The organism is Lentzea sp. NPDC004789 (genome assembly GCF_053601075.1).
Genome location: NZ_JBSGBE010000018.1, coordinates 1 through 213,664, shown reverse-complemented (window position 1 = coordinate 213,664; position 213,664 = coordinate 1). Strand labels below are relative to the sequence as shown.

215 protein-coding genes, 1 tRNA gene and 2 pseudogenes are annotated in these 213,664 nt (G+C 69.4%); 107 read left to right on the top strand and 111 right to left on the bottom strand.

Going from position 1 to position 213,664, the window contains the following annotated elements; translation table 11 throughout:
* The 9 genes from ACWEIJ_RS34340 to vanX form a co-directional block, all read left to right on the top strand.
* Positions 1 to 3,532: RHS repeat domain-containing protein (locus tag ACWEIJ_RS34340; RefSeq protein WP_449841391.1), on the top strand; the 3,532-nt coding region annotated here is incomplete at its 5' end.
* A gap of 13 nt (positions 3,533 to 3,545) precedes the next feature.
* Complete coding sequence (locus ACWEIJ_RS34335) at positions 3,546 to 3,929, top strand: hypothetical protein (RefSeq protein ID WP_449841390.1); 384 nt, start codon at positions 3,546 to 3,548, stop codon at positions 3,927 to 3,929.
* 328 nt (positions 3,930 to 4,257) lie between these two features.
* On the top strand, positions 4,258 to 4,950 hold the full coding sequence (locus ACWEIJ_RS34330; RefSeq protein ID WP_449841389.1) for a hypothetical protein: 693 nt from the start codon (positions 4,258 to 4,260) through the stop codon (positions 4,948 to 4,950).
* A gap of 33 nt (positions 4,951 to 4,983) precedes the next feature.
* Entirely contained in the window at positions 4,984 to 5,355 is a 372-nt protein-coding gene (locus tag ACWEIJ_RS34325) for a roadblock/LC7 domain-containing protein (protein ID WP_449841388.1), read from the top strand.
* A 195-nt stretch (positions 5,356 to 5,550) separates the two neighbouring features.
* Positions 5,551 to 5,922 carry a hypothetical protein gene (locus tag ACWEIJ_RS34320; RefSeq protein WP_449841387.1) on the top strand — a complete coding sequence of 124 codons (372 nt, stop codon included), beginning with the start codon at positions 5,551 to 5,553 and terminating at the stop codon, positions 5,920 to 5,922.
* A gap of 117 nt (positions 5,923 to 6,039) precedes the next feature.
* Positions 6,040 to 6,732, top strand: coding sequence for a thermonuclease family protein (locus ACWEIJ_RS34315; protein ID WP_449841386.1), 693 nt, complete (start codon positions 6,040 to 6,042; stop codon positions 6,730 to 6,732).
* Between the two features lie 79 nt (positions 6,733 to 6,811).
* Positions 6,812 to 7,807, top strand: coding sequence for a D-isomer specific 2-hydroxyacid dehydrogenase family protein (locus tag ACWEIJ_RS34310; RefSeq protein WP_449841385.1), 996 nt, complete (start codon positions 6,812 to 6,814; stop codon positions 7,805 to 7,807).
* Positions 7,804 to 8,820 (top strand): D-alanine--(R)-lactate ligase, encoded by a 1,017-nt coding sequence (vanA, locus tag ACWEIJ_RS34305; protein WP_449841384.1) that lies wholly within the window; start codon positions 7,804 to 7,806, stop codon positions 8,818 to 8,820. The genes ACWEIJ_RS34310 and vanA overlap by 4 nt, the downstream gene beginning before the upstream one ends.
* Positions 8,817 to 9,425 (top strand): D-Ala-D-Ala dipeptidase VanX, encoded by a 609-nt coding sequence (gene vanX, locus ACWEIJ_RS34300; protein ID WP_449841383.1) that lies wholly within the window; start codon positions 8,817 to 8,819, stop codon positions 9,423 to 9,425. Before vanA ends, vanX begins: the two co-directional genes overlap by 4 nt.
* Here the strand turns inward: vanX and ACWEIJ_RS34295 are convergent.
* From ACWEIJ_RS34295 to ACWEIJ_RS34285, 3 genes are read right to left on the bottom strand one after another with little or no spacing between them, the layout of a single operon-like run.
* Complete coding sequence (locus ACWEIJ_RS34295) at positions 9,401 to 10,486, bottom strand: sensor histidine kinase (protein WP_449841382.1); 1,086 nt, start codon at positions 10,484 to 10,486, stop codon at positions 9,401 to 9,403. The genes vanX and ACWEIJ_RS34295 overlap by 25 nt on opposite strands.
* A complete protein-coding gene (gene vanR-Sc, locus ACWEIJ_RS34290) occupies positions 10,479 to 11,153 on the bottom strand; it encodes a VanSc-type vancomycin resistance response regulator transcription factor VanR (protein WP_449841381.1) in 675 nt (224 codons plus the stop codon). The genes ACWEIJ_RS34295 and vanR-Sc overlap by 8 nt, the downstream gene beginning before the upstream one ends.
* A gap of 51 nt (positions 11,154 to 11,204) precedes the next feature.
* Positions 11,205 to 14,012 (bottom strand): hypothetical protein, encoded by a 2,808-nt coding sequence (locus ACWEIJ_RS34285; RefSeq protein ID WP_449841380.1) that lies wholly within the window; start codon positions 14,010 to 14,012, stop codon positions 11,205 to 11,207.
* A gap of 195 nt (positions 14,013 to 14,207) precedes the next feature.
* Here ACWEIJ_RS34285 and ACWEIJ_RS34280 point away from each other — a divergent pair, with 195 nt between their 5' ends.
* Positions 14,208 to 15,062, top strand: a complete 855-nt coding sequence (locus tag ACWEIJ_RS34280; RefSeq protein ID WP_449841379.1) for a peptidase inhibitor family I36 protein — start codon at positions 14,208 to 14,210, stop codon at positions 15,060 to 15,062.
* 53 nt (positions 15,063 to 15,115) lie between these two features.
* On the opposite strand, the gene ACWEIJ_RS34275 is transcribed toward ACWEIJ_RS34280, so the two are convergent.
* A complete protein-coding gene (locus tag ACWEIJ_RS34275) occupies positions 15,116 to 15,481 on the bottom strand; it encodes a hypothetical protein (RefSeq protein ID WP_449841378.1) in 366 nt (121 codons plus the stop codon).
* Positions 15,482 to 15,619: 138 nt separating this feature from the next.
* Between ACWEIJ_RS34275 and ACWEIJ_RS34270 the strand changes: the two genes are divergently transcribed.
* A complete protein-coding gene (locus ACWEIJ_RS34270; protein ID WP_449841377.1) occupies positions 15,620 to 17,137 on the top strand; it encodes a carboxylesterase/lipase family protein in 1,518 nt (505 codons plus the stop codon).
* Here the strand turns inward: ACWEIJ_RS34270 and ACWEIJ_RS34265 are convergent.
* The gene (locus tag ACWEIJ_RS34265; RefSeq protein ID WP_449841376.1) at positions 17,119 to 18,297 is read right to left on the bottom strand and encodes a PucR family transcriptional regulator; all 1,179 of its coding nucleotides are present in this window, start codon (positions 18,295 to 18,297) and stop codon (positions 17,119 to 17,121) included. The two genes, ACWEIJ_RS34270 and ACWEIJ_RS34265, sit on opposite strands and share 19 nt — an antisense overlap.
* A gap of 228 nt (positions 18,298 to 18,525) precedes the next feature.
* On the opposite strand from ACWEIJ_RS34265, the gene ACWEIJ_RS34260 reads away from it, so the two are divergent.
* Complete coding sequence (locus ACWEIJ_RS34260) at positions 18,526 to 18,816, top strand: hypothetical protein (protein WP_449841375.1); 291 nt, start codon at positions 18,526 to 18,528, stop codon at positions 18,814 to 18,816.
* A gap of 314 nt (positions 18,817 to 19,130) precedes the next feature.
* A complete protein-coding gene (locus ACWEIJ_RS34255; protein ID WP_449841374.1) occupies positions 19,131 to 21,821 on the top strand; it encodes a BTAD domain-containing putative transcriptional regulator in 2,691 nt (896 codons plus the stop codon).
* Here the strand turns inward: ACWEIJ_RS34255 and ACWEIJ_RS34250 are convergent.
* From ACWEIJ_RS34250 to ACWEIJ_RS34240, 3 genes are read right to left on the bottom strand one after another with little or no spacing between them, the layout of a single operon-like run.
* Positions 21,808 to 22,188, bottom strand: a complete 381-nt coding sequence (locus tag ACWEIJ_RS34250) for a MerR family transcriptional regulator (protein ID WP_449841373.1) — start codon at positions 22,186 to 22,188, stop codon at positions 21,808 to 21,810. The two genes, ACWEIJ_RS34255 and ACWEIJ_RS34250, sit on opposite strands and share 14 nt — an antisense overlap.
* A 9-nt stretch (positions 22,189 to 22,197) precedes the next feature.
* A complete protein-coding gene (locus ACWEIJ_RS34245) occupies positions 22,198 to 22,557 on the bottom strand; it encodes a hypothetical protein (protein ID WP_355437354.1) in 360 nt (119 codons plus the stop codon).
* 35 nt (positions 22,558 to 22,592) lie between these two features.
* On the bottom strand, positions 22,593 to 22,805 hold the full coding sequence (locus ACWEIJ_RS34240; RefSeq protein WP_355437356.1) for a hypothetical protein: 213 nt from the start codon (positions 22,803 to 22,805) through the stop codon (positions 22,593 to 22,595).
* A 227-nt stretch (positions 22,806 to 23,032) separates the two neighbouring features.
* Between ACWEIJ_RS34240 and ACWEIJ_RS34235 the strand changes: the two genes are divergently transcribed.
* Complete coding sequence (locus tag ACWEIJ_RS34235; RefSeq protein WP_449841372.1) at positions 23,033 to 25,786, top strand: ATP-binding protein; 2,754 nt, start codon at positions 23,033 to 23,035, stop codon at positions 25,784 to 25,786.
* A gap of 253 nt (positions 25,787 to 26,039) precedes the next feature.
* Complete coding sequence (locus tag ACWEIJ_RS34230; RefSeq protein WP_449841371.1) at positions 26,040 to 26,612, top strand: dihydrofolate reductase family protein; 573 nt, start codon at positions 26,040 to 26,042, stop codon at positions 26,610 to 26,612.
* Here the strand turns inward: ACWEIJ_RS34230 and ACWEIJ_RS34225 are convergent.
* From ACWEIJ_RS34225 to ACWEIJ_RS34185, 9 genes are all read right to left on the bottom strand, one after another.
* Complete coding sequence (locus tag ACWEIJ_RS34225; protein WP_449841370.1) at positions 26,594 to 27,484, bottom strand: EamA family transporter; 891 nt, start codon at positions 27,482 to 27,484, stop codon at positions 26,594 to 26,596. The genes ACWEIJ_RS34230 and ACWEIJ_RS34225 overlap by 19 nt on opposite strands.
* Positions 27,485 to 27,493: 9 nt before the next feature.
* Positions 27,494 to 28,159, bottom strand: coding sequence for a uracil phosphoribosyltransferase (gene upp, locus ACWEIJ_RS34220; RefSeq protein ID WP_449841369.1), 666 nt, complete (start codon positions 28,157 to 28,159; stop codon positions 27,494 to 27,496).
* A complete protein-coding gene (locus ACWEIJ_RS34215; RefSeq protein WP_449841368.1) occupies positions 28,156 to 28,818 on the bottom strand; it encodes an HAD family hydrolase in 663 nt (220 codons plus the stop codon). The genes upp and ACWEIJ_RS34215 overlap by 4 nt, the downstream gene beginning before the upstream one ends.
* Positions 28,815 to 29,735, bottom strand: coding sequence for a pseudouridine-5'-phosphate glycosidase (locus tag ACWEIJ_RS34210; RefSeq protein WP_449841367.1), 921 nt, complete (start codon positions 29,733 to 29,735; stop codon positions 28,815 to 28,817). The genes ACWEIJ_RS34215 and ACWEIJ_RS34210 overlap by 4 nt, the downstream gene beginning before the upstream one ends.
* A 7-nt stretch (positions 29,736 to 29,742) precedes the next feature.
* Entirely contained in the window at positions 29,743 to 29,958 is a 216-nt protein-coding gene (locus tag ACWEIJ_RS34205; RefSeq protein ID WP_449841366.1) for a hypothetical protein, read from the bottom strand.
* A gap of 22 nt (positions 29,959 to 29,980) precedes the next feature.
* Positions 29,981 to 33,847, bottom strand: coding sequence for an amino acid adenylation domain-containing protein (locus ACWEIJ_RS34200; protein WP_449841365.1), 3,867 nt, complete (start codon positions 33,845 to 33,847; stop codon positions 29,981 to 29,983).
* Positions 33,848 to 33,941: 94 nt separating this feature from the next.
* The gene (locus ACWEIJ_RS34195) at positions 33,942 to 34,328 is read right to left on the bottom strand and encodes an acyl-CoA thioesterase (RefSeq protein WP_449841364.1); all 387 of its coding nucleotides are present in this window, start codon (positions 34,326 to 34,328) and stop codon (positions 33,942 to 33,944) included.
* On the bottom strand, positions 34,325 to 34,813 hold the full coding sequence (locus tag ACWEIJ_RS34190; RefSeq protein WP_449841363.1) for a hypothetical protein: 489 nt from the start codon (positions 34,811 to 34,813) through the stop codon (positions 34,325 to 34,327). Before ACWEIJ_RS34190 ends, ACWEIJ_RS34195 begins: the two co-directional genes overlap by 4 nt.
* Before the next feature lie 66 nt (positions 34,814 to 34,879).
* Positions 34,880 to 35,464, bottom strand: coding sequence for a TetR/AcrR family transcriptional regulator (locus tag ACWEIJ_RS34185; RefSeq protein ID WP_449841362.1), 585 nt, complete (start codon positions 35,462 to 35,464; stop codon positions 34,880 to 34,882).
* Positions 35,465 to 35,549: 85 nt separating this feature from the next.
* Here ACWEIJ_RS34185 and ACWEIJ_RS34180 point away from each other — a divergent pair, with 85 nt between their 5' ends.
* Entirely contained in the window at positions 35,550 to 36,329 is a 780-nt protein-coding gene (locus ACWEIJ_RS34180; RefSeq protein ID WP_449841361.1) for an SDR family NAD(P)-dependent oxidoreductase, read from the top strand.
* Between the two features lie 3 nt (positions 36,330 to 36,332).
* On the opposite strand, the gene ACWEIJ_RS34175 is transcribed toward ACWEIJ_RS34180, so the two are convergent.
* Together ACWEIJ_RS34175 and ACWEIJ_RS34170 are read right to left on the bottom strand one after the other, a co-directional pair.
* Positions 36,333 to 36,617, bottom strand: coding sequence for a SelT/SelW/SelH family protein (locus tag ACWEIJ_RS34175; RefSeq protein ID WP_112265552.1), 285 nt, complete (start codon positions 36,615 to 36,617; stop codon positions 36,333 to 36,335).
* A complete protein-coding gene (locus ACWEIJ_RS34170; RefSeq protein ID WP_449841360.1) occupies positions 36,614 to 37,483 on the bottom strand; it encodes a helix-turn-helix domain-containing protein in 870 nt (289 codons plus the stop codon). The genes ACWEIJ_RS34175 and ACWEIJ_RS34170 overlap by 4 nt, the downstream gene beginning before the upstream one ends.
* A gap of 146 nt (positions 37,484 to 37,629) precedes the next feature.
* Between ACWEIJ_RS34170 and ACWEIJ_RS34165 the strand changes: the two genes are divergently transcribed.
* On the top strand, positions 37,630 to 38,670 hold the full coding sequence (locus ACWEIJ_RS34165; protein WP_449841359.1) for an NAD(P)-dependent alcohol dehydrogenase: 1,041 nt from the start codon (positions 37,630 to 37,632) through the stop codon (positions 38,668 to 38,670).
* Here the strand turns inward: ACWEIJ_RS34165 and ACWEIJ_RS34160 are convergent, their stop codons facing one another.
* Complete coding sequence (locus tag ACWEIJ_RS34160) at positions 38,671 to 39,042, bottom strand: MerR family transcriptional regulator (RefSeq protein ID WP_449841358.1); 372 nt, start codon at positions 39,040 to 39,042, stop codon at positions 38,671 to 38,673.
* A gap of 59 nt (positions 39,043 to 39,101) precedes the next feature.
* Between ACWEIJ_RS34160 and ACWEIJ_RS34155 the strand changes: the two genes are divergently transcribed.
* The gene (locus ACWEIJ_RS34155) at positions 39,102 to 40,151 is read left to right on the top strand and encodes an alkene reductase (protein WP_449841357.1); all 1,050 of its coding nucleotides are present in this window, start codon (positions 39,102 to 39,104) and stop codon (positions 40,149 to 40,151) included.
* Here ACWEIJ_RS34155 and ACWEIJ_RS34150 read toward each other — a convergent pair.
* Positions 40,142 to 40,729 (bottom strand): TetR/AcrR family transcriptional regulator, encoded by a 588-nt coding sequence (locus tag ACWEIJ_RS34150; RefSeq protein WP_449841356.1) that lies wholly within the window; start codon positions 40,727 to 40,729, stop codon positions 40,142 to 40,144. The two genes, ACWEIJ_RS34155 and ACWEIJ_RS34150, sit on opposite strands and share 10 nt — an antisense overlap.
* A gap of 90 nt (positions 40,730 to 40,819) precedes the next feature.
* Here ACWEIJ_RS34150 and ACWEIJ_RS34145 point away from each other — a divergent pair, with 90 nt between their 5' ends.
* Positions 40,820 to 41,200 (top strand): nuclear transport factor 2 family protein, encoded by a 381-nt coding sequence (locus ACWEIJ_RS34145; RefSeq protein WP_449841355.1) that lies wholly within the window; start codon positions 40,820 to 40,822, stop codon positions 41,198 to 41,200.
* Positions 41,197 to 41,979 (top strand): ergot alkaloid biosynthesis protein, encoded by a 783-nt coding sequence (locus ACWEIJ_RS34140; protein WP_449841354.1) that lies wholly within the window; start codon positions 41,197 to 41,199, stop codon positions 41,977 to 41,979. The genes ACWEIJ_RS34145 and ACWEIJ_RS34140 overlap by 4 nt, the downstream gene beginning before the upstream one ends.
* On the opposite strand, the gene ACWEIJ_RS34135 is transcribed toward ACWEIJ_RS34140, so the two are convergent.
* From ACWEIJ_RS34135 to ACWEIJ_RS34095, 9 genes are all read right to left on the bottom strand, one after another.
* On the bottom strand, positions 41,972 to 42,490 hold the full coding sequence (locus ACWEIJ_RS34135) for a pyridoxamine 5'-phosphate oxidase family protein (protein WP_449841353.1): 519 nt from the start codon (positions 42,488 to 42,490) through the stop codon (positions 41,972 to 41,974). The genes ACWEIJ_RS34140 and ACWEIJ_RS34135 overlap by 8 nt on opposite strands.
* A gap of 46 nt (positions 42,491 to 42,536) precedes the next feature.
* A complete protein-coding gene (locus ACWEIJ_RS34130; RefSeq protein ID WP_449841352.1) occupies positions 42,537 to 43,853 on the bottom strand; it encodes a hypothetical protein in 1,317 nt (438 codons plus the stop codon).
* A gap of 41 nt (positions 43,854 to 43,894) precedes the next feature.
* On the bottom strand, positions 43,895 to 45,406 hold the full coding sequence (locus tag ACWEIJ_RS34125) for a beta-xylosidase (protein ID WP_449841351.1): 1,512 nt from the start codon (positions 45,404 to 45,406) through the stop codon (positions 43,895 to 43,897).
* Between the two features lie 59 nt (positions 45,407 to 45,465).
* Complete coding sequence (locus tag ACWEIJ_RS34120; protein WP_449841350.1) at positions 45,466 to 46,254, bottom strand: phosphotransferase; 789 nt, start codon at positions 46,252 to 46,254, stop codon at positions 45,466 to 45,468.
* Positions 46,254 to 46,793, bottom strand: a complete 540-nt coding sequence (locus ACWEIJ_RS34115) for a hypothetical protein (RefSeq protein WP_449841349.1) — start codon at positions 46,791 to 46,793, stop codon at positions 46,254 to 46,256. Before ACWEIJ_RS34115 ends, ACWEIJ_RS34120 begins: the two co-directional genes overlap by 1 nt.
* Before the next feature lie 79 nt (positions 46,794 to 46,872).
* Positions 46,873 to 53,007: a PA14 domain-containing protein gene (locus ACWEIJ_RS34110; protein ID WP_449841348.1), complete on the bottom strand. Its 6,135-nt coding sequence runs from the start codon at positions 53,005 to 53,007 to the stop codon at positions 46,873 to 46,875.
* A gap of 268 nt (positions 53,008 to 53,275) precedes the next feature.
* A complete protein-coding gene (gene katG, locus ACWEIJ_RS34105; protein ID WP_449841347.1) occupies positions 53,276 to 55,507 on the bottom strand; it encodes a catalase/peroxidase HPI in 2,232 nt (743 codons plus the stop codon).
* Between the two features lie 18 nt (positions 55,508 to 55,525).
* Positions 55,526 to 55,960: a Fur family transcriptional regulator gene (locus tag ACWEIJ_RS34100; protein WP_449841346.1), complete on the bottom strand. Its 435-nt coding sequence runs from the start codon at positions 55,958 to 55,960 to the stop codon at positions 55,526 to 55,528.
* 67 nt (positions 55,961 to 56,027) lie between these two features.
* Positions 56,028 to 57,422, bottom strand: coding sequence for an aminotransferase-like domain-containing protein (locus ACWEIJ_RS34095; protein ID WP_449841345.1), 1,395 nt, complete (start codon positions 57,420 to 57,422; stop codon positions 56,028 to 56,030).
* Between the two features lie 22 nt (positions 57,423 to 57,444).
* Here ACWEIJ_RS34095 and ACWEIJ_RS34090 point away from each other — a divergent pair, with 22 nt between their 5' ends.
* The 3 genes and pseudogenes from ACWEIJ_RS34090 (at position 57,445) to ACWEIJ_RS34080 (ending at position 59,289) form a co-directional block, all read left to right on the top strand.
* On the top strand, positions 57,445 to 58,323 hold the full coding sequence (locus ACWEIJ_RS34090) for a DMT family transporter (RefSeq protein ID WP_449841344.1): 879 nt from the start codon (positions 57,445 to 57,447) through the stop codon (positions 58,321 to 58,323).
* 39 nt (positions 58,324 to 58,362) lie between these two features.
* Positions 58,363 to 58,854, top strand: a pseudogene (locus ACWEIJ_RS34085) (DUF6939 family protein); the annotation flags it as partial.
* A gap of 87 nt (positions 58,855 to 58,941) precedes the next feature.
* Positions 58,942 to 59,289 (top strand): MmcQ/YjbR family DNA-binding protein, encoded by a 348-nt coding sequence (locus ACWEIJ_RS34080; RefSeq protein WP_449841405.1) that lies wholly within the window; start codon positions 58,942 to 58,944, stop codon positions 59,287 to 59,289.
* 383 nt (positions 59,290 to 59,672) lie between these two features.
* Here ACWEIJ_RS34080 and ACWEIJ_RS34075 read toward each other — a convergent pair whose 3' ends face one another.
* From ACWEIJ_RS34075 to ACWEIJ_RS34060, 4 genes are all read right to left on the bottom strand, one after another.
* Positions 59,673 to 60,842 carry a hypothetical protein gene (locus tag ACWEIJ_RS34075; RefSeq protein ID WP_449841343.1) on the bottom strand — a complete coding sequence of 390 codons (1,170 nt, stop codon included), beginning with the start codon at positions 60,840 to 60,842 and terminating at the stop codon, positions 59,673 to 59,675.
* Positions 60,839 to 62,311, bottom strand: coding sequence for a WXG100 family type VII secretion target (locus ACWEIJ_RS34070; RefSeq protein ID WP_449841342.1), 1,473 nt, complete (start codon positions 62,309 to 62,311; stop codon positions 60,839 to 60,841). Before ACWEIJ_RS34070 ends, ACWEIJ_RS34075 begins: the two co-directional genes overlap by 4 nt.
* A gap of 7 nt (positions 62,312 to 62,318) precedes the next feature.
* Positions 62,319 to 62,822 (bottom strand): YbaB/EbfC family nucleoid-associated protein, encoded by a 504-nt coding sequence (locus tag ACWEIJ_RS34065; protein ID WP_449841341.1) that lies wholly within the window; start codon positions 62,820 to 62,822, stop codon positions 62,319 to 62,321.
* A 73-nt stretch (positions 62,823 to 62,895) separates the two neighbouring features.
* Positions 62,896 to 63,795 carry a tat pathway signal sequence gene (locus tag ACWEIJ_RS34060; RefSeq protein ID WP_449841340.1) on the bottom strand — a complete coding sequence of 300 codons (900 nt, stop codon included), beginning with the start codon at positions 63,793 to 63,795 and terminating at the stop codon, positions 62,896 to 62,898.
* Between the two features lie 150 nt (positions 63,796 to 63,945).
* On the opposite strand from ACWEIJ_RS34060, the gene ACWEIJ_RS34055 reads away from it, so the two are divergent.
* Genes ACWEIJ_RS34055 through ACWEIJ_RS34045 form a run of 3 tightly spaced genes read left to right on the top strand, consistent with a single transcriptional unit; the run spans position 63,946 to position 65,530 of the window.
* Positions 63,946 to 64,368, top strand: coding sequence for a hypothetical protein (locus tag ACWEIJ_RS34055; protein ID WP_449841339.1), 423 nt, complete (start codon positions 63,946 to 63,948; stop codon positions 64,366 to 64,368).
* A 53-nt stretch (positions 64,369 to 64,421) separates the two neighbouring features.
* Positions 64,422 to 64,589 (top strand): helix-turn-helix transcriptional regulator, encoded by a 168-nt coding sequence (locus ACWEIJ_RS34050; RefSeq protein ID WP_449841404.1) that lies wholly within the window; start codon positions 64,422 to 64,424, stop codon positions 64,587 to 64,589.
* Positions 64,586 to 65,530, top strand: coding sequence for an NAD(P)-dependent alcohol dehydrogenase (locus ACWEIJ_RS34045; RefSeq protein ID WP_449841338.1), 945 nt, complete (start codon positions 64,586 to 64,588; stop codon positions 65,528 to 65,530). The genes ACWEIJ_RS34050 and ACWEIJ_RS34045 overlap by 4 nt, the downstream gene beginning before the upstream one ends.
* On the opposite strand, the gene ACWEIJ_RS34040 is transcribed toward ACWEIJ_RS34045, so the two are convergent.
* On the bottom strand, positions 65,488 to 66,669 hold the full coding sequence (locus tag ACWEIJ_RS34040) for an amidohydrolase family protein (protein WP_449841337.1): 1,182 nt from the start codon (positions 66,667 to 66,669) through the stop codon (positions 65,488 to 65,490). The genes ACWEIJ_RS34045 and ACWEIJ_RS34040 overlap by 43 nt on opposite strands.
* A 38-nt stretch (positions 66,670 to 66,707) precedes the next feature.
* Positions 66,708 to 67,358 (bottom strand): GTP cyclohydrolase II, encoded by a 651-nt coding sequence (ribA, locus tag ACWEIJ_RS34035; protein ID WP_355437418.1) that lies wholly within the window; start codon positions 67,356 to 67,358, stop codon positions 66,708 to 66,710.
* A gap of 75 nt (positions 67,359 to 67,433) precedes the next feature.
* On the opposite strand from ribA, the gene ACWEIJ_RS34030 reads away from it, so the two are divergent.
* Genes ACWEIJ_RS34030 through ACWEIJ_RS34015 form a run of 4 tightly spaced genes read left to right on the top strand, consistent with a single transcriptional unit; the run spans position 67,434 to position 70,534 of the window.
* Positions 67,434 to 67,844 carry a 6-pyruvoyl trahydropterin synthase family protein gene (locus ACWEIJ_RS34030; protein ID WP_355437537.1) on the top strand — a complete coding sequence of 137 codons (411 nt, stop codon included), beginning with the start codon at positions 67,434 to 67,436 and terminating at the stop codon, positions 67,842 to 67,844.
* A complete protein-coding gene (locus tag ACWEIJ_RS34025) occupies positions 67,768 to 68,793 on the top strand; it encodes a glycosyltransferase family 4 protein (RefSeq protein WP_449841336.1) in 1,026 nt (341 codons plus the stop codon). The genes ACWEIJ_RS34030 and ACWEIJ_RS34025 overlap by 77 nt, the downstream gene beginning before the upstream one ends.
* Positions 68,790 to 69,569: a class I SAM-dependent methyltransferase gene (locus ACWEIJ_RS34020; protein ID WP_449841335.1), complete on the top strand. Its 780-nt coding sequence runs from the start codon at positions 68,790 to 68,792 to the stop codon at positions 69,567 to 69,569. The genes ACWEIJ_RS34025 and ACWEIJ_RS34020 overlap by 4 nt, the downstream gene beginning before the upstream one ends.
* The gene (locus ACWEIJ_RS34015) at positions 69,569 to 70,534 is read left to right on the top strand and encodes a lysylphosphatidylglycerol synthase transmembrane domain-containing protein (protein ID WP_449841334.1); all 966 of its coding nucleotides are present in this window, start codon (positions 69,569 to 69,571) and stop codon (positions 70,532 to 70,534) included. The genes ACWEIJ_RS34020 and ACWEIJ_RS34015 overlap by 1 nt, the downstream gene beginning before the upstream one ends.
* On the opposite strand, the gene ACWEIJ_RS34010 is transcribed toward ACWEIJ_RS34015, so the two are convergent.
* Positions 70,445 to 71,146, bottom strand: coding sequence for a creatininase family protein (locus tag ACWEIJ_RS34010; protein ID WP_449841333.1), 702 nt, complete (start codon positions 71,144 to 71,146; stop codon positions 70,445 to 70,447). The genes ACWEIJ_RS34015 and ACWEIJ_RS34010 overlap by 90 nt on opposite strands.
* Positions 71,127 to 72,110, bottom strand: a complete 984-nt coding sequence (locus tag ACWEIJ_RS34005) for a zinc-dependent alcohol dehydrogenase (RefSeq protein WP_449841332.1) — start codon at positions 72,108 to 72,110, stop codon at positions 71,127 to 71,129. The genes ACWEIJ_RS34010 and ACWEIJ_RS34005 overlap by 20 nt, the downstream gene beginning before the upstream one ends.
* A 137-nt stretch (positions 72,111 to 72,247) precedes the next feature.
* Here ACWEIJ_RS34005 and ACWEIJ_RS34000 point away from each other — a divergent pair, with 137 nt between their 5' ends.
* The gene (locus tag ACWEIJ_RS34000) at positions 72,248 to 72,943 is read left to right on the top strand and encodes a CDP-alcohol phosphatidyltransferase family protein (RefSeq protein ID WP_449841331.1); all 696 of its coding nucleotides are present in this window, start codon (positions 72,248 to 72,250) and stop codon (positions 72,941 to 72,943) included.
* Complete coding sequence (locus ACWEIJ_RS33995) at positions 72,936 to 73,337, top strand: DoxX family protein (protein ID WP_449841330.1); 402 nt, start codon at positions 72,936 to 72,938, stop codon at positions 73,335 to 73,337. Before ACWEIJ_RS34000 ends, ACWEIJ_RS33995 begins: the two co-directional genes overlap by 8 nt.
* Here ACWEIJ_RS33995 and ACWEIJ_RS33990 read toward each other — a convergent pair.
* Positions 73,318 to 73,980 carry a RibD family protein gene (locus tag ACWEIJ_RS33990; RefSeq protein WP_449841329.1) on the bottom strand — a complete coding sequence of 221 codons (663 nt, stop codon included), beginning with the start codon at positions 73,978 to 73,980 and terminating at the stop codon, positions 73,318 to 73,320. The genes ACWEIJ_RS33995 and ACWEIJ_RS33990 overlap by 20 nt on opposite strands.
* A gap of 83 nt (positions 73,981 to 74,063) precedes the next feature.
* Here ACWEIJ_RS33990 and ACWEIJ_RS33985 point away from each other — a divergent pair, with 83 nt between their 5' ends.
* Entirely contained in the window at positions 74,064 to 75,638 is a 1,575-nt protein-coding gene (locus ACWEIJ_RS33985; protein ID WP_449841403.1) for a sulfatase-like hydrolase/transferase, read from the top strand.
* Here ACWEIJ_RS33985 and ACWEIJ_RS33980 read toward each other — a convergent pair.
* Positions 75,635 to 76,153: a DinB family protein gene (locus tag ACWEIJ_RS33980; protein WP_449841328.1), complete on the bottom strand. Its 519-nt coding sequence runs from the start codon at positions 76,151 to 76,153 to the stop codon at positions 75,635 to 75,637. The genes ACWEIJ_RS33985 and ACWEIJ_RS33980 overlap by 4 nt on opposite strands.
* A gap of 200 nt (positions 76,154 to 76,353) precedes the next feature.
* On the opposite strand from ACWEIJ_RS33980, the gene ACWEIJ_RS33975 reads away from it, so the two are divergent.
* Complete coding sequence (locus ACWEIJ_RS33975; RefSeq protein WP_449841327.1) at positions 76,354 to 77,952, top strand: glycoside hydrolase family 27 protein; 1,599 nt, start codon at positions 76,354 to 76,356, stop codon at positions 77,950 to 77,952.
* A 109-nt stretch (positions 77,953 to 78,061) separates the two neighbouring features.
* A complete protein-coding gene (locus ACWEIJ_RS33970; RefSeq protein WP_449841326.1) occupies positions 78,062 to 78,628 on the top strand; it encodes a DinB family protein in 567 nt (188 codons plus the stop codon).
* On the opposite strand, the gene ACWEIJ_RS33965 is transcribed toward ACWEIJ_RS33970, so the two are convergent.
* The 6 genes from ACWEIJ_RS33965 to ACWEIJ_RS33940 form a co-directional block, all read right to left on the bottom strand.
* Positions 78,559 to 79,686, bottom strand: a complete 1,128-nt coding sequence (locus ACWEIJ_RS33965) for an MFS transporter (protein WP_449841325.1) — start codon at positions 79,684 to 79,686, stop codon at positions 78,559 to 78,561. The two genes, ACWEIJ_RS33970 and ACWEIJ_RS33965, sit on opposite strands and share 70 nt — an antisense overlap.
* Complete coding sequence (locus ACWEIJ_RS33960) at positions 79,680 to 80,918, bottom strand: YeeE/YedE family protein (protein WP_449841324.1); 1,239 nt, start codon at positions 80,916 to 80,918, stop codon at positions 79,680 to 79,682. Before ACWEIJ_RS33960 ends, ACWEIJ_RS33965 begins: the two co-directional genes overlap by 7 nt.
* Before the next feature lie 118 nt (positions 80,919 to 81,036).
* Positions 81,037 to 81,240 (bottom strand): hypothetical protein, encoded by a 204-nt coding sequence (locus tag ACWEIJ_RS33955; RefSeq protein WP_449841323.1) that lies wholly within the window; start codon positions 81,238 to 81,240, stop codon positions 81,037 to 81,039.
* A 28-nt stretch (positions 81,241 to 81,268) separates the two neighbouring features.
* Positions 81,269 to 81,409 carry a hypothetical protein gene (locus ACWEIJ_RS33950; RefSeq protein WP_355437452.1) on the bottom strand — a complete coding sequence of 47 codons (141 nt, stop codon included), beginning with the start codon at positions 81,407 to 81,409 and terminating at the stop codon, positions 81,269 to 81,271.
* Positions 81,410 to 81,421: 12 nt separating this feature from the next.
* Entirely contained in the window at positions 81,422 to 83,026 is a 1,605-nt protein-coding gene (locus ACWEIJ_RS33945; protein ID WP_449841322.1) for a hypothetical protein, read from the bottom strand.
* Positions 83,026 to 84,837, bottom strand: a complete 1,812-nt coding sequence (locus ACWEIJ_RS33940) for a hypothetical protein (RefSeq protein ID WP_449841321.1) — start codon at positions 84,835 to 84,837, stop codon at positions 83,026 to 83,028. Before ACWEIJ_RS33940 ends, ACWEIJ_RS33945 begins: the two co-directional genes overlap by 1 nt.
* A 373-nt stretch (positions 84,838 to 85,210) precedes the next feature.
* On the opposite strand from ACWEIJ_RS33940, the gene sfnG reads away from it, so the two are divergent.
* From sfnG to ACWEIJ_RS33920, 4 genes are read left to right on the top strand one after another with little or no spacing between them, the layout of a single operon-like run.
* A complete protein-coding gene (gene sfnG / locus ACWEIJ_RS33935; protein ID WP_449841320.1) occupies positions 85,211 to 86,287 on the top strand; it encodes a dimethylsulfone monooxygenase SfnG in 1,077 nt (358 codons plus the stop codon).
* 53 nt (positions 86,288 to 86,340) lie between these two features.
* Entirely contained in the window at positions 86,341 to 86,817 is a 477-nt protein-coding gene (locus tag ACWEIJ_RS33930) for a phosphatase PAP2 family protein (protein WP_449841319.1), read from the top strand.
* A gap of 8 nt (positions 86,818 to 86,825) precedes the next feature.
* Positions 86,826 to 88,292 (top strand): sensor histidine kinase, encoded by a 1,467-nt coding sequence (locus tag ACWEIJ_RS33925; RefSeq protein WP_449841318.1) that lies wholly within the window; start codon positions 86,826 to 86,828, stop codon positions 88,290 to 88,292.
* On the top strand, positions 88,289 to 88,936 hold the full coding sequence (locus tag ACWEIJ_RS33920) for a response regulator transcription factor (RefSeq protein ID WP_449841317.1): 648 nt from the start codon (positions 88,289 to 88,291) through the stop codon (positions 88,934 to 88,936). Before ACWEIJ_RS33925 ends, ACWEIJ_RS33920 begins: the two co-directional genes overlap by 4 nt.
* Before the next feature lie 7 nt (positions 88,937 to 88,943).
* On the opposite strand, the gene ACWEIJ_RS33915 is transcribed toward ACWEIJ_RS33920, so the two are convergent.
* Together ACWEIJ_RS33915 and ACWEIJ_RS33910 are read right to left on the bottom strand one after the other, a co-directional pair.
* The gene (locus ACWEIJ_RS33915) at positions 88,944 to 90,524 is read right to left on the bottom strand and encodes a solute symporter family protein (RefSeq protein ID WP_449841316.1); all 1,581 of its coding nucleotides are present in this window, start codon (positions 90,522 to 90,524) and stop codon (positions 88,944 to 88,946) included.
* 3 nt (positions 90,525 to 90,527) lie between these two features.
* Entirely contained in the window at positions 90,528 to 90,944 is a 417-nt protein-coding gene (locus tag ACWEIJ_RS33910) for a DUF485 domain-containing protein (protein ID WP_449841315.1), read from the bottom strand.
* Between the two features lie 262 nt (positions 90,945 to 91,206).
* Here ACWEIJ_RS33910 and ACWEIJ_RS33905 point away from each other — a divergent pair.
* The 9 genes and pseudogenes from ACWEIJ_RS33905 to ACWEIJ_RS33865 form a co-directional block, all read left to right on the top strand.
* A pseudogene (locus tag ACWEIJ_RS33905) lies at positions 91,207 to 92,553 on the top strand (OFA family MFS transporter); the annotation flags it as partial.
* Positions 92,554 to 93,221: 668 nt separating this feature from the next.
* Entirely contained in the window at positions 93,222 to 93,329 is a 108-nt protein-coding gene (locus ACWEIJ_RS33900) for an MFS transporter small subunit (RefSeq protein WP_425435607.1), read from the top strand.
* Positions 93,329 to 95,455 carry a sensor histidine kinase gene (locus tag ACWEIJ_RS33895; protein ID WP_449841314.1) on the top strand — a complete coding sequence of 709 codons (2,127 nt, stop codon included), beginning with the start codon at positions 93,329 to 93,331 and terminating at the stop codon, positions 95,453 to 95,455. Before ACWEIJ_RS33900 ends, ACWEIJ_RS33895 begins: the two co-directional genes overlap by 1 nt.
* Positions 95,452 to 95,850, top strand: a complete 399-nt coding sequence (locus ACWEIJ_RS33890; RefSeq protein WP_449841313.1) for a roadblock/LC7 domain-containing protein — start codon at positions 95,452 to 95,454, stop codon at positions 95,848 to 95,850. The genes ACWEIJ_RS33895 and ACWEIJ_RS33890 overlap by 4 nt, the downstream gene beginning before the upstream one ends.
* Positions 95,847 to 96,362, top strand: coding sequence for a DUF742 domain-containing protein (locus ACWEIJ_RS33885; protein WP_449841312.1), 516 nt, complete (start codon positions 95,847 to 95,849; stop codon positions 96,360 to 96,362). Before ACWEIJ_RS33890 ends, ACWEIJ_RS33885 begins: the two co-directional genes overlap by 4 nt.
* A 60-nt stretch (positions 96,363 to 96,422) precedes the next feature.
* A complete protein-coding gene (locus tag ACWEIJ_RS33880; RefSeq protein ID WP_449841311.1) occupies positions 96,423 to 97,010 on the top strand; it encodes a nitroreductase family protein in 588 nt (195 codons plus the stop codon).
* Positions 97,001 to 99,943 carry a BTAD domain-containing putative transcriptional regulator gene (locus tag ACWEIJ_RS33875; RefSeq protein WP_449841310.1) on the top strand — a complete coding sequence of 981 codons (2,943 nt, stop codon included), beginning with the start codon at positions 97,001 to 97,003 and terminating at the stop codon, positions 99,941 to 99,943. Before ACWEIJ_RS33880 ends, ACWEIJ_RS33875 begins: the two co-directional genes overlap by 10 nt.
* A gap of 227 nt (positions 99,944 to 100,170) precedes the next feature.
* Entirely contained in the window at positions 100,171 to 102,186 is a 2,016-nt protein-coding gene (locus ACWEIJ_RS33870; protein ID WP_449841309.1) for a tetratricopeptide repeat protein, read from the top strand.
* Between the two features lie 360 nt (positions 102,187 to 102,546).
* Positions 102,547 to 103,095: a Uma2 family endonuclease gene (locus tag ACWEIJ_RS33865; RefSeq protein WP_449841402.1), complete on the top strand. Its 549-nt coding sequence runs from the start codon at positions 102,547 to 102,549 to the stop codon at positions 103,093 to 103,095.
* 9 nt (positions 103,096 to 103,104) lie between these two features.
* Here ACWEIJ_RS33865 and ACWEIJ_RS33860 read toward each other — a convergent pair whose 3' ends face one another.
* Positions 103,105 to 104,091 carry an alpha/beta hydrolase gene (locus tag ACWEIJ_RS33860; RefSeq protein ID WP_449841401.1) on the bottom strand — a complete coding sequence of 329 codons (987 nt, stop codon included), beginning with the start codon at positions 104,089 to 104,091 and terminating at the stop codon, positions 103,105 to 103,107.
* Between the two features lie 32 nt (positions 104,092 to 104,123).
* Complete coding sequence (locus ACWEIJ_RS33855; protein ID WP_449841308.1) at positions 104,124 to 105,455, bottom strand: cytochrome P450; 1,332 nt, start codon at positions 105,453 to 105,455, stop codon at positions 104,124 to 104,126.
* 154 nt (positions 105,456 to 105,609) lie between these two features.
* Here ACWEIJ_RS33855 and ACWEIJ_RS33850 point away from each other — a divergent pair, with 154 nt between their 5' ends.
* On the top strand, positions 105,610 to 106,428 hold the full coding sequence (locus ACWEIJ_RS33850; RefSeq protein WP_449841307.1) for an SAM-dependent methyltransferase: 819 nt from the start codon (positions 105,610 to 105,612) through the stop codon (positions 106,426 to 106,428).
* A gap of 73 nt (positions 106,429 to 106,501) precedes the next feature.
* Positions 106,502 to 107,596, top strand: a complete 1,095-nt coding sequence (locus ACWEIJ_RS33845) for an FAD-dependent monooxygenase (protein ID WP_449841306.1) — start codon at positions 106,502 to 106,504, stop codon at positions 107,594 to 107,596.
* Here the strand turns inward: ACWEIJ_RS33845 and ACWEIJ_RS33840 are convergent.
* Positions 107,583 to 109,139, bottom strand: coding sequence for a DUF6461 domain-containing protein (locus ACWEIJ_RS33840; RefSeq protein ID WP_449841305.1), 1,557 nt, complete (start codon positions 109,137 to 109,139; stop codon positions 107,583 to 107,585). The genes ACWEIJ_RS33845 and ACWEIJ_RS33840 overlap by 14 nt on opposite strands.
* A 75-nt stretch (positions 109,140 to 109,214) precedes the next feature.
* Here ACWEIJ_RS33840 and ACWEIJ_RS33835 point away from each other — a divergent pair, with 75 nt between their 5' ends.
* Together ACWEIJ_RS33835 and surE are read left to right on the top strand one after the other, a co-directional pair.
* The gene (locus ACWEIJ_RS33835; RefSeq protein ID WP_449841304.1) at positions 109,215 to 109,400 is read left to right on the top strand and encodes a hypothetical protein; all 186 of its coding nucleotides are present in this window, start codon (positions 109,215 to 109,217) and stop codon (positions 109,398 to 109,400) included.
* On the top strand, positions 109,400 to 110,155 hold the full coding sequence (gene surE / locus ACWEIJ_RS33830; protein WP_449841400.1) for a 5'/3'-nucleotidase SurE: 756 nt from the start codon (positions 109,400 to 109,402) through the stop codon (positions 110,153 to 110,155). The genes ACWEIJ_RS33835 and surE overlap by 1 nt, the downstream gene beginning before the upstream one ends.
* Here the strand turns inward: surE and ACWEIJ_RS33825 are convergent.
* Genes ACWEIJ_RS33825 through ACWEIJ_RS33810 form a run of 4 tightly spaced genes read right to left on the bottom strand, consistent with a single transcriptional unit; the run spans position 110,118 to position 112,644 of the window.
* Positions 110,118 to 110,447 carry a hypothetical protein gene (locus ACWEIJ_RS33825; protein WP_449841303.1) on the bottom strand — a complete coding sequence of 110 codons (330 nt, stop codon included), beginning with the start codon at positions 110,445 to 110,447 and terminating at the stop codon, positions 110,118 to 110,120. The two genes, surE and ACWEIJ_RS33825, sit on opposite strands and share 38 nt — an antisense overlap.
* A 9-nt stretch (positions 110,448 to 110,456) precedes the next feature.
* Positions 110,457 to 110,852 carry a DUF5313 family protein gene (locus ACWEIJ_RS33820; RefSeq protein WP_449841302.1) on the bottom strand — a complete coding sequence of 132 codons (396 nt, stop codon included), beginning with the start codon at positions 110,850 to 110,852 and terminating at the stop codon, positions 110,457 to 110,459.
* Positions 110,849 to 111,298: a MarR family winged helix-turn-helix transcriptional regulator gene (locus ACWEIJ_RS33815; RefSeq protein WP_449841301.1), complete on the bottom strand. Its 450-nt coding sequence runs from the start codon at positions 111,296 to 111,298 to the stop codon at positions 110,849 to 110,851. The genes ACWEIJ_RS33820 and ACWEIJ_RS33815 overlap by 4 nt, the downstream gene beginning before the upstream one ends.
* A gap of 14 nt (positions 111,299 to 111,312) precedes the next feature.
* A complete protein-coding gene (locus tag ACWEIJ_RS33810; RefSeq protein ID WP_449841300.1) occupies positions 111,313 to 112,644 on the bottom strand; it encodes an FAD-binding oxidoreductase in 1,332 nt (443 codons plus the stop codon).
* Between the two features lie 72 nt (positions 112,645 to 112,716).
* On the opposite strand from ACWEIJ_RS33810, the gene ACWEIJ_RS33805 reads away from it, so the two are divergent.
* The gene (locus ACWEIJ_RS33805) at positions 112,717 to 113,544 is read left to right on the top strand and encodes a glycosyltransferase family 2 protein (protein ID WP_449841299.1); all 828 of its coding nucleotides are present in this window, start codon (positions 112,717 to 112,719) and stop codon (positions 113,542 to 113,544) included.
* On the opposite strand, the gene ACWEIJ_RS33800 is transcribed toward ACWEIJ_RS33805, so the two are convergent.
* The 3 genes from ACWEIJ_RS33800 to ACWEIJ_RS33790 all read right to left on the bottom strand — a co-directional run bounded on the left by ACWEIJ_RS33800 (position 113,507) and on the right by ACWEIJ_RS33790 (position 116,384).
* Entirely contained in the window at positions 113,507 to 114,586 is a 1,080-nt protein-coding gene (locus ACWEIJ_RS33800; RefSeq protein WP_449841298.1) for an aminotransferase-like domain-containing protein, read from the bottom strand. The genes ACWEIJ_RS33805 and ACWEIJ_RS33800 overlap by 38 nt on opposite strands.
* A 30-nt stretch (positions 114,587 to 114,616) precedes the next feature.
* On the bottom strand, positions 114,617 to 115,813 hold the full coding sequence (locus ACWEIJ_RS33795) for a PI-PLC domain-containing protein (protein ID WP_449841297.1): 1,197 nt from the start codon (positions 115,811 to 115,813) through the stop codon (positions 114,617 to 114,619).
* 367 nt (positions 115,814 to 116,180) lie between these two features.
* Positions 116,181 to 116,384 carry a cold-shock protein gene (locus ACWEIJ_RS33790; protein WP_109639991.1) on the bottom strand — a complete coding sequence of 68 codons (204 nt, stop codon included), beginning with the start codon at positions 116,382 to 116,384 and terminating at the stop codon, positions 116,181 to 116,183.
* 139 nt (positions 116,385 to 116,523) lie between these two features.
* Between ACWEIJ_RS33790 and ACWEIJ_RS33785 the strand changes: the two genes are divergently transcribed.
* The 5 genes from ACWEIJ_RS33785 to ACWEIJ_RS33765 are packed head-to-tail and all read left to right on the top strand — an operon-like array spanning position 116,524 to position 120,431.
* Positions 116,524 to 117,624 carry an acyl-CoA dehydrogenase family protein gene (locus ACWEIJ_RS33785; RefSeq protein WP_449841296.1) on the top strand — a complete coding sequence of 367 codons (1,101 nt, stop codon included), beginning with the start codon at positions 116,524 to 116,526 and terminating at the stop codon, positions 117,622 to 117,624.
* On the top strand, positions 117,624 to 118,625 hold the full coding sequence (locus tag ACWEIJ_RS33780) for a s-methyl-5-thioribose-1-phosphate isomerase (RefSeq protein WP_449841295.1): 1,002 nt from the start codon (positions 117,624 to 117,626) through the stop codon (positions 118,623 to 118,625). Before ACWEIJ_RS33785 ends, ACWEIJ_RS33780 begins: the two co-directional genes overlap by 1 nt.
* Positions 118,622 to 119,278, top strand: coding sequence for an acireductone synthase (mtnC, locus tag ACWEIJ_RS33775; RefSeq protein WP_449841294.1), 657 nt, complete (start codon positions 118,622 to 118,624; stop codon positions 119,276 to 119,278). Before ACWEIJ_RS33780 ends, mtnC begins: the two co-directional genes overlap by 4 nt.
* Positions 119,275 to 119,871 carry a methylthioribulose 1-phosphate dehydratase gene (gene mtnB / locus ACWEIJ_RS33770; RefSeq protein WP_449841293.1) on the top strand — a complete coding sequence of 199 codons (597 nt, stop codon included), beginning with the start codon at positions 119,275 to 119,277 and terminating at the stop codon, positions 119,869 to 119,871. The genes mtnC and mtnB overlap by 4 nt, the downstream gene beginning before the upstream one ends.
* The gene (locus ACWEIJ_RS33765) at positions 119,868 to 120,431 is read left to right on the top strand and encodes a 1,2-dihydroxy-3-keto-5-methylthiopentene dioxygenase (RefSeq protein WP_449841292.1); all 564 of its coding nucleotides are present in this window, start codon (positions 119,868 to 119,870) and stop codon (positions 120,429 to 120,431) included. Before mtnB ends, ACWEIJ_RS33765 begins: the two co-directional genes overlap by 4 nt.
* Here the strand turns inward: ACWEIJ_RS33765 and ACWEIJ_RS33760 are convergent.
* Entirely contained in the window at positions 120,420 to 121,046 is a 627-nt protein-coding gene (locus tag ACWEIJ_RS33760; protein WP_449841291.1) for a hypothetical protein, read from the bottom strand. The genes ACWEIJ_RS33765 and ACWEIJ_RS33760 overlap by 12 nt on opposite strands.
* Before the next feature lie 86 nt (positions 121,047 to 121,132).
* Between ACWEIJ_RS33760 and ACWEIJ_RS33755 the strand changes: the two genes are divergently transcribed.
* The 4 genes from ACWEIJ_RS33755 to ACWEIJ_RS33740 all read left to right on the top strand — a co-directional run bounded on the left by ACWEIJ_RS33755 (position 121,133) and on the right by ACWEIJ_RS33740 (position 123,473).
* The gene (locus ACWEIJ_RS33755; RefSeq protein WP_449841290.1) at positions 121,133 to 121,477 is read left to right on the top strand and encodes a winged helix-turn-helix transcriptional regulator; all 345 of its coding nucleotides are present in this window, start codon (positions 121,133 to 121,135) and stop codon (positions 121,475 to 121,477) included.
* A gap of 5 nt (positions 121,478 to 121,482) precedes the next feature.
* The gene (locus ACWEIJ_RS33750; protein WP_449841289.1) at positions 121,483 to 122,418 is read left to right on the top strand and encodes an asparaginase; all 936 of its coding nucleotides are present in this window, start codon (positions 121,483 to 121,485) and stop codon (positions 122,416 to 122,418) included.
* A gap of 61 nt (positions 122,419 to 122,479) precedes the next feature.
* Complete coding sequence (locus ACWEIJ_RS33745) at positions 122,480 to 123,325, top strand: helix-turn-helix domain-containing protein (protein WP_449841288.1); 846 nt, start codon at positions 122,480 to 122,482, stop codon at positions 123,323 to 123,325.
* Positions 123,300 to 123,473: a DUF397 domain-containing protein gene (locus ACWEIJ_RS33740; RefSeq protein WP_449841287.1), complete on the top strand. Its 174-nt coding sequence runs from the start codon at positions 123,300 to 123,302 to the stop codon at positions 123,471 to 123,473. Before ACWEIJ_RS33745 ends, ACWEIJ_RS33740 begins: the two co-directional genes overlap by 26 nt.
* Here ACWEIJ_RS33740 and ACWEIJ_RS33735 read toward each other — a convergent pair.
* The 9 genes from ACWEIJ_RS33735 to ACWEIJ_RS33695 all read right to left on the bottom strand — a co-directional run bounded on the left by ACWEIJ_RS33735 (position 123,460) and on the right by ACWEIJ_RS33695 (position 131,791).
* Positions 123,460 to 124,005: a hypothetical protein gene (locus ACWEIJ_RS33735; RefSeq protein WP_449841286.1), complete on the bottom strand. Its 546-nt coding sequence runs from the start codon at positions 124,003 to 124,005 to the stop codon at positions 123,460 to 123,462. The two genes, ACWEIJ_RS33740 and ACWEIJ_RS33735, sit on opposite strands and share 14 nt — an antisense overlap.
* A 79-nt stretch (positions 124,006 to 124,084) precedes the next feature.
* Positions 124,085 to 124,729, bottom strand: a complete 645-nt coding sequence (locus ACWEIJ_RS33730) for a response regulator (protein ID WP_449841285.1) — start codon at positions 124,727 to 124,729, stop codon at positions 124,085 to 124,087.
* Complete coding sequence (locus tag ACWEIJ_RS33725; protein ID WP_449841284.1) at positions 124,726 to 126,525, bottom strand: ATP-binding protein; 1,800 nt, start codon at positions 126,523 to 126,525, stop codon at positions 124,726 to 124,728. Before ACWEIJ_RS33725 ends, ACWEIJ_RS33730 begins: the two co-directional genes overlap by 4 nt.
* Before the next feature lie 53 nt (positions 126,526 to 126,578).
* Complete coding sequence (locus ACWEIJ_RS33720) at positions 126,579 to 126,800, bottom strand: hypothetical protein (protein WP_449841283.1); 222 nt, start codon at positions 126,798 to 126,800, stop codon at positions 126,579 to 126,581.
* Between the two features lie 108 nt (positions 126,801 to 126,908).
* Positions 126,909 to 127,898: a zinc-dependent alcohol dehydrogenase family protein gene (locus tag ACWEIJ_RS33715; protein WP_449841282.1), complete on the bottom strand. Its 990-nt coding sequence runs from the start codon at positions 127,896 to 127,898 to the stop codon at positions 126,909 to 126,911.
* On the bottom strand, positions 127,895 to 128,695 hold the full coding sequence (locus tag ACWEIJ_RS33710) for a carbohydrate ABC transporter permease (protein WP_449841281.1): 801 nt from the start codon (positions 128,693 to 128,695) through the stop codon (positions 127,895 to 127,897). The genes ACWEIJ_RS33715 and ACWEIJ_RS33710 overlap by 4 nt, the downstream gene beginning before the upstream one ends.
* Positions 128,692 to 129,624 (bottom strand): carbohydrate ABC transporter permease, encoded by a 933-nt coding sequence (locus tag ACWEIJ_RS33705; protein ID WP_449841280.1) that lies wholly within the window; start codon positions 129,622 to 129,624, stop codon positions 128,692 to 128,694. The genes ACWEIJ_RS33710 and ACWEIJ_RS33705 overlap by 4 nt, the downstream gene beginning before the upstream one ends.
* Before the next feature lies 1 nt (position 129,625).
* On the bottom strand, positions 129,626 to 130,963 hold the full coding sequence (locus tag ACWEIJ_RS33700; protein ID WP_449841279.1) for an ABC transporter substrate-binding protein: 1,338 nt from the start codon (positions 130,961 to 130,963) through the stop codon (positions 129,626 to 129,628).
* Positions 130,964 to 131,029: 66 nt separating this feature from the next.
* On the bottom strand, positions 131,030 to 131,791 hold the full coding sequence (locus ACWEIJ_RS33695) for a DeoR/GlpR family DNA-binding transcription regulator (protein WP_449841278.1): 762 nt from the start codon (positions 131,789 to 131,791) through the stop codon (positions 131,030 to 131,032).
* A gap of 277 nt (positions 131,792 to 132,068) precedes the next feature.
* Here ACWEIJ_RS33695 and ACWEIJ_RS33690 point away from each other — a divergent pair, with 277 nt between their 5' ends.
* Genes ACWEIJ_RS33690 through ACWEIJ_RS33675 form a run of 4 tightly spaced genes read left to right on the top strand, consistent with a single transcriptional unit; the run spans position 132,069 to position 134,238 of the window.
* The gene (locus ACWEIJ_RS33690) at positions 132,069 to 132,533 is read left to right on the top strand and encodes a DUF6346 domain-containing protein (protein WP_449841277.1); all 465 of its coding nucleotides are present in this window, start codon (positions 132,069 to 132,071) and stop codon (positions 132,531 to 132,533) included.
* Complete coding sequence (locus ACWEIJ_RS33685) at positions 132,534 to 132,995, top strand: YbaB/EbfC family nucleoid-associated protein (RefSeq protein ID WP_449841276.1); 462 nt, start codon at positions 132,534 to 132,536, stop codon at positions 132,993 to 132,995.
* Positions 132,996 to 132,997: 2 nt separating this feature from the next.
* Positions 132,998 to 133,336: a type VII secretion target gene (locus ACWEIJ_RS33680; protein ID WP_449841275.1), complete on the top strand. Its 339-nt coding sequence runs from the start codon at positions 132,998 to 133,000 to the stop codon at positions 133,334 to 133,336.
* Positions 133,333 to 134,238: a WXG100 family type VII secretion target gene (locus ACWEIJ_RS33675; RefSeq protein ID WP_449841274.1), complete on the top strand. Its 906-nt coding sequence runs from the start codon at positions 133,333 to 133,335 to the stop codon at positions 134,236 to 134,238. Before ACWEIJ_RS33680 ends, ACWEIJ_RS33675 begins: the two co-directional genes overlap by 4 nt.
* 45 nt (positions 134,239 to 134,283) lie before the next feature.
* Here ACWEIJ_RS33675 and ACWEIJ_RS33670 read toward each other — a convergent pair whose 3' ends face one another.
* The 5 genes from ACWEIJ_RS33670 to ACWEIJ_RS33650 all read right to left on the bottom strand — a co-directional run bounded on the left by ACWEIJ_RS33670 (position 134,284) and on the right by ACWEIJ_RS33650 (position 139,880).
* Positions 134,284 to 135,765 (bottom strand): glycoside hydrolase family 13 protein, encoded by a 1,482-nt coding sequence (locus ACWEIJ_RS33670; protein ID WP_449841273.1) that lies wholly within the window; start codon positions 135,763 to 135,765, stop codon positions 134,284 to 134,286.
* An 11-nt stretch (positions 135,766 to 135,776) separates the two neighbouring features.
* A complete protein-coding gene (locus ACWEIJ_RS33665; RefSeq protein ID WP_449841272.1) occupies positions 135,777 to 136,610 on the bottom strand; it encodes a carbohydrate ABC transporter permease in 834 nt (277 codons plus the stop codon).
* The gene (locus ACWEIJ_RS33660) at positions 136,607 to 137,464 is read right to left on the bottom strand and encodes a carbohydrate ABC transporter permease (protein WP_449841271.1); all 858 of its coding nucleotides are present in this window, start codon (positions 137,462 to 137,464) and stop codon (positions 136,607 to 136,609) included. The genes ACWEIJ_RS33665 and ACWEIJ_RS33660 overlap by 4 nt, the downstream gene beginning before the upstream one ends.
* Complete coding sequence (locus tag ACWEIJ_RS33655) at positions 137,465 to 138,793, bottom strand: ABC transporter substrate-binding protein (RefSeq protein ID WP_449841270.1); 1,329 nt, start codon at positions 138,791 to 138,793, stop codon at positions 137,465 to 137,467.
* A 103-nt stretch (positions 138,794 to 138,896) separates the two neighbouring features.
* Positions 138,897 to 139,880, bottom strand: a complete 984-nt coding sequence (locus tag ACWEIJ_RS33650; RefSeq protein ID WP_355441619.1) for a LacI family DNA-binding transcriptional regulator — start codon at positions 139,878 to 139,880, stop codon at positions 138,897 to 138,899.
* A 105-nt stretch (positions 139,881 to 139,985) separates the two neighbouring features.
* Here ACWEIJ_RS33650 and ACWEIJ_RS33645 point away from each other — a divergent pair, with 105 nt between their 5' ends.
* On the top strand, positions 139,986 to 140,132 hold the full coding sequence (locus tag ACWEIJ_RS33645) for a hypothetical protein (RefSeq protein WP_449841269.1): 147 nt from the start codon (positions 139,986 to 139,988) through the stop codon (positions 140,130 to 140,132).
* A gap of 84 nt (positions 140,133 to 140,216) precedes the next feature.
* On the opposite strand, the gene ACWEIJ_RS33640 is transcribed toward ACWEIJ_RS33645, so the two are convergent.
* Both ACWEIJ_RS33640 and ACWEIJ_RS33635 read right to left on the bottom strand, forming a co-directional pair.
* Positions 140,217 to 141,377 carry a hypothetical protein gene (locus ACWEIJ_RS33640; RefSeq protein WP_449841268.1) on the bottom strand — a complete coding sequence of 387 codons (1,161 nt, stop codon included), beginning with the start codon at positions 141,375 to 141,377 and terminating at the stop codon, positions 140,217 to 140,219.
* Positions 141,378 to 141,441: 64 nt separating this feature from the next.
* Complete coding sequence (locus ACWEIJ_RS33635; protein ID WP_449841267.1) at positions 141,442 to 142,239, bottom strand: FadR/GntR family transcriptional regulator; 798 nt, start codon at positions 142,237 to 142,239, stop codon at positions 141,442 to 141,444.
* A 157-nt stretch (positions 142,240 to 142,396) separates the two neighbouring features.
* On the opposite strand from ACWEIJ_RS33635, the gene ACWEIJ_RS33630 reads away from it, so the two are divergent.
* The 4 genes from ACWEIJ_RS33630 (at position 142,397) to ACWEIJ_RS33615 (ending at position 146,231) form a co-directional block, all read left to right on the top strand.
* Positions 142,397 to 142,549, top strand: a complete 153-nt coding sequence (locus tag ACWEIJ_RS33630; RefSeq protein WP_355441631.1) for a hypothetical protein — start codon at positions 142,397 to 142,399, stop codon at positions 142,547 to 142,549.
* A gap of 197 nt (positions 142,550 to 142,746) precedes the next feature.
* Positions 142,747 to 143,976: an aKG-HExxH-type peptide beta-hydroxylase gene (locus ACWEIJ_RS33625; protein WP_449841266.1), complete on the top strand. Its 1,230-nt coding sequence runs from the start codon at positions 142,747 to 142,749 to the stop codon at positions 143,974 to 143,976.
* Positions 143,977 to 144,534: 558 nt separating this feature from the next.
* Positions 144,535 to 144,771, top strand: coding sequence for a hypothetical protein (locus ACWEIJ_RS33620; RefSeq protein WP_449841265.1), 237 nt, complete (start codon positions 144,535 to 144,537; stop codon positions 144,769 to 144,771).
* A gap of 830 nt (positions 144,772 to 145,601) precedes the next feature.
* Positions 145,602 to 146,231, top strand: a complete 630-nt coding sequence (locus tag ACWEIJ_RS33615) for an LPXTG cell wall anchor domain-containing protein (RefSeq protein ID WP_449841264.1) — start codon at positions 145,602 to 145,604, stop codon at positions 146,229 to 146,231.
* Here the strand turns inward: ACWEIJ_RS33615 and ACWEIJ_RS33610 are convergent.
* Together ACWEIJ_RS33610 and ACWEIJ_RS33605 are read right to left on the bottom strand one after the other, a co-directional pair.
* Positions 146,228 to 147,013, bottom strand: a complete 786-nt coding sequence (locus ACWEIJ_RS33610) for a phosphotransferase family protein (RefSeq protein ID WP_449841263.1) — start codon at positions 147,011 to 147,013, stop codon at positions 146,228 to 146,230. The genes ACWEIJ_RS33615 and ACWEIJ_RS33610 overlap by 4 nt on opposite strands.
* A gap of 16 nt (positions 147,014 to 147,029) precedes the next feature.
* Positions 147,030 to 147,536 carry a DUF305 domain-containing protein gene (locus ACWEIJ_RS33605; protein WP_449841399.1) on the bottom strand — a complete coding sequence of 169 codons (507 nt, stop codon included), beginning with the start codon at positions 147,534 to 147,536 and terminating at the stop codon, positions 147,030 to 147,032.
* 142 nt (positions 147,537 to 147,678) lie between these two features.
* Between ACWEIJ_RS33605 and ctaD the strand changes: the two genes are divergently transcribed.
* From ctaD to ACWEIJ_RS33565, 8 genes are all read left to right on the top strand, one after another.
* Positions 147,679 to 149,466, top strand: a complete 1,788-nt coding sequence (gene ctaD / locus ACWEIJ_RS33600) for an aa3-type cytochrome oxidase subunit I (RefSeq protein ID WP_449841262.1) — start codon at positions 147,679 to 147,681, stop codon at positions 149,464 to 149,466.
* An 81-nt stretch (positions 149,467 to 149,547) separates the two neighbouring features.
* Positions 149,548 to 150,762: a phosphoserine phosphatase SerB gene (gene serB, locus ACWEIJ_RS33595; RefSeq protein WP_449841261.1), complete on the top strand. Its 1,215-nt coding sequence runs from the start codon at positions 149,548 to 149,550 to the stop codon at positions 150,760 to 150,762.
* Positions 150,762 to 151,439, top strand: coding sequence for a peptidyl-tRNA hydrolase (locus tag ACWEIJ_RS33590; RefSeq protein WP_449841260.1), 678 nt, complete (start codon positions 150,762 to 150,764; stop codon positions 151,437 to 151,439). Before serB ends, ACWEIJ_RS33590 begins: the two co-directional genes overlap by 1 nt.
* A gap of 44 nt (positions 151,440 to 151,483) precedes the next feature.
* Positions 151,484 to 152,863, top strand: a complete 1,380-nt coding sequence (locus ACWEIJ_RS33585; protein ID WP_449841259.1) for a phospholipase D-like domain-containing protein — start codon at positions 151,484 to 151,486, stop codon at positions 152,861 to 152,863.
* Positions 152,864 to 152,885: 22 nt separating this feature from the next.
* A complete protein-coding gene (locus tag ACWEIJ_RS33580) occupies positions 152,886 to 153,458 on the top strand; it encodes a hypothetical protein (protein WP_449841258.1) in 573 nt (190 codons plus the stop codon).
* A gap of 167 nt (positions 153,459 to 153,625) precedes the next feature.
* Positions 153,626 to 153,931 carry a helix-turn-helix transcriptional regulator gene (locus ACWEIJ_RS33575; protein WP_449841257.1) on the top strand — a complete coding sequence of 102 codons (306 nt, stop codon included), beginning with the start codon at positions 153,626 to 153,628 and terminating at the stop codon, positions 153,929 to 153,931.
* An 8-nt stretch (positions 153,932 to 153,939) separates the two neighbouring features.
* Positions 153,940 to 154,227: a hypothetical protein gene (locus ACWEIJ_RS33570; protein ID WP_449841256.1), complete on the top strand. Its 288-nt coding sequence runs from the start codon at positions 153,940 to 153,942 to the stop codon at positions 154,225 to 154,227.
* Between the two features lie 48 nt (positions 154,228 to 154,275).
* Positions 154,276 to 154,872, top strand: a complete 597-nt coding sequence (locus tag ACWEIJ_RS33565; RefSeq protein ID WP_449841255.1) for a hypothetical protein — start codon at positions 154,276 to 154,278, stop codon at positions 154,870 to 154,872.
* Here the strand turns inward: ACWEIJ_RS33565 and ACWEIJ_RS33560 are convergent.
* The 7 genes from ACWEIJ_RS33560 to xrtP form a co-directional block, all read right to left on the bottom strand.
* Complete coding sequence (locus ACWEIJ_RS33560) at positions 154,841 to 156,769, bottom strand: ATP-dependent DNA helicase (protein ID WP_449841398.1); 1,929 nt, start codon at positions 156,767 to 156,769, stop codon at positions 154,841 to 154,843. The genes ACWEIJ_RS33565 and ACWEIJ_RS33560 overlap by 32 nt on opposite strands.
* Before the next feature lie 148 nt (positions 156,770 to 156,917).
* Positions 156,918 to 157,286, bottom strand: coding sequence for a hypothetical protein (locus ACWEIJ_RS33555; protein ID WP_449841254.1), 369 nt, complete (start codon positions 157,284 to 157,286; stop codon positions 156,918 to 156,920).
* A gap of 154 nt (positions 157,287 to 157,440) precedes the next feature.
* Positions 157,441 to 158,103 carry a hypothetical protein gene (locus ACWEIJ_RS33550; protein ID WP_449841253.1) on the bottom strand — a complete coding sequence of 221 codons (663 nt, stop codon included), beginning with the start codon at positions 158,101 to 158,103 and terminating at the stop codon, positions 157,441 to 157,443.
* Between the two features lie 17 nt (positions 158,104 to 158,120).
* Positions 158,121 to 158,489 (bottom strand): hypothetical protein, encoded by a 369-nt coding sequence (locus ACWEIJ_RS33545; protein ID WP_449841252.1) that lies wholly within the window; start codon positions 158,487 to 158,489, stop codon positions 158,121 to 158,123.
* Positions 158,490 to 158,629: 140 nt separating this feature from the next.
* Positions 158,630 to 159,202: a biotin transporter BioY gene (locus ACWEIJ_RS33540; RefSeq protein ID WP_449841251.1), complete on the bottom strand. Its 573-nt coding sequence runs from the start codon at positions 159,200 to 159,202 to the stop codon at positions 158,630 to 158,632.
* A gap of 89 nt (positions 159,203 to 159,291) precedes the next feature.
* Positions 159,292 to 160,614, bottom strand: coding sequence for a glycosyltransferase (locus tag ACWEIJ_RS33535; protein WP_449841397.1), 1,323 nt, complete (start codon positions 160,612 to 160,614; stop codon positions 159,292 to 159,294).
* Positions 160,615 to 160,658: 44 nt separating this feature from the next.
* On the bottom strand, positions 160,659 to 161,177 hold the full coding sequence (gene xrtP / locus ACWEIJ_RS33530) for an exosortase P (protein WP_449841250.1): 519 nt from the start codon (positions 161,175 to 161,177) through the stop codon (positions 160,659 to 160,661).
* Between the two features lie 296 nt (positions 161,178 to 161,473).
* Here xrtP and ACWEIJ_RS33525 point away from each other — a divergent pair, with 296 nt between their 5' ends.
* The 4 genes from ACWEIJ_RS33525 (at position 161,474) to ACWEIJ_RS33510 (ending at position 164,493) form a co-directional block, all read left to right on the top strand.
* Positions 161,474 to 162,256 carry a choice-of-anchor P family protein gene (locus ACWEIJ_RS33525; protein WP_449841249.1) on the top strand — a complete coding sequence of 261 codons (783 nt, stop codon included), beginning with the start codon at positions 161,474 to 161,476 and terminating at the stop codon, positions 162,254 to 162,256.
* 14 nt (positions 162,257 to 162,270) lie between these two features.
* A complete protein-coding gene (locus tag ACWEIJ_RS33520; RefSeq protein ID WP_449841248.1) occupies positions 162,271 to 162,459 on the top strand; it encodes an LPXTG cell wall anchor domain-containing protein in 189 nt (62 codons plus the stop codon).
* 66 nt (positions 162,460 to 162,525) lie between these two features.
* Positions 162,526 to 163,698, top strand: coding sequence for a non-hydrolyzing UDP-N-acetylglucosamine 2-epimerase (wecB, locus tag ACWEIJ_RS33515; protein ID WP_449841247.1), 1,173 nt, complete (start codon positions 162,526 to 162,528; stop codon positions 163,696 to 163,698).
* A 138-nt stretch (positions 163,699 to 163,836) separates the two neighbouring features.
* Positions 163,837 to 164,493, top strand: a complete 657-nt coding sequence (locus ACWEIJ_RS33510) for a hypothetical protein (protein WP_449841246.1) — start codon at positions 163,837 to 163,839, stop codon at positions 164,491 to 164,493.
* Here the strand turns inward: ACWEIJ_RS33510 and ACWEIJ_RS33505 are convergent.
* Both ACWEIJ_RS33505 and ACWEIJ_RS33500 read right to left on the bottom strand, forming a co-directional pair.
* Positions 164,490 to 165,029 carry an isochorismatase family protein gene (locus ACWEIJ_RS33505; RefSeq protein WP_449841245.1) on the bottom strand — a complete coding sequence of 180 codons (540 nt, stop codon included), beginning with the start codon at positions 165,027 to 165,029 and terminating at the stop codon, positions 164,490 to 164,492. The genes ACWEIJ_RS33510 and ACWEIJ_RS33505 overlap by 4 nt on opposite strands.
* Positions 165,026 to 166,315, bottom strand: coding sequence for a nicotinate phosphoribosyltransferase (locus ACWEIJ_RS33500; protein ID WP_449841396.1), 1,290 nt, complete (start codon positions 166,313 to 166,315; stop codon positions 165,026 to 165,028). Before ACWEIJ_RS33500 ends, ACWEIJ_RS33505 begins: the two co-directional genes overlap by 4 nt.
* A 79-nt stretch (positions 166,316 to 166,394) precedes the next feature.
* Between ACWEIJ_RS33500 and clpS the strand changes: the two genes are divergently transcribed.
* Genes clpS through ACWEIJ_RS33485 form a run of 3 tightly spaced genes read left to right on the top strand, consistent with a single transcriptional unit; the run spans position 166,395 to position 168,156 of the window.
* Positions 166,395 to 166,694, top strand: a complete 300-nt coding sequence (clpS, locus tag ACWEIJ_RS33495) for an ATP-dependent Clp protease adapter ClpS (protein ID WP_355441687.1) — start codon at positions 166,395 to 166,397, stop codon at positions 166,692 to 166,694.
* A complete protein-coding gene (locus tag ACWEIJ_RS33490; protein ID WP_355441690.1) occupies positions 166,691 to 167,248 on the top strand; it encodes a DUF2017 domain-containing protein in 558 nt (185 codons plus the stop codon). The genes clpS and ACWEIJ_RS33490 overlap by 4 nt, the downstream gene beginning before the upstream one ends.
* Positions 167,245 to 168,156 carry a P1 family peptidase gene (locus tag ACWEIJ_RS33485; RefSeq protein WP_449841244.1) on the top strand — a complete coding sequence of 304 codons (912 nt, stop codon included), beginning with the start codon at positions 167,245 to 167,247 and terminating at the stop codon, positions 168,154 to 168,156. The genes ACWEIJ_RS33490 and ACWEIJ_RS33485 overlap by 4 nt, the downstream gene beginning before the upstream one ends.
* On the opposite strand, the gene ACWEIJ_RS33480 is transcribed toward ACWEIJ_RS33485, so the two are convergent.
* Together ACWEIJ_RS33480 and ACWEIJ_RS33475 are read right to left on the bottom strand one after the other, a co-directional pair.
* A complete protein-coding gene (locus ACWEIJ_RS33480) occupies positions 168,134 to 168,676 on the bottom strand; it encodes an SRPBCC family protein (protein ID WP_449841243.1) in 543 nt (180 codons plus the stop codon). The two genes, ACWEIJ_RS33485 and ACWEIJ_RS33480, sit on opposite strands and share 23 nt — an antisense overlap.
* Positions 168,657 to 169,019, bottom strand: a complete 363-nt coding sequence (locus tag ACWEIJ_RS33475) for an ArsR/SmtB family transcription factor (RefSeq protein WP_449841242.1) — start codon at positions 169,017 to 169,019, stop codon at positions 168,657 to 168,659. The genes ACWEIJ_RS33480 and ACWEIJ_RS33475 overlap by 20 nt, the downstream gene beginning before the upstream one ends.
* 110 nt (positions 169,020 to 169,129) lie before the next feature.
* On the opposite strand from ACWEIJ_RS33475, the gene ACWEIJ_RS33470 reads away from it, so the two are divergent.
* The 3 genes from ACWEIJ_RS33470 to ACWEIJ_RS33460 are packed head-to-tail and all read left to right on the top strand — an operon-like array spanning position 169,130 to position 170,799.
* Entirely contained in the window at positions 169,130 to 169,540 is a 411-nt protein-coding gene (locus tag ACWEIJ_RS33470; RefSeq protein ID WP_449841241.1) for a Mov34/MPN/PAD-1 family protein, read from the top strand.
* A 27-nt stretch (positions 169,541 to 169,567) separates the two neighbouring features.
* On the top strand, positions 169,568 to 169,840 hold the full coding sequence (locus tag ACWEIJ_RS33465; protein WP_355441696.1) for a MoaD/ThiS family protein: 273 nt from the start codon (positions 169,568 to 169,570) through the stop codon (positions 169,838 to 169,840).
* Positions 169,841 to 169,848: 8 nt separating this feature from the next.
* Complete coding sequence (locus ACWEIJ_RS33460) at positions 169,849 to 170,799, top strand: PLP-dependent cysteine synthase family protein (protein WP_449841240.1); 951 nt, start codon at positions 169,849 to 169,851, stop codon at positions 170,797 to 170,799.
* A 150-nt stretch (positions 170,800 to 170,949) separates the two neighbouring features.
* On the opposite strand, the gene ACWEIJ_RS33455 is transcribed toward ACWEIJ_RS33460, so the two are convergent.
* Positions 170,950 to 171,810 carry an SMP-30/gluconolactonase/LRE family protein gene (locus ACWEIJ_RS33455; protein ID WP_449841239.1) on the bottom strand — a complete coding sequence of 287 codons (861 nt, stop codon included), beginning with the start codon at positions 171,808 to 171,810 and terminating at the stop codon, positions 170,950 to 170,952.
* A gap of 32 nt (positions 171,811 to 171,842) precedes the next feature.
* Between ACWEIJ_RS33455 and ACWEIJ_RS33450 the strand changes: the two genes are divergently transcribed.
* Genes ACWEIJ_RS33450 through ACWEIJ_RS33435 form a run of 4 tightly spaced genes read left to right on the top strand, consistent with a single transcriptional unit; the run spans position 171,843 to position 174,397 of the window.
* Positions 171,843 to 172,454 carry a rhomboid family intramembrane serine protease gene (locus ACWEIJ_RS33450; protein WP_449841238.1) on the top strand — a complete coding sequence of 204 codons (612 nt, stop codon included), beginning with the start codon at positions 171,843 to 171,845 and terminating at the stop codon, positions 172,452 to 172,454.
* An 11-nt stretch (positions 172,455 to 172,465) separates the two neighbouring features.
* The gene (gene murI, locus ACWEIJ_RS33445) at positions 172,466 to 173,215 is read left to right on the top strand and encodes a glutamate racemase (protein WP_449841395.1); all 750 of its coding nucleotides are present in this window, start codon (positions 172,466 to 172,468) and stop codon (positions 173,213 to 173,215) included.
* Position 173,216: 1 nt separating this feature from the next.
* Complete coding sequence (locus tag ACWEIJ_RS33440) at positions 173,217 to 173,984, top strand: MBL fold metallo-hydrolase (protein WP_449841237.1); 768 nt, start codon at positions 173,217 to 173,219, stop codon at positions 173,982 to 173,984.
* The gene (locus tag ACWEIJ_RS33435; RefSeq protein ID WP_449841236.1) at positions 173,981 to 174,397 is read left to right on the top strand and encodes an OsmC family protein; all 417 of its coding nucleotides are present in this window, start codon (positions 173,981 to 173,983) and stop codon (positions 174,395 to 174,397) included. Before ACWEIJ_RS33440 ends, ACWEIJ_RS33435 begins: the two co-directional genes overlap by 4 nt.
* On the opposite strand, the gene ACWEIJ_RS33430 is transcribed toward ACWEIJ_RS33435, so the two are convergent.
* Entirely contained in the window at positions 174,355 to 174,849 is a 495-nt protein-coding gene (locus tag ACWEIJ_RS33430) for a DUF2231 domain-containing protein (protein WP_449841235.1), read from the bottom strand. The genes ACWEIJ_RS33435 and ACWEIJ_RS33430 overlap by 43 nt on opposite strands.
* Positions 174,850 to 174,898: 49 nt before the next feature.
* Here ACWEIJ_RS33430 and rph point away from each other — a divergent pair, with 49 nt between their 5' ends.
* Together rph and rdgB are read left to right on the top strand one after the other, a co-directional pair.
* A complete protein-coding gene (gene rph, locus ACWEIJ_RS33425; protein ID WP_449841234.1) occupies positions 174,899 to 175,663 on the top strand; it encodes a ribonuclease PH in 765 nt (254 codons plus the stop codon).
* A complete protein-coding gene (gene rdgB / locus ACWEIJ_RS33420) occupies positions 175,660 to 176,259 on the top strand; it encodes an RdgB/HAM1 family non-canonical purine NTP pyrophosphatase (RefSeq protein WP_449841233.1) in 600 nt (199 codons plus the stop codon). The genes rph and rdgB overlap by 4 nt, the downstream gene beginning before the upstream one ends.
* On the opposite strand, the gene ACWEIJ_RS33415 is transcribed toward rdgB, so the two are convergent.
* The 5 genes from ACWEIJ_RS33415 to ACWEIJ_RS33395 all read right to left on the bottom strand — a co-directional run bounded on the left by ACWEIJ_RS33415 (position 176,256) and on the right by ACWEIJ_RS33395 (position 182,130).
* The gene (locus tag ACWEIJ_RS33415) at positions 176,256 to 179,117 is read right to left on the bottom strand and encodes an NACHT domain-containing protein (protein ID WP_449841232.1); all 2,862 of its coding nucleotides are present in this window, start codon (positions 179,115 to 179,117) and stop codon (positions 176,256 to 176,258) included. The two genes, rdgB and ACWEIJ_RS33415, sit on opposite strands and share 4 nt — an antisense overlap.
* Positions 179,118 to 179,127: 10 nt before the next feature.
* Positions 179,128 to 179,469: a DMT family transporter gene (locus ACWEIJ_RS33410; RefSeq protein WP_449841231.1), complete on the bottom strand. Its 342-nt coding sequence runs from the start codon at positions 179,467 to 179,469 to the stop codon at positions 179,128 to 179,130.
* 302 nt (positions 179,470 to 179,771) lie between these two features.
* Positions 179,772 to 180,239 (bottom strand): thioredoxin-dependent thiol peroxidase, encoded by a 468-nt coding sequence (bcp, locus tag ACWEIJ_RS33405; RefSeq protein ID WP_449841230.1) that lies wholly within the window; start codon positions 180,237 to 180,239, stop codon positions 179,772 to 179,774.
* Positions 180,240 to 180,249: 10 nt separating this feature from the next.
* On the bottom strand, positions 180,250 to 180,777 hold the full coding sequence (locus tag ACWEIJ_RS33400; protein ID WP_449841229.1) for a hypothetical protein: 528 nt from the start codon (positions 180,775 to 180,777) through the stop codon (positions 180,250 to 180,252).
* Between the two features lie 324 nt (positions 180,778 to 181,101).
* On the bottom strand, positions 181,102 to 182,130 hold the full coding sequence (locus tag ACWEIJ_RS33395; RefSeq protein WP_449841228.1) for an LLM class flavin-dependent oxidoreductase: 1,029 nt from the start codon (positions 182,128 to 182,130) through the stop codon (positions 181,102 to 181,104).
* Between the two features lie 94 nt (positions 182,131 to 182,224).
* On the opposite strand from ACWEIJ_RS33395, the gene ACWEIJ_RS33390 reads away from it, so the two are divergent.
* Positions 182,225 to 183,268, top strand: coding sequence for an FAD-dependent oxidoreductase (locus ACWEIJ_RS33390; protein WP_449841227.1), 1,044 nt, complete (start codon positions 182,225 to 182,227; stop codon positions 183,266 to 183,268).
* On the opposite strand, the gene ACWEIJ_RS33385 is transcribed toward ACWEIJ_RS33390, so the two are convergent.
* The 3 genes from ACWEIJ_RS33385 to ACWEIJ_RS33375 all read right to left on the bottom strand — a co-directional run bounded on the left by ACWEIJ_RS33385 (position 183,192) and on the right by ACWEIJ_RS33375 (position 187,012).
* Positions 183,192 to 183,842 carry a DedA family protein gene (locus tag ACWEIJ_RS33385; RefSeq protein WP_449841226.1) on the bottom strand — a complete coding sequence of 217 codons (651 nt, stop codon included), beginning with the start codon at positions 183,840 to 183,842 and terminating at the stop codon, positions 183,192 to 183,194. The genes ACWEIJ_RS33390 and ACWEIJ_RS33385 overlap by 77 nt on opposite strands.
* An 84-nt stretch (positions 183,843 to 183,926) precedes the next feature.
* A complete protein-coding gene (locus ACWEIJ_RS33380; protein ID WP_449841225.1) occupies positions 183,927 to 186,425 on the bottom strand; it encodes a glycoside hydrolase family 97 catalytic domain-containing protein in 2,499 nt (832 codons plus the stop codon).
* 513 nt (positions 186,426 to 186,938) lie between these two features.
* A tRNA-Leu gene (locus ACWEIJ_RS33375) sits at positions 186,939 to 187,012 on the bottom strand.
* Between the two features lie 109 nt (positions 187,013 to 187,121).
* On the opposite strand from ACWEIJ_RS33375, the gene ACWEIJ_RS33370 reads away from it, so the two are divergent.
* Positions 187,122 to 187,343: a DUF3618 domain-containing protein gene (locus ACWEIJ_RS33370; protein ID WP_030469566.1), complete on the top strand. Its 222-nt coding sequence runs from the start codon at positions 187,122 to 187,124 to the stop codon at positions 187,341 to 187,343.
* Here the strand turns inward: ACWEIJ_RS33370 and ACWEIJ_RS33365 are convergent.
* Complete coding sequence (locus ACWEIJ_RS33365) at positions 187,340 to 187,951, bottom strand: TetR/AcrR family transcriptional regulator (RefSeq protein ID WP_449841224.1); 612 nt, start codon at positions 187,949 to 187,951, stop codon at positions 187,340 to 187,342. The two genes, ACWEIJ_RS33370 and ACWEIJ_RS33365, sit on opposite strands and share 4 nt — an antisense overlap.
* Positions 187,952 to 188,189: 238 nt before the next feature.
* On the opposite strand from ACWEIJ_RS33365, the gene ACWEIJ_RS33360 reads away from it, so the two are divergent.
* The 3 genes from ACWEIJ_RS33360 to ACWEIJ_RS33350 all read left to right on the top strand — a co-directional run bounded on the left by ACWEIJ_RS33360 (position 188,190) and on the right by ACWEIJ_RS33350 (position 192,856).
* Positions 188,190 to 190,478, top strand: coding sequence for a glycosyl hydrolase family 95 catalytic domain-containing protein (locus tag ACWEIJ_RS33360; RefSeq protein ID WP_449841223.1), 2,289 nt, complete (start codon positions 188,190 to 188,192; stop codon positions 190,476 to 190,478).
* 26 nt (positions 190,479 to 190,504) lie between these two features.
* The gene (locus ACWEIJ_RS33355; RefSeq protein WP_449841222.1) at positions 190,505 to 192,142 is read left to right on the top strand and encodes an NPCBM/NEW2 domain-containing protein; all 1,638 of its coding nucleotides are present in this window, start codon (positions 190,505 to 190,507) and stop codon (positions 192,140 to 192,142) included.
* Positions 192,143 to 192,205: 63 nt separating this feature from the next.
* The gene (locus tag ACWEIJ_RS33350) at positions 192,206 to 192,856 is read left to right on the top strand and encodes a hypothetical protein (protein ID WP_449841221.1); all 651 of its coding nucleotides are present in this window, start codon (positions 192,206 to 192,208) and stop codon (positions 192,854 to 192,856) included.
* Here ACWEIJ_RS33350 and ACWEIJ_RS33345 read toward each other — a convergent pair.
* The gene (locus ACWEIJ_RS33345; RefSeq protein WP_449841220.1) at positions 192,828 to 193,589 is read right to left on the bottom strand and encodes a class I SAM-dependent methyltransferase; all 762 of its coding nucleotides are present in this window, start codon (positions 193,587 to 193,589) and stop codon (positions 192,828 to 192,830) included. The genes ACWEIJ_RS33350 and ACWEIJ_RS33345 overlap by 29 nt on opposite strands.
* A gap of 29 nt (positions 193,590 to 193,618) precedes the next feature.
* The gene (locus ACWEIJ_RS33340; protein WP_449841219.1) at positions 193,619 to 194,569 is read right to left on the bottom strand and encodes a hypothetical protein; all 951 of its coding nucleotides are present in this window, start codon (positions 194,567 to 194,569) and stop codon (positions 193,619 to 193,621) included.
* Positions 194,570 to 194,750: 181 nt separating this feature from the next.
* Here ACWEIJ_RS33340 and ACWEIJ_RS33335 point away from each other — a divergent pair, with 181 nt between their 5' ends.
* Entirely contained in the window at positions 194,751 to 195,785 is a 1,035-nt protein-coding gene (locus ACWEIJ_RS33335) for a zinc-dependent alcohol dehydrogenase family protein (RefSeq protein ID WP_449841218.1), read from the top strand.
* On the opposite strand, the gene ACWEIJ_RS33330 is transcribed toward ACWEIJ_RS33335, so the two are convergent.
* Complete coding sequence (locus tag ACWEIJ_RS33330) at positions 195,769 to 197,241, bottom strand: flavin-containing monooxygenase (protein ID WP_449841217.1); 1,473 nt, start codon at positions 197,239 to 197,241, stop codon at positions 195,769 to 195,771. The two genes, ACWEIJ_RS33335 and ACWEIJ_RS33330, sit on opposite strands and share 17 nt — an antisense overlap.
* A gap of 98 nt (positions 197,242 to 197,339) precedes the next feature.
* On the opposite strand from ACWEIJ_RS33330, the gene ACWEIJ_RS33325 reads away from it, so the two are divergent.
* Positions 197,340 to 197,936 (top strand): TetR/AcrR family transcriptional regulator, encoded by a 597-nt coding sequence (locus tag ACWEIJ_RS33325; protein ID WP_449841394.1) that lies wholly within the window; start codon positions 197,340 to 197,342, stop codon positions 197,934 to 197,936.
* Positions 197,937 to 197,993: 57 nt separating this feature from the next.
* Here ACWEIJ_RS33325 and ACWEIJ_RS33320 read toward each other — a convergent pair whose 3' ends face one another.
* The 4 genes from ACWEIJ_RS33320 to ACWEIJ_RS33305 form a co-directional block, all read right to left on the bottom strand.
* On the bottom strand, positions 197,994 to 198,701 hold the full coding sequence (locus tag ACWEIJ_RS33320) for a type 1 glutamine amidotransferase (protein WP_449841216.1): 708 nt from the start codon (positions 198,699 to 198,701) through the stop codon (positions 197,994 to 197,996).
* On the bottom strand, positions 198,694 to 199,941 hold the full coding sequence (locus ACWEIJ_RS33315; protein ID WP_449841215.1) for a MurT ligase domain-containing protein: 1,248 nt from the start codon (positions 199,939 to 199,941) through the stop codon (positions 198,694 to 198,696). The genes ACWEIJ_RS33320 and ACWEIJ_RS33315 overlap by 8 nt, the downstream gene beginning before the upstream one ends.
* Positions 199,942 to 200,018: 77 nt before the next feature.
* Positions 200,019 to 200,504, bottom strand: a complete 486-nt coding sequence (locus ACWEIJ_RS33310; protein ID WP_449841214.1) for a helix-turn-helix domain-containing protein — start codon at positions 200,502 to 200,504, stop codon at positions 200,019 to 200,021.
* A gap of 115 nt (positions 200,505 to 200,619) precedes the next feature.
* Positions 200,620 to 202,194: an LCP family protein gene (locus tag ACWEIJ_RS33305; protein WP_449841213.1), complete on the bottom strand. Its 1,575-nt coding sequence runs from the start codon at positions 202,192 to 202,194 to the stop codon at positions 200,620 to 200,622.
* Between the two features lie 457 nt (positions 202,195 to 202,651).
* Between ACWEIJ_RS33305 and ACWEIJ_RS33300 the strand changes: the two genes are divergently transcribed.
* Positions 202,652 to 205,588 (top strand): glycine--tRNA ligase, encoded by a 2,937-nt coding sequence (locus ACWEIJ_RS33300; RefSeq protein ID WP_449841393.1) that lies wholly within the window; start codon positions 202,652 to 202,654, stop codon positions 205,586 to 205,588.
* Positions 205,589 to 205,643: 55 nt separating this feature from the next.
* Here ACWEIJ_RS33300 and ACWEIJ_RS33295 read toward each other — a convergent pair whose 3' ends face one another.
* Positions 205,644 to 206,432, bottom strand: a complete 789-nt coding sequence (locus tag ACWEIJ_RS33295; RefSeq protein WP_449841212.1) for a chitosanase — start codon at positions 206,430 to 206,432, stop codon at positions 205,644 to 205,646.
* 441 nt (positions 206,433 to 206,873) lie between these two features.
* Complete coding sequence (locus ACWEIJ_RS33290; protein ID WP_449841392.1) at positions 206,874 to 208,583, bottom strand: S8 family peptidase; 1,710 nt, start codon at positions 208,581 to 208,583, stop codon at positions 206,874 to 206,876.
* A 213-nt stretch (positions 208,584 to 208,796) separates the two neighbouring features.
* Between ACWEIJ_RS33290 and ACWEIJ_RS33285 the strand changes: the two genes are divergently transcribed.
* Positions 208,797 to 209,915: a sugar ABC transporter substrate-binding protein gene (locus ACWEIJ_RS33285; protein WP_449841211.1), complete on the top strand. Its 1,119-nt coding sequence runs from the start codon at positions 208,797 to 208,799 to the stop codon at positions 209,913 to 209,915.
* A 9-nt stretch (positions 209,916 to 209,924) separates the two neighbouring features.
* On the opposite strand, the gene ACWEIJ_RS33280 is transcribed toward ACWEIJ_RS33285, so the two are convergent.
* Both ACWEIJ_RS33280 and ACWEIJ_RS33275 read right to left on the bottom strand, forming a co-directional pair.
* Positions 209,925 to 210,671: a hypothetical protein gene (locus ACWEIJ_RS33280; RefSeq protein ID WP_355441790.1), complete on the bottom strand. Its 747-nt coding sequence runs from the start codon at positions 210,669 to 210,671 to the stop codon at positions 209,925 to 209,927.
* A gap of 31 nt (positions 210,672 to 210,702) precedes the next feature.
* A complete protein-coding gene (locus tag ACWEIJ_RS33275; protein ID WP_449841210.1) occupies positions 210,703 to 210,921 on the bottom strand; it encodes a hypothetical protein in 219 nt (72 codons plus the stop codon).
* A 238-nt stretch (positions 210,922 to 211,159) separates the two neighbouring features.
* On the opposite strand from ACWEIJ_RS33275, the gene ACWEIJ_RS33270 reads away from it, so the two are divergent.
* Together ACWEIJ_RS33270 and ACWEIJ_RS33265 are read left to right on the top strand one after the other, a co-directional pair.
* On the top strand, positions 211,160 to 211,366 hold the full coding sequence (locus tag ACWEIJ_RS33270; protein ID WP_189253125.1) for a cold-shock protein: 207 nt from the start codon (positions 211,160 to 211,162) through the stop codon (positions 211,364 to 211,366).
* A gap of 124 nt (positions 211,367 to 211,490) precedes the next feature.
* Positions 211,491 to 212,423 (top strand): asparaginase, encoded by a 933-nt coding sequence (locus tag ACWEIJ_RS33265; protein WP_449841209.1) that lies wholly within the window; start codon positions 211,491 to 211,493, stop codon positions 212,421 to 212,423.
* Here the strand turns inward: ACWEIJ_RS33265 and ACWEIJ_RS33260 are convergent.
* Positions 212,417 to 212,869 (bottom strand): ester cyclase, encoded by a 453-nt coding sequence (locus ACWEIJ_RS33260; protein ID WP_449841208.1) that lies wholly within the window; start codon positions 212,867 to 212,869, stop codon positions 212,417 to 212,419. The genes ACWEIJ_RS33265 and ACWEIJ_RS33260 overlap by 7 nt on opposite strands.
* 68 nt (positions 212,870 to 212,937) lie before the next feature.
* On the opposite strand from ACWEIJ_RS33260, the gene ACWEIJ_RS33255 reads away from it, so the two are divergent.
* On the top strand, positions 212,938 to 213,573 hold the full coding sequence (locus ACWEIJ_RS33255) for a TetR/AcrR family transcriptional regulator C-terminal domain-containing protein (RefSeq protein WP_449841207.1): 636 nt from the start codon (positions 212,938 to 212,940) through the stop codon (positions 213,571 to 213,573).
* Positions 213,574 to 213,664: the final 91 nt, after the last annotated feature.

The window sequence follows — 213,664 nt, the reverse complement described above, 5'->3', positions numbered from 1 at the left end:
GCGCGATTTCCTGGTCGACTGCGCGAAGGCGAAGGGCACGGGTCTGCGGGACCAGGACATCGCCGGTGACGTGAAGACCTACTTCGACGGCCAGGCTCACGGTGTCGCGCCGACGAAGGGCGAGACCACCAAGACCGAGGCCCTGAAGTCGTATGTCAACGGCACGGCTTCGTATCTGACGGAGTCGCAGACCGAACGCGACGCCTACGGGCGGGTCACGAAGCTGATCGACCCGAAGGGCACCACGACCACGGCCTACACCCCGGCCGCCGGCGGACCGGTGACGCAGCTGACGTCGACCAACGTGTTGGGCTGGGTCACGACGACCGAGGTGGAACCAGCGTGGGGATCGCCGCGGTCCACAACGGACCCGAACCAGCGCAGGACAAACATCACCTACGACGGTCTTGGCCGTACGACCGAGGTGTCGGCTCTCGGCTTCAGCAAGAAGTTCGCCTATCTGCAACGGTCCAACGGCCCTTCAGTGGTCTCGACGAGCACGCTGAACACCAGCAGCCAGTACGTGACCTCCTACGAGCTGTTCGACGGGTTGTTGCGGCCGCGCCAGACCCAGCAGCCGGACGCGACCGGGAGCACGTCCACCTCAGTTGTCACGGACACGTACTACGACTCGGCGGGGCGGGCCAAGCGATCGAACAACGCCTACCTCGGTAATGCCGCCCCAGGCACGGAGTTGTTCGTGCCGACCGACACCATCCCGTCGGCGACGGTGACCAACTACGACGGCGCGGGCCGGGACATCGCCCAGGTGTCGAAGAAGAACCTGCCGGTGGCCAGCCCCGGCGGTGACGAGCTGTTCCGCACGACTACCTACTACGCCGGTGACCGCATCGACGTGACACCGCCCGCGGGCGGCGTGGTGACGTCGACGTTGGTCGACGCGCTGGGTCGTAAGGCTGAGTTGCGGCAGTACCACTCAGGTGTTGTCGCGGGGGCCGCGACGGGCTTCGACGCCACGACGTACACCTACGACCTCAAAGGTCAGCAGACCGAGGTCACGCACGCGTCGGGCAAGAAGTGGCAGTACTCCTACGACGTGCGAGGCCGGCAGGTCCGCTCGGTCGACCCGGACAAGGGCACGACGACGTCGGTCTACAACGACCTGGACCAGCTGGTGTCCACAACGGACGGTCGTGGTAAGACGCTCGCGTACACCTATGACGCGTTGGGCCGCAAGACGAGCACGCGCGACAACACGGCAACCGGTGCGGCGCGGTCGGAGTGGTTCTACGACGTGCTCGCCGACGGCACCGCGGTCAAGGGCCAGCTGGTGAAGTCCGTGCGGCACGGCGAGCTCGGCGACTACGTCATGGAACACACCGGCATCAGGGCGGACTACCAGCCCTCGGCCACCAACTTCACCATCCCGGATGCCGAGACCGGATTGGGCGGCACCTATGGCTACGTCTACACCTACCACAACAACAGCGTGCTCAACACGACCCGCATCCCGGCCACCGGTGACCTCAAGCGGGAAACGCTCCAATACGACTACGACGCACTGGGGCAGATCGCGACCCTGAAGACCGGCTACGGGACATCGGCGCAGACCGACCTGGTCACCTCGACCGGCTACACCTCGTTCGGTGAGCTGGCGTCCTACCGGCTGCAGAACAACGGCGGCAACACCGTCGACGTCGTGCGCAACTACGACCAGTTCACCCGCCGTCTCACCCAGATCTGGACGACGAAGCAGACCGGGCCGACCGACGTTTCGAACGTGTCGTACAGCCACGACTGGGCGGGCAACGTCACCCGCGTCGCGGACTCGGTCAGCGCCGACACGCAGTGCTTCCGCGCCGACCACCTGCGCCGTCTGACGGAGGCCTGGACCCCGAGTTCGGGTGACTGCGCACCCGACCCGACCGTCGCGGGCCTGGGCGGCCCGTCGAAGTACTGGCAGTCCTACAGCTACGACGTTGCGGGTGACCGCACCAAGCTGGTCGAGCACGGCACCAGCGCGGGCGACCGCACCACCGAGTACTTCCCGACCCCGGGCAAGCACTCCGTCGCCAACACGGTGGCCACCGACAACGCGGGCAGCCGTCAGGCGAGCTACACCTACGACGAGACCGGGAACACCCTCACCCGTCCGTCAGCCGGCGGCGGTACGCAGACGATGACGTGGGACGAGGAAGGTCACGTCGCCACCACGACCGACGAGACCGGTCAGTCGTCCTATGTGTACGACGCTGATGGCAACCGGCTGGTCCGCCGTGACCCCGACGGGCGGACGTTGTACCTGCCTGGTCAGGAGTTGCGGTACATCGCCTCGTCGGGTGCGAAGGTCTGCACGCGCTACTACTCGCACGCGGGTCAGTCCATTGCGATGCGGACGTCGTCGGGGTTGACGTGGCTGTCGTCGGATCAGCACGGCACGGCGCAGAGCACGATCAACGCGTTGAGCCAGCTCGTGAGCACGCGACTGACCACACCGTTCGGCGAAGTGCGCGGCAACACGGGCACCTGGCCGGCGCGGATGGACAAGGGCTTCGTCGGCGGCACGCTGGACAACAGCGGCCTGACGCACATCGGTGCGCGTGAGTACGACCCGAAGCTGGGCCGGTTCATCTCCGTCGACCCGGTGATGGATCTCGGGGATCCGCGGCAGTGGAACGCCTACGTCTACGCCAACAACAGCCCGGTCAGCTTCAGCGACCCGACCGGCCTGTACTGCGACTCCTGCGACTTCTACAACTACCAGGAAACCCACTACGAGAAGTCGCCGGCGTCCGTCGGGTGCGGCTACTCGCCCAACGGTCTGTGCGGCCCGGAGGGATCCGGGTATTCCCAGCGGGAGTTCGAACAGCGCTGGCAGTGGGAGACCGGCACCGGTGACGGCTCCAACCAGCCGATCATCTACGGCCACCGGCTACCCACCGCCGAGGAGATGAAGCGAGGCCCCATCTTCGGCGCGCCGGTCATGATGGCTCCTGGCGAGACCTACGCACAGGCCGTCACGCACTGGGCCACCTACCTGTGCCGCAGCAGCAACCCCGGCGCCGGGTTCTGCGAATGGTCCTACACCGTCGGCAACCGACCGGCCAACGGCTGGGACCTCGTCTTCACCGTCGTCGGCGCGGTCGGGCTCGCCGCGGGAGCGGTGGGCGGATCGGCCTTGCGAGGTGCGGCTGCGCCCCTGGCCCGTGAGGCCGTGGCGAGTGCTGTCGGGCGTGCCGTCGCGGTGATCGAGCCGGAGGCGTCGGTAGCGACCAAGGAGATCACGATCCTCGGCCGTACCGCAAACGTGGAAGAGTACGTCGCCGGGAAGCCGGGGTACAACACGCTGAAAGTTCCTTGGGCAGGTCCCGGAAAGTGGAACTGGACGAGGAACAAGAGGTTCATCGACGATGCCATCGCGAGCGGTGGAGAGGTCAGGCTCGTCACCGACCCCTTCACCCCGATATATGAAGGCGGTAACTTCTATCAGCGTGAGCTGAAGTATCTCAAGGACCGGGGTTTCACGTTCGAGGCGCGGGACGACTACTGGGTGGTGAAACGTGGGCGCTAGGCGATCGGCGTCTGTGGCTCGGGCGTTCGGTGACGAGGTCAAGCGCCGGTTCCGGTTCCTGGTCGATCAGGAAGGTTTTCTGGGGCCGGAGGAGGGGGACGGTGTAATTGCCTACCACTGGCCGAATCTCACCATAAGGGTGGCGCTGGACCAGCGCGAGCGATACGCCCTGACCCTGGTCAACGGTGAAGTTGACGGCTTCACCGCCAGGACGGTGCTGTCGTGCCTGTACCAGCGTGCGGGTCTTGGTCCGGCACAGGACGTCCGTGCGTCGGCGGGAACCCTGCACGCCTTGGCGAAAGCCCTGGATTCCCAGGCGGTGGCGGTGCGGAAGATCTTGCCGGCCTTGCGAAGTGAATCCGCGGCACAGCTGCTGCGGGAGTGCCACGGCAAGTAGATCGTGGTGGCGGCCCAGGCCTGGAGCGATCCGGCCTGGGCCGACCCATGTCTGCCCGAGCACAAGAACATCGGTTGGTTATCGAAATAAAAGAGTTTCATGTCGCGCCTTTCTTGGTGGACTGGAATGTTTCACTCGATCGTGTGGCGTTCGCCGGGATGGTTCGGTATCGGCGGCCTGCGGGTAACAATGGCGGTCACTCTTTCGATGAGGGAGAGGTGGCCGATTGGAGTGATCTCTGAGACGTGATTGTCGGGCCGCATTAGATGTTCTCGCGCATGCCTTGGAGCAGTGTCACGTTGATCGGGTCACCGGAGCGTTGAAGGTCGTGGGTAATGCCGGCGGGCTGTTTCATTTGTCCGGCGGCGTCGTGATCGCGGTGGACAGCCCCGGTTCACCGGGAGTGGAGACGCTGCTGCTGACCTCCGGCAGGATCAGCGCGGAGAGCTGGGCCGCGGCACTGGCGGAGAGCGTCCAGAAGCGGTCACTGCAGGAGGTGCTGGTCGCCCGAGGGAACATCGGCGCCGCGGAGGCTCAGGTTCTCGCCGCGGCCGCCTTGCGGGACGGGGCGTTCGCCGTTGCCGTCGGTGACGTCGAGCGATGTGTCGTCGACGAGTCCGCCGACGAGCCGCTCCTGCCGGTGACCGATGGCTTGGCCCCGGACGTGCTGCTGTCGCAGACGGGCCGCCGGCTGGACGCGGTCGCCTCGCTGCCGATTCCCCTGTCGCCGTACCGGGACCGCGTGGTGGCCGCCTCCGGCGCGGAATCGGCTGATTCCACCGCGGAACGGCGGGAGATCATCGCCCACGCCACCGGGCGGCGCAGTGCGCGGGACATCGCGTTCGCGGTCGGCCGGGGTCTTTACCCGGTCACCGTCGAGGTTTCGCGAATGCTCGGTGAAGGGGTGTTGGAGATCGCGTCACCGGCGGCGTCGTTCAGTTTTGCGCACGGCAGCCTGGCTTCGTTGCACGCTCGGGCGGGAGCAGGCTCGCCACCGGCCGGGGTGGAACGACCCGGCTGAACCTTTTCGACCTTTCCGAAGCAGAAGGGAAGTGTGTTGGACTACGACGCCCTGGCCGTCGAGCTGCAGAAGCTTCGCGAAAATGTCACCGGGGTGACCGACACGGTAATTGCCGCATCCGACGGGATTCCGATCATTTCCGATGTGGCGAAGAACGTCGACCCCGCGCACATCTCGGCACTCGCCGCCGCCGATCTCGGCATCGCGCGCCAGGCGGCGGAGGTGATCGGTCTGGGCACGCTCAGTCAGACCGTGGTGTTCGGCAGCACGGGCTACATGGCCGTGTACGCCGTCGGCCGGATGTCGCTGATGGTCGCGCTCGGGGACAAGGGACTGAATCTCGGACGACTGCTCCACGAGTCCCGGCCCGTGATCGAGCGCGTCGGGTCGATCCTGACGCCGTAGTGCGCGATCCGCCGAAATGAAGGAAGAGGTCATATCGTCAGGATGATCGAGGACGCCCTCGGGAATCGTTCTGTTCAATCGGAACAGTGCTGACGGTGGCGCATGTCCACCTTCGGTTCATTGTTCTCATCAATGGCGTCCGTGTGGAGACGTGTTCGCGCACGATCGCCAGTTGACATAGGGAAGTGGGATTTGATGAACATCGATACCGCGTTGAAAGAGGCCATGGCCATCGGCGGTGCCGTCGGTGTCGCGCTGGTCGACTACGACAGCGGAATGTCGCTCGGCACCAGCGGCGGTGGCGACTGGCTGAACCTGGAGGTCGCCGCGGCCGGGAACACCGAGGTCGTGCGGTCGAAGCTCCGGGTGATGTCCACGCTCGGGCTGAACGACACCATCGAGGACATCCTGATCACGTTGCACCGGCAGTACCACCTGATCCGGTTGATGAGCGGCGTGAAGGCCAGAGGTTCGTTGTTCCTGTACCTGGTGCTGGACAGAGAGGTCGCGAACCTCGCGCTGGCTCGGCATCACCTCAAGCGCATCGAGTCCGAGCTGCAGATCTGAGCCGGTGGCGGACGGGGTGGCGGCCGAACCGGGCCTCCACCCCGTCCGCACGCCCGGTGATGGTCCGTCCGGGTGACGCCGGTAACGCCGTGCGGGCGGTGTCCCGATGTGACGGCCGTGACCGCACTCGTGTTCCGGCGACAGCTGCCGAAGAACGCCCGCATCGCCGTGCCCGTGGTGCTCCTGTCGGTGGCCCTCGGGGGTTGCACGTCGCAGCCTGCGCGTGTTGCGGCTTCCACGACCGCGAGCACGACGACGACCACCACTACCACCACCACCACCACCACGACTCCGCCGCCGGTGACCGTTGGGTCCGTTGTGGACGGCCGGACCGTGACGCTGTCGAACGGCACCACGGTGCAGGTGCACGGACTGGCGGCACCCGGTGAGTGCTGGGCCGCGTCGTCGGTCGAGTTCGCGACGAAGACGTTGGTGGGCAAGGCGGTCACGGTTTCGGGTGCACGGCTGTTGCTCGCCGACGGCAAGGACTACGCGGTCCTCGCGGTCGGTCAGGGCGTCGCACGGGCGGTGGCCGGCGCGGACAGCGTGATCCTGCAGGCGGAGGCCGTCGCCAAGCAGGCAGGGCTCGGGTTCTGGGGACCGTCCTGCGGTGGGCTCGACGCCAAGCCCGCGCCACAACCACTTGTGCCACAACCGCAACCGCAACCGCAACTCCAGCCCGCGCCGGCGTCCGCGTACTACGCGAACTGCGCGGCGGCCAGGGCCGCCGGTGCGGCGCCGCTGCACCGCGGGGAGCCCGGCTACCGGCCCGCGCTCGACCGCGACAACGACGGCATCGCGTGTGAATAAGGCCTGACGCCGCGAGTATCGGCGGCATATCGAAAATCGCATACGCACCGGCAACGTCGTGCTGCCTTGACTTGGGGGCATGCACTACCGCGAACCGGCGCGGACGGTTGCCGCGCTGCGAACTGGGATCACGGTCTACGGGTGTGAGCAGGACGAGGCCATCCTGTTCCACGAGCTGGCGCCTCGCTTCGGGGTGGCCCCGACCATCACGCAGGAGGCCGCGACCGAGGCCAATGCCGTACTGGCCTCGGGGAATCGGTGCATCAGCGTCGGCCACAAGACTCGGGTGGCGAACGCCGCACTCCGCGCTCTGAAAGAGGCCGGCGTCAGGTACGTCTCCACGAGGAGCATCGGGTGCAACCACATCGATGTCGCCTACGCGGAGAGCATCGGCATCTCGGTCGAGAACGTCTCCTACTCGCCGGACAGCGTCGCCGACTACACGCTGATGCTGATCCTGATGGCGATCCGCGATGCGAAGGCCGTCATTCGCCGCGTTGATGCGCACGACTACCGGTTGGGCCTGCGCGGCAAGGAGCTGCGCGACCTGACCGTCGGGGTGGTGGGGGCGGGGCGCATCGGCGCGGCCGTCATGAGCAGGCTGCGCGGCTTCGGTTGCCGCGTGCTGGCCTGTGACAACCGCGCTGCCGCCGGGTTCGTCTCGCTGGACGAACTGGTGCGGGAGAGCGACGTCGTCACGCTGCACACGCCGCTCACCGAGCGGACGCATCACCTCCTGGACGCGAAACGCATCGCGCAGCTGAAGGACGGCGCGTTCGTCGTGAACACCGGACGTGGTGCGCTCATCGACACCGAGGCGCTCGTGGGGGAACTGGAGAGCGGCCGGCTCGGTGGCGCGGCGCTGGACGTCCTCGAAGGCGAGGAAGGCGTCTTCTACGCCGATCACCGGGGCCGGACCGTCGAATGCGAACCGCTGTTGCGGTTGCAGGCGCTGCCCAACGTCGTCGTCAGCCCGCACACCGCCTATTACACGGACCACGCGCTGCGCGACACCGTGCAGAACAGCCTCATCAACTGCTTGAACTTCGAAAGCGAAAGGCGGCACTGGATATGAGGATCGGCATTCTTTTCGGAGGTGCCTCCGAGGAGCACCCCGTCTCCGTGAAGTCCGCGCGGGAGGTCGCGAAGCACCTCGACGCCGAGAAGCACGAGGTGTTCTGGATAGGGATCACCAAGAGCGGTGCCTGGCGGCTCTGCGACGGACCCGAGGCGGAGTGGGAGGGCCGTCCGGTCGTGCTGTCGCTCGACAGCGGGTTCCGCGGGCTGCTCGTCCTGGAGTCCGGGCGGTACGAGGAGATCGGCCTGGACGTGGTGCTGCCCGTGCTGCACGGCAAGCTGGGCGAGGACGGTGCCGTGCAGGGGTTGCTGGAGCTCTCGGGCATCCCGTACGTCGGGTGCGACGTCCAGAGTTCCGCGCTGTGCATGGACAAGTCGCTCACCTACCTCGTCGCCGGCAGCGCCGGAGTGGCGACGCCGGAGTTCACGACCGTCCTGGCGAACGAGGACGTCGATCCCGGCCGGTTCACCTATCCGGTGTTCGTCAAGCCGGCGCGGTCGGGATCTTCGTTCGGGGTCAGCAAGGTGTCCGGTGAGGACGAACTGCCCGGTGCGGTGGAGATCGCCAGGCAGTACGACTCGAAGGTGCTCATCGAGGAGGCCGTGGCCGGGCAGGAGATCGGGTGCGCCGTGCTGGGCAACGACGCCGACCTCGTCGTGGGCGAGGTGGACCAGGTCGCGTTGTCGCACGGGTTCTTCCGGATCCACCAGGAGAGCGAGCCCGAGAGCGGTTCGGAGAACGCCACGTTCATCGTGCCCGCCGAGATCCCGGCGCAGTCGCGGGCGCTGGTGCGGGAGACCGCGAAGGTCGTGTACCGGGCGTTGGGCTGCAGGGGGCTCTCGCGGGTGGACATGTTCCTCAAGGACGACGGCACGGTCGTCCTCAACGAGGTGAACACCTTGCCCGGCCTCACCTCCTACAGCCGCTATCCGCGCATGATGGCGGCGGCCGGGCTGCCGCTCGGCGAGGTGATCGACCGGCTGGTCGCGCTGGCGGGGAATGTCCGATGAGGACGGACTTCGTCTTCGTGGACGAGGCGGTGCCGGGCATTCGCTGGGACGCCAAGTACGCCACGTGGGACAACTTCACCGGCAAACCCGTGGACGGGTACCTGGTGAACCGGATCGTCGGCACGACGGCGCTGTGCGCTGCCCTCGAAGCAGCGCAGGAGAAGGCCGCGTCGCTCGGCTTCGGCCTGCTGCTCTGGGACGGGTACCGGCCCCAACGCGCGGTGGACAGCTTCCTGCGCTGGTCGGCGCTGCCGGACGACGGCCGGACGAAACCGCGGCACCACCCGAACATCAGCAGGGCCGAGATGTTCGAACTGGGCTACGTGGCCGCGAAGTCGGGGCACAGCCGGGGAAGCACGGTCGACCTGACGCTCCACCACCTCGACACCGGCGAGCTCGCGGCCATGGGCGGCGGTCACGACCTGATGGATCCGATCTCGCACCACGGCGCGAGCGGGATCACGCCGGCCGAGGCGGAGAACCGCCGGCACCTCTGCTCGGTGATGGAAGCCTGCGGTTTCCGGCGGTACGACAGCGAGTGGTGGCACTACACGCTGAAGGACGAGCCGTACCCGGACACCTACTTCGACTTCCCGCTCGCGTAGCCGAGCCGGACGGTGACGCGCAGGCCGCCTCCGTCGCGCGGGGTGAGGGTCAGGGTCCCTTCGTGGGCCTGGGCGACGCTCTTGACGATGGCGAGACCCAGGCCCACGCCGGGGTGGTCGGTGCGCACGCGCTGGGTGCCGCGCTGGAACGGCTCGGTGAGCGTCGAGATCAGGCCGGGGGTGAGCTTCTCGCCGGTGTTCTCCACGGTGAGCACCACGGATTCGGCGTCCACGCTGGTCGTGACCCACACGGTGCCCTCGTCGGGGAGGTTGTGGACGATCGCGTTGTGCACGAGGTTCGTGGTCATCTGCAGCAGCAGCGCGTGCGAGCCGAGCGTGGGGGCCACGTCGCCCGAGGTCTCGATGGTGAGGCCGCGTTTCTCGGCGAGGGGGAGGAGGGTTTCGGCGACCTCCTCCGCGATGAGGGAGAGATCGACGTGCTCGCGGACGAACGAACGCTGGTTGGCGCGGCTGAGCAGGAGCATCGCCTCGGTCAGGTCGATGGCCCTGGTGTTGACGAACCGAAGGCGCTCCACGAGCTCGCCGGTGTCGCCGTTCGGGTCGTTGCGGGCCACGTCGAGGAGCGTCTGCGTGATCGCCAGCGGGGTGCGCAGCTCGTGCGAGGCGTTGGCGGCGAACCGGCGTTGCTCGGCGTCCTGGGCTTCGAGGCGTTCGAGCATGGTGTCGAACGCGTCGGCGAGCTCGCGGAACTCGTCCGCGCGGCCCTCCAGGTGGATGCGGTGCGAGAGCGAGCCGTTCGCGGCCAGGCGGGTGGCGTTGGTGATGCGGGTCAACGGCGCGAGCATGGTGCCGGAGAGGATCCAGCCGCCGATCAGGCCGAAGGCCAGCAGGAAGATCATCGCCCACTGCGCCTTCGGCAGGAAGGCGCGCTCCAGCTCGGACCGGTCCGGCACGCGCAGCGACGCGTGCAGCTCCGCGGGCACGTAGCGCAGCAGGAACACCCAGACGACCGCGAGCAGCAAGGCGCCCGCGACCATGATGAAACCGGCGTAGCTGAGGGTGAGTTTGAGGCGGACGCTCAAGCCCGGTTCCCTAGTCACGCTCGCCTCCGGTGTCGATGCGGTAGCCGACGCCCGGCACGGTGGCGATGATCCACGGTTCCCCCAGCCGTTTGCGCAGCGACGAGACGGTGATGCGGACGGCGTTGGTGAACGGGTCGGCGTTCTCGTCCCACGCCCGTTCCAGCAGCTCCTCGGCGCTGATCACGCCGCCCTCCGCCGCCACGAGGACCTCCAGCACGGCGAACTGCTTCCTGGTCAGCGCCACGTACCGGCCGTCGCGGTAGACCTCGCGCCGGAACGGGTCGAGGCGCAGGCCCGCGATCTCCCGCACCGGCGGCCGGTTGTGCGCGCGCCTGCGGTCCAGGGCTCTCAGCCGGACCACGAGCTCGCGCAGCTCGAACGGTTTGGTGAGGTAGTCGTCGGCACCGAGCGCGAACCCGGACACCTTGTCGTCGAGCCGGTCGGCGGCGGTGAGCATCAGGATCGGCATGCCGCTGCCGGACGCGACGATGCTAGCGGCGATCTCGTCACCGGACGGGCCGGGGATGTCGCGGTCGAGCACGGCGATGTCGTAGGCGTTGACGCTCAGCAGCTCCAGGGCCGTGTCGCCGTCGCCCGCGAGGTCCGCCGCGATCGCCTCCAGCCGCAACCCGTCGCGGATGGCCTCTGCCAGGTAGGGCTCGTCCTCCACGATCAACACACGCATGTGCCGATGCTACGAGCGGACGCATATCGCCGGCCTATCGAAAACCGCGTTTCACCGGTGCGCCCGGCTCCACAACGCCTGCCAGCCGCCCTGGCCCAGCAGGGCCGCGGGGACGAGCAGACCGTGGTCGGCGACGCCCTGCCAGAACAGGTCCACGGGTGCGCCCAGCTCGGCTGCCGCGGGCAGTGCGCGTTGCCACGGACCGTGCTCGTCGGACAGATCGCCGGCCGGAAAGCCCGGAATCATGACCTTTCCCGGCTCGGCCACCGGCACGGCGTCGTCCGATGTGGACTGACAGGTGACTGCGATCGCCAGTGCGCACACCAGTTCCGGCGACGGGCGGCGTGCCACCGACCGGGCCAGCGCATCGGTCGCCAAGGTGCCCATGGCGGTGCAGAGGGCTCGTGCCACCACGTCCATCGCGTGCGCCGGGGCGATCTCCGGGCGGCGGACGAGGGCGCGCAACGTCCTGGGCAGTGCCGCGCCGTCGGTCAGCGTGCTGAGACGGTGGTGTTCCCGCAGGTCAGGATCGAGCCGGGCCACCGCGGACGCGAGCGGCCGGACGCGGGTCGCCCGCCAGACCGCCACCGCGTCGAGTCCGTCGTCGAGAGCCGTGCGGAGGACCTCGGCGAGCGAGTCCGCGCGGTTCAGCGCGATCACCGCCGCCTCCGGGTCGAAGTCGGCGTGACGGCCGAGGCTTCGCGCGAGGGTCGCGTAGGTGCGCCGGGCGGAGGCGGTGGCCGACGAGGCCAGCTCGCGTTCCACGGCGGTGGCCAGCGCCTTGACCAGCTCCGCGGGCAGACGGCCTGCCGCGGAACGGCGAGAGCCGCCTCGTGGGCGCACCGGTGGCACGGGCAGCAGCGGTTCCGGAGTGGGCGGCCGGGGTGCCGGGATGCTGTCGACCCAGGCCCTGACCTGCTTTCCGAGCGGGTTCGAGACGTCGTCGTTGAAGCGGGCGCGCAGTTCGTGCACGTGCCAGCCGCCGGTGTGGCGGCGGATGTCGAGGTTCGCGACGATGCGACCGTCGGCCGGGTCGCGGAACGCGATGAGGACGCAGTGGCCCTTGTGGGCCCTGTCCGCGTACCAGGACTCGCCGATGCAGTTGCCCATGTAGCCGGACCACTCGGCGAGCTGCCTGGGGTCGCGGCCCAGCTCGACGGCGCAGCCGCCGACGGACTGCTCCGCCATCGCCACCACCTCTGCGGGGACCGGGAACGCGCCGGTGCGGGCCGCGGTGATCGCGGTGTCCGCGTCGAGGGCGGCGACCAGATCCCGCCAGCTGCCGCAGCGCGGTGGTGGGGTGGCGCCGAGCATCACGAGCTGCGCGGCACCGGCGGCCGCCAGTGGCACGGAAATGGTGCGCTCCGGCGGTGACTGCTCGTACCACGCGCTCGGTACGGGCCGTGCGTGGCCGATCTCGGCGCGTTCGTTGCCGTGGAACGGGGCCAGAGCGTCGGCCAGGTCACCGAACCAGAGCAGGTCGTGCGGGGTCTCGTCCGCGGCCGGGTCCTCGGCGAGGCGCTGGGCCAGCGGCTCGGTCGGGGCGCCGGGGTGGGCGTCGGCCAGCGGCGGTTGCTGCCAGCTCTCCGGCGTGCGCGAGAAACCCGTTGCGGCACGCCACTTCTGCAGCTTCGGGACCTCCCACGGCCGACAGGTGTCGTGGCAGTTGTGCAACGGCTCGCCGAGGTTGTCCACCAGCGCGCAGCGGGCGGCGGCGAGAACGACCTCGCCGTAGTTGCGGGCCATGGCCGCGCGTGTGCGCACATAGGCCTCGGTCTTGGGGGTGACAGTCCTTTCCGGACTCAACCGCTCGGCCAGCTCGTGGACGTAGTTGCCGGGTCGTGCCGGGTGCCTGAGGTCGCCTTCCCTGCGGCGGGCGGCGTTGCCGCGTTCGGCCTTGGTGAGGAGGTCGGCCGCGACGAGCTCGTCACGGTGTTTCGCGGTGGCCGCGGCAAGGCCTTCGTCGGACAGGGTCCTGGCGAACCGGAGCAGCGCGGTGGCGGCGATGGCGTCGTGCACCAGGCGGCTGAACTCCCACGCCGTCCACCAGATCGGCGGGCGCCAGCGCGCCGCCGCCGCGAGTGACGGTTGGAGACCCTCCAACTGGCGCAGCTGCGTCAGGATCGGTTCGTCGAAGTGCTCGTGGTAGCGCGACTCGAGCCTGGGGATGCGGCTCGCGCTGGTCTGCGACGCGGCTCGGAGTGCCCGGCGCCGCCGGTCGAGCAGCTCGTCGCACACGTGGTCCCAGAGGCTGACGACCAGCGTCAGGCGCCGGGGAGGCCGGTAGCCGGCCAGCACGCGGGCCAGGTGTCCGGCCAGAGTGGACGCCGCGCCGCGCGGGAACGGGTCGACGCCGTCGGGAGCGCTCAGGTCCAGCACGCGTTCGAGCTGTTCCGGGCCGAGGAGGTCGGACGCGGCCGAGGCGAGGTGCAGAGCTCCCCAGCGCTCTTCGGCGACCGCCGCGTTCGCCGCCGCACCGACGCGTTTGGTCGCCGCCGGGCCGAACAACGCCACCAGCGTGGCGGTTCGGTCGCCCAGGCGGTGCGCGCCTTCGTCGCCGAGGATCCGCAACGCCGCCAGCACCGCGTCGCGCCGGTCGCCTTGGGCACCCGCCAGCCGTGCCGAGGTGAAGCCACCGCCCAGGTCGACGCCCGCTCCCGCGGCCGTGCCGGCCAGCAGGGCGAGCTGTCCGACCGCTGCCCGCGCGGCCTCGGGGTCGTCCGGCCCGACCGCGACGGCGGCACCCGGAGCCTGTGCGCCCGCCCGGTCGGCCACGGGCACGGCCGTACCACCGGGCGCGGGTAGCCAGCAGCTCACCCCGGGCCCGGTTTTCACCCCGAACGCCAGCTGAATGGACATCGACTCCATGATGACGGACCCGCGCCAGCGGTTTTTACGCGCTGACGGTCCGGTGACGGCGGGTGTCAGCGAGATGTCAGCGGCCGCCGAGATGCTGCCTCCAGCGAAAACAAGAGCTTCCCTGCGAAGCAGGCTCCGGCAGTTCCGGCGGGGCCGGATCCTGCGAAAGAAGAAGGGCACACCGTGTTCAAAAGAATGACCCTCGTCGCCATGATGGGTGCGCTGATCAGCGTGTCCTTCAGCGGTTCCCCCGCGTCCGCGGCCACCGACCGCAACGGTTCCTGTGAGTCGGGCGAATTCTGCCTGTACTACAACAGCAACCAGGAAGGCTCGGTTTCCGACTTCGACTCGTCGATTTCGGACTACGGCGACGAGCAGCCGAGCTGCTACGAGTTCAAGGGCGACGGCAACGGCAAGGGCCTGTGCGTCAAGAACGAGGCCGCCTCGGTCTGGAACCGCACCGGCAACCCCGTCACGGTGTACTTCAACAGCGGCTACGCCGGCCCGCACCAGACCATCGCGGCCGGTGCCAAGGCGAACCTGAACTCCGAGCTCAAGAACGAGAACGCCTCCCACAAGCTGAACGACAGCGGCAGTGGCGGCGGTGGCGGCGGCGGCACCTACGGTGCTCCGGCGGACAACCCGTACCCGTCCGCGGCCACCCGTGCGCCGGCGGCCACCAAGCGCACCCAGTTCGTGGACGACCAGATCCGCTCGCTGACCGGTGAGAAGGACTGCTGGGTCGGCGACTACCGCAACGACGAGCCGTCGACGAGCAACCACAACACCGGCAACGCTCTCGACTGCACCATCTCCAACGCGATCGGCACCTACCCGAACGCGACGCAGAAGGAGCAGGGCTGGAAGCTCGCCAACTGGCTGAAGAAGTACGCGAGCAAGCTCGACGTCCGCTACGTGATCTGGCAGGGCAAGATCTGGAGCGTCGCGCGGTCCTCCGAGGGCTGGCGCACCTACACCGCCGGCTCGGGCGTCACCGGTGGTCACTACGACCACGTGCACGTCTCGATGCAGAACCCGTACGGCGACTGATCTGATCCACTTCTGGAAGGCCGCTCACCACTGGTGGGCGGCCTTTCCGCTTGTCAGACGCGGCCCGCGCGACGGGCCGCCGCGCCGTCGAACAGCTCCCAGCCGTTCATCTCCGCGGGTGCGTTCGAGCTCGCGTCCCAGCCGCGGGCAACGGCCTCGGCGAGCACCGCCAGTGCCACGCCGGGCTCGTGGAGGTTCAGCGCCCTGCCGTCGGCGTGCCGGACGAGACCGCTGTCCAGCAACCCGTCCTGGATGCGGTAACCCTCTTCGGGCATGCCCTTGAACAGCACCAGCAGGTGCCCGTTCGATCCCATCTTGCGGAACCGCAGCACCTCGTGGCACTCATGGCACCGGTGGCTGACGTACCAGAGGAACTGGTCTTCGCCCACGGTGAGCTTTCGGTTCTTGCGGCGCCCCATGCGGTGAGCGTAGGAACGGCGGCAACTGCTTTAGGACCTGCGCGCGTGACACCTTCGTCGCAGCCGCCGAAGACCTTCGCGGCTCGCGGCGCACCCTCCTTCCGATGTGGACTTGGCGCCACGACTGAGGGGGTTGTGGTGGAACGACGATGGCTGGTGCCGCTGGTGGCGGCAGCGCTGGTGGCCGGTGCGACGACGGCGGCCGCGGCGGACGGATCCGTTGTGCGCACGGGATATGGGGCCGTGCGCGGAGAAGTGAGCGGGCACACGCGGGTGTTCGAGGGCATCCCGTACGCGGCGCCGCCCGTGGGGGACGGGCGGTGGCGTGACCCGCGGCCACCGCGGCGCTGGGACGGCGTGCGGGACGCGACCGCGCCGGGGCCCGCGTGTGCGCAACTGCCGGGGGAGTTGCCGACGGGCAGCGACAGCGAGGACTGCCTGTACCTCAACGTGACGGCGCCGTCGAAGGGCGGCCGCAAACCCGTGGTGGTGTGGGTGCACGGTGGCGGGTTCTTCTTGGGTGCCGGGAGCAACTACGACGCGCGGCGGTTCGCCGAGCGCGGCGACGTCGTCGTGGTGACGGTCAACTACCGGCTCGGGGTGTTCGGTTTTTTCGGCCTGCCCGGCCTGGCCGGGTCCGGCACGTTCGGGTTGCGGGACCAGCAGGCCGCGTTGCGGTGGGTGCGGGGCAACATCGCGGCGTTCGGCGGGGATCCGCGCAACGTGACGCTGGCCGGGCAGTCGGCCGGGGCGATGAGCGTGTGCGCGCAGCTCACCTCGCCTGGTGCGGCGGGGTTGTTCGACAAGGCCGTGCTGCAGAGCGGGTCGTGCGAGACCGGGTGGCTCGACAACTTCGAGTACCGGCACGAGCAGGAAGCGACGATCTTCCAACCGTTGGGCGTCGTCACGGCGCACGGGGCGGAAGTCGCGCGCGAGCTGGGGTGTGCCGATGTGGCCTGCCTGCGCGGGAAACCGGTGGGTGACCTGATGGCGCAGCAGACGGCGTTCATCCAACCCGCTTACGGCACGCCGGTTCTTCCCGCTTATCCGGGTGACGCCGTCCGGAAAGGACAGTTCCACCGGGTGCCGGTGCTGAGCGGGACGACCCGGGACGAGGCCAGGCCGTGGATCGCCGTTTACGACAACGGCGCGCCGATGAGCGCGGAGACGTTCGAGACGGTGCTCAGGGAGACGTTCGGTGCGCGGGCAGCGGCGGTGAGGGCCGTCTACTCGCCGGAGAGGTACGGGTCGCCGGCGCTGGCGTGGGCCGCGCTCGTCACGGACCGGATGTGGTCCTGCGCCCAGAACTCGACGGCACGCGGGCTCGCCGCCCGGACGAAGGTCTACGGCTACGAGTTCGCGGATCCGGCACCACCGAAGCTGTCACCCGTGCCGCCGCAGATGGACCTCGGCGCTCAGCACGCGTCCGAGCTGTGGGACTTCTTCGACCTCGGCGGACATGCGCCCCAGTTCACCGAGGCTCAGCAGCGGCTGTCGGAGCGGATGATCCACGACTGGGCGGCGTTCGCGGCCACGGGGGACCCGGGCTGGCCGCGGTCCGGGTACGTCCAGTCGTTCGCGCCGGACCGCGTCGGCCCGGTCGACCTGGCCGCGGAGCACCACTGCGGCTTCTGGGATCAGGGGCGCAGGTCGTGAACGATCAGTGACGCGGCCAGCAGCCGGACGTCCGCGGGGTCGGCCGGGTTGTAGCCGGTCAGCTCGGTGACGCGGCGCAGGCGGTAGTTCAGCGTGTTGCGGTGCAGGTGCAGGCTTTCGGCCGTCCGGTGGCGGTTGTGGTCGCAGTTGATGAACACCCTGAGCGTGTGCAGCAGGTCGGGGTGTTCGGCCAGGCGGTCCATCACGCGGGCGAGGCGCTTGCGGCCTGGGCCGGGACGGCAGAGCTGGTACTCGAGCAGCACGTCGTCCAGCACGTACGCGCCGGACGGGCGGCCCAGCCGTTGCGCGAGCTCGGCGATGTCGGCGGCCTGACGTGCGGCGGTGGGGACGTCCTCCCGGCTCTCCGCCGCCGCGATCCCGCCCACCAGCCCGGTGCCCGCCGCGGTGTGCAGCCTGCGCACCAGTTCGGCGGCGTCGGCGAGCTCCGCGTCGAGCGCGTCGGGCGTGGTGGGCAGCAGGACGGTGCCGCCGTCGTGGTCCAGCGCGGCGAGCGCGTGCTTCGGCAGTTCGGCGCGCAGGCGGCGCACCAGCGAGCCGTGCGGCCCGGTCTCGACGCGGACGGCCAGCACGACGTGGTGGGTGGACAGTTCGAGGCCGATCCGCTCGGCCAGCGGTTCGGCCTCGCGGCCGGTCAGCAACGCGGCCACCAGCGCGCGGCTCGCCTCGCGGCGTTCCGCGTGCAGGGCCTGCTGCTCGGTCAGGTAGGAGGCGGCGACCGCGGGCACGGCGGCGCTCAGGAACTGCAGCAGCGCCGGCACGGTCGCCAGCAGGTCGCCGACCTCGTCCTCCTCGGTGACGGCGGCCATCGCCGTCCAGCCGACGTGCGCGGCGACGTGGTAGGTGCTCAGCACGACGTCGAGGGGCACGCCCTGCTGAGCCCGGCGGACGGCCGTGGCGATCTGGTCGGCCAGCTCGTCGGGCGCCGGCGGCCGTTGCTCGCGCAGGGCCCGCAGGAAGACCTGCAGGTTGCGGGTCACCGCCTCGGTGATCTCGCGGTCGACGAGCTGGTGCGGCAGCTGCCGGTAGGCCGCCGATCGGGCGAAGAACGCCTCCAGCACCTTCTCGGCGATGCTGGGAATCTGCGTCGCGGCCCGCTCGTACAGCGGCGCGTGCGGGTCCGGTGCCTGGATGTCGACCACTCGGCAGAGGCTCGCGCATGCGGTTGGCCCTTGCCATCGCCCGAAGCGGTCGAATTCGTCGGCACTGTGCACGAACGAGGACCACCGATGTTGTGCATCTGCCCGAAACATTTGACCTGATCGAGTGATGGACGATGGGGGCCACGCGTGCGTGCCGTCAGAATCGGTGGCTCGTATCGGCTGGGGCAGGGTGACTTGGCACAGAACCCGAGCAGTGTCCAGGAGTGCATGAGGCTGTTGCTGCGGCGCGGATTTCAGCGGACGGTCATCCAGGACCGGCTGACGTGCGTCAACGCCGTGATGTTCCGCAGGTTGTGGCGCGGCACGAACGAGACCGTGCTCGCGTACTCCGAGTCGGAGGCGCTCGCCTACCGCGTGCGTCAGGACGACGTCGACCCGGCGGACCCGTTCGTCGTCGATCCCGACGTCACGTTGTGGCAGTGCGGCGGCGCGTTCGTCGACGTCGCGGGGCAGCTGCTCGACCTGCCGCCCGCGCCGGGGCACTCCACGTTGGCCTAGGTGGCGGGGAAGGCCTGTGGCCGGTGCTGTGGCGCCTGCCGTCCGAGCCGCGCACGTCACGTTGGCCTGGACGGTGGTGAAGTCCTGCGGCCCGTGCCGCGGCACTCCACGTTGGCCTAGGTGGCGGGGAAGGCCTGCGGTCGGCGCTAAGGCGCCTGCCGTCCGAGCCGCGCACGCCACGTTGGCCTGGACGGCGCACGAGGTCCGCGGCTGAGCGGCGGATCGAACCGGCCGCCGAGCCCGGGGTGAACAATGTCCCCTCCGCCGAGCGAGGTCTCGGTGGCCTTGAGCGGACTCCGGAGGGGGAGCCGGTGGTGGAGTTCGGGCTGCTCGGCGCGGTCGAGGTCCGGGTGGACGGCCGGGTCGTGGACGTCGGCCACGCCCGCCAGCGGTGCGTGCTGGTGGCGTTGCTGGTGGACGCGAACCGGTTCGTGCCGGTCGACGTGCTGGTCGACCGGGTGTGGGGTGAGCAGGTGCCGCACCGGGCGCGCAACGCCGTGGCCGGGTACGTGTCGCGGCTCAGACACGTGCTGCCGGACGACGTGCGCGTCGTCGGACGGCAGGGTGGCTACGTGCTGACCGTCGACCCGATGTCGGTGGACCTGCACCGGTTCGGCCGTCTGGTCGAACGCGCGCGTGCCGAACCGGGGCAGGCCGTCGCGTTGCTCACCGAGGCGCTCGGGTTGTGGCGGGGCGAACCTTTCTCCACTTTGGACACACCCTGGCTGAACGGGGTGCGGGCGTCGGTCGAGGGACGCCGGCTGGCCGCGTTGCTCGACCGCAACGACCTGGTGCTGGACCAGGGCCGGCACACCGAGGTGCTGGCCGAGCTGGAGGCCGCGGCCGCGGTGTTCCCGTTGGACGAACGGCTGGCCGGGCAGCTGGTGCTGGCGCTGTACCGGTCGGGACGGCAGGCCGACGCGTTGCTGCGGTACGAGCAGGTGCGGGTGCGGCTGGCCGACGAGCTGGGCACCGATCCGGGGCCGGCGTTGCGGTTGCTGCACAAGCAGATCCTGACCGCGGACGCCGCGATCGGCTTCGTGCCGGCGGCCCGGCCCGTGCCGCGTCAGCTCCCGGCGCCGCCGCGGTCGTTCGCGGGGCGGGAGCGTGAACTGGCCGTGCTCGACGCGATCGCGGACGGCGGGCATCCGGTCGTGCTGTCCGGTACCGCGGGAGTGGGCAAGACCGCACTGGCGGTGCACTGGGCGCATCGGCTGGCCGAGCGGTACCCGGACGGGCAGCTGTACGTCAACCTGCGCGGGTTCGACCCCAGCGGTGCGGTGATGGCGCCGGGCGAGGCGGTCAGGTCGTTGCTCGACGCGCTCGACGTCGACCCGCAGCGGATTCCGGCGGGCCTGGACGCGCAGGCCGGGCTCTTCCGCAGTGCGCTGGCCGGCAGACGCGTGCTCGTCGTGCTGGACAACGCCCGTGACGCGGACCAGGTCCGGCCGCTGCTGCCGGGCAGTCCGGGTTGTCAGGTGGTCGTGACCAGCCGGAACCGGTTGGCGGGCCTGGTCGCCACGCACGGCGCGTACCCGCTCGCGCTGGACCTTCTGTCCACTGTGGAGGCTCAGGCGCTGCTCGCCGGCCGGCTCGGGGCAGCGCGGGTGCGGGCGGAGCCCGAGGTGGCCGACGAGATCATCACCCGGTGCGCGGGGTTGCCGATCGCGCTGACGATCGTGGCGGCTCGGGTGGCCTGCACGAGCTTTCCGCTGCGGGCGATCGCGGCCGAGCTGCGCGGCGGCCTGGACCCGTTCGACGGCGGTGACTCGGCGACCGACGTCCGTGCCGTGTTCTCCTGGTCGTACCACGCGTTGACGCCTGCCGCGGCCCGGCTGTTCCGGTTGCTCGGCCTGCATCCCGGGCCGGACGTCTCGGTCGCGGCCGCGGAGAGCCTGTTCGGTGCGGGGCCGGTGCGGCCGTTGCTCGCCGAGCTGACCCGCGCGCACCTGCTGACCGAGCACCAGCCCGGCCGGTACGTCTTCCACGACCTGTTGCGCGCCTACGCGGGTGAACAGGCGCAGCTGCACGACTCCGACGCGGAACGACGTGCCGCGCTGAGCCGGTTGCACGACCACTACGTGCACACCGCGCACGCCGCGACCCGGTTGCTGAGCCCGACGCGGGACGTGATCGCCCCGCCGTCGCCGCGGCCCGGCGAGCACCTGGCGGACTTCGCGCAGGCGCTGGCCTGGTTCACCGCCGAGCACCACGTCCTGCTCGCCGCCGTCGACCAGGCCGCCGCCACCGGGCTCGACACGCACGCCCGGCACCTGGCGTGGGCGCTGGCCGAGTTCCTCGAACGCCGCGGCCACTGGCCGGACCTCGCCGCCGTCGGCCGGGTCGCGCTCGCCGCCGCGGTCCGCCTCGCCGATCCGCTGGCGCAGAGCCACGCCCACCGCTACCTGGCCCGCGCGGCCACGCAGCTGGACGACCTCGACGACGCCCACACCCACCTGCAGCGCAGCCTCGACGTGTCCGGCGAACCGGCCGGGCAGGCGCTCACCCACCGCGAGCTCGCCTACGTGTGCGAACGGCAGGGGCGGCACGACCAGGCGCTGCACCACTCGTCGCAGGCCATGCGCCTGTACGCGGCGGCCGGTCACCGGCGTGGCCAGGCGGGTGCGCTGAACGCCGTCGGCTGGTACCAGGCGTTGCTCGGCGACCTGGCGCGGGCGTTGGCGTCGTGCCGGGCGGCGCTGGAGCTGCTGGAGCCCGACGACCTCGGCGGGCGGGCCTCCACCTGGGACAGCCTCGGCTACATCCACCACCACCGGGGCGATCACCGCGAGGCCATCGCCTGCTACCAGCGGTCCCTCGACGTGTTCCGGTCGCTGGGAGACCGGTACTGGACCGCCGACGTGCTGCTGCACCTCGGCGACAGCCATCTCGCGGCCGGTGGCCCGGCGCCGGCGCGGGCGGCCTGGCAGGAGGCGCTCGCGATCCTGGAGGACCTCGGCCATCCGCACGCAGACGCGGCCCGGTCCCGGCTCAGTCCTCTGTAGACTGATCCAGTGCGGCGAGGACCGGGCACTGCTCCTGCACGCCGTTGGCGGCCACCTCCAGCAACGCGCGACGCACGCGTTCGAGGTCGCGCACCCGTTGCTCGATCTCGGTGACCTTCTCGGTGATCACGTCACCGAGGTCGTCGGTGTCGAGCCCGGACACGGCCAGGATCTGCTCGACCTCGGTGAGGGTGAAACCGAGCCGCTGGGCGCGCCGGACGAACTTCAGCCGCCGCAACGCCTCGTGGTCGTAGTGGCGGTAACCGCCGTGGGTGCGGGTGGTGGGCGTGACGAGGCCGCGGCGCTCGTAGAACCGCACCGTGCTGATGCCCACGCCGGCGGCGCGGGCCAGTTCGGAGATGCGCACCACGGGAAACTACCTCCGGACCAGGGCGCGGAGCTGCGCCGCGCCCCAGAACAGCTCCAGCACCAGGAAGACCGCCAGGACGTGGGTCTGCCCGTGCCACAACGCCCAGACGAACCACAGGCTGAACAGGGCACGTCCGGCGGTGTCGATGCCGATGAGCAACGGCTCGGGCCGCCGCCACCGGGCGATGGACCACATCACCACCACCGTGCCGAACAACGTCGCGAACAGCAGCGTCATCGGGTCGGAGGTGGGGGTGCCGAACAGGCTCAGCATCCCGGCAGCGGTCCACGGCGTGAGGAAGGCGGCGCTCGCCACCAGGTCGTACAGGGCACCTGCCCGGCCCCACCGGGCCACGTCTCGCGTCATGGCGATCACGATGGACCCTGCACCGCGGTGCAGGGTCAAGCCCGGCGGGCCCGGCGGCGGGCGAGGGCCGGCAGGAACCACATGTAGACACCGGTCCCCATCAGCACGAACAGGGGCAGCAAGGGCACGTAGGACACCCACACGACGGAGCTGTCCACCGTCAGCGCCACGGCCGTGAAGACCACCGTGGCCATGAAGAACATGCTGACCACGCGGTGGAACTGCCGGATCCGCTTGTTGCCGCTCATTTCGCCGTCCTCTCGGGTCGTTGATGTGGACAACGGTAGGAGCGCGGGGTCAGCGGTGCTTCTCGATTCCTGACCGGATGATCGCGCGGGCTTCCCCGGCGGTGAGGTTGCCGGTGAGGGTGAGGTTCGCGAGGCAGCCTCACGGCACACGCGGTGATGGTGGTGCTCGGGCTGGCCGTCGTCCGGCGGTTCGGGTGGAAGTGGTTCAAGGACTAGGGTCGCGGGTCATGCAGTTCACGTCCCCCGTACTGGTCGGCCGGAGCGAGGAGACATCGGCACTGCTGGCCGCGCTGACGCGGGCCGAGCACCAGCGCGGTGGCGCGATGTTCCTGGTGGGAGAACCGGGGATCGGCAAGTCGCGGCTGGCTTCGGAGATCGTCGGGCACGCCGGGCGGCGCGGGTTCCGCGTGCTGCGAGGGCGGGCGAGCCGGGCGGTGCCGTTGCGGGCGCTGTGCGAGGCGGTGCTGTCGGCCTTCCGCGGGGCCGGTGCGCCGGACGAGAGGCAGCTCGGCGCGTACCTGCCCGTGCTCCTGCGGATGACACCGGACGCGCCCGCCGGGGTGCCCGATCCGGCCGTGGTCAGGGCCGAGGCGGTGCTGCGGCTGCTCACGGCCGGGAAGACCCTGGTGCTGCTGGAAGACCTGCACGACGCGGACGGCGAGACGCTGGCCGTCGTGGACTACCTGCTCGACAACCTCGCGGACGCGCCCGTCCTGCTCCTGGCCACGTTGCGGCCGCATCCCGATGGCGCGCAACGACTCGCGCACGAGGCGGCCGCCAGACGGGTCGCGGGTGTGTTGCGGCTCAACGGGTTGACCGATGCCGAGGTCGCCGAGCTGGCCCGGCACTGCCTCGGTGAACCGGCGCCCGCCGATGTGCTGGCCACGCTCACCAGGATCGCCGACGGCGTGCCGTTCGTGGTCGAGGAGCTGCTCAACGGCGACCTGCAGGCCGGTGTGCCGCCCACGGTCGCCGCGGCCACCCTGCAACGGGTCGACGCGCTCGGACCCGAGTGCGTGGCGTTGCTCGAAGCCGCCGCGATCTTCGGCACCACCTTCCCGCTCGACGTCGTGGCGGCCGTCGCCGACGCCGCGGACGTGACGAAGCTGTTGCAGGACGCCGAACGCGCGCAGCTCGTCACCGGCCACCGGTTCCGGCACGCGCTGACCGCCGACGCGATCCGCGGCCGGCTGACGCCGACGGCCCGCGCCGCACTCGCCCGCACGGCGGCCAGGACGGCGGAGTCGTTGCGCCCCAACGAGTTCGAGCTCATCGCCGAGCTGTGGGCGGCGGGGGAGGACAACCGGAGAGCCGTCGGCTGCCTGGTGCGGGCCGGACGGCACGCGGCCGCGCTGGGACGGTTCGGCACCGCCGTCGAGCTGCTCGAACGCGGGCAGGCGCTGCTGGGCGACGACCCGGACCTCGCGGCGGACCTCCTGGACGCGCTCGCCGCCGTGCTGCCGCTGGCCGCGGTCGTCGTGCCGGCCGACCACGGCGCACGGGCCTTCGCGCTGGGAGAACGGCTGCAGCAGGCCCTCACCGCGTCCCGCACCACACCGCAACGCCGTGCCGCCGTGCGCCTGGCACAGGCCAGGGTCGCGGCCGTCGCGGGACAGTGGGAACGCGGGCTGGACCTGATCGCGGCGACCAAGGAGCCCAGCGCGGCCGTCGACGTCGTCAAAGCCGCGCTGCTGCTCGGACTCAACCAGCTCGACCTGCTGCCCAAGGCCCGCGAGCTGGCCGAACGCGCGGCCGCCACGGGCACCCCGGAGATCGTCTGCGAAGCCCTGGAAGTGCTCACCCGGTGCACGCGGGGCCAGGACCTGGCCGAGGCGCGGCAGCACCTCCAGCGCTGGTTGCAGGTCGCCGAACAGCACGGGCTCGCGGCGTGGCGGCTGCGGGCGTTGCTGGAGCTCGGCATCACCGACAAGTACCTGACCATCGGCGTCGACGCGCTGCTGGCGGCGAGGCGAGCGGCCGAGCACAGCGGCGCAATCGTCATGCTCGTCGCGGCCGACCTGCACCTCGGCGCGACCTGCATCGTGCGCGGCGAGTACGACGAGGCCGCGAAGTACGGCGCCAGCGCGGGAGCGGCCGCCGAGAGGCTCGGTCTGCACGCGCTGAAGGCGCTCGCGGTCGCCATCGAGGCGGGCATCGCGTCGGTGCACGGCGACCGCAAGGCGACCGACCAGGCGTTGGCGCAACTGCGCGACCACGGCGGATCCGAGGAGATCTGGTCGTACACCTCGGCGATCTGCGCGCTCATGGAGGAGCGGTACGACCGCGCGCTCGCCGAGTTCGACGAGCTGGAGAAGTCCGTCACGGAACCGCGGATCCTGCGCGGCACGTTCTACCAGGGCCCGCGGCTGCTCGTCCGGGTCGCGCACGGGCTGGCGGGCTGGCCGGAGCACGACCGGCTCGCCGAGTCCCACCTCTCCCAGGTGCGGTTGCACCGCACGTACTTCGCGTGGAGCCGCGCGATCCTGCTCGGCCGGGACGGTCAGGCCGACCGGGCGAACGAGGCCGCGCGGGAGGCGCTCGACCTCAGCACCGGCCTCGGCCTCCCGCGTCACCTGGGCCTCCGGCTCGCCGGCCCGGCCGCGCTGGCCGACGGCTGGGGCGAGCCCCTGGAGTGGTTGCGCGAGGCAGAGGAGCACTTCCACCAGCTCGGGGTCAGCGCTGTCGCCGCCGCCTGCCGCGCGGTGCTGCGCGAGGCAGGCGCACCGAAGCAACGACGGCGGCGCGACCACGACACCGTGCCCGCCGAACTGCGCAAGGCCGGCGTCACGGTGCGGGAGTTCGAGGTGCTGCGGCTCGTCGTGGAGCGGTTCGGCAACGCCGAGATCGGCGAACGGCTGTTCCTGTCCCCCCGGACGGTCGAACGGCACGTCGCCAGCCTGCGCGTCCGCACCGGTCAGGGCTCCAGGGCCGACCTCATCCGGTACGCCGGGCCACTAATTGAGGGGTCCGCCCGCATGTAGGTGCACACGAGGGCCGGAACACTCCTTCCCAGCCCGAGCGATGCCGGGCGTTCGAGAGGGGGAAGCAGGATGAGAGCGAACGGCTGGCCTGGTCCGGTGCGGCGCTGAGGCGACGGCGGCGCTGGACGCGGTGGGGTGTCCAGCGCCGCCGGAACCGATGCCGGAAACTTTCCTGGAGCGAGATGTCGATCCCGGGCATCTCCCGTTCGACGCACTGATGACAGCACGTCAGAACACCCCAAGGAGAACTCCGATGCGCACCCTGATCGCCACCGCGTTCGTCTCGCTCGACGGCGTCGTCGAAGCTCCCGGCGGCGAACCCGGCCACCGCAGCTCCGGCTGGACCTTCAAGGACATCGAGTTCGACGAGGCCGCCTACGAGATCAAGGGCCGCGAGCAGGACGAGGCCGCGGCGATGATGATGGGCCGGGTCAGCTACGAGGCGTTCTCCCCGGTGTGGCCGACGCTCGACTACTTCCCGAAGTACAACGTGATGCCGAAGTACGTCGTGTCGAGCACGCTCAAGGAGGACCAGCTCGTCGACAACTGGGGCGAGATCACGATCCTGCGCTCGCTGGACGACGTGGCCGCGCTGAAGGAGACCGAGGGCGGCCCGATCTCCGTGCACGGCAGCGCGACGCTGAACCGAAACCTGTCCGACGCGGGCCTGATCGACCGCTACCACCTGCTGGTGTTCCCGCTGCTGCTCGGCGCGGGCAAGCGGCTGTTCAGCGAGACCGACAAGGACAAGCAGATGCTGAAGCTGGTCGAGAGCGAGTCGTACTCGAACGGCATCCAGAAGCTGGTCTACGACGTCGTGCGCTGAAGCTCGCGCTCGGGCCGCTTGGCCGCAGTCAGCTGCACCAGCACGATCGCGGCGACCAGGGTCAGCGCGCCGACCAGCTGGAGCAACGACAGCGTCTGGCCGAGGAAGACGTACCCGAGCACCGTGGCCACGATCGGGCTGACGAACCCGAGGAACGACAACCCGATCGCGGGCACGCGATCCGTGCCGCGGAACCAGACCGAGTAGGCGAAGAGCGAGCCGAGCACGATCAGGTAACCGAAGCCGAGCGCGTTGGTGCCGGTGATCGAGCTCGGCAGGCCTTCGAGCAGCACCAGCGCGGGCAGCAGCACGATGCCGCCCGCGGTCAGCTGCCAGCCGGTGAACAGCAGCACGTTGACCGGGCGCTGCCACCGTTTCGTGAGCACGATCCCCGACGCCATGCACACCGCGCCGCCGATCGCCGCGAGCACGCCGACGAGATCGAGCTGCACGGTGGCTTTCAGGACCAGCAGCGCGACCCCGGCCGAAGCCGCGGCGCACGCCAGCACGTGCGGCAGGCGCACCCGGTCGCCGAGCAGCACGGCCGCGAGCACCAGCACGATCACCGGCTGGACCGAGCCGACGAGCGCCGCGACCCCGCCCGGCAGGTGGTAGGCGGCCACGAACAGCAGGAAGAAGAACGCGCCGATGTTGAGCGTGCCCAGCACCAGGGCACGCCACCACCAGATGCCCTGGGGCAGAACGCGTCCGAACGCCAGCAGGACCAGTCCCGCGGGCAACGCGCGGACCGTCGCGGCGAGCAACGGCCGGTCCGGCGGCAGCAACTGGGTGGTGACGAGGTACGTGCTGCCCCAGATCGCCGGAGCCAGCGCGGTGATCGCCGAGTCCGCCGGCAGTCGGTTGCCCTTCACGGCCGCCCCCTACCTGTCGGTGCCGAAGAACCGATCTCCGAAGTCGCCGATGCCGGGCAGCATGTAGGCGTTGTCGTTCAGGCGTTCCTCGATCGACGACGTCACGATCCGCACCCGCGGGTACCGCTCGCACACCGCCGTGATGCCCTCCGCCACCGTGATCAGGGTGATGAGGACGATGTTCTCCTCTGCCACACCCCGGTCGAGCAGGACTTGAATCGCGGCGTTGGCGGTGCCGCCGGTGGCGAGCATCGGGTCGAGCAGCAGCACGTGCCGGGACGCGACGTCGTCCGGCAGGTTCGAGTAGTAGAGCCGCGGGAGCTTGGTCACCTTGTCCCGCTGGATGAGGATCTTGCCGATCCGCACGCCCCGGCACACCGCGCGCAGCCCGGACTCCATGCTCTCGCCCGCGCGGATGACCGGGACACCGACGACCTTCTCGGCGAACCGGAGCCCGCGGTAGGTCGCGCCGGCCGGGGTGGTGACGTCGTGCGGCTCGAACGGCAGCAGGCCCAGTCCCGCTTCCACCAGCAGCCGGATGATCCGCTCGCTGTAGAAGACGAAGTCGTCGCGCGGGCAGTCCCGGTCGCGGACGATCGTGTGCAACGCGCGCAGCTGATCGGTCTGCGGCAACAGGTGGACGGTCTTCTCCAGGTACGCGTCGATCGAGGTCACGAGCACTCCCTGACGGTGGCCACGACTCCGGCGAACGAGTCGACGAGCCAGGTGGGGCCGGCGGTGAGCAGCTGGTCGACGCTGTGCACGCCGTAGGTGACGCCGATCGACGACATCCCTGCGCCGTGCGCCATCAACACGTCGTGCGTCGTGTCACCGACCATGATCGCGTTCGCCGGGGACACGCCGAGACGTTGCAGCACTACGAATCCGGACTCCGGGTCCGGCTTGGGCTTCGCGACCTGGTCGGCCCCGACGACCACGGAGAACTCCTCGCGCAGACCGGCCGCGACCAGCAACGCCTCGGCGTTCACGATGAACTTGCTGGTGGCGACGGCGAGCAGGAAACCGTCCTCCCGCAACGTCCGCAGCCCGTCGAACACGCCGGGGAACACCAGCTGCGTCGCCACCGGCAGCACGATCCTGCGGAACGTCGGCTGGTACAGCTCGACGCACCTGGCGACGACGGGCTCGTCCTGCGCGGTCCCGAGCACCTTCGCGAACGCGGCGGGCAGCGGGAGCCCGATGGTGGCGCGGATCGACGACGAGTCCACTGTGGGCAGATCGAGCTGGGCGAACACCGCGGCGAACGTCGTGACGATCCCGCGCGGGGTGTCGACGAGCGTGCCGTCCAGGTCGAAGATCACGCACCGGTTCATCGGCCGAACTCCTTCGCGTGTGCGGCCGCGAGCTCGCCCGCGACCTCGGCCGTGCTGACCAGCACCGCCGTGTTCGCCTTCGCGGAACGGCCCTCGGTCGCGCGGTCGACGGCACGCATGAGGTACTTCGTGATGGCTTGCCCTGACACGCCCTCGCGCTCGGCCCGCGCGATCGCCTCCGCGATCACCGACTCCACCTCGGTGCCGTCGATCGCGTCGGCGGCCCTGGTGGGCGTGGTGACCAGGAACGAGCCGGGGTTGCCGAGCGCCCAGTGGTACTCGATCGCGCGGGCCAGCTCCAACGGGTCGTCGACGCGGTGCGGGCTGCGCAGACCGCTGGAAACGCAGTAGAACGCCGGGAAGTCGTCGGACCGGTAGGCCACGACCGGGACGCAGTGCGTCTCCAGGAACTCCATCGTGAGCCCGAGGTCGAGGATGTTCTTCGCGCCCGCGCACACCACCGCGACCTTGGACCTGGTGAACTGGACGAGGTCCGACGAGATGTCCATCGTGCGTTCGGCGCCGCGGTGCACGCCGCCGATTCCGGCGGAGGAGAAGAACTTCAGCCCGGCCAGCTCGGCCGCGATCACCGACGACGCGACGGTCGTGGCACCCAGTCCGCCGCGCGCCAGCACGACCGGCAGGTCCCGGCTGCTGACCTTCGGGATGCCCGGCGTGGCGGCGAACCGCTCGACGTCGTGCTCTGTCAGGCCGACCAGGATCCGGCCGTTGTCGATGCCGATCGTGGCGGGAACCGAGCCGCTCGCGCGGACCGCGTCCTCGACCCGGCGGGCGGTCTCGGCGTTCTCCGGGTAGTCCAGGCCGTGCGTGATGACGTTGGACTCCAGCGCCACGACCGGTTGCCCGGCCGTGATCGCCTCCGCCACTTCCTCGCTGTACACCAGCGGAATGTTCATCTGCGCCTCAGTAGCTCGGGGTCTTGTGCAGCAGGTCCTTGCGGGCCAGGATCTCCGGCGCGTAGACCTGCTCCTGCCACGCCTGCTGGTCGACCGGCTCCAGGGCGATCGAGACGACGCCCTCGTCGCAGCCGAACGCCTTCGTGACCGCGTCGGTGATCGCCGCGACCAGCTCGGACGAGCGTTCCGCGTCGAGCGGGACGGGGAAGTGCTTGATGTTCACGTGCGGCAAGGTGTCCTCCTCCTCACGGCTGCCCGCCGGCGATGGCGAGCACGACGGCCTTGGTGACGGCCGCGATCAGCTCGGACATCTGCGCGTCGGTGAGCGTCACGGGCACGTGCCGGGCAACTGTGTTCTCGACCTCGCGCTGCTGCCGCATGGACGCCAGCAGCTCGTCGACGTCGGGCTCGTGCAGCAGGCTGTAGTGGTCGGCCCGCAGTTCGACCACGACCGGTTCGGTGACCGAGAAGCCTTCGCTGCCCTCGATGAACGAGTAGTCGTCGCCGTGGGCCTTGAAGATCGTGAGCGGCGCGGTGATCGTGCGCTCGGCCAGCTCGCTGAAGGTGTACTTGAAGGAGAACGTCTCGGTGACGATCCGGATGATCCGCCGCACGAGCTCGCTGTCGAGGTCGCGGAACTCGCCGCTGACGAACGCGGCGAAGCTGTCCTCGTCGGTCGCGACCTCCAGGCACCTCGTCAGCCGAGGGTCGGTGATGCTGCCCGCGAACACCGAGAACAGGATCGTCACGAACGCCTTGTTGTCGTACGACGCCTCGTCGCTGACCCGGTCCGCCCGCACCTTGGGAGAGCCCGGCGCGATCAGGAACAGGTTCGCGACCTCGTGACCGCTCTGTTCGAGCTGGTAGGCCGTCTCGAACGCGACCCGCGCGCCGAAGCTGTAGCCCCACAGGGTGTACGGGCCCTCCGGCTGGACCTCCCTGATCGCCTCGATGTCCGCGGCGGCCATCTCGCGGATCGTCCGGTACGGCGTCTCGCCTTCGTTGATGCCGTGCGCCTGCACGCCGTAGAACGGCCGCTCCGACCGGCCGGCGAGCGTCCGCAGGTTCATCGGGTACCCGCCCAGGCCCGGCCAGCAGAACACCGGAGCACCGCCACCGCCCGGCTGCAGCGGAACCAGCCGCGAGATCGGTCCTTCGTGGACACCGTCGACCCGGCGCGCGAGCTGCTCGATCGTCGGCGACTCGAAGACCACCTGCAGCGGCAGGCCGGTGCCGAAGTCCTTGTTGATCCGGTTGACCAGCCCGACGGCGATCAACGAGTTGCCGCCGGTCTCGAAGAAGTCGTCGTGCGTCGACACGGTCTCGCGCTTCATCAGCTTCTTCCACATCTCGCTGATGCGGCGCTCGGTGGTGGTGCGCGGCGCGACGAACGGCCGGTCCTGATCGTCCACATCGGTCTTGCCGGAGGCTTCGAGCGCCTTGACGTCGATCTTGCCGTTGGCCGTGACGGGCAGCTTGTCCAGCACCACGACCTTGTTCGGGATCATGTAGTCCGGCAGGAAGTTGACCAGGTCGTCGCGGATCAGCTCCGCGGGACCCTTCATGTGGACGACGTCCTCCTTCATGCCGGGGCTGCGGCGCTGTTCGTACGACACCTTGCCGCCCAGGAAGAAGTACGACGGTCCGGCCTCCTCGCCGATGTCCGCGAGGATGCCGTTGATGCGCTTGGCGGACGGCAGGTCGTTGTCGGACTTGGAGCTGTAGCCCGACGACATGAAGCCGAGGTCGACGTCGTTGGCGGACAACCGGTGCATGGTGCGGCCGAGGTCGACGTACTGCCGCCAGGCCTGCGGCGAACGGCTGATCGCGGTGACGCCGAAGCTCGCCCGCTCGTACACGGCCTGGTTGATGGCGATGACGTGCCTGCGCAGCACCAGCTCGTCGGACACCCGCTCGAACTCGCCGTCGCGGTAGCGGTACTGGCCGCCTGGCAGGTTCGCGACCTTGCCCGGATGCGTCTGGACGTAGACGTCGACGTCGTCCTCGCGCACCCCGTCGTACGCGCACAGCTCGAACGTGCCGAGGTAGTAGTCCTCGTCCGCGACGTCGAGCAGTTCCTTGGTGGCCGGTGTGTACCCGGCCGCCCGGACGTCGAGGCCGTAGCCGGGCAGGACCTCCTCGAAGAGCCCGACCATGTGGCCGGTCTCGATCTCCAGCACCTCCTGGACGTTGTTGAGGTACACGGACTCGATCGCGGACCGGCGGCCGATGAAGTGCAGTTTCGCCTGTGCCTCAACGCCTTCGGGCAGGGACCTGATCAGCACCAGCTGGTGGCGCAACGGGTGGTAGTAGTACAGCCCGGCCGGCAGGCCCGCGATGTGGTGCAGTTCGAGGTGCAGCTGCGTCGCGTAGAGCGAACCCGGTGAGGCGTACCCGTACTTCGGCAGCAGCCGCTGGTCGCTGAAGTGCGCGCCGAAGTAGCGCAGGATCTCGCCGAGCTCGGCGAACCGGACGGTCTTCGGGTCCTTCGACCCGGCACCGATCGGCTTGCGCTCCAGCAGCCTGGCCAGGTCGTCGTCGGTGACCTGACCGCCCTCGTAGAACCGGTACGACTTGCGCGAGAACACGACTTTCCGCTGCAGGCACGAGGCTTCCTCGCCGGGCAGCGCGAACGTCTCGCGGCCGCCGAGGTCGTCGCGCACGCCGGGGTTGGACAGCTGTGCGCGGACCTGCAGGCGGCTCGCCTTCGACTGGTGGTGTGCGCCCCCGTTGCCCTGGTCCATCAGGGCGGCTTCCTTGGGGTTCAGCTCGACGCACGCGATCAGGTTCTGAAACCCCGTCCGCGGGTCGGGCTTCACGATCACCGCGGCGTTGCGCACCCAGTCGTGCGTCTCGATGGCGAGCCGGATCTCGTCCAGCTCGACCCGGTACCCGCGCAACTTGACCTGGCTGTCCGCGCGACCGGCGAACTGCACGCTGCCGTCGGCGTTCTGCGTGACGAGGTCGCCGGTGCGGAACATGCCGTCCACGAACCGTTCCGCGGTCAGCTCCGGCTGGTGCAGGTAGCCGCGGGCGACCTGGATGCCGCCGATGTGGAGCTCACCGATCTCGCCGGGGATCACCGGTTCCCCGTTCTCGTTCAGCACCAGGTAGGTCGTGTTCGCGACCGGGCTGCCGATCGAGATCGACTTCGGTGCCTCGCCGAGCTGCGCGGGATCGACCGCGAAGGACGACGAGTTGATCGTCGTTTCCGTTGGCCCGTAGAGGTTGATGAGCCCGACACCCGGCATCGTCGCGACGAAGCTCTGGGCCAGCGTGCGGGACAACGCCTCGCCACCGCTGAACACGTGCCGCAGCGACGTGACCGTGTGGAACTCCTCGGTGTCGATCAACGCCTGCAGCAGCGTCGGCACGCACTGCAACGTCGTGACGCCGTGCTCGCGCATGGTCTCGATGAGCATCTCCGGGTCGCGGTAGATGCCGGGACGGCCCATCACCACGGTGCTGCCGACCGCGGGTGCCAGGATCTCCCACTGCGCCGCGTCGAAGCTCATCGGCGTCTTCTGCACCACGCGCTTCGTGCCGTCGATGGCGTGCGCGTCGTGCAGCCACAGCATCTGGTTCACGATGCTGCGGTGCTCGATCATCACGCCCTTGGGACGGCCGGTGCTGCCCGAGGTGTAGATGATGTAGGCGAGGCTGTCGTGCGCGGGCGAGAAGCCGTCGTCGAACGCCTCGTCGCAGTCGTCCAGCGTGACGACCCGGACGCCGCTCGGCACCAGTTCGAGCAGCCGGGCCTTGAGCGCGGGCTGCGTCACCACCACCTCGGTGCGCGAGTCCTCGATCATGTACCGGAGCCGCTCCTCCGGGTACTCCGGGCTCAGCGGCAGGTAAGCGCCGCCGCTGCAGAGGATTCCCCACGCGCCGGCCACGAGGTCGAGTGACGGTTCCACGAACATGCCGACGCAGTCGTCCGCGGTGACGCCGAGTCTCCGCAGGTGCGTGGCCAGTGCCGAACTCTGCTCGAAGAGTTCGCCGTAGGTGATGGTCTCCTCGCCGAAGACGACGGCCGTGCGGTCGGGGTGCTCCTCGACCTGCTTGCGCAACAGGTCCGGGAGGCAGCCGCCGTCCACTGCAGCTTCGTGCGACATCTCAGAGGTCCCCCAAGCGGTCGGCGGGCATTTGGTTGAAGAACGTACGTTCGTCGCCTCGAAACCCGCTGGAGCACAACCGCTTGCGGACCGGTCAGCCTCGCAGCACTTCGACCAGAACCCGCGGCAGCTCGATGGTGCCGTGGCCCTCGGTGGAGACGGTGGCGTAGACGACGCCACCGCTGCACACCATCTCGCCGTCGCGCCGGAACGCGAAGCCGAGCGTGAAGCTCTTGCCGCCGATCCGCGAGGTGCTGATCAGCACCTCGACGGCGTCCCGCGGCCGGATGCCCGCGTCGAAGTCCAGATCCAGGTGCACGGCGTGGATGTCGAAACCCAGGCCCGGCCAGTCGCGGTGCGGCAGACCGCGGTCGGCGAAGAAGGCGTCGACCGCCTCGGCCACGTGTCCCAGGTACCACATGTAGAACATGACGCCCTGGCCGTCGATCTCGTGGTACCGAGGCGTGAACGTGTAGGTCACCGCATCGCCTGCCCGACCGGCGGGATCACCGAGACCATCGACGCGGCCAGCCACAGCATCAACGCCACGCCCGGCATGATGATGAACGTGCCGCCGTGGTTGATCGTCAGCCGGATCACCGCGAAGACGTAGTAGATCGACACGAGGAACCCGAGCCCGGCGAGCAGCCAGCGCGCGAACCCGAGGCGGGCGAGCAACAGCGCGGTGAACAGCAGCACCACACCACCCGCGATGTAGGTGGCGACGATGGCCGCGTCCCCGTTGCCGACGACGCCGCGCCCGAACGCCAGTCCGAGCAACGCGACGGCGGCCTCCGGGGTCTGCCGGACGCCCTTGCCGTCCTCGGAGTTCAGTCCCGCCAGGACGAAGCACAGCACGGACACCAGCAACCACAGCGCGCCGGCGAAGTACGCGGGCGCGACACTCGGCCGCGGCGCCCAGTTCGGTGGAGGCGGCTGCGGTGGCCAACCCTGATTCGGATGCACGGCCTTCACCATACGAGCCGAAGGGTGATCAACGGTGCCGGTTCACCCAGTTCGGTTCAGCGGCGATCATCCACTTCGGACGGCGGCGAGCGCTATGCCGGTCAGCCGCGCCAGTTCGGCGAGATCGTCGCCGCCCTGGTCGAGCCAGGCGGTGGTGGCCGCGTCGAGGCACGCCAGCGCGGTGGCCACGATCGCCTCGCCGACCAGGCCGGGTGGCGCGTCACCGGTGCCGACGCGCCGTTCCACCTCCGGTGCCAGAACCTGTTGCCAGCGCAGGTGTTTCTCGAGGTGCGCGGCCCGCAGCGCCGGGCTCGACGTGACCAGGCGCCCGATCGCGGCACCGCGTTCCGGGTTCACCAGCGTGCTGAGCACCCCGAACGCGTGCCGCAGCGCGTCCCAGATCGGCTCGTCGTCCGGGCGTGCGCGCAACGCCTCCAGGATCACCGGGCCCTGCTCGGCCAGGTCGCCGAAGACGATGTCCTCCTTCGTGCCGAAGTAGCGGAAGAAGGAGCGGCGCGAGATCCCGGCCGCGGCCACCACCTGGTCGACGGTCGTCTCCTCGAAGCCGTGTTCGAGGAACAACGCGAGCGCGGCGTCCACGACCTCCTCCTGGACGCGGCGGCGGGTGCGGTCCCACAGGCGATCTGACACGTCCTCCACCTTAGTGCCACCTCGACCCTTGGCGTCTCGCGGACACTTGATGCTAACTTGGCACTCGATGCCAAGGAGGACCGAAGTGACAATCGACTACCGGGGCGCACGCATCCTGATCACCGGCGCCAGTGCGGGCATCGGTGCCCAGTTCGCCAGGGAGCTCGCCGGAAGAGGCGCTGACCTGGTCCTAGTAGCTCGCCGGACGGAACGGCTCGAAGCGCTCGGGGCCGAGCTGGCGGGTGTCGACGTGACGGTGCTGCCGTGCGACCTCACCGAACCGGGAGCCGTCGCCGGGCTCGCCGCGCAGCTGCGCCGTCGCGGCCTCAAGCTCACCGGGCTGATCAACAACGCGGGTTTCGGCACGTTCGGGCCGTTCGCGACGGAAGACGCGGAGACGCTGCGCACCGAGATCGCGCTCGACGTCTCGGCCGTGGTGGAGCTGACGAGGACGTTCCTCGACGAGCTGGTGGCGTCCGGGCGCGGGGTGCTGGTCAACGTCGCGAGCATGGCCGCGTACCAGCCCGTTCCGCGGATGGCCGTCTACGGCGCGGCCAAGGCGTTCGTGCTGAGCTTCACCGAGGCGTTGTGGCAGGAGCACCGCCGCACCGGCCTGCGGGTGCTCGCCCTCTCGCCCGGCGCGACCAGCACCGAGTTCTTCGACGTCGCGGGACCGCAGGCCGCCGGGGGAGCGCGGCTGCACACTCCGGAGCTCGTGGTCCGGACGGCGTTGCGCACGCTGGACCGGCGCAACCCGCCGCCGAGCATCGCCGTCGGCAGGGCGAACCGGACGATGGTCGCCGTGTCCCGGCTGGCGAGCAGGCGTCAGGCGGTGCGGGCCATGGGCGCCATGACGGGACGATGAGCGCTACGAGTGTTTGCGGTCGGTGTGGCCCAACGAACGTTCCGGCGCCACCCGGTCGCGCACCAGCTGCTTGAGCACGGCGAGGTCGGGGAAGCCGTCCTGCTCCTTGCGCGACCACACGGTCTCGCCGTCCAGCCGCACGTCGAACACGCCACCGGTGCCGGGGATCAGCGCGACCTCGCCCAGCTCGGTCGTGAACGTGGTCAGCAGCTCCTGCGCGGTCCAGCCGGCTCGCAGCAACCACCGGCACTGGGTGCAGTACTCGATCTCCAGCCGCGGCGTTCTCATGCCTGAGTAGTAGCAGAGGTCCCGGCACGGGTCGCGTCGGTGCCCCAGTTCGCGAGCAGCTGCAGCGCCTCGGCCGACGGGCTGCCGGGCTCGGCGTGGTACGTGCTCAGGAACAGGTCCGGCTCGCTGGGCATCTTCAGCGTCTCGTACGACAGCGTCATCTCACCCACGAGCGGGTGCCGCAGCACCTTGGTGCCGAAGCTCTTCTCCTTGACGTCGTGCTTGGCCCACAGCTGCCGGAACAGCTCGCTCTTCACCGACAGCTCGCCGATCAACGAGGCCAGCTCCGGGTCGTTCGGGAAGCAGCCCGCGTCCATCCGCAGGAACCCGACGACGTCGGCGGCCTTGCTCTCCCAGTTGACGAAGAGGGCCCGGTACTCCGGGCGCAGGAAGATGAACCTCGCCCAGTTCCGGTCGCGCGGTTCCAGCGCGCCCCAGTCGCCGAACAACGCCGCGGCCATCGAGTTCCACGCGAGGACGTCCGAACGTCGTCCGCCGATGTACGCGGGCACGGAGATGCCGTCGAGCAGGTGGGTCAACGCCGGCCGCACCTGCGAGCGCACCGTCTTCTTCTTGCCGCTGGTCGGGCAGTGCGTGAGGTTGCGCAGGTAGGTGTGTTCGGCGTCGTTGAGCTGCAACGCGCGCGCGATCGAGTCGAGCACCTCCGCGGACACGTTGCGCGCGTTGCCCTGCTCAAGACGCGTGTAGTAGGCGACGGAGACGCCCGCGAGCTGCGCCAGCTCCTCGCGGCGCAGGCCGGGTACGCGGCGGGTCCTGCCGTAACGGGGCAGGCCGAGGTCGTCGGGGGACAGCCGCGCTCGACGGCTGCGCAGGAACTCGCTCAGCTCGGTGCGCGGATCGGTCATGGTCCCGAGTATCCCCGGACCGGCCACGACGTGCCTGCTACTGCCAGTGGTAGGCACGGCAGTCGTACGAAAACCAGGTGTCTGGGTGGGTGCCCGCGGTCCCGGCACTGTTCTCGGTGACACGACGAAACCGAGGAGAGAACCAGATGAGCACCGTCGCTGCCTACGCCGCTCCCGCACCCAAGGCACCGCTGGAGCGCACCACCATCGAGCGTCGCGCGGTCGGCGCGCACGACGTTCTGATCGACATCAAGTACGCGGGCATCTGCCACTCCGACATCCACCAGGTCAACGAGGGCTGGGGCCAGGGGATCTTCCCGATGGTGCCCGGACACGAGATCGCCGGTGTGGTCGTCGAGGTCGGCGCCGAGGTCACCAGGTTCGCCGTCGGCGAGCACGTCGGGGTCGGCTGCATGGTCGACTCCTGCCGCGAGTGCGACTACTGCCTGCGCGGCCTTGAGCAGTACTGCGCGAACGGCAGCACGATGACCTACAACGGCATCGGCCGCGACGGCGAGGTCACCTACGGCGGCTACTCGAAGCAGATCGTGGTGGACGAGAACTACGTCGTGCGGATCCCGGACTCGCTCCCGCTGGACGTGGCGGCGCCGTTGCTGTGCGCGGGCATCACGCTGTACTCGCCGTTGAAGCACTGGAACGTCGGCCCCGGCAAGAAGGTCGCGATCGTCGGCCTCGGCGGGCTCGGCCACATGGGCGTCAAGATCGCCCGTGCGCTCGGCGCCGAGGTGACCGTGCTGTCGCAGTCGTTGCGCAAGAAGGACGACGGTCTCGCGCTCGGCGCCCACGACTACCGCGCCACCAACGACCCGGCGACGTTCTCCGAGCTGGCGGGCAAGTTCGACGTGATCGTGTCCACGGTGTCCGCGCCGCTCGACTTCAGCGCCTACCTCGGGCTGCTGAGGACCGAGGGCGCGCTGGTCAACGTCGGCGCGCCGGAGGAGCCGGTCTCGGTGAACCTGTTCGGGCTGCTCGGCGGCCGCAAGACGATCGCCGGCTCGATGATCGGCGGCATCGCGGAGACCCAGGAGATGCTGGACTTCTGCGCCGAGCACGGCCTGGGCGCGGAGATCGAGCTGATCGGCGCCGACCAGATCAACGTCGCCTACGACCGGGTGCAGTCGAGCGACGTGCGGTACCGGTTCGTGATCGACACCGCGACCATCTGATCAGCCGGGCGCGCACGGCATCCCGGACGCGTGGGCCTTGACCGCCCCGGCGATCACCGAGTCGAGCTGCAGGAGCGTCTCCTGCAGCTCGTCGATCTGCCGGATCACCGACGACCGGTGCTCCCGCAGTTTCGCCAGCACCTCCGGTGACGCCACCCCGGTGGCGAGGCACGGCAGCATCTCCAGGATCGACGCGCTGGAGATGCCGGCGGCGTAGAGCTGCTGGATCGTCCGCACCCGGTCGACGGCCTTGTCGCCGTAGTGCCGTTGCCCGCCCTCACTGCGTTCGGACGCGAGAAGCCCCTGCTCCTCGTAGTAGCGCAACGCGCGCACGCTCACGCCCGTCTTCGTCGCCAACTCGCCGATGCGCATGAGACCTCCGCCACAAAAGCTATCTCTGACGTCAGCGTCAGGTTTCTAGCGTAGTCCTCATGCTCCTCACCAGCTACCGACTCGGAAACCTGACCCTGCCGAACCGTCTCGTGATGGCGCCGATGACACGCGCACGAGCCGTGGACGGCAAGCCGACCGCAGCGACGGCCACCTACTACGCCCAACGCGCCACGGCCGGGTTGATCGTCACCGAAGGCGTGCACCCCAACGCGGTCGGCCAGGCCGGTCCGTTCATGCCCGGCGTCCACACCGCGGAGCAGGTCGAGGCCTGGCGCGTCGTCACGGACGCCGTGCACGCCAACGGCGGCCGGATCTTCGCCCAGCTCATGCACGGCGGCCGCATCGGCCACCCCGAGGTCGCCGGCCACCACCCCGTCGGCCCGTCGGCGATCGCGGCCAGGAGCGAGGTCTTCACCGCGGCCGGCGTGGTGCCCGCGCCGGTGCCTCGCGCGCTGTCCTCCACCGAGGCCGGGGAGCAGGCGCGGGCGTTCGGTGACGCGGCCCGCTGCGCGGTCGAGGCCGGGTTCGACGGGGTCGAGCTGCACGGCGCCAACGGGTACCTGATCCAGCAGTTCCTGTCCTCCAACGCGAACCAGCGTGAAGACGTGTACGGCGGCTCGATCACCGGCCGCATCCGGTTCGCCGTCGAGGCGGCCGAGGCGGCGGTGGAAGCCATCGGCTCCGACCGCGTCGGCATCCGGCTCTCACCCGGTGGCCAGGTCCAGGACATCGTCGAGGAGGACGTGCCTTCGCTCTACGGTGAGCTGCTGAAAGCGTTGCCGGACATGGCTTACGTCCACGTGCTCGCGACCGCGGACGACGAGGTGCTGATGGGGTTGCGCAAGGCGTGGCCGACCGCGTTCATCCTCAACCCCGGCGGCCAGATCGGCCCGCACGAGGGCACGCGCGAGCAGGGGGAGCGCTGGCTCGCCAACGGCGCCGACCTGATCAGCTACGGCCGTGCCTACCTCGGCAACCCAGACCTGGTCGAACGGTTCCGGCTCGGGCTGCCGCTCGTGGACGCCGGCCGGGAGACGTGGTTCCAGACCGAGGCCGGGTACGTCGACTACCCCAGCTATCAGCACTGAAGCGCGCGCATGAGGTGGTCGACGAGCCGTTCGAGGTAGTCGGGCTCGACGGCGGCCCGGCGCACGGACAGCCGCCAGTAGACGGGCGCGGCGACCAGGTCGAGCGCGATCTCGACGTCGAAGTCCTTTGGCAGCTCACCACGTTCGACCGCCCGCTGCAGCGTCACGGCGCCCAGTGCGCGGCGCGGTTCGCCGATCGTGGCCGCGATCGCCTCGGCCAGTGCCGGACTGCGGACCGCCTCGGCCGTGAGGTCCGGCAGGATCGTCGCGAACCGCGGGTGGGTCAGCCAGTCGTGCACCGCCGTGACGGTCGCCAGCAGGTCGCCCCGCAGCGATCCGGTGTCCGGAACTTCGGCCAGTGGCACGGAGAACTCCGACAGCGCCGCGACCACCATGTCCTGTTTGGACGGCCAGCGCCGGTACAGCGCGCTCTTGCCGACCTCGGCGCGTTTGGCGACGGCTTCCATCGACAGCCGGCCGTACCCGTGCTCGGCGAGCTCGTCGAGCACGGCCTCGGTGATCGCCTGGGTGACCTGGGGCTGCAGCACGGCGGCGCCGGTCGGGGTGCGCTTGGTCATGACGCACATCATAGGACTGGACGAGACGGTCCCGTCCCGCCTAACGTGGTGGACGGGACGGTACCGTATCGTCCATTTCTTGGAGGAGTCATGACACTCGTCGCACGGGCGTTGCAACTGCTGTTGGACAAGGACATGGCCGGGTTCGCGGGCCTGTGGGCCGTCGACGGCGTGATGGAGTTCCCGTTCGCCCCGCCCGGCTACCCGGCGCGGCTGGAGGGCCGCGCCGCGATCGCGGACTACCTGCGCGACTACCCGAAGACGCTCGACATCCAGGGCTTTCCGCGGCAGGTCGTGCATCAGTCGACCGACCCGGACGTCGTCGTGGTCGAGTTCGACGCGGAGGGGACCGTGGTGCCGACGGGGAGGCCGTACCGGTTCTCCTACATCGCGGTGATCACGACCCGCGACGGCGAGATCGTCTCGTACCGCGACTACTGGAACCCGCTCTACGTGCGGGAGCTGTCGTGACCGCGCTCGTCATCGGCGGCACCGGCACGACCGGCCGCCTGCTCGCCCCGCTGCTGCCCGGCGCCCGCCTCGGCACCAGGAAACCGGTGCGCGCCAACCACGTCCGGTTCGACTGGGACGTCCCGGCGACGTTCGAGGCCGCGCTGGACGGCGTCGACCGCGTGTACCTCATCCCGCCGATCGGAGTTGCCGAGCCGGCCCCGGTGGTCGAGTCTTTCCTCGCTCGGGCGCGGCTCGTGCGGCGAGTGGTGCTGCTGAGCTCGTCCGCGGTCCGGGAGAGCGCCACGGGGATGGGCGCTCTCCCGGCGCTGGTGCGGGCGATGCCGGAGTGGGCCGTGCTGCGGCCGTCGTGGTTCATGCAGAACTTCACCGGCGACCACCCCGTCGCGGCCGGTGTGCGCGCCGGCGAGATCGTCACCGCCACCGGTGCGGGCAGGGTCGCGTTCGTCGACGCCGCCGACATCGCCGCCGTGGCCGCACGGGCACTGCTGGACCCGGTGCCGCACAACGCGGATCACGTGCTCACCGGACCGGAGGCGCTCAGCTACGCCGACGCCGCCGCGATCATCACGGAGGTCACGGGGAGGCCCGTGCGGCACCGCTCGGTCAGCACCGCGGAGATGACCGAGCTGCTGGCCGGGCACCTGCCGCGGGAGTTCGCCGTGCTGCTGGCCCAGCTCGACGAGGACATCCGGGGTGGTGCGGAAGACCGGGTCACCACGACCGTGCAGGACGTGACGGGCAGGCCGGCCCGGTCGTTGCGCGAGTTCCTCAGCTGAACGTCCAGCGCGTGGCCCCACCCGGTGCCGCGGTCGCCACGGCGTGGGCGGACCGCAGCGAGATCCGGTAGACGTACCAGGGCGGCGGGCCACCGCTCGGCGCGGTGAAGGGCGCGGTGAACGTCTGGCCCTCGCGTTCGGCCGGCCACCCGGACTCGCGGTACCTCGCCGCCACCCGGTCCAAAGTGGACTCGTCGGTGACGCGGTGCGCGTCGCCCTCCAGCACGAGGTCGAGGCCGGTGAGCCGCACGGACACCGTGCAGGCGGGGTTCTCCGCGAGGTTGCGCGACTTGCGGGTGCCCGGCCCGCTCACGAAGTACAGGGTGTCCTCGAACCAGACGGCACCGATGCCCACCGAGTGCGGCCGCCCGTCCGGTCGCACGGTGTTCAGGAAGAACGGCACGTCCGAGGTGGCGGACTCGGTGGCGAGCAGGTCGCGCGCCTGCGTCCACGGCAGGGCGGCGTTGCCGTACTGGTCGAGGTTGCGGGTCTTCGTCGTTGAGTTCGTCATGCTCCTGCGTCGAACGAGCGCACGCGTTTTCGACAGCCCCGCCGAATCAGCCCGTCGCGCGGCACGGCACGACGAAGAACCAGCCCTTCGGCTCGTGCTCCAGCCGTACCTCCTGGGCGCCCGCGGCACACTCCGCACGGGCTTGCGCGAGGCTCTCGTCCCACGGAACGCCCTTCAGCACGGTCTCGGGTGCCTGCAGGTGCGAGAAGATGCTGACGACCACGAGGATCCCGACGAGCCAGCGACTGCCACCGACCACCGCGCGTGCCCAGGTCGCGGCCGGTGTCGCGGCGAGTCCCACGAAGATCGCGGTGAACAGGAACAGGCACGGCGCGATGCTGTAGCGCTGCCCGGCCATCACGACGCCGGGTGCCTGCACCTGCAGGGCCTGCGACCAGTTCAGCACCAGGCACGCGACGATGACGATCACGCTGTACGCGGCCGCGACCAGCACCAGCGCCCGTCCCGCGCGGTCGCCGAACCGCAGTCCCGCCGCCATCGGCACGGCCGCGGCCAGCAGCGCCAGCACGATCACCAGGTTGCCGTGCGCCGGGTAGAACTCGCTGACCCGCTCGGACCCCGTGAACGCCACCACCGGCACCCGCAGCAGGCTCGCCAGCAGCACCTGCACCGGGTCGACCTCGTCGTGCGAGTACGGCGTCCTGGTCGCGAACACCATCGCCGCGGCCTGGACCGCCAGACCGGCGAGGAACGCGATCGGCACCTCCTTGCGCGGCAGCAAGAGCCGCACCAGCGCGATCGGTGCCAGGACGAACACCAGCGGGCTCGACACCGCGGCCAGGAACACGAACACCGCGACCGGCACGCGCGGGGCGTTGCGCCACAACAACGCCCAGAAGGCGCCGTAGAGCAGGAACCAGTGCAGGTTCGACATGTTGTTCAACGTCTCGGAGTTGCCCGCCGGCAGCACGATCACGAGCGCGGCCAGCGCGAACCGCAGCGGCGTCGACCTGAGGTACGCCTTCGAGCCCGCGAACGCGACCAGCGCGACCAGCGCCCGCAGCACCGCCGCGGCGACGGCGAACCCGGCGGCGGTCCACTCGATCGGCAGCACCGCCACCACCTGGGCGACCAGGCGCGGCAACGTGTGCAGGTAGCCGCCGTACGGCTCGATCAGGTTCGACAGCGCCGGTGACCGCACCGCGTCCACCATGAACCTGGCGCCGTCCTCCGCCCACAGGTGGTCCAGCCGGGCCCAGCCGGCCGGGATGAGCAGCAGGAACGCCACCGAGGCCAGGAACGCGCCGGCGAGGCCCAGCCACGCCCGTTCGTGCGGAGGGTCGGCGGGCAGCGGGATCACGCTGTCCGCGAGAGCCCTCGGTCGCTCGATCGTCGCCGTCATCGGTCCCCCATGTCCATTTCGGCCTGGGGAGAACGTACCGGTCAGCGCAGCGCGAGATCCGGCAGCCGCTGGTAGCGCGCCCACTCCTCGGCCGACACCGGCTGGACGGCCGACGAGTTGAGCGTCGCCACCGCGGCCGATCCGACCACCCACAGCTTGTTGTCGAGCACCAGCCCGACGACGCCGTCCGGGGCGATGACGGCGGGTGCCCCTGCGGGGACCCTGACCGCGACCGGCAGCGAGTCGGCGACCTTCGGGCGGGCGCCGAGCACACCGCGGGCGAACTTCTCGGCCACCGAGCGCCGTTCGAACCGCACGAGCTTGCCGCCCACCACCACGTCCGCCGTGCGTTCGGGGGAGGGCAGCGCGAAGCCCTCCAGCACCCGTGCCTCGTCGAGGGTGGCGCACCCCTTGAGCCCGGTCGCGTCGAGACCGAAGTGCCCGATGTTCGTGGGCGCCCCCGAGCCGCTCACCCCGGTCGCGCGCAGCACGTCGAGGGACACCCGGCCGCACGGGTCCGTCGAGTTGACCGGCGCGTGGCCCTCCGGCGTCCTGACCAGGCCAGGGCCTTCCTTCCAGGCACCGGGGATCACCACCGGCTCGAACGGGTGGCGGGTGAAGTCCTTGTTCCAGAACGTGACGGTGGTGCCGTCGTCGGTGGAGTGGGCGATGGCGAACGCGGACGCCGACTCGATCCACATCCAGTCCGCGCTGAACGCCTCGACCACGGACCGGGTGCGGGGCTGGTTGGCCGACGGCACGGGCTTGAAGCCCTGCGCCCCCAGCGCCTCGACGTCCTTGCCGAACAGCGGGTCGCGCGAGCGCAACACGTACTGACCTGCGCCGTTCTGGTGCGAAGCGAGGCCGGTGGTGTCGGTGAACATCAGGTACACCCAGCCGTCGAGGTAGATCGCCGACTGCTGGCCCGCACCGTAGGTGTTCTGCCGGATCGTGTCACCGGCCGGAGCGATGATCGACTGATCGCCGTTCTCCCGCGTCCAGTTCAGGCCGTCCTTGCTGGACGCGACCCCGACCGAGCTGCCGTTCGCGTGGTTGTCGCGCGACGCGCCCGTGTAATACATGTAGTAGGTGTCGCCGATCTTGATCAGCGACGGGTCGCACGTGTGCATCGCGTCGAAGCTGGTGCCGCTGCCGGACAACACGGCGCGCGCCGCGCTGAACGGGCCGTCCGGGCCGGGGCCCTCGCTGTAGAGGATGTCGTCGCCGTCCGGCTTGGCGCTGCCCACCTGGCTGCACCACCAGGCGCGGACCTTGCCGCCCTCGACCATCACGGCGGGTGCGTAGTTGTAGACGGCGTCCTCGCCACCTGCGACGACCGAGCCGGGGCTCTGCCTGCCGTTGCTCACCGCGAGCTTGAGGTCGATCCTGGGATCGGCCCGCGGCGGTGGCGGCGGAGCGCTGTCCGACGTGGGCGGACGCTGGTCGGGCGGGGCGCCGACCGGGTCGCCGGCGGCCGCGTTGGTGCAGGCCGTGACCGTGCCGAGGAGTGCGAGCGCAGCAAGCAGCGCGGGAGGTCGGCGACTCAGGGGCACTCACCCATCATAGTGATCAAGTCCTCCGCACGGGTGAAGTCCGCGTTGCCCGGTCCGTTTCAACTGGCGGGCGGGTGTTCGCGGACCGCGCACCTGCGGCGGAACCAGGCGAGGAACTTCGCCGGGTCGCCGTCCTGGCGGATCGCCGAGACCGCGCCGGTCAGGGGGAACATCGCGGCGTGCGTGCGGGCGCGTTCGTACAGCTCGGGCCGGATGCGGCGGACCAGCGGCCAGCCGTAGTTCGCGAACGCGGCCGCGTCGAGCGCGGGATCACCCGCGCAGGCGAAGTCCCAGTCGATGATCCCGCTGATCCTCCCGTGCTGCCAGCGCAGGTTCACCGGGGCGAGGTCACCGTGCACGAAACCCGTCACCGCGGGTAGCTCCGCGTAACGCCGCAGCACCCCGGAAGCCTGGTCGCGTTCGTCGTCGGTGAGCAGCGGGAAGACGAGCTCGGTGATCGTCTCGGCCGTTTCCCGGCCACCCGCGTGGTACAGCGGTTCGTCGAGCAGAGCGACGAGCTCCGGATCGAGCTCGACCGCGGCGAGCGCGTCGAGGACCTCGCGCACCGCCTCGTCGCTCGCGGTGTCCGCCGGTTCGCCGGGCAGGTACGAGATCACGACGTGGGCCCGTCCCAGCGGCAGGTCCAGCCGGTCCTCGACCACCTCCGGCACGGTGAAGGGCAGGCCGAGCCGCCCGATCCGCACGAGCGCCCGCGCGCGTCGGCGTGCGTCGGGCAGGTCGGCGCGGGGGAAGCGGGCGACCCACTCGCCCGGCACCACCACGGCGTCGTTGAACATTCCGCGCGCCAGTTCGGCGCCGGGGGTCCTGAGCAGCTCGTCGAGTTCCATCACACCGTGGTTACCAGCCACTGACCGAACACCACGGCCGGCACCATGATCAGGTAGAGCGTCACCGGCCGGCGCGGAACCTCCGAAGGTGGGCGCACCAGCTCCCCGCGCGCACGTCCCACCTCCAGCGCTTCGGTCAACGCGGCCTGGTTGCGTCCTCTGCGGGCGGCGTATCTCTTGGAGATCTTCGACCACAGCCATGCCTGGTCGAATTCCCACTCCTCTTCACCGTCATCGGCGAAAACGATGTGAATCCGGTTGAACTCCTCTTCGAACCTCGCGATCCCGCTCCAGCGGTACACCGAGATCGTGAACGGCCGGACCACGGCGATTCCGCCGTCGTTCCACACCAGCCGCGGTCTCAGCCCGGATCGCCAGATCATCTCCATCAGCGGCAGCCCGACCACGAGGATCACCGCCCAGGCGGGAATCCAGGTGGGCAGCCGCACCAGCTGCGCAGCGGGGACGATCGCGGCGCCTGCTGCCAGCACCACGGCCGCGAAGTAGTTGATGAGCGCACTGCGCCGGATCTCGTGCAACGTTCTCCCATGCCGTGGAAAGGGGGGCCGGTAGACGTGCCACCGGCCCCACCCTACTCAACCGTTCGAGCCGGCAGCTCTACCGGTAACGAGCCTTGAACTGGTTCTGCCTGTTGAACTTCGCGCGTTGCTTCAGCGCCCAGAACATTCCGGGAGTGAATTTGGTGCGAGCGTTCTTGTAATTCTTGAGGAAGCCGCCCTTGTGGCCGCGCGCCACGGGCCACTTCTTCTGGGCGTACTTGGCGACCGCGAATCCGCGCAGGCCGGTGAGCGCCCCCGAGATGCCTCCTCGCAGGGTGTGAGCCCACACGTTCTCGCTGCGGCGGTTGACGTACCAGTTCGCCGCGCCGAGAGCTGCGCCTACCGCGAAGCCGACGCCGACCGCACACCCGATTCCCGCGGTTCCGACGCAGACCAGGCTGACCGCGACACCGGTCACGACGCCGCGCACGTACTTGTTGTCGAGGGCCTTCTTCGCGAAGTTCTTCGTCGCGTTCCAGGCCTTGCCCCAGTCCGGCCACCGGCCGTCGAGGTCGGTGTCGTTGATCGGGTCGCCGTTGACGTAGTCGTAGTCGTTGGCGGACCCGCCGTCCACCGGGTCGATGGAGAGGAAGCGGCCGAGCAGCGGGCTGTACGGGCGGGCGCCCATCTGCACGAGCGACAGCGCGCCGGCGTGCTCGTACGGGCGCTGGTGCTGTCCGAGCCAGCCGTTGTCCATCTGGCCGGGCTGGTTGTCCGGCACGTTGTCCGGGTCGACCGTGCCGTCGGACTTCAACGGCTCGCCGAACGGCGTGTAGCGCCGCAGGTCGCCGACCTGGTTGCCCGCCGCGTCCGTGGTGAGCGTCAGGTCGCCGCGGACGGTCGGGTGGTCGTGCGTGCGCACGTCGCCCTTGATGGTCAGCAGCACCCCGCCGGGCAGCGAGATCGACCGCGACAGGACCTTCTTCGTCGCGTCCATCACGAAGTCGGCGGTGTCACCGGAACCGGTGTAGCCGTAGAGCAGCACCGAGTGCTGGTCGCCCAGCGACGCACCGCGGCGGACGATCCGGTCGGTGGCGTCGCGCTGGTACGCGACGTCCGCCGGGTCCGTCCCGACCGAGCGGGCACCGATGTTGCGGCCCGCGCCGTCCCACGAGAGGTGGGTGGTCGACCCGCTGGAGGTGAACTCCAGGGTGTTGCCCTCGTCGTCGTACTTGACGTTCGTGACCGCCGAGGCGCCCGCGGTGCCGAGGAGCTTGTCCGACGCGTCGTAGCAGTAGCCGGTCTCGGCCCTGCCCGACGCGGTCTCGTCGACCAGCCTGACGCGGTTGGTGTTCAGGCCCGCGTTGCCCACCGCACCGGACGGACAACCCGCGGGCGCGCCCGAGGTGAAGTCGTAGGTGTAGTGGTGGCCGTGCACCCACGCCTCGGTCAACCGGCCCGCCGCGTCGTAGACGTAGTTCGGCTGGCCAGGGCGGGCGTCCACGCCGCCGAGGGTCTCGTCGACGATCGTGCCCGCACGGCTGCGGGCCACCGTCGACGTCACCTCCGCGCCCGAGGCCGTCCGCCAGGTGAGGGACGTCTCCCTGCCCGCGGCGTCCCTGCCGACCGCCGACAGCGACGTGCCGTTGGCGTACGACACCGAGGCGATCTCGCCGGCCGCGTTGTGCGTCGTGGTGGCGAGCACCGAACCGTTGAGCGACGTGGACTTCAGCCTGCCCGCGTCGTCGTAGGCGAACGTGCTGGTCTGCGCCGCGTCGAGCGGCGGGGTGACCGTCTCGGACACCGAACGACCGATCTGGTCGTACTTCGTCTCGGTGCGCACGCCGTGCAGGTCGGTGTGCTCGACGACCCGGCCGAGCAGGTCGACCTTCGTGGTGACCGTGCCGTTGTGGTCGGTCGCCGACGACACCAGCGGGTCACCGTCGACGGCGTGGTTCGTGGTGACGGTCCGCTCGCCCGACGAGGAGTTCGCCGGGTACTTGACCGACACGACGCGGTCGCGCTCGTCGTAGGTGGTGCACTTCCACCTGCCGGCCGTGCCCTCCGCGACGACCCGGCCCGACGCGTCGTACACCTGCTCGTCGACGCGGCCGGACGCCAGCTTGGTCTGCTTCGCGAGACCGCCCTGGTTGATCGCCTCGACCTCCGGGGTGCAGGGGTTGTCCCGCGTCTCGGTGTCGCCGTAGAAGGAGTAGCTCGACTGCGCGCCGTTGGGCATGGTCTTGCCCGTCTTGCGCAGGTAACCGGTGCCCACCGCCTCGTAGCCGGTGCGGTGGGTGAAGCCGGCCGTCACCGTGCTGGTCGCGAGCCCGTAGGCGGCGTCCAGGCCGTTCTCGGTGTACTTCGTCGTCGTGACGGAGTCGGGCACCCCGTTCGACTCGGCGCCGACCGTGGAGGTGGTCAGGCCGTACTTCGGCCTCAGGTTCGCCGCCGGCACGACCTGCTGGGTGCCACCGGGGGTGGTCCAGTGCAGTTCGAGCTGCGCCAGGCTGGCCAGGTCGTAGTACTCGACCCGGATCTTCTTCACAGCGCCCGCCGACGGGCTGTTGACCGTCGCCTCACGCCACTTCGCGCCCGTGTCGATCCAGTCGTCGATCACGTTCGCGTCGTCGACCCAGACCCGGACGCCGTCGTCGGCCACGACGCGGAGCTTGTAGTTGCCCGCCTCGGGGAAGACGATCTCACCGGTCGCGCGGAGGGAGTAGTTGTCCGCGGGGATGCCGGTGACCGGCGCGCTCTCGCCCCAGTTGGCCGCGAACGAGCCGTCCGCGGCCAGCCCGGTCCGGTACACCTTCGGCGCGCCGACCAGGTTCTTGTTGTCGTAGAAGGACACGGCGAGGCCGTTGATGCCCTCGTCGTAGTTCGTCCTCGTGTGCGGCACCGTCGCCGCGCACTCCGGCTTGGGCAGCTGGCCGTTGAAGCACGACGCGGGAGCCGGGCCGTACTTGTCGGTCGGCCGGTCCTGCGCGTCGTACACCGTGGTCGACACGCGGCCCGCGCCGTCCGTGGTGGTCAGCTCCTGGTCCTTCACGCTCCACGTCGACGACGCCGTCTTGCCGGTGGCGTCCGTGCTGGACAGCAACCGGAAGGCCTCGTCGTAGACGACCTTCGTGACGAACCCCGTGGCCGGGTTCAGCCCGTCGGCGTCCACATAGGACGTCCGGTTGGCCGGGTCGTAGCGGTAGCCGTGCCGGGTGCGCTCGACGTCGGCCGACGTCTTCGGCTGGTACACCTGGCGGGCGACCGGCTTCGTCGCCGTGTGGTCGACGTAGTGGACGATGTAGTTGGCGCGGTCGTTCTCGCGGTTCGCCGGGTCCCGCGAGACCCAGTCGGCGGCACGGCTGTCGCGCAGCCCGTCGAGCAGGCCGTTGGACGTGAAGCTGAACTGCGTCAGCTCCTTGCCCGGGTCCTCCACCGCCACGAGGTTCCCGCGGTGGTAGTACAGCTTGGTCTGGCTGCCGTCCCAGTAGACGATGCGGCAGAGCATCTGCGACGGCGGCAGGCGTTCCGCGTCCGGTGGGGGAGTTGCGCCCGCGTAGCAGTCGTCGCCGGGGCGGTTGTAGTACAGCCGGTGCGAACGCCCGGAGACCGGATCCCTGATCTCCTTCAGCCGCGAGGGAGATCCGTCGTAGATGTTCTGCAACGCGGCGGGTTTGCGGGTGTCGGTCGCGGTGGACTGCGACTCCAGCTTGCCCTCCGAGCTGAACACGTACACGTCGGTGCCGTAGGTCAGCGTGACCCGGCCCGCCGTGTCGAGCGCGATGACGCCTTCCTCGCCGTTGGGCGGGGTGTAGCCACCGGCGGACTTCTTGGTCCACGTGTGCTTCGCACCGCTGCCGTCGGTCAGGACGATGTTCTGGTCGGTGACCTTGGCCTCGGTGTAGCTCGTGCCGCTGCCGTCGAGGTCGGCGCTCAGCGTCCAGCCCTTGGGCAGTGCGGGTAGGTCCGAGGAGTGCAGCCAGTCGGCGGGGATGATCTGCGACGGCACGGTGGTGCCGTCCGACGTGCGGGTGAACAGGCGCAGGTACGCCGGTCCGCCGACCTCGGCGAGCTCGACCTTGATCGGGACGCGCTGGCCCGCGGTCAGCTGGACCTCGGTCGCCACGCCCCAGTTGACGTCGCTGCAGCACCCCTGGTCGTAGACGGAGTTGCCGTTGACCCACACCCGCAGGCGGTCGTCGTGCACGCCGGCGAACTGGTACTTGCCGGTGGCGGGAGCCTGGAAGTAGCCCTCCCAGCGCGCCACGAACCAGTCCTTCTCCAACGCCGGCGCGAACGGCGAGGTGTCGCCCCAGTCGACGTTGACCTGCGGCTCCGTGCGCACCAGGACCGGCTGCTGCTGGGCGCCGATCTCACCGTTGCGCGACAGGTCCGGGTAGTACGACGCGCGCAGGCCCTTCTGCTCCTGCTGCTGCGAGTTGTACGTCATGTTCAGGCCCGCCGTGCCGCCGACCGTGGTGAACGTCGGCGACTCGACCGACGTGGTCACGTTGCCGTTGGCCAGGTTCACCGAGATCGGGCCGAGCGTGTCGACCGGAGCCGGGCCGCGGTCGCCGATGCGCTGGTCGACCTTGAGGTGGAACACCGCGCTCGGGATCATCGACGTCGCACCGCTGAACGCCTTGGCCTGCCAGGTGTACGCCACACCGTCCTGCAGGACGCCCGGCGGCACCGTCCACGAAGGACTGTCGAGGCAGCCGGAGTCGACCACGACGCCGGACTTGGCGTCCGCGCCGGTCGCGACCGTGAAGCAGTACTTCACCGGGTCGCCGTCCGGATCGCTGACCCGGTTGACCGCGAGGGTCGGCGTGGTGTTGGTGATGACGCTGTGGTCCGCCGGGCCGACCAGGGTCGGGGCCGGCGGCGCGGAACCCGTGTCCACGGTGAGCGTCGCGGTGGCGTTCTTGTAGGTCCAGACGTTCGGGGCTTCGTGGCCGACGACCATGAACGTCGCCATGTGCTTGATGTCCGCGATGTGCTGCAGGAAGCTCACCAGGCTGTCGCCGGTGAGCGTGCCGACCTGGCCGACGTTGCCGGTCGCCAGGTACCCGCCCAGACCGTTGAAGTCCAGCGCGGAGGCGTGGTAGAGGTGCGCGGGCCAGGTCTTGTCCGGGCTCAGCGGCGAACGCTGGTTCTGGACGTCGAGCTTCGCGCCCACGATGCGCTTGCCGTACAACGACTCGTAGTTGAAGCGGATCGAGCTCCGCCAGTACTTGTCGCCGCGGTCCAGCGCGTTGCCGATCTGGACGCCGCAGTTGGTGCACTCGTAGCCGTCGGACTTGTACGACTCCGCGTACGCGACGCCGAAGGTGAAGGTCGGGTCGACGCTGACCGGGTAGACCCGCTTCGGGTCCTTCAGCCACGCGTCGTCGACGGCGACCGTGAGCGTCCAGTCCTTTCCGGACTTCTCGACGGTGTAGGTGCCACCGGTCTGCGCCGGCGGCGCGGTGTCACCGCTGCCGGCCGAGTCCCACGTGACGATCGGCGGCATCACGATCTTCGGGGTGCCCTGGCCGTCCCTCAGCTCGACCGTGCCCTGCTCCGTCACGGTCGGGGTGAGGCCGCCGGCCTTGAGGACGAACCGCCACTTGTTCGTGGACGGCACCTTCTTGAGCTTGATGGTCTCCTTGACCGACCCCGGCGTGACCTCGTAGGTCAGGTCGGTGTCGGCGGCGACGTCGGTGTACTCCGCCGTCGCGTCGGCGATCCTGGCGGTGCTGCGGGCCTTGCGCTCCGGCGCGAGCGAGACCTTGTGGCCGTCGAACTCGACGTTCACCAGCGCCGGGTCGTCCGCGGTCGCGGCGAGCGACGGCTTGAGCGGGTGCTGCTTCGCCCTGACCCTGCGCGTGGGCACGTCGGCCGTCAGCGTCGGGTCGATCTTCTGCCACTCACCGCGGGCGTCCTTGACGTTCAACGGTTCCGTGGACTGCCGGAGGCTCCGCGTGCCGTCCGGGTTCGCGTACTCCTCGGCGAACATCGACCTGGAGGCCAGGGTGGACCTGGCCGGATCGAAGCTCGACCCGTGCTCCCGCTTCGCGAGCGGGCCGAAGTCCGCTCCAGGGTTCGCCGGCGCGGTGGCCGGTGCCTCGACCTCGGCGCCCTTGAGGACGGGCAGCGAGGTCGGGTCGACGGCCGTCGCCTTGGGCGGCGGCGCGGCGAACGCGGGTACGTGCACCAGCGAGAACGCCAGTGCGGCGACTAGTGACGCGGCGATGCTCCGTGTTCTGAGCACACGGAAGTGCCGCGTCGCAGAACGACGCGTCATGTGTGATGCCCCCAGTTCCCGTTCGGGAAGGTCGCGCGTGTCCCCCGACGTCCACGCAGTGGTCGAACGGGATGAAGAATCCCCGATCGCACGGAATCGGACAAGAGGGAATCAAGCGATGAAGCGCACAGAAGGTGCGAACTTCATAAAACTGAGGGTGGAACGTGCGCGGTCGTCGGAAAACGCAGGTACCCCAGGCCGGGGGAGTGGCCTGGGGTACCTGGGTGGAGCTGGATCAGACGTCGTAGCGGTCCGCGTTCATGACCTTGTTCCACGCGGAGACGAAGTCCACGACGAACTTCTCCGACGCGTCGTCACTCGCGTAGACCTCGGCGACGGCGCGCAGCTCGGAGTTCGAGCCGAACACCAGGTCGTTGCGGGTGGCGGTCCACCGGACGGCACCGGTGGCGCGGTCGCGGCCCTCGAAGTTCTCCTGGTCCTCGGTGACCGACTTCCACTCCGTCTCCATGTCGAGCAGGTTGACGAAGAAGTCGTTGGTCAGCGTCTCCGGCTTGGCCGTGAGCACGCCGGCCTGCGAGCCGCCGTGGTTCGCGCCCAGCACCCGCAGACCACCGACGAGCACGGTCATCTCCGGGGCGGAGAGGCCGAGCAGGTTCGCCCGGTCGATCAGCAGGTACTCGGACGGCAGTGGGGTGGCCTTGTTGCCGTAGTTGCGGAAGCCGTCGACGACGGGCTCCAGCACCGCGAACGACTCGACGTCGGTCTGCTCCTGCGTGGCGTCGGTGCGGCCCGCGAGGAACGGCACCTCCACGGCGTGACCGGCGGCCTTGGCGGCTTGCTCGATCGCCGCGGCACCGCCGAGGACGATCACGTCGGCCAGTGAGACCTTCTTGCCACCGGTCTGGGCGGCGTTGAACGCCTCCTGCACGCCTTCCAGGACGGGCAGCACCCGCGCGAGCTGGTCGGGCTCGTTGACCTCCCAGTTGCGCTGCGGCTCCAGGCGGATGCGGGCACCGTTCGCGCCACCGCGCTTGTCGCTCTGGCGGAACGACGAGGCGGACGCCCACGCGGTCTTGACCAGCTGCGAGACCGAGAGGCCGGTCTCCAGGATCTTGGCCTTGAGCTCGGCCACGTCGGCGGCGTCGATCAGCTCGTGGTCGCGGACCGGCAGGCGGTCCTGCCAGATCAGCTCCTCCTGCGGCACCTGCGGGCCGAGGTAGCGCTGGATCGGGCCCATGTCGCGGTGGGTCAGCTTGAACCACGCGCGGGCGAACGCGTCGGCGAACTCCTGCGGGTTCTCCAGGAAGCGGCGCGAGATCGGCTCGTAGATCGGGTCGAAGCGCAGCGACAGGTCGGTCGTCAGCATCATCGGCGTGCGGTTGAGCGTGCCGTCCTCGGGGTCGGGCACCGTGTTGGCGCCGGCGCCGTCCTTCGGCTTCCACTGGTGCGCGCCGGCCGGGGACTTGGTGAGCTCCCACTCGAAGCCGAACAGGTTCTGGAAGAACAGGTTGCCCCACTGGGTGGGCGTCTGGGTCCAGGTGACCTCGAGGCCGGAGGTGATCGTGTCGCGGCCCTTGCCGGTGCCGTGCGTGCTGATCCAGCCGAAGCCCTGCACGTCCATCGTGGCGCCCTCGGGCTCGGCACCGACCAGCGACGGGTCACCGGCACCGTGCGCCTTGCCGAAGGTGTGGCCACCGGCGATGAGGGCGACGGTCTCCTCGTCGTTCATGCCCATGCGGCCGAACGTCTCGCGGATGTCGCGGGCCGCGGCCAGCGGGTCCGGGTTGCCGTTCGGGCCCTCGGGGTTGACGTAGATCAGACCCATCTGGACGGCCGCGAGCGGCGACTCCAGGTCGCGCTCACCGCTGTAGCGGGCGTCGCCGCCGAGCCACTCGGTCTCCGGGCCCCAGTACACGTCCTCGTCCGGCTCCCACACGTCCGCGCGGCCACCGGCGAAGCCGAAGGTCTTGAAGCCCATGGTCTCCAGCGCGCGGTTGCCCGCGAAGATCATGAGGTCGGCCCAGGAGACCTTGCGGCCCCACTTCTTCTTGACCGGCCACAGCAGACGGCGGGCCTTGTCCAGGTTGCCGTTGTCCGGCCAGCTGTTGAGGGGAGCGAAGCGCTGCATGCCCGCGCCGGCGCCACCGCGGCCGTCGTGCGTGCGGTAGGTGCCCGCGCTGTGCCACGCCATGCGGATCATGAACGGGCCGTAGTGCCCGAAGTCCGCCGGCCACCAGTCCTTCGACTCGGTCAGGACGGCGTCGACGTCGCGCGCCAGCTCGTCCAGGTCGACGGTCAGGAACTCCTTGCCGTAGTCGAACTCACCGCCCATGGGGTTGGCCTGGACGGGGTGCTTGCGGAGGATCCGGAGGTTGAGCTGCTTGGGCCACCAGTCGCGGTTGCCGCCGCCCTCGGTGGGGTGGCTCAGTCGCCCGTGCGCGACCGGGCAGCCGCCAGCCTCCTCCACGTTCAGCTCGCTCACCTTGGCGTCAGTGCTGTCGGACACGGGAATCCTTCCGGGTGTTCAGGAACTTTTCGCGGCGGTCGTGCACCTGGGGCAGGTGCCCCAGTAGATGACCTCGGCCTCGTCGATGACGAACCCGTGGTCGTCGGATGCGTCCAGGCAGGGCGCGGCGCCGGTGGCACAGTCGACGTCGGCGATCGCTCCGCAGGATCTGCACACGACATGGTGGTGGTTGTCCCCGACGCGCGCCTCATAACGCGCGACGGAGCCCTGAGGTTCGATGCGGCGCAGCAGGCCGGCTCCGGTCAGCGCGCGGAGCACGTCGTACACGGCCTGATGCGAGACCGCGCCGAGGTTCTGACGCACGACACCGATGATCGAGTCCGTGTCGGCGTGCGGGTGTTCGTGCACCGCGGACAGCACAGCTATCCGCGGAGCCGTCACCCGAAGTGACGCTCCACGCAACATGCGCTCGAAGTCGAAGGCCGTGGGCACGGGACCCACCCTGCCGTCTTTTCTGGAGTCAGTCAAGTTAACGAACGATGCAATTCACTCGACCAGGTCATCGCCGCACGGCGGACATCGCGTCGGCCAGTCGCCGGACGCCCTCGGCGAGCACGTGCTCAGGTGCGCCGCCGTAGGTCAAACGGAGAAAGCCGCCAGGAGGTTCAGCGGCGAACCACGGCCGGCCGGGGAACACCACGACGTCGCGCGCCGCGGCGGCCGCCGTCAGCTCCAGGTCGTCCACGTCGGGCGGCAGCTCCGCCCACAGGTGCAGGCCGCCGGACGACCGCGCGAGCTCGAACTCCGGCAGGTGCTCGCGGACCGCGCGGGCCAGAGCGTCGCGCCTGGCCCTCAAGGACTGCTGGAGCGTGCGCAGGTGCCGGCGCCAGACCGGTGACGTCACGAAGCCGATCGCCGCCTCCTGCAGCGGTCCCGCGACGTACAGGTCCTGTTTGGACCGCGTGTTCTTGAGCCGGGTGCCCGCCGGCCCGCGGGCCCCGATCACGGCGACCCGCAGCCCCGGCGCGGCGACCTTCGTCAGCGACCGGACGTAGACGACGTGCCCGTCGGTGTCCTGCGCGGCGAGCGTCGGCGGCGCGCTGCCGTCGATCGTGAAGCCGCGCGCCCAGTCGTCCTCGACGAGGAACGCGCCGGCCCTGCGCACGATCCGCATGACCTCGGGCCGTCGTTCGCCGGACAGAACGGCGCCGTGCGGGTTCGCGTGCAGCGGCTGGCAGTAGAAGAGCTTCGCGCCGGTCCGTTCGAACGCCGCCTGCAACAGGTCCGGCCGCACCCCGTCGGAGTCCGCGGGCACCGGCACCACCTTGAGCCCGGCGTCGCGCGCCGCCGCGATCGCGCCGAGGTAGGTCGGCGACTCGACGAGCACGGCGTCACCGCGGTCGCCGAGCCCGCGGAACACCGTGGCGAGCGCCTCCTGAGCGCCGGCGCACACCGTCATGTCCCCGGCCCTGAGCTCGCCGCCCGCCTCCTTGGCGAACCACGCGCGCAGCTCCTCCCTGCCCTCGACCGGCACGCGACCCCACGAGGCGGGCCGGCGGGCCGCCCGGCTGAGCGCGGCGCCCAGCGCGTCCGTCGGCTGCAGATCCGGGTCGAGGTACCCGCTGGACAGGGGGATGGCCTCGGCCTTCGGCACCGCGAGGAGGTTCGCCACCAGCTCCTCGCCCGGCCGCCCCTCGCCGAGCGCGACGGCCTGCCACGACAGGTCCTGGCTGCCGGTGGCGGCCTGCCGGGCGACGTAGCTGCCGCGCCCCGGCCGCACCTCGACGAGCCCCTCGGCCGCCACGCGCTGGATGGCCTGCTGCACGGTCGCGGGTGACGCGCGGTGCCTGGTCATCAGGTCACGCACCGACGGCATCCGATCGCCCGCGCGCCCGGCCTGTGCGGTGGCTCTCAGGTCCTCGATAACGCGGGCGGCTGCGTTATCCTCATTCATGAGAGCCAAGAGTAACGTTATCGTGCCAGCGGGGGTAACACTCGGCGCGCTCGGCGTGCTGGGTTTCAGCTTCTCCCTCCCGGCGACCCGCCTGGCCGTGGCCGGACTCGACCCGTGGTTCGTCGCGTTCGGCCGCGCCCTGGTCGCCGCCGTACTCGCGATCGCCTACCTCGCGTCGTCCCGCGCCCCCTTCCCGTCGGTGCCGCAGCTCCGCCGCCTGGTCGTAGTCGCCGCGGGCATCGTGATCGGCTTTCCGCTCTTCACCTCCCTGGCGCTCACCACCCAAACCTCGGCCCACGGCGCCGTCGTGATCGCCGTGCTGCCGATGTCCACGGCGATCTGGGCGGTCGTCCGCGCCTCCGAACGTCCGCCCACCGCCTTCTGGCTCTCCAGCGGTGCCGGCCTGCTCGCGGTGCTGGCGTTCGTGGCGACCGGTGGAGGTCTCTCCGGTTCCCTCAGCCTCGCCGACGCCTACCTGCTGATCGCGGTCGTGTTGTGCGGCCTGGGTTACGCGGAAGGCGGCGCACTCTCCCGCGAACTGGGCGGCGCGCGCACGATCTGCTGGGCGCTGGTAGTCGCGCTCCCCGTGACCATCCCGGTTTCGCTGTACACGGCGGACTTCTCCCGCGCCACCCCGGTCGTCTGGCTCAGCTTCGCCTACGTGACCCTGATCTCGATGTTCCTGGCCTTCTTCGCCTGGTACGCGGGCCTCGCCGCGGGCGGCGTGGCCAAGATCGGCCAGATCCAGCTGGCCCAACCGGTCCTGACGCTCCTGTGGTCGGCCCTCGTCCTCGGCGAACCGGTCGGCTGGCCCGCCCTCGCCACCGCCGCGGTCGTGGTCGTCTGCGTGGTCCTGACCCAACGCAGCCGCGTCGCCGCCCAACCGCAGCTCGTCCGCTGAGAGCCCGGAATTGTCAGACCCTCCTGCCATCCTCGACCCATGCCGATCGAAGTGGCGAGCAAGCGCCGCAAGGTGACCCGCCCGGACGCGCTGGTCGTCGACGTGACCTCCCGCGGCCCCGACCCGTGGGTGCGCTTCAGCCCGTTCTACCCGCACGGCCAAATCCCGGTCCCCATGTCGCCAGGCGTCACAAGCGAATCCGTCGAGGGCGTCTGGCAGGCGCTGAAGGTCTTCGAAAGCTCCGATGTGGACCCGTCCAAGCTCGCGGTGACGTCCATGAAGGGCCTGAAGCGCACGGTCCGCCGCTTGGGCCAGGTCCGCGGTCACCGCGCGGGCCTGACCGGCGACCGCCTGCTCGACTACCGCACCGCCCGGCACGAGATCTACCTGCCGACCTACCGCTGGGTCCTGGAGAACCGGCTGCGGGCCGAGGTGGCACGGCTGCGCGAACTGACCGAGTCGGCGCACGTCGTGCTGCTCGACTACACGACCAACGGCGACGTCGACGATCTGCGGACCCCGCTGTCCCACGCGGCGCTGATCGTCGACCACCTGAGTTCCTCGGTTGAGGACACCGGCCGGATTTATACTGCGGGCCTTCGGCTTTGGGGGTCGGCAGTGGCTGCATCGAACAAGGAACTCTTCAAGATCGTGGACGGGCTCGCCGAGGCGAAGCGCTCGTCCGGGCAGCAGTACGACACCTTCCGGGTGCGGGGCAAGGTGTTCGGCTACTACTGGCCGCGCACGCAGACCGTCGGGCTGAAGCAGACGTTGTCCGAGCAGCAGGCGTTGGTGGCCGAGCGGCCGGACGTGTTCGAGGAGCAGTTCACGTCCGGCGGGTTCGGGTGGGTCGTGGTGTACCTGGAGGGCATCGAGGCCGACGAGCTCGCCGAGCTCGTGTTCGAGGCTTGGCGGTTGTCGGCGCCGGAGGATCTCGTGGCTCAGGTGCCGGATCTCGCGCGCTGACGGACGTCGGGCGCTGACGGGTTTCGCGCGCTGACAGGCGTCGGGCGCTGACGGATCTCGCGCGCTGACGGATTTCGTGCGCTGACGGATCTCGCGCGCTGACGGACCTCGCGCGCTGACGGACCTCGCGCGCTGACAGGCGTCGGGCGCTGACGGGTTTCGCGCGCTGGCGGGTTTCGCGCGCTGACGGGCGTCGGGCGCTGACGGGCGTCGGGCGCTGACAGGCGTCGGGCGCTGGTGGAGGTCTGGGCGGGAGCTGCCGGTGGTTGTCGGTCGGGTGGGCTTGTGGTTCGGGTGCTCGGCCTGGTGTGTTGACGGGGCGTCGGACGCCGGCGTGTCCGTACCCGACGCAGGTGCCCTTCACCGAGCCCAGGCGTCAGCCGTCAGGGCTGGCGCAGCTGCAGGCGGGAGCCGTCGGCGAACGTCAGCCGCACCACCGGGCGGGCCGGCAGGCTGCAGCCCGTGAAGACCGTTTCCAGCGACCGCACGGCGGTGCGCGGGATCTCCGCGAACGTCGTGAAGACGTTGGCGGGCTTGGCCTCGAACAGGTGGGTCGGGTACACCACGGCCACGCGCTGGTCGCTCACCGCCAGCCGTGCGTTGCCGCGGCCGAAGGCGAAGTGGTCGGCCAGTTGCACTGCGAGGCTCGACGTGGCGGGCGCCTCGACCCAGTAGCCGAGCGTCGGGTCGTCGAGCCAGTCCTGCGGTGACGGCGGCGCGGGGAGCGGCCAGCGCAGTTTGCCCAGGTCCAGTGGCGGCATCGGGCCGGCGGCTGTCCACGGCACGTGCAGCGAACCTCCGACGACGCCGCCGACGTAGCCGATGACCGGTGGCAGGCCGAGGACCAGGTTCTCGCCGCGGCGCAGCCAGTGCTTGGTCAGTTCCTTCTGCACGATCCGCGCATCGGCCTCGGCCGCGGTCGGGGGTTCGAGCAGGAACTCGAAGCCCGAGCCGTCCACCAGCACCACGCGGCCCGGCTGGGCCTCGGCGATCTGGGCGCGCGGGATTTCCAGGATCACCCGGTACTCGGGCACGGCGATCGGTTCGCCCTCGACGTGGTCGCCGAACTTCATGCGGTTGTCGGTGAGGATCTTGCCGATGTCCTTGCCGAACCCGATCGCCTTGCCCAGCAACGAGCTCGGCTGGGGTTCCGCAGCGGCTGCCTCGGCCCGGACGGCGATCACCAGCCGCTCGGACGTCAACGCCCACAGCCGATGTGCGCGCGTGCCCGGTTCGAACTGCGACAGGGCGCGCACCGCGAGCGAGTCACCGGACGGGCCGAAGACCAGGTGGTCGGCCGCAGGGGCCTTGTCGGCCGAAGACTGGTCGCCACCACCACCGCTCAACATCGTCAGCGCGAGCTCGCCCGCGCCGCGGCCCACGGCCGACAGGCCTCGGGTGAACAACGACCGGCCCGGTGCGCCGAGCTTGTCGAGGCCCTCGACGGCGTAGTAGAAGGTCTGCCGGTACATCGCCCAGACCAACGACTCGCCGGCCCGGCAGACCTGCTGCCGGGCGACGTGGCCGGGGCCGAGTGGTGCCGAGAAGATCACTCGTACTCGAATCCTCGGTTCATGGCGTCGGTCCGCTCCTCGTCGGAGGACGGGTCCTGGGCCTTGTTGTAGCCGTACTTGATGCCCTGCTCCATCGCGAGGCCGGGCGCGTTCTCCATGACGCCGTTGGTGATGGCGGTCGGCACGTGGCCGGTGCCGCTCAGGCCCGCCATGCGCAGGCCGGTCTCGGCGAGGGTGGTGGTCAGCGAGTCGGCGCCCGGACCGTCCACTCCGAACCTGCCCGCGAACCTGTTGCCCGTCTTGGACGCCATGGTCGCCGGGTCGGCCTTGGTGACGATCTTGGCCAGCGGGTGGCCGTCGACCTTGCGCATCAGCCACTTCTCGGCCTTGTTGCCGTTGCGCAGGTCCTCCGCCTTCTCGACCAGCTTCTTCAACGGGCCCTTGCGCAGCTTCTGCAGCAGCTCCTCGAGCTTCTTGATCAACGGCATGAGCTTGCCGAGCAGCTGCTTGACCTTCAGGCCCAGACGCGCCATCGTGCCGGTGACCTCGGCGGTGGTGGCGACGCCCGCGGCGCCCATCGAGGCGCCTGCCGTGATCCACGAGGCGGCCAGCGCGGCCAGCCACTCGATGATCAGGCCCATCACGAGTTCCTGCAGGATGTCGATGCAGGTCTCGACGAACGCGTCGAAGAGGTCGGCGGCGAGGTCGAGCATCTGCTGCAGGCCGCGGATCTCGTTGGCGAACGCGTCGGTGCCCTCGCCGAACTCGTTCATCTGCTGGCGGAACTTGTCGCCCGCCTGCCCGGTCCACGGCTGCGACGTCGCGGCGGCCCGGTTCTTCTCGTGCTCGCCGGAGGACTGCACCCAGTCCGCGACCTTGCCCCAGCCCGTCGCCGTGCTGCGCATCTGCTCCGGGTCGCCGATCGCGGGTTCGAGCACGAACTCGACGATCGGGCTGATCACGATACCGATCAGGAAGCCGAGGCCGTTGTCGATGAACGACTGGCCGGGGCTCATCACGAGCTGCAGCTGTTCCATGCGCGCGTTGACCGCCGCGATCGCGACGTCCGGCGGGCTGCTCGCCCGTGCGATGTCGCCGCTCGCGCTGACCCACGAGCTGCCGTAGCCGGCGTTCTGCTCCAGGTAGCCCTTGCGACCGGCGTCGCCCGCGCCGTTGAGGTCGGCCAGCGTGCCCGGACCACCGCCGGAACCCAGCTTCTGCAGGCCCTGGTGGATCGCGTCCTCGACGTCGCGGTAGGTCTGCGCGGTCTGCTCGGTGCGTTCGGCCACGCCCTCCAGGAAGGTCTTGGCCTTGTTGGCCATGTCCTGGCATTCCTGCAGGCTCTCGAAGTACTTGAACGCGAGCAGCTCACCGAGCGGGCCGAAGCAGTCGTCGCTCACGCGGGCCTGTTCGAGCAGGGTCGCCAACTGTCCGAAGTGGCCGGCGGCCTCCTTCGAACCGGAGCTGTGCGCGAGCAGCGCACCGCCCTGCACCTGGAATCCCGTCATTCCCCCATCACCTCAGGATCGAGTTGCCACCGAAGTCGTCGTCGTCTGAGACTGGCGCGGGCCTCGGACGGTTCCCCGGTGCGGGCCTCTGCATGTGCGGGGGAGGCGGTGGCGGTGGCGCGTACTGCTGCTGTTGCTGTGGTTGCTGGGGCGGCGCGTCCGGCAGCATCACGCCGGCGTGCGCGTTGAACGCCTCCTTGAAGCGGTCGGCCTGGTCGCCCAGCACCGGCGCCACGGTCTCCTGCAGCATCTGCGCGGCCTGCTGCGTCGCGGCCCTGATGGTGGCGAGGATCTCCTGCTGCAGCTGCGTGTGGCTGTACTTCATCGCGTTGGGACTCAGCTGCAGGCCCAGCACCGCACCCGACGGCGCGACGGTGACCGTCACCGAGCCGTCGCCGCTGCGAGCCTGTCCGCGCAGTTCCGAGATCTTGTCCTTGAGCTGGCCCGCCCTGGCGGCCTGCTCGGAGAACGAACGGATCTTCTCCTCGAGTTGTGCCCTCCGGTCCGGCACCGCGACCCCTTCCCCAGTTTTGCGAGCAGGTCGGTCATCACGCTAGCAACCGGCTCTGACAGTCCACTGACGGTCACCGGAACAGGATGCGGCCGATCTCCGTGTCGGTCTGCCGGCCGGCGTCGTAACCGCCCTGGCCCCTGAGGTTGTTCATGATCGCGACCGTGTACCGCGCGTCCTGGCCGACGAACCCGACGGAGTTCATCACCCAGCCGCCGTCCTCTTCGGACCAGCCGTTCTTGTTGCCGGAGTCCGGTCCCCAGACGCCCCACTGCTGTTCGGGGCCGACCTGGCGCATCTGCCCGACGATGTAGGCGCGGTCGTCCGCGGGCACCCGGTCGAGCACGTAGTTGATCAACCGGTCGAGGTCGTTCGTCGTGCACTTCTGGAAGCCCCAGTAGGGGAAGGTGGCCGAGTAACCCCGTTGCGGCGCCAGATCGGTCATGCCGTACTTCGGGAACGCGGCGTTGAACGTCGTACCGGAGTAGCGCTTCCACAACGCGTCGGCGGCGTCGTCGTCGGAACTGTGCAGCATCGCGGTCATCAACCGGCGGTCGTCGCTGGTCAGCGTGATCGCGCCGGACCGGTTGCGCTCCAGCAGGTTCACCACCATCGCGAGCTTGATCGTCGACGCCGTCCACGTCATGTCGCCCGCGTGGTCGTTGCGCCACGTCGCCCCGGTCTTGCGGTCGCGCAGCACGATGCCGACGGTGCCGGGCCTGGTCTGGGCGTAGGCCTGCGCGTCCTTGATGCGCTTCTGGAACGCGCAGTCGAAGCCGCTGTCGGGCAGCACGCAGACCTCGGTGGTGGTGACCGCCGCGGCCGGCGTCTGCGGCGGCGGCTGTGACGGCGAGGTGGACGACGGCGAGGTCGACGACGGCTGTGAGCTCGTGACGGCGGGCGGTTCCGCCGTCACGGCGTTGCTGCACGCCGTGAGGGCGAGCGCGCACGCAACAAGGACCGGACGGAGCATGTGCCGCACGCTAATGGGTCCGATCGGCGGTAGTCGACCGCCATACGGACGTGCCGATCAAGTCGGGTCGAAAGTCAAAGATGTTTGACACGATGTCCGGTTCGTTTTACCTTGGTCGTGTCAGGTTTCTTTGACATCGGGAGCGACGCGATGGCGGTCGAGGAGAAGCGGGCGTGGGCCTTGGCCGTGTCCGCCGTGGTCGGTTATGTCGTGTACGTGTTGCTTGTCCTGAATCACATGGACGGGCGGCCGCTCGCGGAGACGCCCTACGCCGGCGCGCTGCTGTGGACGATCGGGCTCGGCATCGTCATCGGGATCGTGTCCGGCATCTGGTTCGGCATCGCCGCGCGCAACGACGGCCTGCAGGTCGACGAACGGGACCGCGAGATCGGCCGGTTCGGCGACCACATCGGTCAGTCGTTCGTCGTCATCGGTGGCATCTCGGCGATGGCGCTGGCGATGTTCGAGGTGGCGCACTTCTGGATCGCCAACGTGCTCTACCTGTGCTTCGTGCTGTCGGCGCTCTTCGGCTCGATGGCGAAGATCGCGGCCTACCGGCGGGGAATGCGGTGAAGCCCACGAAGGTCACGAACTCCATCCGCGCCCTGCGGTTCGCGCGCGGCGAGATGAAGCAGGCGGATCTCGCCAAGGCCATCGGGGTGACGCGGCAGACGTTGATCGCCATCGAGCAGGGGAAGTACTCGCCCTCGCTGGAGGTCGCGTTCAGGATCGCGCGCGTGTTCGGGGTGTCGCTCGAAGAGGTTTTCCAGTACCCGGAGGAGGAAGAGGCGTGAAGGCTGTCGTACAACGAAGATACGGCTCGGCGGCGCTCGGTGAGCTGGACGTGCCGGTGCCTGACCGGGGCGAGGTGCTGCTGGAGGTGCGGGCGGCCGGCGTCGACATGGGCACCTGGCACCTGCTGACCGGGAAGCCGTACCTGGTGCGGTTCATCGGGTTCGGCGTGCGCGGCCCGAAGTCACCGGTGCCCGGTCGCGACGTTTGCGGTGTGGTGAAGGAACTCGGCCCGGACGTGACCGGGTTCGAGGTCGGCGACGAGGTGTTCGGCACCTGCCAGGGGTCGTTCGCCGAGTACGCCGTCGCACCGGTCGCGCGGCTGGCCCGCAAACCCGCCGGGCTCTCGTTCGCGGAGGCGGCCGCGGTGCCGGTCTCGGGCGGGACCGCGCTGCAGGGACTGCGTGAAGCGCAACCGGGACAACGGGTTCTGGTGCTCGGCGCCGGTGGTGGCGTCGGGTCGTACGGGGTGCAGATCGCGCGAGCACTCGGTGCACACGTGACGGGCGTGTGCAGCACGCGGAAGGTGGCGATGGTGCGGTCGTTGGGCGCGCACGAGGTCATCGACTACACCGCGGGAGACTTCACCGGCACGTACGACCTCATCCTGGACTGCGGCGGCCACCGGTCGTTGTCGCGGCTGCGCAAAGCGGTGACCCCGCGCGGCACGGTGGTGCTGGTGGGCTCCGAGACCGGGGGACCGGTCACCGGAGGGTTCGAACGGGCGTTGCGCGCGGTGGCGCTCAATCCCTTCGTGCCGCAGAAACTGGTGCCGCTGATGTCGGCCGAACGCGGCGAGGTCTACGACGAGCTGCGCGTGATGATCGAGGCGGGCACGGTCAAGCCCGCGCTGGACCGGACTTTCCCGCTGTCCGAAGCCCTGAACGCGATCGACCACGTCTACTCACGACGGTCGGCCGGCAAGGTCGTCGTCACGATCTGACCGCCGATCACCACGGTCGTGACGTTGCGCAACGCCGTGATGTCCCGCATGGGATCTCCTTGCACGGCAATGATGTCCGCGTCCCAACCGGGTCTCAGCACGCCCTTGCTGACGCTCAGCGCCCTCGCCGCCTGGCTCGTGGCGGCGGCCAGCGCGGCCGCGTTCGGCACGCCGCCCTTGACGAGGTCGGCGACGGAGACCCCGATGATGCCGTGCGGCTTGGCGGGGCTGATCCCGCCGTCGGTGCCGGCGACGGTTTTCACGCCGTGGTCGTACATCCTGCCCGCCGTGTCCACCTTGCGGGCGTAGCTCATGCCCACCTCCGCCCACAGTTCCAGCAGCTGAGGCGGCGGTTCCGCCACGGTTCCCAGCGTGTGGCAGACGAAGATGTCCGCCTCGGCGATCGCGTCCATCAGCTCGACCGGGACGTGGATGCCCTTGTCCGTCAGGCACGTGCAGTGCTCGATTCCGTCCACCCCCGCGGCCACGGCGCGTTGCACCGCGTCGAGGCTGTGGGCGTGGGCCGTCACCGGGAGGCCGTGGCGGTGGGCCTCCTCGACGACCACGCGCAGTTCGTGCTCGGTGAACTGGCATCCGCTCACCGCGGTACCCGCCGTCGTGAACCCGCCGCTGGCCATGACCTTGACGACGTCGGCCCCGCGCTCCACCCGTTCCCGCACGGCCCGGCGCAGCTCGTCCTCACCGGCGGCTTCCCCGCCCATCGACCAGCAGTGGCCCTTCGTGCTGGTGATGGGAGGACCGGAGGCGAGGACGCGCTGCCGGTGCCGGTCCCGCTGCTCGACGACGGACCACTCGTGGTCGCCCAGGTCCCTGACCGCGGTCACCCCGGCCCGCAGCTGCCGGTCGAGGCTCTCCCCGATCACCGCGTCGCGTTCCTGAGCGGTGTAGGAGGCGAGCCGGTCGAGCGCGCCCGGCCGGCCGTCGCCACCGAGGTGGACGTGGGTGTCGATCAGTCCGGGTAGGACGGTGGCGGTGCCGAGATCGACGACCTCGGCACCCGGAACGTCCGGATGGCCCCGCTCGACGGCCTTGATGACACCGTTCTCGGTCAGGACCGTGATCGGGCCGGCGAGCGAGTGCTCACCGTCGAAGGCACGCCCGGCCCGCAGCGCCAGCATCGGCACATTTTGAGCGCCGGATTCGGAGAAATCAACGCTCAGCGGGCGTGCGGCAACGTGAACGAGTCGACCTGCGGCAGGTCGTGACCGAGCCGGTCGCGCTTCGCCGTCAGGTACGCGATGTTGTGCGGGTTCGGCGCCATCAACGACGGCACGCGCGCGGTGACCGGGATGCCGTTGCTCTCCAGCGCCGCGATCTTGTCCGGGTTGTTGGACATCAGGCGCACCGACTGCACGCGGAGGTGGCGCAGCACACGTGCGGCGGGGGAGTAGTCGCGCACGTCCACGGGCAACCCGAGCGACGTGGCGGAGTCCAGCGTGTCCAGACCGGCGTCCTGCAGCACGTGCGTGCGCACCTTTGCCACCAAACCGATGCCGCGGCCCTCGTGACCGCGCAGGTAGATGAGGATGCCGCTGCCCTCGCGCACGATGGTGTTCAGCGCGGCGTCCAGCTGTTCACCGCACTCGCACCGCATGGCCCCGAAGATGTCACCGGTCATGCACTCGGAGTGGATGCGCACCAGCACGTTCTCGCGCAGCTTGGTCTTGCCGTAGACGAGGGCCATGTGCTCGTGGCCGTCCGCGCGGAACGCGACTGCGCGGAAAGTGCCACGGCGGGTCACCAGGTCGGACTCCGCCACGTCCTCGTCGTTGAAGGCCTGTTCGAACATCTCGGTCCCCTCGTCCACCTGGCGCCTCCCGGGCGTGCAGCTACGCTCGGGTGCGAGGTCGCACCGTAACCCGACCGCACAGCGGAGGTCACCCTGTTCAGCATCACCGTCCGCGATCACGTGATGATCGCCCACAGTTTCCGCGGCGAGGTCTTCGGTCCGGCACAACGTCTGCATGGAGCAACGTTCCTGGTGGACGCGACGTTCAAACGTGTTGAGCTCGATTCGGACAACATCGTTGTCGACATCGGACTCGCGACGAGCGAGCTGAGCAAGGTGCTGGCCGTGTTCAACTACCGCAACCTGGACGAAGAACCGCAGTTCGCGGGCATCAACACGTCCACCGAGTGGCTCGCGAAGCACATCGCGGACCAGCTCGCGGACAAGATCGCGGAGGGCGCTCTGGGTGAGGGCGCTCACGGCATCGATGCGATCGCCGTCACACTCCACGAGTCCCACGTGGCGTGGGCGAGCTACGAACGTGCACTTCGTACTGCCGGCTGACGTCGACGACCCGGCCAGTCCCAGCGGCGGCAACGTCTACGACCTGCGGGTCGGGGCGGGGCTGAACCGCCTCGCCGTCGCCGGTGACTGGCCACGTCCACGTGACCCCACGGCGTTGTCGCAAACGCTTGCGGGCATCCCGGACGGCGACGTCGTGCTGATCGACGGCCTGGTCGGCTGCGGTCTGCCCGAGGTGGTCGTGCCGCACGCGCGACGGCTGAAGCTCGCCGTGCTCGTGCACCTGCCGCTGGCCGACGAGACCGGCCTCGACCCCGCCACGGCCGCGCTGCTCGACGAGAAGGAACGGCAGGTCCTGCGGGCCGCGAGCGCGGTCGTCGCGACCAGCCCGACGGCCGCGCGCGACCTCAGGGCCAGGCACGGGCTGGACACCGTGCACGTGGTCGTGCCCGGCACCGATCCGGCACCGGTGGCACGCGGCACGGACGGCGTCAGCCAACTGCTCTGCGTTGCCTCGATCACACCCCGCAAAGGCCACGACCTGCTGGTCAGGGCGTTGCAGAGGGTCGACTACGAGTGGCGGCTGGTCTGCGCGGGACCGATCCGGCCGTTCGTCGAGCAGCTGCCGGAAGACGATCGCGTCAGCTTTCCGGGACCACTCACCGGCGAGGCTCTGACCAGTGCATATGACGCGGCCGACCTGTTCGTGCTGGCGTCGCGCAACGAGACGTACGGCATGGTCGTCACCGAGGCGCTGGCCCGCGGTCTGCCGGTCATCGCGAGCGCCGTTCCCGACGCGCTCGGCGAGGGCGGTCTGCTGGTTCCGGCAGGCGACCAAAATGCATTGGAAGCTGCACTGACGCGCTGGTTCCAAGATCAGGAATTTCGCGCCGAACTGCGGGCGCGAGCGCGTGGAAGACGGGCCAATCTGTCCACATGGGACGAATCCACAGAGGACCTGCGGAGGGTGCTGGCTAGTCTGCGGCCATGACCTTCGCGCCGGAATGGCTGGCACTGCGGGAGAACGCCGACGCTGCGGCACGCTCGACCGAGCTCGTCGACGTGGTCCGCGCAACTCTGGTGAACCGAAACCCGCTGACGATCCGTGACCTGGGTTGTGGCACGGGATCGATGGGACGATGGCTCGCCGGGAGGCTCGGCGGCGCGCAGCACTGGGTGCTGCACGACCGCGACCCCCGGCTGCTCGGGCTGGCGGAGGCCAGTATGAGCGCCGTCGAGAACGTCACCGCCGAGACGCGTGAGGGCGACCTCACCGCGCTCACCGCCGCCGACCTCGCGGGCGCTGACCTGGTCACCTGCTCCGCGCTGCTCGACCTGCTCACTGCCGACGAGATGAACGCTCTCGCGGTTGCGTGCGTAGAAGCACATGTGCCCGCACTGTTCACGCTCTCGGTGGCAGGCCGGATCGAGTTCGACCCGGCCGAGCCGCTCGACGCCGCCTACCAGGACGCGTTCAACGCTCACCAGCGCCGCGTCGTGGACGGGCGCAGGCTGCTCGGACCGGACGCTCCGGCCGCTGCTGAACAGGCATTCGCGGCAGCCGGCGCTTCGGTTCGGACGGCTTCGAGCCCGTGGCGCCTGAACGCCGACGCCCTGCAGCGCGAGTGGCTCAAGGGCTGGGTCGGTGCGGCGGTCGAGCAGGAACCCGCGCTCGCCGCTGAGGCTGACCACTACCTGCGCCGCAGGTCAGAGGCTTCCGCAGTGGTCCACCACGTCGACCTGCTAGCGATACCGAGGGCTGTGTGATGAAGCGACTTTGGCCGTGGCTCCGCTTGCTGCTGGCGGTGGCGATCCTGGTGGCGATGGGCGTGCGCCTGGGCACCGGGGCGTTCCTGGACGGGCTGCGCGCGATCGACGCGTTCTCCGTCACCGCCGCGCTGGTGATCGGGTTCGTGACGACGCTGCTCAGCGCCGGTCGCTGGGTGCTCATCGCGCGCCGCCTCGGCCTGTCGCTGTCCCTGCGCACCGCGGTCACCGACTACTACCGCGCGTTGCTCGTCAACGCCGTGCTGCCCGCCGGCGTGCTCGGCGACGTGCACCGCGCGGTCAACCACGGTCGTGAGTCGGGCGACGTCGGACGTGGCGTGCGCGCCGTGTTCTTCGAGCGCTTCGCCGGCCAGCTGGTGCTGATCGGGATCGGGCTCGTGGTGCTGCTCGTGCACCCCTCGCCCGGCTTCCACCTCACGCTGAACGGCACCACCGTCGCGGTCATCCTCACCTGCCTCGTCGCGTTCGTCGCGGTCGGCTGGCGCGTCAGGGCGGTGCGCCAGCTACTCGTGAAGACGCTCGCGGACGGCATTCGGTTGCTTTCGCTGAAGACCTGGCCCGCGGTGCTCGGCCTGTCGGTCGCCGCGGTCGCCGGGTACGTGGCGATGTTCGTGGTCGCCGCCCGCGCCGCCGGGTCGGACGCCACGATCATGCAGCTCGCGCCGGTCGTGGTGCTGGCACTGCTGATCATGGCGATCCCGGTCAACATCGGCGGGTTCGGGCCGCGCGAGGCGTTCCTCGCGGTGGCGTTCGGTGCCGCCGGGCTGGGTGCTCAGCACGGCTTCACCACGGGCATCGTCTACGGCGTGCTGGCGCTGATCGCGGCTCTGCCGGGCGCGATCGTGCTGGTCACCTCACGCCGTGCCAAGACCTCCGAAGAGGTCGAGGTAGTGGCGGAACGCGTCGACCAGGCCCGCGAGCAGGAGCTCGCCCTTGCGCGCTGACGCGAGCGAGGGCCGCCCGACGACGCCGGAGTCCGTGTACGGCGCCAGACCGAGGGTGAGCAGGTGCCGCCGGTCCTCGGCCAGGTGGTCGGAAGTCTCGTAACCGGGCCGGATCAGATCGGGGTGAGCGTGCAGCAGGATCGAGGTCTCCAGCTCACCCGCGTGCATGTCGCTGTACGCCGGGGTCTCGATGCCGGCCTTCTCCCGGGCGAACGCCCAGTCGTCGCGTCCGGGGAAGAGCGCCAGCCCTTCGCCCTCCTGCACGATGTTCTGCAGCACGTAGTTGCCGCCGTGCCCGTTCACCAGCACGACGTTCGTGACACCGTTGCGCCGCAAAGAGTCCGCGATGTCCTCGACGACTGAGATCAACGTGCGCGCGGAGATGCTGACGGTGCCCGGCCAGTCGGCGTGCTCCTGCGAGCACGAGAACTGGATCGGCGGCAGCAACCGGACCCCGTGCGCCTTCGAGATCTCCGACGCGATCGTCCAGGCGATGACGGAGTCCGTGGCCAGCGGGAGGTGCGGGCCGTGCTGCTCGGTGCTGCCGATCGGGAGCACGGCGATCCGCTGGTCGCGGACGTCGACCGTGGTGTCACTCGGAAACATGAGCATGACCGTAATCAATCCGGTGGCAGAGCGCCGGAATCCTCCCGTCGGCGAGCTTCGGCAGCACGTCCGGCAGCTCCTCGAACGCGCTGTGCCCGGTGATGAGCGCGTCGAACCTGTCGTCGGCGAGGAGATCGAGCGCGAGCGCCATGCGTTCGGCGTAGGTGCGGTCCGGGCGGCCGACCGTGCCGACCTGGCTGCTGCGGATCGTGAGCCGGCGCGAGTGGAAGAACTCGCCGAGCGGCACCGCGATCTTGCGGTCTCCGTACCAGCTCAGCTCCACGACGCGGCCCTCCGGCGCGAGCAGGCCGAGCGCGGTGGTGAGACCGGGTTCGGTCGCGCTGGCGTGGAAGACGAGGTCGCAGCCGTCGAGAGCGTTGTCCGGCAAGGCGAATCCGACCCCCAGAGCCCGAGCGATCGGCTCACGGGCGGGATCGGCGTCCACGAGCTGGACGCGCGCGCCGGGGAACGTGGCGATGACCGCCGCGATGCTCGACCCGACCATGCCACCGCCGACCACCGCGATCCGGTCGCCGATCAACGGACGTGCGTCCCACACGGCGTTCACGGCCGTCTCGACGGTGCCCGCGAGCACGGCCCGTTCGGCGGGGACGCCGTCCGGCACGACCGTGACCGCGGATTCCGGCACCACGTAACGGGTCTGATGTGGATAGAGGCAGAACACCGTGCGCCCGCGCAGTCGTTCGGGGCCATGTTCGACCACGCCGACGTTGAGGTACCCGTACTTGACCGGCCACGGGAAGTCGCCGTCCTGGAAGGGGGCCCGCATCGCCGCGTACTGGTTCTCCGGCACGCCACCGCGGAAGACGAGCGTCTCCGTGCCGCGGCTGACCCCGGAGAACAGCGTGCGCACCTCGACCTCACCCGGACCCGGCTCGGCCAGCGCGACCTGCCGAACCTCGCCTTTTCCGGATTCATTGAGCCAAAAGGCACTCGCCGTACGTGTCACTCACAACACCTCCGCCGCACGAAGTTCACCAGGAGCACCTGATGATCACACTTCAGCACACCAGGACACCCGCTGCCGCTCCTGGCACGCGGGGGCCCCGCGTTTCCTCATGGGCAACGCGGGGGCCCCGCGTTTCCTTGGAGCCTGCCGTCTGGGCCGCCGCCCAGGTGGTCCTGCTGGGCGTGGTCGCGGCCACGGCCGGCCTCGGCCCGCTCGGCTGGGCCGCCGGACTGGCCTACGGGTTCGCCACCTGGGCGTTCCTCGGCTACGGCATGCAACGCCACCGCACGGCGTCGCTCGGTCCCGCTGACCGGGTCACGCTCGCCCGCGGCCTGATGGTCGGCGCCGTGACCGCGCTGGTGGCCGATCGTGCCGGCCAGGACGTGCCGGTCGCGCTGGTCGTGACGCTGGCCGCGGTCGCGTTGTCCCTCGACTGGGTGGACGGGCAGGTCGCGCGCCGCACCGGCACGTCGTCCGCGCTGGGCGCGCGGTTCGACATGGAGGTCGACGCGTTCCTGATCCTGGTGCTGAGCGCGTACGTGGCTGTGCAGATGGGACCGTGGGTGCTCGCGATCGGCCTCATGCGGTACGTGTTCGTCGCCGCGTCGTGGCGCTTCCGCTGGATGAACGCGCCGCTGCCGGCCAGCTACGCGCGCAAGACCGTGGCCGCCGTGCAGGGCGTCTTCCTCGTCGTGGCGGCGTCGGGCCTGCTGCCGTTCGCGGCCGTGCTCGCCGGTCTCGCGCTGGCGTCGCTGGTGTGGTCGTTCGGCCGCGATGTGCTCTGGCTGTGGCGTCACGCCAGTGTTGCGGTGGGAGGATCCGGGCATGTCTGAGCAGACCTCAACCGCGGCGAAGATCGGCAACGTCGTCGTCTGGATCCTGCAGATCGTGCTCGCCGTCCAGTTCGTGATGAACGGGTACGCGCTGTTCACCGACCAGTTCGTCGCCAAGTTCGACGACATCGGGTTCGGCCAGTGGTTCCGCTACCTCACCGGTGCCCTGGAGATCGCCGCCGCGATCGGTCTGGTCGTCCCGCGCGTCTGCGGCATCGCGGCGCTGGGGCTCGCGGGCATCATGGGCGGCGCGGCGCTGACCGAGCTCTTCCTCGTGACGAACGGCGGCTTCAAGGCCGCGGTGCTGCCGATCGTGTTCATGGTGTGGGCGCTGGTCATCGCGGTCTACCGGCGCGAGCAGATCATCGGCCTGCTCAAGCTGGTGCGGAAGTGACTTTCGGGAAGTAGCGCAGCACCGCGACGTCCCCGACTTTCGTGACGTCCTCCAGGTGGAATCGGCGGGCCGGTCCACCCGGGAATTCGGCGGGATTCACGAAACGCGGGGCCGTCGCCTGTCCGATCAGCATCGGCGCGACCGCGACCCTGATCTCGTCCGCGAGTCCCGCGCTCAGGAACGCCGTGTGAATGCTCGTGCCGCCTTCGACCATGAGCTTTCGCACGCCGCGCGCGCCCAGATCGTCCAGGATTTCTGAGAAATCGCTGAAGTTCTTGGTTTCGGTGAGGTGGTCCACCGTGGTCGTCTCGCTCTTGGTGTAGACCAGCCGGGCGCCACCGCAGTGCCAGAACCGCAGCTCAGGGTCCAGTTGGCCGCTCCTGGTGACGACGACCCGCAGCGGGAACTCCGGTTTGCCGTCCGCTATTCTCCGCGCACGCCGCTCGTCGCTGTAGACGAGCAGTCGCGCGTTGTCACGACGCAACGTCTCGGCCCCGGCCAGAATCGCGTCCGACTCCGCGCGCATCCGGTCGACGTGGTCGAAGTCCTCGGCGTTGGAAAGCGGAAACCTCTCGGTGCCGCGATCGTCGATGTGGCCGTCCAGGCTGACGGCGACGCTCAGCAGAACGTGCGGGCGGGTCACGGGCTCGATGGTAGTGCAGTTGAACCGCACACGGGTCGCCGTGCGTTTCTCTCATAGGTCAGGAAAGGGGAATCTCGGTGAGGATGTTGCTGCGTCGGACGGCCACGCTCCTGGCGGCGCTGTTCGTGGTGTTCGTGCTCATCGCACCGAGCGACCTGGACAAGTTCACGTTCGAGGCGTTCCTGCGGGTGCCGCTGGAGGCACTCGTCGGCGTGCTGGTCCTGGTGCTCGTGCCGGGCCGGTTCCGCAAGCCGCTCGCGCTCGCCGGCGGTGTCGCGCTGGGGCTGTTCACGGTCGTGAAGATCATGGACATCGGCTTCGACATGGTGCTGTACCGGCCGTTCGACCTGGTCCTGGACTGGCCGCTGCTGGTGCCCGCCGTCGACTTCGTGGACGTGACGTTCGGCCGCGCCGCCTCGGTGCTGGCCGTGCTGGCCGCGGTGGCGTTGGTCGCCGGAATCGTGGCACTGGCCTCGATCTCCGTGCTGCGCCTCAGTTCCGTCGCCGCGGGACGCCGTCCGGCCGCGATCCGCGCGGTGACGCTGATCGTCGTGGGCTGCGTTTCCCTTGCCGTGCCGGGAGTTCCGGTCTACTCGGACGCGGCGGCGACGTCGGTCGTCGACCACGCCCGCCGCGTTCAGGCGGGGCTGCACGACCAGGAGGCGTTCGCCGCGGAGGCCTCGGTCGACGCGTTCCGCGGGCAGTCCGGTCTGCTGTCGGCGTTGCAGGGCAAGGACGTCGTCATCACGTTCGTGGAGAGCTACGGCAAGTCGGCGCTCGATCTGCCGGAGGTCTCCGCCAAGCTCGCGCAGGGCAACGACCGGCTGAAGGCGGCCGGGTACACGGCCAAGTCGGCGTTCCTGACCTCACCGACCGCGGGCGGCGGCAGCTGGATGGCGCAGGCGACGCTGCTGTCCGGGCTGTGGATCGACAACCAGCAGCGCTACCGCAACCTGGTGGCCTCGGACCGGCTGACGCTGCCGCGCGCGTTCCGCGAGGCGTCGTGGCGCTCGGTGGGCGTGGTCCCCGGTATCACGCAGGCGTGGCCGGAAGGCGATTTCTTCCACTACAACAAGGTCTACGCGGCGCAGGACCTCGGCTACACCGGACCGCGGTTCGGCTACGCGACGACGCCCGACCAGTTCACGCTGGAGTCGTTCCAGCGCAACGAGCGCGCCAAGGCCCAGGGTCCGCTGATGGCGGCGATCCCGATGGTGTCCTCGCACGCGCCGTGGTCGCCGACCCCGGACTCGGTGGCTTGGGACGAGCTCGGCGACGGCTCGATCTACCGGACCATGCCGTCCTCGAACGACCCGCCGGAGTCGATCTTCGGCCGCGACCCGAACGCCGTGCGCGCCGACTACGGCCACTCGATCTCGTACTCGCTGGAGTCGGTGGTCTCGTACCTGGAGCGGTACGGCGACGAGAACCTGGTGTTCGTGTTCCTCGGCGACCACCAGCCGGCGCAGATGGTGACCGGCGAGGGAGCGTCGCGGGACGTGCCGATCACCGTCGTGGCCAAGGACCCCGCCGTGCTGGCGAAGGTCGGGGCCTGGAAGTGGGACGACGGCATCCGGCCGGGAGGGTCGGCCCCGGTGTCGAAGATGAGCGACTTCCGGGACCAGTTCCTCTCGACCTTCAGCGCTCCCCGTCCTTAGCCCATGGTCTTCTGGCCGTCGATCGTCTCGCGGATGATGTCCGCGTGGCCCGCGTGCTGCGAGGTCTCGGCGATGATGTGCACGAGCACCCGCCGCGCCGACCACGTCTTGCCCTCGGGGAACCACGGCGCGGACGGCAGCGGGTGCGAGAGGTCCAGGTCGATGGTCTCGACGAGCTTGTCGGTGTAGGCCGCGACCTCGTGGTACCTGGCGACGATGCTCTCCAGCGTCTCGCCGGGCGCCATCCGGAAGTTCGCCTCGTGGTTCTCGTAGTCGGTCGAGGAGTGGTCGGCCTCCATCGCGGACGTGCCCTGCTCGATGAACTTGACCCACTTCTCCTCGACCACCGCGACGTGCTTGATCAGGCCGCCGATGCACAACGCGCTGACGGTCGGGCTCGACGCCGCCTGCTCGTCGGTCAGACCCTGCGCGGTGAACGTCAAGAACCAGCGGTGCTGCCGCAGGGTCTCGAGGAGGTCCGCGCGCTCGCCGGTGAGGGTCTCGGTGGTGGTCATCGCTCTCGTCCTTCGCTCGTTTGTCCCGACAGGAACGACTCTATGACCGCTTGAGGTCAGGTTGTGTCCTAGACGAGCGGCCGCTCCAGTGAAATTCGAGCGCCGCTTGAGCGATCTGTGCTTGACCTGGGTGTCACTGTGGGTGACTCACCCGAAAGCGGGCTTCGGTCTGGTCCAAGTCGTTTCCACGAGGTGTCCCGATGGCTAAGGTGAAGAATCTTCGCTTCTTGGAGGAACCGTTGCTGGTCGTGGGCGCCCTGCTCGCCTCCCTGCTCGTCGCACCGACCGCGGAGGAGCCCGCGCCGACGCCACCGCTGGGCTGGAACTCGTGGAACACGTTCGGCTGCGACATCAGCGAGTCGAAGATCCACGAGACCGCCGACGCGATGGTGTCGACCGGCATGCGGGACGCGGGCTACGAGTACGTCGTGATCGACGACTGCTGGTTCGACCCGGCCCGGGACGCGTCCGGCGCGCTGCGCGGGTCGCCCGACCGGTTCCCCAGCGGCATGAAGGCGATGGGCGACTACCTGCACGCGCGCGGCCTGAAGTTCGGCATCTACGAGGTCCCGACCGCCCGCACGTGCGCCCAGCGCGGCAACGCCTACCCCGGCTCCACCGGCAGCGCGGGGCACGAGGCGCAGGACGCGCGGACGTTCGCCTCGTGGGGTGTCGACTACCTGAAGTACGACTGGTGCTCGTCCGAGGGCACCCGCGACGAGCAGGTCGCGCGGTTCTCGCTGATGCGGGACGCGCTGCGCGCCACCGGACGGCCGATCGTCTTCAGCATCAACCCGAACAGCTACCACGCGGTCACCGGTGACGACTACGACTGGAGCCAGGTCGCGGACCTCTGGCGCACCACCGAGGACGTGCTGGACATCTGGCAGAACGGCAACACCAACAGCTACCCGATGGGCGTCGTCAACGCGCTCGACGTCAACGCACCCCTTGCCGCGCAAACGGGTCCGGGCCACTTCAACGACCCCGACATGCTGGTGGCCGGACGGCCGGGGCTGACGCTGACCGAGTCGCGGTCGCACTTCGCGCTGTGGGCGTTGATGGCGGCACCGCTGATGGCGGGCAACGACATCCGCTCGATGTCCCCGGACATCAGCGCATTGCTGCGGAACTCCCGGCTGATCGCGATCGACCAGGACCCGCTGGGCGCCGGCGGCCGGCGGGTGCGGGACAACGTCTACGTCAAGCCGCTGCGGGACGGCTCGGTCGCGGTCGGCTTGTTCAACCGCGGCACCGAGTCCGCGGCGTTGAGCGCGTCGTTCGCCGAGATCGGCTTGCAGGGCGACGGGTTCACGATCGTCGACCAGTGGACCGGCGCGACCACGAGCTCGCTGTCGGCCTCCGTGCCCGCGCACGGCGTGGCGGTGTTCAGGGTCAGCGGTGGCTCACCGATCCCGTCGAGCACCTTCTCGTTGCACGGCAACGGATCCGGCCGGTGCGTGGACGTGGAGGGCCCGAACACCGCGCCCGGCGCGAACGTGATCCTCTACGACTGCCACGGCGCGGCCAACCAGCTGTGGACCTCCTGGCCGAACGGTGAGGTGCGGGTGTTCGGCGACCGCTGCCTCGACGCGGCGGGTACCGCGCCGGGGTCCAAGGTGATCTCGTGGTCGTGCCACGGCGGCGCGAACCAGCAGTGGCGGTTCAACGGCGACGGCACGATCGTCGGCGTGCAGTCCGGGCTGTGCCTGGACGCGTCCGGTGCGGGCACGGCGAACAACACTCGGTTGATCGTGTGGACCTGCAACGGGCAGAGCAACCAGAAGTGGAGCCGCTAGCGGCGTTCCGGCGTGCCGGGCCGGCATGTTTTGTGAAACTCCTCGGATACGTCACGCGCAGTGCCTGTTCGGCGACATCGACCAAGACAGGCGGCGTTAGGGTCGGAGCATGATTGCTGAGGATCTCCAGCGCTACCTGCAGGCGTCACGCGACTCCGTCGTGTCCTCTTTGGACGGTCTGGGCGAGTACGACGTGCGCCGCCCGCTCGTGCCCAGCGGCACGAACCTGCTCGGCCTGGTGAAGCACCTGATCGGCATCGAGTTCGGCTACCTCGGTGACAGCGTCGGACGCCCCGGGCCGTTGCTGCCGTGGGTCGAGGACAAGTCCATCTGGGAGAACGGCGACATGTGGGCCAAGCCCGACGAGAGCCGCGAGTACCTGCTCGACCTCTACCGCGCGGCGTGGCGGCACACCGACGAGTCGATCGCCGAGCTGCCGCTGGACGCGCCGGCGTCGGTCGAGTGGTGGCCGGAGCACAAGCGCCGGGCCACGTTCGGGCACCTGCTCGTGCGGGTCGTGGCGGAGACCGCGCAGCACGCCGGACACTGCGACGTCGTGCGGGAGCTGATCGACGGCCGGTCCGGCGCGGACAACCCCGAGGGTTACTACGACCTGGTCCTGAGCATGGCGAGCGCGCCGACCACCGGTCCGGGCACGAGCAGCAGGAACGCGTAGCGCCAGGTCACGAGTTCGGCCAGCAGCGGTACGAGCTGGATGCTGACCACCGTCAGTCCGAACCCGACGGCGGTCAGCGCGGTGAGCGCCGTCCCGACGTAGCGCGGGTCGGCGACCTCGCTCAACGACGCGCTGAACACGCCGGAGTCGGCGATCACCGAGGCGCCCCACACCGCGCAGAACGCGATCAGCAACGGGGTGCCCCAGGCCAGCGGCGAGAGCGCGCAGCACAGTCCGCTCACCGTGAGCGCCCCGACGGCGGCGGGTGCGCGGCCGAATCGGTCCGCCGCCCAGCCGCCGGCCAGGCAGCCGGCGAACCCGGCCACGCCCATCGTGAGGAACACGGTGAGACCGACTGAGGCGTGCGAGCTCAACAGGAACGTCGGCAGCCACGTCCACAACGCGTACAGCTCCCACATGTGCCCGAAGTAGCCGAGGTTCACCAGCCGCGGCTTGCGCTCGCGGAACATCTGCACCGCGTAGCGCGGGTTGAGCTGGGCGGTCGTGGCGGTCAGGAACGGTCCCGGCCGCACGAAGAGCAGCGCCGTCAGCGCACCGAGGAACGCGATCGCGGCGGCGGTCACGAGCACCGCTCGCCACGGCAGCTGCCCGAACACGTGGGGGAGTGCGCTGCCGAGCGTCAACGCCCCGATGAGCACGCCCAGCGCCCGGCCGCGGTTGCGGCTCTCGGACCAGGACGCCATCAGCTTCATGCCCACCGGGTAGACGCCGGCCAGCGCCACCCCGGTCAGGAACCGCAGGGGAACGGCGGCCGCGAGCCCGTCCACGGTGAGCCCGAGCACCAGCGTGAGTGCCGCACCCGCCGCCGCACAGGCCGCGAGCAGCAGGTGCGGGCGGACGCGGTCGGCCAGGTTGAGCACCGTGGCCCCGACCGCGCCCGTGACGAACCCGAGCTGCACGGACGCGGTCAGCCACACCGCCGCGCCCGCGCTGATGCCCCACTCGTGCCGCAGCGTCGGGACGACGGCGGACATCGAGAACCACACGGCCAGGCCGAGGACCTGGACGAGTGCGATGGCCGCCCGTTGGGTCAGCACACCGAGTCGCTCGGTTTCGGGTTCGCGAGCCCGAAAAGCGGCCGGAGCCGAAGCCCGATCCACGTGCCGCCGAGCGCGAAAACGCCCCACAGCCACCCGTGCAGCGACCCGACGGAGATGCCGCCGAGGTACGCGCCGATGTTGCAGCCACCGGCGAGCCGGGCTCCGATGCCCATCAGCACTCCTCCCAGCACGGCGGCCAGTGCCGTGCGCCACGGAATGGTGCTGTGCATTCTCCACGCTCCGGCGGCCGCCGCAGCGATGGCCGCGCCGATCATGATGCCGATGTTCGTGAGCGAGGTCTTGTCCGTCCAGATCGGAGCGGCGAGCGCCTTCGCGTTGGCGGGGGTCTGCCAGAACTGCCACGTCTCCGGGTGCAGCCCGAGCAGCTGCACGATCTTGGCACCCCACAGCGCGAACGCGAACGTGACGCCCCAGATGCCGCCCGACACCAGGAACACCGCCGCCGCCAGCACCCCCAGCACCACCGCGCCGGCCAGCATCGGCCACGAGCCGCGCACCACACGGGCGAAACCACGCGCGGTCGGCACGACGTCCACGGGCGGCGGGGTGCGCCGGGCCTGCACCAGCCGCGTCCCGAGCACGATGAGGCCGAGCAGGGCGATCGTGATCAGCCAGGAACCCCACCAGCCGACGTGCTCGGACAGCACCACGGCCGGGAACGCGGGCCAGCCGTCGAACAGCGGGAACGCCCAGGTGTAGAGCACCGACCCGGCGATGAAACCGAAGAGCGTCAGCACGATCGTGGACTGACCGGACCCGACCGCGAACAACGTGCCCGACGCGCAGGCGCCGCCGAGCTGCATGCCGATCGCGAACAGCACCGCGCCCACCAGCAACGCCAGGCCCAACGGGTTGCCGACGGCCTTCGGGACGGAGCCGAACAGGCCGGAGCCGGTCGAGATGATCAACGCGATGAGCGTGGCCGCGGTGCCGAGCAGCACGGTGTGGGCGCGCAGACCGGCGCCGTTGCCGACGGCGATCAGCTGGCGCCAGGCGGAGGTGAAACCGAAGCGGGAGTGGAACAACGCGAGGCCCAGCGCGAGGCCGAGGGCCAGCAGCACGCCCTGTTTCGCGCCGTAGGAGGCCCAGACGAACCAGGTCAGGCCGACCGCCAGGAGCCCGGCGACGACGAGCGGGACGGTGCGGACCGGTTCCTCGGGTGCGGGAACGGGAGCCGCGCAGGATGTCGGGAAGTACTGCGTTGTCACCGGGGTCTCCTCACGGGGACTGGTGGTGTGGCTCGGAGGGGGGCCGGGGGAATTCGCGGTCAGCCGCGAGGCGCCCTGCTGAGCGTGGATTACCTCGCCACCCCTCCGAGACGCGCCACTAGTTGGGGATGATGTAGTTCGGGGCCTTGACGACGGACTCGATCAGGCCGAAGACCGGGACGCCGAGCGGCGCGGTCGTCCACTTGTTGTCGAGACCGCTGGTGTCCGGCTTGTCGACCACGACCGGGTCGGCGAACGCGGGTGAGGCGAACCCGGCGAGCACGGCTCCGCTCAGCAGAGCCGCCGCGACGATCTTCTTCATGGAGAACTTCCTTTCGTGGTGGGGAAAATCAGCCGCCGATGAACTTGAGCAGTTCGAAGATCGGCGCCAGGGCCGCGGGCACGCCGACGGCCGGGTCGAGGACCGAACCCAGGTCGAGTCCGGGAAGGACCCAGATCGGCGTCTCCGAGGTGAGGAACTGAGCGACCACAGCAGAACTCCTTCAGCTGAGCACCGGACTGACCGGTACGACGGTGGCTTTCGGGACCCATTGCCCCGCAAGCTCTTCCTGCATGGGCATGCCGGGACCGTGCGCCTCGTCCGGCCCCATCGGCATCGCGGTCACCTGCGCGACCGCGTAGATCTGGACCTGGTCACCGGCGGGCCGGTCGCCCAGCCACGACCGGAACCCGGCCGGCGTCGGGTTCTCGCCGCCGAAGCGGTTGCCGACCTCGACCGCGTACCCGATCGGCAGTTGCTCCCGCGGGTCGAACCGCAGCGGCGCGGCCAGCGTCGTCACCGAGGTGGCGATCGCCGACGTCAGCAACCAAGGCGCCACGTACAGGCCGTGCGGATAGACCGGGCGTTCGGCCTGCTCGACGCCGGCCCGCGACAACGCGCTGTACGCCTGCGACCAACCGGACAGCACGACCAGCGCGTCACCCGAGTCCGACACCGGCAGACCTGAGCCCACCAGCGCGGCCGCGGCGACCCCGCGAGGTGAGGAGTCCGAGACGACGCGGACGCTGGTGACGCCCTTGTTCTTCAAGAACGCCACCAGCTTCGCCAGCGCGTCAGAGTCCTCAGTGGACAAACGGTCGGCCGGGCAGGAGGTGAGCACGTCCCGCCTGCCCGCGATCAGGCCGCCCAACGCCGCCGAGGCGCACTCGGCGTCCGGCGCCGGACCGGGCGCGGCACCGGTGTCGAACTGGACGGAGGCGCTGCCGGACGCGGAACGCACGGTCAGCGAGCCGCGACCGGCAGGCAGGTCGACCGACGCCCACGTGCCGTCCGCACCGGCGAGCGGCACGGCCGGAACCTCGACCCCGCCGACGCTGACCGACACGCCACCGGACGGGACGTGCACGAGGTTGCGCCCCGGCCGGTGCGGGCTGATCAGCACCGGCACCCGCCCGGCCGAGGCCAGCACGGGCACCCCCGGCACGGGCAGCTCCTGCGGCGAGGGGATCGCGGCGAGCCCGCTCCACGCGAGCAGGCCGGCCGCGACCGCAAGAGTGCCGTACCGGCGAATCCCCAGTGCTGCCAAGGGAAGCAACACCACCACGACCAGGCCGAGACCGAGCAGCGTCTCGTACACCCGCCGGTCGAACGCGATGCCGGACGACACCAGCCGCACCAGGCCCGCGAGCGCCAGCACCACGCCCAGCGACAGCGCGTGCTGCCGGAACCGGGATCCCGGCGACAGCGTCAGCGCCACCCACCCGACCGCACCGGCCACGTAGACGGTGTTGGCCACCAGCAGCACGCCGGAGTCCCCCACGGAGGTCTCGATCACCAGCAGCAACGTCAGCGCCGCCGCCACCCACCGGACCGCGGGCCGGCCGAGCAGCACCGGCACCAGCACGACGAGCAGCCCGTGTGCCAACGCGCCCAGCACGTGCGCGTCGAACGCCACCAGTGACACCGTGACGAGGCCCAGAGCGAGCGCCGCGAGTGCGAAGTTCGCGGCCCTCACCCGTCGCGGGACCACGACCGCGAGCCCGGAGCCGGCGATCAGCGCCGACACGAGCAGCAGTGCCAGCCGCACCACGACGACCCAGGGGGAGACGTCGGCGGGTGCGTCGAAACCTCCGTGGGGGTGATCCATCACTTCACGTCCGCGTCCGAGATCACGAACAGCTCCGAGTGCGGCTTCGCGTTGCCGAACGGGCCGTGCGGCCAGTCCTTGCGGTTGAAGTTGATGCCGACCTGACCGGAGAACTCGTCCTTGAACGACGTGTCCAGCGTGAGCTGCCCGTCCGGGCCGACCTTCACGATGTTGACCTTGTGGTCACCGTCGAGACCGGTGCGCGCGACGAAGTAGTTCGACACCGCGAGCCGCTTGGGCGACGAGACCTCGTGGTAGTAACCGTCGCCGCCGAGCTCGAAGTTGTCGTACGCGCCCCAGTGCGGACCCGCGGCGGGCGTGCCGGGGTTGATCGGGACGGCACCGGCGAGCGACGGGCAGTCGGCCTCGGCGCCACCGTTCTGCGCTTCCGCCAGGGTGTCGATGCGGCACTTGAAGTTCGTGCCCGCTGCCAGCAGCTTCTCGATGTTCAGCACGTACACGCCACCGGTGGTGCCGGGGTCGTTCGGGCCGAGCGCGCCCTTGCCCCGTCCGGAGATCGCGCGGTAGAGGTACCTGTCGTCCGGCGATGTCTGGATCCAGCCACCATTCGAACCGCCACCGTTCGAATCGTTGCCCGCGAAGATCGCCTTGCCGGCCGAGCCGTCGTCGAACACCTCGTACCAGTGCGGTTCGGCCGCGGTGATGTCCGGCGTGTAGTGCACCGCGCCGCCCTGCATGGTCTGGGCGAACGCGCCCTTGTGCCCCGGCAGGTTCGTCACCGTCGTCTCCATGACCGCGCGGCTCTCCTGGTGCAGCGGGTCGTTCGCGTCGGCGCGCGGGCCGTTCTGCAGGTAGCTCACGGCCTTCAGCTTCGGGTTGTTCCGGTCGGAGATGTCCCACGTGCGGACCGTCGGGCGGCGCAGGTAGGGCGAGGGCGCCTTGACCGGGTCGAGGATGATGTTGCGCGGCTCGGCGTAGTCGCTCGTCACGAGGATGTTGAGGTCCTCACGCGCCTGGATGCCGTGCGGGTTCGCGCACGACGGCGCACCCAGCCGCGGCAGGTTCAGGCAGAGCTTCTCGTCGTCGCCCTGCGGGGTGGCCGCCGACGTCTGCGACAGCACCTGACCGTCCGGGGAGAACCGCAGCAGCGCACCGGGCGAGCCCGCGAAACCGTTGCCCACCACGGTTTGGCCGTTGGCGTAGGTGTACGGGCCGGGCACCACTGGGCCGCCCATGTAGGTGCCGTACGCCGTGCCGTCCTTCAGCGTCCAGTAGGCGTCGGGAACGGACCCGCCGAGCGTGTTCGTCGGCAGGCTGATGCCCTTGAGCTTCAGCTGCGGCAGCGCGCTCACGTCGAACGCGTAGGTGGCCGCCGCGAACAGCGCGCCCGCGTAGACCGTGTCGCCCTTGTGCCACACGTATTGCATGTGGTGCGGCTCGTTCTCGACCAGCGGGCCGACGGTCGCGGTGTTCACGACCTTGCCGTAGCTCGGCGACCCCTCGGTCGCGTCGATCACGGCCAGGAAGTCGGGTCCGGGCAGCGCGTTGGTGACCTTGCCGAGGCCGCCGGTCAGCGAACCGGGCAGGTTCTTCAGGTCCTTCACGAGCGTGTCGGCGACGTTCTCGTCTCCAGCCCAGACGAGAAGCCACTTCTTGCGCCCTGCGCTCAACGTCTGCGCTTCCTGAGTGAGGTGGTTCTTCACCCAGTACTGCTTGCCGTCTGATGCCGTCTTGCTGTCGACGACAGTCCGCACATCGGCATAGGCGGGGGCGTTGTCCCCGCTTGCCGTGACCACACCGGCCGCGAGCACCGCCACCGCGGCCCCGGCCAGAGTTTTTCGCCATCGCATTGCAGTCTTCTCCTTGTTTCGGGCACGCCGAATTCGCCGTTCCTGACGCAGGGCAGAAACGGGCGCTGATGCGGGAAAGGGGGATGCTCAGTGAGCGTGACAGAGTGCGCTGGCCTGCTGGCGCAGGTCCACGTGAAGGCGTCCGACCAGGACGACAGCGGTGCACATGTGGCTGAGGATCTCGATAGTCCGCCAATGTTGTCAACGCGCCGACCAAAGAGTGGGAAGCCACTCGGTGGTGTTCTTTTTCATCCGGTCGGCGCAGCACAATGACGCCCGGTGAAAAGGCGAACATCGGTGAAGGATCATCTCTGACACCGATGGTTCGCGTTTTGTCTCCCTATTTGTATCAATCTTCGGTGAGGAGTGCTCGGTGAGCGAGGACGGGGTGAAGTTCGCCTATTGGGTGCCCAACGTGAGTGGCGGACTCGTGGTGAGCGGTATTGAGCAGCGCACTGACTGGTCCTACGAGTACAACCGCGACCTGGCCGTGCTCGCCGAGAACAACGGGTTCGAGTACGCGCTCTCGCAGGTGCGTTATCTCGCTTCGTACGGTGCGGCCTACCAGCACGAGTCGACGTCGTTCTCGCTCGCCCTGCTGCTGGCCACGCAACGGCTGAAGGTGATCGCCGCCGTGCATCCGGGGCTGTGGCAACCGGGCGTGCTGGCCAAGCTCATCGCGACCGCGTCCCACCTGTCCGGGGGACGGGCGGCGGTCAACGTGGTGTCCGGCTGGTTCAAGGGCGAGTTCACCGCACTGGGCGAGCCGTGGCTGGAGCACGACGAGCGCTACCGGCGGTCGGAGGAGTTCATCCGGGTGCTGCGGGCCTCCTGGGACACCGGCGAGTTCCAGGGCGACTTCTACCGGCTGCACGGCTACGACCTGAAGCCGAAACCGCTGGGGACGCCGGAGATCTTCCAGGGCGGCAACTCCACCGCCGCCCGCGCGATGGCCGGTCGCGTCTCCGACTGGTACTTCTCGAACGGCAAGGACTTCGACGGCGTCTCCGAGCAGATCGCCGAGGTGTCCAGGGCCGCGCAGGACAACGGCCGGAAGGTCCGATTTGGACTGAACGGCTTCCTGATCGCCCGCGACACCGAGAAGGAGGCCCGCGAGACGCTCAGGGAGATCGTGGCGAAGGCGGACGTGCCCGCAGTGCAGGGGTTCCGGGACGCCGTGCGGCAGGCCGGGCCGTCGACCGGGGACCGGCGCGGCATGTGGGCGGACTCGTCGTTCGAGGATCTGGTGCAGTACAACGACGGCTTCCGCACGAAGCTGATCGGGACTCCCGAGCAGATCGCCGAGCGGATCGTGCAGTACCGGCGGCGCGGCGTCGACCTGCTGCTCCTGGGTTTCCTGCACTACAAGGAAGAGGTCGAGTACTTCGGCAGGCACGTGCTGCCGATCGTGCGCGAGCTGGAGGCCGACCTTGTCGAAAGTAAGGTCTGACCGGTTCCGATCGGCAGAGGTGCGTCCCTTGTGGACTTGGTAGCTTCGGCTGGGTGACTTGGCTGGTGGTCGGCACCGACGCGGTGCTGGGTGTGTTCGTGGTGATGTTCGGCTGGCTCGTCCTGCAGCACCGGCTGCGTGCCGTCCTCGCCGGTGCGGGTGTGGCGGTGGCGTACGTGATCAGCGAGGTGGTCAAGTTCGCGGTGCAGGAGGACCGGCCCTGTCGCACGGCGCCTTCGCTCGCGCACTGCCCGCCGCCGGGCGACTGGTCGTTCCCCAGCAACCACTCGGTGATCGCCGGAGCGTCCGCGATGGCGATCTGGTCCCTGCACCGGGCGCTCGGCTGGGTGGCGGCGGTGTGCGCGGTCGCGGCGGCGGCCTCGCGGGTCGCCGTCGGTGTCCATTATGTGCACGACGTGGTGGCCGGATTGCTGCTCGGCGCGCTCGTCTCGTGGGTGATCGCGGTTCTGCTGAAGAAGAAGCGGGTCGAGGACGAGGCGCCGACCGCGGTGCTGCCCCGGCTGGGATGATGGGCGCCGTGTGGGCGCGGCTGGTCTTGTGGATGGGCGCGGCGGTGCCGGTGGTGGCCGCGGCGGTGACCTCGCGGCCAGGCCGCCTCTCCGGCTGGGAGGCCGCGCTCGACCTGGCGGTGCTCGTGCTGGCGTTCGTGGTGGTGCGCAAACGTCCCGCCGCGGCACTGGGTCTCGCGCTCGCGGCGTGGCTGGTCTGCTACCTCGTGCGGGTCGAGTTCGACAGCGTCGTAGGGGTGCTCGCACCGGCACCGGCGCTCGCGATCACGAGCTTCCTCGCCGGGCGGCACGCGAAGGATCCCAGGGCCTCCGCGATCGTGCTGACCGTCGCCGAGATCGTCGGTGTCGTGGTGGCGCTGACCGAACGCGGCGGCTCCGACACCGCCCTCGCCGTCACGTCCGGCATCGGTGTGCTGGGCGTGGTGCCCTGGGCGGTCGGCAGGTTCCGCCGGCGGTACGCGGAGCTGCTCAACGTCGGCTGGGAGCACGCGGCCCTGCTCGAACGGGACGTGGACAACGCCCGCAACGCCGAACGCACCCGCCTCGCCGGTGAGATGCACGACCTGGTCGGTCACGAGCTCGCGCGGGCCGCACTGCTCGTCGGCGCGCTGGAGCTGGAACCGACGCTCACGTCCGGGCAACGTGAGGCGGCGAAGACGGCGCGGACCAGCGTCACCGCCGCCGCGGAACGGCTCGCGGACGTCATGCAGGTGCTGCGCGCCGACGAGGACGAACCCGTGGCGACGATCGAGGAGGTCGTCCACCGCAGCGGCCTCGACGCCGAGCTGGTCAACGACCGCACCGAGCCGATCGACGGGATCATCGCGAGGACCGTGCACCGGGTCGTCGCCGAAGCGCTGACCAACGTGATCAAGCACGCTCCCGGCGCGAAGGTCACCGTCGAGCTCTCGGCGAACCTCGACCTGCGCGTCACCAACGGCCCGGCCCCGAAACCACCCGCAGTCGGCAGCGGGAAGGGCCTGGTGGGCCTCGCCGAACGCGTGGCGCTCGTCGGCGGCCGGTTCGACGCGGGACCGAAGGACGGCGGGTTCGAGGTCCACGCGAAGCTGCCGGAACGACCACTGCCGCGCACCACTCCCACGCACGTGCGCCGCCAGAGCACCGAGGCGGAGATCCGGCGCAGCGCGCGCCGGACCATGCTGATCACGTCCGCGGTCTGCGTGGGCATTGCGATCGGGGTGCCCGGCTACATGGTGTTCGACGCGGCGACGTCGGTGCTGAGCCCGGAGCAGTTCGCGCGGGCGCAGCTCGGCCAGGACGACGACGATCTGGACCTGCCGCTGCGCACCCGCGTCGACAACCCGCTCGGCGTCACCGCGCCCGCGGGCACCGAATGCCGGTACTACAGCACGCACGCCAACCCGTTCGACGCCGACCGGCACGACCTGCACCAGCTCTGCTTCCGGGATGATCGGCTCGTCTACAAGCAGTGGCTCGTCAGGAGGCGCGGTTGATCAGGGTGGTGCTCGCGGACGACGAGCCGGTGGTCCGGTTCGGCGTGAAGGCCGTGCTCGCCACCGCCGGCGACGTCGACGTGGTGGCGGAGGCGGAGAACGGCAGCGAGGCCGTGGAGCTGGTCGCGGCACACCGCCCGGACGTGGCGGTGCTCGACATCCGCATGCCGCGCCTCGACGGTCTGGACGCGGCCACGCTGATCCGCGAGCGCCACCCGGACACGAAGACGCTGGTGCTGACGACGTTCGCCGACGACGCGTACATCAGCCGGGCGCTGGGGGAGGGCGCGGCCGGGTTCGTGCTCAAGACCGGCGACCCGCAGGAGATCATCGCGGGCGTGCGCGCCGTCGCGACCGGCGCCGCCTACCTGTCTCCCCTGGTGGCCAGAAGGGTGGTCGACCAGCTCGCGCACGCACGGCCCCGGCCCGCCGCGGCACGGCGGACCGAGGGACTGACGGCGCGGGAACGGGAAGTGCTCGGCCTCGTCGGCGCGGGCCTGTCCAACGCCGAGATCGCGGCGCACATCCACGTGGTCGAAGGAACCGTGAAGGTCTACGTCAGCACGATCCTGCGGCAGCTGGGCGTGCGCAACCGCGTGCAGGCCGCGATCATCGCGCACGAAGCCGGGCTCATCCCCGGCTGAGGCGCGCTCAGGACTTCGTGCCGAGGCCCGCGATCGCCCTGACTTCCATCTCCGCCGCCCTGGCCGAGTTCTCCGGTTCCGCCTTGGAGAACATCGTGCCGAGGAACCCGCACAGGAACGAGAACGGGATCGACACGAGACCGGGGTTGCCCAGCGGGAACCACGCGAAGTCGACGTCCGGGAAGATCGACGTCGTGTGGCCGGACATCACCGGCGAGAAGATGATCAGGGTCAGGCACGAGCCGAGACCGCCGTAGATGCTCCACAGCGTGCCGGTGGTGTTGAAGCGCCGCCAGAAGATCGTGTAGAGGATCGTCGACAGGTTCGCGGACGCGGCGAGCGCCAGCGCGAGCGACACGAGGAACGCCACGTTCTGGCCGTTCGCCGCGATGCCGCCGAGGATCGACAGCACACCGACGACGATGGCGGTCAGGCGCGCGACGCGGATCTCCTTGCGGGGCTCGGCGGCACCGCGCTTGATCACGTTCGCGTACACGTCGTGGGCGAACGAGGCCGATGCCGCGAGCGTCAGGCCCGCGACGACCGCGAGGATCGTCGCGAACGCGACGGCGGACACGACGCCCAGCAGGACCGCGCCACCGATCCGGAACGCGAGCAGCGGTGCCGCGGAGTTCTCGCCGCCCGGTGCGGCGGCGATGGTCTCGGTGCCGACCAGTGCCATCGCGCCGAAGCCGATCACCAGCGTGCAAAGGTAGAAGATGACCATCGTCCAGGTCGCCCACACGACCGAACGGCGGGCTTCCGAGGCGTTCGGCACGGTGTAGAAGCGCATCAGCACGTGCGGCAGCGAAGCGATGCCCAGCACCAGCGACAGCGCCAGCGAGACGAAGTCCAGTTTGGACATCGTGCTGATGCCGTACTTCACGCCGGGGTCCAGGACGGCGGCGCCGTGCTTGTTGTGCTCGGTGGCCTGCTCCATGATCGCGGACAGGCTGAAGCCGAACTTGCCGAGCAGGAAGATGCTCATCATCGTCACGCAGAGCAGCAGCAGGACGGCCTTGATGATCTGCACCCAGGTGGTGCCCTTCATGCCGCCGACCAGCACGTAGAACACCATGACCATGCCGACGACGGCGATCAGGAACGCCTGGCCGGTCTTCGAGGACACGTTGAGCAGCAACGCGATCAGGCCACCGGCACCGGCCATCTGCGCGATCATGTAGAAGAACGAGATCACCAGCGTGGCGTTCGCGGCGGCCGCGCGGACCGGGCGCTGCCGCATCCGGAACGCCAGCACGTCGCCGACGGTGAAGCGGCCGGTGTTGCGCAGGCCCTCGGCGATCAGCAGCAGGCCGACCAGCCACGCGACGACCCAGCCGACGGAGTAGAGGAAGCCGTCGTAGCCGTTCGCCGCGATACCGCCGGAGATGCCGAGGAACGACGCGGCCGACAGGAAGTCACCGGACAGCGCCACGCCGTTCTGGGCGCCCGTGAACGAGCTGCCCGCGGCGTAGTAGTCCGACGCCGTGACGTTCCGGCTCGAAGCGCGGTAGACGATGTAGAGGGTGATCAGGACGAACACGGCGAAGACGCTGAGGTTCAGCACCGGGTTGCCGGTGGTGGGCATGCCTTACTCCTCGACCCCGGTCTTCTCGGCGAGCGCCTTGCGCTGAGGGTCCAGCCTGCGCTTGGCGAAGCGCGCGTACGAGAGCGTGATGATGATCGACGTGACGAACTGTCCGAGACCCAACAGGATCCCGAGGTTGATGACACCGACGACCTTGATGCTGACGAAGTCTTTCGCATATGCGGACAGCAGCACGAAAGTCAAGTAGGAGGCGAGGAACAACACGGTCATCGGGAAGATGAACGTGGTGAGTCGCCGGCGGAGCGCGCGGAATTCGTCGGTCTGCTGAATGAGCACGAAGTTCGGTTTGCCGTTCGAATCGACGTACGACAAAGTGTCCGGGTCGTCGAACGACGCGAAACCCCGGGCCTCCCGATGGTCGTGCTGTGCTTCTCCAGGCGACCGCAGCGCCTTCGTCATGGACTCCCTGCCCTCCTGCGTGCGGCGCTCACTGTAGCTCCCTCACGTGTGCAGTCAACGCGCTCGGGGTCGGGGAACCGGTCGAAACCGGACACGCATTCGTCTCAAATGGTGGGGTCTGACAACGGTTTGGTTTCGACGGCCTGGCGTTGCGCCGTTTGCAACGGCGTTCGACTCCGTTCGACAGGTCCAGACCGTTGTCGCACGTGTACACCTGGCCTAGGATCGTTCGGTCCGCGTTTTTGTGACGGTTGGGGATAAAGTGGGGTTCTTAGCGCGCGAACGCACAGTCGCGCCTCCCGGATGGAACCGCTGGCTCGTTCCGCCCGCAGCACTGGCGATTCATCTCTCCATTGGTCAGGCATACGCCTGGAGCGTCTTCAAGACGCCGCTGGAGAAATCTCTCGGTATCACCGGAACGCAGTCGGCCCTGCCCTTCCAGCTCGGCATCGTGATGCTCGGGCTCTCCGCCGCCGTGCTCGGCACGACCGTGGAGCGCAAGGGACCGAGGTGGGCGATGTTCACCTCCCTGGTCTGCTTCTGCTCCGGTCTGCTGATCTCGGCCGCCGGTGTCTGGGCGGGCATGTACTGGGTCGTCGTCCTGGGCTACGGCCTGATCGGCGGCATCGGTCTCGGCATCGGCTACATCTCGCCGGTCTCGACGCTGATCAAGTGGTTCCCCGACCGGCCGGGCATGGCGACCGGCATCGCGATCATGGGCTTCGGCGGTGGAGCGCTGATCGCGTCACCGTGGTCGACCTCGATGCTGACCGCGTTCGGCAACACCTCCACGTCGGGCATCGGCAAGGCGTTCCTGATCCACGGCCTCGCCTACGCCGTCTTCATGAGCCTCGGCGTGCTGCTCGTCCGCCTGCCCTCCCCGGAGTTCACGCAGGAGAAGGCGGAGCTGCTCAAGGACAAGCCGAAGGCGACCGTGGCCTTCAACGTGTCCGCCAACAACGCGATCAAGACGCCGCAGTTCTGGCTGCTCTGGGTCGTGCTGTGCTTCAACGTCACCGCGGGCATCGGCATCCTGGAGAAGGCCGCGCCGATGCTGGTCGACTTCTTCAAGGAGTCCTCGACGCCGGTCGCGACGGCGGCGGCCACGGGCTTCGTCGCGTTGCTGTCGGCCGCGAACATGGCGGGCCGGATCGTCTGGTCCTCCACGTCGGACCTGGTGGGGCGCAAGAACATCTACCGCGTCTACCTCGGCGTCGGCGCGCTGCTGTACCTGCTGCTGCTGACGATCGGTTCGTCCAGCGTGCCTCTGTTCGTGATCGCGGCGATGGTGATCCTGTCGTTCTACGGCGCGGGTTTCGCCACCGTCCCGGCCTACCTGCGCGACCTGTTCGGCACCTACCAGGTCGGCGCGATCCACGGCCGGCTGCTGACCGCGTGGTCGGTGGCGGGCGTGCTCGGGCCGCTGATCGTCAACGCCATCGCGGACGCGGGCAAGAAGGCGGGCCACAAGGGGCCCGACTTGTACACCACGTCGTTCTACATCATGATCTCGCTGCTGGTCGTCGGTTTCGTCGCGAACGAGTTGATCCGCCCGGTCAACTCGAAGTTCCACGAGCCGAAGGCGGCCGACGTGACCGCGGAGCCCGCGGCCGCCGAGGCTGAAGCGGAGGCCGAGGTCGTCAAGACCGAGGAACCCGTGGTCGCGGAGGCTGAGGAGTCCGTGGCTGAGAAGGCCGAGGAGCCTGAGGTCGTCAAGGCCGAGGAGTCCGCGGTCGCCGAGGCCGAGTCGCCTGTGGTTGCGGAGGCTGAGGAGCCCGCGGCTGAGAAGGCCGAGGAGCCTGAGGTCGTCAAGGCCGAGGAGTCCGCGGTCGTCGAGACCGAGGAACCCGTGGTCGCGGAGGCTGAGGAGTCCGAGGCCGTCGAGATCGAGGAGTCCGCGGCGGAGAAGGCTGAGGAGTCCGCGGACGCGAAGTCCGAGGAGTCCGCGGTTGTGAAGGCCGAGGAGCCTGAGGTCGTCAAGGCCGAGGAGTCCGCGGTCGCCGAGCCCGAGGAGTCCGCGGCGGAGAAGGCTGAGGAGCCGGCGGCTGCCGAGGTCAAGAAGCCCGCGGCGGCCAAGACCCGGAAGCCCGCGGCTGCCAGGACCAGGAAGCCCGCGGCGGCCAAGGCCAAGAAGCCCGCGGCTGCCAAGGTTGAGGAGCCCGAGGCCGGCAAGGACGACGAGGCCACGGTCACCAAGTGGAACGAGGCCGAGGCCGCGGACGTCGCGGAGGCGGCGGACAAGAACGCCGAAGAAGACGCGGAAGGCGTGGTGCGCAAGTGAACTCCCAGCGCTTGTTGCTGATCGGAGCGTGGCTGTGGGTGGGCCTCCCGCTCGCCTACGGCCTGTACCGGCTCTTCCTGAACGCGGCCAAGCTCTTCGTCTGATGTCGAACGCGCTCGTCAACTGGCGCAACTGGCGCCTGCCGGTGAAGCTCGCCGCGGTGTTGATCGTTCCGGTCGCCATCGCGGTGGGCTCCGGCGTTCTGCAGATCCAGTCCCACATGCAACGCGCCGAGACCTACGAGGCGCTGCAGCGGCTGGTGAAGGTCCGTGCCGCCCTGATCCCCGCGATCGAGGGGGTGCAGGCGGAACGGCGGATCCTGGCCGAGGGGTCGGGACCGCAGGCGCTCCAGGACCAGGTGCGGCGCACCGACGAGGCCAGAACGGCGTTGCGCCAGCAGGTCGCGAAGACCGCGCTGTCCGAGGTCGTGATGGCCAGGATGAACGACGTCGCTTCCCGGATCGGTGGTCTGCCCGCGTTGCGCGAGCAGACCACCGACGTGCCGGGGGCGATCAAGGAGTACACCTCGCTCACCGAGTCGATGCTCGACGTGGACGAGGTGCTCGCGAGCGAGTTCGGCGACCCCGCGCTGTCCCGCACGGCGATGGGCCTGCACCACGTGCTGCACGTGCAGGAACAGGTCCTCTACCAGCAGGCGGTCGTGCTGTCCGGGCTCACCCGCGGCCAGCTCGTCACCGCCGAGGTGCGGTCGCTCGTCGAGTCGAACGTCAAGCTCGGCTACATCGCGAGCGAGTTCGCCGCGCTCGCGACGCCGCAGCAGCTGAGCTCGTACTGGTCGTTCTTCAACGGCCCGGACATCGAGGCGCAGCGCAAGATGCTCGCCACCGCGGTCCTGCACCCGACCTCGGACGCGCCGGCCACCGGAACAGGCACCGCGAAGCCCAAGCCGTTGCCGATCGCGGCGTCCGACTGGAGCAGGGCCACCAACGCGGTCGCGACGTCGCTCGACGGGGTGGTGTCGGGGCTGCAGAACGACCTGGGCAGCACCGCGGAACGCCTGCGCGACGAGACCAGCGACCAGGCCGGCACGGCGTCCGCGATCCTGTTCGGCAGCCTGATCCTGGCCGGCACCATCGGGTTCGTCGTCGGCCGCTACCTGCTGCGTTCGCTCAACGCGCTGCGCCGTTCCGCGCTCGACGTGGCGTGGCACAAGCTTCCCGAGATGGTGGCGACCGGTCGCGGCAGCATCGAGATCGAGCCGGTGCCGGTGCACACGACCGAGGAGTTCGGCCAGGTGGCGCGCGCGTTCGACGCGGTGCACCAGCAGGCCGTGAAGTCGGTCATCGAGCAGGCCGGCATGCGCGCGAACATGCGCAACATCTTCGTGAACCTCTCGCGGCGCAGCCAGAGCCTCGTCGAACGCCAGCTCAAGCTGATGGAGGAGCTGGAGAAGTACGAGGAGGACCCGGACCAGCTCGCGAACCTCTTCAAGCTCGACCACCTCGCCACCCGCATGCGCCGCAACAACGAGAACCTGATGGTGCTCTCCGGCGGCGACGTGGCCCGGCGGTTCACCCGGCCGATCCCGCTGACCGACGTGCTGCGCGCGGCGGCCGCGGAGATCGAGCAGTACCAGCGGGTGATGGTGCACACGGCGCCGAACGCCGAAGTCGTCGGTTACGTGGCGAGCGACCTCGTCCGCCTGCTGGCCGAACTTCTTGACAACGCAACGGCTTTCTCCCCGCCGCACACCCAGGTCTCGATCAGCGCGTCGATCGAGGCGGGCGACATCGTGCAGATCGACGTGGTCGACCACGGCATCGGCATCGACCCCGAGGCGCTGGCGGCCGTGAACCACCGCCTGGAGGCCGCGGGCGAGGGCGTGGACGTCCAGGTCTTCCGCGAAATGGGACTTTTCGTCGTCGGCAGGCTGGCCGCACGCCACCAGATCGTGGTACGTCTCGATGCCCAACAGGGCAAGGGGACTCGCGCGATCGTGTTGGTTCCTGCTGAACTGGCACCACGACGCGAAGAGTCCTGGGAGTCTTTCCGGGGGGAAGCGATCGAGCAGCAGCCGTTGCGGCCGATGATGTCCGCCCCGGCGCCGGCACCCGCCCAGGAGTCGACGTCGTGGTTCGAGTCACCGGTTGCCGCTGGACCGCCTCCACCCGCACCGGCACGCCAGTCTCCTGAGTCGGCCCGAGGATTCCTCGACGCCTTCCAGCGCGGCGTGCAGCGAGGCCTTCCCGACCGGCAGGAGAGTCGATGAGCACGCAGGTGGACCAGTTCGGCTGGCTGGTCACCAACTTCGCCGAGCGCACCCCCGGCATCGAGCACGCGGTGGTGATCTCGGCAGACGGCTTGGTGTTGATCTCGTCGTCGAAACTGCCCGCGCACATCGCGCCGCAGTTCGCGGCGATCGTGGCCGGCGTGGTGTCGCTCGCGGAGTCGGCGTCGCACTGCTTCGCCGGTGACGCGGTCGTCCGCACAGTGGTGCAGATGGACCGCGGTGTGATGCTGCTGTCGTCGATCAGCGACGGCTCGGTGCTCGCGGTCCTGGCGGCGTCCTCCTCGGACGTCGCCCAGGTCGCCTACGAGATGACGGTGGTCGTGCGGCAGGTGGGCCAGCTGCTCACGCCGGAACTGCGGGCCGAGCTGGCATGAACAGAGAGCCGGAGGAGCAGGTCAGCTTCGGCGACCTGGTCAGCGGATTCAGCTTCGACAGCGCGCGGATCCGCAAGCGCGGCAAGAAGAAGGCCGCGCGTGCCGCCGACCCCGTGGCGGAACCGGACCCGTACGCGACGATGCCGTTCGACGTGCCGCCGCTGCCGTCCATCGAGTCGTCCGCGTCGATCGTGCGCGCCTACGCGTGGACCGGCGGCCGCACCACGTCCGACGTGCACCTGGAGATCGAGACGCTGGTCTCGGTGAACGAGTTCTCGGCGACCGCGGTGCGCCCGGAGCACCAGGACGTGCTGGCGTTGTGCCACTCGCCCCGGTCGGTGGCCGAGATCGCGGCGCTGCGAGGCCTGCCGTTGGGCGTCACCAAGGTGCTGCTCGGCGACATGGCCTCGCACGGCCTGATCGACGTCCACCGCACCGCGTCCTCGTACGGCGGCGACCGTCCCGACGGTGCGCTGCTGGAACGGGTGCTCGCCGGCCTGCGCCGCCTCTGATCCCGCACCGGCCTCCTCGGACCGCTGATACGGTCGAAAGCACCATCTGGGGAGGTTGGAGTGGAGTTTCAGGACGTTGTCCGGCGTCGGCGCATGGTTCGCAGGTTCACCGACGAGCCCGTCAGCGACGAGAGCATCCAGCGGATCATGCGCAACGCGGTGCGCGGCCCGTCCGCCGGGTTCTCGCAGGGCCAGGGCTTTCTCGTGCTGCAGGGCGAGTCGCTGAAGCGGCTCGCCGAGATGTTCGAGTGGTGGGGCGGTGAGGACGCCAAGACGGCGCCGGTCGTCGTCATCCCGTTCTCGGCCAAGGACGTCTACCTCGACCGGTACGCGCAGGCCGACAAGGGCTGGACGGACCGCGCGGAGGACCACTGGCCGGTGCCGTACTGGGACATCGACACCGGCATGGCCGCGTTGCTGATCCTGCAGACCGCGGTGGACGAGGGCCTCGGCGCGGTGTTCTTCGGGACCGACAAGGAGACGTGGCCGCAGCTGCGGGCGGCGTTCGGCGTGCCGGACAGCTACGTGCCGATCGGCATGATCGCGATCGGCCACCCCGCGGAGGAGGGCATCTCCGAAGGTGCGTCGCCGCGCACGCGCAAGCGCAAGGCGTTCGACGAGATGGTGCACTGGGGTCAGTGGCAGTGAGATCGTTCGGCCTGCTCGGACCGTTGGACGTGGTGCTCGACGGGCACCACGTCCACGTCCCGCCCGGCAAGCGGCGCGTGCTGCTGGCCGCCTTGTTGTTGCGGCCCGGCCAGGTGGTCGGGGTCGACGAGCTGGTCGAGCTGGTGGGAGGGTCGCGCGGCGCGCTGCAGACCGCGGTCGGCCGGCTGCGCGAGGACCTGGGCCGGCCCGAGCTCGTGCAGACCCGGCCGGGCGGGTACCTGCTGGACGTGCGGCCCGACGAGGTCGACCTGCACCGGTTCGACCGGCTGGAGCCGCGGGAGGCGCTGGCCCTGTGGCGCGGCCGCCCGTTCGCCGACATCGGCAGCGACGCGCTGGAACGCGACCACGTGCCCGCGTTGACCGAGAAGTACCTGACCGCCCTGGAAGCCAGGATCGAGCAGGACCTCCGCGACGGACGGCACGAGCAGCTCGTGCCCGAACTGCGCTCGCTCACCCGGCAGCACCCGGCCAGGGAACGCGTGTGGGCGCAGCTGATCGTCGCCCTGCACCGCTGCGACCGGCAGACCGAGGCGTTGCAGGCCTACGACGAGATCCGCGCGAGGCTCGCCGACGAGCTCGGCCTCGACCCGGGCAAGGACCTGCAGCAGGCCCACCAGCAGGTGCTCACGGCCGACAACCGCCCGAAGGCCCGCAACGACCTGCCCGGCGACATCCCCGACTTCGCCGGCCGCGCCGAGTACCTCGACGAGATCCTCGCCGCCGTCCCGTCCGGCTGCGTCGCGATCACCGCGATCGACGGCATGGCGGGCATCGGCAAGACCACGCTCGCGGTCCGCGCCGCGCACCGGCTGGCCGCGCGCTTCCCGGACGCGCAGCTGTTCGTGGACCTGCACTCCTACACCGAGGGCGTCGAGCCGCGCACCCCGTCGGACGCGCTGCTGGCCCTGCTGACCGCGCTCGGCGTGCCGGCGCACGACATCCCGGACGGCCTAGACGCCCGTGCCGCCCGGTGGCGCGCGGAAATGGCCCACCGCAAGGCACTCGTGGTGCTCGACAACGCGGGCAGCGCCGCCCAGGTCCGCCCGTTGCTGCCCGGCACCGGCCTGGTCCTGGTCACCAGCAGGCGCCGGCTCGTCGACCTCGACGCCGCCCACACGATCTCGCTCGACGTGCTGTCCGAAGTGGACGCCCTGAACCTGCTCGCGAGCATCGTCGGCGAGAAGGCGGAGCCCGACGAGTCCCGCGAGATCGTCCGGCTCTGCGGCTACCTGCCGCTCGCGGTCCGGATCGTCGGCGCCCGCTGGCGCACCAGACCCGCCTGGTCCGCGCAGGACGTGACGCGCCGCCTCACCGAGCACCGGCTGACCGAGCTGACCGCGGGCGAACGCAGCGTCGCCGGCGCGTTCGCCCTGTCGTACCAGCAACTCACGCCCGAGCAGCAGCGGCTGTTCCGGCGGCTCGGCCTGCACACCGGCGAGGACTGGGACGCCCACCTGGCGGCCGCGGTGATCGGCTCGACGCGGGCGGAGGCCGAGCGGCTGCTGGACGGCCTGCTCGACGTGCACCTGGTGCAGCAGAAGGAGAACGGCCGCTACCGGTTCCACGACCTGCTGGCCGACCACGCGAAAGCAGGCGTCGAGCCTGACGAGGCCGAGGAGACGGTGCTGCGCACCCTCGACTTCTACCTGCACACGGCGGGCACTGCGGCGTTCCTGATGGCGACGGACTGGCCGCGGACCCATCCGGCCGTGCGATACCCGCCGGTCGACCCGCCGCCGCTCGCGAACATCCGGCAGGCGATGGTGTGGATGGAGGCCGAGCGCCGCAACCTCAGGGCCGCCGTGTACCTGGCGGCCTATCGCGGCCACTACGCGCACGCATGGCAGCTGCCGCAACAAATGGCGCCCTTCCTGCTGTTGCGCGGCTACGGTCGTGAACGCATCGAGCTGCAGAACGTCGCGCTGGCCGCCACGTACCAGCTCGGCGATCTGAAGGCCCGCGCGGAAGCGTTGCGCGGTCTCGGCTCGGCGTACCTGTCCCGCCAGGACGCGAAGCCGGTCGAGCGCCTGCAGGAGTCGCTCGGCCTGATGCGCCAGATCGGCGACGTGCTCGGCGAGGCGTCGGTTCTCGCCCTGCTCGGCGTCATCGCGCGGGAAGGCAGGCGCTTCGCCAAGGCGCAGCGGTACTTCGAGCAGGTCGTCGAGCTCATCCGCGGGGTGGGGGCGCCGATCCAGGAGGCGTACGCACTGCACCACCTCGGCCTGACCTGTGCGCTCCAGGGGCAGAACGACGAAGCGCTGGAACACCTCACCGCGGCACTGAGGCTGGGAGAGGAGAACGGCGACGTCTCGCGGATCGCGCTGGCGTTGGAGGACATCGCTTTCGTCCACTTCTACCTGTACAACGACGCCGAATGCGCCAACCACCTGGAACGGTCGATACCCGTCTTCCAGGAACGCGGCGACTGGCGGGGCGAGATGTTCGCGCGGGCGGACTTCACCTACGCGGCGCTGGAGGCGGGACAGCCCGCCAAGGCGCTGGAGATGGCGCACGCGGCCGCGCGGTTGTGCCGGACCGGCCTGAGCCTGTCCGACGACGACGAGGTGCTCAGGGCCATGGAGGAGTTCGAGGACCACGTCGGCGCGCTCGAACTGGCGTTCGCCCTCGCCATGCGCGAGGAGCTCGAGGGCAGGCTGACCGAGGCCGTGCGGTACGGCGAGTGGTCCCTGCAGGCGATCGAACGGGCCAGGCGCAGCTGGATGGGAGACCGCGTGCTCGGCCGGCTGTGCCGGCTGCACGTGGCGCTCGGCGACCGCGAGACCGCCGTCCGCTACGGCGAGCAGGCGGTCGCGGCCGCGGAACGGCTGAGTCAGCCCAGGGCGGTGGCCGTGGCGAAGCGGATCCTGGCTACAGCCACAGCGCCAGGAGCACTGCCGTCGCAGCGACGATGATGATCAGCGCATAGGCCGCGTACTGAGCGAGCTTGTCCCTGGTCCTGTGCATTTCCGGCTCCCCTCGGTGGTGATGCCACCGAGGGTGTGGGAGAGCGTCCACACATCGCTCCCACGGCGCTCACACGCGTTCGTCGCAGGGAAGACGGGCTCCCACGCCGGTGATCCAGCCGGTGTTCTGTGTGAGACTGACTTCGGCTGACGGTTCTCCGGCAGAAGGGGGCGGTGTGCACGTCGACCTCTTCCCGCGCCCGCACCAGTTGCCGGCGGCCGTCGCGGACTTCGTGGGACGTGAGGAGCTCCTCCAGTCCGTCGTGGACCTGGTCACCCCGTTTCCGCAGGTCGTGCTGCTGACCGGACCGGTGGGCACGGGCAAGACGACGCTCGCCGTGCACGCCGCGCACCGGGTGGCCAACGGCCACTTCCCGGACGGTCAGCTGTTCGTGCGGCTGCGCGGAACGACACCGCACGAGGTGCTGGGCCGGTTCCTCGCCTCGCTCGGCCTGTCCGTTCCCGGGGATTTCGGCGCCCGGCTGAGCGCCTATCGAGACGCTGTTGCGCGCCAGTCACTTCTGGTGGTGCTGGACGACGCGACGAGCGTGGAGCAGGTGACACCGCTGCTGCCGCGCGCACCCGGCTGCGCGGTCCTGGTGACGTCGCGACACCGGTTGCGGCTGCCCCACGTGGTCAACGTCGGTGTGCTGGAGCGCGCGCAGGCGATGACGTTGCTGGCCGAGCAGATCGGCTTCGAGCGGGTGTCCGCCGAGGCGACGTCGGCCGATGCCCTGGTTTCGGCGGTGGACTGTTCGCCGCTGGCGTTGCGGATCGCCGGTGCCCGGCTGGCCGCGCGGCCGCACTGGCCGATCTCGCTCCTGCTCGACCGGCTGTCCCTGGACGCGTTGGCGCACGGCGGACTGTCCGTCCGGGCGCGGTTGGAGGAGACGGCGGGCGACCTGAGCCCGCACGCCCGCCGGCTGCTGGGACTGCTCGCCGGTCTGGGTGCACGCCGGTTGCCGTCGTGGGCGCCGGTGGCGGCTTTCGGGGACGTGCGCGGGCAGTCCGCTGTGGACGAACTGATGTCGGCGCACCTCGTTTCGGCCGACGGTGCGGAGTACGTCGTGCCGCCGCTGGTCGGCGAGTTCGCCGGGCAGGACTCGCCGGACGCGCTGCGGCGAGTGCTGGGCGGGTGGCTGCACCTGCTCGATCGCGCCCGGATCGCGTTGTACGGCGGCGATTTCACGGTCGTGCGGGGATCGTCGGTGCGCGAGGTGGTGCGGCCCGATCCGCTGCTGCGGTCCGATCCGCTGGCGTGGCTGGAGTCCTCCGCGGCGAGCCTGTGCGAGGCGGTGTCGCTCGCCGCCGAGGCGGGGTTCGACGAACTGAGCTGGGAGCTCGCGCAGGGCCTGGTGGTCCTCTTCGAGGCGCGCACGGACTACGACGGCTGGCAACGCACGCACGACGACGCCCTTGCCGCTTGTTCGGGCAATGCGCGAGGTACCGCTGTGCTGCGGTGTTCGCTCGCGTCGTTGCACATCAGCCAGTGCCGGTATGACATCGCGCGTGAGATGACCGTGCTCGCCAAGGACGTCTTCGAGCAACTCGACGATCTCGCCGGGCTCGGGCTCGCCTACCGCAACCTCGGGATCGTGTCGCGGGCGTCGGGGGAGATGGCCGCGGCGCGGCGGTGGCATCAGCGGGCACTGGCGGTGTACGAACGGCTGGACGATCCCGTCGGGCGGGCGTTCGTGCTGCAGAACCTGGCGCAGGTGGACCTCTACGACCACGACACCGCCGGGGCGCTGGACCGCCTCGGCGCCGCGCTGGAGGTGTGCCGGGGGATCGGTCCGGCACGGGTGCTGGCCCAGATCAACTACCGGCTGGGCAAGCTGCTGGCCGCGCAGGGACGGCACGACGAAGCCGCCGACGTGCTGACCGTCGCACTGGACCTGGTCCGCGGCGCGCGCGACCGCCGTGGTGAGAGCTTCGTGCTGTACCTGTTGGGGTGCAACGAGTTCGCGCGCGGTCGGCTCGGTTCCGCCCGCACGTCGCTGCACGGGTCGGTGACCATCTGCGAGGTGGGCTTCGACGTGGTGGGCGCCGCGCGGGCCCGGATGGAACTGTCCCGCGTGCACCGCGCGTGCGGTGAGAACCAACTCGCGGACGAGCTGGAAGCAGAAGCCGCTGCGGTTTACTCGGAATTCGGGCTGAAACCGGTGGCCGGCGATTTGATCTTCCAGCTGTGAGGTGGTCGTGAGCTATTGCTCCAACCGAGTGCTTGGCTGACCCGCAAGATTCCGTTAGGGTCGCATTCGCGAGCAATTGGCAGGGCTGATGACGTTACCGAAAATCGCCCAAATATTGATCAAAAATTAGCCACTTGTTCGATTGCAACCAAAACGCTGCTCCGACCGGGTGTCGCCTGCCACGGCAGGACCAGTCTCCGCTCACCCTGCGGGACGGTGTTGACCGGGACGTGTGCGTGCAGTGGTGCGAGGTCGGCCAAAAGGGGCTTGCGAGTCGTGCGAATCGGACCAGTCTTGTCTAATGGCATAGCCGGGATCCGGCCGGCGGACGGTGGCCTCGACCAGGGGGTGGAACGCACCATGGGTGGTGTCCCGACGTTTCCCCGCGGCAGGCCACTGACGTGGGCGGACCTGGAGGCGATGCCTGATGATGGGCACCGTTTCGAACTCGTCGACGGGGTGCTGGTCATGAGCCCCTCACCCCGTCCCGTGCACCAGCGGGTCGTCGCCCGGCTGCTGGTGGCGCTGACGGCTGTCTGCCCGCCGGAGCTGGAGGTCCTCCCCGCTCCGGTCGACGTGGTGCTCGCCGACGACACGGTCTTCATCCCGGACCTGGTGGTGGGCCGGCGCGAGCAGTTCACCAAGCAGGCGCTGATGGGACCGCCCGTGCTGGCGGTCGAGGTCCTCTCGCCCCGCACGCGGCACGTGGACCTGGAGCTCAAGCGGGCGAAGTTCCAGGAAGTCGGCTGCGAGAACTACTGGATGATCGACTACGACAGCCCGTGGCTGCGTTGCCTGCACCTCGTCAACGGGGTGTACGTGGAGCAGGCCCGGTCCGACGGCGAGGAGATCATCGAGCTGCAGTTCCCGTTCCCGGTGAAGCTCAGCGCCCAGGGGCTGGTGCGCTGAGCGCACCTTTCACATTCCGAACTTCGAACTCAGCCACGTGCGGGTTGCGTCGCGATAGGCGTCCGCGTTCCGGTGCAGGGCGAGGGAATGTCCCGCACCGGGCAGGACATAGGTTTCCAGTTGTGCTTCCGGCCGGTAGTACAACGCCTCCTGGGCGCGCAACGCATTCGCGTTCGAGCAGTCGCGCAGGGCCAGCACGCCGCAGAACAGGACGTCGTTCGTGCCGACCGCGTTGAACACGGGAACGTCGATGCCGTACGTGGTGGGCAGCACGATGCCGAACACCGCCACGGTGCCCATACCGGGCACGGAGATCTGGTCCTTCGTGGCCTCGTCCGCGTTCACGACGAGCTGGTCGGCGTCGTTCAGGTCGTAGAACAACCCGGCCCGCGCACCCGGCCGCGTGGTGAAGTACAGCGGGTCGCTGCCGAGGGTGCCGAGCAGGTTGTCCAGGAACACCGGCTGAAGTCCCAGTGCCGCACCAAGAGTGAGCACCGGGACGGCCGGCATGTGCGTCATCCCGGACAGGACCACGCCGTCGACGTCGTGGTAGGTCGCGGCCTCCATCGCCACGATGCCCGACCCGACGGAGTGCCCGACGATCACGACCTTCTCGTACGCGGTGCCGCCGACGTGCCCGGCGCGCAGGTGCTGCACGACCTCGTGCAGGTTCCGCGCCTCCAGCGAGATCAGCAGCGGCAGGCTCGACGGGTGCGTCGAGGCGCCCGTGCCGAGCCGGTCGACCGCGAACGTCGCCCGGCCCGAGCGGGCCATGTCCCGTTGGTACGAATAGGACTCCGGCGCACCCGGCAGGTCCCAGTACGAGCGGTTGTACGTGCCGCCGTGCACCAGCAGCTGGATCGACTTCTGGCTCGCGCCCGCCGGCTCGCACAGCTGACCGGACATCGTCGCGGTGCCGGTCGGTCCGGAGACCGGGAGCGTGGTGATCGTGCAGTCGACGCCGGTGGCGTTGGCGGCAGGCGCGAGCGACGTCATTGCCAGCACCGCGGCGAGAACGGGGAGCAGTTTCACGCTGATGGCTTTCTGCTAGTGGCGATCATCGGCAACCGGTTGGGCTGCATGGTCGCCTTCACCTGGGCGTGGACGCGTTGTCCCGCAACGGGGACGAGCTCCCACCGGGTCGCGATCGTCGCGGCCGCGATCGTGATCTCCGTGTGGGCGAGGAAATGTCCTGGGCAGTAGCGGGAACCCGCGCCGAACGGGATGAACGCGCCCTTCGGCAGCGCCGCAGCCCGTTCGGGTGCCCAGCGGTCGGGGTCGAAGCCGTCGGGATCGGGGAACCAGCGGGGATCGCGGTGCAGGGTGTGCTGCGAGACCGCGATCTCGGCGCCCTTGCGCACGAGCACGCCACCGATCTCGACGTCCTCGCGGGCCCGGCGCATCAGGATGATCGGCGGGGTGCGGCGCAGCACCTCGTTGATGATCCGGCCGGTGTACTCCAGCTTCGGCACGTCCTCGAACGTGGCGGGCCGACCGCCGAGCACGGCGTCGACCTCGGCGTGGAACCGCTCTCGCACCGACGGCCGCGTGCCGACCTCGTGGAAGAACCACGCCAGTGCCACGGCCGTGGTCTCCGCGCCGGTGGTGAGGATCGTGACGACCTCGTCGTGGATCTGCTCGTCGGTCATCGCCTCGCCCGTGTCCGCGTCACGGGCGGCGAGCAGTGCCGAGAGCAGGTCGCCGTGGTCGGTGCCTTCTTCCCTGGCCCCGACGACGACCTCGGGGATGATCCTGCGCAGCCGGGCGGCGGCCTCGTCGAACTCGCGGTTGGCCCTGATCGGCAGCTTCTCCACGAACGACGGCGAGAACGCGCGCACCAGCACGTGCCTGAGCATGATCGGGATGGAGCGCTTGATCTCGGCCAGCACCTCTTCGCCGAGGTCGGCGGAGAACAACGTGCGACCGGCCACGGTCATCACGAAGTCCTGCATCACCGCGTCGAAGTCGAGCCGCTGACCGTCGTGCCACGAGTCGCGCAGCTCGGTCGCGAGCGCGGTGATCACGCCCTCGGCGTAGGTCGCGACCCTGGTGCGGTTGAAGGCGGGCAGCATCATCCGGCGCTGCCGCTGGTTGAACGCGCCGTTCGAGGTGGCGAGCCCGTTGCCGAACAGCGGGCGCATCTTGTCGAACACGATGCCTTTGTCGAACTTGTCCGACGTGAGCAGCTGCGTCGCGAGTTCTGGTGTCGTCACCAGGTACACCGGTAGGGGACCGAGGAAAACCTTGACCACGTCACCCTTCGCGGACAACGACGCCAGGAACTCGACCGGTGACCTGAGCAGGGTGACGGTGTGTCCGGCGAGGGGCCATCGGCCCGGCACCGTCGTGACGCTCGGCATCACCATCACCCTCTCGTGCGACCCCGAACAACCTAGGGCCATCACGCCAGTGGAGGCGAGCAGATACACACGATCGGATGCTCATGCGTTCGGCCGATCTGGTGTACGCCACCAACGGCCTGGCGAGGCCGGGCCGCACAAGTACGCTCAACCCGTGAGCAGCGAACTCGGCTGGGTTCCGCCAGGCGTGGACACGACGGTGCCGTCACCGGCACGGGTGTACGACTACTGGCTCGGTGGTGGGCACAACTTCGCCCCCGACCGCGTGCTGGCGGAGAAGATCCTGCAGATCATGCCCGGCGTCCGCGACGCCGCCCGGTTGAACAGGTCGTTCCTGCGCAGGGCCGCGCTGCACATGGTCGGCCAGGGCGTGCGGCAGTTCCTCGACATCGGCTCCGGCATCCCGACGGTGGGCAACCTGCACGAGATCGTGCAGGCGGAGGCGCCCGACTGCAGGGTCGTCTACGTCGACAAGGACCCGGTGGCCGTCGCGCACAGCGAGCTGATCCTCGCGAACAACCCGAACACGGCCGTGCTGCAGGCCGATCTGCGCGACCTCGACGAGATCTTCGACGCGGACCCGACCCGCAAGCTGATCGACTTCGACCAGCCGGTCGGGCTGTTCATGTTGCTGTTGCTGCACTTCGTCCCGGACGAGTGGGAGCCGGCGGCGATCGTCGGGCAGTACCGCGACCGGCTGGTGCCCGGCAGCTTCCTCGCGCTGTCGCACGCGTCGGCGGAGGCGAAGCCGACCGGGATGGACGAGGCCGTCCAGACCTACAACACCAAGAGCTCGCAGAACCAGGCCTTCCCGCGCACGCACGACGAGGTGCTGCGGTTCTTCGACGGGTTCGACCTGGTGGAGCCGGGTCTCGTCGGCTGCCCGGCGTGGCGGCCGGACGGTGAGGGCGACTTCGCGGCGAACCCGGAGATCAACGAGGTCCCGTTCGCGGGGGTCGCTGTCAAACCCTGACCGCGGTTGGTCAGCGGACGGTCAGTGCCGGTCGGCACCTTGTGGGCAACACCGACTCACAGGGGGCAACACCATGAAGAACGTCCTGATCTCCGGCGCCAGCATCGGCGGCCCCGCGCTCGCGTACTGGCTGCGCCGCCACGGGTTCGGCGTCACCGTCGTCGAGCGGGCCCGCGGTCTGCGACCCGGCGGCCAGGCCATCGACGTGCGCGGCCCGGCGCTGGAGGTCGTCGAGCGGATGGGCCTCGGCGAGCAGCTGCGGTCGTTCGACACGAACATGCGCGGCATGACCATGCTCGACGCCGAGGGCAACGAGCTGTTCAGCTCCACCACGCACACCGTCAGCGGCGGCGACCTCTCCAGCCCCGACGTCGAGCTGCTGCGCGACGACCTCGCGAACATGCTGTTCAACGCCGCCGACGGCGTCGAGTACCTGTTCGACGACACCATCACCTCGATCGACGGCACCCGCGTCACGTTCGAGAGGGCGGCGCCGCGCGACTTCGACGTCATCGTCGGCGCGGACGGCCTGCACTCCAACGTCCGCCGGCTGGTCTTCGGGCCGGAGTCGGAGTTCATCAGCCACCTGGGCATGAACCTCGCCGTGTTCACCGCGCCGAACTGGCTCGGCCTCGACCACTGGCAGACGTTCCAGCAGGGCGAGGTCGTCGGCGGCGGCATCATGAGCGCCCGCTCCAACGCGGAATGCCGGGTCTACATGGGCTTCAACGGCGAGGCCACCTTCGACTACCGCGACGTCGACGCCCAGCGCCGGCTGATCGCCGAGAAGTTCGCCGACGCCGGCTGGGAGTGGCAGACCGCCCTGAAGCACATGTGGGAGGCGCCGGACTTCCACTTCGACTCGATGAGCCAGATCCGCATGGACTCCTGGTCGCGCGGCAACGTGGTGCTGCTCGGCGACGCGGGCTACTGCGGCTCACCGCTGTCCGGCCAGGGCACCAGCATGGCGTTGATCGGCGCGTACGTGCTGGCGGGCGAACTGCACGCCAACGCGGAGACGGCGTTCCAGCGCTACGAGGAGATCATGCGGCCGTACGTGACGGCCAACCAGGACTTCGCGTTGCGCAACAGCGCGAGCCAGGGCGCGTTGTCGGGCACGGAGGAGTTCTACCGCATCGTGAACGACTTCCAGCTCACAACGTACTGAACAGGTCGTCGATCGCGGCGGTCAGCTTCTCGGCCGGCAGCTCGACGCCGGTGAAGCGGCAGACCGCCGTGATCCCCTTCGCGTCCTTGTGGCGGAAGTCGCCGAAGTCCAGCCCGTCGAGCGCGGCGGCGACCTCAGGGTCGTCGCCGAAATCGGTTTCTCCCCAGGGTTCCTCCGCCGAGACGAGCTTTCCGTCGCGGGCGAACGACAGTCGTGTCAGCGCGTTGACGTTCCAGAAGTAGCTGGCCGCCTTCCCGTTGCGGGACAAGCGTTCCAGCACCTCCCGGTCGGTGCCGACGAAGTTGTTGAGCTCCACCACGACGACTCCGCCGTCGATCTCCACGGCGACGGAGTCCTCCTCGAAGTCGTCCACGTCGAGACCGGTGGCGACGGTGACGGTCGCGGCCGCGCCGAGGAGCTTCGACAGCCACCGCACCCCGGCCTCCGGCGCGATCACGACCTCGGGTTCCGGCTCGCCGCGCAGCCGATGCCCGACGCGGTCCGTCTTCTTGAGCACCAGCGGTTCCGCGTGAGGCGCAGGCCAGATCAGCAACTCGTAGCTCTCGTCGTCGTCCCCGTCGCGGCCGCGCGCGTGCACCCGGACGCGGAACTCGCCCGGCCACGGTGGCAGCGCGCCCCGGCCGAGTCTCGCGTCGCCTTTCACGGCCGTGAAGCTCACCTCGGCCACTTCGTCCCAGTGCCTGGTCTCACCCTCAGCAGGGACGTCGAGCGCCACTCGAACGAACACCGGCACGGTGCCTTCCGCGATTCCGGTGCGCACGGCGAATCCCGTGTCGATCGCGGCGGCCAGACCTGTGGCCGTGAAGTCGGCCTTCGTGAGGCTCGGCTCTTCGGCGACCACGAACTCGTGGTCGAACACCGGGACGTCCGCCCGCCAGTACGAGCCCTTGTACTCGGCCCGGCGCTTCGCCAGCAGCGCGTGTTCGTACGCGGGAGGCTTCGGGATCGCCGGCAGCAGTAGCGCGGTGACCCCGATCGCGATGCCGATGATCGCCGCCGGCGCGGTCGCGACCGGGGTGCCGATCGCGCGCAGCACCGCCGCCGACACCACTACCGCCAGCGCGAGGTGAGCCGCGCCGTGCTTGGCGGCGATCGCGGCTTCGTCGCCGCTCACTTCGCTGAGATCGAGCAGGTTCAGCGCCGACCGCACCTGCTCGGTGACCAGCTCGATCGCGCCGGGATGCACCGCCGCCACCATCGCCACCGGTGTCCTGAGCGCGCTCTGGCGTCCGGCGGACACGAGCGCGAACCTGCTGCCGTCCGGCGGTGGGCGCAGGCCTGCGACGGTGTCCGCGGGTGCGGCCGGCTTCAGGTTCGCGACGCCCAGCTCCAGTGCACCGAGCAGCCGTTCCGCGGTCAGTGCCGGGAAGGCGTCGAGCGCGCGCTGTGCGGGTGCACCGTGCTCGGGGCGGTGGCCGCGTTGGTGCGGTTCGCAGCGGCCGAGTTCCGCCGCCGGTTCCGCCGGGATGAGCGCCTCGATCTCCGGCACGGCTCGCAGGATCAGCTCTTCGAATTCCCCCACAGCGCGATTGTGCCGTGTGATTGTCCGGTCCACAGGCATTTGACTGAACGGCACTGACCTGGGTACCCGTCGCTCATGACGGATCCGGAAGAGGCTGAGGAGTTCGCCGAAGAGGTGGGCGTCGATCCCACGCCGCAGGAGGTCGACGAGTACCGCGACATGACGCAGCCCGGTGAGTGGCGCGCCGACGAGAAGATGGATCCGGGCGGCGCGCCCGCCCCTGAGGACGGGGAGGACCCGACCGGCGGTTCCGGCGCGTGATGCGTGCCCTGATCACGAACGACGACGGAATCGACTCGCCCGGCCTCGTCACCCTGGCCGCCGCGGCCGTCGACTGCGGCCTCGACGTGGTCGTCGCGGCACCGGCAGCGGAGGCCAGCGGCACGAGCGCGTCGGTGGCCGCGGTCAGCGAGACCGGCCGGGTGGTCAGCGAGCGCCGTGCGTTGCCCGGCCTCGACGCCGAGGCGTACGCGGTCGCGGCCCATCCGGGCCTGATCGCGCTGATCGCGTGCCGCGGCGGGTTCGGCGGCAAGCCGGACGTGGTCCTGTCCGGCGTGAACCTGGGTTCGAACGTGGGCCGCGCGATCGTGCACTCCGGCACCGTCGGGGCGGCGCTGACCGGCCACCTGAACGACGTCACGGCCATGGCGGTCTCGCTCGACGTCGGATTGGACGGGGCCGAACCGTTGTGGGACAAGGCAGGCGAGGCGGTACGTGCGGTCCTGCCGGTGCTGCTCGACCTGCCGGCGGCCTCGGTGCTCTCCCTGAACGTGCCGAACATCGTTGACGTGCAAGGACTTCGCTGGGCCGAGCTGGCCCGCTTCGGTGCCGTGCAGAGCCGGGTGGAGGAGGTCGGCGAGAACGAGGTCGAGCTCGTCACGGTGTACTCGGAGGACACTCCGGCCCCCGGCACGGACGCAGCGCTGCTGGCCTCCGGCTACGCCACGCTGACGGCGTTGCGCTCGGTGGCCCGCGACCCTAGCGCCGAGCGCCCTTTGCCGGCCTGGCCACGGTGATGACGAGCCCGATCAGTGCCGTGCGGACTTCCAGGAAGCTTTCGGTCGTCACGTCGTTGAGCGACAAAGCCAACATTCCGAACGAAAGCATCAACAGCACGCCGTACATGCGCGCGAGGTCGTGCCGCCACGCGCAGGCCACGCCCAGCGCCCCGACCCCGAGCTGGATGACGTGGTAGTTCGGGTCCAGGCCGAACACGTCGAACCAGCCGAACGCGAGCTGCAACAACCCCGCGGTGAGAGTGAGGATCTGCGGCCTCGTGAACTCCAGTTCGTTGCTCAGCAAGGCCATGGGACCGTCCTACCTCTCAGATCGCCGCCAGACCGCGTCGTACTGCGCTTGTCGTTCGCGGTCCTGCGCGGCGTTTCGCTCCCGGCGGCCCGAGGTCGCCGATCCTCGCGGGTACCCGTACTTGGTGAGCCGGTAATCCACGCTTTCCGGTGCGTAGGACAACGCGAAGTACAGTCCTACAACGAAACCGAGCCCACCGCACGCGATTGCGAGAGGCCACGGCGAGCCGAGCCCGAACACCAGGGCGAGCGCGATGACCGTGACCAGCGGCGTGACCTGCACGAGGCTGCGGATCGTGAACCGCACCAGCCACTTCGGACCGGTCACGTCGTCGTAGACGAACTCGCGGTACTTCTGGGGTACGCGGCCACCCGCGTAGTACCAGAGCTTCAGCGCGGGGTTCATCGCGTGGCCTTGGCGATCACCTTGTGCAGCACGTCGTTCAGCTGCGCGAGTTCCTCGAACGTCATGTCCAGCTGCTCCACGACCTTGAAGGGGATCTTGAGCGCTTCGGTCCTCAGCTCCCGGCCGGCCTCGGTCAGGGTGAGGGCGAGCGCGCGTTCGTCGGCCTTGTCCCGTTGCCGTTCGAGGTAGCCGATGGCCTCCAGCCGCTTCAGCAACGGGCTGAGCGTGCCGGGGTCGAGCTGCAGGACGTTGCTCAGGTCCTTGACCGTGCGCGGCGACCGCTCCCACAGCGCCAGCATCACCAGGTACTGGGGATGCGTGAGGTTCAACGGCTCCAGGATCGGGCGGTACACCGCGATCACCGTGCGGGAGGCCACGGCGAGCGCGAAGCAGACCTGGCGCTCCAGCTCAAGCGGGTTCTCGGGGATACTTGGTGTACTAATCATTTGTGCACACAGTATCACGCCTTGCCGGGGTTGAAGAGGTGCAGCGGGTCGAGCGCGTGCTTGACGGCCTGCTGCACGGCGCAGACGTCCGGACCGAGCTCGCGGATCATGCCGTCGCGCTTGAGCAGACCGACGCCGTGCTCGCCAGTGACGGTTCCGCCCAGGTCGAGGGCATGATCGATGATCTCCGCGAACGCGGCCTGCGCCGCGATGCGCGCGTTGTCGTCGCCGGGCGGGGTGATCAGCAACGGGTGCAGGTTGCCGTCGCCGGCGTGCGCGATGGTGGCGATCCGCACACCGTGCCGCGCGCCGATCTCCTCGATGCGGGCCAGCATCACCGGCACCCGTGAGCGCGGCACGCACACGTCCTCGGTGAGCAGCGGCCCCAGCCGTTCGAGGGCGGGATAGGTGAGGCGCCGGGCGGCGAAGAGCGCCTCGGCCTCGACCGGGTCGGTGGACCGTTCGGCCCACACCGCGCCGGCGTCCTCGAACGCCCTGGCGAGCCCGTCGGCGTCGTCGTCCGTTTCGGCGCGGGCCAGCAGCATCGCGTCGGTGTCCGGCTCGATGCCGAGGTGCTTCCAGTCCTCCACGGCTTCGAGGCAGGCCCGGTCGATCAACTCCAGCGCGGCGGGCTGCAGTCCTCGGCGAGTGCACAACGCGACGGCTTGCCCGGCCGTGACCAGGTCGTCGAACGCGCCGACCACCGTGCGCTGGGGTTTCGGCGCCGGACGCAGGCGGAGCGTGATCTCGGTGACGACGCCGAGCGTGCCCTCCGAACCGACGAGCAGGCCGGTCAGGTCGTACCCGGCCACGCCCTTGGTGGTGCGCCTGCCGAGCCTGACCGCGGTGCCGTACTCGACCGGGCCGCCCAGCACGGCTTCGAGCCCGAGCACGTAGTCGCGCGTGACGCCGTACTTCAGGCAGCACAGGCCGCCCGCGTTGGTGGCGACGTTGCCGCCGATCGTCGACCACGGCGAGCTGGCCGGGTCCGGCGGATACCAGAGCCCGTGCTCCGCCACGGCCTTCTTGAGGTCGTCGTTCACCACGCCCGGCTGCACGACCGCGACGAGGTTCTCGGTGTCGATCTCGACGACCCGGTTCATCCGGCCGAGGTCGAGCACCAGGCAACCGTCGGTCGCGTTGGCCCCGCCGGACAGCCCTGTGCCGGCACCTCGCGGCACGATGGGCACGTTGTGCGCGGCGCACTCGCGGACGGCCCGCTGAACGTCCTCTGTGGACAGCGGACGGTACGCGGCCAGCGGGGTGCCTGCGGGCGCCCACTCGGCTTCGTCGTGACTGAGGCCGGCGAGCGCGGCGGGATCGGTGATCAGCCCTGGAAGGTCCACGTGCCTCAACGTAACCACCGCGGCCCGGCGCGGTCGTGGATTGGTCCGCGGCCTGCCGGGTAGCCGACGGACGTGGCCCGCACAACCGTCGTCATCGCCTCGCGCAACCGCGTGGCCAGCCTGCTGCGGACGTTGTCCCACCTCAGCGAGCTGGCGGTGCCGGTGATCGTGGTCGACAACGCCTCCACCGACGCCACCGTGGCGCGCGTGCGGTCGGAGTTCCCCGAGGTCCGGGTGCTGCAGTCGCCGGTGAACCTCGGTGCCGTCGCGCGCAACCTGGGCGTCCGGGCCGCCCGCACCCCGTACGTGGCCTTCGCCGACGACGACTCGTGGTGGGCACCCGACGCGTTCGAACGCGCCGAGCCGATCTTCGACGACCACCCGGACCTCGCGGTGATCGCCGCGCGCACCCTCGTGGGGCCTTCGGAACGGCCGGACCCGATCACGCCGTTGCTGCGCGACAGCCCGTTGGGCACCGGTGTCGCGGGACCGGCGATCCTCGGTTTCATGGCCTGCTCGGCGATCGTGCGGCGGCAGGCGTACCTGGAGGTGGGCGGCTTCAGCCCGGTGCTGTTCTTCCGCGGCGAGGAAACGCTGCTGTCGTGGGACCTCGCGGCGGCGGGATGGGCGCTCTGCTACGTCGAGGACGTGGTGGCGCACCACCACCCGGCCACCTCACGTGCGCCCGGTGGCGACCTCGTCGAGCGGCGCAACGCCGTGCTGACGTCGTGGATGCGACGGCCGGTGCACCGCGCGGTGGCGGCGTCGTTGCGGGACCCGCGGGCGTTCCGCGCGGCCGTTCCCAAGCTGCGCCAGGCGCTCCGGCAGCGACACGCGCTGCCGAAGCACCTGGAGCACCAGATCAGGAAAGCGAGCGGACCGCCGCGGCGAGGCGCGTGATGCCCTCGTCGATCTGCTCCGGCGTGACGCCCGAGAACGCGAGGCGCATGGCGTTGTCGCCGCCCTCCAGCAGGAAGTCCGAGCCCTTCACGAACTCGACCTCGTGCTCCTTGGCGACGCCGAAGAGCTTCTCGATCGAGACGCCCGGCAGCTCCACCCACATGAAGTAGCCGCCCTGCGGCGCGGTGAAGACGGCCTCCGGCAGCTCGCGCCGCAGCGCGGCGACGAGAGCGTCCTTGCGCGCACGCAGTGCCGTGCGCACGTTGACCACCGACTCCTCAAGACGACCGGAGCGGCAGTACGAGTTCACGATCGACTGCGCCACCATGTTCGGCGAGATGTACGTGGTGGTGGCGATGTCCTGGATCTTCTTGATGATCGCCTTCGGGCCGACCAGGTAGCCGCAGCGGATGCCGGGCGCCATGGTCTTCGAGAACGACGACGCGTAGACGACCTTGTCGTTGCGGTCCTGCGACAGCATGGTCGGCAGGGGCTCGCCCTCGAACCGGACCTTGATGTAGGGGTCGTCCTCGAACAGCACGAAGTCGTACTTGGCCGCGAGGTCGAGCAGCCGCGCCCGCTTCGCCTCGGACAGCGTGTAGCCGGCCGGGTTGTGGAAGTTCGGGATGATGTGCGCGAGCGACGGCCGCACACCGCTCTCCAGCAGCTGCTCCAGCGCGTCGACGTTGATGCCGTCGGTCTCCAGCTCGATGGCGTGGATCTTGGCACCGCGCTGGCGCAGGTTCAGCAGCGTGCGGTCGTAGGTCGGCGCCTCGACCACCACGTCGTCGCCCGGCTGCACGAGCAGCTCGAACAGGAACGCGTCGGCCTGCATCGAACCGTTGGTGACGAGCACCTGCTCCGGCTCGACACCGTGCTGCTCCGCGATCCACGCGCGCAACGGCACGTAGCCGACGCTGGTGCCGTACGCGAACGTGCCGCCGGGGTCGTCCGTGAAGGCTTTCTGCGCCGCTTCGCGCAGGCCCTCCTGGTCGATGATGTCGAGAGAGGGCGCTCCGCGCGTGAACAGAATCGAGGCCATGCGCGGAGCGTACAACTCCCACGATTTGGGCTACGGGCGATATACGTACTCGTTGAGCTGCTGCACCGCCTGGGCCGCGTTGCCCAGGTGATAGAGATCGACCGCCAGGTAGTTCGGCTTCTTCCTGGCGGCGGGCTGACAGAACTGCTGAGCTCGATTCAGCACCTTGCCGTTGTCGTTCGTCGCCGTGCCGGTGAACGGCACGTCGCGGAAGTGGTTCATGACGAACAACGGCTGGAAGCTGCCCGTCGCGGTCAGCGGCTTTTCATCCCATCGGCTGTAACAGGACCAGTCGGAGTCACCCACGCCCGGCCCCATCGACCAGTAGTTCTCGACCGTCCAGTCCCGCTGGTACAGCACCCCGGAGTCCTCCCGGCCGTCCCTGCCGTGGTCGGTGAAGATCAGCAACCGCTTGTTCGCCGCCTGCAGCTCGCTGCGCCGCGGCCACCCGTTCTGCGGCACGCCTTCGGCCCGGTACAGGACGTCGTTCAACCCCTGCACCTTGCGGAGTTCGTTTCGCAGGGTGTTCGCGTCGACGTAGTCCTCCAGGAAGACCGTGATGATCTCGCTCCGATTGTTGCGGAGAAAATCCACGATCCGCTGAATGTCGACGTTGAGCGCAACCGGCCGGCTCACCAGCGTGCAGCTGTTGTGGCACAGGATCGCGCCGTCCGGCGTCTGGTGGATGTCCAGCATGAATCCGCGCACGCCGTCGCCCAGCTGCTGCACGATGCCGCGCGTCTGGTTCTTGGCGAGGTCGACGAACGGCGGCGCGAACCCGCCGTCCACCCCGTTCGCGTAGGCGTTGTGGGCGGTCAGGAACGTCATCTGGTCCAGCCGCGGATCGGCCGGCACGGGCTCGGTCTGGGCCTGCGTGGGCGTCAGGTACCAGCGGGACTCACCGCCGAGGCCGAAGAATTCCCATTGATCACCGAACTGACGGAGCTCGTGAACCGTATCCCCTTGTGAGCACGAACCCATGGTGAGCTGGCGGGTGATGCACTGACCCGGCGAGTCGGTGTTCTCGAACCTCCCGTCGCTCAGTCGCCATTGCTGGTGGTCTTCGTTGCCCTTCGGGCGGTGCAGGGCCAGTCCGGTGCCGCTCTGCGCGACGTTGAGGCCGGTCCGGACACCGGTGAGGTAGTACGTGCCCGACGGAGCCGCGTGCGCGGCGGTCGGCACCAGGGGAAGCAGCAGCAGCGCTGCGACGGCAGGGAGGTATCGCACGGTGACCAGAGTCACCCACTTGAGTGAAACATGAAACGTCCTCAGGCGTTTGGACGTTTAACACTGTGGGTATCCCACGCAACGTCCCACCCTCTTCACCGGTAGTACAACTCCACCCGGCAGCCGTCGCCCAGCCGAAGGGTTAGGGCCGGTTCTGAGCGCCGCCTTCACAAGCCGCGCAGGGTTCGACTCCCTCGGTTGCCACGCGAACTCGGGCGCGGAGCGCCCTCACGGACACCGATTCCCGCGGTGGAAGCGGTGGCGTCGCGGTCGACGGGCCGCGACGCCCGCTTCGGTCAACGCCGCATGCCCGGGCATGAAGAAGCCCGCCCGGCCGCAAGGACCGAGCGGGCTTCCCGGAAACAACTCAGATGGCGCGGACGGCCTGTGCCTGCGGTCCCTTCTGACCCTGGCCGATCTCGAACTCCACGCGCTGCTTCTCCTCCAGCGACTTGAAGCCGTTGCCCTCGATCTGCGAGTAGTGCACGAACACGTCCGGACCACCGCCGTCCTGCGCGATGAATCCGAAGCCCTTCTCGCCGTTGAACCACTTCACGGTGCCCTGCGCCATACCAATTGCTCCCTAGAGTTCATGCCCCCGTCGAGCGGGGTGTGCGGGCAGTCTGCCAGCGGACGGTCTCTCTCACATCGTGGTTAGCCCGGTGGTGTGACGAAGTAAGTTGAACGCGGTACCACCGAGAGGAGCAGGGATGACGAACTGGCTGGACGTCGCGCATGAGGTCGCCGCGACGCTCAGGTCCGACGCGGCGGAGAGGGACCGGGCCAACCAGCCACCGGCGAAGGAGGTGGAGCTGCTCCGGCAGAGCGGCCTGCTGAACGTCCGGGAGTGGGACCTGCAGCAGCGGATCAACCGGGTCGTCGGCGCCGCGGACGCGAACATCGGGCACCTCCTCGGGTACCACTACCTGCAGATCTGGCGCAGCGGGCTGTTCGACGTCCCCTTCAGCGTCCGGCCCGACCAGTTCTGGGCGGGCGTCAGCAACCCGCTCGACGCGGCGCTGGAGCTCACGCCCAACGGCAGCGGATTTCTGCTCAACGGCCGCAAGACGTTCGCCACCGGCGCCTCCCAGGCCGACCGGATCGTGGTCAGCGCGACCCGCACGGACAACGGCGAGAAGCTCACGTTCCTGCTCGACGGCAAGGCCGACGGAATCACCTACCTGGACGACTGGGACAACATCGGGCAGCGGCTGACCGCGTCCGGCGGCGTCAACTTCGAGAACGTCGAGGTGACCGAGATCCTCGGCGTGCAGCCGGCGGGCGAGGACCCGCGGCTGAGCCTCGCCGCCATCGGGTTCCAGCTCGTGCTGGCCCAGCTCTACGTCGCGCTCGCCGAGGGCGCGCTGCAGGAGGCCGCCGACTACACCCGCACGAAGACGCGGCCGTGGTTCGTCAGCGGGGTCGAAGCGGCCACCGAGGACCCGTACATCGTCGCCGCCTACGGCGAGATGGTGTCGCAGACCAGGGCCGCCGGGCTGCTCGCGGACGAGGCCGGACGGCAGCTCTGGGAGGCCTCCGAGCTCGGCCGGCACCTCACCCCGGCCAAGCGCGCGGAGGTCGCGGTCGCCATCTCCGCGGCCAAGGTCGTGAGCACCAAGCTCGTGAACGAGGTCACCAGCCGGATCTTCGAGCAGGTCGGCGCGCGCGGCACGGCCGCCAAGTACGGCGTGGACCGCTTCTGGCGCAACGCCCGCACGCTCACGCTGCACGACCCGGTGGTCTACAAGGCCCGCGAGGTCGGCGAGCACTTCCTCACCGGCGCCCGCCCCGCCTACACCGGGTACAGCTGATGCAACCGGTTCTGGCCGACTCGGTCCGGCTCACCGACGAGGGCGTGCTGATCCTCGACCGCCGCGAGTTCCCGTTCGAACGCAACTGGGTGCTCTGCCGCACGGCCGAGGACGTCGCACGGGCGATCGAGGACATGGTCACGCAGTCCTCCGGCCCGTACTTCGCGGTGCTGTACGGCATGGTGCTCAAGGCGCGCACCCTCGAACACCTCCCGTTCGACCAGGCCCGCGCGGAGCTCGCCAAGACCGCGGCGGCGCTGGAGAACACCAGGCGCACCAACAACGCCCTGCGCAAGGCCACCAAGATCGTCCTCGACGCGGTCGACGCCGGACAGGACGTCGGGCACGCCCTCAAAGGCGCTGAGGAAGGCGACCGCAGGTATCGCGCCAGGAGCCAGGCGCTGGGGGAGCACACCGCGAATCTGCTGCCACAGCGGGCGACCGTCCTCACGCACTGCTGGGCCGACCTCTACCTCACCGAGACGGTCAGGGCGGCGCAGCAGCAGGGCAAGCAGCTGCGGTTCTTCTGCACCGAGACCCGCCCCTACCTGCAGGGTGCGCGGCTCACCGCCGAGACGTTGATCGAGATGGGCGTCGACACCACGCTCATCACCGACGGCATGGGCGCGGCCGTGCTGCAGTCCGGCGAGATCGACGCGTTGGTCACGGCGGCCGACCGGGTCACGATGGACGGGCACGTCGTCAACAAGGTCGGCACACTGGGGTTGGCCGTGGCGGCGCACGCGTTCGGCGTACCGTTCCACGCCCTGGTGCAGGCACCGGACCGGCAGGCGCCGACCGCGCGGGACGTGCCGATCGAACACCGCGACGGCGCGGAGGTGCTCCAGGTGCTGGGCAGGCCGAGTGCCACGCCGCGGGTGAAAGGGCTGTACCCGGCGTTCGACGTGACGCCGCCGATGTTCGTCACGGACGTGGTGACGGACAGGGGCGTTTTCGGCGCCGGTGAGCTGGACAAGTACTACGAGGGAGAACAGCGGTGAGCAAGTGGGTCGTGCTCGACATCGAGGGCACGCTGAGCGCGACGGACCAGGTGCTGGTCGTCCTGTACGACTACGCCCGGCCGAGGCTCGGGCCGTGGATCGAGCAGCACGGTGACGACCCGGTGGTCGCCGACGCCGTCGAGCAGATCAAGGAACTGAGCGGCCACGACGACGTTGTCAAGGCGCTGCACGACTGGATGGACGCGGACCAGAAGGTCACGCCGCTCAAGACGTTGCAGGGCCTCATCTGGCAGCAGGGCTACGCGCAGGGCGACCTGGTCGCGGAGTTCTTCCCGGACGTCGTCCCCGCGCTGCGCAAGTGGCACGACGACGGTGTGAAGCTCGCGATCTTCAGCTCCGGCTCGGTCGCGGGTCAGATCGCGTTCTTCCAGCACACCACCGACGGCGACCTGACCCCGTTGCTGGAGCACCACTTCGACACGGTCAACGCGGGCCCGAAGCGCGAGGCCGAGTCGTACCGCAAGATCGCCGCGGTGCTGCAGAGCGACGACATCACCTTCTACAGCGACGTCCCGGCCGAGCTGCACGCCGCGCAGGAGGCGGGCTGGAAGACGGTCGGCGTCGCGCGCGCCGGTGAGCCGTACGGCAACGCCGACTTCACCCCCCACCCGACCGTCTGGGAGCTTTCGTGACCGCGGAGCTCGCTCGCGAGTGTGCCCGATACGCCGCGATGGGCTGGATGCGTGGCACGTCGGGCAACCTTTCCGTTGTGCTGCAACGAGATCCACTGCGCCTCGCGGTCACGGTCAGCGGCGTGGACAAGGGCGAGATCACCGCCGAGGACAGCGTGGTGATCGACGCCGACGGCAACGCGGTCGACAGCGACAAGATCCCGTCCGCCGAGGCCGGCCTGCACGCCAGGATCGCGCGCGTCGCGGGCGCGGGCGCCGTCGTGCACGTCCACGCGCTGGCCCCGGTCGTCGCGGCAGAGCACTGGCCGGACGGCGTGGTGCTGCGCGACCTCGAAATGCTCAAGGGCTTCGGCCGCCAGGCCCACGAGGAGGTCGTGGTCCCGGTCGTGCCGAACTCGCAGGACATGGTCGAGCTCGGCGACGCGTTCGAGAAGGGCTTCGACGCGGGCGTGCCGGCGTTGCTCGTCGCCCGGCACGGCGTGTACGTGTGGGGCGACGACCTCGTGCAGGCCCGGCACCGGCTGGAATGCCTGGAGTGGTTGCTGCGCTTCAAGGTGGAGACGCGGGAAATCTTTACGGGGAGGCACTCATGACGCTGCTGACGGTGTGGCCGGACTCCGGCCCGGAGGAGACGCTCCTCCGCACGACCGACCCGGAGGAGATCGCCACCGCGCTCAAGGAGCACGGCGTGCGCTTCCACCGCTGGTCCGTTGTGGACGGTGTGACCGCCGAGAACGCCTTGCGGGTCTACGAGTCCGACGTCGCCCGCGTCAGCGAGACCGAGGGCTACACCTACGTCGACGCGATGGAGATGACCCCGGCCGGCACCGACGAGTACCGCGCGAAGGCCGTCGAGTTCCGGGGGAAGTTCCTCGCCGAGCACACGCATGACGACGACGAGGACCGCTACTTCGCCCGTGGCGCAGGCGTTTTCTACCTGCACATCGGCGACCGGGTGTACGCGGTGCTGTGCGAGGCGGGCGACCTGCTGAGCGTGCCGGCCAACACCACGCATTGGTTCGACATGGGCACCACGCCCGACTACGTGTCGATCCGGTTCTTCCACGACGACGACGGCTGGATCGGCAACTTCACCGGCAGCGACATCGCGACGAGGTTCCCGACGTTCGACGAGCTGCGTTCAGGCGTCTGACGCGGAAGGCTGCCGACCGAGGTTGATCACCGCCAGCACGTGCAGCACCAGACAGAGCGGCACGCCGAAGGTCGGGATCAGGCTCATCGGCAGCCGCCCCAGCAGGTCTGTGTTGACGTCGGTGGCGAGCAGGCCGATCGGTGTGTGCGAGTGCAGTGTGCCGAGGGTGACCGCGATGAGCAGATCGGCGATGCCCAGCGCGGTCCAGGCCAGGTAGGCCCGTCTGCGGTGCAGCAGCGCGGCGGCCACGATCGGTGCCGTCATGCCGATGAACACGTCGCCGAGGCCGGCGGGCCACGCGAACCCGCCGGGCAGCAGGCCTTGGCCGGCCAGCACGATGAACACGAACCCGCCGATGCGCCACATCTGCAACTGGGTCAGCAACCGCAGGTCGAGTGAGCGCACCCAGGTGCGGAACCGCGGCGAGCAGACGCCGAGCCCCACGGCGAGCAGGGGCGGTCCGCCCGCGGCGATGCCCAGCGCGACCGGCGGTGTCCCGTCCGGGGCGAACAGCCCGCCCGCCCCTGCGAGCAACGCCGCCACGAGCCAGGCGGCGACGCCCCAGACAGGCGCACCGCGGCGCGTCGGCATCGGCGAGATCAACTGAGCAGTCATGTGAACTCCCGGGAAGTAGTCACTTTAAATTTGCAAGTGACTGTAGCCAGGGTTACTTGTAGAATGCAAGTGACAAGGAGGTGCGGATGGCACTGCGTTCGGACTGCGCGATCGCGGCAACCCTGGACGTGCTCGGAGACCGCTGGTCGCTGCTGATCGTGCGCGACCTGATGTTCAAGGGCACGTTGCGCTACGGCGATCTCGCCGCGGCCACCGAGGGCATCCCGACCAACACGCTCGCCGACCGGCTGCGCAAGCTCGAAGACGCCGGGATCGTCGACAAGCAGGCCTACACCGACCGTCCGCCGCGCTACGAGTACACGCTCACCGACCGTGGCCGTGCGCTCGGCCCGGTGCTGGACGCGATCGCCACCTGGGGCGTCACCCACATACCGGGAACACGGCGTCTCGGCCGAGCGACCCTAGAGTGAGCCGCATGAGCTCACAGGTGGCGGTGGCATCGCTCGGCGGCACGATCACGATGACCGGCTCTGGCGCCGTGTCACCGACCCTCGGCGCTCGGGACCTCGTCCAGGGTCTCGACGTCGGTGAGATCGCCACCCTGGCCACGATCCCCGGCGCCTCGCTCACGTTCACCACGCTGCTGGAGGCCTTCGACTGGGCCGACAAGCAGGTCTCCGGGGGCGCGCGAGGCGTCGTGGTCATCCAGGGCACCGACACCCTCGAAGAGACCGCGTACTTCTTCGACTGCCTGTGGCCGCACGAGGAACCGCTCGTCGTCACCGGCGCGATGCGGCACCCCGGCCTCGCGGGCGCGGACGGTCCGGCCAACCTCGCGGCAGCCGTGGCGACAGCGGCTGCCGCCAACTCCCGCGGCCGCGGCGCACTGCTCGTCCTCAACGACGAGATCCACGCCGCCCGCTGGGTCCGCAAGTCGCACAGCAGCCTGCCGAACGCCTTCGCGTCGTTCCCCGGACCGCTCGGTCTCGTCGTCGAGGGCGCACCGCGGTACTTCCACCCCGCACACCAGCTTCCGGCGTTGTCACGACCGCAGGACGTGCCGGTGGTCCCGCTCGTCGAGGCCACTTTGGACGATGACGGCGCGATCCTCGACTGGCTCAACGTCAAGGGCGCGGTCGTGGCCGCCACCGGCGTCGGGCACGTTTCGGAGGGCATGGCCCAGGCGATCTCGCGGGCGCAGTTCCCGGTGGTGGTGGCGACGCGGACGGGCGCCGGTACGACGTTCCGCAACACCTACGGCTTCACCGGGTCCGAGTCGGACCTGATCGAGCGCGGCGCGGTGATGGCCGGCTGGCTATGTCCCCGTAAGGCACGCGTGCTGCTGCGGCTCGCTATCGGCGCGATGGCACCTATCGAGGACGTTTTCGCTGCTCGGGGCGGCATTTTCTAGCTCTTTTTCACCCGAATGAGCCCGTTCCATGGATTGAAACCAAGCCCTACCGTCGAAGGGCATGACCGCGATCATTTCCACCCCGTACAGCCGGGATCTCGGCGATGAGCTGCGCCGCCTGAGGGAGTCCTGCACCTCGTTCAACGGCCGCGCCATGGCCGTCCAGCTCGGCTGGGACCCGAGCAAGATCTCCGACATCGAGCTCGGAAAAGCGCGCGCGAGCGATGTCGACGTCGTGCAGTACCTGGCGACCTGCGGCAAGGACATCGACTTCATCGACGCGTTCCGCAAGCGCTACTACAACGCTTTCGATCTGTACTTCGCTCAGATGTCGGACAACGTGGGCACACTCGCGATGACAGAGGCGATGGCCAAGAAGATCTTCTCCTACGACGTCCTGATCGTGCACGGCCTGATGCAGACGGAGGACTACGCACGGCAGTTGTTCGTCGACTCCCACATCGAAGCTCCTGATGACATCGAGCGGCTCGTCCAGGCACGCATGGACCGGCAAACGATCATGCGGCGGGCAAACCGACCGGAGTGCGTGTTCTTCGTGCACGAGCTGGCCCTGCGGATGCAGCTGGGTGACGCGCGCATTCGTGAAGAGCAGTACCTGCGTCTGCTGTTCAACACCCACATCCTCAGGGTCGTGCCCGCGAGCATCTGTTCTTTCCGCTCTCCGGTCACGTTGTACGAGTTCGGCAAGGCGGCTCCGGTCGTGTACAGCGAGACCGAAACCGCCCAGGTGTGGGCGCAGGACAGCGTCGCCGTCGCGCGGACCAGGCGGCTCTTCGAACGGCTGGATGCCGTGGCGCTGGATGCGGAACAATCGAAGCGCAGGCTGGCGGAGTACGTCAGCGGTCTTCGAGAGGATCCCCATGTCGGCGGAACGGACCTGGCGTAAGAGCAGTTACAGCAACGGTGGTACGGCACAAAGCTGCGTCGAGGTGTCGCTCGCCCAGGACGCCCTGGTTCGCGACACGAAGAACGCGAGCGGCGGCGTACTCGCGTTCTCCACGGCTGCCTGGCGCGCCCTGCTCAACTGGCTCTGACCACCGAGGTGTTCACGGTCTCCACCGTCACCCGCACGGTCTGAGGCGCGAGCGACTGCAGGTACTGCGCGTGGTCCGGCCCGATCGTCTCGCTGAACGCGATGAACCCCAGCCGGGGCAGGTCGAACGCGGTCGTGGCGCAGAAGTCCTCCAGCCGGTCGAAGCCGCGCCGGATGCCGGTGGCGTCCAGCCCGAACGCCGCGTGCCGGTCCAGCTTGGCCGCGCCGATGTCGAGCAGGTGCAACGCGTGCAGGGCGTGCGTGAACGCCATCGCGCACACCTCGATGCGCGCGCACGACACCAACAGCGTGCGCACCATCGACGGGTGCAGCGACTTGCCCGAGGTGCGCAGCACGACGTCGACCTCGGCGTCGCGGAACAGCTCGACGATCTCGAACAGGCCCGGCACGCCGAGGGGTTCCCCTCCGCCCAGCGTCACGGTCTCCGGTCGCATCGAGATGAGCGCACGAGCGATGTGCAGCATTCGCTCGTGGCTGAGTCGCGCGTGTGCGATGTCCCAGGTGATGTCCATGCGGTTCTGGCCCCCTTCGGCGGATGTCGCCGATCCAATCCAGGGACCAGTCCCGCTGTCAGGTGACCGTTGTCCCGAGTTACGAGGGACTTCCGAGTCCCGCCTCGCGGGCGCGCACGATGGCCTGGGCGCGGTCGGCGACCTGCAGCTTGGTGAAGATCGCGGACACCCGGTTGCGCACGGTCTTGCCGGACAGCGAGAGCTTGTGGGCGATCGACGGGTTGTCCAGCCCGGACGCCATCAGTTCCAGCACGTCCCGTTCGCGGTCGGTGAGCTGCGGGAACAGCACCGCCTTGGACGACGAGATCGCGGTGAAGTAGCCCATCATCCGTTGCGCGATGGTGGCGCTGAAGATCGCCTCACCGGCGCCGATGGCCTGCACGGCGCGCACGATCTCGTCGTCGTCGGTCGTCTTGACGAGATAGCCGCGCGCGCCGGCCTTCATCGCCGCGAACACCAGTTCGTCGTCCTCGTGCATCGTCAGCACGAGGACGCCCAACGACGGCAACGCCTCCAGGATCCGCTTGGCCGCCTCGACGCCGGTCAGCCCCGGCATGTGCAGGTCCATCACGACGACGTCGGGCACTAGATCCAGCACGACCGACACGGCGGAAAGCCCGTCCGCCGCCTCGCCGACCACGGAGAGGCCGTCCTCGCCGTCCAGCAACGCCTTCAGGCCGCGCCGGAACACCGGGTGGTCGTCCGCGATCACAACCCGCGTCATTGGGCCTCCAACGGGATCCGCGCCACCACCCTAGTGCCGTGTGGTTGCGCGGGTCCCACTGTGCACGATCCACCCAGTTCGGCACAGCGTTCACGCATCGAGCCGAGCCCGACACCGGGGCGCGCGTCGGCCGCGACCCCGTTTCCGTCGTCGACGACCTCCACCACGAGGTCGCCGTCGGTCCGCACGGAGATCACGCACGTCGAGGCGCCGGAGTGGCGCGCGGTGTTGGTCAACGCCTCCGCGACGATCCGGTAGGCCGCGACCTCCACGGCCGCCGACAGCCCGTCGATCTCCTCGGCCTCAACACGAACCGTCAGGTCGCCGTTGAACCGCGCGGCCTCGTCGCGCACCGCCAGCGCCAGCCCCTGGTCGAGGATCGGCGGCCGCAGCCCGTCCACGAGCCGTCGCACCTCGCCGGCGGTCGAGTCGACGTCGGCCAGGACCGGGTCCAGCACGTCACCCACGGATCGGCGCAAAGCCTTGAGCTGCAAGCGAATCCCGACCAACGCCGGTCCGACGCCGTCGTGCAGGTCGCGCCGCAACCGCAGCCGTTCCTCCTCGCGCGCCCGCACGAGCCGTTCGCGCGCGAGCTGCAGGTCGGCGGTCAGTTTGATCGACTGCGCGGCCGGGGCGGTGGACCGGGCGAGGTCCACGAGCAGCGCGAGCTCGCGGTCGCTCAGCCTCTCGTCCGGCGCTCGCGGTTCGACGACGAGATCACCGACCTGCGTGCCGCGATAAGTCATCGGAAAGCGCAGCTGCGGCCACCCGCGGCTGCGTCCGTGTTCGGCCAGCACCGAGCCACCGCGGATCGCCACGTACGGCAGCTTCAACGACTCGGCCACCGTGGCGGCCACGGTCGGCAGCACGTCCTGCGAACGCTCCAGCTTCTCGCTCAATGTCGACAAAGCGACATAGGGGTCGGAGCGCTGGCCGAACAGCCACCGGTCGAGCCTGCGCTGCACCCAGCTGCGGATCGGCGCGAACACCAGCCCCGCCGCGACCACCCCGATGACCTCGGCGTCGTTCCCGAGCAGCTCGCCCGCACCGACCATCACGCCGAGGTAGACCAGCAGCAGCACCACGGTCAACGAGCCGTAGAGCAACGACCGGTGGATCAGCAGACTGATGTCGTAAAGCCCGTACCGCACGATCGCGATGACCGCAGCAGCAGGAAACGCAAGCACGCCGACGAGCCATGCGACGTGTCCGTCCGTGGTCTCGACAACGGTCGCGGCGACCGCGAGCCCCAGCAACGCGACCGCCCACACGAGCAGCCGTCGTTCGTCGCCTTCCGCCCGCCGCCACCGCAGCGCCAGCGACACCACGGCCGCGATCAGCGCGACCCCGGCCGCGAGCACGGCGATCAGCGTGATCGTCTTGGCCGCCCCGCCCCCGTGCATCTGCCAGAAGCTGTCCGGGTCGCCCCACGACGCCCAGGCGATCCCGACCGTGCCGGCGACCGCGCTGAACAGCGACACACCGATGGCGATCCACCAGCGGTTGGACAACGGTCTGCCGTTGGGGAAGACCAGACCCACGGTCGGCAACAACGCGTAGGTGGGCCACCAGACCCATGCCTCGACCCACGACGCCGGATGATCGTCCGGCCACCCGGCGACGGCGACGGCGACCGCGCCGCACGCGCCCATGGCCAGCAGCAACCACCCGACGGCCGACCTGCGGACGTGGCCGATCACCCGCACCCCGAGCAGGGTGCAGGCGAACGCGACCAGCCAGTTCCGCGGATGCGAGACCACGCCGGTGACCGCTGTGTGCACGACGGCGAAGAGCACACACGCGGCCACCAACGCGCCAACGACCCGAGCGAGGCCTACCTCGCCGCGGGTCAGTCGCTGAGCCAGTGCCACAGGTTGTGGAACGGAGAACCCTCGTCGAGGGTCGTGTCCCCTGACCAGCCCTGGAACGTCATGATCCGCTGGCGCAGCTCGTCCACGGTCATCGGCGAGGCGGCGTGGTGGGTGTGGGTGAAATCGACGTCCCCAGGCGGCGGATTGATCGCGCGCGCCTGAAGCTCCGCGTACCAGGCGAGGAGCTCTTCGTCGGACATGTGCGAAAAGTACGGCGGTACCACTGTCTGCCCGGACTTCGACATGTCTGGAAGGAGTCGCGGGCACCCGGCTGGATACACGAGTGCCCGCGATCGGTCCGGACTACCTCACGGCAGCACCTGGATCTTGCGGCCCTTACCGGCCTTGAACTGGTCCAACGCCCCCGCGTAGTCGGTCAGCGGCACCCTGTCGCTGATGAAGACCTCCGGGTCCAGCACCCCGGTCGCGAACAGGTCCGCCGCTCGTTCGAACGAGTGCAGCACCGCCATCGACCCGGTGATGATGATCTCCTGGTTGTAGATCCGGTACGGCTCGATCGTCACGCGGGCCGAGTAGTCGGAGACGCCGAACTGCAGGAACGTGCCGCCCTTCGCGACCCGGCCGAGCCCGTCCTGGATCGCCTTCTCGTTCCCGGTGGCGTCGATGACGACGTCCCAGCCCTCCGGCCGGTCGAGCTCGTCGGCCGACCCCGCGGCGGCCGTGACACCGAGCTCGACCGCCGTCTCCAGCCGGTCCGGGTTCAGATCGACCACCTCGATCGACGACGCGCCGGTCAGCTTCCCGAGCTGCAGCATCATCAGGCCCATGGTGCCCGAGCCGTAGATCAGCACCCGCGAGGCCATCGACGCGCGCAGCACGTCGTACCCGCGCACCGCGCACGACAGCGGTTCGATCAACGCCGCGTCCTCGGTCCGCACGTGGTCGGGCAGCTTCACGCAGTTCGCCACCGGGGCCACCGCGAACTCGGCCGCGCCGCCGGACGTCGTGACGCCGATGGCCGCCCAGCGCTCGCACAGGTTGTTCTTGCCGGAACGGCACATCCGGCACTCGTGGCAGTACAACGAGGGGTCGACGGCCACGCGGTCACCGACCCGCACCTCGTTGACCTGCGACCCGATCTCCACGACCGTGCCCGCGAACTCGTGGCCCGGCACGACCGGCAGGGTGGGCGCGAACTCGCCCTGCAGGATGTGCAGGTCCGTGCCGCAGATACCGCAGGCCGCGACGTCGACGACCACTTCGCGCGGACCGCAGGACGGATCGTCCACAGTGGTCACTTCGACGGACCCGACGCCGGTGATGACCGCTGCTTTCACTTGACCGCTCCCAACGACAGGCCCTGGACCAGCTTGTCCTGGGCGGCGAACCCGGCGATGAGCACCGGCAGAGACACCACGACCGCGGCCGCGCACACCTTCGCCAGGAACAGGCCCTGGGAGGTGACGAACCCGGTCAGGTACACGGGCGCGGTACCGGCGACGACACCGGTCAGCACCCGTGCGAAGAGCAACTCGTTCCAGCTGAAGATGAAGCAGATCAACGCCGTCGCGGCGATGCCGGGCATCGCGATCGGTGCCACCACCCGGCGCAGGATCGTGACCAGGCCGGCCCCGTCGATCGACGCCGCTTCGAGGATCTCGCGCGGCACCTCGGACAGGAACGAGCGCATGAGCCACACCGCGATCGGCAGGTTCATCGAGCAGTACAGCAACGTCAGGAACGAGATGTTGTCGAGCATCCCGGAGAACTGCGCGATCAGGTAGATCGGCAGCAGCGCCGCCACGACCGGCATCATCTTGGTGGACAGGAAGAAGAACAGCACGTCGGTCCACTTCTCGACCGGCTTGATCGACAACGCGTAGGCCGCGGGAATCGCCAGCAGCAGCACGATGACCGTGGACCCGATGGAAGCGCTGAACGAGTTGATCAGCGGTGGCCACGCGCCGCCGTCGAAGAACTCCGCGTACCCGTTCAGGGTCAGCGGTGCCGCGACGGACGGCGGGTTCGTGGCCGCGTCCGTCTCGCTGTGCAGCGAGGTCAGGAACATCCACGCCACCGGCGCGAAGAACACCAGGCCCGCGAACCAGGCGAGCACACCCCACACGCGGCTCATCGCGCCTCCTCCTTGAACAGCGAGGACACCACGCGCAGCGCGAACGTCGCGATGACGATGGATCCGGCGACCACGATCACGCCGGCCGCGGACGCCTCGCCGTACTCGTGGGCCTGGTAGAAGGTCTGGTAGATCATGTACGGCAGGTTCGCCGTGCCCAGCCCGCCGGACGTGATCGTGAAGACCGCGTCGAAGTTCTGCACGATGTAGATGGCGCCGAGCAGCGCGCCGAGCTCCAGGTACTGCCGCAGGTGCGGGAACGTCAGGTACCGGAAGATCTGGAACGGTGACGCGCCGTCGATCCTCGCCGCCTCGACGGGTTCGATCGGCTTGGACTGCAGGCCGGCCAGCAGGATCAGCATCATGAACGGCGTCCACTGCCACACCAGCGACAGCACGACGGCGGTCATCGGCATCGAGCTGATCCAGTCCGGCTGGGCGTCGAACCCCAGCCAGTTCAGGATGCCGTTGAACAGGCCGTACTCCGGGTTGTAGAGCACGTGCTTCCAGATCAGCGCGGCCGCGACCGGCACGACGAGGAACGGCGCGATCAGCATGGTCCGCACGAACCCGCGGCCGCGGAACTTCTTGTCCAGCAACAACGCGAGGCCGAGGCCCAGCACGAGGCTGATCAGCACCACGGACGCCGTCAGCACGATCGTGTTCACAATGGACGATCGCAGTTTCGGGTCGGTGAACACGTTGACGTAGTTGTCGAACCCGGCGAACCCGCGGTTGGTGGGATCGAGCGAGTTCCACTTCAGGAACGAGATCACCAGCGTCGCCACGAACGGCAGCTGCGTCACGATGATCAGGAAGACGAGCGCGGGCAGCAGTGGCGCCCGCGTCGCCCAGCGCTTCGGCGCCCTGCGGGGGACGGGAGGCGGCCGGTCCACGACCGACCGCTCCGCGCGCGTGAGGACGGCCATCTCACTGCCCCTTGTACTTCGCGGCGACCTTCTCCGCGAGCCCCTGGCCGTTGTTCAGCGCGTCGTCCACCGAGATCGCGCCCGCGATCGCCGAGCTGATCTGCTGCGACACCTGCGTGCCGAGGTCGGTGAACTCGGGGATGCCGACGAACTGGATGCCCGGCGCCGGCCGCGGCTGCACACCGGGGTCGAGCGGCTTGGCGCCCTTGATCGCGGCCTCCGCCTGCGCGGAGAACGTGCCGGAGGACTGCTTGTACTCGGCGCGCTGGTAGGTCGACGACCGCTTGCCGTCCGGGAGCTTCGACCAGCCCAGGTTCTTGCCGACGAGCTCCTCGTAGCCCTTGCCGGACGCCCACGAGATGAACTTCCAGGCCGCGTCCTGCTTCTTCGACGCCTTCTGGATGCCGAACGCCCAGGTGTAGAGCCAGCCGGAGCTGTCGGTCTTCACGACCGGCGCCTGGGTGAAGCCGAGCTTGCCCTTGACCGGCGAGTCGTTCGCTTCGAGCAGACCCGCGGCGACCGTGGCGTCGTACCACATCGCGACCTTGCCCTGCGTCATGTTGTTGAGGCACTCCGCGAAACCGGCCTGCGGCGCGCCCGCCTCACCGTGGTTGCGGACGAGGTCGACGTAGAACTTGGTGGCCTCCTTGAACTCCGGCGCGGTGAGCTGCGCCTTCCAGTCCTTGGTGAACCACGTGCCGCCGAAGGTGTTCACGACTGTCGTCAGCGGTGCCATCACCTGGCCCCAGCCGGGCTGGCCGCGCAGGCAGATGCCGCGGACCTCCGGCGTGGCGACCTTCGCGGCGGCGTCGGCGACCTGCTGCCACGTCGGCCTGTCGGGCAGCGTGACACCCTTGGCCTCGAAGATGTCCTTGCGGTACATGAGGAACGACGACTCGCCGTAGAACGGCTGCGCGTACACCTTGCCGTCCGCCGCCGTGAGCGACTGCTTGATCGGCGGCAGGATGTCGGCCTGGTCGAACGCGCTGTCCTTGGCCACGAAGTCGTCCATCGGCGCCAGCCAGCCGTTCTTGGCGTACATCGGCGTCTCGTAGTTGGAGATCGTGGCGACGTCGTACTGCCCGGCCTGGCTGGAGAAGTCCTGGCTGATCTTGTCGCGGACGTCGTTCTCCGGCAGCACGGTGAAGTTCACCTTGATGCCGGTGTCCTTGGTGAAGTTGTCCGCGGTCAGCTTCTGCAGGTCGAGCATCTGCGGGTTGTTGACCATCAGCACGTTCACCGAGTCGGAGCCGCTGCCCCCGCCACCTCCAGCGCCCGCGCAGGCGGAAGCTAGCAGCAACACGGCGGTGGCGGCCCCGAGTGTGCGGATCGACGACATCGTCGTTTCCTTTCCAGCGTTTTCCGGGCGCGCTGAAGACAGCTCACGTGCCCGTGAGGTGGGGGATCAGGCTCTGACGACCTTCGGGCCGAGGAGGGAGTAGCGGTGGGCCTCGTGTGCGGAGAGGCCGGAGTCGGTGACGATCGCCTCCAGGTCGGAGACCTCGGCGAACCGGTGGAAGCTCGACACGCCGAACTTCGTGTGCACCCCGACGAAGACCTTCCGCCGGGACGAGCTGAGCGCCTTGGCCTTCACCGCGCCGACCGCCGGGTCGGGTGTGGTCAGGCCGTGCTCGCGGGAGATGCCGTTGGCACCGATGTAGGCGAGGTCGATCACCATCTCGCCGAGCATCCTGGTGACCCAGTGGTCCACCGTGGCCAGTGTGTGGCCGCGAACCCTCCCGCCCAGCAACAGGACCGTGCAGGACGGGAGCTCGGACATCGCCGCGGCGGTCGGCAGCGACGCGGTGATGATCGTGAGCGGGTTGGTGGTGGGCAACGCCTCCGCCACGAGCTGCGGCGTGTAGCCCTCGTCGATGAACACGGTCTCGGCGTCGTCGAGCCGTTCGGCGGCGGCCTTCGCGATGCGCCGCTTCTCCGGCACGTGCGACCCGGCGCGGAACCTCAGCCCGGTCTCGAACCCGGCGCTCTCCACCGGAATTCCGCCGCCGTGCGTGCGCCGCACCAGGCCGTGCTCGTCGAGCACGCGCAGGTCGCGCCGCACGGTCTCGGGCGCGACGTTCAGCTCCTGCGCCATCTCCACCACGTCGACGCGGCCGTCGGCGCGGGCCCTGGCCAGGATGCGCCGTTTGCGTTCCTCGGCTCGCATGTCACCTGCCCATTCGGCTATCTGGTTGCCCGTTCGGGCCGTGCATAGATGAAACACCCTCGAAACACTGTGGTCGCCACCACAACTGGATGAGATCCTGCCCGATTTCTGCCCGGTTTGCCGTACGTGACGAGTCGTTCACGCAGGTCGGCCAGACTGGGCACGCCCGAACCGCCCTGCCGGTGTGCCCGGATGGCCTCCAGACGGCTGCTGAATTCGGTGGAACCGGGCGGCGCGGGCCGCAGTCCAACGAGGACCGAGGAGGGGGACGAGAGGGATGAAGTGGCTCGCGGGCCTGTTCGCTCTGGTGATCCTGGGGTGCGGGGTGTTGCTGGGGCTGACCGGTTTCACGATGTTCGCGCCCGCGGCCAAGCCGGTCGCGGACCGGGGCGTCGCGCACGTGGCCGGCTGCACGAGCAGCGGCCCGGTGAGCGTCCACGGCTTCGGCACCTGGTGGACCTGCCAGGCCGACGTCGAGTGGGCCAGCGGGCGGCGGGCGAAGGTGACGGCCGAAGCGGGCCAGCTCACCCCGTCCGACCGGGAAGTGCCCGTGGTGCAACGAGGTGAGACGAAGGTCCGCAACGGGTCGGGGAACCCGCCGGTGTACCGGGCGGACTTCGAACCGAGCGTCGTGCTCGGCATCGGCTCGTTGCTCGGCGGGATGGGGGTCGGCGGCATCGGGGCGCTGGCCGTGCTCGGGAGCGTCGCCTCCCGTCGCAGGAAGGCACAGGAGAGGGAGTAGATGAATCCGGCAGCGGCTGATCCCGACGCGTTGATGCGTCAGTGGAACGAGCAGATCCAGGCCAAGCTCCGGCAGGCCGACGAGATGAAGCAGGTCGCGAACGCCGTCCAGGTGACGCAGCGTTCGTCCGACGGCTCGGTGTCCGTCACGGTCGACCAGAACGGCATCGTCTCGGCGCTGGACCTGACCGACGCGGCGTTGCGGAAACGACCCGCGCAGCTGTCGGCCGAGATCCTGGGCGCGATGCGCACGGCCCAGGCGCAGATCGCGGCCCGCATGCGGGAGGTCATGGCGCCGATCATCGGCGGCGACTCCGCGACCATGGACGCGCTGATGGGCGGCTACCAGGAGCGGTTCCCGGAGCCTCCGCCCGAGCAGCCCGCCGACCGGCGTCCTTCCGGTCCGTCTGACGACGACGACTTCGGCGGGCACAACTTCGCCCGTGACAACAAGGGCTGGTGATCATGACTTCGGGAGGGTTCAACGTCCACACGCAGGCGATGCGCGAGCACGCCAAGCGGCTGGACGGCATCGTGAAGCAGATCGAGACCGCGCAGCAGGCCATCGGGCAGGCGCAGCTCAACGGCGCCAACGCCTACGGCATCCTCTGCAGCCCGCTGCTGGAGCCGATCATGGGCACGGTCGAGGCCGCCGGTGTCGCCGCCATCGGCGCGTCGCACGCCGTCGTCGACGCCACTGTGGACGGTGTCAACGGCATGGCCGACGTCTACGACGCCGCCGACCAGGCCATCGAGGGCAACCTCAAGAAGATCATCGAGAAGCTGGGGGAGCTGACCTCATGACCGCACCGAACCCGTTGGTGGCCAAGGCTCCCGACGCTCCCGGCCCGCTCGCCGGCATCAACCTGGTCGAGCCCGCGTCGGACGCCGTGGCCGCGGTCCAGCGCGGTGACTGGGCGGAGGCGGGCATCAACGTCCTCGGCGCGGGCATCGACGCGCTGGGCTTCCTCACCGACCCGTTCGGCACGCTGCTGTCGTCGGCGTTCGCGTGGTTCATCGAGCACGTCGAGCCGTTGAAGTCGATGCTGGACTCGCTGGCCGGGAACCCCGGTGTGATCAACCAGAACGCCGCGACCTGGGGCAACGTCGCCGACCACCTGAAGAAGGCGGGCGAGGAGATGGCGCGCGTGGTCGACGCCGACACCTCGCAGTGGCGTGGTGCCGCGATCGCCGCCTACACGCCGGTCGCGAAGCTCGAAGCGCAGGGCGTGAAGGCCGCGGGCATCGCCGCGGAAGGCGTCGGTGCCGCACTGGTCGGCGCCGGTGTCGCCGTGGCCACGGTGCGCACGATCGTGCGCGACCTGATCTCGATGGCGATGTCCGAGCTGGTGCAGGCGTTGATCAGGTGGGCGGCCGCGGCGCTGCTGACCGTCGGCCTCGCGACGCCGGGCATCATCGCCGACGGCATCCGGCTGGTCATGAAGTGGGCCAAGAAGGTCTCGGACTGGCTCGACAAGATCATCAAGACGATCCGCGGCCTGTCCAAGGTCATCGACACGATCTTCAAGACCCTCGACAAGGTCAAGGACGTGCTGAAGGGCGTCATGCCCAAGGCGTCCGGCCCGTTCACCGAGATGTTCGAGAACATCGCGACCGGTGCGGTCAACACGACGGCGACCGGTGTGGTCAAGAACCTGCCGACGGAATCCGCGAAGGTCGACGACTCGCCCTACGCGACGAGGTGATGACCGTTGCTCCCCGGTCCCCTCGGCCGGGGAGCAACGCCCGGTTCAGCGCAGCCAGGCGGCGGCGTCGTGCGGCAGCCGGCCGTTCTCCAGCGGGATGCTCGTCAACGCCGGCGTGCCCGGCAGGTCGATCGGTGCGCCGGACAGGTTGACGATCGTGGTGTGGTCGTTCCGCCTGAACGCCAGCACGTTCTCGCCGAGGTCGAGCCACTCCAGGGCACCGTCGATCGCCCGCCGTTGCGCGAACACCTCTTTGTAGAGGTTGAGCATCGAGCCGGGGTCGCCGGTCTGGGCCGCCACCGAGAAGTCCTGCCAGTTCGCCGGTCGCGGGAGCCAGCTGGGGCCGTCGTCGGCTGACCAGGGGAGCGGCACGCGGCAGCCGTCCCGCCCGCGGTCGGTGAAGCCCGAGCGGTGCCAGACCGGGTCCTCGCGCAGCTCGTCCGGCAGGTCCTCGACCTCCCAGAGGCCCAGTTCCTCGCCCTGGTAGACGTACACACCACCGGGCAGCGCGGCGGTGAGCATGATCGCCGCGCGGGCCCGGCGCGTGCCGAGCTCGAAGTCGGTCGGCGCGCCGTGCTGCCGGTCCGCGAACGAGAAACCGGTCTTCTCGCGGCCGTAGCGCGTCACGTGCCTGGTGACGTCGTGGTTGGACAGCACCCAGGTCGGTGGTGCGCCAACGGGTTCGTGCGCGGCGAGCGTGTTGTCGACGACGGTTCTGAGCTCCTGCGCGTTCCAGGGGCAGCAGAGGAAGTCGAAGTTGAACGCCGAGTGCATCTCGTCGGGGCGCAGGTACCTGGCGAACCGGACCGGGTCGGGCAGCCACATCTCGCCGACCAGGATCCGGTCGCCGTCGTACTCGTCGACGATCTTGCGCCACTTGCGGTAGATCTCGTGCACGCCGTCCTGGTCGGAGTACGGCTGGTCGGCGTCGGGCTTCGAGAAGTCCTTGACCAGGCCGTCCGCCACGTCGATGCGGAACCCGTCGACACCGCGGTCGAGCCAGAACCGCAGGACGTCCTCGAACTCCTCCTCGACGGCCGGGTTCTCCCAGTTGAAGTCCGGCTGCTCGGCGGCGTAGAGGTGCAGGTACCAGCGGCCGTCCGGCAGCCTGCTCCACGCGGGGCCGCCGAACCGCGACTTCCAGTCGTTGGGGAGGTCCTCGGTGTCGCGGATGTGGAAGCGGTCCCACAAACCGTCCCTGAACCACGGGTGCTGGTCGCTGCAGTGGTTGGGGACGAGGTCGATGATGACCCTGAGGCCGAGCCCGTGCGCGTCCGCGATGAGTTTCTCCGCGTCCGCGAGAGATCCGAACACGGGCTCGATGTCGCGGTAGTCGGCCACGTCGTAGCCGCCGTCGGCGAGCGGGCTCGGGTACCACGGGTTGAGCCAGATGGCGTCGAAACCGAGGCTCGCGATGTGCTGGAGCCTGGCGCGCAGGCCCGCCAGGTCGCCGATGCCGTCGCCGTTGCCGTCCGCGAAGCTGCGCAGGTAGACCTGGTAGATGGATGCGTTGCGCCACCAGCTCATCGGTAGTCCTTTCAGCCTTTCACGCCGCCCGCGGTGAGTCCCGCGAGGATGTGCCGCTGGAACGCGAGGAACAGCGCGACCATCGGCAGGCTCGCCAGCACGAGGCCCGCGAGCAGGAGGTTGATCGGGGTGTCGGGGGCGAAGCGCTGCAGCGCCACGCTGAGCGTCTGCTTCGCCGGGTCGGGGAAGACCAGCAACGGCCAGATGAAGTCCTTCCACGCCGCCACGACCGCGAAGATCGAGACGACCGCGAGGATGGGCCGCGAGATCGGCAGGACGATCCGGACGAGCGTCGTCCACGTCCCCGCGCCGTCGATCCTGGCCGCCTCCAGCAGCTCCTCGGGGATCTGGTCGAAGAACCGCTTGAGCAGGTAGACGTTCAGCGCGTTCGCCGCGGCCGGCAACCAGATGCCCGCCGGGTTGTTGAGCAGGCCGAGGTCGGTGAGCGTGAGGTACACCGGCACCAGCACCGCCGTCGAGGGAAGCATCAGCGTGGCCAGCATCAGGCCTATGACCACGTTGCCGCCCCAGGGCCTCAGCTTGGAGAGGGCGTAGGCGGCGGGCACGATCACGGCCATCTGCACGGCCCACGCGCCGATCGCGACGACGAACGTGTTGAGGAAGAACCGGCCGAGGTCCATGTAGTTCCACGCGTTGACGTACGCGTCCGGTTCCCAGGTCCGCGGCAGGATCGTCGGTGGTTGCCGCGCGAGCTCCGCCGGTGGTTTGAACGCGCCGAGCAGCACCCACACCAGCGGGAGCAGGAACGCCGCGGTGAACACGATCAGCGTGAGGGTGAGAACGACCCAGTAGGCCTTGCCGCCCGGTCTCGTCAGCGTTCTCATGCGTCGGCCTTCCTGGTGATCCTGAGGTAGAGGAAGGAGAAGACGCCCAGCACCGCGAACAGGATGAGGCTCAGCGCGCTCGCGGTGCCGAAGTCGTTGTAGTAGAAGGCGTACCGGTAGAGCAGGAGCAGCACGGTGACCGTCGACTCCTCCGGGCCGCCGCCGGTCATGACGAACGGCTCGGTGAAGATCTGCATGGTCGCCACGACCTGCAGCAGCAACAGCATGAGGATCACGAACTTGGTCTGCGGGATCGTGACGTGCCGGATCTTCTTGAGGATTCCGGCACCGTCCAGCTCCGCGGCCTCGTACAGCTCACCGGGGATGGTCTGCAGCGCGGCCAGGTAGATCAGCGTGGCCGAGCCCATGTTCGCCCACGTGATCACCAGGACCAGGCTGATCATGCTGGTGCTGCTGGAGTCGAGCCATTGGGCCGCCGGAAGCCCGAGTCCTCTGAGGACGGAGTTGAAGAGGCCGGGTCCCGGGTCGTAGAACCACTTCCACAGCAGGGCCGTGACCACCGGCGGCAGCATCACCGGCAGGTAGACCAGCAACCGGAAGTAGCCCTTGGCGTGCCGCAGTTCGTTGAGCACCACGGCGGTGATGAACGGGACGCCGAACCCGATGACCAGCGCCAGGATCGTGAAGTACAACGTGTTGCGCCACGCCACCACGAACAACGGGTCCGCGAAGAGCCGCTCGAAGTTCTCCCAGCCCACCCAGTCGGAGCTCGTGACGAAGTTGACCTGCTGGAAGCTCAGGACCACCCCGCGCACGACCGGCCACCAGGAGAACACCGCGAAGACGACCAGCGCGGCACTCAGAAAGCCGTACGCGGTGACGTGGCGCCGCACTCACTTCACCTGCGCCAGCACGGCGTTGACCTTCGTCTCGGCGTCCTTGAGCAACGCCGCGTGGTCGGCGTCCCTGTTCGTCAGCACGGCCTGCACGACGCTGTCCAGGATCGCGTAGACCTGTTGCGCCTGCGGCGGTTCAAGCGTGCCCTTGGTCTGCTCGGAACCGTCCACATAGGCCTGGAAGTTCCGCACCGGCATGGTGGCGTACCTGCCCTTGAGGTCTTCCTGCTTCTTGCGCGGCTCACCGGTCCAGATGTCGGCGATCGGCGGGATCGGCAGGCCGACGGGCTGGCCCCGATCCTTGTACTTCTGCAGGTTCGTCTCCAGCCGGTCCGGGTTCAGGTACTTCCACTGGATCCACTGCAGCCCGGCCTTGATCTTCTCCGGCGTGGCCTTGGGGTTGATCATGTACCCCTCGCCGCCGAGCAACGTGCCCTTCTGCCCCGGAATCGCGGCCAGCCCGTAGTCCTCGTACTTCCCCTTGAACTGGTTGACGATCGCGGCGACGTTGTCCGGCGCGGCGAGGTACATGCCGAGCTGCCCGGCGCCCATCATGTTCTGCACGTCGCCGATCTCCAGGAGCTGCTTCTCGCCCATGGAGCCGTCGTCCCAGCGCATCTCCTTGAGGCGCCGCAGGACTTCCTCCCCCTTGGCGTTGTTGAAGTCGGCCTTGTAGGTGTCGCCGTCCTTGCGCGCGATGTCACCGCCGACGGACTTCATCCACGTGGTGAAGTGCCAGCCGCCCTGGTTGCTCTTGCTGTACTCGGCGAACCCGGTGACGCCGGCGTCCTTGAGCTTCTTCGCGGCGGTCCTGACCTCGTCCCACGTCTTCGGCGGCTGGTCGGGGTCCAGCCCGGCCTTGGTGAAGTTCGGGCGGCTGTAGAGCAGCCCCATCGTGTAGTTGGCCGTGGGCAGCCCGTAGACCTTGCCGTGGACCGTGAAGACGTCCTTGAGCTCCTGCTTGAGGTCGCCGTAGTACTTGACGTCCTTGACGTAACCGGTGAGGTCGGCGGCCTGTTTCCGGGCGATGAGCGCCGCCGGATCGGTGAAGTAGACGTAGAAGACGTCCTCCAGCTGCCCGCCCGCGAGCTTGGCGGAGAACGTCTTCGGGTCCATGAACCCCTCGTGCGGCACGAGGTCGACGTCCGGGTGTTCCTTCTCGAACTCCGCCACGTCCTCGTCGAAGACCTTGCGGTCGAACGCCTGCGTCTGCGGTGGCTGGCCGTTGATGTTGACGACGACCTTGCCGCCCGCCTCGTTCGTGGAACCGCTCCCACAGCCAGCGACCAGGACACAGCCCAGCAGCACGGCAGCGGACTTCTTCATGGTGGGGCCGCCCTTCTCGCGAGCGCGTCGATGTGACGGCGACCATAAGTCGTCGTTACATCTGAACACAATATCCAGACGAAAACTCGCAAGAAGGCGACTACTACCGGGCAGGCGCCGTGGAGGCCCTCACCACCAGTTCCGGCTCGAACAACAGCTCGTCCGGCGCGACCGCGTTGCCGGAGATCTGGTTGGCCAGCAGCTCCACCGCGGCCCGCCCCATGGCCTCGATCGGCTGCCGAACCGTGGTGAGAGGCGGATCCGTGCAGGTCATGAAGGCTGAATCGTCGTACCCGATGATCGACACGTCCTTCGGCACGTCCAGCCCGGCCCGGCGCACGGCCCTGATCGCACCCAACGCCAGCGGGTCGCTCGCGCAGATGATCGCCGTGACACCTCGCTGAACGAGCTTGGTCGCCGCCGCCTGCCCACCTTCGAGCGAGAACATGGCGTGCTCGACCTCGGCCCCGCCCTGCCGGCCGATGGCCTCCAGCTTGCGCTGACTGGGCACGTGGTCCGGCGGCCCGAGCACCGCCCCGATCCTGCGGTGCCCCAACGACACCAGATGCCCGTACGCCTGCTCCACCGCCACCGCGTCATCACACGACACCCGCGGGAACGCCAGGTCGTCGATGGCCGCGTTGACCAGCACCGCAGGCAGCTTGCGCGACATCATCTGCTGGTAGTGCCCGTGACTGGCGTCCTTCTGCGCGTACAACCCGCCCGCGAACACGATCCCGCTGACGTGCTGCTCCAGCAGCAGTTCCAGATACTCGGCCTCGGTCACACCACCAGCCGTGCGGGTGCACAGCACCGGGGTGAACCCGCGCTGCGCCAGCGCGTTGCCCACGACATCGGCGAACGCGGGGAAGATCGGGTTCTGCAGCTCGGGGAGCACGAGGCCGACCAGCCGCGCCCGCTCACCCCGCAGCTGCGTCGGCCGCTCGTATCCCAGCACGTCAAGCGCGGTGAGCACGGCACTGCGCGTGGCGTCCGACACGCCCGGCTTGCCGTTCAGCACCCGGCTGACGGTGGCCTCGCTGACCCCGACCTTGGCCGCGACCTCGGCCAGCCTCCGTTGCGTCATGGCGCAAGTGTACGCAAATTCTTGCGTTCGCTTGCAGTGCGACGCTCACCCTGTCGGAAGACGCTGCCGCGCCTGGGACTTGGCTACGCTCCAATATCACCGCAGGTGAGGGAGACCGCGATGGCCGCCGATCCAGTTCAGCCCGTTCCCGCTCCTCAGCTCCCCGAACCGTCGCAGCCGGTGATCCCGGTGGACTTCTTCCGTCGCATGCCGACTGGCGGCGGGACGGTCTACGTGCGGCCCACCGACTGATCAAATGCCATGCGGTCACACGTGCTCGTCTGCTTCGGCTGGACAGGTGGGTGGCGCAGGCGGGGTGCCGTCGTGGTTTGGTGACTAGCTCATCGCTTCCCGCCACAGCAGCGCCACCCCGTGCCCCGGCAACAACCACGACCGCACGTCCAGGTCGCGGAGCTCACCGGCCTCCAGCCACTGCGCGGACGCCGTCGCCGACCGGAACGTGAAGGGCATGACCCGGAACTCGTGCCGGGGCGACTGGTCGACGGCGAGGCCGGTGGCGTCGAAGCTGATGGTGTCCACAAAGGACGGATAGGGCGACTGCCAGTAGCAGAAACCGTCGTTGGTGCGCTGCAAGGTGCGCGACCACACGGTGAGCCCCCGGATCGCGCGCACCACGTGGTCGTCGGCGATGCCGTTGAGGTCGCACTCGAAGATCCGCAGATCGCTCATGTGGTCGAGAGGGCTGAGCTTGCCCAGCGGGCCCGTGGACTCGCGGAAGAAGGTCAGGTAGTTGCTCCACTGGTCGAACCTCACCTCGACCGGCGGGATCTGGCTCGGTTCGGCCGAACGGCGCTGGCCTTCGTGGTCGAGGTAGTCGATGGCGATCTGGGTGGAGTGGCGCAGGTCGTCGACGGAGTCGAGGAACAGCGACGAGTCGGGGATGAAGTAGAGCTCGAACAACGGGTAGCGGCAGGCGGCGCTGATGGTGTCGCGCAGCGTGGCGTTGGAGGTGGCGAAGATGACGAAGCGGTCGGCGGGGACGCTGTTGCGGAACTGGTACCGCTGGGTCGTCATCAGGTGGTACGTCTTCGTGTCGATGCCCTGGAGTTCGAGCTTGACCGTGGTGCCGGTGCTGATCGTCAGGTCGTCGCCGCGCGGGCGCATGCCGTCGCCGCCGAGAACACCTGCCACCACGTCGTCGTTCGCGGCGTTCGGGCCGTAGACGGACGAGAGGAACGTGCGCAGCACCTCGGACGGCAGAAGGTGTTCGACGATGCTCGGTCCGGAGATCCGGCCCAGCTCCGCGACGAGGCGCTTGTGCAGGAACAGTTCGTAAGTGCCGAGAAGGAAACCTGCCAACGCCGGTAACGGCCAGAGCACCACCAACGCGTCGTGCAGCACGCTTCGCGAAGTGGGTTGCCACAGCAGGACGGCCGTCAGATCGGCGGCTGCGACGGCCAACAACAGGATCGCGACGGCCAGCGCTTGTTTGTGCCTGCGCGCCATCACCACCTGGTCGCCGCCCCCTCGTTCCACCGGTTGTCCATACATGGTGGGAGTGATGAGGGGTCAGCGCCAGCCCCTTTCGGTCAATGCCGTATCAGCGGGGCTTGTTCCAGATCGGGTTGTCGGACACCCCGACGTAGGTGCTCAGGGTGGCTCGCGGCTTCGCGTCGTCGGTGGCGAGGTCGTTGTACAGGCCCAGCAGATGCGTGGTCATGGCGCTCTTCGCGCCCACCTCGTCGTGCCTGCGCAGGAACCAGATGACCTGCTCGTGCTCGTTCGCCGAGCGGTTGTGCACCTCGCGGGACGGGTGCGCGTGGCGCTTGCAGTCCTGCAGGCCTGGCACGAGTGCCAGGTACATCTGTTCCAGCAGCTCGTTGTGGCTGGCGCGGATCACCGCCGAGTGGAACTCCTCGTCGGAGTCGATGACCTCCTGCACGTCCTCGACGGACGCCCGCTGGTAACGCTGGTTCAGCTTGGCCAGTTCGTCGAGCTCGCCGTCGCCGGCCCGGACGGCCGCGAGGCTCGCCGCCGTGGTCTCCAGCGCGATGCGCACCTCCAGCAGGTCCGTCTGCGAGAACTGCCTGGCCGCGAGCCTGCCCTCCAGGTGCTCCTCGACGGCGGAGAGATCGGTGCGACGCACGTACCAGCCGAGTCCGCGGCGCACCTCGACGATGCCCTGGAGCTGAAGTCGCTGCAGAGCTGTACGCAGCGAGGACCTCGCGACATCCAGTTTCCGGGCCAGTTCCGGCTCGGTGGGAAGGCGGTCGCCGGCCTTGAGAGTGCCGCCGATGATCTGCTCGCGGAGTTTCTGCTCGATCAGCTCCGGAAGGGGGCGTCGCGAATCCGGCGAGAGCGACCAGCTCTCACCGGGATGTGCGTCGTCGGCGGGCATTGGTTCAGTCTAGGCCTGTCGCAGTCTGGTTGCAACTTGTCTGGCAACCTGGCGACCGTTGACAGACAACCTACAACGCGAGATTCTTCTACCAGGCGAGACGCCCAGGACCGCCCACACCTGGGAGCCCGTGCTCGCCTAGTCGGGAGGGAACGAGATGTCCACAGGGAGTGCACTCGGAATCGCCGCCGCCGTAGCCGTCGCCGTCACGGCGATCGGATGGCGCACCGTGCTCACGATGGTCGCTGTCTCCGTCGTCGCGCTGGCCGTCGTCGGCTTCGTGAACGTCACCAGCATCATCTTCGGCTGATGCGAATTCGCAGATGAGCAGTAACAACGGTGCCCGGACCGCTCTCCCGCTCGCGGTCCGGGCACCGGCAGTTCCGGGGGTTGGGCTGTAACGGCGGTCACTGGGGTCAGTAGAGTTGTGCCGCATCAGGGCTTCGCCGTTGGCGGCGGAGTCGTGACTCCATGGCGTCGGGGGACGTGATTACGGGGTCTTCAGTGATGAGTTCGCCTGTTGCGAGCACTCATGCGTTGCACGCGGCGATCGCACCCGCGGTCGTGCTGGTCGACGAACGGCGCACGCTCTACCGGCTCGCGGCCGATGTGTTCGCACCCGGCGCGGGGTTGTCGGACAACCTTCTCGATCATCCGATCGTCCGCTACGAGATCGGCAGGGCCCTGGCCGGGCACGGTGGTCTGGAACCGGCGTTGCTGCACCGGGCCGCCGGCCTGCGCGTGCGGGACGCCGGTGTCCCCTTGGCGGCCGATCCGCAGGCCGCGTCCCTGCTCGAAGCGCCGTTGCGGATCATCGCTCCGCCGGGCACGTCCCCGCGGCCGCTCACGGCGGCGGACGGGGCGCGGTTCGAGGCCGTGGTCATGATCGTGACCGAGGGCGTCCGCCTGTTCCGGCAGCTGGCGCCCGAGATGGCGGAGGACCTGCTCGCTCACGTCTCGATGCTCGCCGTGCTCAAGGCGGAGACGTCCGGCGGTGTGGTGTCGGCGTCGTCGCGGTACGTGCCGGGCATCGTGCTGATCGACGAGCCCTCCACCCCGATGGAGGTAGTGGAGGCCCTCGTGCACGAGGGCGCGCACGAGAAGTTCTTCGACCTGGCCATCACCCGTGAGTTCCTCGACGCCTGCGCCGAGGACGTCGAGTACTTCGAGAATTCGTGGTCGCACGCGCAGTGGCCGCTGGAACAGACCTTCGCGGCGTGGCACGCCTACAGTTGCCTCGCCCAGTTCTTCACCCTCTGCCCAGGCCAGCCCCTCGGGCCGCTCTCCCTGCTGCCGAAGGCGCGGGAACGGGCTGAGGAAATCGGCCGCTGGCTGCTCAAGCACGAGCACGACCTGCGTGCGGACGCGCGCTGGTTGTTGCACGCGATGACCGGCGACGGCGAAGCGCTGAACCAAAGTGACGTGGACGTCTCAGGCACGACCGAAGTCCGCGAAGGCGACCGGTTCCGCGTGCTTCCAGGTGTCCGGTTCCGGCGTGCCGCTTCCGGGCGCGTGGTGGTGGCTCGGGCGGGGCAGCCACCCGAGATCTTCTGGCTCGGTGCGGACACGAGCTGGCTTCTGGACCGCTTGGGCCACGGTGGTCCGGGGCAGTCCTTCGAGGTCGTTGTCGCGAGGGCGGCCGCGGACTGGCAGGTCGATCCGTCCACGGCGGAGGCGCGCTTGCGGGTCGCCCTCGGTCCGCTCGTCGCCAGCCTGATCGTCGAGAGGGCCTCATGAGAACGAACTTCACGTCAAGAGGGTGCTGATGACCAGCCTGAACCAGTCTTCCCCTCAGTCGCGGCCCTCATCGGTCGCCGGAGTCCAGCCCCGTCTGCCACCTGGCGGGGGGCCGGTGACGGGAAGGCCGGTCGTACCGGTCGACTGGTTCAGGCGCATGCCGCAGGGTGGCACCGTCCACGTGCGAAAACCTGCGGCCGAGTGATCTGCGGGAACTCTCGTGCACGTGCGGCTCGAATTCTATGTGGGTGCGAGTACGCGCATGTCGAATGGCTCCGTGACGCTCGTGCCGCAACCCGGACGACCTGGTCAGGCTTGGGCATCACGAACCGGTAAAAGCCCAGGTGAGCACCGTTGCGGTCCGATGTAGACTCACGCATCCCGCAGCGCTGGGATGCATGTTGGCTTTCCGGTTGCACGGCGGTTGGCCGGGCGATGAAGAATCACGTTCAGGGCGCGCTCGGGGCGCTCGTGAAAATGCTCGCCTGTTTTCGGAGGAGCCGGGATCTCCCGGCGCCTGGTTCGTCGTGCCCGCAGGAAGTCCCGGTGAGGTGTTCGATGACGGCTGATCGAGAGGGCCCGTACGCCGCGCTGCGCACCAAGATGGAGGCGCTGGCCGCTGATCTGGAGAAGCACCTCACGAGCAAACGTCGTGAGGAGGTTCGTGACGTGCCCGAGCAACGGTCGGAGGGCAGCGGCAGCGGTGAGGGGGTCCGCGACTTGATCGCCTGGCTGGGAGTGCTGGTCACACTCGGCTGGCTCTGGGCGAACCGCAGAACGCGACGCGTTCGGTGACTTGTGCAGAAATATTTAGCATAGACGGGGCGAATGCGTGGAAGTATTTCCGTAACGCTTGTACTGCATATACGCTGCCGGGTGGGAACGCTGGTCTGCCGCATGGCGCATCCGCAGACGGCTTGGTGCTCGCCCACCCCATTGGGTGGATTCCGTCACCTGCCTGACCCACGCACGTCACAAACCGGCAAATCCCCAGGTGAGCGGGGGTTGCGGTCCGATGTAGACTCACGCATCCCGCAGCGCTGGGATGCGTGTTGACTCCTCAGTTGCACGGCGGTTGGTCGGGCTCGATATGTTCTGCCTCGACGCACGCACAAGCCGTCTACCGGGGCAGTGCGTCACGCTGAATGATCACTGTCGGCCCGAGTTCGCACTGCAGGCATCCAGGAAATGGAAATGCTCCGCCTGTTCGTGCGTTCCTCGGGCTTCCCGTCGTCGAGAAGGAACCATGACCACCCCGAACCAGCCCCTTCGCCGGCCACAGTCCCCCCACGGCGCCGGCGTTTCCGTTCCCCACCTCCCCACCGGGGTGGGCCCGGTGATCGGTCAGCCGGTCACCTCCGTTGACTGGTTCCGGCGCATGCCGAACGGTGGCACGGTTTTCCTGCGACCTGCCGATGCTGGGCAGAACGACTGAGTCGAGCACTCGGCTCGTGTCGCCGAAGGGGCCGGTTCTCCGGCCCCTTCGGCGTTTGGTCGTTCGGGATTCAACTTCACGGGGGCATAACAACTGGGCCACAGGGCGTACCTGATGTCAGCTGTTCACCCGTTAGGGGGACGTCGATGGTCTTAGATCTCGGCAACCCGCCGATCCCCCTGGAGAACAGATGGCCCTGTCCAGACCGCTCGCCGCCCTCGCCGCCGCGTCGTTCGCCCTGGTCGCGCTCAGCGCCACCGCCTACGCGGGCGGCGACCTGGAGTCCGGTGACGCGCGTGCCACCGCGCACGCCACCCCGCACGGCAACAACGTCACCACGTGTGAGGCCGCCGGTCTGCCCGGCACGACCATCGCGTCGGCCGACGTCAAGGCCTCGGTCGACGGCAGCGACACCTACATCGACGTCCTGGACCACACCGGTGTCACCGCTGTCGTGGTCAAGGGCGGAGACGCCTACAACGTCTACCTCGCGAGCGCGCTCACCGCGGGGTGGACCGGGCTGCACTCGCCGCTCAACCCCAACGGCAAGCCCGCGCAGATCAGCCACTGGTTCGCGTGCGGTGGGACGACCGAGCAGCCGCCTCCCACGAAGGAGCAGCCGCCGACCACCACCGTGACCTCGACGACCTCATCGTCTCCGGCCACCTCGGTGACCACCTCCACGTCCGCGCCCGCCAAGGCCGGTGCGCAGGAGCTGGCGTCGACCGGGTTCGGGTCCGCCTGGTTGCTCGGCCTCGGCTCGGCGCTCGTGGCCGGCGGCGCCGCTGTGCTGCTGGTGCTGCGCAGGCGGCGCGCCTAGGAGTTCTTGATCAGCTCTGTCCACAGCGTGCCCAGAAGCACGCGGGTTTCGACGTGGAACGCCACGTCCGCAGGGGCCGCCCCGCCGCCGTAGATCTCCACGGTGCGATGGGCGGCCTCTGTTTTTGCCGCGCACGCCAGGTCCCAGGCGATCGGGCCGCGCCAGGTGTCCTCGAAGTCGTTCCACACCGGGCCGGCGGCCGTCATCAGCAGGTTGCCGGGGTGCGAGTCGCCGTGCAGCGGCTGGACGTCGTGGTGGTGCGCGTCCCAGCGGGCCACCAGGTCCGTGCGGCGTTCACGGAACGGTTCCAGGTCGCCGACGCCGCGGTTCTCCAGGTGGGCGAGCGTGTTGTCGATGTCGTCGAGAGGTCCGCGCGCGGGCAGCGGGCCCTCGTACCGGCGCAGCTCGGCGTGCAGGTCGGGCAGCAGTTTGAGGACGTCGTCGCGGGTCAGCGCGAGGTCGGGGTCGTGCCGGACGTAGGTGCTGAAGGACAGGACGAAACCGTCGGCCGCGTGAGGCCCGGCGGGCAGCTCGGCGGAGGGCGTCACCACCGGTACGCCGCGGGCGTCGAGGAACGCCGACACCGCCAGGTCGCGGCCGAAGTGCGCGGCGACGGACGGGCGGACCAGGGCCGTGCGCGCGGCGATGCGGGCCACGACCGGGGCCGGGCGCAGGTGCACGAGGACGTTGCTGCCGTTCTTCAGGACGACGGGGTCCGTGCACATCACGCCGTGCGTGGCCGCCAACGACACGGCGGCGCGTACGGCTGCTTCGGTGCTCACGGCGATGAGGCTGACATCAGCCCTGTGGGAGGAGCGACTCCATTTCGGCGATCTCCTTCTCCTGGTGCGTGATGACCTCTTGGGCCAGCGTGCGCGCCGCCGGGTCGGTGCCCGCGGCGAGGTGCGTGCGCGCCATCTCCACGGCGCCGCGGTGGTGCAGGATCATCAGGGAGAGCCACTGGCGGTCGAACTCGGTGTCGGAGAGGCCGGCGAGGTTGCCGAGATCGACCATGCCGTGCGACTCGGAGTGCCCGTGTGAGGAATGCGACGACGCCTTGACGGGCGCGTGCCACGCCTTCAGCCAGCCGTTCATGCGGTCGATCTCCGGCTTCTGGGCCTTCGAGATCCGCTCGGCCAGGTCGATCACCTTTGGGTTCTCCGTGCGGGAGGCGGCGAGGCGGCTCATCTCCAGCGCCTGCTCGTGGTGCGGCACCATGCCCTGGGCGAACTCGACGTCCGCGGAGTTGTGCGTCGCGGGACTGCCGCACGCGGACAGCAACAGGACGGATGCGACAGCGAGCATTCGGAGCACGGCGGCAGGATACGTGTGACGTGCGCTACGCCGCTGGCCACCGGCCATGGCCCACCCGAATGGAGCTGATCGGCTCCGTCTAATATCCGGTGAGTTTCCCGAACGACTGGTCCCACCAAGGCCTGGAGGCACCGTGACGGCCGTAGCCCCGCAGCCGATCGCAACGCGTCCTTATCCGACGCGCACTGCGGTCAAGGGGTCCTTCCTGCTGCGGATGTTCCGCACCACGGACCACAAGCAGATCGGCATCCTGTACCTGGTCACCTCGTTCGCCTTCTTCATGGTCGGCGGCGCGATGGCCATGCTGATGCGGACCGAGCTGGCCCGTCCCGGCATGCAGTTCCTCAGCCAGGAGCAGTTCAACCAGCTCTTCACGATGCACGGCACCGTGATGCTGCTGCTGTACGCGACGCCCATCGTGTTCGGCTTCGCGAACTTCGTGCTGCCGCTGCAGATCGGTTCGCCCGACGTGGCGTTCCCGCGGCTGAACGCGTTCTCGTACTGGCTGTACCTCTTCGGCGGCCTGATCGTGATGTCCGGCTTCATCACCCCCGGTGGTGCGGCCGACTTCGGCTGGTTCGCCTACACCCCGCTGAGCAACGCCATCCACTCGCCCGGCGTCGGCGCCGACCTGTGGATCTCCGGCCTCGTCATCGGTGGTCTCGGCACCATCCTCGGCGCGGTCAACATGATCACCACGGTGGTCTGCCTGCGCGCGCCCGGCATGACGATGTTCCGCATGCCGATCTTCACCTGGAACATCCTGGTGACGTCGGTGCTGGTGCTGCTCGCGTTCCCGATCCTCACCGCGGCGCTGCTGGGCCTGCTGGCCGACCGCCATCTCGGTGCGCACGTGTTCGACCCCGCCAACGGCGGCGTGATCCTGTGGCAGCACCTCTTCTGGTTCTTCGGCCACCCCGAGGTCTACATCGTCGCCTTGCCGTTCTTCGGCATCGTGTCGGAGATCTTCCCGGTGTTCAGCCGCAAGCCGATCTTCGGCTACAACGGCCTGGTCTACGCGACGCTCGGCATCGCGGCGCTGTCCGTCGCCGTGTGGGCGCACCACATGTACGCGACCGGCGCCGTCCTGCTGCCGTTCTTCGCCTTCATGACCTTCCTGATCGCGGTCCCGACCGGTGTGAAGTTCTTCAACTGGATCGGCACGATGTGGAAGGGCCAGCTGACGTTCGAGACGCCGATGCTGTTCTCGATCGGCTTCATCGTCACGTTCCTCTTCGGTGGTCTCTCCGGCATCCTGCTGGCCGCGCCCGCGATCGACTTCCACGTGTCGGACACGTACTTCGTCGTCGCGCACTTCCACTACGTGCTCTACGGCACGATCGTGTTCGCGACCTTCGCCGGCATCTACTTCTGGTTCCCGAAGATCACCGGCCGGTTCATGGACGAGCCGCTCGGCAAGCTGCACTTCTGGACGACGTTCATCGGCTTCCACGCGACGTTCCTCGTCCAGCACTGGCTGGGCAACGAGGGCATGCCGCGCCGGTACGCCGACTACCTCGCCTCCGACGGCTTCACGACGCTCAACATGATCTCGACGATCGGTGCCTACATCCTGGGCGCGTCGACGCTGCCGTTCATCTGGAACGTCTTCCGCAGCTACCGCTTCGGTGAGGTCGTGACGGTGGACGACCCGTGGGGCTACGGCAACTCGCTGGAGTGGGCCACCTCGTCCCCGCCGCCGCGGCACAACTTCACCGAGCTGCCCCGGATCCGTTCCGAGCGCCCGGCGTTCGAGCTGCACTACCCGCACATGGTCGAGCGCATCCGCAACGAGGGTCACGTGACCTTCACCGGCAAGGCGATCGCCCACAAGGACGCCAAGCCCGCTCCCTCGGAGCTGGCCGCGGCCGCCATCAAGTCGGGTACGGCCTCCGAGAAGGACGACTCGGACCACAAGTAACCTGCCAGTACAGGTTCAACGACGAGCCCCGGCCGCTGCCATGCTGCCGGGGCTCTTCGCGTCTTAAGAGGAGACGACCACGTGAAAACGCCCGTGCTCATCACCGTGACCGGCCCCGACAAGCCCGGTGTCTCCTCGGTGCTCTTCGCCGTGCTGACCAGGCACGGAGTCGAGGTGCTCGACGTGGAGCAGGTCGTGATCAGGGGCAGGCTGGTGCTCGGCGCACTGGTCGCGACCGACCACGACCCGGAGGGCCTGCAGGAGTCGGTCGAGCAGGCCATGGCCACCGTGTCGATGCACGTCGAGATCGAGATCGGCGCCGACTCGAAGCGCACCGCGCGCCTGGAGTCGTCGCACGTGCTGATCGTGCTCGGCCGCCCGGTGACGGCGAAGGCGTTCACCGAGGTCGCCCGCCGGTTGGCGTCGCTGGGCGTGAACATCGACGCGATCCGCGGCGTCGCCGACTACCCCGTCACGGGCCTTGAGCTGCGCGTTTCGGTCGCCGACGACACGATGGAGAACGACGCGGAGCTGCGTTCGGCGCTGGCCGACGTGTCGGTGCGGGTGGGCCTCGACATCGCGGTCGAGCGGGCCGGGCTGACCCGCAGGGCCAAGCGCCTGGTCGTGTTCGACGTCGACTCCACGCTGATCCAGGGCGAGGTGATCGAGATGCTGGCCGCGCACGTCGGGTGCGAGGAGCAGGTGCGCGAGATCACCGAGGCCGCGATGCGCGGCGAGCTCGACTTCGCCGAGTCGCTGCGGCGCCGGGTCGCGTTGCTGGAGGGCCTCGACGCGAAGGTGCTGGACGAGGTCGGTGCCTCGCTGGAGCTCACGCCCGGCGCGCGCACGACGATCCGCACGCTCAAGCGCCTCGGCTTCTACTGCGGTGTCGTGTCCGGCGGCTTCACGTCGGTCATCACGGGTCTCGCCGACGAGCTGCAGCTGGACTTCTGCGCGGCGAACGAGCTGGAGATCGTGGACGGCAAGCTGACCGGCCAGGTCGTCGGCGAGATCGTCGACCGGCCGGGCAAGGCCGTGGCCCTGCGCCGGTTCGCCGAGGAGGTCGGCGTGTCGCTGGCGCAGTGCGTGGCGGTGGGTGACGGCGCGAACGACATCGACATGCTGAGCGCGGCCGGTCTGGGCATCGCGTTCAACGCCAAGCCGGCGCTGCGCGAGGTGGCCGACGCCGCGCTGTCGCACCCGTTCCTGGACGCCGTGCTGTTCATCCTCGGGGTGACGCGGGCCGAGGTGGAGGCCGCGGACGCCGCGGACGGCCTGGAGCTGACCCGGCTGTGATGATCCTCGACCTGATCGCCTCCCGGAACTACGCCGAGGAGTCCGAAGTCCGCGCGATGCCGATGGTGTTGCGCATCGAACGCACGGCGCCGCCCGGCCGGACGGCGTTGCTGGAGGCCGCGGCCGCGTCGGCGGTCGCGGTGTGCCTCGACCCGCGTGCCGATGTCGGCGGGGAGTGGCACGAGGCCGTGCGGGCGTGGGTGGCCGGGCGGATCCGCAAGGTGGCGCGGCGGGCCCGCGGCGCGCAGTGGGAGGCCGTGCAGGAGCTGCCGGGCGTGACGATCACCGTGGACGGCGCCTCGGTCCGCTCGCTGCTGCCCGTGCTGGTGTCCGAGACGCCGCGCGAGGTCGCGAAGCTGCAGATCTCCGGCTCCGACCTGCCCGTGGACGAGCCGGGGCCGGTGCCCGCCGGGGCACGGCTGCTGTACGTGAACCCGCGCGTCGAGATGTCCGCGGGCAAGCTCGCGGCGCAGGTCGGGCACGCGTCGATGTTGCTGGCGCCGCGGTTGTCCACCGACGAGCTGAAGGCGTGGGCGGAGATCGACTACCGCTGTGCCGTGCGCACGCCTTCCGCGGCCGAGTGGGACGTGCTGATCCAGCAGGGAGATGTCGTGGCCGTGCGGGACGCGGGCTTCACCGAGGTCGAGCCCGGCACCACGACGGTGCTGGCTGTTTGACAGTGTTTGTTTATTTGGGGTCCAATCGGGTAATTCCCCGGCTCGTGGGCTTACTCGACGTGCTCGACGCGCGGCTCGGTGACGGGCTGGAGAAGGTGCTGTGCACCCACCACGCCAGACGACTGCGACGGCTCGGGTGGGGTGAGGTGCTGGACGGCGAGGGCGCGGGGTGGTTCACCCCGCGCCGGCCTGTTCAGCACGGGAACTCCATCGAGGTCCTGGTCGACGGCGCGAACGCGTTTCCCGTGGTGGCGAAGGCGATCGAGGGTGCGCAGAAGTACATCCACATCGCCAACTGGCACGCCTCGCCGGACTTCCAGCTGACCCGCGAACCGGGCGCGCCGCAGCTGCGTGAGCTGCTTTCCGCTGCGGCGGAACGGGTTCCGGTGCGCGTGCTGCTGTGGGCGGGGCCACCGGTGCCGTTCTTCGAACCGACGCGCAAGCGCGCTTTGGCGGCGCAGCGGGCGTTCCTGGAGTGCGGTGCGATCCGGTGTGAGCTCGACGCGCGGGAGCGGACCCTGCACTGCCACCACGAAAAGGTCGTGATCGTCGACGACGTGGCGTTCGTGGGCGGCCTCGACATGACCGCCGTCGAGGGCGACCGCCACGACTCACCCGAGCACCCGCCGCGCGACCTCGGCTGGCACGACCACATCGCCAAGCTGGAAGGCCCGGTCGTCGCCGAGGTGGCCGGGCACTTCGCCGCGCGGTGGCTGGAGATCGCGGGCGAGACGCTGCCCGCGCCCGAGGTGCCGCCCGAGGCCGGGTCGTCGTCCGTGCAGCTGGTGCGCACGGTCCCGGAGAACACCTACGACTTCGCGCCGCACGGCGACTTCAGCCTGCTCGACTCGTACCTGCGGGCGCTGCGGTCGGCCACGTCGCTGATCTACCTGGAGAACCAGTTCCTGTGGTCACCGGAGATCACCGAGGTGCTGCTGGCGAAGCTCGCCGACCCGCCGACGCCCGAGTTCCGCATCGTGCTGGTGCTGCCGCAGAAGCCCAGCAACGGTGCCGACACGACCCGCGGGCAGCTGGGCCGTTTGCTCGACGCGGACCCGGATGGGCGGGTCGTCGCTGCAACGCTCGTCGCACATGGCGATGCTCCGATCTACGTGCACGCCAAGCTGTCCATTGTGGATGACAGGTGGATGTCCGTCGGTTCCGCGAACCTGAACGAGCACTCGTTGTTCAACGACACCGAGGTCAACGTGGTGACCGACGACGCCGACGTCGTGCGCGCCACCCGGTTGCGGATCTGGGCGGAACACCTGGAGGCGGACGTCTCGGGGCCGGCGCACGAGGTCGTCGACCACGTGTGGCGGCCCGCGCTGGAACGCCCGGCGCGGGTGACCTCGCTGCCGGGGGTGTCCCGGCGGGCCGGAAGGTTGCAGGGACCGTTACGCGGATTGCTGGTCGACGGCTGATCCTGAGGTCTAGTTTGACGACGTGGCCAACGAGGTGACGATCCCGCTGCTGCCGTGCGCCTCCATCGACGAGGTGGCCGAGTTCTACGTGATGCTCGGGTTCACGGTCGTGTATCGGCAGTACCGGCCCAACGCGTACCTCTCGGTGCGGCGCGAGGAGATCAACCTCCACTTCTTCGGCATCCCCGGCTACGACCCCTCGTCGTCCTACAGCTCGTGCCTGATCCAGGCCGAGGATCCGCGGGAGCTGTACGAGGCGTTCGCGCACGGCATGCGCGCGGTCTACGGGAAGGTGCTGGTGTCCGGCATCCCGCGGATGACCCGGCCGCGCCGCGACGGATTCCTGATGGTCGACCCCGGTGGCAACTGGATCCGGGTGGTGCCGGCGGTGCGGGAGCCGGAGGCCGTGCGGAACGGGCTGACTCGGGCGTTGCGCAACGCGGCGACGCTGGCCGGGTCGCACGGGGCCGAGCGGCAGGCGTTGAAGATCCTCGAAGGGGCGTTGGCGAGGGAGGTCCACGCTTCGGAGGACGAGCGGGCGGAGGCGCTGGAGTTCCGCGACGAACTGCTTGAACGGCTGGGTCTGCACGGCTGAGGGGCCGGTGGGGGAATGCTTCTCGAACTGCTCGGGGTCCTGCTGGGTGTCGGAGGCAGCGCGGTGAGCCTGGGCATCCCGCTGTGGCACAGACGTGCCCGTCGCAAGCGCGGCAAGTCCGCCGAGTAGTCCTTGACGGCTTAATCTACATAGGTAGTATTGCTGGTGTGGAGCCACTGCAACGCATCGGCAAGGCCACCGTCGACGTGCTCGAAGTGTTGTTGAGCGCGGACGAGCCGCGGTGGGGGCTGGAGATCATCAAGCTGACCGGGCGGCCGTCGGGCAGCGTTTATCCGTTGCTGGACCGGCTGGAACGGGCTGGTTGGGTCACCTCGGAGTGGGATGACGACGCGGAACGGCGCGGGCCTCGGCGGCGGATGTACCGGCTGACGGCCGAAGGGGCCGCGGAAGCTCGTCGCGTGGTTGCGAAGGCCGCTCCGGCACCGCGTTTCGTGCCTCGGGCCGCGCAATGAGAGCGGCGTTGTTGTTGGTGCGGTTCGCGGCGGCCGTTGTGGGTGATGTGCGCTATCGCGAGCAGTGGGAAGCGGATGTTGTCGGGGCGCGCGAACTCGGCATGTCGCCGTTGGGTGTCGCGTTCGGGGTGGTGCGCGCTGTTGTTGCCATACCGTCGAAAGGAGCCGTCGTGGCTGGGATCGGTCCGTTGGGGATGGCGTTGAAGCACTCGCAGACCCCGCGTGGGCGGGTGCTCGCCATCGCCGTGGTGTCGGCGTTGTTGATGCTGGGCGGGATCGTCCTGCTGTTCGCTTGAGCAAATAGCTCGGTGTCGTTTCGGCAGGACCGGGCTTAGCTTCGGGCGGTGGCGAACGAACTGACCATTCCGCTCCTGCCCTGTCCCGACATCGACGAGATCGCGTCGTTCTACGAGATGCTCGGCTTCTCTATCACCTACCGGCAGACGCGGCCGAACCCTTACGTCGCGGTACGGCGTGAAGACATCAACCTGCACTTCTACGGGATGGCTGGCCACGTCCCCGAGCGGTCGCACAGCACGTGCCTGGTCATCGTGCAGGACACGAGCGAGCTGTTCGAAGCCTTCGCCGAAGGCATGCGGGCCGTGCACGGGAAGCTGCTCATCTCCGGCATTCCGCGGATGACCCGGCCGCGGCTGCGCAACGACAGGTACACCGGGTTCACCGTCGTCGATCCCGGTGGCAACTGGATCCGGATCAACAAAGCGGCGAAAGAGCCGGAAGCGACGTCGAAGCTCGCCAAGGCCATGGAGGACGCCGCTCGGCAGGCCGACGCACGCGGTGACGAACGGCAGGCGTTGAAGATCCTCGAAGGTGCGCTGAAGCGGGCCGACGCGGCTGATCCGGGGTTCGAGGAGGCTCGGCAGTACCGCGACGAGCTGGTCGAACGGATCAGCGCGTTTGGGCAGCGTCCAGGCGCTTGAGCGCGGCGCGCACCACCTCGGGGTCGTAGGTCGTCCAGAACGGGGGGAGTGAGGCCCTGAGGAAACCGCCGTAGCGGGCGGTGGCCAGCCGGGGATCCAGGACGGCCACCACGCCCTTGTCCGACATCGAGCGCAGCAACCGGCCGGCGCCCTGGGCCAGCAGCAGGGCGGCGTGCGTGGCGGCGACGGTCAGGAAGCCGTTGCCGCCGCGCGAGTTCACGGCCTTCTGGCGTGCGGAGGCCAGCGGGTCGTCCGGGCGCGGGAACGGGATCCGGTCCATGATCACGAGCTGCAGGCTCGGACCGGGCACGTCGACGCCCTGCCACAGCGACAGGGTGCCGAACAGGCACGTGCGCTCGTCCTCGGAGAACTTCTTGACCAGCAGACCCGTCGCGTCGTCGCCCTGGCAGAGGATCGGGTGGTCGAGCTTGTCGCGCAACGCGTCGGTGGCCGCCTTGGCCGCCCGCGTCGACGAGAACAGCCCGAGCGCCCTGCCACCGGCGGCGTTCACCAGTCCCTCGATCTCGTCGAGGTACTCCGGCGGCAGCCCGTCCCGGCCTGGTTGCGGCAGATGCCTTGCCACGTAGAGGATTCCGCTCGACGCGTGCTGGAACGGCGACCCGACGTCGAGCCCTGTCCACTTCGGACCGTCGACGTCCTTGATCTCCTTGTCCGTGGCCGCGCCCTCGATCTTGCGGACCTTCTCCGACGGCGGCAGGCCCCACTGGCGCGCCATCGTGTCGAACGCGCCGCCCAACGTGAGCGTCGCGGACGTCAGCACCGTGGTGCGCTTGGCGAACAGCCGCTCCCGCAACAGCCCGCCGACACCCAGCGGCGCCACCCGCAGCACCGGCGCCTTCTGGTTGAAGTCGCCCGACACCCACACGACGTCGTGCTCCTCGCCGAACGCGTCGAGGATCCGCACCGCGCAGTCGTGCACCTCTTCGAGCAACGACAGCGCGAGCTTGCGCGCCGTCGCCCCCTCGACGTCCTCCTTGCGCTCCGGCCCCATCGCCGACACGCAGTTGTGCGCCGCGTCGCGCGTGGCCGCCAGCGCACCGGCCAGCGCGCGGGGCAGCGCGTCGAGCCGGCCGGACGGCATGTCCTCCAGGATCATCGCCAGCCCGTCGCTCGCCTCGGCGAGCCGGTCCGCGACATCCTGGTCGATCAACCGGCCGCACCGGCGCGCGGCCATCGCCACCGACGCCCCGCTCAGCTCCTCCGTGGCCACCGACGTGACGCGGTCGACGAGGTCGTGCGCCTCGTCGATCACCACCACGTCGTGGTCCGGCAGGACCTGGTAGCCCTCCAACGCGTCGATGGCGAGCATCGCGTGGTTCGTGACCACCACGTCCGCCTTGCCCGCCTGCGCCCGCGCCTTCTCGGCGAAGCAGTCGGACCCGATCGGGCACTTCGACACGCCCAGGCACTCACGCGCCGTGACCGACACCTGCCGCCACGCCTGCTCGCTGACTCCGGGCACGAGCTCGTCGCGGTCGCCGGTCTCGGTGTCCGACGACCACTCGTGCAGCCGCTTCACCTCGCGCCCGAGCCGCGACACCGCGAACGGGTCGAACAGCCCGGCCTCCTCCGGCTCCTCGGGCGCGCCGTTGTGCACGCGGTGCATGCACAGGTAGTTGCGCCGCCCCTTGAGGATGGCGAACGTCGGCTCCCGCCCGAGGTCGGACTTCAACGCCTTGGCCAGCCGCGGCAGGTCGCGGTCGACCAGCTGCCGTTGCAGGGCGATCGTGGCCGTGGAGACCACCACCGTCTCCTCCTCGGCCACCGCGTGCCTGATCGACGGCACCAGGTACGCGAGCGACTTGCCCGTACCCGTCCCCGCCTGCACCGCGAGGTGCTCGCCCGTGCGGATCGCGCGGTCGACGGCCTCGGCCATCTCCACCTGGCCAGGGCGCTCCGCACCACCGACGGCGCGGACGGCGGTCTCCAGCAGGCTCAGCGAGGGGGGAACTTCAGGCACGGGACAAGACCGTACCCGGAGGGTCCGACAGTCCTCGCCGGAGACCGGCGAGGACCCGGTCGAATCACCTGATGCGACAGGTCTTGGTGCTGCCGTCCCTCAACCCGGTCTCCAGGTAGCACCACGTGGTGGCCGGTTGCTGGCTCGACGCGTCGGGCTTGTAGAAGATCTGCACCGAGTGGCCGATGGACCACCACCAGCCGCCCATCAGGGCGCATCCACCCGCCCACACGGAGCCGTAGCTGTCCATCTTCGTCCACTGGCCGTGCTGGTTGCGTCCGTCGATCGCGACGCCGAGCCGGCGGCCGGTGTCGTTGCAGATCTCGACCTGCACCGACGGCTCCGAGGCGTTGGCGGCCGGCGGCGCCACGACACCGGCGAGAGCGACTGATCCCAACACCGCCGCCGCGACTTTGAGTCCAGGACGGACCATTGATCTCTCCTCAGGTTCAGCTGCGGGACCACGACTCGGCCCCGTCGTTGCCGGACCAGTGAACGTGACCGTGGACGGCGGCATCCACGTGCGGAGCGGCGATTCCGCTGTTGCGGAAAGAATTTCCGGCTCCTGCCCGCGAACTTCTGACCGGTCAGATGTCGGCGAGGATCCGGTCGAACAGCTCGATGGCAACGTGTGCGTGCCGCACGGTCAACTGCTTGCTCGCGTCTTGCCGAGCAGCCACCAGCTCCAGGACCGGCAGGTCGGGCCAGCGGGCCGCCGCCAGCTCGCCGGCGCGAGACTTGCTCACGATCTCGTGCGTCCGGATGGTGTGCCACAGCCGCGCCGGTCCGAGGCCGATCCACAGCCCCGGTTCCCTGGCCAGCTCCTCCTGCGGATCCCGGGGACGGCTCTCGATCGAGAACCTGGCGTAGTCGATGCGCTTGCGCCAGTAGGTGTCGAGGTTGTCGCGGCAGTACGCCTCGACCTCAGCGGCGGTGACCGGACATGTGGGCCGTGCGCCGCGCACGGTCTGACCAACGGTCCGCAGCTGCTGCCACAGCACCGGCGTCACCTCGCCGGCCAACGGCGTCACCTCGGACACCGGCTTCTCCAGCGCCCCCGCGAGCACCACCGCGACGTCCGCGCCGTCGACAGCGGGCAGCTCGGCAGGTGACGACAGCTCGATCACGATGTCCAGATCGGAGTCGGCCACGACGTCGTCCAGCACGCGCGAGCCGTAGACGTGCGCGCCCACCACGAGACCGGGCAGGCGCGCGTCGAGCAACGACAGGTGTTCCCCAGGTGTGATCACCTGGTCCAAGCTACCGATCAGCTGATGCGGCAGGTCTTGGTGCTGCCGTCCCGCAGGCCCGGCTCCAGGGTGCAGTAGGCGCGGTCCCCTCGCGGGATCGGGTTGTCGGCGAAGTTGAAGATGATCTGCACGTAGCTGTCGACCGCCCACCACCAGCCGGCCTGCAAAGTGCATCCGCCGCCCCGCACGAGGCTGTAACCGGTCTGCACCTCCTGGCCGTTCTGGTTGCGCCCGAAGATCTTGAAGTTGAACGGACGGCTGTTGTCGTTGCAGACCTGGACCTGCACCGACCGCAGCGAGGCGTTGGCCGTCGGCGGGGCCACGACTCCGGCGAGAGCGACTGACGCGAGCACGGCTGCCACGGCCTTGAGCCCTGAGCGGACCATTGAACTCTCCCTGGTTCAGGTGCGGGGCTACCACCCGCACTTGCCGAACCAGTGAAAAGCGCGCACAGACATGCAGTCCACACGCAGAGTGAGGGTTCCTCGGTTTCAGAGGCGGTTTCCGAGGGTTTCGGGAACCGCTCTCAGCGGCGGCGGACGAGCGCCCAGGCTCCCGGCAGCACCCCGGCGGCCAGCGCGATCTTCAGCGCGTCACCGAGCAGGAACGGCACCACGCCGACGGCAACGGCCTTCGCCGGCGACATCCCGGTCACGACCATCAGCCACGGCACACCGACGGCGTAGATCGCCAGGTTGCCCAGTGCCATCGTGCCCACGACGCGCAACGGCGTGCGGTCACCACCACGTCCGGCAAGAGCGCCGACGAGCGCACCCGCGAACACGAAGCCCACGACGTAACCCAGCGACACCGGCGCGCCCGACGAGCCGCCCTGGAACCACGGCACGCCCGCGACGCCCGCGATCAGGTAGAGGAGCATCGACGTCGCGCCGCGCTGCCAGCCCAGAGCGGCGCCGACGAGCAGCGCGGCGAACGTCTGGCCGGTCAACGGCACCGGATTGCCCGGGATCGGCAACGAGACCTGGGCGGCGAGACCGGTGAACGCGGCACCGGCCAGCACCAGGGTCAGGTCGCGGACGAGTGCGCCCGGCACGAAGTCGGCGAGCACGGTGCGACGGGGCGCGAGTGCGAGAGTCACGTTCCCTCCCTGGCGGAAAGCGGCGGAGAAGCTGAGGTTAACCAGAGAAACTCGAGAACGTCTTTGTCGGATCTCGACAAAGTGACGGGTTACACATCAAGGGCGGCCTTGCCCGCTGCCCGGTCGGTGTTGCGCCGCGTCTTGGTCCAGCCGTTGTTGCCGCGCACCAAGCGGATCAGCGCGCGCCACGACGTGATGTAGAAGGTGTAGATGTACAGCGCGTAGCCGAGTCCGTACCCGATGGACCTCCAGAAGCCCACGGGCACACAACGTGCGCGATAGACCGGTCCCCACAGGACGAACGGCAACAGTCCGAACGCGCCGTACACGGTGAAGAGGATCCACGCGCCGTCGAAGAACCACGTCACGACCTCGGCGGGCGACACCACGAACCGGTAGGCCATCAAGGCCATCGGGATCGGGTAGATCAACGTGCCGAGCAACTGCATCCACGGTTGCGCGAGGTAGTACATCATCTCGGCCGCGCCCAGCGTGGTGAGGTGCTCGGAGTCCCAGATCCGCCGCAGGTAACGCATGCACTGCATGGTTCCCTGGCCCCACCGCGTGCGTTGGGCGAGGAAGCGGCGCAACGAGTACAGCGCCTCCTGGTTCACGTGCGTGTCGAGGGTGAACCCGGTGTGCCAGCCCGCGGTCAGCAGGTGCACGCCGAGCTCGAAGTCCTCCAGCAGCGAACCGCGCCACGGGCTGCCGGTCGGCCCGGCGATCGAGTCCAAAGCGGACAGGCGGGTGAACTGACCGTTGCCGCCCATGGAGATCGTGCCGGTGGCGCCGCGCGACAGCTGGATCGCCGCGATGGCCGTGCGGAACTCCAGGTCCTGCATCCGCACCAGCCCGGCGCCGAACGCCCTGCGCCACCACGACACGCCCGGCTGCCGCTGGCCCGCGTTGATCATCCGCACGTCCACCTGCACGGCACCGATCCGCGGGTTGCCGAAAAGATGTTGTGCCGCGCAGACTTCCAGGCAGTTCGGGGCGGGACGGCCGTCGGCGTCCACCACCACGACGATCGCGCGGTCGGCGTCCGCGCGCCGGCCCATCCACATCTTCAGCGTCCGGTACGCGTCGTTCAGCGCGTTGCCCTTGCCGGTGCGGGCATACGGGCGTTGACGCTGCACGAGGTGGATGTGAGGGTCACGCACACCACCGTTGCGCTTCAACGTCCGCACGACGCCGGCGGTGCGGTCGTCGGAGTCGTCGTCGATGACCCACACGTGCGCGATGGGGAACGTCGTCCGCAGATACCTGATCGTGTCACCGATGACCGCCTCCTCGTCGCGGCACGGCACGAAGAAGTGCCACTCCAACGAGTTCGGCACGCCGACGGGGGCGGGTTTGCGCCGCAGGTACGGCACCACGATCACGAACACGTACGTCACGAAGGCGACGCTCATGGTCAGAGCGAGCGCCTGCGTGAACCCGAGAACGAGGTCGAGGCTCACTTGCGGGTGGCCAGCCAGACGAACGCCACGAGAGCGGCCGCGCCGCCGAAGACGCTGACGATCGAGCCGAGCAGCGTGTGACCCCAGTAGTAGCCCGTGTCGACGCCGAGCCAGTTCACCAGGCCCACCAGCGTGAGCACGCGGAACTGGTTCACGACCACGACCGCCAGCGCCGCCACGCCCAGCGCGACCAGCACGCGCGCCTGGATCCGCGGCCGCAACGCGATCATGATCGCGCCCACCACGATCAGCGGCAGCACCAGGAACGCGGACGTGCACTCCGGCGTCATCCGCAGCCCCAGCGGCGTGTCCGAGCCCAGTCCGAAGTAGACGGTCTGCCGGTCGGCGACCACGTCCACGCCGTACGAGCTGATGACGCTGAGGATCGCGCCGGACAGCGAGATCTCCGCCGTGCGGTAGAGGCGGTGTGCGAACACGAGTCCTGCGGCTGCGGCGAGCAGGACGACCACCGTCACCCGGCTCGGGAATGCGGTGCGGCGCACGGCAAGCGTCACCCGAGGATCCTTTCCACACGATGAGGGAGCGCCCAGACGGGCTACCTGACGTTCCATCGGTTGACGGAACGTCAGCCCTCACCCCCGGATCGGGTGACGCCGTGACCCGAAATTGATCAAAAAGTCCACGATGAGTGGCGTTCATTGGGCGAGACGAGTGGTCGTGTCGCCCGATACGGGGAGTAACCCTCAGTTCCCTCGAAAGAAAGCCGATGCCGGTAATTGCCCCCGGAAAGCGTGAAACCAGATTGGTACCACCACGCCCTGGGGCCGGAGGAATCAAGGGAAGGAGTTTCATGCGTGTCCGAATGACGGGACTGGCAGGAGTCATCGCGATTGCCGCACTCCTGGTCGGTGCCGCACCTGCTTCGGCCGCTCCGGGGGACGCCTCGGCCTACGGTGCGAGGCTCAACGTGACGCTGCTCGGCAACCCGGCGGTCAACGCCGAACCGTTCGCCGCCGCCAACGCGAACGGGCCGACGCAGAACACGTTCGTCGGCGTTGACCTGCCCGGGCTGCTGAAGACCGGCGTCATCAACGCCTCCGCGTCGCGGGACGACAAGTCCGGCGGCGTGTACTCGCGGGCGAGCACCGCGGACGTCCGGGTCGACCTGCTCTCCAAGGTCACCGGCAAGATCTCCGCCGAACTGGTGGAGGCGGAGTGCACGGCGACCCAGAAGGGGCTCGTCGGCAAGTCCAAGCTCGCGGGCGTCAACCTCGGCAAGCTCGGCCAGGTCAATGCCGATCCGGCACCGAACACGGTTCTCGACGTGCAGCTGGCCGGCGTCAAGATCGCTGAAGTGATCTTCAACGAGCAGTACAAGAACGACGACGGCAGCCTGACGGTCAACGCGATCCACCTCAAGCTGCTGCAGGGCAAGCTCGGCTCCCTCGGCACCGGCGACGTGATCATCTCGTCCGCCACCTGCGGTCCCGCCGGCCTGCCCATCCCGATGGCGTCGGGTGCGGGCCTGTGGCTCGGCCTCGGCCTGCTCGGTGTCGTCGCCGCTCCGGTCGCCTTCGTGGCGCTGCGCCGCCGCGCGTCGCTCAAGTCCGAGCCTTCTTTCGGGCAGGCCTGACCGAGGAGCGGCAGATGTACAAGGTCCCCGGTACCGGCATCGGAGTCGGCACGGGTGTCGGAGCCCTCGCGGTGACCGGCGCGGACGTGACGTGGTGGATCGTCGCGGGAATCGTCCTCCTGCTCGTGGGCGCGTTCCTGCTGCACAGCACGCGCAAGAAGCGCATCCCCGCCATGGCGAAGACCAGAAACCGAGCTGGCTGATCAGGCCCGCCTGGGGTTGCCCCCGGTCCCAGGCGGGCCACCCGGTCTCCCCGAGAGAGGACAACGGTGAGCAAAGAAGTTCTGCTGGTGGCGGGCACGCGGCCAGAAGCCGTGAAGATCGCCCCGGTCGCGATCGCGTTGAGGGGGCACCCCGGCCTCCGTCCCACGATCGTCCACAGCGGACAGCACTCGGGCATGGTCGAGCAGGCGCTCTGCGCGTTCGACCTGGTGCCGGACGTGCGGCTGGACGTGCCCAGGGTCAACGGGACCCAGGCCGAGCTGGTCTCCAGGCTGTTACCCGAGTTCGACGCCGTGCTGGCGGAACGCGACCCCGCGGTCACCCTCGTGCAGGGCGACACGACGACCACGCTGGCCGCGGCACTGGCGTCGTTCTGGCGCGGAATCCCCGTGGCGCACCTCGAAGCCGGTCTGCGCACCGGTGACCTCTACGGCCCGTTCCCCGAGGAGGGGAACCGGCAGATGATCTCCCGCATCACCTCGCTGCACCTCGCGCCGACCGACGACGCCGCGAACGCGCTGAACACGGAATCCCTGCCGGACAGCCACATCGTCGTCACCGGCAACACGGTCGTCGACGCCGTGCAGCGCGTGGCGTCCGCCAACCTCCCCGCGTCCAGCCCGGACCTCGTGGCCCTGGAACGCACCCTGGACGCCACCGGCGGCCGGCTCATGCTCGTCACGGTGCACCGCCGCGAGTCGTGGGGCCGCCCGCTGATGCGCGTGCTGAACGCCGTGCGCTCCATCGCCGACCGCCACCCCGACGTGCACGTGCTGATCCCTGCGCACCCGAACCCCGGTGTGCGCGAACAGGTCGTTTCCCTGTTGGGCGGCCACGAACGCGTGGTCATCACCGACCCGTTGGACTACCCCGACCTGGTGCGGGTCCTCAAGCGCGCGGCCCTCGTGCTGACCGACTCCGGCGGCATCCAGGAGGAGGCGCCCACGTTCGGCGTGCCGGTGCTGGTGCTGCGGGAGACCACCGAACGCATGCTCGCCGTCGACGCCGGGTGCGCCTGGCTCGTCGGCACCGACACCACCCGCATTCTCGCCGAAGCGGGATGGGTGCTCGGCTCCCGGCTGCGGCTTCCCTTGGGGCGCAACCCGTTCGGCGACGGGCGTGCCGCGGTCCGGGTGTGCGCCGCGTTGGAGAGGTTGGCGGGCCTGCCGACCGCTCTGCCGCGCCGGGAGCCGTTCGCCACATTGGTGGGCATTCGCTGACGGGCAGTTCGCCTGTCACCCGCTCGTGTAATTGCGAATTCACGAATGGGTGACATGGGGTGCCGAACTGTTATCAGCGCCACCCATCACAACCATTATCGGGCGGTGGGAATTCGAGCCGCAGGGGAGAAGGCAACAGTGCGCAGGAGTTTGGTCGCAGGAGCGGTGGTCGCGTTGACGTTCGCGACCGCGGCACCCTCGCTCGCCAGCAACCCACCCGGCACCGCGTCCGCCGGATCCGCCGACTTCGCCAAGGCGGACCAGACGTTCAAGGTCGACCCGCTGGCCGTCTGCAACGTCAACCCCGACGCGGCGGGCACCGTCACCGGATCGAGCCCCGCGCAGAGCCGCAACGGGCTCAAGATCGGTGAGACGTCCTCCACCTGCACGACCGAGGTCGTGAACCAGGAGGAGTTCGTCACCAGGACGAAGTCGGTCGCGACCGGCGGCGGGTTCGAGCTGTCGGCGCTCGTCGCGGCGAAGGGGCCGCGGCTCAAGATCGGCGAGTGGAAGATCACCTGCGAGGCCACGCAGGAGGGCACCGCGGCCGGGTGGGAGCTCAAGGGCATGTCCGGCTGGTCCGGGCTGCCGCAGCAGATCCCGTCCGGGTACGTGTACGAGGTCAAGTCGAGCACCGGAACCGTGCTCGCCAAGGCCAAGTTCACCGACACCGTGTTCCCGGTGCCGAACGACGGCAGCCTCGCCATGACGCTGCTGAAGATCACGTTCGAACCGTCGTCCGGCTACTCGGGCAGCATCACCGTCGGCGCGGCGGCCTGCTCGCCGACGCCTTAGGCGACCACGACACCCGCGGCGCGCAGCTCGGACAGAGCGGTGTCGCGGGTGTTCTCGGCCACGGCGGCGGTGAGGCCGACGAGCACGGTCGTGCGGAAGCCGTTGCGCTGCGCGTCGAGGGCGGTCGCGCGGACGCAGTGGTCGGTCGCGATGCCGACGACGTCCACTTCGGTCACGCCCCTGTCGGTCAGCCAGCCCGCGAGGTCGTTCTCCGCCTCGAAACCCGAGTACGCGGCGGCGAACCGGCCCTTCGTGAAGACCTGCTCGACCTGTGCCACGTCGAGCTCGGGGTGGAACGACGCACCGGGCGTCCCGGCCACGCAGTGCGCGGGCCAGGTGTCAACGTAGTCCGGCGTCTCCGAGAAGTGCGAACCCGGATCCACGTGGTAGTCGCGCGTCGCCACGACGTGGTCGTAGGGCGACGTGGCGATGTGCCGGGAGATGGCCGCCGCGACGGCCGCGCCACCCGCGACCGCGAGCGAACCGCCCTCGCAGAAGTCGTTCTGCACGTCGACGACGATCAGCGCCTTGGTCATCGGGACTCCTCCAGGTAGATCGTCGGGATCGCGGGCTCACCGCGTGAGAGCTTGAGGCCTTCCCACGGCACGCTCACCAGTGCCGCGCGCAACCGTTCGCGGCTCTGCTCCAGCGTGGGCACCTCCGGCGTGACCTGTCCAGCGCGCATCAGCGGGATCTGCACGAGCCGGTCGCACTCGCCGAGCTCCGGTTCGGCGGAGGCCTGGAACACGACCTCCTCCAGCGCCGTGCCGGTGTCCTTGTGCCGCCGCAACGCCTTCTTCCAGCCGCCGCGCGACTGCTTGGACGTGCTGCGCTTCTCGACGTGCCTGCCGTCGACCTCGACCAGCTTGTAGACCATGCCCGCGGTCGGTGCCCCCGACCCTGTCACGACCGAGGTGCCGACGCCGTACGCGTCCACGGGTTCGGCGCGCAGAGCGGCGATCGAGTACTCGTCGAGGTCGCCGGACACGACGATGCGGGTGTTGCGGGCACCCAGCGAGTCCAGCTGGTCGCGGGCCTGCCGCGCCAGCACGCCGAGGTCGCCCGAGTCGATCCGGATCGCGCCCAGGTCCGGACCGGCGACCGCGACGGCGGTCTTGATGCCCTCGGTGATGTCGTAGGTGTCGACCAGCAACGTCGTGCCGGCGCCCAGCGCCTCGACCTGGCTGCGGAACGCCTCTTCCTCGCTGTCGTGCAGCAACGTGAACGCGTGCGCGCACGTGCCGGCCGTCGGGATGCCGTGGCGGCGTCCGGCTTCGAGGTTGGAGGTCGCGGTGAAGCCCGCGAGGTAGGCCGCGCGGGCGCACGCCACGGCGGCTTCCTCGTGGGTGCGGCGCGAGCCCATCTCGATCATGCGACGGCCGTTGGCCGCGGTGACCATGCGGGCCGCGGCGGACGCGATCGCGCTGTCGTGGTTGAGGATCGACAGCGCGAGGGTCTCCAGCACGACGCCCTCGGCGAACGACGCGCGCACGGTGAGCACCGGCGAACCGGGGAAGTACAGCTCCCCCTCGGGATAGCCGTCGATCTCGCCGGAGAACCGGTAGTTCGCGAGCCATTCCAGCGTCGCGTCGTCGACGACGGCGTTGCGGCGCAGCTGGTCGAGCTCCTCCTCGCCGAAGCGGAAGTCCGCGATCGCGTCCAGCAACCGGTTCACCCCGGCGACGACGCCGTAGCGGCGGCCGTCGGGAAGCCTGCGGGCGAAGACCTCGAACACGCACGGACGGTCACCGGTCCCGTCACGCAGCGCGGCCGCGAGCATGGTGAGCTCGTAGTGGTCGGTCAGCAACGCCGTCGAGTTCATGGTCACCAACCCTAAGGTCGCGTCCGGTTTAGCCGCACGCGGTCTCCGCCACTGCGGCGAACATGACACCATTGGCGGTATGACCACGCCCGTCGAACAGGAACGGACGCAGCCAGAGGCCATCGGCGCGGAGATCGCGGCCGAGGACCGGCCGTGGCAGACCGTGGTCTGGAACGACCCGGTCAACCTCATGTCGTACGTGACGTACGTCTTCCAGAAGCTGTTCGGCTTCAGCAGGGACAAGGCGACCAAGCTGATGCTCGACGTGCACCACAAGGGGAAGGCGATCGTGACATCGGGCACCAAGGACAAGGTGGAGGCCGACGTGGCGAAGCTCCACGCGGCAGGGCTCTGGGCGACCATGCAGCGGGCCTCGTGAAGCGGTGGATCCGCGACGGTGACGTCGTCATCGGCAGACTGGACCGCCAGGAGGCCGCGGTCGTGCGCGGTCTCGTCAGCCAGATCCAGGACATGCTGCTGGCCCGCGCCGAGGAGGCGCCCCAGGACGAGCTCGCCGAGCTGACCGGGATCAGAACAGGCCCGTCGGAGGCGCCCGACGACCCGATCCTGGGACGGCTGCTGCCTGATTTTCACCGGCTGGACGACGACGCGCCCGACCCGGACGAGGTCAACTCGGCCGCGGCGCTGCGGTCGTTGCACGAGCCGGAGCTGCTGGACCAGAAGACCGGCGCGGCCGAGATCGTGCTGCAGACCTGCTCGCCCGACGGCGGCGAGGTCCGGTTGTCGATCGGCGAGGCCGAGGCGTGGCTCGCGTCGTTGAACGACGTGCGGCTGGCGCTGGGCACCGCGCTGGACGTCACCGAGGACATGCCGGACGAGCTGCCGCCGGAGGACCCGCGGTCGCCGCACCTCGGGGTGTACCACTGGCTGACCTGGGTGCAGGACACGCTGGTGGAAGCGATGATGCCGTGATTCCCGGTGTCCTCGTCGGCCACCACCACCGCGTCGAACCCGGCTGGGCCACCGGCACGACCGTCGTGCTCGTCCCCGCCGGTGCCGTCGGCGCCGTCGACGGACGCGGTGGCGCGCCCGGAACCCGCGAGACCGACCTGCTCGACCCGGCGAACCTCGTCCAGCAGGTGCACGCCATCTGCCTGAGCGGCGGCTCGGCGTACGGGCTCGCGGCGGCGGACGGCGTCATGCGCTGGCTGGCGGAACGCTCGATCGGCTTCCAGGTCGGCGCCCAGCCGCACCACGTCGTGCCGATCGTGCCGGGCGCGGTGATCTTCGACCTGCCGATGTCGGAGTGGGGCAACCGGCCCGACTCCTCGTTCGGCTACGCGGCCTGCGAGGCCGCCGCCGAGGAGTTCGAACTGGGCTGCGTCGGCGCGGGTGCCGGCGCGCGGGTCGGTTCGCTCAAGGGCGGTGTCGGCACGGCGACCACCAAGGTCGGCGAGCACCACGTCGGCGCGCTCGCCGTGGTGAACGCGGCCGGTGAGGTCGTCGACCGCGCAACGGGTCTGCCGTGGCTGCCCTCGCTCGGCACCACGTCCGTCGAGCTGCCCGAACGCAAACCGGAAGGCCTCAACACCACGATCGGCGTGGTGGCGGTGGACGCGGCACTGTCCAAAGCGGAGTGTCAGCGGCTCGCGATGGCCGCGCAGGACGGCCTGGCCCGGGCGGTGCGGCCCGCTCACTCGATGTTCGACGGCGACACGGTGTTCGCGCTGGCCACGGGTGCCGTGCCGCTGGCGGAACCACGACCGTTCGCCTTGGACGCGCTGTGCGCGGCCGCCGCGGAGGTGTTCGCGGAGGCCGTCGTGTCCGGCGCCCGCGAAGCCACCACCCTCAACGGCGTCACGGCGTTCCGCGACCTTTGAGCGCGAGCACCTCGGTCCATTCGGCACTGATCCGCTGGGCCTGCTCGCCCGCCGCCATCAGCTCCTCCGGTGACGCGGTGGCGATCCAGTCCTTCGCCGGACCCTCCGGCAGCTCACCCGCGAGGAACTTCTCCAGCGCGGCGAGGCCCATCTCCCAGCCCGCGCCGAGCCCCCACGCCGTCGCCGACGCGTTCGGGATCAGCTCACCGGGCACGGGGGAGTGCGACAACGTCAGGATCGTCGACTCGCCCTCTTCCTCGAGTCGCACCACCACCTCGGTGACGCCGCCGCCCATCTCCCAGGTCAGACCGATCTCGGCCGGGCGGTCGCAGCGCACGATCTCGCCGCCCGCGTTGCCTTCGAGCTGGTAGCGCCCTCCGGCCCGGAGGTCCCCGCTGATCGGCAGGAACCAGCGGACCAGTCGTTCCGGTGTGGTGATGGCGTCCCAGACGTCCTCCCGGCCAGCCTTGTAGTGCCGCCGGATGACGAGCTTGCCGTCCTCAAAGCTGCGGTCGGTCATCCTCTGCCTCCTCCTGAAGCCTGCGTTCGCGCCTGCCGCGGGCCAGTTCGGTCGCGAGCGCGTCGAGATGCGGTTCCCAGAACCGCCGGAAGTGGTCCAGCCAGGCGTCGATCTGCATCAGCGGGGCCGGCGCCACCGAGTACAGCCGTCGTGTCCCCACGGCCGTGACCTGCACGAACCCGTTCGACCGCAACACCTTGAGGTGCTGGGAGACCGCCGACTGGGTGATCCCGAACTCGGCCTGGACCACGCCGCCGACGTCACCGGCCGCCCGCTCGCCGGTGGCGAGCAGTTCCAGGATTCGCCTGCGGACCGGGTCGCTCAGGACGTCGAACGCGTGCACAGGCCGCACTGTAGTAGCCACCACTAATATTAGCCAGAGCTAAAACAAGCACTACAACGTGGTTATCTCGCATACCGAGACAACTCCCGCCAGCCCGTAGGATTGACGACGTGCTGGTGATTCGCCGTGACCTGGTGGACGCGATGGTGGCCCACGCGCGCCGCGACCACCCCGACGAGGCGTGCGGGGTGATCGCCGGGCCGTACGGGTCCGATCGCCCTGAGCGCTTCATCGAGATGGAGAACGCAGAGAGGTCGCCCACGTTCTACCGGTTCGACGCCGCCGAGCAGCTCAAGGTGTGGCGCGAGATGGACGCCAACGACGAGGTGCCGGTGGTCGTCTACCACTCGCACACCGCCACGGAGGCGTACCCGTCCCGCACCGACATCTCGTTCGCGGGCGAGCCGGACGCCCACTACGTGCTGATCTCCACGCGTGACCCGATCGAGCACGAGGTGCGGTCGTACCGCATCGTCGACGGTGTCGTGACCGAGGAACCCGTCAAGATCATCGAGTCCTGAGTTCGTTTCTGCGGAGGTAGAACCATCATGGCCGTCACCGTGTCGATCCCGACGATCCTGCGCACCCACACCGGGGGCGAGAAGTCGGTGTCCGCCAACGGCGCCACGCTCGCCGAGGTCATCGACGACCTGGAGAACAACCACGGCGGCCTCAAGGCCCGCCTGGTCAAGGAGGGTGCGCTGCACCGCTTCGTCAACGTCTACGTCAACGACGAGGACGTGCGCTTCGCCGGTGGCCTCGACGCCCAGGTGAAGGACGGCGACAACGTCACCATCCTCCCGGCCGTCGCGGGCGGCTGATCTCCGCCATGGCCCGCTACGACTCGCTCCTGGACGCGCTCGGCGGGACACCGTTGGTGGGCCTGCCGCGCCTGTCGCCGTCGGAGAACGTGCGCATCTGGGCGAAGCTCGAGGACCGCAACCCGACCGGCTCGATCAAGGACCGGCCCGCGCTGGCCATGATCGAGGCGGCGGAGCGGGACGGCGTGCTGCGTCCCGGTGCGACGATCCTGGAGCCGACGTCCGGCAACACCGGCATCTCGCTGGCGATGGCCGCGAAGCTCAAGGGCTACGGCCTGGTGTGCGTGATGCCGGAGAACACCTCGACCGAGCGCCGCCAGCTGCTGCAGGCCTACGGCGCGCGGATCGTGTTCTCCCCGGCGGCCGGCGGGTCGAACCAGGCCGTCGCCACGGCCAAGGAGCTCGCCAAGCAGAACCCGGACTGGGTCATGCTCTACCAGTACGGGAACCCGGCGAACGCGGACGCGCACTTCCGCGGCACCGGTCCGGAGATCCTGAAGGACCTGCCGACGATCACGCACTTCGTCGCGGGCCTCGGCACGACGGGCACGCTCGTCGGTGTCGGGCGGTTCTTGCGTGAAGCCAAGCCGGACGTGCAGGTCATCGCCGCCGAACCCCGGTACGGCGAGCTGGTGTACGGCCTGCGCAACCTCGACGAGGGCTTCGTGCCGGAGCTGTACGACGAGTCGGCGCTGACCGGGCGGTACTCGGTCGGCTCCTACGACGCGTTGCGCCGCACCCGGCAGCTGCTGGAGACCGAGGGGATCTTCGCCGGCATCTCGACGGGCGCGATCCTGCACGCCGCGCTCGCCGTGGCGCAGAAGGCCGAGGTCGCGGGGAAGACCGCCGACATCGTGTTCATCGTCGCGGACGCGGGGTGGAAGTACCTGTCGACGGGTGCCTACGCGGGCACGCTGGACGAGGCGGCCGCCCGGCTGGACGGCCACCTCTGGGCGTGACGAAACCCTCTGCCGTTGGCTAGAGGGCACCCTTCCAGGCGAGATCTTCGCTCATGTCGCATCCCCCAGAATGCTCACAAAACCGACGTTGAGCCGACGAGTGATCTTAACTCGTCGGCTCCCGTCTGAGCAGTGATTATTCGGGTTCCGCTAGCCGTTGAACGCGACGCCGGGCAGGCCTGCGCCGATGCCGGGCAGCACGAGCACCGAGCCGTTCAACTGCCGCTCCGCCAGCGCCTGGTCCGGCAATCCGACGCGCGCCGACGTGACGTAGAGGTCGGTGAAGTCCGCGCCGCCGAAGCAGCACGCGGTCGGGTTGTCCACCGGCAGCGCGATCTCGCGGTCGAGCTCTCCGCGCGGGGTGTAGCGGCGGACGGCGTGCCCGCCCCACAACGCGACCCAGACGCACCCGTCGGCGTCGACGGTGAGCCCGTCCGGCCAGCCGTCGGTGTGCCCGACGTGGGCGAGCGTGCGGCGGTTCGCGATCGTGCCGGAGGCGTTGTCGAAGTCGAACACGTCGATGCGGCGGGTCGGGGTGTCGATGAAGTACATGAGCGTGCCGTCCGGGCTCCAGCCGACGCCGTTGCTCGTGTTCACCTCGCCCACCATCACCTTGGCCGCGCCCTCGCCGGTGACCCTGGCGAGCCAGCCCTCGTCGGCGGCCTGGTCGTAGCGCATCGTGCCGGCCCACAGCCGGCCCGACGGGTCGATGCCCGCGTCGTTGCCGCGCACGCCCTCCCGCGCCCAGTAGACGAGCCAGGACTTGGCGCCGTCGCGGTCGATCAGGGCGATGCCGTCGCGCAGGTTGCAGACGATGCCGCCCTGCGCGCGCGGCTTGGCGGCGCCCACGTGCTGGGGCACCACGAGCACCGCGTCGTCGTCCCGTGCGGGGGCGTAGCGGTGGACCTCGGACGCCAGGATGTCCACCCACAGCAAGGTGGAGCTGCTGTGGTCCCACGTCGGCCCCTCGCCGAGCTGGGCCGATGCGCGCACCGCTACTTCAATCGACACCTGATCAGCTTATGGCCACGTACGCTGAACTCGTGGACCGCACCGCGCTCGCGAAACGGGTCATTCCGCCGCACCCCGTGCTGTCGTTTCTCATCGTCGCCGGGTTCGTCGGCTTCCTCTACGTGGTCGAGGCGTACGACGTGGCGACCAACAGCTCGTTGGAGGGCGACGGCGTGCGGCCGCGCGACTTCAGCCAGTGGGACAACCTGCTCTGGATGCCGTTGATCCACAGCGACTGGAGCCACCTCACCGGCAACGCGGTTCCGTTGCTGCTGCTGGGATTCCTCGCGACCTCGGGAGGGCTCAAGCAGTTCTTCCAGGTCACCGTGGTCGTCTGGCTCACCTCGGCGCTGGGCGTGTGGGTGTTCGGCAGCGCCGGCAGCCACATCGGCGCGTCCGGGCTCGTGTTCGGGTTCCTGGCGTTCCTGCTGGTGCGCGGGATCTTCGCGAAGTCGTGGCTGCAGCTGCTGATCGCGGTCGGCGTGTTCGCGTTGTACGGCGCCGCGCTGTGGGGTGTGCTGCCCGGCCAGCCCGGCATCTCGTGGGAAGGCCACCTGTTCGGCGCAATCGGTGGAGTGCTGGCGGCGTGGGGCGTGGCGCGTGACAACCGCCGCGGCAGTGCACCGGCTAGATTCACGGCGTGACGATCGGGATCATGGACTCGGGCGTCGGCGGCCTCACGGTCGCCCGAGCGATCATGGACCAGCTGCCCGGCGAGTCGATCCACTACATCGGCGACACGGCGAACGGTCCCTACGGGCCGCTGCCCATCGCGCAGGCGCGCAAGCACGCGCTGGAGATCTGCGACCGGCTGGTCGACGAGGGCGCGAAGATGCTCGTGATCGCGTGCAACACCGCGTCCGCAGCGTGCTTCCGCGACGCCCGTGAGCGCTACCAGGTGCCGGTGGTCGAGGTGATCCTCCCGGCCGTGCGCCGTGCGGTGATGACGACGCGGAACAACCGCATCGGCGTGATCGCCACGGTCGGCACGATCAACTCGCACGCCTACCAGGACGCGTTCCAGGCGGCGCGGGACGTGAGCGTCACGGCGGCGGCCTGTCCGCGGTTCGTCGACTTCGTCGAGCGCGGCATCACGTCCGGGCGGCAGGTGCTCGGGCTGGCGCAGGCCTACCTGGAACCGTTGCAGCGCGCCGAGGTGGACACCGTGGTGCTCGGCTGCACGCACTACCCGTTGCTGACGGGCGTGATCCAGATCGTCATGGGCGACGCCGTGACGCTGGTGTCGAGCGCCGAGGAGACCGTGAAGGACGTGGTGCGGCTGCTGACCGAGCGCGACGAGTTCGCCGTCGACCCACCCGTCCACCGGGTGACGTGCACTGGTCCGCCCGAGCGGTTCGCGAAGCTCGCGGCCCGGTTCCTGCCTACCTTCGAACAGTGGGGCTGACGTGCTGCTGACCGTGCTCGGCTGCTCCGGCAGCATTCCCGGACCCGGCACGGCGGCGTCGGGGTACCTGCTGGAGGCGGACGGGTTCACGCTGGTGCTGGAGTTCGGCAACGGCGTGCTGTCGCGGTTCCAGGAGGAGCGCCCGCTGTTCGCGATGGACGCTCTCGTGCTCTCGCACCTGCACCCCGACCACTGCGTCGACGTGTCCTCGCTCTACGTGGCGCGGAAGTACCACCCGACGCCGCCCGCTGCTGCTTTGCCCGTCTACGCGCCCGCCGAGGCGCCGTCCCGTTTCGTCGCGGCCTACGCGCCCAACGAGGCCGAGCGGTCGTCGTTGGACTTCAGCGACGTCTTCTCGTTCCACGAGCTGGGCTCTTCCGTCCGGATCGGACCGTTCACCGTGGACTCGGCCCTGGTCGCGCATCCCTGCGAGGCGTACGGGTTCCGGATCTCGTGCGGCGGCGCCACGCTGGCCTACACCGGCGACAGCGGGCCGTGCGCGGCGCTGGACGAGCTGGCCGAGGGCGTCGACGTGCTGCTGAGCGAGGCGAGCTGGACGCACGCGCCGGACCGCGTGCCGGACCTGCACCTGTCCGGCCGGGAGGCGGGAGAGCTGGCCGCGCGGGCGGGTGCCGGACGGCTGCTGATCACGCACGTGCCGCCGTGGACCTCGCGCGAGGACGTGCTGGAGGAGGCCAAGGCCGCGTTCGGCGGGCCGTGTGAGCTGGTCGTCGAGGGCGGCCGGTACGAGGTGGGGGAGCAGCGATGATCGAGCTGGAGAGAGTCGGCGAGCACGAGTTCGTCGCCACGAACGGGCGCGGGGCGTCGGTGAAGATCGGCCGCAAGGGGCAGGAGGGCTCGTTCAGCCCGGTCGAGCTGCTGGTCGCGGCCGCGGCCGGCTGCGCGCTCGTGACGTCGGAGACCCTGATCCTGCGCCGCACCGGCGGCGACCGGCTGTCGGCGGTCGCGGACGCCGTTCAGTCCGAGAGCGGCAACGAGGTGATCTCCATCCCGGTGACGCTCTCGTACGACCTGTCCGCCGTGGAGGATCCCGCGGCGCTCGAAATCGTCGTCCGGCGTGCCGTGGAGCAGTTCTGCACGGTCACGCGGACGCTGAAGCAGTCGGCGACGGCGCCCCTTCAGCTCCCGACGCCGCTCCAGACCGCGGAGGACCCGCTGTGACCCACGCGCACGGTCTGCACCGTCGCGCCGACCGCGAGCAGGACCACCAGCACGGACACCACGACTGAGATCACCCGCCACGTCCGCGTGGTGGGTGCCTCCGCCGCCCGTTCCCGATCGGCGAGCCGACCGGCGACCAGCAGCGCGATCACCGCGACACCGAAGCCGAGCGCGATGGGCAGCAGCGTGTCGCCGAGCTCCGCGTGGGTCTGGATGGCGGGGTTCTGCACACCGTTGCGCTCCAGCGCGCCCTGGAGGTCCTCACCGGCCTGCTTGGCCACCGGCACGGCCCCCACGCCGAGCAACGTCACGCCCAGCACCAGCCAGGCGTACCTGCGCCGCCAGCCGGGAACCAGCGCGATCGCGACCGAACTGACCGCCGCGAGCGGCAGCAGCACGACCACGGCGTGCACGAACAACGGGTGAAGCGGAATACCGTCGATCGTCAGCATGTCTCTCCCTACGCCATCACGCTCCGCAGGGTTCACTAAGGTAGCCGCCGTGGTGCGAAGCGACGGTAGGAACGACGACGTGTTGCGTGACATCCGGATCACGCGTGGATATCAGACCTGGCCCGCGGGCTCGGTCCTGGTCGAGTTCGGCAACACCCGCGTGCTCTGCGCCGCGAGTGTCACCGAAGGCGTCCCCCGCTGGCGTTCGGGCTCGGGCCTCGGCTGGGTGACCGCCGAGTACGCGATGCTCCCGTCCGCCACCCACACCAGAAGCGACCGCGAGTCCGTGAAGGGCCGCATCGGCGGCCGCACCCACGAGATCTCGCGCCTGATCGGCCGCTCCCTGCGGGCCTGCATCGACCTGGCGGCCCTCGGCGAGAACACCATCGTCATCGACTGCGACGTCATCCAGGCCGACGGCGGCACCCGCACCGCCGCGATCACCGGCGCCTATGTCGCTCTGGCCGACGCGGTGACGTGGCTGGGCGCCGCGGGTCGTCTGGCCGACCCCTCACCGCTGTCCTGCGCGGTGTCCGCCGTGTCGGTCGGCGTCGTGGACGGCCGGGTCCGGCTGGACCTGCCCTACGAGGAGGACTCGCGGGCCGAGGTCGACATGAACGTCGTCGCCACCGACGCCGGCACGCTCATCGAGGTGCAGGGCACCGGCGAGGGCGCGACCTTCGCCCGGTCCACTTTGGACCGCATGCTGGACGTGGCGCTGCTGGGCTGCGCCGAGCTGAACCGCATCCAGGCCGCGGCTCTGGCGCAGCCGTACCCCGGCGTGCTGCCCGAGCCGAAGGCGAGCCGGCGATGAAGCTGCTGCTGGCCTCCCGCAACGCCAAGAAGCTCCGCGAGCTGCAGCGCATCGTGGCGGCCGAGGGGTTGTCCGGGATCACCGTGCTGTCGTTGGCGGACGTGCCCGAGTTCCCCGAGGCGCCCGAGACCGCGCCCGACTTCGAGGGCAACGCGCTGGCCAAGGCCCGTGACGCCGCCGCGGCCACCGGGCTGGTGTCCGTGGCGGACGACTCCGGGCTCGCGGTGGACGAGCTGAACGGCATGCCCGGCGTGCTGTCCGCGCGGTGGTCCGGCCGTCACGGTGATGACGAGGCCAACCTGGACCTGGTGCTGGGGCAGCTCGGTGACGTGCCGGACGAGCGCCGGGGTGCGGCGTTCGTGTCGGTCGTGGCTCTCGTCGTGCCCGGCGGTGAAGAGGTCGTCGTGCGGGGCGAGTGGCGGGGGAGGTTGCTGCGGGAGCGGCGCGGGACCAACGGGTTCGGGTACGACCCGATCTTCGTGCCGGAGGGGTACTCGATCACGTCCGCGGAGATGACCGCCGAGCAGAAGGACGCGGAGTCGCACCGGGGCCGGGCGTTGAAGCTGCTGGTCCCGCATCTGCGCAAACTGGTCTAACCGACCCACCTCACTTTTACTCCGGGACCGAGTTCCTCGACTCCCAGGTAGGAACGGCCTCGGCTCAGTTCCAGATCCAGTGACAGGTCCTTCAACGGCAGGACGTCCAATGGGATGCGACCCCTGAGCCCGAGGGTGCGCAGGTCCGACAGGTCGGGAAGCGCACTGACGTCAGGCCAGTCGTAGCAGTACAGCGTGTTCAGACTGGCTACTTCCGCGAGCGGGGTCAGATCGCAGTCAGGCGCCGGTTTGCTGAGGCCGAGGTGGGTGAAGGCTCGACCGCGCAGGAAGCCCAAGTCGTACCAAGGCTCGGACTGCAGCAGGCTCAGGAACACGAGGGTCTGCGGCAGTCGGTTCAGGTTCGAGTACCGCTGAGCGCCGCGCAGATGGACCAAAGCCGGACGGATCGACTCCAGCGGGCTGACGTCGATCTCGCCCGAGGTCTGCGTGCTGAGGAAGCGCAACCCCTTCACACGATCGAGGAACCGCAAGTCCGTAGATGTTTCGTCGACGAGCCAGAGATCGGTACCACGCAGGCGCCGGAGAAGATCCAGGTAAGGGATCAGACGGGTGATCGTGATCTTCGCGTAGCCGTTGTGCAACGGCGCGTCGGCCAGCACCTCTTCCGCATAGCGTTGGGGGTCGAAGTTGAGCCACGCTTCGAGAAGCGCCTCTTGCACGTTTTCCCGTGGATCGCGGGCGTACCCGGCCAGTCGTGCCATTGCTTCCGGCGATCCCACGAGCGCCGCGCTGCGCACGGTCGCTCCCGCGGCGGCGTCCGAGAGCCCGTCGAGCTCCGTCGGCAGGTAGCGCAGGACGCGATGGCCGATCGTGGCCAGCGAGGTGGTCTCCTTCTTGCTGCGCGGCGGAACCAGTCGGTCTCTGATGATCGCGTCTATCCGGTCGTGCACGTCCGCGTCGACGTCCCTGACGGTTTCCAGGCACGCGGCGGCCAGCAGCCTCAGCCGGCGAGCGTTCCGCGGTTCGCGGTCGGCGCGGTCGAGCACGTCGGTCAGGAGCTCGGTGACCTGGGAGCGTTGGCCGTGTCCGCAGGCCAGCACGATCGTCTGCGTCCACGAGTCCTGGTGCGCGTGGGCGACGAGCGTCTCGACCTGGCCGTCCTGCATCGCCTCCTCGCCGGCCAAATACTCCTGGAACGTCCGATGCACGAAGTCCACCTGGCCCGGCACGGGTTCGCGGATGACGCCGCTGCGCTCCAGCAGGTGCGTGACGACGGCGCCGGGTTCCTCGTCGACGTTGGGCATGGAGCGGATCTTGCGCGTCACGTGCTCGTGGACCTTGGGTGTGGGCAGCTGGGTTCGCCCGCCCAGGGTGAGCCGCCACGCCAGATCCCGCAGCAGCACCGTCTTGTCGGAGGTGGTGAGGATGCGGGCGATGCCGCGTTCGGCGTCGCGGAGGTCCAGGAGCATGGTGAGCGCCGCCGCGTACAACTCCATGCGGTTCTGCGGCAGCTCCGAGACCCGGCCGAGGTTCAGCGCGCACAACATCGCGCAGAGCAACGGCGAGGAGGCGAGCGAACGCAGGTGCTCGCGGCTGTCCAGCTGAGTGGTCAGCCGCCGTTGTGCTTCCTCGGGCGCCCCGGCGGCCTCGTGCCACCGCTGGAGGAACACCTTCACGTCGGCCGGGCTCATCTGCTCCAGCTCGACGGAAGAGAAGTCCAGCTCCGCCAACCACTTCTCGTCCGTCGCCGCGGGACGCGCCGTCACCACGACCTGCGCGGACGGGAAGACGTGCACGAGCTCGCGCAGCCACTCCCGGACGTGCTGGCGCTTCGACGGCGGCACCTCGTCGACGCCGTCCACCAGCAGAAGCCCTTTGCCGGCCTGCAGAACTCGGTGGACCCACCCGGCGGGCATGATCCCGGCGAGCCATCCGGTGACGAACTCCTCCGGCTTGGCCGGCAGCGGTGAGTCGGCGTAGGCGCGCAGCCGGATCGGGAACGGGATCAGGCCGTTCCACGACTGCAGGTTGCCGACGAACCCGCCGCGGGCCGCGGTGACCGCGAGCCAGTCGAGCAACGTCGTCTTTCCGGAGCCCGCTTCGCCGCGGACCAATGTGCGACTGGCCAGGGCCGACTCGACGCGCACGCCCGAGTGCGAGTGGTGGTCGGCCTGGCCGAACCACTCGTGCCGTTGTCGCTGCGCCCCCGAGACGGTGAGGCTCAGGTAGGCGACGCTCAGCGCCAGACGCGGGCGGTCCTTCATGGACAGACCGAGGAGTTCGAGGCGGTCGAGGTTGGCGGCGATGTAGCGCAGGTACTCGTCGCGGAACTCGTCGTCGTTGTCGGTGCCTTGCGGTGCGTGCAAAGACGTTCGGGGCAGGCGGGACAGCACGTCTTCGAGCAGGGCGGTCTGGACGGTGGCGCGGGACAGGACCTCGGCCAGGGCCCGTGGCTGGAAGGAGGGCAGGTGCCTGAGGATCTGCACGAGGTAGCGGCACGACTGGTCGAGGGCGATGTCGTAGCACCGGCCCAGATCCGTGCGCGGCAGCGAGCGGCGGATGCGCTGAGCCAGCACTTCCGGGTCGACGTCGTCGGCGAGCACGGCGGGGTCCGACAGGTCGACGGACGACAGCGCCGCCTCCACCGCGGCGACGGAGGCGGCGATCTCGCCCTCGGAGAACCGTTCGAGGACGGCTTCCAGTTGCTCGGTGACCTGGTGGCCGATGTGCTGGACCAGGGTGTCGAGCTTCGCTCGTTGGGTGGGCTTCGCGAGTTCCCGGGCGGCGAGCTCGGTCAGCGGCAGGGTTCGCGTGTCCGGAGTGGCCAGCCACTCGGTGGCGGCGCGCATCGCCACCGACTGGCCCAGCTTGGAGACCGCGACGATTTCTAAGCCCACCCAAACGAGGTTAGACCGCGGCCGCCTGCGCGTGGGACGCGACGGACACGACGCACACGCCTGCCGCGATGAGGGCCATGCCGGTCAGCATCGCGAGGTTCAGCGGGTCGGCGAACAGCACGCGGCTGGTGATGGCGACCAGGGCGATGCCCGCACCGGCCCAGACCGCGTAGGTGATGGCGACGGGCAGGCCCATCCGGATCACCACCGACTCCAGGTAGAGGGCGGTCAGGAAACCGGCGGCCAGGCCGGCGACCGGCCACGGTTTCGTGAAGCCGTCGGAGTACTTGAGACAAAGGGTTGCGAAAACTTCCGCGCCTACGGCGACGGTCAGCAATATCCACTTGAGCATTGAATTTTCCCAGCACGAAATGCACGTACGCGAAACGCACGTGTTTGACTGCGAACGGACGACGGGGCTGATCAGCCCAGGTCAACCGCCGCGCGTGGGGAAGTGGACGCGCAGGACGAAATCAGACGGGATGTCGGGACCGCGAGGTGCCGTCAAGCGACACACGGTGTATCACCCTCACCGGAACAAGGGGCGGCATTTTGCGCGCCCTCACCTCGACCATACCCGAAGAAGGGGCCGCCGCCGCAAGTCTTGCGGCGGCGGCGTCACACGAAGCGCGGAAATTCAGGCTGTGTGGAACCTCAAGCAGGAAGTTCGCGCAGCAGCTTGGCGACGTGGCCGGTGGCGCGGACGTTGTACATGGCCTTGACGATCTTGCCGTCGGGGCCGACGAGGAACGTGGAGCGGATGACGCCCTGGACGGTGCGGCCGTAGTTCTGCTTTTCGCCGAACGCGCCCCACTCGGTCAGGACCTTCTTGTCCGGGTCGCCGAGCAGCGGGAAGTTCAGGCCTTCGGCGTCGCGGAACTTGGCGAGCTTCTCCTGCTTGTCGGGCGAGATGCCGACGACCTCGTAGCCGGAGCCGGCGAGCGCGCCGAGGTTGTCGCGGAAGTCGCAGGCCTGCTTGGTGCAGCCCGGCGTGCTCGCGGCCGGGTAGAAGTACACGACCACGGACTTGCCGAGGTAGTCGGACAGGGACACCGGCTTGCCCTCGCTGTCGGGCAGCGTGAACGCGGGCGCGATGTCTCCAGGTTCGAGACGACTGGTCATGCTGTTGAGCCTAGGCCTGGCCTTCGAAGACGGTGGCCACGTCCTGGGCCTGACCACCCGGCTGGATGGACAGCTGCATCTTCACCGGCAGCTCGGACACGGCGAACGCCACCTGGATCTGGGTGTCGCGGCCCGGCGGGAGCTCCGCGACGGCGCCGGCGAGGCCGTTGAGGCCCTGCGCGGAGTCGACCAGCTCGGCGGCGGGGGAGCCGTCGGCCGTGGCGCGCACGGTGAGCCGGGAGGGGCGGTAGGACGCCTTGGAGCCGTTGTAGACGGTGATCGTGAAGACCGCGGTGCGCTTGGCCGGTGGGACCGCCGTCGGGGACGGCGTGAGCGAACGGGGAGCGGACACCACGATGGACAGGCCGGAGGCCCACACGCGCTGCGTGCCGAACGCGGCGGCGCCGGACGCGCTGGGCGTCTCGGCTCGTTGTTCGACGGTCAGGTTCTCGTCCGGGGTGACGGCGACACCGGGGCCCGCACATCCCGCCACGGCCAGCAGCAGGCACAGGCCCGCGGCCGATTTGGCGAACTTCACGAACTCCCCTTTCCCACCCCGGCGGTGGGTGTGAACGACTCCCGTCAACTGTGACGGTGCCGAAGGGGTGGCGGGGACCGAAAGAGGGCCTTGAAGCGGACCTGGTGCCGGGCCGTGGCCGTCTCGTGATGGGCGGCGTGGGCGGCGCCACACAGTGCGCCTGCCCCACGCCGTCCGCCTGATGAAGCTAGGGAGCGCGTCGGGGGGCGTGCGCGCTCACACCGATCATCGCCCACAGTGTGTCTGGCGCTACAAGCGGAGCCGTTTATCACCCGTTCAGACCAGCGTCAGTCGTACGAAACGTGAAGGTCACGCCTGGCCGACTCACGTATGTGCGGCTGAACGGCCCATCTCCGGCGTCCGTTCGGCCACCTCGCTGAGCAGTTCGAACGAACGGAGGCGGTCAGCGTGGCCGTGCACGATGGTCGTCACCATCAGCTCGTCGGCGGCCGTCGACTCCATCAACTCGTCGAGCCCCGCGCGGACCGTTGAGGGGGACCCGATGATCTGGGTGGCCATGCGGTCCTCGATCACCAGCTCGTCGATCTCGGTGTACGGGTAGGCCGCCGCCTCCTCCGGCGTGGCCAGCGGCGCCGGACGTCCCTGGCGCAGCCGCACGAACGACAGCGCCCCCGGACCGGCGATGTACCGGGCGTGCTCGTCGGTGTCGGCGACGATCACCGAGGCGCACACCATCGCGTACGGCTCCTGCAGGACCTCCGACGGCCGGAAGTGCCGCCGGTACAGCTCCAGCGCGGGCAGCGTGTTCTGCGCGCTGAAGTGGTGGGCGAACGCGAACGGCAGGCCGAGCAGACCGGCGGCCTGCGCGCTGTAGCCGGACGAGCCCAGCAGCCAGATCGGCGGCTTGTGGCCGGCGGCGGGCACGGCGTTGAGCTCCGCGGTGCCCTCGAAGTACTTGATGAGCTCGGTGAGCTCCTGCGGGAAGTTCTCCGCGGACAGCCCCGCCTCGGTGCGCCGCAGCGCCCGTGCCGTCTTCTGGTCGGTGCCGGGCGCGCGGCCGATGCCGAGGTCGATGCGGCCGGGGTGCAGCGCCTCCAGCATGCCGAACTGCTCCGCGACGACCAGCGGCGCGTGGTTGGGCAGCATCACACCGCCGGAGCCGACCCGGATCGTCGACGTCGCGTCCGCGACGTGCCCGATCAGCACGGCGGGTGCGGACGAGGCGATGCCGGGCATGTTGTGGTGCTCGGCGAACCAGTACCGGTGGTAGCCGAGTCGTTCTGCCTGCTGAGCGAGTTCGCGAGAGTTCCGCAGCGCGGTCGAGGCGTCCGATCCCGACGTGATGGGAGCGAGGTCGAGAACGGACAGCGGAATCTCACGAAGTCGGCTCATACATCGATCAACACCGATGCTTGGTGACTTCTTCCGTGACGCGGGTAACTCGTTTCGCGGGACGTTTCGCGGTCACCCGCCGGTTGTCCGTGGTGTGACGGATGTGGTGGTGATCGGCGCGGGACAGGCGGGCCTGTCCGCCTCGTACTTCCTTCGGCGCCGCGGCGTCGACCACGTCGTGCTGGACGCGAACGACGCTCCCGGCGGCGCGTGGCTGCACCGCTGGCCCTCGTTGCGGATGCGGACCGTGCACGGCATCCACGAACTGCCCGGCATGCCGTTCGAGCAGCCCTCGCCGGACGAGCCCGCCAACGTCGCGATCCCGTCCTACTTCGCCCGCTACGAACAGCTCTTCGACCTGCCGGTGATCCGCCCGGTGAACGTCACGCAGGTGGTCGACGACGGCTCGCTGCTCAAGGTCGAGACGTCCCACGGCGTCTGGACCACGCGCGGCCTGATCAACGCGACCGGCACGTGGCGCCGCCCGTTCTGGCCGCACTACCCCGGCCAGGAGACGTTCCGGGGCCGTCAGCTGCACACCGCGGACTACCAGGGGCCAGCGGAGATGACGGGTAAGCGGGTCGTGGTGGTGGGTGGCGGTGCTTCCGCGACACAGCTGCTCATGGAACTCGCTCCGTTCGCGGCGGAGACCCGGTGGGTCACGCGGCACGAACCGGTGTGGCGGGAGGGCCCGTTCACCGAGGACTACGGCCGCCGGGTGGTCGGCATGGTCGACGAACGCGTCCGCAGGGGACTGATCCCGCGCAGCGTCGTCAGCGTGACCGGACTGGCCTTGAACGACCAGACGCGGGCCGGGATCGCGTCCGGGGTGCTGGACCGGAAGCCGATGTTCGCGCGCATCACGCCGGACGGGGTCGAGTGGGCGTCCGGCGAGCACTTCGACGCCGACGTCATCCTGTGGGCCACCGGTTTCCGGCACGACCTCGACCACCTCGCGCCGCTGCACCTGCGGGCGCCGGGCGGTGGCATCAAAGTCGAAGGCACCCGAGTGGTGTCCGACCCGCGCGTTCACCTCGTCGGCTACGGGCCGTCGGCGAGCACTATCGGCGCGAACCGAGCCGGCCGGAGCGCCGTTCGCGAGCTGATGCGGCACCTCGACGCCGTGCCAGCCGGGTGACCACGAAGATCACGACGGCGATCAGCGCCAGGCCCAGGACGACCTTCGAGGCGATGCCCACGTACTGCTCGACCAGGTGCCAGTTGTCGCCCAGCAGGTAGCCCGCGAGGATCAGGGCCGTGTTCCACAGGAGACTGCCCGCAGCGGTGTAGGCGAGGAACGGGACCAGTCGCATGCGCTCGATCCCGGCCGGGATCGAGATCAGGCTGCGGAACACCGGGATCATGCGGCCGAAGAACACCGCGCGGTAGCCGTTGCGCAGGAACCACGCCTCGGTCTTGTCCACATCGGACAGACGCACCAGCGGCATGCGGGCGGCGATCCGGCGCACGCGGTCGCGGCCCAGCAGCGCGCCGATCCAGTACAGCACCAGGGCCCCTGCCACGGAGCCTGCCGTGGTCCAGAGGATGGCGTCGAACAGCGACATCTTGCCCTGGCCCGCGGTGAAACCGGCCAGGGGCAGGAAGACCTCGCTCGGCAGCGGCGGGAACAGGTTCTCCAGCGCGATGGCCAAAGCCGCGCCGGGTGCGCCGGCCGTGTTCATGAGGTCGGTGACCCAGTCGACCAAGTTCATGCAGTCCAAGTTACGGAGAGGATGCCGGGAGCGGCCGCGAAGTCCGGATGGGGAGCACCGCATTCCGGACTTCGCGGAGGACCGCTATGCGCAGCGAATCCTCGCGTCGGCCCAAGAAGCGCGGTCGTTCTGGGTGCCGTCACCACCGTCGAGGACGCGCAGGGTGAGAGTCCTCACGCCGCTCACGTCCACGGCCAGGTCGCGAGCAGGGGTCCGCACGCCCAGAACGCCCGTGTCGGCCAGGACCACGCCGTCCCCGAGCACCTGGAACGACACCGTGCCGCCTGCCTTCTGCCGGGCCACGTCCAGGCCCGCCTCGTCGTCGACACCGACCGAGGCGGCAAAGGCGGTGCAGCGCGCGTCGAGTGCATAGGTGATCTCGGACGACGCGTGTGTGCCGAGGCCCTTGCCGTAGGTGACCCGGCGGATCGCGATGCCGCGGCCGTCACCGGCAGCGGGGCCGCCGTTGGTCAGGTCCTTCTCGACCGGGCCGTCGCCGCCGACCGCGGACACCCACGGGCGGTCCGTCAGGTAGGACCAGCCGTCCGGGAGAGGCCGCACCAGGTGCACCCGCGCGGTCTTCTCGGACTCCACGCCGCCGTTGAACGACGCCACGACCGGGATGTCGAAGTAGCCGTAGGACGACGGCGACGCGGGCGGCACGACGGTCCACGAACCCGACAGCGCCTGGCCGGGCCGCACCGAGCGGGCCCTGACCGGCTCGCCCCGCACCGACCAGCCGGCGGGCACGCGAGGTGCCAGCGTCACCCCGTGCACGTCCTCCTGCGTGGTGAAGAGGCCGGTCACCTTGAAGCCGTTGGACGCGGTCGAGACGGAGGTCGACGGCACGGCGGCAACCGGTCGCTCGCAGGTGCGCGCCCCCGCCCGGCAGGCGATCGCGGCGAACCCGCCGTTGGCCACGACGTCGAGCGTCAGCACGTCTCCCGAACGCATGGTCCGGGACTCGCGCACGAGACCGGCAGGTCCGTCCCGCGTGATCTCCACCAGCCAGCGGCCGGACGGCAGCGAGAACGGCACGGAGACGGTCCTGGCGGCACCGGAGTACCCGCCACCGATGAACCACCGGTCACCGGACCGGCGGGCGAACACCGAGTGGTCGCCAGGACGTCCGGACAGCAGCCGCGTCTCGTCCCACGCGGTCGGCACCTGGTCGACGAATCGCTCGGCGGCGGGCCGCGCCGCGTAGTCCTCCGGGCGTCCGGCCAGGTTCGCGAGCCCCGATTCGTAGATCACGGTCAACGCCAGCTCGTGCGCGTCGGACGTGGTGCGGGAAGGCCGGTGCCAGGCCAACGGCGTGTAGTCCATGCCACCGACGACGTTGCGCGTGAACGGCAGCGAGGTCAGGTGTGTTCCGGTGAGGCCGGAGGACTTCTCTCCACCGTGCACGGCTTCCATCGTCATGACCTGCGGCCACGTGCGTTGCAGGCCGTGCGGGATCGTCGAGCCGTGGAAGTTCACCAGCAGGTGGTGCTGGGCGGTCTCCGCGAGAATCCGGTCGTACCAGCGATAGCGGTCCTGGCCGTCGGAGTCCATGAAGTCGATCTTCACGCCCGCGATGCCCCACTTCTCGAACAACGCCAGCCTGGCAGCGCTCTCAGCGGGTGTGTCGAGCTCGTCGTAGTGGATCCACAGATGGATCTTCACGCCCCGTGCGGCGGCGTACGACACGAGCTGCGGGATCCACGATGTCTGCTCCCACGACGGGTCGTAGTCCCAGTTCGGGTCGAAGTACCAGCCGGCGTCGACCAGCGCGTACGGCCAGCCGTGCTGTGCCGCGTAGTCGACGTACTGCTTCTGCATCGCGAGGCTCTGCCCGGCCTCGCGGCCACCGGCGAGCCAGCTCCAGAACACCTTGCCCGGCTTGATCCACGACGTGTCGCGCACCTTCGAGGCCGGCGCCAGGTCGTCCACCAGCGTCGACTCGGTGACGTCGGCGAGCGAGCCGACGATCGCGGTGCGCCACGGCGACTGCCACGGGCCGTCCACCTGCACCTGCTCGTCCCAGTACTTGATCGAGTAGACGCCCGAACCGGCGGTGTGGACCAGCCGCGCCCCCGAGTGCCGACCGTCCACAGAGGACTCGGTGAGCAGCGCGTACACGCCGTTCGTCTCGAACAACGCGGGATGCAGGTACTCGGCGGACTCCGCGGTGGCCGCGTTCGTCTGCACGAACGGGTTCTCGTAGTCGCGCCGGTACTTCGCGATCCACGCCGTCGCGGCGGACGGCACGACGAACGCCGACGTCTCGCGCAGCACGTTGCCCAGCCCGGCCGGCAGTTCGTACCGGTACGCGACGCCGTCCGCCGCGGTCCGCACGACGAGATCGAACCGGGCCGCGCCGGTGAACGAGTAGCGCTCCTCCTTGTGCGCCACCGTGCGCTGCCGCTGCTTGCCGGACGACGCGGTGTAGTGCTCGAACACCCGGCGCTCGGAGTGGCCGGTCAGCGTCAATCCACCAGAAAGATCCGCTCTTTCCGTCACCACGCCCAGTGGGCTCGGCTCCAGCACCGTGGTGTCGCCGCGGGTCACGGACAGTGTCGGAACGCCGTTCGACAGCTGCACGACAGCCTTCGGCCGGACTGCTGTTTCTGCTGATGCCAGAGGGGGTATGGCACTCGCTGTCAGCACGACGACCAACGCTGTCGCCGCGCGCCATCGCGCGGGGGTCAACCGCATGTCCAGTCCTCCCAGAACCTCGGTCGCGGCGGCGACAGATCCGATGTATACGCGTTGACGGTCCATCGGTCCACACCCCGTGCCGGAGAGGAGCCGCGGATCTCACAGCGGATGGTGGGGACGCACCTGCAGCGGTTCCGGCGCGAGCTCGACCTGCCGACACGGGAGCAGATCGCGAACTGGGGCTCCACCGGCGGCTGACGCGGGCAGACAGGGCTGCACGCGGGCGCGCAGTGATGTGCGCCGTTGGCGCGGCGGAGATTCGCCGAGGTCAGAGCGGCGTGGGGGCCCGCGATGGCGCCAGCACCAGAGCCTCGGGGGTCTGGGGGCCGTCCCCCAGAAGACATGAGGAGCGAGGCGGCCGACGCTCTCTGCCGGCACACCGCGCCCACGAGCGGATGAGGTCGGGGGGACTCGAACCCCCACTGGCTGGGACCTAAACCCAGTGCCTCTGCCAATTGGGCTACGACCCCTCACGTGGAAGCCTATAGGCCCCTCATGTACTCGCTCTCTCGGGTCGCTCGAAGCCGGGTCTGCGGCCGTCCACTACGGTGAGCGGCAGAACCGCTGCTAGGAGGACATGTGGCTCGCGATCCCGACACCATCCAGCGCGAGATCGAACAGGCTCGCACCGCGCTGGCCGCCACCCTGGACGAGCTCAGCGAGCGCGCGAACCCGCAGAAGCTCGTCGAGCAGGGCAAGTCGTCCGTGCTCGACGTGCTGAGCCAGCCCAAGGTCAAGTACACGCTGATCGCGGTTGGTGCGGTGGTCGGCTTCGCGCTGGTGCGCAAGCTGTTCCGCTAGGCGTGCACCAACGGTAAGAGGACCTGCTCGACGACCTTCTCCACGAACGGCTCGTCGAGCGGGTCTCCCGTGAGCATCAGCCGGTAGATCAGGGCCGCGCCCGCGATCTCGACGGCCATGCCGCGCGGGGCGTCGGCTTTGAGCTCGCCCCGTTCGGCGGCGCGGTCGAGGATGCCGCGCAGCACGTCGCGCTGCGAGATCAGGAACGTCTCCCGGAACGCCGAGGCCAGCTCCGGCTCGTGCGGCAGCTCGCCGACGAGTGCCTGGGCGGCCTTGCCGATCGGTCCGGAGAGGAACGCGGCGAACGACGAGAGGAACTCGCGCAGGTCGCCGGCGAGTGAGCCGGTGTCCGGTGCCGCGAGGTTCTGGGTGGCGAGCTGGGTGCACGTGTCGATCACGAGATCGAGCTTCGACTCCCACCGCCGGTAGATCGTGGCTTTGCCCGCTCTAGCGCGGGCCGCCACCGCGTCCATGGTGAGGGCCCGGTACCCGACCTCGGCCATCACCTCCAGTGCTGCCTGACGTAATGCGTCGTCCCTGCTGGCGTCGCGAGGACGGCCCCGCTGGGGGACCTTGCCCTCGTTGTACGCCGCTGTCGACACGGCCATGCCACCTCCCGATTGCAAGGGCACGGCACGTGCGTGTCTCCCCGCCCCTTTGGCGGGTCATCCTAGGCGTCTTGTCCTTCTCGCAGGAGCAAGAGCACCCGGTTGTTGCTTCGTGTTGCGTGTAGTGGGGTCTTGCGCGATGTGACCTAGAACTCCTACCTTTCCCAGTTGTCTGGACCAAGCTGCACCGCCGCGCAGCTGGACGGTTGTTGTCGTCATGCGCGGGCGAGGAGCGGAAATGGTCTTTGGCAGGCGGGGTTTCATCGGCGGAACCACAGCGGCTGTGCTGCTCGCCCAGACGGGGGTGGCGGCCGGGCAGGAGACCGTGTCCTCGGATGTCTTCGACTGTGAAGGCATGTCGGAACGGGACTGGGAAAAGTTCCTGGCGGCGCAGGATCTCGTTTGGCAGAAGCCTCCGACGCAGTACGGGCAGGCGCCGTTCCTCGGTGACGGGCGGCTCGGCAGCGTCGTGTACGCGGAGGGCAACACCGTCCGGTTCACCGTGCAGCACGCGGACGTGCAGGACCACCGCACCAGCGGCGGCAGCCAGTTCGGCGTGTGCCGGCTGCCCGTCGGCAACCTGAAGCTGACCGCCGCGGGCACCGTCACGGCCGTCGACTGGCGTCTCGACCTGTGGAACGCGGAGCTGCGTGGAACCGTGACCACGTCGCTCGGCGTGATCTCGTTCTCCGCCTACGTCCACAGCACCCGTTCGGTGCTGTCGGTGCAGGTCAGCGCCACCGGCGACGAGAAGCCCGTGCTGGAGTTCGTGCCGTCCAAGGCGATCCCGCCGCGCGCGGACTTCAACCCGCTGCCGGACGGCTACGTCCTCAACCCCGACCCCGTGACGAAAGCGGACGGCCACGAGACGCTGGTGACGCAGGCCCTGAACGCGGGCGGGCAGACGGCAACCGCTTTCCGGATCATCACGACCGGACGCGGCCAGCGCCTGCTGCTGTCGGTGGCGCACACCTATCCCGAGATCGGCGCCGACAAGATCGTGCTGGCGGCCGTGCGCGAGGCTGCGCTGCTCGGCGGGCTGCTGACCCGCACGCATCGCAGGTGGTGGAACGACTTCTACCGGAAGAGCTTCCTGTCGTTCGGGGACCAGCGGCTGCAGGCGTTCTACTGGATCCAGCTCTACAAGGTCGCGTCCGGGTCGCGAGCCGGCAGCCCGGTGATGGCGACGACCGGACCGTGGCTGGAGAAGACGCCGTGGGCCGCTGCCTGGTGGAACCTCAACGTGCAGCTGGAGTACTGGCTGATCCACGGCTCCAACCACCTGGAGCTGGACTCGATCGCGAGCACGCTGAAGGCCGACCAGGCCCAGCTCGTCGCCAACGTCAAGGAGCAGTACCGGCACGACTCGGCGGGGGTCGCGCGCAGCACCGACCGCCACACGTCCAACGGGAGCACGCTGTACGAGCCGGGCACGGGCGGCACCGGCGTGAAGGAGCTCGGCAACCTCACCTGGGCGCTGCACAACGTCTGGCTGTCGTACCGGCACAGCATGGACGTCCGGATCCTCTCCGACGTGGTGTTCCCGCTGCTGCGCCGGTCGATCAACTACTACCTGCACTTCCTGAAGAAGGGCAACGACGGCAAGCTCCACCTCGACGTCACGACCTCGCCCGAGTACGGCGACGCGCCCGACTGCAACTACGACCTGCAGCTCATCCGGTGGGGCTGCCAGACGCTGATCGACTCGGCGAAGCTGCTGAAGATCAACGACCCGCTGGCGCCGAAGTGGGCGGAGGTGCTGCGCGACCTCACGCCGTACCCGGTGGACGAGAACGGCTTCATGATCGGCGCCGGTGTGCCGTTCGTGAACTCCCACCGCCACTTCTCGCACCTGCTCGCGACGTTCCCGCTCATGACGGTGAACTGGGACCAGCCGGAGAACCGCGAGCTCATCGAGAAGTCGTTGCACCACTGGATGTCGCTCGAACCGGCGCACCGCGGCTACAGCTACTCCGGTTCCGGCTCGATCGCCGCCCGCATGTTCCGCGGCGACGAGGCCTACGGCTACTTCCTGAAGATGTTCGACACGACCAAGCGCTACCCGGTTCTCGAGAACACGATGTACACCGAGGCGGGCCCGGTCGTCGAGACGCCGCTGTCCGGCGCGCAGACCATCCACGACTTCGTGTGCCAGAGCTGGGGCGGCATCGTCAGGGTGTTCCCGGCCGTGCCGTCGGCGTGGCCGGACGTCGTGATCGCCGATCACTCGTGCGAGGGCGGGTTCTCGGTCACGGCCCGCCGGTCCGGTGGCAGGACGCAGTTCGTGCTCGTCCGCAGCCGCGCGGGTGAGCCGTTGGTGCTGCGGCACGGCATCGACGGCCCGGTGTCCGTGGTGACGCCCGGTGGCCGTCCCGTCCGGTACCACGACCGCGGCGACGGGACGTTCGAGATCCCGCTGCGCCGCGGCCAGGAAGTCCTGGTGCACCCCAGGGGCCGCCGCCCCGACCTGGCCGTGAGGCCGGTCAGCATCACGACCCCGGGCAAGCCCTGGGGTCTGCCCGCGTGACCCCCTGCTGTTCGAGAGGAATTCCCATGCGCACTCTCGCCCTGGCTGTGCTGTCCACAATGGTCAGTGCGGTCCTGGTCGCACCCACCGCACAGGCGCTACCGGACGGTCTGGCGTTGACCCCGCCGATGGGCTTCAACAACTGGAACACCACCGCCTGCCGCGCGGAGTTCAACGAGGCGATGGTCAAGGGCATCGCCGACATCTTCGTGTCGAAGGGCCTGAAGGACGCGGGCTACGAGTACGTCAACATCGACGACTGCTGGGCCGAGAAGACCCGTGACGCCCAGGGCAAGCTCGTGCCGAACAAGACGCGTTTCCCCAACGGCATCAAGGCCGTCGCGGACTACGTGCACTCGAAGGGCCTGAAGTTCGGCATCTACACGAGCGCCGGCACCAAGACGTGCAACAAGGACAACGGCTTTCCCGGCGGCCTGAACCACGAGGAGTCCGACGCTCAGCAGTTCGCGTCGTGGGGCGTCGACTACCTGAAGTACGACAACTGCAACAACCAGGGCGTGGACGCCAAGCAGCGCTACCGCAAGATGCGCGACGCGTTGAAGAAGACCGGCCGCCCGATCGTCTTCTCGTTGTGCGAGTGGGGTCAGAACAAGCCGTGGGAGTGGGCTTCCGACACGGGCCACCTGTGGCGCACGACCGGTGACATCAACGACACCTGGCCGCGCACGATGGACATCTACGAGAAGAACGTCGTGCTGGACTCCTACGCCGGTCCTGGGCACTGGAACGACCCGGACATGCTCGAAGTCGGCAACGGCAAGATGTCCGCTGTTCAGTACCGCAGCCACTTCTCGCTGTGGGCGATCATGGCCGCGCCGCTGCTCATCGGTTCGGACCTGCGCAAGGTCTCCGCGGACACGTTCACGATCCTGGAGAACAAGGACGTCGTCGCGGTCGACCAGGACAAGCTCGGCGTCCAGGGCAAGCGGATTCGCACGACCGGCAAGACCGGCGTCGACGTGATCGTGAAGCCGCTGGCGAACGGCGACAAGGCCGTGGCGCTGTTCAACAAGTCGGACACCACGCAGACGATCTCGACCTCGCTGTCCGAGATCGGCCTGTCGGGCCCCGCGACGCTGAAGGACCTGTGGACCAAGTCGACGCGGACCACGACCGGTGCGATCTCGGCTTCGGTGCCGTCGCTCGCCACGGTGATCTACCGCGTCTCGAAGGGCGGTGGCTCGCAGCCGACCCCACCGGCCGGGGTGTCCGACCTGTCCGCGTTCGACGCCACGTCGTCCACGAACGGCTGGGGCCCGGTGGAGATCGACAAGTCCGTCGGCAACCAGGCCGCCGGTGACGGCAAGACGCTGACGATCAACGGCGTCACGCACTCGCGCGGCTTCGGTGCGCACGCGGCCTCGACGATCGAGTTCTACCTCGGCCGCAAGTGCTCCTCGCTGGCGGTCGACGTCGGCATCGACGACGAGGTGGCCGCGGGCAAGGGTTCGGTGATCTTCCAGGTGTTCGCGGACGACACGAAGGTGGCGGACTCCGGGGTGCTGACCGGCACCGACGCGGCGAAGAAGCTCACCGCGCCGCTGACGAACGCCGAGAACCTCCGGCTCGTGCTGACCGACGCCGGTGACGGCATCAACTCCGACCACGGCGACTGGGCGTCACCCCGCATCACCTGTTCGTAGTGTCCCGTGTGGACGGCCTGTGAGACGTGTAACGCGGTCCACAGGCCGTCCTATATGTCGGGCATGAAAGCAACTCGGCTCCTCCCTGCCCTCGCGGCCGCCGCCGGGCTGGCGCTGGCGCCCGGTCTCGGCATGGCACTCGCCGACCCCGGCAACGGCCAGGGGAACGGGATCACGAACAACCCGCACGTCCCACCCGGACAGTCCACCCAGGACACCTCCGTGCCGCAGCCGCCGTCGAACGCGGACTTCAGCGGCAACGGTGCGAACGTGCACGGCCCGTACGACTCGACGCGGGACGGCTCACCCTCGCTGAACGGCAACGGCGGTGGCGAGGCCGTGGGCAAGCCCTGCGCGGGCTGCGTCGGCAAGGCCGACAACAAGAACCCGAACGGTCAGCAGCCGGGCGGTTCCGACGCCAACTCCGGCTACGAGTGCGACTCCAACCACGGTGTGGGGCGTTCGAACCCGGCCCACACGGGCTGCAAGCCCGGCGAGACGCCGACCTCGACCCCGCCGACGACCCCTCCGCCGACGAAGACCGAGGTGCCGCCGCCACCGCCCGGTGGAGGCGCGCCGCAGGCGCCCGCGCCGCAGTCCGCCGCCGTGGACGAGCTGGCGTTCACGGGCTTCGACGTGCTGCCCTTCGCCGCCGGCGGCCTCGCGCTGGTGGGCGCGGGCGTGGTCATGACGCGACGGGCCCGGCGGTCCTGACGCGGGCGACGGCGAGCTGGGTCAGGTAGCGCTTGGTGACCCGGCCGCCGTGACGCGTGTCGACGAGCTGCCGGATGTCCGCGATCAGCTGGTCGCGGGCCGGCAGCGCGATGTGGTTCGAGTACGTGAGGAGCAGGTCGACGTACGCCTCGGTGTCGTAGGCCTGCTCCCACTCGTACCGGTGGAACTCCGGTTCGCCGAAGAGATCGCTCTCGTCGAACTCGCGCGGGATGTCGTCCGCCTTCGACAGCCGGAGGTTCGGCGGGGTCGAGGGGTCCCAGCGCTCGTAGCACTCCTGAACGTCCACGAAGAACTGTTCCGTGCCGCCCGCGACGTGGTGCGTGGAGATGACGGCCAGCGCGCCGCCCGGCCGCAGAGCCGCGGCGCAGCGGGCCATCCGGGTGGCGGGGTCGAGCCAGTGGAACGCCGTCGCGGACACCACCAGGTCGAACGGTTCCGATGGCAGCGGCCACTCGTCGAAGTCCGCGACCACCACGTGGGCTTTGGGCGCGTGCGTGCGGGCGATGGCGGCGAGCTCGGGGCTCAGCTCCACCGCCGTCACCTCGCCGAGCGCGGTCAACGGCAGGGTGGCCTGGCCGGTGCCGGGGCCGATTTCGAGGATGCGTGGCCCGCTGAGCTGGGCGAACAGCTCCGGGGGATAGGTGGGACGGGCCCGGTGGTAGCGGGCGCCGTCCTCTCCGAACGTGGTGCGCAAACGCTCGCGGTCGGTCACTCCCCGAATTGTTCAGCACGAACGGAGGATCAGCTGTCGCCGGAGGCCGGACCGACCCTGCCCATGATGGCGTTCACGTGGACGCCGTCGGGCTCCTCGCGGTCGTCGTCGAAGGTGATGTTGCCGTCGATGCTCCTCGCCTGGATGACGTGGCCGTGGATGTCGCCTTGGATCAGGTGGTTGGCCCGCACCGCGGGGTCCTTCGCGCGCGTCACCAAGCGCTCGACGATGCGAACCAGCGGGCGCACATGGGGCAGGAGCGCGATGAGCAGCCCGACGCGGATCACCGACGCGGCCGCGTCACCGATGTAGCCGAGGACGAACAGGTTGAGTGCGGCCGGCAGCGTCTGGATGAGCAGCAGGATCATGAAGAACGGGAACAGGTGGTGCTGGTCCTGCTTGAACCCCGTGACGTCGCGGCGCTGGAAGTCGACGCCCTCCGGGTTGCGGGAATGCGGCTCCCACTGGCCGAGTTCGCCTCCCGCGGTGACGAAGTTGAACACCACCGCCTTGTTGGGTTCGAGGTGACCGATCCGGTAGCGGATGTGCCCCGCGGGCTTGTCCTTGATCCGTGCGACGTCGAGCTCCGGTTCCGGTACCGGGTCGAGGTAGTGCTCCAGCACCGTCACCCCCTCGGGGAAGGGGAACCGCAGCTCCTGGTCCTTCAGCAGCTGGTTGCCGGTGTTGGTGACCGTGCACCTGATGTGGGTGAGCGCGGTGACCTGCGTGCCTTCGTACAGGAACCGGACCTTGGACTTGATCTCCTCGCTGACCTCGATGAGTGCCCGGCGCACCGACGCGTCCCAGGACAGCCGTTTGGTGGGCTCACGTCGCGCCTTGATCCGGTCGAGTGCGTAGGTCGACAGGAAACCGACCAACGCGCCTCCGAAGAGCAGGAGGACCTTCTCGGTCAGCGACCCCGGCGGCACGGTCTCGTTCTGCGCGGCGACGAGGCTCAGGACGTGGTCGGTGAGTGGCATGCGGTGCTCCACGGGTTGCGCTGGTACCCGTCTCCGTCGCGATGCCGGACCGCGACGTTACGGACCGCGAACCCGGCTTTCGTGAGCATGGGTAACCAATTCCACAGCGTCTCGATTCGGCTCGGAGGCGAGTGCGGGAGCACCATGTAACGGTTGAGACACGAGGCAGAGGAGGCGCCCGGTGCGGGCTACGACGATCTACGGCACCCGTGACATCCGCGTGGAGGAGGTGCCGGACGCGGCCGTCAAGGACGCGACCGACGTCGTCGTCCGGGTCGAGCTGGCCTGCATCTGCGGCAGCGACCTCTGGGCGTACCGCGGCGTGGCCAAGCGCGAGGGCGGGCAGCGCATCGGGCACGAGTTCCTCGGCATCGTCGAGGAGGTCGGCAGCGAGGTGAAGACCGTCAACGTCGGCGACCGCGTGATCGCGCCGTTCGTGTGGAGCGACGGCACCTGTGCGTACTGCGTGGCCGGGCTGCAGACCTCGTGCAGGTCAGGCGGGTTCTGGGGGAGCAAGGGCAGCGACGGCGGCCAGGGTGAGGCCGTGCGGGTGCCGCTCGCCGACGGCACGCTGGTCCGGGTGCCCGCGGACGCGCCGGCCGAGCTGCTGCCCGCGTTCCTGAGCCTGTCCGACGTCATGGGCACCGGGCACCACGCGGCCATGGGCGCGGGTGTCGGTCCGGGCAGCACAGTTGCGGTCGTCGGTGACGGTGCGGTCGGGCTGTGCGGTGTGCTCGCGGCCAAGCGCCTCGGTGCCGAGCGGATCATCGCGATGGGCCGGCACGAGGACCGAGCCAAGATCGCCAAGCTGTTCGGTGCCACGGACCAGGTCGCTGAACGCGGTGAGGCCGCGATCGAGCGGATCAAGGAGATGACCGGCGGCCTCGGGGCGTCGAGTGTGCTGGAGTGCGTCGGCACCGAGCAGTCGTGGGAGACCGCGATGGGCATCGTGCGCGACGGCGGCAGGATCGGGTACGTCGGTGTGCCGCACGAGATGCCGGGGCTGCCGCTCGGCAAGCTGTTCGGCCGCAACATCAACATCGGTGGTGGCATCGCGCCGGCGCGCGCCTACCTGCCCGAGCTGCTGGCCGACGTGCTCGCCGGGCGGATCGACCCCGGTCCCGTGTTCGACCGGACGGTGTCGCTCGACGACGTCGCGCTGGGCTACCAGGCGATGGACGAGCGGACCGCCCTGAAGGTCATCGTGCAGCCGTAGTCAGCACGTAGTCCTCGGCGCGCACGCGCTTGGTCCGCATCCAGTACCGCCAGGTGAAGCCAGGCCACACGGTGCGGTTCACGCCCTGCGCGTCGAGGTACCAGCTCTTGCAGCCGCCCTGGGTCCACACGCCCTTGGTGAGCTTGCCCTGGATCTCGCGGTTGAACTCCCGCTGGGCCTCCGGTCGCACGTCCAGCTCCGCGGCGCGGTGCTCGTCGAGAAGCTGGAGGCACTGCGAGATGTACCGGATCTGCGACTCGATCATGAACACGACCGAGTTGTGGCCGAGGCCGGTGTTGGGGCCCAGCAGGAAGAACAGGTTGGGGAACCCCGAGACCGTGATGCCGTAGTAGGTCTCGATCCCCTTTTCGCGCCACTGCTTCGCGAGGTCGACGCCACCCTTGCCCTGGATGTCCAGGTAGTCGAACGAGTCGACGACGTGGAAACCGGTGCCGTAGATGATGACGTCGACCTCGTGCTCGACGCCCGCACTGTCCACGATGGACGACTCGCGCACCTCGGAGATCTTGTCCGTCACCAGGTCGACGTTCGGGCGGCCCAGCGCGGGGTAGTAGTCGTTGGAGATCAGCACGCGCTTGCAGCCCATCGTGTAGTCGGGCTTCAGCTTCCGGCGCAACGAGGCGTCCGGCACCTGCTTCTTCATGTGCTTCAACGCGATGCCCTGGGCGAACTGCATGATCTTCGGGTTGATCGCGAACCCCAGCGCGGACGACTCGCGCACCCAGTAGACGAAGTTCCGGTAGAGCCGTTGCGTGAAGGGCAAGGCGCGGAACAGCTTCTGCTCCCGGCCGGTGATCTCGCGGTCGGCCTTGGGCATGATCCACGGCGGCGTGCGCTGGAAGATCTTCATCGAGCCGACCCGTCCCGCGATCTTCGGCACGAACTGGATCGCGGACGCGCCCGTGCCGACGACGGCGACGCGCTTTCCGGTCAGGTCGTAGTCGTGGTCCCACTGCGCGCTGTGGAACGTCTTCCCGGTGAAGTTCTCGATGCCGGGCAGCTCGGGGATGTTGGGGATGTGCAACGCGCCGACGCCGGCGACCAGTGCCTGCGCCGTGTACGTGTCGCCCTGCTCGGTCGTGACGGTCCAGCGCTTGGCCTCGTCGTCCCACTGCGCGCCGGAGACCTTGCTGTTGAACCGGAGGTGCGGCCGCAGCCGGTACTTGTCGGCCACCCGGCGCAGGTAGTCCCAGATCTCGCCCTGCTCGGCGAACATCCGCGACCACTTCGGGTTCAGCTCGAAGGAGAACGAGTACATGTGCGACGGCACGTCGCACGCGCAGCCGGGGTAGGAGTTGTCCCGCCACGTGCCACCGAGGTCGCTCGCCTTCTCGAGCACCACGAAGTCGTGCTCACCGCGGCGCTTCAGCTCGATGGCCATGCCGAGGCCGGAGAAGCCGGTGCCGATGACGAGCACTTTCGTCTCTCGGTGCATGGGGACGTCCCTCCGCTCACGAGTGGCTACTTCACGGTAGGTTACTCGAAGTAAGTTACGGGCGGTAGACTCCGTTCGTGACTGCTCCGCGCCGCCGCATGCCCAAGGCCCAGCGCATGGCGCAGATGCTCACCGTCGCCGAGGAGATCTTCGCCGAACAGGGGTATCTGGCCACGTCGATGGACGAGATCGCCGAACGCGTCGGCGTCTCCAAGCCGATGCTCTACGAGTACTTCGGCTCGAAGGAAGGGCTGCTCATCGGCTGCATCCACCGTGCGCGCACGGAGCTGCGCGAGAAGACGGCGGCGGCCATCGCGGGAGCCGGGAGCCCCGAGGAGTTCCTCAGGCTGGGGCTGCGGGCGTTCTTCGAGTTCATCGTCGACCACCAGAAGTCCTGGGCGCTGCTGCGGCAGGAGGCGGCGATCGCCGTGCCGTCGGCGCAGGAGGAGGTCGAGGGGATCAGGCAGCAGCAGACGGACATGATCGGGTCCGTGCTGGTGTCGTTCGCGCCGGAGATCGACCCGCTGGAGGCGGAGGCGTTCGCCGAGATCGTCGTGGGCGCCTGTGAACGGCTGGCGGTGTGGTGCGAGCGCAGGCCCTCGGTTGGACCCGCGCTCGCGACCGACTACGTGATGGCCGTGATCTGGCCTGGCGTCGAGGAACGGCTGTCACATTCCTACGAGCTGAGTTCCTGATTGGAGCGAAAAGCGAGTTCGCACGGTCTCAGAGGCCGCCCGCTCTTTTCGCTCCAATCAGGAAGCTGCCCGCACCCGTTCAGCTCGCATAGCGGAGACGGCGGGCAGGTCCAGCGGCGCGACCTTCGTGCCGGTGGCCCACTCGATCAGCAGGTCGGCGAGCTGCGGGTTGCGCGGCAGCACCGGTCCGTGCAGGTAGGTGCAGACGATCCGGCCCTGCACGGCACCCTCGACGCTGCCGTCGTTGCCCGTGCCGACCTTGACGTGCGCGAGCGGCTGCGCGGACGGGCCCAGCACGGTGCGGCCCTGGTGGTTCTCGAACCCGGTCAGCACGCCCTCGAACAGGCCGTTGGCGGGCTCCGCGAGCACCTCGCCGATCGCCCGGCTGCCGCCCGCGTGCGAGGTCGAGTCGATCAGGCCCATGCCGGGGTGCGTGACGTTGTCGGCACGGGTGAAGCTCTCGCCGAAGATCTGGATGCCCGCGCACACGCCCAGCACCACGGCGTTCTTCGTGACGGCGCGCTGCAGGCCGGGGTGCTCGCGCAGGTGCTTCACGGCCAGCGTCTGCGCCGTGTCCTCACCGCCGCCGACGACGTAGATGTCGCACGAGTCCGGCACCGGCTCGCCGTAGTTGATCGGCACGATCTCGGCCTTGATGCCGCGCCACGTCATGCGCTTCTCGAGGACCACGGCGTTGCCGAAGTCGCCGTACGTGCCGAGGAGATCCGGCAGCACGAGCGCGATCTGGATTGTCGACTCACTCATCAGCGGCAGCCCTGGCATTCAAGTCGCGGAACGCGGTGTAGTTGGCGATGACCTCGACCGCGCCCTGGGGCATCTGGTCGATGGCCTTCAGCGGGTCGGGCACGATCGTGTGCTGGACCTCGGCATACGTGAGACGCACGGCGAGGTCGGTCGCACGCTCGCCGGACGCGATGACCGTGCGGCCCCGCAGCCGCTCGAACGGCACGTCCCACAGCCAGCTCAGGTCGCGGCCGTCGGCCTCCTGGGCGTTGATCACCAGGACGGCCGGGTGGTCGGCCTCCTTGACGACCGTGAGGGTCTCGCTCCAGCCGGCCGGGTTCTTGCTCAGCAGCAGACGCGCGCTGCGGCCGTTGCGCTGGATCGTGCGGTAGCGGCCGCTCACGTTGGACACGCCGCGCAGCCGCGCGACCGCCTCCTCCGTGGGCACGCCCATGGCGTTCGCGGCGGCCGACGCCATGACGGCGTTGGCCTGGTTGAACTTGCCCGGCAGCGTGAGGCGCAGCTCCAGCTTCTGGTGCTCCGGCGTGATCATCGACTCGTCGGCGGTGATCCAGTTCGGGTGCGGGCGCGCGAGGTCGCAGCCGGTGCAGTGCCAGTGCTCGCCCTGCCAGCGGATCGGGTTGCCGCACCGGGGGCAGCTCGCCGAGTCGTGGTGCCAGCCGGTGCCGGTGGCGACCCAGATCACCTTGGCGGCGTTCCAAGCCGCGCTCGTCACCATCACGTCGTCGCAGTTCGCGACGATCGTGCAGTTCTGCAGCGCGGTGATGGAGTCGCGCAGCGAGCGCTCGATGGTCCGCACCTCGCCGACGCGGTCCAGCTGGTCGCGGCTGAGGTTCAGGATCACCGCGACGGCCGGGTGGCTCGCACCGGCGACGGCGGGGAAGTAGCCCTCGTCGCACTCCAGCACGGCGTACGGGGCGTCCGGCTGCTTCGACAGCGCCGTGACGTGCCCGTCGGGCATGTTGGCGCCGCTGTGGTTCGTGGCGACCTCACCCAGCGCGGCGACGGCCCTGGCCAGCATCATCGTGCTGGTGGTCTTGCCGTTCGTGCCTGTCACCACGGCGACCTTGCGGCCCTGCGTCAGCCGGTTCAGCGCCTGCGGGTCGAGCTTCAGCGCCACCCGGCCGCCGATCATGCCGCCTGCGCCGAGACCCATCTTCTGGGACAGCGAGGAGCTCAGGTTGCCCAGTTTCACTGCGGCCGCGGTGCGCAGAGGGAGGCGGGCGGGGGAATCGTTCACCCCGGCGATGCTACCGGCGGTGGAGAAGTGACCTCTTCGGGCGGTCGTTGCGTTGGTGTGAACGGGGTTCGGTACAACTAACGGCTCAGCCCGCGCAGCGTGCGGATGAGCTCCACGGTCGGAAGTTGGCACAGCTGCGCCATGTTCTCGAGTGCGGGCAGATCCAGGTGCACTTCCGCGGACGCGCCCGGCGCCAGCACGTGCAGTCGTCCCGCGGCCCACCGCCTCAGCGGAACCAGACGCGGGTCGTCGGTGGCGGCGACCGCGGTGAGGTTCAGCGTCAGGTGACCGGCCGGTGTGTCGCCGAAGAACCGTTCGTGCACCCGTGCGAGGACCTCGTGGGCCGGCACGTCGAGGGCGTGGCAGATCTCCACCAGCCGCACGACCGAGCACTGGCGGGTGCCGAGTTCGTAGGTGGCCAGCGTCTGCAGCGAGATCTCGGTCTGCAGCCGCTTGTTCAGCTCCTTGCGGGTCCAGCCGCGCTGCTTGCGAAGGCTGCGGATCTCATCACCGAGCACGCGCTGGTACGCCGCTGTGTCGATTTGGCCTGTCGCAGTCTGCACTGGTCCCTCCACCCCGTGAGCGGGTCTCACGGTGATGGAAGGCGCGAGTTCTTCGGCGCTTACGCAACTTACTGGGAGAATCCCCCGAACGGGGTACGCATCTCTACTCTCAGTATCAGTTTACGCAGCGCACGCCGTCAGCGCTGATGGGTTTGGGGGCGTTCGGGTCGGGTGCCGGCTGCTGCCGCGCACCGTCCAGGTTGAGCGCCGCGGAGCCGGTGAAACCCTGCGCGCCGGGGCCGGAGTAGTCCGAGCCCAGGAAGACGCGGACCCGTCCGGCGGGCACGTTCACGTCCTCCTCGATCTTCAGGCCGCCGAGGGCCTTCTGGACCGCGTTCGCGCCGTCCTCGCCGCCCTTGCCGTAGCGGACGACCGACTTCGACATGGGGTCGGCGTTGCCCGTCTGGCCACCGGTGAAGCCCTTCGCGGTGAGCGACTGGAGCACCTGGGCCGCGAGACCGGGCGTGCCGGAGGCGTTGCGGACGTCGACGGTCACCGAGGCGTTGTTGAACTTCGGGTCCGGCGCGGTCGAGGACGACGACGCCGGGTCCTTGCCGAGGTTCTTCATGAACGTGTGGACCTCGGACTCGTCCACCTCGACCGCGGAGCCGTCCTCGGGCGTCTGCAGGTCGGGGTTGCCGGTCGGGATGGTCTGGAACGTCATGTTGCCGCCCGTCATGTCCTTCATCTGCAGGGCGAACTTGGTGATGTCCCAGCCGTCGTCGAGCACGATCGCGCCGCTGAGGGCCTTGATCATGTCGGTGCGCTTCTTGCCGTCCGTGAGCACGCCGGCGGAGAGCATCTTCTTGGCCAGACCCGCCATGAAGACCTGCTGGCGCACGACGCGGTCCAGGTCGCCCATGGGCAGGCCGTGCCGCTGCCGGACGAACGCCAGCGCGTTGCGGCCCTCGACGGTCTGCGGGCCCGCCTTGAAGTTCGCGCCGGAGAAGCTGTCCCGGACGTTGTTGTTGAGGCAGACGTCGATGCCGCCGATGGCCTTGGTGATCTCGTAGAAGCCGACCAGGTTGACCTCGGCGTAGTGGTCGATCTTGTAGCTGGTCAGGTTCTGGATGGTCTCGATCAGGTTGTTCGCCCCGGCCTTGCGGGACTCCATCTCGATCTCGGGCGCGGTCTTGCCGCTGCCCTGCAGCTTCTGGGCCGCTTGACTCTTGGCGTAACCGTAGGCAGAGTTGATCTTGTGGCGCCCGAATCCGCCCGCGATCTTCACGTAGGAGTCGCGCGGGAACGACACGGCGAAGGCCTTGCCGCTGTCGTTCGGGATGTGCACCAGGATCAGCGTGTCGGTGTTGAACCCGCCGTCGTCGCTGCCGCCCGCCTGCAGTTCGTTGAGGATGTTCTGCGGCAGCGGGTTGCCCTTGGAGTCGGTGCGGCTGTCCATGCCGACCAGCAGGATGTCGATCGAGCCGTCCGCGGGCTTCTCGCCGGCGTCGGCGAGGTTCAGGTCCTGCTTGGTCAGGCTGTCGGTCAGCGAGTTCAGGTCCCGCCACGCGATGCCGGTGACCAGCAGGATCGTCGCGGACAGCAGACTGATGAAGATCTTGGCGCCGGTGGACGCGCCGCGCTGCGCGGTGCTCGGCCTGCGGGTCGCGGGCCTGGGCCGCGGCCGGGGCGCGGGTGCCGCCGACTTCGCCTTGGCCGGGGTGGTGCGGACCGTCGGGCGGTCGGCCACCGGGCGCGGGCGCGGGCCCGACGACGTGGCGCGGCCCGGCTCACCCCGGCGCGGTGGCTCGCGGCGGGGCGGTGGCTCCCGGCGCGGCGGTTCGGCGCGCTTCGGGGGTTCGCGACGGGGCGGCTCGGCGCGCTTCGGAGGCTCCCGGCGCGGCGGCTCAGCCCGGTTCGGCTGCCGGCGCGGGGGCTCTGAGCTGCGCGGAGGCACCTGGGGACGGCGGGGTTGCCCCGCAGGGGGACGCGGGGTGGCGGAAGGTCGCCTGGGAGTACCGTTCGGTTCTCCTGGCCGCGGCGGCCGGTTGTCCACACCCACTCCTCTCAGCACATCCGGGTACCCCAAGTAGACGTGCGGAGACTCCACTCGGTTGTGCAAAGCGTGACACAGTGGCGAAGGCCACCGGATGCAGGCCCCTTGACCAGCGGTTTTGCCCGCTTCGTAGACTCGTGCCGTGTTGACGATGCAGGACGCGCTGCTCGCGCTGACCAAGTACTGGACCGACCGAGGCTGCATCGTGGTGCAGCCCTTCAACACCGAGGTCGGTGCGGGGACGCTGAACCCGGCCACGGTGCTGCGCGTGCTGGGTCCCGAGCCGTGGCGCGTGGCCTACGTCGAGCCGTCCGTGCGGCCCGACGACGCCCGTTACGGCGAGAACCCGAACCGCCTGCAGACGCACACCCAGTTCCAGGTGATCCTCAAGCCGGACCCGGGCGACCCGCAGGAGCTCTACCTCGGTTCGCTGGAGGCGCTGGGCATCGACGTGCGGGCGCACGACGTCCGGTTCGTCGAGGACAACTGGGCCTCGCCCGCGCTGGGCGCCTGGGGCCTGGGCTGGGAGGTCTGGCTGGACGGCCTGGAGATCACCCAGTTCACCTACTTCCAGCAGGCCGGCGGCATGACGCTCGACCCGGTGTCGGTGGAGATCACCTACGGCATCGAGCGGATCATGATGGCGCTGCAGGGCGTCGACCACTTCAAGAAGATCGCCTACGCGCCGGGCATCTCCTACGGCGAGGCGTTCGGCCAGGCCGAGTACGAGATGTCGCGCTACTACCTCGACGACGCGGACGTGGAGGCGAACAAGCGCCTGTACCAGGAGTTCGCCGCCGAGGCGCAGCGCATGATCGACGCGCGCCTGCCCGTTCCCGCGCACAGCTTCGTGCTGAAGTGCTCGCACCTCTTCAACGTGCTCGACGCGCGGGGCGCGATCTCGACGACCGAACGCGCTCGTGCGTTCGCGCGGATGCGGGGGCTGGCGCGTGAGGTCGCTCGCCTGTGGGCCGAGCGTCGCGAGGAGCTCGGGCATCCGCTCGGTGTGGCCGAGGTTCTGGCGCCCGCGGTGCTGCCTTCGTCCTTCGAGGACGTTGCCGCCCCGTCGACCCTGCTGTTCGAGATCGGCACCGAGGAGCTTCCTCCCGCGGAGGTGCTGCGGACCATCGACGCGGTGCGCGAGTCCGTCACCGCGAAGCTCGGCGCCACTCGGTTGACGCACGGCGAAGTGACCGTGCACGGGACGCCGCGCCGCATCATCGTGCTGGTGCCCGAGGTGGCGCCGCGTGAGCCGGACGCCGAGCGCACGGTCCGCGGTCCGCGGGTCTCCGCCGCGTTCGACGCCGAGGGCAACCCGACGAAGGCCGTCCAGGGCTTCGCGCGCGGCCAGGGCGTCGAGGTCTCCGCGTTGGGCCGCGTCGAGGAGAACGGCGCCGAGTTCGTCGCTCTGACGAAGACCGACACCGGGCGCGGTGCCGTCGAGGTGCTGAGCGGGCTGCTCGCCGAGGTCGTGTCGGACCTGCGTGCCGAGAAGAACATGAAGTGGAACGACCCGAAGCTGTCGTTCACCCGGCCGATCCGCTGGCTGCTGGCGCTGCTGGGCTCCACGCCCGTTCCGGTGGCGGTGTCGTCGCTGTCCTCCGGGACCACGACCCGCGTGCACCGGACGGCGCCGTCGCCGGTCGTCGAAGTGTCCACTGCGGACGGATACCTGGAGTTCCTGGCAGAGCACGGCATCCAGGCCGACGCCTCGGCGCGGGCCGCCTCGATCGTGGAGGCCGCGCAGTCGCTGGCGGCGTCCGTCGGCGGGGTGGCCGAGGTCGAGGGGTTGCTGGACGAGGTCACGAACCTGGTCGAGCTGCCGACGCCGATCCTCGGGTCGTTCGAGGAGCGGTACCTGGAGCTGCCGGGCCAGATCCTCACCACGGTGATGCGCAAGCACCAGCGGTACCTGCCGGTCCGTTCCGCGGACGGTGCCCTGCTGCCGCACTTCGTGGCCGTGGCGAACGGTTCCGTGGACGCGGACCTGGTCCGCGCGGGCAACGAGGCCGTGCTGCGCGCGCGGTACGAGGACGCGGCGTTCTTCTGGCGGGCCGACCTCAAGACGCCGCTGGAGGAGATGAAGGCGGGCCTCGCGAAGCTGACGTTCGCGGACAAGCTCGGCTCGATGGCGGACCGCGCCGCGCGCATCGCCGCGCTGGCGGGTCGTTTCGCCGGGGTGGTCTCGGTGGATCGCGAGACGCTGGACCGCGCGGGTGCGCTGGCCAAGTTCGACCTCGGCTCGCAGATGGTGATCGAGCTGTCGTCGCTGGCCGGTGTGATGGCGCGCGAGTACGCGGAACGGGCGGGGGAGACCCCGGAGGTCGCGCAGGCGTTGTGGGAGATGGAACTCCCGCGCTCGGCCGGCGACGCGCTGCCGTCGTCGGTGCCCGGTGCGCTGCTGTCGCTGGCGGACCGGTTCGACCTGCTGGCGGGCCTGTTCGGCATCGGCGCCCAGCCGACCGGTTCCTCGGACCCGTTCGGCCTGCGGCGCGCGGCGCTGGGCGCGGTCTCGGTGCTGCGGGCGTTCCCGGACCTGCGCGCGATCACCCTGCCGCTGGCGCTCTCCCTTGCGGCAGAAGGCCTTGAGGTGTCGGTTTCGGCCGACGCGCTGGAGACCGCCCGCGAGTTCGCGGTGCGGCGCTACGAGCAGGCGTTGCTCGACGCGGGCCACGAGCACCGGTTCGTCCAGGCGGTGCTGCCGCTGGCCGACTCGCCGGTGCTGGCGGACGAGACCCTGGCGCAGCTGGAGTCGTTGGCGGGCAACGAGTCCTTCGACGCCCTGGCGGCCGCCCTGCAGCGCGTGCGCCGGATCGTGCCGGCCTCCACCGAGCCCTCCTACGACGCCTCGGTGCTGTCCGAACCGGCGGAAGTGGCGCTGCACCAGGCGTTCTCCGCGGTGCCGCGGGACGTGGAGGGCCTGGCGGCGTTCGTCTCGGCCGCCGAAGGGCTGACCGCCCCGATCAACACCTTCTTCGACGAGGTGCTGGTCATGTCGGACGACCCGGCCGTGAAGGCGGCGAGGCTCGGTCTGCTGGCCTCGATCCGCGACCACGCGGCGCCGGTCCTGGACTGGACCCAGCTGTAGCAGAACGGAACGAGGGGCGCCCCTCTCTGAGCGCCCCTCGTTCCGTGCCGACGACTTACTTGATCTCGTAGCTGTCGCCGTAGACCTTCCACTTCAGCGGCGTCTTCAGGTCGAAGTTGCCGGCCTTGAGCCACACGCGCTGCGCGGTCTCGATGCGGGAGACGTCCTCGTGGGCCTCTTCCTGCTTCATGGCCCACACGCGGGCGTCCATGAAGGCGTTGAGCCACGTCTTCTCGTCGCCGCCCTGCGACGGCGGCTTGGCCTTGCCGAGCGCGCGCTTGCGGATGTTGCTGAAGCTGGTCTTGTCGCCACCGTCACCGTGCACGACGATCGCGTCGTAGTAAGCGAACTGGCCCAGCGCACGCACGCCATCGGCCTTGCCCTGCGCCACCGCGGGGTTGAAGTACACGCGGTCGCGTTCGGACTCCTGCGCCGCCTTGAACACGGAGTCCTTGGCCGCGGTCTTCCAGTCCTTGGTGTAGTTGGGGTCGAGGCCCGCGTGCGAGGCCGTCCCGTTCACCTTGCGCAGCGCGGGGAGGTACTTCTCCAGCACGTTGCCGGGCTTCTTCTGCTGGTAGAGCTCGACCAGGTCGAGCATGTCACCGGTACCACTGCAGAACCCGATGATGCCCGCGGTGTAGCCGCGACCGTCCTTGATGTCCTCGATGTAGCCGAACTGGGCGCGCCAGTCCAAAGAGGAGTTCTCCGCGCTGGACACGATCTGCATCGCGATGTCCTTGAGGCGCGGTTCGTCGAGGTTGGCCGCAGAGGCGGTCGTTGCGGTGGTGGTGATCAGAGCGGCGCACGTCAGCAGCGCGGCCGCTAGGCGACCTGACAGTTTCACGGATTTCCTCCGGGGCAGGGTGTTGGGGTCCCGGGCGGCGTGAGAGCAACGGTAAGGGGTCCATACCTTTATTGGCAAGAGGGTTTACTATTTCGCGAATCGGGCATTTCGGTTGAACGGTTGGCTTGCAAACGTTTGCAGGTGTCGATGGCCGGGTTCTGGGGGTGGATGACGGGCCTTGGCCGCGGTCATCACCGCTTGCTGGTCAGGATTGGGCAGGTCGGGCTCGCCTTCGGCGTCGCGGGCGAGCACAAGCCCATCCTCGTGGCGAGCGGGTAGTTCGTCAGCGGGTGTCCGGGCGCAAGGTCGTCAACCCTTGTGCCGGTTGAACTTCTCGTCCACCTTCCTCGTGCCCCTCGCCAGGCCCGCGAACGACGAAGGCTCCCGACCGGGACCGGGAGCCTTCGCGTCGAACTTCGGGAAAGTCCGAACGGGGTGCGGTTACAGGAACTGGCCGCCGCGCGTCACGGCGCCGTAGGCGTCCACGATGCCGTGACCGTAGAAGCCGTTGAACTTCGCGTCACCCTCGCAGGTGGCGTCGAACTCCGGCGTGCGGCCCACGTTCACGTACGAGACCGTGCGCGGGTTCGGGCAGGCCCGCTGGATCGCGGTCTTGTAGAGGATCTTCTCGACCTTGTCCGGGTCCATGGTCAGGCCGGGGCGGCCCTTGTCCTTCTTGCCGTACTGGCTGACGATCAGCGCGGCCACACCGGTGGCGTGCGGGGCGGCCATCGAGGTGCCCTGCAGGTACTGGTAGAAGCCGACCTTGTCGCCCTGCACGGCCTTCTTGACGCCCGCGGCGAGGCCCTTCGCGGTGATGTTGCCCGCCTCGTCGACGTTGCCCTCGGCGACGGCGACGTTGCGGGGGTAGGTGGACAGGATCAGGTTTTCGTTGGTGCGGTACCACGGCGTGCCGAAGCCGTCGCGGAAGTAGCCGCCGGGGGCCGAGATCGCGGTCTGCTCGACGCCGTAGTTCGAGTAGTCGGCCTTGGCGGTCGACGGGCCGAGGGCGGAGACCGAGATGACGTGGTCGCCCTCGGTCGGGAGGTTGAGGCAGGTGGCGTTGTCGACCGGGCGCGGGCGGTTGTGGCCGGGCGGGTAGTTCGGGCTCACGGTGTCCGTGCGGGGCTTGCCCAGGTCCTCGTGGTTGTTGCCGCCTGCGCCGATCAGGGTGACGCCCTTGCGGTGCGCGTAGTTCAGGGCGCGCTGCACGGACGCGATGATCGTGCGCTGCTCCAGCTGCTCCTCCGGCGTGGCCGTGGAGTCGTTGGCGCAGTTCATGTACCAGGGGTCGACGTAGAACGACATGTTGATGACGTCCAGGCCGATGTCGGCGCCGTAGGTCAGGGCGTCGACGACGGGCTGCAGGAAGAACGAACCCGAGTCCTGGCCGCCGCGGATGTTCACCAGCGACACGTTCGGTGCGACGCCGGAGATGCCGAAGCCGTTGGCCGCGGCGCCGATGGTGCCGGCCACGTGGGTGCCGTGGCCACCGTCGTCCCAGTTCGCCGGGTCGACGCAGCCGCGGAACTCGCACGGTCCGTCGAACTCGCCGCCGTCGGAGTCGAACGGGATGTCGACGGTGAAGTTGCGCGACAGCTCGTTGTTGAAGTTCGGCGCGATGTCCGGGTGCGTGCCGTCCACACCGGTGTCGAGGATGCCGACGTACACGCGCTTGTCACCGGCCTGCTTGGCCCGTGCGATGTTGGAGCGGACGAGGTTCAGGCCCCACAGGTCGCCGTCCATCGGGTCCATGCCCGAGGTCGACTTCGACTCGGCAGGGGCCTTGTTCGGCTGTGCGGCCGCGTTCTCCTTCTCGACGTTGTCCCGCTTGGCCTTCTCGGCCTTCGCCACGGGGGTGTGGCCGATCGGCGTGGAGCGTGCGGCTCCGACGATCTCCTTCGACGCGGAGACCTTCTCCACGAACCCGTTCGCGGGCGCCTTGACGGTCAGCAGACCGACGGCCTTGTTGTCCCGCACCACCTCACCGCCGGCCTTGTGCACCGCGTCCATCGCGAAGTCGCGGTTCGCGGGTTCCGCCAGCAGGACGGTGTACTCGGTGTCCTTCTGCTGGCCCGCGGTCGAGGCCGGCGCCGCCCCCGCCGCCGAAGTGCCCGCAGCGATCAGCGACACCGTTGCCGCCACCGCCATCACGGTTCTGCGCGTTCTCACCTAGCTGTCTCCTCACACCCGGTCAGGGCTGGATCCAACAACACAGTGCGGCCCCCGATTGCCGCCCAAGTCCGACACACTGACACGAAATTGGGCCTGTCATCAGCGCCTTTCGTACGGAATCGAACTGTAGCCGGTCGGCAGCGGAGCGTGATGGATGCCAGGAAATCTTGACTTAACAACATTCAAGCGATGAACTCCGCGTTTATGCGAAGACGGGTAATGGCATCGTCGGCGTGCCTGCTCTTTCTCCTCTCTGCCTGCGGTGGTGCAGGTCAGGGTGCTCCGACGCTGCCGGCGCGTGGACCCAAACCAATCGTCGGGGTAATCCTTCCCGACCGAACGACATCCACGCGCTGGGAAGAACAAGATCGCCCGCTGCTCACCCAGGCGTTCAACTACGCGGACATCGAACCGTTCATGGAGAACGCCGAGGGCGACGAGGCGAAGTTCGCGCAGATCGCCGACGAGATGATCCGTCGCAAGGTGAAGGTTCTGATGATCACGCCGTTGTCGGCGGCGGGCGGCCTGGCGGTGCAGAAGAAGGCGAAGGCCGCGGGCATCCCGGTCATCGACTACGACCGCGTGACGCTCGGCGGCCAGGCGGAGTACCACGTCGGCTTCGACAGCGTGAACGTCGGCCAGCTCCAGGCGGACGGTCTGATGGAGTGCCTGGGCAACAAGCCGGGCGCCCAGATCATCGAGATCGAGGGCGCGCCGACCGACCACAACGCCACGTTGTTCACGCAGGGCCAGAAGTCGCGGCTGTCGGCGAAGTACGACAGCGGCGCGCTCAGACTGGTGAAGTCGCAGGCGGTCGCCGACTGGAACAACGAGCTCGGCGGACAGCTGTTCGAGCAGATCCTGAACGAGAACAACGGCAAGGTCGACGGCGTGGTCGCGGCCAACGACGGCCTGGCGGGCGCGGTCATCGCGGTGCTCAAGAAGCGGAACCTGGCGGGCAAGGTCCCGGTCACCGGGCAGGACGCCACTGTGGACGGGCTGCGGGCCGTGCTGCGGGGCGACCAGTGCATCACGGTCTACAAGCCGGTGCGCGACGAGGCGGAGGCCGCGGCGCGGCTGGCGATCGCGATCGCCCGCGGCGACCTCGCGGGTGCCGACGACCTCGCCACCGGCAACCTGAGGGATCCCGTCGCGCGGCGCGACATCAAGTCGGTGCTGCTCGGCGCGACGTTGATCAAGAAGGACACCGTGCGGACGCTGGTGACCGAGGGCGTCGTCAAGCCGCAGGAGCTCTGCGCGGGCGACCTCGCTCAGGCCTGTGTCCAGCAGGACATCGTCGGAGGGTAGTCGGAACCGTCACGACCTGTCGTGGTCCGGCAGGTCGTGACGGCCCGAGATGAACTCCTGTACGGCGATCTTGGCGCGGATGATCGGCTGCCGCAGCCGCGCCTCCCTGCGGTATGCCCGCGAGAGCTTGCGCGAGCCCTCCTGGTAGCGCCAGCGCGCCCAGGGTGAACCGGGTCGTGCGAGCCGCACGGCGCCCACGGCGGGCACCACCGGGACGAGCAGGCCGAGCAGTCCGGTCCAGATCTTCCCCTTCAGCAGCGCCACGATCGCGAGGCACAGGTTCACCCCGATGGCCATCAGCCGCAGCGTGAACGCGTCGGTCGGCGCCGTCTCCGGGTTGAGCTGCAGCACCTCGTCGTAGCCGAGAGGGCGCGCGCCGAGCAGGAACGTGCCCGTCAGGCCGATGGCGAGGAAGACGGCGTCGACGGACAGCCGGCCCGCCTTCGTCCAGTACACGTCCCGCAGGTGCAGGATCAGCGCGAACTCGTCCAGCACCAGCGCTGCGCCGACGCCCAGGACCGCCGCGGCCGCCAGCCGGGCGCCGTGCAGGTCGTCGGGGATGATCAGGCTCGTGACGCTGGACAACAGCAGCAGCACGGTGCCGAACACCACGTGATGCACGTGCGTGTCGCCGTGCACGATGTTGCGTGGCCACCAGCGCACCTTCGCCCTGATCAGCCGCACGCTGATGCGGATGAACACGAAGGTGGTCACCAAGCCGATGAAGAAGAAGAGCAGTCGCTCACTGCCGGTCAAGCACGGCCCCCTGGGTCAACGACCCTCCAGGTTACCGTCCCTCGTGGTCGTTGACCTGTCCGTACATCTGGCCGATCTGGAACACGGTGCCGCGCACGGCGCCGGAGACGCTGTTCTTGTTCACGGCCTTGGTCCGCGCGGGCTTCTTCGCGGCGGCATCGGTCAGGTGTTTCCGTGCGAGCGCGTGCAGGCCGCCGATGATCCGGGGTGCGACCTCGACCTTGATCGACATCGTCGGCTGCTCGGGCACGAGTACCTCCGCGTGGTCGTTTGGGATCTCACGGTAGCAGTGCGATCGAGTGCTCGACTGAGAGCGGGAGGTCGTGGTTGACTGTCCATGGTCGTACGTTTTCGTGTTCGTGCTTTCCCACGCTCGCGGAACGAGGTCGCGAGCGTGTGGTTTCTCCAGGTTCCGGAGAGGTCGCCGTTCCGACTTGACCCGGTGGTCGCGAGCGCGATCCGGCACCTGTTAGAGGAGAAGTAGCAAGATGGCAGTACAGGGCACCGTCAAGTGGTTCAACGCGGAGAAGGGCTTCGGCTTCATCTCCCCCGACAACGGTGGCGCCGACGTGTTCGTCCACTACTCTGAGATCCAGATGAACGGCTACAAGGCTCTCGAGGAGAACCAGCGGGTCGAGTTCGAGATCGGTCAGGGCCAGAAGGGCCCGCAGGCCCAGGGCGTTCGCGCCATCTGAGTCTGAGCTGATCAGCATCTGATCATCTGTCGAGAGCCGCCTGTCCCGAACGGGACAGGCGGCTTCTTCGCGTCTTGTGCCCGGTTGACCGCGATCAGTAGCTTCGCGGGTATGGGGAGACTGCGTGGATAGGCCGGCCGTGCCCGCACTGCTCGCTGAGGTCACCAGGAGCGGTTTCGTCGAAAGCCTGCACCACGGGAGCGTTGTCGGCCTGCTGCCGTCCGGTGAGCTGGGTGTGTCCGTGGGGGCGGTCGGTGACCCGGTGCTGCCGCGATCGTGCCTGAAACCGTTCCAGGCGTTGGCTTGCCTGTCCGCCGGCGCACCGCTGGAGGGGCCGTCGCTGGCGATCGCGGCGGGGTCGCACACCGGCGAGCACCGGCACGTCGAGCTGGTGATGGAGCTGATGGGCGGGCTGCCGGTGGGGTTGTTGCGCTGCCCCGTTTCCTGGCCGGAGGACGAGAACACCCGTCAACGGTTGACGGAACCGTCGCGCCTGCGGATGAACTGCTCCGGCAAGCACGCGGCGATGCTGGCGGCGTGCATGGCGGCGCGGTGGCCGACCCAGACCTATTTGGAGTCAACACATCCGTTGCAGCAGTTGGTGTTGCGCACGGTGGAGGAACTTTCCGGCGAGCGCGTGGCGCACACGGCGGTCGACGGATGCGGTGCGCCGGTGTACGGGTTGTCGTTGCACGGCTTGGCGCGTGCGATGCAGGGTCTGGTGCGCACGCCGGTCGCGGACGCCATGCGCGACTTTCCCGAGTACGTAGGAGGAACCGGGCACCTGAACACCGTGGTCATGCAGCTGCTGCCGGGCGTGGTGGCCAAGGGCGGCGCGGAGGGCGTGCTGGTGCTGGCGACGGCGGCCGGGCACGCGGTCGCGGTGAAGGTGCTCGACGGCAACCCCCGTGCCACCACGGCGATCGGGCTGACCGCACTGGCCGCGCTGGGTTACGACGTGTCACCGGCCAAGGAGCACCTGTCCGTGCCGGTGCTCGGTGGCGGTCAGGTGGTCGGCGAGGTCAGAGTGGTGTTCGGGCGGGAAACGCCTCAGTAGGGCCCTGCGTACTCTTCCGGCGCGTTGAGCAGGCCGAGCTGGACCATCACGGTCGTGGTGTCGCCGTAGACCCGTTCGCAGAGCAGGACGTCCTTCTCGAACAGGAAGAAACCCACCATGCGGACCTTGAAGGTCTTGTTCGTCGGTTCCTCACCGAGGAGGCTGCCCAGGTGTGTTCCCGACAGCTCGAACTCGACGACCACCGCGTCATCGGCGTGGTGGATGTCGATGACCTTGCTGCGCTGGTCGGGAAACGTCGCGCGGGTGCGCTGCCAGTACGCGCGGACCTCGTCCACGCCGTCCAGCACCTGGCCGGACGCCATGATCTCGTACCTGGGGTGCGGGAACGCGTTCAGGGAGGTGTCGAAGTCGAAGTCGTTCTGGCATTCCATGTGTTCCAGGACGATCGCCTCGCGCAGCGCTCTGAGCGCCTTGGATTCGGTCATGCCGGCCGACCCTCCTACGTACGCCGTACGTCGCACGGAAGCTACTCCACGTCGTATGGTCTGCGCCAGTGGCCTCATCACGTGAACCGTTGACCCGCACCCGCATCGTGGATGCGGCAGTGCGGTTGATCGAACGTGAGGGCGTGGAGGCCGTCTCGATGAGACGACTCGCCGCCGAGCTGGGCGCGGGCACGATGTCGTTGTACAACCACGTGCCGAACAAGGCCGTGCTGGTGGACCTCGCGGCCGAGCGGATCATGGCGGAGGCCCGGCCGTACCACGTCGACAGCGACGACTGGCGCGACCACATCCGGGCACACGCGCGGGCGGTGCGGGAGCTGGCGCGGCAGCACCCCCGTGCGTTCGTGATGCTGGCGACGCGGCGGCTGAGCTCCCAGGCGGGGTTCCGCACGATCGAGGCCGCGCTGACGAACTTCGACAGGGCCGGGTTCCGGGGCAAGATCGCCGTCGGGATGATGCGGGCGATGGTGTCCTACTTGCTGGGCACGCTGATGAGGGAGGTCGCGACGTCGCCGGAGCTCGGCGGGATCGCCCTGTCGCCGTACGAAGGTGTTGACGCGTCGGCGTTCCCGTTGTCCGCCGAGGTGCTCGACGAGCTGGGGACCTACGACCACGATCACGAGTTCGAGTTCGGGCTCGAACTCATGATCGCGGCCTTGGAGCGCTACCAGGAGCCTGACTAGTGTCCTGAGTCGTTAATTCGCTGGCAGTAGGCGGCGAGTGACTCGAGGATCTGGTCCGCGGTGCGGGTCCAGACGTAGGGCTTGGGGTCGG

Coding starts and splice junctions, on each gene's coding strand:
- ACWEIJ_RS33435 (WP_449841236.1), top strand. CDS start 173,981: ATGATCGAGCTGGAGAGAGTCGGCGAGCACGAGTTCGTCGCCACGAAC.
- ACWEIJ_RS34320 (WP_449841387.1), top strand. CDS start 5,551: ATGAACATCGATACCGCGTTGAAAGAGGCCATGGCCATCGGCGGTGCC.
- ACWEIJ_RS33555 (WP_449841254.1), bottom strand. CDS start 157,286: ATGGTCCGTCCTGGACTCAAAGTCGCGGCGGCGGTGTTGGGATCAGTC.
- ACWEIJ_RS34120 (WP_449841350.1), bottom strand. CDS start 46,254: ATGGAACTCGACGAGCTGCTCAGGACCCCCGGCGCCGAACTGGCGCGC.
- ACWEIJ_RS33560 (WP_449841398.1), bottom strand. CDS start 156,769: ATGGCCGAGGCCGTCGACCGCGCGATCCGCACGGGCGAGCACCTCGCG.
- ACWEIJ_RS33730 (WP_449841285.1), bottom strand. CDS start 124,729: ATGACGCGGGTTGTGATCGCGGACGACCACCCGGTGTTCCGGCGCGGC.
- ACWEIJ_RS34135 (WP_449841353.1), bottom strand. CDS start 42,490: ATGACGAACTCAACGACGAAGACCCGCAACCTCGACCAGTACGGCAAC.
- ACWEIJ_RS34275 (WP_449841378.1), bottom strand. CDS start 15,481: ATGGGGCGCCGCAAGAACCGAAAGCTCACCGTGGGCGAAGACCAGTTC.
- ACWEIJ_RS34165 (WP_449841359.1), top strand. CDS start 37,630: ATGAGCACCGTCGCTGCCTACGCCGCTCCCGCACCCAAGGCACCGCTG.
- ACWEIJ_RS34145 (WP_449841355.1), top strand. CDS start 40,820: ATGACACTCGTCGCACGGGCGTTGCAACTGCTGTTGGACAAGGACATG.
- ACWEIJ_RS33705 (WP_449841280.1), bottom strand. CDS start 129,624: ATGGCCGTCCTCACGCGCGCGGAGCGGTCGGTCGTGGACCGGCCGCCT.
- ACWEIJ_RS33675 (WP_449841274.1), top strand. CDS start 133,333: ATGACCGCACCGAACCCGTTGGTGGCCAAGGCTCCCGACGCTCCCGGC.
- clpS (WP_355441687.1), top strand. CDS start 166,395: ATGACCACGCCCGTCGAACAGGAACGGACGCAGCCAGAGGCCATCGGC.
- ACWEIJ_RS33745 (WP_449841288.1), top strand. CDS start 122,480: ATGACCGCGATCATTTCCACCCCGTACAGCCGGGATCTCGGCGATGAG.
- ACWEIJ_RS34310 (WP_449841385.1), top strand. CDS start 6,812: ATGCACTACCGCGAACCGGCGCGGACGGTTGCCGCGCTGCGAACTGGG.
- surE (WP_449841400.1), top strand. CDS start 109,400: ATGCGTGCCCTGATCACGAACGACGACGGAATCGACTCGCCCGGCCTC.
- ACWEIJ_RS33890 (WP_449841313.1), top strand. CDS start 95,452: ATGAGCACGCAGGTGGACCAGTTCGGCTGGCTGGTCACCAACTTCGCC.
- ACWEIJ_RS33985 (WP_449841403.1), top strand. CDS start 74,064: ATGTTGCTGCGTCGGACGGCCACGCTCCTGGCGGCGCTGTTCGTGGTG.
- ACWEIJ_RS33865 (WP_449841402.1), top strand. CDS start 102,547: ATGGGTGGTGTCCCGACGTTTCCCCGCGGCAGGCCACTGACGTGGGCG.
- ACWEIJ_RS33885 (WP_449841312.1), top strand. CDS start 95,847: ATGAACAGAGAGCCGGAGGAGCAGGTCAGCTTCGGCGACCTGGTCAGC.
- ACWEIJ_RS33995 (WP_449841330.1), top strand. CDS start 72,936: ATGTCTGAGCAGACCTCAACCGCGGCGAAGATCGGCAACGTCGTCGTC.
- ACWEIJ_RS33915 (WP_449841316.1), bottom strand. CDS start 90,524: ATGCCCACCACCGGCAACCCGGTGCTGAACCTCAGCGTCTTCGCCGTG.
- ACWEIJ_RS33285 (WP_449841211.1), top strand. CDS start 208,797: ATGAACTCCGCGTTTATGCGAAGACGGGTAATGGCATCGTCGGCGTGC.
- ACWEIJ_RS34245 (WP_355437354.1), bottom strand. CDS start 22,557: ATGACGCGAGACGTGGCCCGGTGGGGCCGGGCAGGTGCCCTGTACGAC.
- ACWEIJ_RS33525 (WP_449841249.1), top strand. CDS start 161,474: ATGCGTGTCCGAATGACGGGACTGGCAGGAGTCATCGCGATTGCCGCA.
- ACWEIJ_RS33465 (WP_355441696.1), top strand. CDS start 169,568: ATGGCCGTCACCGTGTCGATCCCGACGATCCTGCGCACCCACACCGGG.
- ACWEIJ_RS33665 (WP_449841272.1), bottom strand. CDS start 136,610: ATGAGAACGCTGACGAGACCGGGCGGCAAGGCCTACTGGGTCGTTCTC.
- ACWEIJ_RS33740 (WP_449841287.1), top strand. CDS start 123,300: ATGTCGGCGGAACGGACCTGGCGTAAGAGCAGTTACAGCAACGGTGGT.
- ACWEIJ_RS33685 (WP_449841276.1), top strand. CDS start 132,534: ATGAATCCGGCAGCGGCTGATCCCGACGCGTTGATGCGTCAGTGGAAC.
- ACWEIJ_RS34095 (WP_449841345.1), bottom strand. CDS start 57,422: ATGAATGAGGATAACGCAGCCGCCCGCGTTATCGAGGACCTGAGAGCC.
- ACWEIJ_RS33520 (WP_449841248.1), top strand. CDS start 162,271: ATGTACAAGGTCCCCGGTACCGGCATCGGAGTCGGCACGGGTGTCGGA.
- ACWEIJ_RS33480 (WP_449841243.1), bottom strand. CDS start 168,676: ATGACCGACCGCAGCTTTGAGGACGGCAAGCTCGTCATCCGGCGGCAC.
- ACWEIJ_RS34260 (WP_449841375.1), top strand. CDS start 18,526: ATGAGGCTGTTGCTGCGGCGCGGATTTCAGCGGACGGTCATCCAGGAC.
- ACWEIJ_RS33895 (WP_449841314.1), top strand. CDS start 93,329: ATGTCGAACGCGCTCGTCAACTGGCGCAACTGGCGCCTGCCGGTGAAG.
- ACWEIJ_RS34015 (WP_449841334.1), top strand. CDS start 69,569: ATGAAGCGACTTTGGCCGTGGCTCCGCTTGCTGCTGGCGGTGGCGATC.
- ACWEIJ_RS33590 (WP_449841260.1), top strand. CDS start 150,762: ATGATCCTCGACCTGATCGCCTCCCGGAACTACGCCGAGGAGTCCGAA.
- ACWEIJ_RS34070 (WP_449841342.1), bottom strand. CDS start 62,311: ATGACGGGATTCCAGGTGCAGGGCGGTGCGCTGCTCGCGCACAGCTCC.
- ACWEIJ_RS34055 (WP_449841339.1), top strand. CDS start 63,946: ATGGCGGTCGAGGAGAAGCGGGCGTGGGCCTTGGCCGTGTCCGCCGTG.
- ACWEIJ_RS33270 (WP_189253125.1), top strand. CDS start 211,160: ATGGCAGTACAGGGCACCGTCAAGTGGTTCAACGCGGAGAAGGGCTTC.
- ACWEIJ_RS33535 (WP_449841397.1), bottom strand. CDS start 160,614: ATGAGCGTCGCCTTCGTGACGTACGTGTTCGTGATCGTGGTGCCGTAC.
- ACWEIJ_RS33360 (WP_449841223.1), top strand. CDS start 188,190: ATGGTCTTTGGCAGGCGGGGTTTCATCGGCGGAACCACAGCGGCTGTG.
- ACWEIJ_RS33910 (WP_449841315.1), bottom strand. CDS start 90,944: ATGACGAAGGCGCTGCGGTCGCCTGGAGAAGCACAGCACGACCATCGG.
- ACWEIJ_RS33545 (WP_449841252.1), bottom strand. CDS start 158,489: ATGGTCCGCTCAGGGCTCAAGGCCGTGGCAGCCGTGCTCGCGTCAGTC.
- ACWEIJ_RS33735 (WP_449841286.1), bottom strand. CDS start 124,005: ATGGACATCACCTGGGACATCGCACACGCGCGACTCAGCCACGAGCGA.
- ACWEIJ_RS34240 (WP_355437356.1), bottom strand. CDS start 22,805: ATGAGCGGCAACAAGCGGATCCGGCAGTTCCACCGCGTGGTCAGCATG.
- vanR-Sc (WP_449841381.1), bottom strand. CDS start 11,153: ATGCGTGTGTTGATCGTGGAGGACGAGCCCTACCTGGCAGAGGCCATC.
- ACWEIJ_RS33630 (WP_355441631.1), top strand. CDS start 142,397: ATGTCCACAGGGAGTGCACTCGGAATCGCCGCCGCCGTAGCCGTCGCC.
- ACWEIJ_RS34285 (WP_449841380.1), bottom strand. CDS start 14,012: ATGTCCATTCAGCTGGCGTTCGGGGTGAAAACCGGGCCCGGGGTGAGC.
- ACWEIJ_RS33635 (WP_449841267.1), bottom strand. CDS start 142,239: ATGCCCGCCGACGACGCACATCCCGGTGAGAGCTGGTCGCTCTCGCCG.
- ACWEIJ_RS33790 (WP_109639991.1), bottom strand. CDS start 116,384: ATGGCGCAGGGCACCGTGAAGTGGTTCAACGGCGAGAAGGGCTTCGGA.
- ACWEIJ_RS33410 (WP_449841231.1), bottom strand. CDS start 179,469: ATGCTCAAGTGGATATTGCTGACCGTCGCCGTAGGCGCGGAAGTTTTC.
- ACWEIJ_RS33505 (WP_449841245.1), bottom strand. CDS start 165,029: ATGACCAAGGCGCTGATCGTCGTCGACGTGCAGAACGACTTCTGCGAG.
- ACWEIJ_RS33815 (WP_449841301.1), bottom strand. CDS start 111,298: ATGATTAGTACACCAAGTATCCCCGAGAACCCGCTTGAGCTGGAGCGC.
- ACWEIJ_RS34020 (WP_449841335.1), top strand. CDS start 68,790: ATGACCTTCGCGCCGGAATGGCTGGCACTGCGGGAGAACGCCGACGCT.
- ACWEIJ_RS34210 (WP_449841367.1), bottom strand. CDS start 29,735: ATGAACATTCCGCTGGTGTACAGCGAGGAAGTGGCGGAGGCGATCACG.
- vanA (WP_449841384.1), top strand. CDS start 7,804: ATGAGGATCGGCATTCTTTTCGGAGGTGCCTCCGAGGAGCACCCCGTC.
- ACWEIJ_RS33980 (WP_449841328.1), bottom strand. CDS start 76,153: ATGACCACCACCGAGACCCTCACCGGCGAGCGCGCGGACCTCCTCGAG.
- rdgB (WP_449841233.1), top strand. CDS start 175,660: ATGAAGCTGCTGCTGGCCTCCCGCAACGCCAAGAAGCTCCGCGAGCTG.
- ACWEIJ_RS34175 (WP_112265552.1), bottom strand. CDS start 36,617: ATGAGAACGCCGCGGCTGGAGATCGAGTACTGCACCCAGTGCCGGTGG.
- ACWEIJ_RS33945 (WP_449841322.1), bottom strand. CDS start 83,026: ATGGATCACCCCCACGGAGGTTTCGACGCACCCGCCGACGTCTCCCCC.
- ACWEIJ_RS33940 (WP_449841321.1), bottom strand. CDS start 84,837: ATGCGATGGCGAAAAACTCTGGCCGGGGCCGCGGTGGCGGTGCTCGCG.
- ACWEIJ_RS34050 (WP_449841404.1), top strand. CDS start 64,422: ATGAAGCAGGCGGATCTCGCCAAGGCCATCGGGGTGACGCGGCAGACG.
- ACWEIJ_RS33620 (WP_449841265.1), top strand. CDS start 144,535: ATGACGGCTGATCGAGAGGGCCCGTACGCCGCGCTGCGCACCAAGATG.
- ACWEIJ_RS33500 (WP_449841396.1), bottom strand. CDS start 166,315: ATGAACTCGACGGCGTTGCTGACCGACCACTACGAGCTCACCATGCTC.
- ACWEIJ_RS33460 (WP_449841240.1), top strand. CDS start 169,849: ATGGCCCGCTACGACTCGCTCCTGGACGCGCTCGGCGGGACACCGTTG.
- ACWEIJ_RS33355 (WP_449841222.1), top strand. CDS start 190,505: ATGCGCACTCTCGCCCTGGCTGTGCTGTCCACAATGGTCAGTGCGGTC.
- ACWEIJ_RS33395 (WP_449841228.1), bottom strand. CDS start 182,130: ATGAGCCGACTTCGTGAGATTCCGCTGTCCGTTCTCGACCTCGCTCCC.
- ACWEIJ_RS33860 (WP_449841401.1), bottom strand. CDS start 104,091: ATGACGTCGCTCGCGCCTGCCGCCAACGCCACCGGCGTCGACTGCACG.
- ACWEIJ_RS33260 (WP_449841208.1), bottom strand. CDS start 212,869: ATGACCGAATCCAAGGCGCTCAGAGCGCTGCGCGAGGCGATCGTCCTG.
- ACWEIJ_RS34060 (WP_449841340.1), bottom strand. CDS start 63,795: ATGCTCCGTCCGGTCCTTGTTGCGTGCGCGCTCGCCCTCACGGCGTGC.
- ACWEIJ_RS33330 (WP_449841217.1), bottom strand. CDS start 197,241: ATGCACCGAGAGACGAAAGTGCTCGTCATCGGCACCGGCTTCTCCGGC.
- ACWEIJ_RS33970 (WP_449841326.1), top strand. CDS start 78,062: ATGATTGCTGAGGATCTCCAGCGCTACCTGCAGGCGTCACGCGACTCC.
- ACWEIJ_RS33690 (WP_449841277.1), top strand. CDS start 132,069: ATGAAGTGGCTCGCGGGCCTGTTCGCTCTGGTGATCCTGGGGTGCGGG.
- ACWEIJ_RS34160 (WP_449841358.1), bottom strand. CDS start 39,042: ATGCGCATCGGCGAGTTGGCGACGAAGACGGGCGTGAGCGTGCGCGCG.
- ACWEIJ_RS33760 (WP_449841291.1), bottom strand. CDS start 121,046: ATGACTGCTCAGTTGATCTCGCCGATGCCGACGCGCCGCGGTGCGCCT.
- ACWEIJ_RS33700 (WP_449841279.1), bottom strand. CDS start 130,963: ATGTCGTCGATCCGCACACTCGGGGCCGCCACCGCCGTGTTGCTGCTA.
- ACWEIJ_RS33605 (WP_449841399.1), bottom strand. CDS start 147,536: ATGCTCGCTGTCGCATCCGTCCTGTTGCTGTCCGCGTGCGGCAGTCCC.
- ACWEIJ_RS33340 (WP_449841219.1), bottom strand. CDS start 194,569: ATGCCACTCACCGACCACGTCCTGAGCCTCGTCGCCGCGCAGAACGAG.
- ACWEIJ_RS33975 (WP_449841327.1), top strand. CDS start 76,354: ATGGCTAAGGTGAAGAATCTTCGCTTCTTGGAGGAACCGTTGCTGGTC.
- ACWEIJ_RS34130 (WP_449841352.1), bottom strand. CDS start 43,853: ATGACGGCGACGATCGAGCGACCGAGGGCTCTCGCGGACAGCGTGATC.
- ACWEIJ_RS33350 (WP_449841221.1), top strand. CDS start 192,206: ATGAAAGCAACTCGGCTCCTCCCTGCCCTCGCGGCCGCCGCCGGGCTG.
- ACWEIJ_RS33720 (WP_449841283.1), bottom strand. CDS start 126,800: ATGTCCGACGAAGAGCTCCTCGCCTGGTACGCGGAGCTTCAGGCGCGC.
- ACWEIJ_RS33325 (WP_449841394.1), top strand. CDS start 197,340: ATGCCCAAGGCCCAGCGCATGGCGCAGATGCTCACCGTCGCCGAGGAG.
- ACWEIJ_RS33430 (WP_449841235.1), bottom strand. CDS start 174,849: ATGCTGACGATCGACGGTATTCCGCTTCACCCGTTGTTCGTGCACGCC.
- ACWEIJ_RS34200 (WP_449841365.1), bottom strand. CDS start 33,847: ATGTCGCACGAAGCTGCAGTGGACGGCGGCTGCCTCCCGGACCTGTTG.
- ACWEIJ_RS33670 (WP_449841273.1), bottom strand. CDS start 135,765: ATGAGCTGGTGGCGCAACGCATCCATCTACCAGGTCTACCTGCGCAGC.
- ACWEIJ_RS33845 (WP_449841306.1), top strand. CDS start 106,502: ATGAAGAACGTCCTGATCTCCGGCGCCAGCATCGGCGGCCCCGCGCTC.
- ACWEIJ_RS33680 (WP_449841275.1), top strand. CDS start 132,998: ATGACTTCGGGAGGGTTCAACGTCCACACGCAGGCGATGCGCGAGCAC.
- ACWEIJ_RS33955 (WP_449841323.1), bottom strand. CDS start 81,240: ATGAAGAAGATCGTCGCGGCGGCTCTGCTGAGCGGAGCCGTGCTCGCC.
- ACWEIJ_RS34010 (WP_449841333.1), bottom strand. CDS start 71,146: ATGCTCATGTTTCCGAGTGACACCACGGTCGACGTCCGCGACCAGCGG.
- ACWEIJ_RS33655 (WP_449841270.1), bottom strand. CDS start 138,793: ATGAAGAAGTCCGCTGCCGTGCTGCTGGGCTGTGTCCTGGTCGCTGGC.
- ACWEIJ_RS34155 (WP_449841357.1), top strand. CDS start 39,102: ATGCTCCTCACCAGCTACCGACTCGGAAACCTGACCCTGCCGAACCGT.
- bcp (WP_449841230.1), bottom strand. CDS start 180,239: ATGACCAGTCGTCTCGAACCTGGAGACATCGCGCCCGCGTTCACGCTG.
- ACWEIJ_RS33710 (WP_449841281.1), bottom strand. CDS start 128,695: ATGAGCCGCGTGTGGGGTGTGCTCGCCTGGTTCGCGGGCCTGGTGTTC.
- ACWEIJ_RS34215 (WP_449841368.1), bottom strand. CDS start 28,818: ATGAACCGGTGCGTGATCTTCGACCTGGACGGCACGCTCGTCGACACC.
- ACWEIJ_RS33695 (WP_449841278.1), bottom strand. CDS start 131,791: ATGCGAGCCGAGGAACGCAAACGGCGCATCCTGGCCAGGGCCCGCGCC.
- ACWEIJ_RS33615 (WP_449841264.1), top strand. CDS start 145,602: ATGGCCCTGTCCAGACCGCTCGCCGCCCTCGCCGCCGCGTCGTTCGCC.
- ACWEIJ_RS34235 (WP_449841372.1), top strand. CDS start 23,033: ATGCAGTTCACGTCCCCCGTACTGGTCGGCCGGAGCGAGGAGACATCG.
- ACWEIJ_RS33320 (WP_449841216.1), bottom strand. CDS start 198,701: ATGAGTGAGTCGACAATCCAGATCGCGCTCGTGCTGCCGGATCTCCTC.
- ACWEIJ_RS33825 (WP_449841303.1), bottom strand. CDS start 110,447: ATGGCCTTGCTGAGCAACGAACTGGAGTTCACGAGGCCGCAGATCCTC.
- ACWEIJ_RS33365 (WP_449841224.1), bottom strand. CDS start 187,951: ATGGCCGTGTCGACAGCGGCGTACAACGAGGGCAAGGTCCCCCAGCGG.
- ACWEIJ_RS34170 (WP_449841360.1), bottom strand. CDS start 37,483: ATGACCGATCCGCGCACCGAGCTGAGCGAGTTCCTGCGCAGCCGTCGA.
- ACWEIJ_RS33855 (WP_449841308.1), bottom strand. CDS start 105,455: ATGCCGAGCGTCACGACGGTGCCGGGCCGATGGCCCCTCGCCGGACAC.
- ACWEIJ_RS34025 (WP_449841336.1), top strand. CDS start 67,768: ATGCGATCGCCGTCACACTCCACGAGTCCCACGTGGCGTGGGCGAGCT.
- ACWEIJ_RS33290 (WP_449841392.1), bottom strand. CDS start 208,583: ATGGCGGTGGCGGCAACGGTGTCGCTGATCGCTGCGGGCACTTCGGCG.
- ACWEIJ_RS34230 (WP_449841371.1), top strand. CDS start 26,040: ATGCGCACCCTGATCGCCACCGCGTTCGTCTCGCTCGACGGCGTCGTC.
- vanX (WP_449841383.1), top strand. CDS start 8,817: ATGAGGACGGACTTCGTCTTCGTGGACGAGGCGGTGCCGGGCATTCGC.
- murI (WP_449841395.1), top strand. CDS start 172,466: ATGGACTCGGGCGTCGGCGGCCTCACGGTCGCCCGAGCGATCATGGAC.
- ACWEIJ_RS33750 (WP_449841289.1), top strand. CDS start 121,483: ATGAGCTCACAGGTGGCGGTGGCATCGCTCGGCGGCACGATCACGATG.
- ACWEIJ_RS34150 (WP_449841356.1), bottom strand. CDS start 40,729: ATGACCAAGCGCACCCCGACCGGCGCCGCCGTGCTGCAGCCCCAGGTC.
- ACWEIJ_RS33820 (WP_449841302.1), bottom strand. CDS start 110,852: ATGAACCCCGCGCTGAAGCTCTGGTACTACGCGGGTGGCCGCGTACCC.
- ACWEIJ_RS33300 (WP_449841393.1), top strand. CDS start 202,652: ATGCAGGACGCGCTGCTCGCGCTGACCAAGTACTGGACCGACCGAGGC.
- ACWEIJ_RS33765 (WP_449841292.1), top strand. CDS start 119,868: ATGACGCTGCTGACGGTGTGGCCGGACTCCGGCCCGGAGGAGACGCTC.
- ACWEIJ_RS33800 (WP_449841298.1), bottom strand. CDS start 114,586: ATGGCCTCGATTCTGTTCACGCGCGGAGCGCCCTCTCTCGACATCATC.
- ACWEIJ_RS34040 (WP_449841337.1), bottom strand. CDS start 66,669: ATGCTGGCGCTGCGGGCCGGGCGTGCCTTCGACGGTGAGCACTCGCTC.
- ACWEIJ_RS33650 (WP_355441619.1), bottom strand. CDS start 139,880: ATGACGCAACGGAGGCTGGCCGAGGTCGCGGCCAAGGTCGGGGTCAGC.
- ACWEIJ_RS33625 (WP_449841266.1), top strand. CDS start 142,747: ATGAGTTCGCCTGTTGCGAGCACTCATGCGTTGCACGCGGCGATCGCA.
- ACWEIJ_RS33755 (WP_449841290.1), top strand. CDS start 121,133: ATGGCACTGCGTTCGGACTGCGCGATCGCGGCAACCCTGGACGTGCTC.
- ACWEIJ_RS33780 (WP_449841295.1), top strand. CDS start 117,624: ATGCAACCGGTTCTGGCCGACTCGGTCCGGCTCACCGACGAGGGCGTG.
- ACWEIJ_RS33835 (WP_449841304.1), top strand. CDS start 109,215: ATGACGGATCCGGAAGAGGCTGAGGAGTTCGCCGAAGAGGTGGGCGTC.
- ACWEIJ_RS33785 (WP_449841296.1), top strand. CDS start 116,524: ATGACGAACTGGCTGGACGTCGCGCATGAGGTCGCCGCGACGCTCAGG.
- ACWEIJ_RS33385 (WP_449841226.1), bottom strand. CDS start 183,842: ATGAACTTGGTCGACTGGGTCACCGACCTCATGAACACGGCCGGCGCA.
- ACWEIJ_RS34280 (WP_449841379.1), top strand. CDS start 14,208: ATGACCCTCGTCGCCATGATGGGTGCGCTGATCAGCGTGTCCTTCAGC.